The organism is Microbulbifer mixtoriginis (SeqCode) (assembly GCF_052467945.1).
This window is the reverse complement of sequence record NZ_CP174328.1, coordinates 4,469,979-4,700,664: the sequence shown is the minus strand read 5'-3', so window position 1 is coordinate 4,700,664 and position 230,686 is coordinate 4,469,979. Positions and strand designations below refer to the sequence as shown.

Here is a 230,686-nt window from a genome sequence, read left to right as displayed (position 1 = left end):
GAGGCCCTGGGCTTCACCGGCACCGACTCACTGGATGCTGCGGCAGAAGCAATGAGCGATTACTGCCGCAGCTTTGCCATCACTCTGGGCGCCGATGGTGCGCTACTGTGGGATGGCAGCAAGCAATACCGAGTTGCCAGTCCGCAGGTGCGCGCAATAGACACCAACGGTGCCGGCGATATGTTCGCAGGCGCATTTCTATATGCACTCAACCGGGAGATGGGCTTTGCTGAGGCCGGCGAACTCGCCTGCCGCGCCGCCGCCCAGGTAGTCAGCCAATACGGTCCACGACTACAAGCAGAACAACACCCAGAGCTATTGGCAACGGTTATCTGAAGTCAGCGGTAGAGATTGAGGGCGGCCTTTACCGGCCGCTCAGCTTTAAACCTTAGGGCTCACCAATATCGGGCAATCCCGAAGCGGCAGCAATACCGAAGCCCTGGGCGTAATCCACCCCCATACGACAGAGTTTATCCATCAGTTCGGGGCTCTCGACATACTCGGCGATAGTGCTGATCCCCATACGCTTTGCCAGGTGATCAATGGTACTGACCATCGCGCTGTCGATCTCATCCTCAAGCATGTTGCGCACAAAGCTCCCGTCGATTTTGAGGAAGTCCACCGGTAACTGACGCAAGTAAGCCAGCGAAGAAACTCCACGGCCAAAGTCGTCCAGGGCAAAACTACAGCCTGCAGCGCGCAGCTTGTGGATAAAAATCAGAGCCCTTTCAAGGTTGTTGATGGCACTGGTCTCGGTAATCTCAAACTGTACCCTTGAAGGCGTTACACCCTCCTCACTCATTGATGCGAGTACAAAGTCCGCAAACGTATCATCGCCCAAACTGATACCGGAAATATTGATGGCATAGCTGGCCGTAGCAATACCGATCAGTTGCTCCTGGGCCATATAACGGAACACGCGCTGAATAACCCAACGATCTACCTCCTCAATTAGGCCATAGCGCTCCGCTGCGGGTAGGAACAAGCCCGGCGAGATCACCCCTCCATCCCGCCCGCGCATGCGTACCAGAATTTCATAGTGATGAATCTGGCGCTCCCCTTTCAGGGAGACCACCGGCTGCCGATAGAGGATCAAGCGATCTTCTCGCAGGGCAGCGTGAATTTCTGCAACCCAGGTGGACTCACGACGCTTTTCCAACGCCTTGCGCGAATCTCCAAACAACTTTATCCGGTTGCGCCCCTGATCCCTGGCTGAACAGCAGGCATCATTGGCGGTTGCCAGCAGCTGGCTGGCACTGGGAGTGAATCGGTCCACACCCACCACCCCAATTGATATCGCTACACGGCTATCATTACCCTGCCAGTGGAAGCTGAATTCCTGAACAGATTCGCGCAGACGCGCAACCACGCGCCCGCCCTCTTCAAGGGTGCAATCCCGCAGCAAAATGGCGAACTCATCACTGCCCACACGTGCAAACAAATCGGCCCCAGATAAGCCCTTCTGTAGCAGTGCAACCAGTTGCACCAACAACTGGTCACCGGCGACAAAACCCAGCGTGTCGTTGATTACTTTGAATTGATAGACATCCAAGTAAAGGAGTACATGATGCTGACGCTTATCAACGCACTGTGACAGGAGCTTTTGCAATTCGCTCTCGAAATACTGTCGATTGGGTAAGCGGGTTAACGCATCGTGGCTGGTCTGCCAGCTCAGGCGAGTAGACACTCGTCGGGCAGCAGAGGTATCCCGCAAAACCAACACATAATTTTTTAATGTGCCGGCATCCCACAAAGCCATCACCTGCACAGAGACTTCCAGCGGTGGACGGTTTTCCCCGAGTCGCCAAATAAAGGCGCGGACCTCCCGCACGCTGGGTACTTCGTGAGAAGGGGAATCTGGTATCAGCGCAGGCAATAGGGTGCCCTGACTATCGCGAAGCCGCAGGCCCTCGTTTACAGGCTGACCAGGCAGGAGTCCAACCAGGTCACCACTCATCTCACTGACCAACGGATTGGCATATTGCACAATACCGCGGGGATCGGTGACGATCACTCCATCGGCAATCTCCCCCAGCGCCGCCTCAGCGGCCTGTAGGCTGATCTGCTCACAGGGTTTGAGTTGAGCCTCCAGCTCCCCCAACAAACCGAGGTATTCGGCGGATTGAGTGTCAAATAAGGCCACAGCCACACTCCCAGTGGAAACCGAAATATCCCTGGAAAAGGGTGGCTGGCGCAGCCCTTGTAGGCATCTCACCGCAAGAAATGGCTAAAAATAGCCTTATCATCGCCCAAAATCGCCGATTGTATTCAATTATCCAGCCTCCAGCCGGCTCACTTCAGTAGATCCCTAAATTGCACATTCAAAGATTTGCGCGCAAGAATTTTTTCAGTTTCTCATCTTCGAATACCCGCTGCATAGTCGCACTCAGCAGGCCATTTACCCGGCTTTCCACCTCTTCGCGGCTGGGCTTAATCAGATTGCGGTCTTTGCCAGAGGAACTGTAAGTTCCAAAATAGGTGGCATGGCCCACCTTAACCTCCAAGTGAATCTCAGCAGAGGTATCAACCTGGGTGGTGTATACCTGACTGGGGCTGTTATACGTCAGCTTCACCAACTTCGCCGTCACCTGCACCTCAGGTGCCGAATCGGTGATACGGAATGACCAATTGGCAAAACCCTGGCTCAACCCTGCGGCGATAGCACTACCTGCATCGTTGGAAATACTCACCTGAGATGTGTCTGCATAGACTCCGCCGAGAGAACCGAGCCCCCCACCGGATAGTTCATTAACACCGCGAACATTGAGGCTATAGCCCGAACCAATGGATTCGGGAGCCACCTGAACCTGTGGATACAAATGGATTTGCAGTGGGCTGTGAGCACACCCAGCCACGACCAGAGCCCCCACCCATAACAATAAATTCTTCATTTTTCTTACCTTTACTTCAACAGGATTTTTTTATCCAGCACCGCCATGATGATGGTGGTGATCTTTTTCAAGTCCATCACGCCCCATGATCGGAACCACAACCTCCAAACTACTTCCGTCGTCAAAAAGCAGGCGTAGGGGCAGTGTATCTCCAGCCTGAAGGCGCACCCCGTGAATCATCAAGTGGATACCACCTGGCATCATCTGTAGTTTCTCTCCAGCGGCAATCGACAGTTTCTCCAGTGGACGCATACGGTTGACGCCCCGTTCACGCTCAGTGGTATGCAAATTGACAGCCCCGCCCCCCCCTCCGGGCAACTCTACCGCCGTCAACTGCAGCGGTTGTTTGCCGGTGTTGTGCAGGGAGAGGTACGCCACGCTCATAGGTGCTCCCGGCGGAGTCTCTCTGGCATAGCCCTCAATCATAAGAGACTGGGTGAGGGCCAAAGCCCCCAAGGTGTACAAAAGGCTGCTGGAAAGCAGAATCCACACAAATACATTTGGCTTTTTCACTGGACCCCTCCACTGGGATTAATAAGAAGTAAACGCGCGGGGCTGCCAATCTTTATATCCCCCCGCACCCGATAACCGGGCACCGCTTCACGCAGCTGCTGATAAACCCAGCGGCCTTCCGCGTCATTGCCGGTGACAATTATGACGCGTAGTTGTTCTCTGCGAATACGCTGGGCCACTTGGCGCAGCTGTGTGACCAAATTTTCCGATCTCGCCCGCAGCCCAGCCGCAGGCAGGCCAATAGCCTCTCCCTGTGGTAGATCCAGCTGTGCGCGGCCGCGCTCATGGACTAGCTGTGTACGCACCTCAGCCACCAAAGGATTCCCCGGAGCCAGCATTTCTGCGCGCTGTAGTAGGCCGCCCACTTCGGTAAAAGCACGCCTGCGCAGCGCTTCCCGGGCACGCTCAACGTAGGTGACCACAATTGTTTGAATTCCGGTCTGAGCCTTACGATTTCCAGGGTCCAACTTCTGCACGTTTAGGTAGTAGTCATAGGCACTGGCGCCGGCAGGCTTGGTAAGATGGCCTTTGCGTAACGCCTGTTCAGCACGCTTTAAGAAGTAAGCCACATTGTTACGCCGCACCTCATTAACGGATGGTTTGGCTTTCTGCGAAGGTGGACTGGGCGCCGGGGGAGGCGGTTGTTGCGAAGCACAGGCACCAAGTAACGCCGCCATCAAGAGGCAGATAGCAAAGCTGTGAAGGCGTTCAAGTGACGGCAAAGCAATTCTCCGCTGTTGTTTTTTTGTACCAATAGCATCGCTATACTGCTGACGCGACTGAACCCCCGTCCGGCGCAGCAGTCAGAACCATGCGCCCGACTATAATGAATTTTTTCATCTATGGCTGTGATGACCAAAAGTTTCAGAAATAATTTCCTCGCACTGCTGGCAATATTGCTATGCCTATCCACAACCAACGCTTTTGCGCAGGCGGAAAGTAACCCTTTTGCATCTTCTATCGGCCAGCAGCAAAATACCTTTCTGCCAGTGGACGAAGCCTACCGGCAGGACCTGCTGCTGAGTGGCAACCAGCTCAGTGCGCTGTTTGAAATAGCTCCAGAATACTATCTCTATCGCGACAAACTTGCCCTTTACCTTGTAGAAAACGGACAAAAGACCGCAGTTCCACTGAATCTCCCCAGCGGTGAAGTTATCTGGGATGAGTATTTCGAGAAGGAAACCGAGGTCTATCGCGGCCAGCTGGAATTCCCCATTCCCCTCAACGACAGCGCCAATAACTTACAATTAGAACTGCACTATCAGGGCTGCGCCGATGCGGGGCTCTGCTACCCACCAGAGGTACGCCACTATCGCGTGGATATTGGCTCGGGAAGCATCCAGCCTATTGAGGGAGGCCCGCAAAATTCTTCTCCCCAAAGTACAGGTGGCAGCTCCTCACCTCAGGGGAGTAACGCTAGCGCCATCACGCTCCCCTTTGCACTGCTTTTCGCCTTTGCCGGCGGCCTGCTACTCAATCTAATGCCATGTGTTTTTCCAGTGCTTTCAATCAAGCTGCTGGCAGTTAGCCAGACAGCACAGAATGCTAATCAACGTCACCATCACGGCTGGGCCTACTCCACCGGCGTTGTACTCAGCTTTGTCGCCATTGCCGCCACCATGCTGGCATTGCGCGCCGGCGGTGAGGCGATAGGTTGGGGGTTCCAGCTACAGTCTCCCTGGTTGGTAGCCGCATTGGCCTATCTGTTCTTTATCATGGGACTCAGCTTGTCCGGTGTCACAGAGATCGGCAGCAGCCTGATGGGCGTTGGTAACAATTTAAGTAACAGTCAGGGGTTGCGCGGCTCCTTTACCTCCGGCGCCCTGGCCACACTCGTGGCCAGCCCGTGCACCGCGCCCCTGATGGGCTCGGCGCTGGGCTTTGCAGTCACACAATCTCCAGCCGTGGCGCTCAGTGTTTTTGCCGCCCTTGGCGCCGGTATGGCCGCCCCCTTCCTGCTGCTCACCTATATTCCCGCTCTAGTGGACAAGCTGCCACGCCCCGGCCCCTGGATGGATCGCTTAAAGCAACTACTGGCCTTCCCCATGTACTTGACCGCAGTGTGGCTGCTGTGGGTATTGGGACGTCAGACTGGTGGCGATGGTATCGCTCTGGTTCTCAGCGGCGCTGTGGCAATCGCCTTTGCGCTATGGCTTTGGCCCAGCCCTCAGTGGCACTGGCTGCGGGGCTCGCTGGCGGTTGTGGCCCTGAGCTTTGCGCTAATGCTACTGCCACGCCTCAGTACTGCCCCCCAAGCACTTCAACAGACCAGTGACTACTGGCAGCCCTACTCCGCCGAACGGCTCGAGACAGCGCGGAGGGAGGGGCGTCCAGTGCTAACCAATATGACCGCAGCCTGGTGTATTACTTGCTTGGCCAATGAGAAAGTGGTGCTGTCGAGTGATGCTGTGAGCGACGCCATTGAGAGACTAGGGGTAGTAGCTCTTAAAGGGGACTGGACCAATCAGGACCCACATATCAGCGAGCTCCTGGCGAAATACGGCCGTACCAGCGTGCCGCTTTACTTGCTTTACCCCGCCAGTGGTGGCGAGGCCAAAATCCTGCCGCAAATCCTCTCCCGCGAGGAGCTATTGATGGAGCTGGAAGCCGCTGCCGGGAGCGAACTCAGTAGATCCTCTGCCCCTTAAAGGAAACTGCCGCCTTTGTAGCCAATCCCAAGGGTAAAAAGGCCACATTGCGGATATTTTGCGCTAATTTTTAGGCAAATATCGCCGAACTGCCGCTAACTTCGATAAACTGCCCAGCAGGCATGGACAGGGAGTCACTTTTGCGGCACACTCGCCTAAAGCACTCGGGCAAATAGGCCAAAAATTCGATTTTGCCCGCAAGATAGCCAACTTTAGACCATTTTTTTGGGTTTTTCGGCAACTTTCCCCAGGGCATACTATGGCTAAAATTCTTCTCCTGCACGGCCCCAACCTCAACCTGCTCGGCAGTCGCGAGCCGCATATCTACGGCGCCGCCACCCTTGCGGAAATCAATCAGGCCGCCGAGCGCCAATGTGATGCTGCAGGCCACCAGCTGGAAACCCTCCAGAGCAATAGCGAGTCTGCCTTGGTGGAACGCATCCACTTAGCCGCCAATACCAGCGTGGATTTCATCGTAATCAATCCCGCCGCCTACACCCACACCAGCGTGGCTTTACGAGATGCTTTAGCGGGCGTTGCCATACCGTTTATCGAGTTACACCTTTCCAATCCTCATGCCCGCGAGGCATTTAGGCACCATTCCTATCTATCCGATTTAGCCCGTGGTGTGGTGTGTGGCTTCGGGCCACACAGCTACACCCTGGCACTTCAGGCGGCCATACACCAACTGGGTATGGCGTCTCAAAATCAATGAATCAAACCTGCGAGTGAAAGAACTATGGATATCCGCAAAATTAAAAAACTAATTGAGCTGCTCGAAGAATCGGATATCGGCGAGCTGGAAATTAAAGAGGGCGAGGAATCGGTGCGTATCAGCCGCGGGGTCAGCGGTGCAAATCAACCGGTTGCTCCAATTTACACGGCTCCAATGGCCCCGGCACCTGTTGCACCTGCCCAAGCTGCACCAGCCCCGGCGGCGGTAGAAAAAGAAACCAAACCAACGATCAGCGGCCATGCGGTGAAATCCCCAATGGTGGGCACTTTTTACGCAGCTCCCAGCCCCGGCGCCGAGCCCTTCGTCAAAGTTGGTCAGCAGGTTAAGGTCGGCGACGTAGTGTGCATCGTTGAAGCCATGAAAATGATGAACCAGATCGAAGCCGACAAGGCCGGTACCATCGATTCCGTTCTGCTCGAAGATGGCCAGCCGGTAGAGTTCGATCAGCCGCTCGTGACCATCGTCTGAGTGGGGTAAGTCACTATGTTCGACAAAATCCTGATCGCCAACCGCGGTGAAATCGCCCTGCGGATTTTGCGCGCCTGCAAAGAAATGGGCATCGCCACAGTTGCGGTTCACTCTTTGGTGGACCGCAATCTCAAGCATGTACGCCTGGCCGATGAATCTGTCTGTATTGGTCCCAACCCCTCGCCGCAGAGCTACCTGAATATTCCTGCCCTGATTTCCGCTATGGAGATCACCGATGCAGTAGCCGTGCACCCAGGCTACGGCTTCCTCGCAGAAAACGCGGACTTCGCCGAGCAAGTACAAAAAAGCGGCTTCACTTTTATCGGCCCAGACCCGGATGTCATTCGCCTGATGGGTGACAAGGTATCCGCCATCGCCGCCATGAAAAAGGCAGGCGTCCCCACCGTACCCGGCTCCGATGGTCCCCTACCCGAAAATAGCGAGCGCTGCCTAGAAATAGGCGAAAAAGTCGGCTATCCAGTCATTATCAAGGCCGCCGCCGGTGGCGGTGGCCGCGGTATGCGTGTCGTGGAGCGCGCCGAAGACCTGATCAACGCTATCGCTGTTACCAAGTCTGAGGCTCAAGCTGCCTTCGGTGATGGCACCGTATACCTCGAGAAATTTCTGCAGAACCCACGCCACGTCGAAGTCCAGGTAATGTCCGACGGACAGGGTAATGCCATTCACCTAGGGGATCGCGACTGCTCCCTCCAGCGCCGTCACCAAAAGGTACTAGAAGAAGCTCCAGCTCCCGGAATCCCCGATGCCGTGCGTGAACAGGTACACCAATCCTGCGTGCAAGCTTGTATCGATATCGGCTACCGCGGCGCCGGCACTTTCGAGTTCCTCTACGAGAATGAACGCTTCTACTTTATCGAGATGAACACACGTATTCAGGTTGAGCACCCTGTTACTGAAATGGTGACTGGCGTAGACCTGATCAAGGAACAGATTCGTGTCTGTGCTGGAGAGAAGCTCTCTCTCAAGCAAGAGGATATTGTCGTTCGCGGGCACGCCTTTGAGTGCCGTATCAATGCGGAAGATCCCCAGACTTTCTTCCCCAGTCCCGGCAAGGTCAACAACTTTCATATGCCCGGCGGCCTGGGTGTGCGGGTCGATTCGCACCTCTACTCGGGTTATACGGTTCCCCCCAACTACGACTCGATGATCGCCAAGTTGATCACCTACGCCGAGGACCGCGAAACCGCACTGGCACGCATGCGCGTAGCCCTTTCTGAGCTGGTTATTGATGGCATCAAGACCAATATCCCCCTGCAGGAGGATCTGGTACGCGATGAGGCCTTTGCCAAGGGTGGCGTCAATATTCACTATCTGGAGAAGAAGTTGGGACTCTAACCCTCGCCAGCCAGGGCAAAGTTGGAGAGAATTGCGGCCACAATACGATGATGCCGAACGCCAGGGATGGCGGCGGACATCGCAAAAGCAGGGTGGCCACTCCACCCCAATAGCAGTTACTCACCACGGAATCCCTATGCCCTGGCTACAACTCCGCGTCGACACCGATCGTGCCCAAGCGGACAAAATTGAAAATGCACTGCTTTTTGCCGGTGCCGTATCCGTTACCCTGCAAGACAACGCAGACCAACCCATTCTCGAACCCGGACTCGGCGAAGTACCCCTGTGGGATCAAACACGGGTTACCGGTCTGTTCGATGCCGAGGTCGACACTGCTGTCACTGAGGCCAAAGCAGCTTCCTTCCTTTGCGAGCTCCTACCCAATGCCCGCTGGGACCAACTTGAGGATAAAGACTGGGAACGCGAGTGGATGTCTCACTATAAGCCCATTCAGTGCGGCGACAACTTGTGGATCTGCCCCAGCTGGTGCGAGCCGCCTCAACCGGAGGCGGTCAACCTGCTACTGGACCCTGGACTCGCCTTCGGCACCGGCACCCACCCCACGACCTACCTGTGCTTGCGTTGGCTGGCACAAGAGCCCTTGCAGGATAAGAGCGCCATCGACTTTGGCTGTGGTTCCGGCATCCTTGGCATCGGCGCCTTGCTACTCGGAGCCAAATGCGCCATGGGGACCGATATCGATCCACAGGCTCTGATTGCCAGTCGCGACAACGCGGTGCGCAACGGCATAGACCCGCAGCGCTTCCCAGTCTATTTGCCAGAACAGATGCCTCAGGAAGCCGCCGATCTCATGCTAGCCAATATCCTTGCCGGCCCATTGGTAGAGCTCTCCAAGCAGCTGATTGCGCTGACCAAAATCGGCGGGCGTATCTGCCTGTCCGGTATCCTCGCCTCCCAGGCCGAACAAGTAAAAACTGCCTACTCAGACCAGATCGATTTCGATGAGGATGCGGAGCACGAGGGTTGGGTACGCCTGAGTGGTACCCGTATTCGCTAAATACGCTAGCCAGTACTACGCGGGGACCGGGCAGACTGATAAACTTGAGCGCAAAATAAACTGCGCCATAGTCGAATGTCTCAACTGGTAACCCGCTGCCCCCATTGCAGCACTTCATTTCACGTTAATGACCAGCAGCTGCGCGCTGCCCGTGGCGCTGTGCGCTGTGGTTCCTGCCTGCAAGTTTTCCGTGCAGATGAGAACATTGTCTTTAATGACAATGGCCCCGACACACGCAGTGATCTGGAAACTCTTCTGGAAGACGATGACTTCCTGATTCATGACGATATCGAGCTGGAAGACGACGATCCGGCGGATGCGGATAAGACAGCCCCCAACAGCGCCAATGCAAAGCAGCCTCCCATCGATTTTGAAGCCGGGGAACCCGCAGAAGACACCCAGCCCGAAGCACCACCAGCAAATTCCGAGAGCCTCATTGGTGACGCATTTGGCGATAACGAGTGGCAGGAGCTACAAGAAGAAAACCACCACGAGGAAGCCCAGGAGGAAGACCTAGAGTCGGTACTCAAACCGGATTGGGACGATGTACCCGACTTCGATAACAGTACTACAGGCAATAGGGTTGACACCAATTATGACAATCGGGACACCACCCATAAAAACGATAGCCTCAATGACCTGGATCCCTGGGAACAGCCCCTGGAGGCGCAAACAACTGCCACAGAGCCCAGCGATCTAAAATCAACATCCGAGACGCCCCCTAGCTCCGAAGAGATATTCCCTATATCCCAGCCTGAGGCAAGTGGTCAACGCAGGGAGCCTTACTTTGCCACAGAAGCTGAGGACACTCCTGAGCCGCAGGCCGAGCCCGCTCGCGAACAGCTGATCTCCGCCATTCAACCTGCCCCGCTGGAAATGAGCTGGGGTGCGACGCCATCGAAGAAAGCGGTGAGCCCCTGGCTGTGGCGACTTCTCCTGCCAGCTTTGGTAATTTTACTGTTGGTTCAAGTGGGCTACTTTCAGTTCGACCGTCTCAGCAAGCAGCAACCATGGCGCAAAATTTACGCTGTAGCCTGCCCACTATTCGGCTGTGCTCTCCCCCCATTACGCGATGCCAGAGCGATCCAGGCCTCCAACCTGATGGTGCGCAGCCATCCCCAGTTGGAGGGCGCTCTGATTGTGGACGCTGTGCTGCTAAATACAGCGCCCTACCCCCAGGCGTTTCCCAATTTGCTGTTAAATTTCAGCGACCTGAAAAATAAAGCGGTAGCGAGTCGCCGCTTTAGTCCCCAAGAGTATTTACAAGGGGAGTTGGCTGGGCGCAAGCTAATGCCCCAGGGCAGCCCTATTCACATTGCCATTGAGGTGGTCGATCCAGGGGCCGAGGCGGTGAACTACGAGATGAAAATCGCTCCTTGAGGAAGGTTTGAGCGTCAAGACATTGGTCACCCTGGCGTGCAAAGCCACTAAAATTGACCACTCTGCAAGCTAAACGCACAGGGATCGATCAATTTGCCCGCTTTTTCGCTTTGCCAACGCCGGGGCAGTCGTTATCATAGGCGGCCTTTTTGCCTGGGCCCAGAACGCCCTTCCAAAGCCCAAACGGAGCTACCGTGTCTATTGCTATAGGCCCCTACATTATCGACAACCCGGTAATCTTGGCGCCAATGGCCGGAGTTACTGATCGCCCCTTCCGTCAACTGTGTCGCCAACTCGGCGCCGGGTTGGTGGTATCGGAGATGGTGACCTCAGACACGCGTCTGTGGAATAGCCGCAAGTCACGACTGCGTCTGGACCACGGTGGTGAGGCAGCTCCCATATCGGTACAAATTGCCGGTGGTGATCCCGAGATGATGGCTCAGGCCGCTCGGGAGAACGTGCGTCGCGGCGCGCAAATCATCGATATAAATATGGGCTGCCCGGCAAAAAAAGTGTGTAAGAAAGCGGCGGGCTCCGCCCTGCTGCGGGATGAAAAGCTGGTTGCGGATATATTGCAGGCCGTGGTCCAGTCTGTCTCCGTCCCGGTGACGCTTAAGATCCGCACCGGCTGGTGTACGGATTCCCGTAATGGCGCCACCGTTGCTCAAATGGCCGAGGATGCTGGTATCGCTGCTTTGGCGGTTCACGGTCGCACTCGTGCCTGCGGGTACCACGGACAGGCTGAATTCGATACCATTGCCGATATTGTATCCAGGGTAGGAATCCCAGTTTTTGCCAACGGCGACATAACCAGTGCCGAAAGAGCCCGCGAGGTCCTCAATTACACTGGTGCTGCGGCGGTCATGATTGGCCGTGCCGCACAGGGACGACCTTGGATTTTTCGGGAGATAGCCCACTACCTCGCCACCGGCGAGCGGCTGCCCGAACCAACATTGGACGAAGTAAAAAAAATACTGCTCACCCACTTGGGTGAACTGCACCGATTCTACGGTGAGGTGATGGGGGTCCGTATCGCCCGCAAACACGTGGGCTGGTACTTGAAGACACTCGCGGACAGCGAGTCCTTCCGCAAGACCTTTTTCCAAATAGAGAGCGCAGAAGTACAACATGCCAGCGTTCACGAGTGGTTTGAACGCCGAATAACGAGAGGGGCACAAGCGGCATGAATAATGAAGTATTGATTCCGGATACTGGCAATGAAGAAGTATCCTCCAGGGGACAGACTCAACTGGCACAGCCACAGCAGCAGTCCCTGCGCGATGCCGTCGAGCACGCAATGGAGAATTACTTCCGCCACCTGGATGGCCAGATGGTAACCGATGTCTACGACATGGTGCTGTCGGAGATCGAAGCGCCCATGCTCGAAGTGGTGATGAAATACACCCGCCACAACCAGACCCGCGCCGCGCAATTACTGGGTCTCAACCGTGGCACCCTGCGCAAGAAGCTGAAGCGCTACGGCCTGCTGTAAGCTTCCCACCAAGCGAAATTTTGAAGGGGGATGAGGTAACTCATCCCCCTTCGCTATTTTCCCGGCAGCGTTTTTGTTGCCACAGTGGACAACCGCTAAAACCCTTTAAACATCCTTTTCGAAAACCAGTTGGATCAAGTGCAATGACAGACAAGGTTTCCATCCGCCGCGCTCTAATTAGTGTCTCTGACAAGAGTGGCATTGTAGAGTTCGCTCAACAGCTCTCCGCAATGGGGGTTGAGATTCTTTCCACCGGCGGAACCCACCGCCAGCTCAAGGAAGCGGGTATTCCCGTGGTAGAAGTTTCCGACTACACCGGTTTCCCTGAAATGATGGACGGCCGTGTCAAAACGCTGCACCCGAAAGTACACGGTGGCATTCTGGGGCGCCGTGGTACCGATGATGCCATCATGGGCGAGCACGGTATCACCCCGATCGATATGGTGGTGGTTAACCTCTACCCCTTCGCTCAAACCGTTGCCAAGCCCGACTGTTCCCTCGAAGACGCTATCGAGAACATCGATATCGGCGGCCCTACCATGGTTCGCGCTGCCGCCAAGAACCACAAAGATGTCACTATCGTGGTCAATGCCAGCGATTACGGCAATATCATCGAGGAGATGAAAGCTAACGATGGTGCCCTGAGCCACACCAGCCGCTTTGATCTGGCGGTAAAAGCCTTCGAACACACTGCGGGCTACGACGGCGCTATTGCCAATTACCTGGGCGCCATTAAAGGCGAAGAAAAGCAGCTGTTCCCGCGCACCTACAACAGCCAATTTATCAAGAAACTGGACCTGCGCTACGGTGAGAACCCGCACCAGAAATCCGCTTTCTATACCGAAGCCAACCCAGCTGAGGCCAGTATTTCCACTGCCACCCAGCTGCAGGGCAAAGAGCTGTCCTACAACAATATCGCCGATACCGATGCCGCGTTGGAGTGTATTAAGTCCTTCGAGCAACCCGCTTGCGTGATCGTTAAACACGCCAATCCCTGTGGTGTGGCAATTGCTGAAGATATTCACAAGGCCTACGACCTGGCTTTCGCTACCGACAGTGAATCTGCCTTTGGCGGTATCATCGCCTTCAACCAGGAACTGGATGGCGCCACTGCCCGCGCGATCGTCGAGCGCCAGTTTGTTGAAGTCATCATCGCACCGTCAGTCTCCGAAGAGGCAAAACAGATCGTTGCCGAGAAGAAGAATCTGCGCTTGCTGGTATGCGGCCAGTGGAGCAACGAGCGCACCCCGGCACTGGACTACAAGCGCGTTAATGGTGGCCTGCTGGTTCAGGACCGCGACGACGGCCTGATCACCGCTGCCGACCTGAAAGTAGTCTCCAAGCGCCAGCCCACTGAAGAAGAAATCCGCGATCTGTTGTTTACCTGGAAAGTGGCCAAGTTTGTAAAATCCAATGCCATCGTATACGGCAAAGACGGTCGCACTGTCGGTGTAGGCGCAGGCCAGATGAGCCGCGTAAACTCCGCGCGTATCGCCGCGATCAAGGCCGAGCATGCAGGCCTCGCCGTTGCAGGGTCCGTGATGGCCTCCGACGCTTTCTTCCCCTTCCGAGATGGTATTGATAACGCCGCCGCTGTCGGTATCCAGGCGGTTATCCAGCCTGGTGGCTCCATGCGCGATGAGGAAGTGATCGCCGCAGCGGACGAGCACAATATGGCCATGGTATTTACCGGTATGCGCCACTTCCGCCACTAAGATTGTACGCCCGCAAATGCTTACTGTTGCGGGCTATGATCAACGGGCTGGGAAGTATCGACACTTCCCAGCCCGCATAAATCATTTGAATCCAGGGGCGAGACTCAGGCCTCAGAATCAATTCCACGTTAAACTAGCACACCTATAGCCTGTGCAATGGACCGGATCGGTAGACTTAGGGGGATTTAAGAATGAACGTATTGGTTATCGGATCAGGTGGCCGCGAGCACGCCCTGGCGTGGAAAGCAGCGCAAAACCCAAATGTCGGCACCGTCTATGTTGCCCCAGGCAACGCCGGCACTGCCCGCGAACCCAAGCTGGAAAATATCGCGATCGGTGTGGATAACTTCGCCGCCCTGGCAGATTTCGCTGAGGAAAACGGCGTAGAACTAACGATTGTCGGCCCCGAAGTACCATTGGTTGACGGTATTGTAGATTTCTTTAACGGGCATGGCCTCGCCATCTTTGGCCCCAGCAAAGGCGCTGCACAGCTGGAAGGCTCCAAGGCCTTCACCAAGGGCTTTCTTGAGCGCCACAAGATCCCCACCGCCGCTTATCGCAATTTCACCGAAGTTGAACCAGCCATCGAATATATTCGTGAGCGCGGAGCCCCCATCGTAGTCAAAGCCGATGGCCTCGCCGCTGGTAAAGGCGTCATCGTCGCCGAGACCGAGCAACAGGCCGAGCTGGCTGTGCGCGATATGCTCTCCGGGAATGCCTTTGGCGACGCTGGCTGCCGAGTAGTGATCGAGGAATTCCTGCAGGGTGAGGAGGCGAGTTTTATCGTAATGGTAGATGGGGAGAATATCCTGCCCATGGCCACCAGCCAGGACCACAAGCGCGTCGGTGACGGCGATACTGGCCCCAATACCGGCGGCATGGGTGCCTACTCCCCAGCACCGGTAGTGACCGACAGTGTTTATCAGCGCATCATGCAAGAAGTAATTGAACCCACAGTAAAAGGCCTCGCCGCTGAGGGTACGCCATATACCGGGTTTCTCTACGCTGGCCTGATGATCGATCCGCAGGGTGCTCCCAGAGTGATCGAATATAACTGCCGCTTCGGCGACCCCGAAACCCAGCCTATTATGATGCGTCTGAAATCCGACCTGGTAGACCTGTGCCTGGCCGCACTGGACAAAAAGCTCGATAGCGTGACGGCTGAATGGGACCCGCGCCCATCACTTGGAGTGGTACTGGCCGCACACGGCTATCCCGGCAGTTACCGCAAGGGCGATGCTATTAGTGGGCTTGAGAAAGCTGACGGCGATAACGCCAAAGTCTTTCACGCTGGTACTGCCCTGGACGGCGAGCGTGTGGTCACCAATGGCGGCCGCGTACTCTGCGCCACCGCATTGGGCGACACCGTCGCCGAAGCTCAGGCCAATTCCTATGAAGCTGCCCGCGCCATCTATTGGGAAGGTGTATTTTACCGGAAAGATATCGGTTATCGCGCGGTCGAAAGAGAACAGATTAGTAGCGATAAGTAGTTTTACCTAGCATGGCGGTAGGGCTGACTACCGCCATACAGAGGAAGTCATAAACATGAGTGAACGCAATTTGAGTGGCCTCGATCACCTGCTGATTCAGGCTGACCGCGCCCTGCGTACTCTGAGTCCCGGCGAGCCCTGTCACGGGCGCCCATCTCCGGCCAAAGGCGAAGCGGAGGCCGAGCTCAGCGATGCCGAACGCAAGCACGCTGCCGGTCTGATGCGGGTCAACCACAGCGGCGAAGTCTGTGCTCAGGCCCTCTACCAAGGCCAGGCACTCACAGCAAAACTGCCCGAGGTACGCGGTGAAATGGAGCGCGCTGCGGATGAGGAGATCGACCACCTGGCTTGGTGTGAGCAGCGCCTCAAAGAACTGGACAGCCGCCCAAGCCTGCTCAATCCACTCTGGTATGGATTGTCATTTGGACTGGGCGCCGCCGCCGGCAAAATCAGCGATCGCATCAGCCTGGGATTTGTCGCAGCGACAGAAGAAAGGGTCTGCGAACACCTGGAGAGTCATCTGCAGAAGCTTCCAGCCCAGGACAAACGCAGTCGCGCCGTAGTGGAGCAAATGTTGGTCGATGAGAGTGAACACGCTCATGCCGCGCTAGCCGCCGGAGGCAAACGTTTCCCAGCACCGGTGAAAGGCGCTATGTCTCTGGTAGCCAAGGTGATGACCTCAGCCAGTTACAAAATTTAAAATATTAATAACCGGTTCGTAAAAATTGGCTGGCCCGCTAAAAGCAACCGCTTTTGAGCAGGCCTTTTCTTTATCTGAGTATTGCTTAGACTTCTTCTACTCGATAGCGATGCACAATCTCCACTCCCGCATTGCGCAACATAATTGAAGCAGAGCAATATTTCTCTGCAGATAGCTCCACAGCGCGGGCTACATGGGATTCTTTTATTCCCCGGCCTCGCACAACAAATTCCATTTCAATTCGCTCAAAAGGTGATGGGGTGGTATCCGGGCGAACGCCATTCAATTCGCAATGACAGGAAATAATATCCTGGCGCGCCTTCTGTAAAATGGAAACCACATCATAGGCTGCACAGCCACCAACTCCGAGGAGAATCATCTCCATCGGGCGCACACCGTTATTAGTGCGCCCCCCTTCCATCACTACCGAATTACCACTGCCGGCTTCGCCGACGAAGGTCAAATCATTAACCCAGGTTACCTTGCCCTGCATTGCCATTCTCCCGCTGAAATTCAAGCCGCGAAGCTTAGCACAGAGTACAAGATTATCCTGACAGGCAGAGTATTTCCGGTATAGTGTCCGTAACACCTCCGCGCGAAATGTTCACTACTGAAGTTTCTCCCCTTCGCCAGTGAACGCAATAGCCCGCTTGCAGTCCAATCGCACCCGCGCCAGAGTGTCACAGGTCACACTGCGGAACTTTGCCGCGACCAACCTCTGTTGGGGACTGTTTTTTCGCGCGATAATTCAATAGTGCTCAGCTGCTAAAGCCGGGATAGAGCACGAGACAAAAAATGAGGAATAAATCCGTGACGGTTGCTATCGAAGACCCCATGACTATCGGCAATATTGAAGACTTTCTGGCCCACTGCCACCGGCGACGCTATCCGGCCAAGAGCACGATTATCTATGCCGGCGACCGCTGTGAGTCCCTCTATTTCATTATGCGCGGTTCAGTCACCGTCTTAATCGAAGATGACGAGGGCCGCGAAATGATCGTAGCCTATCTAAACGACGGGGACTTTTTCGGTGAAATGGGGCTATTTGATCAGGACACCCGCAGCGCCTGGGTGCGCACCAAAACCGAGTGTGAGGTTGCGGAAATCTCCTACACCAAATTCCAGGAACTGACTCGTCAGCACCCAGAATTCCTGTTCGCTCTAGCCACACAAATGGCCGGGCGCCTACGCAATACCACTCGAAAAGTTGGCGATCTAGCCTTCCTTGATGTTACCGGTCGTGTGGCTCGCACCCTTTTGGACCTGTGTAATGAGCCCGATGCGATGACCCATCCAGAAGGCATGCAAATCAAGATCACTCGCCAGGAAATTGGCCGTATTGTCGGATGTTCCCGTGAGATGGTTGGGCGCGTGCTGAAAACCCTGGAAGAGCAGGGCTTGGTATCGGTCAAAGGTAAAACTATGGTGGTTTACGGCACCCGTTAAATACCTGTCCCAGAGTCAAATACCACAGACACAAAAAAGGGCGATGTAATCAATCGCCCTTTTTTGTGTCTGTGATTTTATCTAGCTAACTTTCTAAAAACCCCACTAGCATCAGTTAAACATCTCCATCAATTTTCGTCCCGGCTCTTCCTCGCGCATAAAAGCCTCGCCAACCAAAAATGCATCGACACTGTGCCCGCGCATGGCCGCGACATCATCCGTCGTGTGGATACCGCTTTCTGTTACAACAATGCGGTCCTTGGGAATCAGATTGAGCAGTTTAAAAGTGTTCTCCAGCTGTACCTCAAAGGTGTGCAGATTACGATTGTTAATTCCAATTAGACGGTTGGGGAGAGCCAACGCCCTCTCCAGCTCTGCGCGATTGTGCACTTCCACCAGCACATCCAATCCCAATTCCAGGGCCAAACCATTGAGTTCCTGCATTTGCTGATCTTCCAGGCAGGCGGCAATGAGCAGGATGCAATCAGCTCCAATAGCGCGCGCCTCAAACACCTGGTAAGGGTCCACGGTAAAGTCCTTACGCAAAACCGGTAAACGAACCGCGTTGCGCGCCTGCTGCAAATAACTGTCATCGCCCTGGAAAAAATCCCTATCGGTGAGTACCGACAAGCATGCCGCGCCACCTCTCTCATAACTGGTCGCAATTTCTGCGGGAAGAAAGTCCTCGCGAATCACCCCCTTGCTGGGGGAAGCCTTTTTGATTTCCGCAATCACTGCGGCCTCACCCTCGGCGATTTTGTATTCCAATGCCGCGACAAATCCCCTCGCCGGTGGTTGGTCCTCCGCGCTCAGACGTATTTCTTCCAGACTGCATTGAGATTTGCGCTCCGCCACTTCCTGCCACTTGCGCTCGATAATAGTTTTTAAAATGGTCGGTGTGCTCACGATTTCACTTCCTCGGGGCGAAAGGCGCTGGTAAAGGCAGCCAGGTCATTGATTTTTTCTGCGGCCAAACCGCTATCGATGGCGTCCTGCGCCATGGCGACACCCTGCTCTGCCGTGCTCGCAGTGCCGCTGACATAAATGGCCAGGCCGGCATTCAGGGCGATAATATCTGCAGCTTTTTTCCCTGCCTCAGTTTCACGTTTACCCAATGCGTCGCGAATCAAGGATAGAGACTCTGCGGCACCCGCAACAATCAAGCCATCCAGGCTTTGGCGGGGCAGACCAAAGGCTTCGGGGCAGAGAGTAAACTCACTAATAACACCATATTTCAATTCCACCGCAAAAGTATCTGCGGCGATACTGGCTTCGTCGAGGCCGTCATCGCTGTGCAGGACCAGCACGTGCTCAGAACCAAGTCGTTGCAGGACTTCAGCCAACAAACGACAGTAGCGTTTCTCATAAACACCAATAACCTTGCGCTTAACTCCGGCGGGGTTGGTCATGGGGCCGAGCAGATTAAAAATAGTGCGCAGCCCCAGTGCTTTGCGCGCTGGGCCTACATGACGAACGGCGCTATGAAAACTGGGCGCAAACATAAAGCCGATACCGATTGTTTCCACACAGCGGGCCATTTGCTCCGCGCTTAAATCCAGATAAACCCCGGCGCGTTCGAGCAAATCGGCGGAGCCACTACTAGAAGACACCGAGCGGTTGCCATGTTTGGCCACCCTGGCCCCAGCTGCAGCTGCAACAAAGCTACTGGCACTGGATACATTAAATAGATTTGCGCCATCTCCGCCGGTGCCGACGATGTCTACGGTATTCTCAAGGTCGAGTTCAACCTTAGTGGCCAGTGCCCGCATGGTTTCCACCGCACCGACGATCTCGTCGACAGTTTCACCGCGAATGCGCAACGCGATCAGTAGGGCTCCTATCTGCGCTTCCAGGGCTTCACCACGCATGATTTGGCCCACAGTCTCGCGCATCTCCTCACGGCTCAAATGCTCTCCATCCACCAACTTGGCGATAGCATTTTGTATATTCATTGTGCCCCCCTTGTCCCGCTCAATATTGATTGGTGCGAAGCGTAATTAACTGCCCCGCGTTTTGCCCTTCGCATCAGGACTCGAGAAAATTCTTCAACATATCGTGGCCATGCATGGTGAGAATGGACTCTGGATGAAACTGCACGCCCTCTATCGGTAATTCCCGGTGGCGCAGCCCCATAATTTCATCAATCTCGCCGTTAGGCGTCTCCGTCCAGGCGGTAATTTCCAGGCATTCAGGCAAGCTGCCCTTTTCCACCACCAGGGAGTGATAACGGGTGGCCTCGAAAGGATTGGATAGGCCGTGAAACACTCCCAGGTTGTTGTGCACTATAGGCGATGTTTTACCGTGCATAACCTGGCCGGCACGTACGACGCGACCACCAAAAACCTGGCCGATACTCTGGTGACCAAGGCAAATACCCAAAATAGGGATACGCCCGGCGAAATGGCGAATCGTCTCCAGGGAAATGCCTGCCTCATTGGGTGTGCAGGGCCCTGGTGAAATCACAATTTTCGCCGGGGCCAACTGCTCTATGTCCTCAAGGGTTATTTCGTCATTGCGCTTGACCACAACCTCAGCGCCCAGCTCCTCAAGGTACTGCACCACATTCCAGGTAAAGGAATCGTAGTTATCGATCATCAAAATCATTACTTGGCCCCCATAGCTTGTGCAGTATCGGTAGTTGCTTCCATGCGCTTTTGCAGTCGTGCGAGCGCCGCTTGGGTTGAGCGCAATTCGCGCAGAATTTCAGTTTGACTGGGTGGCAGACACATTTCATCCATTCGACGCAACTTGGCTTCCTCCAGATTATTGAGCACCACGCCAATAAACAGGTTAATCATGACAAAGGCGCCCATAACCACGAAACTGACAAAGTAGAGCCAGGCCCAAGGCATTGCATCCATAGCGGTATACATAATGTCGGTCCAATCCTCGAAGGTCACTATACGGAACAGACTCAACAGAGCTATCGGCAGGTTGCGCCAATGGGTTGGGTCTATCTCATGAAAGAGAAAGTAGCCCGCCACGCCATAGATATAAAAGATAATTCCCATCAAGATTGCGATGTGCATCATGCTCGGCAAGCTGCGCAACAGTGTATCCACCAGAGTACGCAGTTCAGGGAAGGCAGAAACCAGTCGCAACACCCGCAGGATCCGTACCAGGCGCGCGAGTGTTGCCAGGGGCCCTGTGGCAGGAATCAAGCTTAAGGCGATGATGGTGAAATCGAAGCAGTTCCAGCCGCTGGCAAAATAACGCCAGGGGCGCGATCCGTGCGAAGTTATTTTTATCGCTGCCTCTAAAATAAAAGCAGTCAGTACCAATTGGTTAACAACCCCCAATGCAGTACCAAAACGCTCCATCACCCATATTGAAGTCTCTAGCCCCACCGCCAGTGCATTAACCAGGATCATGCCAATGATCACCTGATTAAACAGGGGAGCTTCGACTATCTGTTGACAACGGGCAGCAAGAGATACTTTTTGAGAAATACTAGCTTCGCTCATTTTGTTCGATCTTTACTTCTACTTCTTTACAACTACTCGCCAGAGCCATGCCCGCTGCACGGAACAACGCCCTAGCCTTATTCATGGTCTCATCCCACTCGGATTGGGGATCTGAATCGGCCACCAGGCCGGCACCGGCCTGGATAAATAACTGTCCGTCCTTAATGACTGCGGTGCGAATTGCGATGGCTGTATCCATATTGCCATTCCAGGCCAGGTAACCCACCGCACCACCATAGATACCACGCTTCTCTGGTTCCAATTCATCAATAATTTCCATAGCGCGGATCTTTGGCGCCCCGGATAAAGTGCCGGCCGGAAGCGCCGCGCGCAGGGCATCCATACCGGTGAGCCCCTCCCGCAACTGACCGGTGACATTGGAGGTGATATGCATCACATGGGAGTAGCGTTCCACCACCATCTGCTCAGTGACCTGCACGCTGCCAGTCGCCGCTACACGGCCCACATCATTGCGCCCCAGATCGATCAACATCAGGTGCTCAGCACACTCTTTGGGGTCCGCCAATAGCTCCTGCTCCAGGGCTTTATCCTCCTCCTCGGAAGTACCGCGACGGCGGGTGCCTGCCAGCGGACGCACAGTCATCTCACCCTCTTCCAGGCGTACCAGAATCTCTGGACTGGAGCCCACAACCTGGTGATCCCCTAGGTCGAGGAAATACATATAGGGCGAGGGGTTCAGGCTGCGCAGGGCGCGATAAAAATTCAGTGGCGGGGCATCGAAAGGAGCCGACAAGCGCTGAGATGGCACCACCTGCATAACATCACCGGCGAGGACATATTCCTTTACCCTATCTACGGCCTTCTTGAAATTTTTCTCACCAAAGTGGGAGTGAAAAGCACCCTCTTCGATTCCCTTGCCATCCAGGTCCAGAGGCACTGTATCCGGTAAAGGCCGAGCCAACCTTTCCACCAGTTGATCCAGACACTGCTGGGCCCTCTCATAGGCATCGGCCTGGGAAGGGTCCGCATGCACAATAAAGATAACCGCACCGGCGAGGTTGTCGAACACCACCAGCTCATCACTGACCATCAGCAGGATATCCGGATTACCCAGGCTATCCTGCGGCATACTGTGCGCTAAACGCGGTTCAATATAGCGCACACAGTCATAGCCAAAATACCCAACCAAGCCACCGTTAAAACGCGGCAAATTGGCAAGTTCCGGTACCCGGTAGCGCTGCTGAAACTGCTCGACAAATGTCAGCGGATCGCGCTCGGTATAGCTTTCTATCACCGCCCCGTCACACTCCACCGTAACCTCATTGCCACGCACCCGAAGCAGGGTTCTGGCGGGCAATCCAATAATGGAGTAGCGCCCCCATTTCTCCCCGCCCTGTACCGACTCCAGCAGGTAGCTGTAGCGACCTTCGGCAAGCTTCAGATAAGTGGACAGGGGGGTTTCAATATCCGCCAGCACACGGCGCACTAGCGGTATACGGTTATAGCCCGAAGACACAAGTTGGGCGTATTCACTAGGGGTCATAGAGACTCCGATCTATTGGGTATTTTTCTTGTTGGCGCCAAAGTATAGGCGGCGCCCACGGGAGAGGTGGCCGAACGGTATTGTTGACCAGTTGGCCTCAGCGGATCAGTGGCGCCATCGCCAACTGCTGGATGTGGGGATAGTGTGATTCACGGAAATTCCCTCTGTGCAGGCGCACAAGTTTACAAATCCCGTATGCGGCGGGCAAGGGGCTGCCCGCCAAGTTTTTCTCAGGACAGGCTTTCGCGCATAGCACCGATCACTTCAGCGTAGTCGGGGGCATTGAAGATTGCAGAGCCTGCAACAAAAGTATCCGCGCCGGCTGCGGCAATCTCCGCAATATTGTCACGGTTGACCCCGCCATCAATCTCAAGGCGAATATCGTAACCAGAAGCGTCGATAAGCTGGCGCGCCTCGCGCAGTTTTTCCAGAGTGCCCGGAATAAACTTTTGCCCACCAAAGCCAGGGTTGACTGACATCAACAAAATCATATCCAGCTTGTCCATCACATACTTGGCCGCATCCAGTCCTGTGGCTGGGTTAAAGACCAAACCGGCCTTACAACCAAGACTGCGGATCAACTGTAGGGAGCGGTCCGGGTGACGCGAAGCCTCGGGGTGGAAAGTAATATAACTTGCGCCCGCATCGGCAAACATGCGAATCATATCGTCTACCGGCTCCACCATCAGGTGCACATCAATGGGCGCTTCGACACCATGCTTGCGCAACGCCTGGCACACCATTGGGCCAATGGTTAGATTGGGCACATAGTGGTTGTCCATCACATCGAAGTGCACCCAGTCAGCACCAGCGGCTAACACATTGTCCACCTCTTCACCAAGGCGGGCAAAGTCGGCGGAAAGAATCGAGGGAGCAATCTTGTAATCTGACATCATTATTTCCTTTAGTAACTCAATTTTCCGCGCTCAGGCGGCAATGCAGGTTTTCCAGGCGCTCGGGGGTGCCCACATCACACCAGTCCCCAGGGTATAAGTCCGCCTGTAGTTTGTCCTCATTGAAAGTAAAGACCTCGCCAAGGCCGAAGCATTCACGCACGTTGGGATAGCGGGTTAACACCTCGGAGCGTAGCCAACTAATACCGGCAAAGGTATAGCGGGGCTTAGCAGTCCCAGACAACAGGCCATTATCAATTCCGAAGTCTCCCTCAGGGTTATGTGGAGGATTTGGCACCATAAGAAGTCGGCCAGGGCAGCCCTCAGGCAGGGGACGATTCACCCACTGCGAAAGGTCAAAGTCACACCAGACATCCCCATTAACCACAAAGAATGGGCCCTCTCCCAGCAGCGGCATCGCGTTGAGAATCCCCCCTGCGGTCTCAAGGGGTCGGTCTTCTTGCTCCACAGAATACTGGATATCGAGTCCCCAGCGATCACCACTCCCCAGGTAATCACGAATCATATGGCCCAAATGGCCCAGGTTGATCACTACCCGTTGAACTCCCACAGCCTGTAGTCGCTCAAGCACATGCTCAATGAGCGGCTTGCCCGCCACAGACAACAAAGGCTTGGGGGTTTGGTCAGTAAGGGGGCGCATTCTACGCCCAAAGCCCGCAGCCAAGACCATAGCGGTTGTTGGGGCTATCTCAGTGAGCTGAGTCATTCAATTCATCTATCAGTTTTTATACAGCTTATTAGTGCTATTCACCGGCATAGCGATAATCACTGTACCAAGGCTGCTGCTCTATAAGCGGAAGTAGCTGTTGCTCAAACCACTGCGCAAACGGCTGAAGCTCCTCATAGCGCCCAGCAGTTTCCAGTACATAGCGTATCACCAGCGGCAAATCCCCCAGGTAGTTCTGCTTGCCATCGCGCAATGATAGACGTGGAAAAAGGCCCAGCACTTTAATATGACGCTGGAGCCCCATCCAGTCGAACCAAGTTAAGAACTCTTTAGGCTCGACAGGTTCCAGTACCCCAGCAGCTTCTGCAGTAGCGGCATAGGCTAAAGCCCAGCGCTCGACCCGCTGGCGTGGCCAGCGGATATAGCAGTCTCGCAACAGAGAGACCAAATCGTAGGTAATCGGTCCCCACACGGCATCCTGGAAGTCCACGATTCCAGGGCGCTCACCTCCACGGATCATTAAATTACGGCTATGGTAGTCTCTGTGCACTAGAGCTTGCGGTTGGCCTGCAGCACTCTCCAGCAACCGTTGAAAGGTCTCTTGCAGCAGGCGGTTTTCTACTTCACTCAGAGAGTAGCCGAGTAACTTGCCTACCAGCCACTCGGGCATAATACGCATCTCTGTCAGCAATAGTTCCCGGTTGTAATCTGGAAACAGATCCTCTGTACGGGGTATCTGCTGGAGACTCAGCAGCTCACTCATTACCTCCGCATAGAGCCCCTCAACACTGTCATTACTCAGCACATCGAATAATTGGGTATCACCCAAGTCTTCCAATAGCAGGTACCCATTGGCTGTATCAGCTGCTATTACCATGGGGGTGTGCACACCATTGCGCCGCAGATAATCGGCAACTGCCACAAATTGGGCTGGGTTAGTACACTCAGGTGGAGAATCAACAGCGATTAACCTGGGCTCAGTAGAAGTGCGGAAATAGCGCCGAAAGCCCGCATCCCCAGCAAGGTTGGCCAAGTCTGCTGGAAATTCAATATCCAGAGCCTTACCCACCCAAAGAGCCAAAGCCTCTTGTCGCAGGTCATCACTCACAGTACACCCTTCATTTATTGTTCGGCCCATCAATGATTCTTTCTATCGCGGCAGTTTCCCATTAAGCAGCTCGTATTGAAACCCTGCCCCAGGGAGCTTGAAGCGACTATAACATTCTCGCCTCTTACATCCGTACCATCTGTGCGGCTATTAACCACTTCTACATTCAAGTAGAATCGGGCGATAATTTTTTGCGCGCCCCGGCTGGATAGCTGTCGCACGCATCTGCCGATACAAGAAACACCAAAGAATAGCCGGAACCTATCGATTGATGCTTGAAGTCTCCCGGTGGCGTCGCCTCGCTCTAGCAATAGCTCAGAATCCACGAGCCCACTCTCTAGCCCTCGGTTTGTTGGCCGCGCACCCTATATGGACTCATGCGGACCAAACCGCCGTAGATCCCGAATACAACCCCTACCTGTACTTAGACTGGTTACCACGTTCTGAATTGACCCCTGAGGAAAGCGCCAGAGTACCGGCGATTTGCTCCGGAGCCTTTATCCAACCGCCTAGGGATTACCCCGATGCCAACTTGCCCCCTGAAGACGCGCCACTACGTGCCACAGCCGAGCAGTCTCGCATCCTCGATGACGGATCTGCCGAATTAATTGGCAACGTCCATATCACCCAAGGCTATCGCCAATTATTTGCCGATGAAGTGACCCTCAACCGCCAGACCAACACCGCTTTCCTAAGTGGCGCTATCGAACTGCGCGAACCCAATTTACTCGTTCGAGGGGACTCGGCAGAGGTTCACACCGATACCGAAGCGGCCTCCATTGAGGACGCAACATATGTTGTCCACGACGAATTTATTCATGGTGACGCCGCCCAAGTCGCACGTCAGACCAGTGGTGAATTGACCCTTACCGATGGCACCTATACCCGCTGTGAGCCGGGCCGGGCTTTCTGGCGCTTGAGTGGCGGAGAAATCAATATCGATCAAGTGGAGAGCCAGGGAACCGCAAGGGATGTACGCCTGGAGATACTGGATGTTCCCGTACTCTACTTTCCTTATTTTCGCTTCCCGGTGGGCGATGCGCGCATGTCGGGCTTCCTTTTTCCTTCTCTAAGCAACAGCGATAAGAATGGCTGGGACCTATCTGTTCCGTATTACTGGAACATCGCCCCGGAGATGGATGCGACCATCACTCCACGCTACATCCAGTATCGCGGCACTGGTCTGGAAGTAGAATTCCGCCACCTAAGCCCTGTGTTCAACACCGAAATACGCCTAGCCGACCTCCCCAATGATAAGGGCGGCAATAGTGATCTCGCCCAGGAATTGATTGACCGGGGCTTCCCTGAGGATCTGGTTCTACCTTACAAAGGGGACGATCGCTGGTTAGTGAACCTGGAACAACAGGGTGGTTATAGCGGCAGTATCTGGCGTACCGACATCGACTACACCAAGGTGAGCGATCCCGACTATTTTCGCGATTTAAGTACCGCCAACCTTGATATCAACGCAGAAACTCAGGTTAAACAAAAAGCCCAGGGTAGACTCACTTTTGAAAACTGGGCGGTTAGCCTTCGTGCCCAGGATTACCAAGTACTGCAAAATGATGACTTCGACACTTTCGCCCAGCTGCCTCGGCTAGATGTGGATGGCAATTACCGTTGGGGTGACTGGCAGCTAGCCTTACAAAATGAAGCCACTGTATGGCGGCACCAGGACACTCAGACGATCAGGTTTATTAAAGATATTAATGACCCCGACAGTGTCACTCAACGAACAAGAAATTTTGTCACCGCAGACCGCCTGCGCCTGGACTATGAGCTTTTTTGGGATAAAGAGTGGCTGTGGGGTTACTTTAAGCCAGGGTTGGCAGGCCGCTATCTGGGTTATCAGGTCAGCGACACCTTCTTGCCAGAAGGTGCCAACGACACGCCAAGCGCCTCCGCCGCACAGCTTACCTTGGACACAGGCCTCTACTTCGAACGAGATGGCTTCGCCTTTGATCGCGACTATATCCAGACTCTGGAGCCACGCCTATACGGACTACTCAGTAGTAACGCCAACCAGGAAGGTTTCTTCGATATTACTGGGGATGACATAAACGATATAGGCCCCATTGATCCTCAAAGTAACAATCTACTCTACGATACCTCGCTGTTCACCTTCAGCTACGACCAGCTATTTCGCCACAGCCGTTTTACCGGCAATGATCGTATTGACGATGCTAGTAGGGTTGCTCTGGGGCTAACCACCCGCTTTATTGAGCCCATTAGTGGGCGAGACTTGCTGTCTGCCAGTATCGGCCAAGTCTTCTATTCCAGTGACACCCAGATCGGCCTGGAAGAGCTAATTGAAGAAACCCCGCGCTCTGAGCTTGCCGCCAGACTGGAAAGCCGCCCAATTCAATCCCTACGTATTGGCAGCGAGCTGGTCTACGATGACACAGAGCACAATGTCAACCGCGGCAACTTCAGCTTGCGCTACTTTGATGATGAAGCGCGTATTTTTAACCTCAGTTACTACTATAAGCGTGACAATGTCACATTTATCAATAAGGACGGTGTTGAGCAGGTCGGCCCTACGCGCCAGCTGAACAGCTCCACTGTACTGCCTATCAACACGCACACTTCTATAATGGCTGGCGCAGCTTACGATTTGTCATTGAACCGGGAACTGGAATACCTGGCAGGTATCGAATATGACGACTGCTGCTATCGTGCGCGCCTTTTATGGCGCCGAACCCTGGACAATGACCTAGCCGGTGTTGTTAGAGCTGAAGACCTCCAATACGATGAGGGTATCTACCTCGAAATACAATTGAAGGGCCTAGCTGGATTTGGCGCAACGGTCACTCAAATGCTAAGCCAAGGAATTGCCAATTTTGATCAGAGAGAAAAGCTGAAACCGTGATGAAAATAATGCAGAAATTGATGCCGAAATTAGGCTTGTCATCCGTTCTGGCTGCTTGTGTCCTGATCGCCGGCACGGTCACAGCCCAAGTACAAACCTTGGACCGGGTAGTCGCCGTTGTTGATGAAGATGTGGTTATGGCCAGTGAACTAGCCCAGCGCATGAACACTATTGCCAGCCAGATTCAAGCCCAACAAGTTCAAGCACCGCCTGTAGATGTTTTGCGCCGCCAAGTATTAGAACAACTGATCATCGAGCGATTGCAGCTACAGATGGCCTCTCGGGCGGGCGTTACAATATCCGAGTCCGAACTCGATCAAGCCATTGCTCGCGTTCAACAAAATGCGAGTGTCAGCCCTGAAGAATTTCGTCAGCGCCTGCGTTCCGATGGTATGACCATGAAAAGCTTTCGCCAGCAGATCCGTCAGGAACTGATGATCCGCCGGGTAGAACAAGGCAGCGTCAACCGCCGAATCCAGATCACCGACCAAGACATCGACAATTTCCTTCGCTCTAAAGAGGGCGAGTTCTGGAAGTCCCCTCAGTATGAGCTGGGACATATCTTGATCCCCATCAGCTCCAGTGCTCCAGCCAGCGAAGTTACCCAGGCTCGCGAGAAAGCCGAGGAGCTGGTTCAGCAGGTGCGCGGCGGCACTGACTTTCGTCGCCTGGCGATCGCCAACTCTGCTGGGCAGAATGCCCTCGCCGGTGGCGACCTGGGTTGGCGCAAAACAGTGGAACTCCCCACCCTATTTGCTGATGCGCTAAGCGGCCTCAAGGTAGGTGATATCACCGAACCATTCCGCAGTGATGCCGGCTTCCACCTGCTCAAGATTCATGCACAAAAAGGTGCCAGCGAGCAATTAGTGGAGCAGACTAAAGTTCGCCATATCCTGCTCAAACCCTCAGCCATCCTCACGGATGATGAAGCCTACAACAAGCTGGTAGCCATGCGAGAAGAGGCGATGGCTAGCGATAACTTTACCGAGCTCGCTCGCGAGAATTCCGAAGATATTGGCTCCATGCTGTCCGGCGGTGATCTCGGCTGGTCTATGCCAGGACAATTTGTGCCTGAATTTACCCAGGCCATGAACACCACCGGCATCGGCGAAATCAGCCTGCCATTTCGCAGCCAATTCGGCTGGCATATCCTGATGGTCGAGGGGCGACGCAAACAAGATATGACCGATCAATATATTCGCAACCAGGCTGCCAACCTCTTACGCAACCGCCGCTATGAAGAAGAACTGCAAAATTGGCGCAGGGAAATCCGCGACCAGGCTTATGTAGAAATTAAATTAAAAGATGAAAAGCAAGAAGGCCCTGAACAGGAAGCGCAATAAAAGCGCTTTTTAAGACCTCGAAGACCGGGCCAAAGCGCCCGGTTTTTTATTCGTATAAAGTGTGGCTCCTCTATGATACCCAGAATCGCGCTGACCCCCGGAGAACCCGCCGGTATTGGCCCAGAGATATGTGTAAAATTGTCTCAGCATGGCAGCCCTGCACAACTGATTACCATTGCGGACCCAAGCCTGCTGGAGCGGGCTGCTAAAAAGCTAGGACTCCCCCTTCAGCTTATATCTTTCTCTGAAGATACCCCGCTATCGGAAACAGCACCAGGTAGCCTCTATATTTTAGAAAGTCCTTTAAAGCAGCCATCCCTACCTGGAAAGCTAAACACCGCCAACGCCTTCTATGTATTGAGGACATTGGAGATAGCCGCAGATGGATGTCAAAATGGTCAATTTGATGCGTTAGTGACGGGCCCTGTACATAAGGGGGTAATCAATGAAGCTGGATTTCCCTTCAGTGGCCATACCGAGTTTTTTGCGGAGCGAGCAGGCGTAGCACAAGTAGTCATGATGCTGGCTGCGCAGGAGCTTCGAGTAGCCCTTGTCACTACACATCTTCCACTTAAAGATGTGAGCACAGCAATAACTGGCAAACGTCTGGAGCTCATCACCGAGATTCTACACGGCGGTCTGCGCGATCAGTTCCGTATCCATTCACCTCACATTGGGGTTTGTGGATTGAACCCTCATGCTGGAGAGGGGGGCCACTTGGGCCGGGAAGAAATCGAAGTGATTCAGCCAGCACTGGAAAGGCTGCGTCAACGTGGCCTTCATCTGACCGGGCCACTACCGGCAGACACACTGTTTACCCCACCCCAGTTAGAGCATTTCGATGCAGTACTTGCCATGTATCACGATCAGGGCCTGCCAGTGTTAAAATTTCATGGCTTCGGCAAGGCGGTTAATATCACCCTGGGTTTACCTTATATTCGCACCTCGGTCGATCATGGCACCGCCCTGGACTTAGCGGGCACTGGCAAAGCCAGTTGTGGCAGTCTCGAAGCTGCCCTCACTCAGGCAATAGAACTGGCACAACTACGGAAACAGCAGGTGATATAACATCCTGTTTGCCTAATACCACTATTTGAATTGCAGATTAATTAATGGACAATTTTTTCCAACATAAGGCACGCAAGCGTTTTGGCCAGAACTTTTTGGTCGATGGGAATATCATCGAGCGTATAGTTCGTTCAATAGCCCCTAAAGAAACCGATAAATTGGTCGAAATAGGCCCTGGACAAGGGGCTATTACCGAATTGCTAATACAACGTTGTCCCTCACTCACAGCCGTGGAACTGGACCGGGACCTGATTCCTCTGTTGGAATTTAAATTCAGGGACTACCCTGATTTCAAGATTATTGAGCGAGACGCATTGAAATTCGATTTTGGAGAATTTGCCGGTGAGAGCCCTCTGCGTATTGTTGGCAATCTCCCCTACAATATTTCCACGCCTCTTTTATTTCATTTGCTCAGTTTCAAAAGCAAAGTGCAGGACATGCACTTTATGCTGCAAAAGGAGGTAGTCGATCGCCTCGGAGCCAGCCCTGGTACCAAGTCCTATGGCCGTCTCACAGTAATGGTACAGTATTACTGCCGTGTTCAAGGGCTATTTCCAGTACCACCTCAGTCCTTCAGGCCAGCCCCTAAAGTGGAGTCTGCTATTGTCCGTCTAATACCCCATAGTAAGATCCCCTATATTGCTGAAGATGAAAAACTATTGGAAAGAATCGTCAATGTCGCTTTTCAGCAACGCCGTAAAACACTGCGCAATGCACTAAAGCCCCTGTTCCCAGACCTCGATCCAGATCAACTGCCAGTGGATGCCAGCCGTCGCCCAGAAACTCTGAGTGTGCAAGAGTTTGTACAGCTATCAAATTACTGCACAAAACTTGGACAACACTGAGCAAGCTAAGCTTCGGGAGATAAGAGTTTGGCTACCTATGCTATTGGCGACATTCAGGGTTGTTTCGAATCTTTAAAGCGCCTATTAAAGAAAATCCATTTTAGTTTTGACAGTGACAAACTATGGATCGCCGGAGATTTAGTGCACCGTGGCGAAGACAGTCTGGGGGCTTTACGCTTTCTCTATGAACACCGTTATCAAGTTACCGCTGTTCTCGGCAATCACGATCTGCATCTCTTGGCCTTGGCACATGGGGCCAAGCATCTTACAGAGAAAGAGCAAGATCTCGCAAAGATTCTAAGGGCAAAAGATTCAGATCGTCTGTTAAGCTGGCTACAGACCCTTCCCTTAATGGTACATAAAAAGGGATACACTATGGTCCACGCCGGTATCCCCCCTATCTGGAGTATTACCAAAGCCCAAAAGCTATCTCGTGAGGTAGAGCATGCTCTCTCGAATGAAGCCATGGCAAAGGCCTTTTTTTACGGCATGTATGGTAATGAACCCCACTGCTGGGATGATCACCTAATCGGAATTGAGCGGCTTCGTTCAATTACCAATTATTTCACGCGTATGCGCCTCTGCAAGGAGGATGGCACCCTCGACCTTGTTACCAAACGTGGGCCTCAGGCATCCCATGGTGATTACAAGCCCTGGTTTAGTTTTTCTAATAGAAAGACTAAAAATGACAAAATAATTTTTGGCCACTGGGCCGCCCTTGAAGGAAGAGCCGATACCGAAAATATCTATGCTTTGGATACCGGCTGTGTATGGGGGGGATATCTAACAGCTATGCGCCTGGGAGACGAAGAGTTTTTTTGTACAGACTGCAGCCTCTGAGCCTCCACAAAACTATAAAAAATCTCAGGGGTCAATGGAGGCTACTAGAAATTTAGTTTTGTCCTTAGAGCTGTATACCTGACTTGAGGGTTTATACGCTCAACAATATCACCCCGGAGACAGCTAATAAAGGAGCTGAAATAACTCGCCCCCACTTATAAAGTGAAAGTAAAGAGAACCCCGTTATAGCAAGCATGTAAATCAAAAAATGGGCCGCTGACTCCAGCCCATTTATAAAGAGAACTACCATAATCCCAGGCATGGATATTAGGATACCTTTGAAGTACTCCTGAATAACAATTTCACCCTTTCCACAAGATTTCATCATCATCCAAAAATTGACTTCAGCCTCATCCTCCAAAATGGAATTTATTGCGTAGGTAAAAATTATTGAAGAGCCAACTACCAATAAAATACGCAAGGCAATCAAAACCTCATTAGCCGCAAACACATAACAACAAATAGTAATTGCAAACGCGATTAGCAATCTGATGACTATACGCGATTTTTTTAATAAAACTGTCCTTGATTGTGAAAACAGAATTTGTCTATATTTGAGCCTCATTAAAGACAAAAAAGAAAGCAATTGGATGGTACAGAATAAGAAAAACCAAGTCAGGTACCCTAAGATACTAAACGGCTCTCCCAAGTACACCAACACTAAGAGCGGAAGCAACCATAACGCCCAAAAAAGTGGATTGTATTTAAGCTGAACTATACATAGAGATTTAATCAAGTCTAGAGGGTGGAAGCAGCTCAGATACCACTTTAACTCCGCAGGTTCAGGAGACAACAGAATTCCACAAACCGCAAAAGCAATATGCGCCACTAGAAGAATAGAGAGAGAAGTCATTATATCTCCACCCTCTCCTGTCAAGAGCAAGCTTACAGGAAGATGAATCATCATCAATACAGGGGTTATTATTGAGGCCAGCCCAATTAAAATCCATTGATTTGCCTCAACCCAAATTCTCAGCCTAAAGGCAACCTCCTGCAAACAACAAGTTATTCAAAGACAGGCTCACAACATTACCTCCGTTTCTTTTTCTGAAAAAGAAACGGAATTATGACTCGCGTAAATAAGCATTCCAGAATAATCTGATAAATGCTCGACCAAAGCTCTGCTAGAGTTATCATCCAAAGCATTGAAGGGCTCATCCAATAAAAGAACTCCATTTTCTTTAAATAAGGCACAAACTATAGCTACTTTTCTTCGCTGCCCTTCCGATAAGTCGGAAACTTTTGCACAAGAATGAATATCGCACAAAAACTCTTCTTTAAATTCATTTAAACGGTCAGATTTTTGTATATGGCAAACAGATAGGACTTCCTCAACAGATAAATAACTTGGAAGGGTGACCGCATCAGAAAACACTCCACACCATTCTCTTCGGCTTGACCTTTTTATTTCCCCAAGTAAATTAATAGTACCTGAGGAGATAGAAATTAGACCTGATATCCCGAGCAAAAGACTTGTCTTCCCCGAGCCATTCTTTCCCAATATTTTTATTATTCTGGCAGAGGCAGAGAAGGACAGATTTTCAATAACACTGTTTATTCCTCTATGAACATATAGAGCATCAACAACCAATTGATTCAAAACTTCTTCACTCCATAAAGAATAAGCTATCCTAAATAACAAAGAGTAGTGACTCCTTGTGGAGTTAATAGTTCCAGAGTTCTTAGAGAATTGGCAGTAAGTAGTGGAATCCCTCCCACTACACAACATTACAATCAGAGAAGATAGTTACTTAAGCTTCGTAACCATTTGGGTTTTGAGACTGCCAACGCCAAGTATCCTCTACCATCCGTTCCAGGCTATGCTCAGCCTTCCAGCCAAGCTCACTCTCCGCCAGAGTTGGATCTGCATAACATTCAGCAATATCTCCCACTCGACGGGGTACTATTTTATAGGGTATAGACTTCCCGCTAGCCGCCTCAAAAGCCCTTACTACCTCTAATACTGAATTTCCCTTGCCTGTACCAAGATTATGGGTATAGCAACCTACGGGGGTTGAGGATTTACACAACATATTTAAAGCTGCAAGATGACCTCGAGCCAAGTCCACCACGTGGATATAATCTCTGACACCAGTACCATCTACCGTAGCGTAGTCATCCCCAAAAACCTGTAGGAATGGCCGCCGACCAACAGCAACCTGGGCAACATAAGGCAGTAAATTATTAGGTATACCGCGAGGATCTTCACCAATTAAACCACTCTTATGTGCACCAATTGGATTAAAGTACCTCAAAAGACTTACCTTCCAACCGTTACCTGGCGCTGAGCAAATATCCCTCATTATATTCTCTACCATCAGCTTACTAGCACCATATGGGTTTGTAGCACCAGTGGGAAAGCTTTCATGTATAGGTACCGTTTCTGGATCTCCATAGACCGTGGCTGAGGAACTGAAAATAATTTGTTTAGTGTCAAACTCCTCCATCACCTCCATAAGTGCCAAGGTACCAGCCACATTATTTTGGTAATAGCGCAAAGGTTGAGCTACAGATTCACCCACTGCTTTAAGGCCTGCAAAATGAATTACTGCCTTTATCTTGTGATCAGTAAATACTTGGCGAAGCCTAGGCTTATCAGCAATATCCAGATCAAAAAAAGGTATATCCTCACCTGTGATCAGATTTACCCTGTTTAAGGCCTCACGACTGCTATTGGAGAGGTTATCCACCACTACTGGCTGTAATCCAGCCAAAAGCATCTCAACACAGGTGTGACTACCAATATAACCAGCGCCGCCAGTCACTAAAATCGCCATTTCAGTTCCTTATTAACCCACTTACTTCTTCTGAGTCGTAAGTAAAGACCAAAACTGCCATTAAATTCAACCTCTCTGAATGACAATCCAGTGCCGTAGTGAACCAAAAAGCTATGCTGGAAAAGCCGGAACCGTTTCATCGAATCCGGGGAAGGACAAGGTTAGCAACGGCGATAATGAATAGCGCTTTATGCCGGGCAACACTCAAACAAGGTAATGACTGGATAACCGCCAATCAAACACTTTGCGGGAGCCACAGTAAATACAGTCTTCGAAACAACTAGTCAGTGCTCTGATTCAAAATGATAAGCAGGACGCTGGACTCTGCCCACCAGGCTACAGGGAGGTAAATTCCATGACAATTTTTAATCACTACCTGGAACGATACGAGTCAATCCAGGATGAAGAGCTCAGTATTCAAGAATACCTGGAACTCTGTAAGACAGACCGCAGTGCCTATGCGTCACCCGCTGAGAGAATGCTGATGGCCATTGGAGAGGCAGAGCTGATAGATACCTCTCGAGATCCTCGCTTGTCACGTATTTTCTGTAATAAAGTCATCAAACGCTATAAGGCTTTCGGCGAGTTCTATGGTATGGAAGAGGCAATTGAGCAAATCGTCTCCTTCTTCCGACATGCCGCTCAAGGGCTGGAAGAGAAAAAACAAATACTCTATTTATTAGGGCCTGTTGGGGGCGGTAAATCCTCACTGGCAGAACGTCTTAAAGCACTTATGGAGCAGGTGCCGATCTACGCAATCAAAGGGTCTCCGGTTTTTGAATCTCCTTTGAGTTTGTTCTCCCCCAATGAGGATGGGCGTATCCTTGAAGAAGACTACGGTATTGCTAGACGCTATGTAAATACTATCATGTCCCCTTGGGCTGTTAAGCGCCTTCATGAATTCAAAGGTGATATCAGTAAGTTTCGGGTAGTTAAGATCCGCCCATCGATTCTTGATCAAGTTGCCATCTCCAAAACTGAACCTGGCGACGAAAACAATCAGGACATCTCCTCCCTGGTTGGCAAAATTGATATCAGAAAACTAGAGGATTTTCCTCAGAATGATCCAGATGCCTACAGCTTTTCAGGCAGTCTCTGTCGTGCCAACCAAGGGCTGATGGAATTTGTTGAGATGTTTAAGGCCCCGATCAAGGTGCTTCACCCCCTACTTACCGCAACCCAAGAGGGCAACTACAATAGCACCGAAGGACTCGGGTCTATACCATTTAATGGGACCATTCTGGCACATTCTAATGAGTCTGAATGGCAGTCTTTCCGAAATAATCGCAACAACGAGGCCTTCCTTGACAGAATTTATATTGTCAAAGTCCCCTACTGTGTTCGAGTTCAGGAAGAAATCAGAATCTATCAGAAGTTACTGGAAAATAGCTCCCTTTCAAAAGCTCCATGTGCGCCTGACACCTTACGTATGTTGGCTCAATTTTCGGTGCTCTCACGGATTAAAAACCCGGAAAATTCAAGCCTCTACTCGAAAATGCGCATTTATGATGGAGAAAATCTGAAAGATACAGACCCCAAAGCCAAAACTATACAAGAGTATCGAGATAATGCCGGCGTCGATGAAGGAATGAATGGGCTGTCCACTCGTTTTGCCTTCAAAATACTCTCCAAAGTTTTTAATTTTGATGCTACAGAAGTAGCAGCCAATCCTGTGCATTTACTCTATGTCCTGGAACAACAAATAGAACAAGAACAATTCCCTCCAGAAATACAAGAGAACTATCTTGGATTCATCAAGGAATATCTCGCTCCAAGATATGTAGAATTTATTGGCAAGGAAATCCAAACCGCATATCTCGAGTCGTATGCCGAGTATGGACAAAATTTATTTGATAGATACGTCACTTATGCGGACTTCTGGATTCAGGATCAGGAATATCGAGATCCAGAGACTGGGGAAATCCTAGACCGTGGCGCACTAAATGAAGAATTAGAGAAAACAGAAAAACCTGCAGGTATCTCTAATCCAAAAGACTTCCGCAATGAAATTGTCAACTTTGTTTTACGTGCTCGCGCCAACAATCAGGGGAAAAATCCAGATTGGCGATCCTATGAGAAATTGCGCGCTGTTATTGAGAAAAAGATGTTCTCAAACACCGAGGATCTCCTGCCAGTTATTTCCTTTAATACCAAAGCTTCTGCGGATGACAAGCGCAAGCATGCAGACTTTGTTGCCCGCATGGTAGAACGCGGCTATACAGAAAAACAGGTTCGCCTATTATCAGAATGGTATCTCCGAGTACGTAAATCTCAGTAGCTGGATTAATTGCAATGACGGATAGAAACTTTCAAGTATCTATTCCTATTTTCCTAGAGCTGAAAAATTTCGTCTATTAGGCCCCCTATAGGGGGCCTAATAGACGACAAAAGCATTTCTGAATAGATTATATGGTGGCCTTGCCAGATGGTTTTATTCAGACTAAAGGCAGAACTATGAGCTATATCATCGACCGCCGCCTAAATGGAAAAAAGAAAAGTACTGTAAATCGCCAACGCTTTTTAAGGCGCTATAAAGCCCATATCAAGAAGGCCGTAGGTGACGCTATGAATAGCCGGTCCATAATGGATATGGACAAGGGTGAACGTATCAGCATTCCTACCCGAGATATCAGTGAACCCCTTTTTTCACATGGCTCAGGAGGTCATGTCGAGCGTGTTTTACCCGGCAACAAAGAATTTACCACAGGGGATCGTATTCCACGCCAGCAACCTAAAGGTGGTGATGGCAATGGCGGAGGAGCCAGTGATAGTGGCGAGGGAGTGGATGACTTTGTCTTTCAAATTTCACAGGAAGAATTTCTCGACTTTATGTTTGAGGGGCTACAACTGCCCAACATGGTTAAACAAAGGCTCGCCGGTAATGAGTCCTTTCAAGTTGTCCGCGCTGGAATCAGTAACGAAGGCACCCCTGGTCGGTTAAATGTCATTCGCTCCTTAAGAGCAGCTCATGCTCGTCGTATCGCACTCACTAGTAGTAAAAGACGAAATATCCGTGAACTAGAGACATCCCTAGAGTTAGAGGAACAAAAAGATACTGCTTTGCGCGATCAGCGCAAGATAGAGGCTCTGAAAGGCGAAATCGCTGAGTTGCGCCGCCGTGTTGGGCGGGTGCCATTTTTGGATGATTTTGATCTGAAATACAATCTATTAATCAAACAACCAAAACCTCGTTCGCGTGCGGTTATGTTCTGCCTTATGGACGTATCCGGCTCTATGAATCAAGCCACTAAAGACATGGCTAAGCGCTTTTTCCTCCTGCTTTATCTATTCCTGCAACGCAGTTATGAATACACAGAAGTCGTTTTTATCCGCCACCACACTAGCGCCAAGGAAGTGGATGAAGAGGAATTTTTCTACTCTCGTGAGACAGGGGGAACCATCGTATCCAGCGCTCTGAAGTTAATGAGACGGATTATGCACGATCGATACCCGGAGAGTGAATGGAATATTTACGGCGCCCAAGCTTCAGATGGCGACAACTGGAATGATGACTCCAGCACCTGCCATCGTATCCTAATTGACGACATCATGCCCCATGTACAGTACTACTCCTACGTGGAAATAACTCCCAGAGACCACCAAGCCTTGTGGGAAGAATACGAAAGTGTACGTACCCTATTCCCAAATCACTTCGCCATGGAGCAAATTGTGGATGTGCAGGATATTTACCCTGTATTCCGTCAACTGTTCAGCCAGAAGGTGACCGCTCGATGCTAGATACATTTGCCAGCGGCAGCGATTCGCAAAAACCAGAATCAGCAAACCCTATTTCTACCACCTCAGAGTGGACATTTGAGCTGATCCAGGAATATGACCTCGCCATTGGCGCGTTGGCGGACGAATTTGGCCTGGATACCTACCCCAATCAAATTGAGGTTATCAGTTCAGAACAAATGATGGATGCCTACTCTTCGGTGGGTATGCCAGTGGGCTACAACCATTGGTCGTTTGGCAAGCAATTTATAAGTGTTGAGAATAATTATCAGCGCGGTTTAATGGGGCTCGCCTACGAAATTGTTATCAACTCCAACCCCTGCATCGCTTACCTCATGGAGGAAAACACCATGACAATGCAGGCCTTGGTGATCGCTCATGCATCCTATGGACACAATTCTTTTTTCAAGGGCAATTACCTTTTCCGCTCCTGGACGGATGCCAGTAGTATTATCGACTACCTAATCTTTGCCAAAAATTATATTTCCCGCTGTGAAGAACGCCACGGGCTTGATGAAGTCGAGGCCATTCTCGACTCCTGCCATGCCTTAATGAACTACGGCGTGGATCGCTATAAACGCCCTTACCCCATCTCAGCTATTGAAGAAGAGCGCCAACAACAGGAGCGTGAAGAATATCGGCAACGTCAACTCAACGATCTATGGCGAACAATCCCAAAACTTGGAGAAGGCACCGAGGAAACCAATGAGAAACGTTTTCCGGAGGAACCTCAGGAGAACCTCCTTTACTTTATCGAAAAAAATGCCCCCTTACTTGAAGGTTGGCAAAGAGAATTAGTACGTATCGTGCGCAAGCTCGCACAGTATTTTTATCCACAGCGCCAAACTCAAGTCATGAACGAGGGGTGGGCCACTTTTTGGCACTACACACTGCTAACAGAACTCTACCGGCGAGGACGAGTGACTGAAGGCTTTATGATGGAGTTCTTACAAAGTCATACGAACGTGATCTATCAGCCCAGTTTTGACAGTCCTTATTACAATGGCATCAATCCATACACCTTGGGCTTCAGTATATTCAGTGATCTCAGGCGTATCTGTGAAGAACCGACTGATGAAGATCGCCGCTGGTTCCCAGATATCGCTGGGAGCAATTGGCGAGAAACACTCCAATTTGCCATGCGTGACTTCAAGGATGAGAGTTTTATCCTACAGTTTCTCTCACCAAAAGTGATGCGCGATATGAAACTCTTTTGTGTCAGCGACAACGATCAGGAAAATGAAATTGTTGTCAGTGCAATCCATGACGAAAGTGGTTATCGACAACTTCGGGAGAATCTCGCCGGCCAGTACAACTTGGGTAATCGAGAACCCAACATACAGGTTTACTCTGTAGATACACGGGGAGATCGTTCACTCACCTTAAATCACACCCAGCATCGCCGCCGGCCACTTGGCAAAGATACTCCGGAAGTTTTAAGGCATCTACACAGACTCTGGGGTTTTGATATACATCTAAACAGCCTCAACGGCGATGAAATTACGGCTAGCTTCCACTGCCCTGAACAGGGCCGTGATCGGCAGGAAGGAGAAGAGGAGTCAATGCTGATTCCGAAACCTATCTGAATCTTTGCACGGGAGCTTTTTATTAAAACTCCCGTGCAAACGGGGCGAATGGCCAGGAATAAATCCAGGCAGAAAACTTGGCTTAGTGATCAGCCTCTAGCAGCAACCTGGCTTTAGCAGCCAGTTCACCGCGTTCTTCACGATGTGCCAGAAGGGCATCGGCCCCCGCATCCAGCCAGCGGGCTTTATCCAGATCTTCCTCAGCAGCCACAACCAGGATACGTAGGCTGCTATACTCGCTGCGCGACCTCAAGTAATCCAGTACCTGAAAGCCCCCGTCACCAACCAATGCGGCATCGACAACCAACAGCGCCGGCTTAGCATTAGCTAATAAAACACCAGCAGAGAAACTGTCACCAGCCACTTCAATTTCACAGCCGATATTTTTCAAGGCCTGGAGGCCTGAAGAAGTCAGTTCCGGATCTGTTGTCAGCAACAGAACTTTGCGACTGGGTATCGCCAGGTCATTCGGCACTGGCATAGAGTTATCCCGCAGGAAACCCACGAAGTCCTCTACACAAATCCGATGGTCGCCACGCCCAGGAAGCTTGTAAGCCTTGAGCTGCCCCCGCTCAATCCAGCGAATCACCGTTCGGAAGTTGACCCCACAATACCGAGCCGCTTCCCCGGTGGTTAGCACATGTAGTTCGCTCATATTTATTCTCCCCAACAACTGCAATCCTTGACGACCAGGTCAATTTCAAAAGCCCCAACTCCATCCCCCGAAGCCAGGCGCGAAATTATCCTGCCCAACAGGATCGCCCCTATAAATTATGCTGTTCAATGCTGCAAAACCAGCCCGAAATTCGGTCCATGTATTTAGTTAACGAACAGAGATACAACCCCCTCAAAAAATACTAAAAGATATAGTTGACAGGTATGACAGGTCACATAGAATGACTTCAGATTTAGCGGTACCAGTGTGTCGCCAGATCCTCTCCAGCGGGTATGGCCGGTAAGTCAGCGATCCCGCTATTGGCAATTAGATGTTTGCTAAGCGAATACCCTAAGACCCTGGGCCCCCTTGTTTTTTCGGGGCCTTTTTTTTATCTTGCCAAAACCTCTGACTCTCCTTCCCTGCTTTCTTACTTATCCAGCAGCACCCCTGCGGACATTGCCGGAACTAATGGACTTATGGCAGTACAATCACCTACCGAATTAATGATATCTCCAGCTCTGGAGAACAATTTTTGAAGATCTACCTTGTTGGCGGCGCAGTGCGCGACAGACTTTTGAATCGTCCAGTTACCGAGCGCGACTGGGTAGTGGTTGGGGCAGATGCAGATAGAATGCAGGACCTCGGATACAGCCCAGTCGGCAAAGATTTTCCAGTATTCCTACACCCTGAGACCGGTGAAGAATACGCGCTCGCTCGCACCGAAAGAAAGAGCGGACACGGCTATGGCGGTTTTACAGTTAACGCCGATGCCAATATCACCCTGGAAGAGGATCTCCTGCGGCGAGATCTCACTATTAATGCCATTGCAGAAGACACCGACGGCAAGCTAATTGACCCCTACGGCGGGCAGAAAGATCTGGAGGCACGGCTTTTGCGCCATGTTTCCCCTGCTTTTGCCGAAGACCCGCTAAGAGTTCTGCGAGTGGCCCGCTTTGCCGCCCGCTACCATCACCTTGGCTTTAGCGTTGCCCCTGAAACCATGATACTCATGCGCCAGATGGTAGAAGCGGGTGAAGTGGAATATCTGGTGGCCGAGAGAGTCTGGAAAGAGGTAAGCCGGGCGCTTACCGAGCCAGACCCCGATATTTTTATTCGAGTACTGCGAGACTGCGGCGCCCTATCAGTACTTTTACCAGAGTTAGAAAGTTTGTTTGGTGTTCCCCAGCCGCCCAAACACCACCCCGAAGTGGACACTGGAGAACACGTACTACTAGCCCTGCGCGCCGCACCGGCAGAGCTCCCCTTGCGTTTTGCAGTACTGCTACACGACCTGGGCAAAGGACTGACTCCCGAGGAAATTCTTCCCAGTCACCACGGCCACGAGGCCGCAGGCGTACCTCTTGTAAAAGCCGTCTGTGAGCGCTGGCGTACCCCAAAAGACCTGACTGCACTAGCTGTCGGGGTCTGCGAATATCACCTGCATTGCCACCGAGCCTTCGAATTGCGCCCACAAACCATTATGAAAATAATCCGCAGTCTGGATGCCTTGCGACGTCCCGAGCGATTTGAGAACTTTCTTCGCGCCTGTGAGGCTGATGCCCGAGGTCGTGAGGGACTGGAGAATCGAGATTATCCACAGGTGGAATTTTTACGCGCCGCTCGAGATGAGGCAGCGGCAGTAACTGCCGAGGAGTTGATTAAACAGGGCTACCAGGGTGCGAAACTCGGGCAAGCACTGGACCGGGAGCGTATCAAGGCAATCGCCAAAGTAAAGGATGACTACATTGCGTAATGTGTTGATTACCGGTGCCGCCGCACGCCTGGGTCGTGCTATTGCTGAGGAGCTACATAAAGATCACAGAGTTGTTATTCACTATCGCAACTCGGCTGATGCTGCCAAGGCCCTGGCAAACGAGCTGAACCAACTTCGCCCCAACTCTGCCATAGCGTTGCACAGTGAATTGAATAGCGCCGAAGCCTGTTCCAATCTGGCCCAGCGCGCACAAGAGGCCTGGGGCGGTATTGATGTTCTGGTCAACAATGCCTCAGCATTTCACCCCACACCTGTGGGAAAGGCGACCGAGGAGGACTGGGATCGGCTGGTAGGCAGCAACCTCAAAGCCCCTTTCTTTCTCACTCAGGCCCTGAAAGAAACACTCAGCCAACAACAGGGTTGCGTTGTTAATATGGCGGATATTCACGCCGAGCGCCCGATGCCCGAGCACACTATTTACTGCGCCGCCAAGGCTGGGCTGGTAATGCTGACAAAAAGCCTCGCTCTGGAACTATCGCCCCAGGTGCGGGTCAATGCAGTCGCCCCCGGTGCCATTCTTTGGCCAGAACAAGAGGCAACTAACGAAGCCAAGAAAGCAAAAATCACCCAGTGCATTCCTTTGGCTCGAACCGGTGACCCCAGCGATATCGCCAAGACCGTGCGCTTCCTTGCCTGTGATGCCCCCTATATCAACGGTCAGGTTATTGCCGTTGACGGCGGCCGCAACCTCAATATCTAGAGCGGTCCAACCAATATCTAAAACAGTCCAACAACGGGGCTTCACTTCAATTTCACCGGCACTCTGTCAGAATGTTTTGTAACTTCCTCTGCCAAAAGAGATTTGCCGGTGCGCTCACTGAAGATATTGTTGATTGAAGATAACCCCACTATCGCCCGCCAGCTTGCCGAATTCCTACATGCTGAGGGCTGGCAGATAGATTATGCCCACCGGGGTCGCCAGGGCTTGCAGCTGGCCCTGGAACAAATCTTCGACCTGATTATTCTCGACCTGGGCCTGCCGGATATGGACGGCTTAGAGGTCTGCGAAAAGATCAAAGCACAAGCGCCAATTAACATGCCAATTCTGATGTTAACTGCCCGAGATGCTCTCGCAGATAAAGAACGCGGATTTGGTATCGGTGCCGATGACTACTTATGTAAGCCCTTCGAACCAAGGGAACTGATACTGAGATGCCGCGCCCTGGCACGTAGACACCAGCTGCATACCAGTGAAGAAATTAAGGTTGGTGATTTACAGATAAACCAGCGCCAGCAAACGGCCTACCGGGATAAACAACCTCTGCCCCTGACAACTATCGGTTTTCGCATTCTCACTATGCTTGCCCAGGCGTCGCCAGCACCAGTAAGCCGCTCGGCAATAATCCACCATATTTGGGGTGATGAACCCCCAGAAACAGACGCCTTAAAATCCCACATTTATAGTCTTCGCCAAACACTGGATAAGCCTTTCCAGGCCCCTATGTTGAAAACCATCACCAATCTCGGTTATCAGTTGGAAACTCCCAATGCGCGAAACCAGTAATTTACAGAGGAAGGTCTTCGCTATTTTTGGCAGTTTTACCCTACTGCTATGCTTGGTGTTTTTTGCCATTTGTATGATGGTGGCCTATGTAGTTGAAGACCATTTACTCGATAACTTATTGGCCGGAGAAGTCCGCTACCTCGAACAGCAGGCAAGACTGCCTAATACGACCCCAGAGCCACGCCTACCCTATTTAACGCTATACACTGAAAGCAAAATAATTCCGGCCGAACTGCGCACTGCTCTACCAAGCTATGCAGAAAAGGCTGAGTGGTTTAGTGATACTGAACATCACTTCCATTTACGCAGAGTACATTTTCCAGACAACCATTCCGCCGTTCTCGTAGCTGAAGTCAGTGAATTGCTCACTGTTACCCGACAATCTTCAAAGCTTCTCTGGCTCTTTGCCAGCGCCTGTATCTTGACCCTACTCTTAGCCCTCTATTGTGCTTATCGTATTTCCCGTAAAACCATCGCGCCTGTAGTAACCCTTGCTAAAGCAGTTCAGCAGCAGAGAAACTGCGATTCTCAAATTTCCCTGCCCTATAACAATGAACAAGATGAAATCGGTTATCTCGCAAGTACATTGCAAGATACACTTAACCAGCTCAAGCTAACATTGCGCAGGGAAACTGAGTTTACCCGGGATACAAGCCATGAGTTGCGCACCGGGCTAACCATTCTGAAAAGCACACTGGCTCTCAGTCAAAATCGGGAAATGACTTTAGCTGAGAAAAATGAGCTATTAGAAACGGTTACCGGTATGGAAAAAACCGTTAAGACACTATTAGCCCTCGCCCGCTCTGAGTCTCTACAGTCGGAAGATATCCCATTGCGTGCTTTACTAGAGGAGCGTCTTTTAGCTCAACACCAGTTAATTGTACAAAAGCATTTTAATGTTGATTTAAAGTTAGGGCACAAAGTCAGAGTCCTGGCCAATCGACACCTGGTAAGTCTGTTATTCGACAACTTAATCAGCAATGCATTACAGCACGCTACCAGCCCTGAGTTGGTTATTACCTATAAGGGGGACACACTATTTTTTGAGAACACCACAGACAACCAGTTAGACCTAGAAACCTCCCTCTTACCCGGCCAAAAAAGGGAAGGCAGTGACGGTATTGGTCAAGGCCTTTTCCTGGCCAAGAGAATCTGTGAAGCCTTAAATTGGACTATCTCTATCCAATGTCGAAACAATATTTATCAGTGCGCTCTGTCTTTTACACAGTAGCGTTCTAAGATTCAAATTTTTACCGTATGCGCTCGAGATGCACACTGAATCGGCATCCATACCTTATACGATCTCGAGCGCAGCTTATTCTTTCTTCCTAAATAGCAATTACAATCTCACCAGAATTTCACCTTCCACCCCTTATTCTCCTACGAACTCACTAGAATATTTTCCGTCTGCTACTGCAATTTTGGAGATTAATATGTTGAAGAAAATTATTATTTCCCTGGCACTGACTTTGTCCGTCTTTTTTGGTTTTATTATTTGGATCAAGGGCCTAATTCCACCCCAAGAGCAGGACTTTTCCACTACGACAGTCAGTGACCTGCCGTATTTACAACAATTACCCAGGGAAAGCCGAGGAAAAATATTAGCTGTTGTTACCAGTACTGAAACGATGGGAGATAGTGGCAAGGCAACTGGTTATGAATTAACTGAACTGGCACGCCCCTATTACATCTTTTCAGCCAACGGATTTATTGTCGATATTGCCAGTCCCAAAGGCGGCAAACCGCCTGCGGTGATCGATAAAGATGATCTGGGGCCTTTCGACTATGCCTTTCTCAATGACCCGGAGGCACAACAAAAGGTCAATCACAGTATTCCTATCGATCAGGTATCAGCAGAGGATTACCAGGCCGTATTTTTTGTCGGCGGTAAAGGCACCATGTTCGATTTCCCCGACAATCCCCATATCCAGTCCCTGGTGCGGGAAACCTATAACAGCGGCAAAATTATCGGAGCGGTATGCCACGGGCCAGCAGCCCTTGCCAATGTCACCCTGGATAATGGCAAGCTCTTAATCGCCGATCGGCAGATCAGTGCTTTTACTAACGAAGAGGAGCTTTTTCTTATCCCAGACGCCGAGCAACGATTTCCATTCCTGCTTGAGGATCGCTTACGTGAGCAAGGCGCGTTTTTTCAGGCTGGGCCCACTTACCTGGAACAAGTCAGCGTGGATGGCCAGCTTATTACCGGGCAAAACCCCTGGTCCACCTGGCTGGCGGCTGAGAGTATGGTAAGCGCGATGGGGTATACCCCTGTTCCACGCCAAATCACTCCGGCGGAACAGACCGTCAAATTACTACTCACTTATGAGCAGCGCGGCTTTACCGAGGCCACAGAGAAATTACACAAGCTTCAGGAGAAAGGGAAAATAGACCAGCGCCTACTGGCCATGCACGGCGTTATCTCTGCTATGCGTTGGGAGCCGGGCAGGGCTCTGGACATAATCAGACTGCTGTCCAAGAGCCAGGATTGATAGAGCCCCTCAAAAAGCCAGCTAGCCAGCCTGCTCTAGGGGCTGGCCATTTTCATCCACAAATAATACATCGCGAATACTGAGTTTTTGTCCCTGGGCATTCTGTACAGCCACTTCGGAGATAGGCTCACCACTGTTTTTATCGACCAGATGCATCCCATCTTTATTGCCGTTCCAGCGCAGATTCCACTGGCGTAGGGCGATTACCACCGTAAACAGGTCCCGGCCTTTTTCCGTTAAGCGGTACTCATAGCGAGTGCCGTGTTCACCCGCATCAAAGCGCACCAGCACTTCGTTTTCCACCAAACGGGATAACCGATCCACAAGGATATTTTTGGCGATTCCCAGGTTTCTTTGGAAATCCACAAAACGGCGGGTACCCAGCATCGCCTGCTTAATTATCAGCAGGGACCACCAGTCCCCCACCTCATTTAGGGCGCAAGCCAGGGAGCAATCAAGATCATCAAAGCGTTTACGTGACATATAGGGAGCCTCTAAATAACTCCGTCATACCTCTGGCATGCAGAGCGGTTCACAATCAAGGCGCGGCTTCACAGGAATGTCTAGACCTTTCAAGAAGTCGCAACGCGGAGTGTGAATCGCTCAGCAAGCCCCGAAGGGCGGGCCTTGAAGGCCACAGCTGCTGCGTTGCAGCTCTTGCAAAGGACTGAGCCATTCGCGGCGAGCTGCGCCTAACATCTGCAGCCTTCAAGGCCCGCAGAGGCATTACGGAGTTATTCAGAGGCTCCCTAGCCATTATACCGGCAAAAGAGTTGCAATACGAAACCAGATATTGAATTCAACCTTAAAATAAGGTCTTATAACGCAACCGTTTTAATTGTGACCTTGTGGGACCAGTGAGTCCCAGTGTTGAATCTAGACATTCAGGAGAGAAATATGAGTGGTTCCCTGGACAACCTACTGCGTCCTTTCGAGCATAAATCCCTAAAGCTGCGCAACCGGGTTGCAATGGCCCCCATGACTCGCACCATGTCACCGGGCTATTCAGCCAATGACCAAGTGGCCGGCTATTACCGCCGCCGAGCTGAAGGTGAAGTGGGACTAATTATTACCGAAGGCACCTTCGTTAATCATAAAGCCGCAAACGGCTACGAGAATGTTCCGGCAATCTACGGTGAGGCCGCTCTCGCCGGCTGGAAAAAAGTGGTAGACGAAGTACACGCTGCCGGTGGCCAGATTATCCCGCAGTTATGGCACGTAGGCTCCGTGCGCAAAGAGGGCATAGGCCCGGATAAATCAGTGCCCGGCTACTCCCCCTCAGGCCTGTTCAAACCCGGCAAGCCCAATGGCCAGGCGATGAGCAAAGAGGACATCCAGGAAGTTGTACAAGCTTTTGCGGACGCGGCGAAAGCAGCCAAGGAAATTGGATTTGACGGCGTAGAGATCCACGGCGCCCACGGCTATCTGATCGACCAGTTTTTCTGGGAAGGTACCAACCAACGCGATGACGAGTACGGTGGCTCCATCGAAAATCGCACCCGCTTTGCAGTAGAAATTATCAAAGCGGTACGTGAAGCCGTAGGCGAAGACTTTGCCATAGTGCTGCGCTACTCCCAGTGGAAGCAGCAGGATTACGAAGCCAAGTTGGCGCAAAACCCGGAAGAACTGAAACGCTTCCTAACACCGCTAGTTGAAGCTGGCGTTGATATTTTCCACGCCTCTACAAGACGCTTCTGGGTGCCAGAATTTGAGGGTTCTGATCTCAACCTGGCAGGCTGGACCAAGGAATTGACTGGAAAACCGGTAATTTCTGTCGGCAGTGTCGGCCTCGACGATGATTTTATCGGCGGCAATAACCAGGGTATGGGCGGCACTGCCAATCCTACCGATTTAGCCGAACTGACCCGCCGTATGGACAACCAGGAGTTCGACCTGATTGCCGTTGGCCGCGCACTATTACAAGACTCACACTGGTTCGCCAAGGTACGTGAAGATCGCGCGGAGGAAATCACTCCGTTCACCAAAGAGGCGCTAATGAGCCTGAGTTAATTTTTACTGACAAAAAAAGCAGCCTCTAAAGGCTGCTTTTTTATCTACATTTTTTAAAAAATTATTGGAATCACGGCCAAATAAATTCTACCGGCCACAATTTTTGTGAAGCCTGGTCGTACTCATTCCACAGCTGACGGTAAGTTTTCTGCTCGATCGGATGCAATACTTCCGGAGCAATCTCTGCCAGAGGCTGTAAAACAAAGGCATTTTTTACAATCTCACCTCGAGGCAATTTCACTCCATCGATAGTCCCCGTAAGTTGATCATAGGTAAGAATATCAATATCCAGGGTGCGCGCACTGAATTTAGGTCCAGAGCGCAGGCGGCCGTTGGCATCTTCGATACCACGCAGACACAGGGCCAGCTGCCTTACCGGCAGGTCAGTTTGTAGTCCCACCACCAGGTTGTAAAAATTATCCCCAGGGAATCCTACCGCTTCGCTCTCGAAAACCTGGGACACCTCCAAGTCGCCAAACTGCCCTGTGAGAGCATCCAGCGCTGCGCGGATATATTGCGCGCGATTGATATTACTGCCGAGGCTGAGATACACCTGAGCCACGTTTACACTCCCGCAGACATCGCTGCTGCACCTTTTGCTGGCCTTTCGCCACGCTCAATAATGACACCCACATCCCTGGACCCTCGGACCGCACCCGGCTTGGACAAACGCAGTCGCAGCCAGCTTACGGAAAACTCTTCCCTGACAATTGCCGCAGCCTGTTCCGCCATAGTTTCCACCAACAGGAACTCGCTGCTCTCAATAAAAGCGATCAAGCGTTTGGCCACCGCCTTATAGTTAAGTGTGTGCTCGATATTGTCTGTACGCGCCGCCTCGCTGATATCGAAAGCCATTTCTATATCAAGGCTGACGGTCTGGCGTACTTCACGCTCCCACTCGTAAATACCGATAATGGTATTCACCTTTAAATCCCGTATATAAACAATATCCATTTATCGGCTCTTTTCTTTTTACTGCCAGGATGCCCCTGGGATTTCTTAGAGTTCGGTCTTGGGCAATTCTGTCATTGGCCAACGTGGACGCACATCAACTGCAAGGCTCGTCTGTTCTCCGGCTTGCAAACGCAAACTACCGGCATAGGCGATCATAGCGCCGTTATCGGTGCAAAACTCATGACGGGGGTAGTAGACGCTGGCACTATCCTTGCGCAGGCTCGTTTCCAAACGTTCACGCAACAATTTATTCGCGGAAACCCCACCGGCAATGACCAAAGTTTTATAACCAGAGGCTTTAATTGCACGGCGACATTTAATCACTAGAGTATCCACGACCGCCTCTTGGAAGGCTGCCGCAATATCCGCACAGGTCTGTTCATCCGGCAGGCCATCTTCGAGGGCGTGCTGACGCACAGTGGTCAGGGTGAAGGTTTTTAAGCCCGAAAAGCTGAAATCCAGCCCCGGTCGATCAGTCATAGGGCGAGGGAAGGTAAAGCGCTTGGGATCACCTTTCTCAGCCAAGGCTGCCAAACGCGGACCACCGGGGTAGTCCAGATCAAGCATCTTGGCGGCCTTGTCAAAAGCTTCACCAGCGGCATCGTCCAGGGATTCCCCCATCAGTTCGTAGTCGCCAAGACCGCGCACTTCGACCAACTGGGTATGACCACCAGAGACCAGCAAGGCCACAAAAGGAAAGGCCGGTGGGTTGTCCTCCAGCATCGGAGCTAATAAATGCCCCTCCATATGATGTACAGCCACAGCGGGCACACCCCAGCCATACGCTAAGGCGCGGCCGGCACAGGCGCCCACCATCAGGGCGCCAACCAAGCCTGGACCGGCGGTATAAGCTGCACCATCCAAATCGGAAGGCTTGGTATTGGTCTTCGCCATTACCTGCCGTACCAACGGCAACAGCTTGCGCACATGGTCGCGGCTTGCCAGTTCAGGGACTACACCACCGTAATCGGCGTGGAGGTCAACCTGACTGAATAGAGCATGGCCGAGCAGACCGGACTCAGAATCGTAGATAGCGACGCCAGTTTCATCGCAGGAAGTTTCTATACCGAGGACGCGCACTTGATTTCATTCTCGTGACTACTTCGAGGGGCGGTTATCATACTGGAAAATGGGGTTGCGATCCCGTATAGGAGTGTTTAGAATTTGCGCCCTCGCTGTGAACCGGCCACCGGATGCAACTGCGAGAGCATTGCCGGAATGGCCGAGAGAAACGAATTTTAACAGGTATCCTAATGCCCTCTGTACGAATCAAAGACAACGAACCTTTCGATATCGCTCTGCGCCGCTTCAAGCGCTCCTGTGAAAAAGCAGGCGTACTGTCTGAAGTACGTCGTCGCGAGTTCTACGAGAAGCCCACCGCTGTTCGTAAGCGCAAAGCTGCTGCCGCGGTTAAGCGTCACGCTAAAAAGCTTCAGCGCGAAAACCGCAAGTTCCAGCGTCTCTACTAAGAGCCGCAGGCTGAATAAGCCTGTCGCAGCGAGGCGGCCGGACGGGCTTAGCCCGTAGCGGAGCTATAAAGAACGGCGTGCGAGCCCTACTCGCGCGCCGTTTTTCGTTCTGCCAACCGCATTCTCCATGCTCGGCGGACGCGCTATCCTTAGCGCTCAGCCCAATAAACCACAATCAATGCCAATCCCGGAACACTCACTATGAGCACTCTCAAGGACACCCTGACTCAAGCGACCAAAGACGCAATGAAAGCACGCGACAAAGAGCGTCTTGCCACCCTGCGTTTAATCAATGCTGAGATCAAACGAGTTGAAGTGGATGAGCGCATCGATCTGGATGACGCGCGTATCCTCGCTCTGCTGGACAAGATGACCAAACAGCGCCGCGACTCCATCACCCAGTATGAAAAGGCCGGCCGCGCCGAGCTGGCTGCAGTGGAACAGGCGGAGATCGAAGTCATCCAAGAGTTCCTGCCCAAGCAGTTGACCGAAGCGGAGATTAGCGAAATTGTCGCTTCCGCCGTGCAGAGCACCGGGGCCAGCGGTATGGCCGACATGGGTAAAGTGATTGCCCAGGTGAAGCCCCAGGTTCAAGGCCGTGCAGATATGGGCGCAGTCAGCAAATTGGTTAAGGCCCGACTGGCCTAACGCCCAGCCGGATTGCAGAACAGTATGCCCAGCAAGATCCCCCAGCACTTTATCGACGACCTGCTCGCCCGCGCAGATATCGTCGAGCTGGTGGACAGTAGGGTAAAACTGCGCAAGACCGGAAAAAACTACTCCGCCTGCTGCCCCTTCCACGACGAAAAAACCCCATCCTTTACCGTGAGCCCAGACAAGCAGTTCTACTACTGTTTCGGCTGTGGCGCCAACGGCAATGCAATCGGCTTCCTGATGGAATACGATCGCCTGCCATTTCCCGAAGCCGTGGAAAAACTGGCAGCCACCCGCGGCTTGGAAGTACCCAGAGAGGCATTGGCTCCCGGGCAGGAAAAGCGCCAGAGGGAAAGCCAATCCCTCTATCAACTGGCGGAAAAAGCTGCAGAATTCTACCGTGAACAGCTACGCAACCACCCTGCAGCAGGTAACGCAGTGGCCTACTTGCGCAATCGCGGATTATCCGGGGAAATTGCCCGAGATTTCGACATCGGCTTGGCACCACCGGGCTGGGACAACCTGCTCAACGCACTGGCCGACACTCCCGAAAAAGCCGACCAGCTTGAACTGGCAGGACTCGCCATTCGTCGCCAGGACAGTGACGGCAACAGCAAACCAGGCGGGCGTCACCACTACGACCGCTTCCGTAACCGTATCATCTTCCCCATTCGCGACCAGCGCGGCCGCACCATCGCCTTTGGCGGCCGGGTACTGGGGGATGAAAAGCCCAAGTACCTCAACTCCCCGGAAACCCCGATTTTCCACAAAAGCCGTGAACTCTACGGCCTGTGGGAAGCGCGCCAGGCCAATCGCAACTTAGAGCGCTTGATCGTGGTGGAGGGCTATATGGATGTAGTGGCCCTGGCGCAGTTCGATATCCGCTACGCCGTCGCAACCCTTGGCACTGCCTGCGGCGAAGAGCACATTCAGCTGGCCTTTCGCCATACTAGTGAATTGCTATTTTGTTTTGATGGTGACCGCGCCGGCCGCGCCGCCGCCCGCCGCGCACTGGAATCTGCCCTGCCCCATATGCAGGACGGCCGCAGCCTACGCTTTTTGTTGCTGCCGGAAGGAGAAGACCCGGACACTCTGGTGCGACAACTGGGTGGAGAACGTTTCCAGCAACTGATAGAAGAGCAGGCCCGCCCCCTGGAGGACTTTCTCTTCGACCTGCTCAGCGAAGACATCAACCTCCAGACCATGGACGGCCGCGCGCGCTTGTCCAAGCTGGCCGCCCCACTGCTGGATTTGCTGCCAGGAGGCGTATATCGCCAACTGATGTTCCAGCAGCTGGCCTCGCGCACCGGACTCGATAAAGACACTCTGCAGGAGGTGATTCACGCGGAGAAGGCTCGCAACACCCAGTTACAGCAAGCACAGGCACAGCCAACTGTCACCGGCGCGCCCCTCTCTACCGAGCAGGATGAGGAACTCCAACACCGCACCCCGCCGGAACCCTGGCCCCGCGAAGACGAATCTGAATATTTCCCCAAACTTGGGGACAGCCCACGCCGCACCGGCCAGTATCGCCTACCTCCTGAACGTATGCTGGTAGCGCTGATCCTCCACCACCCCGAGCTGGCCACGCAGATTGAGGACTTGCAACAGTTCCTCGGCGCCGACAACCCAGACCTGCTGCTATTTGCCCAGCTGGTGGAGCTTTTCAAGAGCCGCCCACAACTTAACTTTCGCCAATTGATCGGCCACTGGCGCGCCCATCACGGCGCCGAATCCAGCGATATTCTGGCTAAGCTGGCGATATCTCCCCTAGTTTCCGGGGTTCGTCACCTAGCCCAAGGCGATAGCAATCTGGAATACGATCCCCAGGCTGAATTTAACGACTGTCTACGTCACCTAGAAAAATCCGATGCCAAGCAGCGTAATCGCGATCTCTTGGCCCAGTTAAAAGCCGGTGCCCAGCTCAGTCAGGAAGAACAACTGGCTTTATTGGCCAACTGGCGCAGAAAAGACAATTAATCTGCAATAACCCCTTGAAAACTGCGGTCTCAACACTATATTCACTCACCCCGCCGGGCGGGAACGGGAACCTCAGCACCCTAAAATTCACACCAGAGCCGTTGCTTGACAGCTAGAGTGGTTATTGCTAGTGCATATACGCTATAATCCCGCGTCTTTGTCCCGTATTTTCATCCCCAGAATTCAGGGTTGTGCATGACCGACAAAACCCAGCAACAAACCTCCCGTATCAAGGAGTTGATCGCCCGCGGTAAAGAGCAGGGCTATCTCACCTATGCCGAGGTAAATGACCACCTCCCGGAAGATATTTCCGATCCCGATCAGGTGGAAGACATTATTGGCATGATCAACGACATGGGTATCAAGGTGTTCGAAAGCGCACCAGATGCCGAAGAGTTGTTGATGGCCGAGGGTGACAGCTCCGCCGACGAAATCGCCGCAGCCGAAGCCGCCGCCGCACTGGCCGCAGTTGAGTCTGATGTAGGCCGCACCACCGATCCGGTACGCATGTATATGCGCGAAATGGGCACTGTAGAGCTGCTCACGCGCGAGGGCGAAATCGCCATTGCCAAGCGTATCGAAGAGGGCCTACGCGAGCTGATGGCCGCCCTCGCCTACTGGCCTGGCGCAGTACAGCAAATCATCGATGAATACGCGCTCATCGAGAAAGAAGAGCGCCGTATCCCCGATGTCATCGCCGGCTGGCTCGACCCAGCTGAAGATGTGCCCCCCGGAGCCCAGGCTGGCCAAGCCGCTGTAGTAAGCGACAACAGCAGCGAGTCCTCTGAAAGCGAAGGCGAAGAGGACGATGACTCGGACGACGCCGACGATTCCTCCAGCGAGGAAGAAGAGGAAAACGCCGGCGGTCTCGACCCAGAGGAGCTGGCCGAGCGCATGAATGCGCTGATCGCTGCGCAGAAAGCCGCCGATGAGGCCATCGCCGCCCACGGTCGCGACTCCAAGGAAGCCGGTACTGCTTTGGAAGCCGTCGCCGAGGTATTCCGCTACTTCAAACTGGCACCACGCCAGTTCGATCCTCTCTACGGCGAAGTTCGCGATATTCTCGATAGTGTGCGCAGGCAAGAGCGCATCACTATGAATTTGTGCATCAAGCGTGCACGTATGCCGCGCAAGACCTTTATCAAGGAATTTCCCGGCAACGAAACCAATGAAGAGTGGATCCCCGCGATCATCAAAAAGAAGCGCGACTACTCTGACGCCCTGCGTCATGTCGTAGACGATATCGTTCGCGCGCAACGCAAGCTGGCCCAGTGCCAAGAGCGCTCCGGTCTAGACGTAGGCCAGATCAAAGAGATCAACCGCCGTATGTCCATTGGCGAGGCCCGCTCCCGCCGCGCTAAAAAGGAAATGGTTGAAGCTAACCTACGCCTGGTTATCTCTATCGCCAAGAAGTACACCAATCGCGGCCTGCAGTTCCTGGACCTGATCCAGGAGGGCAATATCGGCCTGATGAAGGCAGTAGATAAATTCGAATACCGCCGCGGCTACAAGTTCTCCACCTACGCCACCTGGTGGATTCGCCAGGCTATTACCCGCTCTATCGCAGACCAGGCACGCACCATTCGTATCCCGGTGCATATGATTGAGACTATCAACAAGCTCAACCGTATCAGCCGCCAAATGCTACAGGAAATGGGACGCGAACCCACGCCGGAGGAGCTGGGCGAGCGCATGGATATGCCGGAAGACAAGGTGCGCAAGGTCCTCAAAATCGCCAAGGAGCCCATTTCCATGGAGACTCCTATCGGTGACGATGAAGACTCGCACCTGGGTGACTTTATTGAGGACCAGAACCAGTCCTCCCCGGTGGACACCGCCACCCAGACAGGCCTGCACGACGCCACCCGCTCCGTGCTCTCCGGCCTAACCGCGCGTGAAGCCAAGGTACTGCGTATGCGCTTCGGTATCGACATGAACACCGACCACACCCTGGAAGAGGTGGGTAAGCAGTTCGATGTAACCCGTGAACGTATTCGCCAGATCGAGGCTAAGGCCCTGCGTAAGCTGAGGCATCCATCCCGATCAGAGCACCTGCGGAGCTTCCTCGACGAGTAAGCCCCCACGAAAAAGCCCGGTTCGACCGGGCTTTTTTATGTGACACAATCATGACCGCCCGCAAGGGTCTACGGATGGCAGGAGAGCAGCATGCAAAAAGAAGTCGCCAATAAACCGGAAGAGTCTGAAGAAGTCGCCAATAAACCGGAAGAGTCTGAAGAAGTCGCCAACAAGCCAGGCAAAAAAGGTATTGCCCGCCTGATTGCCGCCGCCAAATATTCAAGCGAAGGTCTCAGCGCCGCCTGGCGTAATGAGGAAGCCTTTCGTATTGAAGTTATCCTCGCTATCTTCTTTGTCCCTTTTGCCCTATGGGTAGGAGACACCCCGGCTGAACGCGCCGTATTGATAGCTGTTAGCCTGGTGGTATTGCCTTTGGAGCTTATCAATAGCGCTATTGAAGCCACTGTGGACCGCATAGGAGCTGAAAAGCACCCACTGGCCAAGATCGCCAAAGACACCGGCTCTGCCGCAGTAGCAGTGGCCCTGTTAATGTGGTTTATCGTCTGGGGTTGTATTGTGATTCCCAAGTTGCCGATTTAACCGCACTACTTGAAAATCGTTAGTTATAAAAAAAAGGGAGGCTACGCCTCCCCTTCTATAACCTGAACAATGGTACTAACTAACACCAACAAACTGAACAGGCGTACCAACAAGCTCAAAATGGGATATCCATCCCTTACTTTCTAGGCTGGGAAGTTAAAATTTAAAGACCGCTCAAATAATAGCTACTGAGATTGACGTTGTTGTGCAAACACGACAAGAAGAAATTTCTGCCACAAAGGCATTGATTTGAAAGGAAAAATCTTGTACTTTGCCCAACCGCTTGCAACGATACCCGCAAGCAAAGTGTGGGCCCTTAGCTCAGTTGGTTAGAGCATCCGACTCATAATCGGCAGGTCCTGGGTTCGAGTCCCGGAGGGCCCACCATTTTAATCCCCAATTAATCCCTTCTCATGTGACTCACTGGGTTTCTAGGCGTCTAGGAAAAGCACCCACTTACGCACTCCCAACGTTGAAGTAGCTAGCGATATATCACACCTTTTCTAAAGCCCACTAAATTCAAACATCAAACTATTAATCCGCCATCACCACCAAAATCTCGAAGAAACATAGAAGGTCATAAAAACTTTTACAGCGGATGATATTCACCACTGATAGAGAGCGATTAGAAGCCTGAACTATTATGAATAGATCTATATCAAGACTACTCCTAACAACTAGTCAAAGTGTTGTAATTTCAAGTAGGGTGCTCAATCCTCTCCGTAAACCATTAAAAATAGTGTTCAGTTATTTGAAACAGCAGTATCTCTAAATAAATTTTGATCATTCATCCAAGGTATTTTTTCGGCGACATGACATGTCATACATGCAGAGCGGGCATTGGAAAATCCTTGCCAGGCTTTTTTTATATCCCTGGTCTCAAATGCACTAAGTACAGCTTCATATGTTGAGTTTATAAAAATTGCATCCGAATTTGCCCTCCGGGCAGGACGTTTTAGGTAACCATTCTCAATGACAGCTTTAATTTTTTTCCAATGATATATAGCTAGGTCAAAGTTCTCATTCTGAAGTGCCGAATATATGGTTTTGTAACGATCCCCTACTTCCCACATGGAAACAGAAAAACCACCAAGATAGTTTTGCAGTAAAATTAAGCGATCTTTATCATTTTCTGCATTCAATAACCAATCACGCTCATCGCCCGTATCGTAACTCTCAGAATACGCAAAATTTTCTACAGATAAAGTTACAATCAGCGCTATCAATAACTTATTCCCATTAAAAGTCTTTGTCATGAGCTATACCAGTTTCCCAGAGACGTATACCAACTAAATACTTATAGCAGCAGAAAATAACGCCAGTTTCTTTCCATTCAAATAATTTTTAATTTCTAGACCTTTTAAGCACCCAAATAAATATATTGCAAGTACTTAAACCTTCAGTTAGATATAAGATTTTCTCATAGAGAATAATGAATAAAAATTTGAAGTATATAGCCCTATGACCCCTTCAACGCCATACAGAAGCGTCGTGAGCTTAAAGAATATATTGGCAACTCTGCAGAGAAAAGTGATTGACCGTCATCAACATTACCTAGACCACAATGAGTAAAATAATCTGGTTCAGAGCTTCTCTCAGGATTACCCAATAACCATTACTCTAGGTAAATTTTATCTCAAAGCCAGCTATAACTGATGGGTGGCCACTACTCCATGCCTATTAACTCTATAAATGTCCAATTCCAGAATGGGCAGGGACCTGAATTAAGTAAAGGTACACAAAGTATATTTTAAATTCTCGATTTCCGGTTGAAGCGCGCTATGTAGGATATACTGCACCAGTTAAACAATAGTCAGCACCTGCAGCTTGATATGGATGTTCAGCACGCCTGGTTAACAATATCCTCAGATAAGAAGCACAGAATCGGTTGCCTGCCATTGAATTAGTGATAACCCAACCTAATCCTATGATTAATGGCCATCAAGATTGGCTAGAAGGCCTGAAAACAAAGGCTCTTAAGATTAAAGGAAGAACATAATGAAAGCACTGACGCTAAAAGCACCTGGCGGTCTTGAAAATATCTCTCTGAGCGAAATTAATGACCCCGGCAAGCCAGGGCCTGGGCAGATTCGTGTTGCCATTGGCGCATCCTCGCTCAACTTCCATGATTTGCTGGTTGCCGACGGCAGTATATCTACCGAAGATGGCCGTATTTTAATGTCTGATGGTGCAGGAACAGTTGAGGCCGTTGGTGAGGGTGTCACCGAATTTAAGATCGGTGATTCCGTGGTTTCCTGCTTTTTCCCCCAATGGCAGGCAGGGCCGGCATGCCACAGTGTTTGGGGCTTCGCCAATACACCCGGAGATGGCATTGATGGAATGGCAGCCCAGCATGTAGTACGTGATGCCACTGCATTTACCCTGGCACCCAAGGGCTGGAGTCATACTGAATCTGCCACTATTACTACAGCGGGCCTCACGGCCTGGAGGGCCTTGGTCAGCGATGGCAAGGTTAAACCAGGAGATATAATTTTAACCCTTGGTACTGGCGGCGTATCTATTGCCGTAATTCAAATTGCCAATATGTTGGGCGCCCAAGTAATTGTGACCTCATCCTCCGATGAGAAACTAGAACGCGCCAAGAAGCTGGGGGCAACTCACGGGATTAATTACAAAGCCCATACACAGTGGTCAGAAAAAGTACTGGAGTTAACCCATGGCAAAGGGGCCGATCATATTATCGAGGTGGGTGGGCCCGCCACTTTGGAACAATCTATTCAGTCAGTTAGGGTGGGGGGGCACATTTCTCTCATTGGGGTGCTAACTGGCAGAGAGGGAGAAGTCCCAACAGCATTACTGATGGGAAAACAAGCACGCCTACAAGGGCTGGTTGTGGGGAATCGCCGTGAACAGCAGAATTATGTTGCGGCATTGGAAAGCAACACAGTGCATCCAGTTATCGATAAGACATTTCCGTTTGCCAATCTTGAGGAAGCTTTTGAGTATCAAACCAGCGGTTCGCACTTTGGTAAGATTTGTGTGGAGTGGTAACCGTTTATTTTAAAGAGCTACTCCCTAGAAAATGAGTAATACACTGCTACCGGCATTTATTATGTATAAACTCATGGATACGCTCAATGAGTATTGATACCTAATAAAATTTCGAGTGCAGTGTATTATTTTTTCAGTACAATGAAAGTCAATATTTACTATGACTTTATCTAACTTTCACGATCCTTTTCTTGAATATGATTTAGTAACTGTAATAGTGCTCCGTCCCTACCCTGCTTATAGTCACGCCAGCTTGTCGTCATCGGAAAATCAGGGTATAGCGCATCGGTAGGAGATTGAATAAAGCGATAATAGCGCTTGGCAATACTTATCTCTCTCTTCGAGTTTTTAAGCTTAAAATGGTTAGTTTCAGAGGCTATATTAGGATCGGCGCCTGTCGGAGTACCCACCAAGTTGGTATTGAGAATTTGCTGATACTGGGCCGCATTACTCATCGCTGCTGATTGAGTACCTTCATCAATCATTACATATATACCATTGCGCCAATCGAATTGATTCAAATTTTGAATACAGGAAGAGAGAGCCAATCCTACGTAAAAATCCCCGCCATGATTATCTCGAAAATCGATAACAAGATTCTGAACTCTACTATCACGTACGATATCAACAATATTCTCACACTGTTCTTGAAGATCACGTAAATCTGGATAACTATCAAAGTCCACGTAAACTGCGTCGTACTTTCTTAGTAAAGCCAGGCGGATACCAGACAAGTCGATATTAAAATAATTAATATCAGGAACCAAAACCGGATACTGTGTGCTCAACCCACCAAATTTTTCCATAGGCACAGAGTGCACTTTCATTGAGATAGATTTACCATCTTTTAAAAACTGGTAAGTCACCTCATCTTGTCCATCACTAATGCCAGTGCCATAAAGAAACTTGGCCAATACTACGCATTAAACGCATTATTCCCAACTCTATTTCTGCTTCATTCATATCTTGCAGAGATTTAAGTAGATTATGGATTTGCTCATAGAATTCATATTTGTCAACATTAACAAGCGGATCTATATGATGTGTCTCAATTAATTACTGTATATCTTCCTTCCACAAACTAACCTTCTCAGTTTCAAGTGTGTTGGCTTTATATGAAAAAAAATAACAAGTAGATAATTAAAAATAATCTTTGTTTTATGCTTGATTCCGGCTGAAATATGAGGGAGAGACCCCAAACTGAAGGTGAAAGGCCCGGCGAAAACTATCGTAACTGGAAAAGCCCACTCGTAGAGCTACTTGCTCCAAACTCAAGGACTCGCAAGTAATCAGGTCCCGCGCCCGATTGAGACGAATTTGATTTAAATACTGGCTAGGCGTGCTGTGTAAATGACGTTTGAACAAGCGTGTTAACTGGCGCTCACTGATAGATATTCTCTCGGCCATATCGGAGACACTGATAGGTTTTTGATAATCTTGAGCTAACCACTCCAGCAATGGGTTGAGACGCATGCTATCGCCAGATTGTACCTGTAATAAGTCTGAGTACTGTGCCTGACCACCGCGGCGCTGTAGATAGACCACCAGTTCTTTGGCAACACTCGCAGCAATAGTATTGCCGTGGTCTCTTCGGATGATCTCTAAGGCTAGGTCGACGCCAGATAAAACACCGGCGGAAGACCAAATTCCTTCACTTTCAATAAACAGCGGGTCTTCTTCCACTTGATAATTAACTGCCTGTTGTGCCAATTCTCGGCAATGTCGCCAATGTGTAGTAACTCTATGACTCTGTTCAGGAAAAATCTTTGCTAGAATAAAAGCACCGGTACAGATACTCATTACCCTACGGGCATTTTCAGCTATCAGTCTCAAGGCATTGAGTTGCTTCAAGCTCAGTTCCAATTGCCGCATCCCAACACCGCCACAAATGACCAAGTAATCAACTTGTGGTAATTCAAAGATATCGCAGTCTACAGAAAGGGATTGTCCATACGCTGTTTCAACAACCCCTGAAGACAAACCTAATAAGTAGCAAGAATAGGCCTCACTGATAAAACTGTTAGTCTCCATAAATGCATCCAAGGGGCCAAATAAGTCCAGGGCCTGAAAGCCATCGGCAATGAAAAAACCAATCTTTCTGCTCATAGTAATTCCTCCTTGTACCTATTCTACTCCTCTAGAAATGTCACAAAAGACGCAATTACGACAAAAACAGACATACCGATTGCAACGCAAAATACGCTGTGGATAACAGCTCGATTTCTATGTCCCCTTATGTACTCGTGTCGCAAGCCACAGATATTCGCTATTCAGAAGTGCTCATTCCTTCAAATTTCTCCTTTTATAATTTCAACTGAGAACCGTCGAAGCGGATAATCAAATGGAGATATTGCAGAGCAAAGAAATCAGTATGGGGATAGGTGAGAATTCATGAGGAAAAATAGGTTTAGCAGAGTGACCGGTATAGACCTGTCACTCTGCTGTGAGAGAGTATAGATTGACAAAACTCTGGTATAGATCACTACAGCTCTGTATCCGACTTAGTTATACTTCCCGAGTGACAGCTTAGTGCCTCAATTACCCCGACTTCGGCCAAAGAACAAGATTTATGCTCTTTTCATCTGCCCTAATAGCCATGGTTATGGCCACCACCACACCAAATAATTGTACCGATGGTATTGCCCTGGCAAGAGGGGTAGCCGCCATTGCAAACGAATACCCTTGGTTAAGCGCAAACAAGAAAGACTACGTATTACGTAACTATCATCGTATGTACATCATTATTCCTAAAAAGCCCGATACCAATATCAAGGGTGGTGGTATGCCAACGGCTACAGTAGGTAAGGAGAACTGTGAGGTAATTAATGTTCACCTAGCTCGTTAATTTATTGTCGAACACTAATAAGATGTACTTTAACCTTGCTTTTTATAAACCTGCGTATTGTTAGTTTCATCGCATTCCTCCACGATGTTTTTATAGTCTGCGGTCACTTCCAGCACCGCATCAGGATCAAATACCCAATAATTCAAGGTAAAGATGAGGGTTATCGTCGCACTAACGGCTAAGGCTGGGATTGCTTGAACATCATTGGCCAAAGTATCGGGATCGATCAGGCGAGCAAAACTTGCGGCAGCTGCCATTTGCCCGACATTGGTGATATCTACAGCAATCAGGGATTGCCCTGAACCAGAGTCCCAGATTGGATCATGAATTTTGCTCACGATCAGGTCTGGTTTATCACATACACATAAGCACATGTAGTGATCATCTTCAATTACTCCAAAGGGTGTACCCGCATAACAATTAGCTTTGTCGTCAAATTGATTACCATATAACCAATGGGCCAGTGGATCATCATATGGCTTTTCAATAATCTCTGGATTGCGAGTGATTTTACAAACATTGGTTCGTTCAAACTCCTCTGTCATTTCCTTTGTCAATTCAGATTCTGGTGTAGCACCGACCCAAATTGCACAAGTTCTACGACAGGTCAATGGACCCTGACCTTGATAGAAGTTAGGGTACCAACCAGCATTATAGTTCTGCATACTTATATCCTGAATCGGATCTGCATAACTGATTATCGCAAAAATCAACGTCAGTAAACTAGCTAAAAAACTGATTATCAGTCTCAACATGTTACCCTCCATAAAGTATTTTTTTACTAACTATTTTACCCTTCAACCACATATCAAATAAAAACTACATTCTATTGGCTGGAGAGATTGTAAAGCGACCTTATGGAATATCTATATATAGCTGGAAAATATTGGCGGGATTTAACCTTAAACAGTTGCAGCTCTCTTATTTATCATGATTTTTTTAATTTTAAATTCAGTTTTATAATTAAGACACTTCAGCGCTAGAGAAAATGTAAATATAACCAAGATACAAAGCATATATCCTCATCCATCCACATTAACTTATCCTCTTATAATCAAGGGTATTAAACGTGTATTTTTAATACCCTAGCACCCTAATTACTACTGAGTGAGAACATCCGAAAATAAACAGAAAATACTAAAATTCCGCGACGCTGTATAAAACTGCCAATGTAGCTCCAATTGAAAGCATTAGCGGATACACAACAGATAAGAAAGAATACTTAATCAAAGTCATAATCCAACCTTGTCTATATAAACGCTTTTGCATGATCAAAAGATATACAGGCATCCAAAAGACAAGGATAGATATTAAACTCCACGTGATCTGCTCAACCCATGGATAACCGCCAAACCAACCCTGAACATTAAGTAGAAGAGTCGTCAGTAATAGTGCCAAACTAATAAATGCATGGCTATGTAATGCAACAATTAAGTGTTCCATATATAACCTTCGCTTGAACAGATAAAGCACCCATAACATGAATGCAAAAATAGGCAGCATAATAAATAGTGTGGAAGGTAATGAACCAAGAAAAATCTTCTTGAAACGATTGGGATCAGCTTCAACTAGATCACTATTTTTTTCGATCTTTAGCAAGAATTCAGCCACGCTATCCACCAGGGATTGTGGTACACCTGAAAATCTTGGGCGTTCAGCTTTGTTATCCCAACAAGCTCCACCAATCTTTACATTGCAATGTTCACCCTCTTCACTATCAAAAATATCAACTACCAATTTGGGCTCAGCCCTCTGAAATTCATCGATCATTTCACCAACTTTTTTTGGAGCCTCATTCGGCAAAAACTCAGTCTCGACATCCTGATTTGATGTGTCTGATATAGTATTTCTCCCTTCATCAAGGGGCTGCTTTATATCAGATACTTCCTCAACCACAGCCTCATCATTCTCAGATGAATAATCCTTCCAATCAGTACTAAGCTGAATTGAAAAAAAGGTTGTTATACATAAGAAAATAAACAAACGTACTGGGCTGACATAACGTACCCGCCGTCCAGCAAAATACTCGACTGTTAGAAAACCAGGACGAAACAGCAAAGGCGCCAGAGTGCGTACTATACGCGAATCAAGCGCTAGTAATGTGTCAAAAAAATCCCCGATTATGTTGGAAAATTGGCGCACCATTCCTTTTACAGGCTGGCCACAAGAATAACAGTGTGGCCCCAAAAGTTCGGTCTTGCAGTTTGCACATTCAGCAACACTTCCTTTTATATGTTCAACTGTTTCTGAACAACTCATTACCTCTATCCTTTTTCTACTTCTAGGTATCAACCATAAAAACGTTCTATTTCTTTGCATCTTATTATGTGAAGAACGTCCAAAAAATACTAGCCACTGATCAATTTCTTTTATTTCAAGAATAGCTAAAAACTAGCACTAAAGCTCTGCCAAACTCCAGAGAACAGTCAAAGCCGCACCCAAGGCCAGCAAAATCAAATAAGCCCCTCCCAGAAAAGAGTATTTACATAAGGTAATAAGCCACCCCTGCTGATATATACGCTTTTGCATCCAAAATAGATAAATGGGGACCCAAATAATTAGCAGAAAAAACAGATTATCAAAAAGTGAAGAGATTACATTGTAATCAGAAAACTTTTCGCTTGCGCTGTAAAACAGATTGGCAGTTAAAATACTTAAACAAATAAAAGCATGACTGTGCAGTGCAACAATCAAATGCTCCATATAAAGTCGACGTTTGAAGATGTAAGCTACCCACAACATCATGGCGAAAATTGGCAACATGATTATTAAAGTAGAAGGCAAGGCTCCCAGAAATGCTTTCTTAAGTCGATTTGGATCTTCAGTGACTCGTTCTACATTTTTATGGGCACTATCTACTTTTTTATTAACCCAATCTTCCAAAGAATCAGGAATCCAGCCAACTTGAAAAAACTCTTCATCTATTTCGGTAATAGTTTCATTTAGCCCCGAAGCAATAGCATCCTTAGTGAAATATTCGGATTGCTTTGATGCCCCTGTAACACCGTTCAGATTGACATTAACTTTATCTAGATCCGTATTCAGTTCGTCTAAACCCGTCTTAATTTCAATGCGTTCTTCAACAAGATCAGATTCTACCTCCTCTAAATTGATGACCACCAAATTATCTTCAGCATGTTTTTTTTGGAGGTCTTTTAAATTCTCAACAGCCTGATCAAGACCTCTTTCGGCAGACTCCGTATCCACAACTACAGATTTATTGCCACCAAAGTTAATAGCCCAGTCACTATTAATCTGAGTAACAAAAAAACTGGTGATACAAAGAAAAATAAACAACCTTACAGGACTTACATAGCGGACTCTACGACCTGAAAAATATTCAGTAGTTAAAAATCCAGGTCGAAAGAATAAGGATGGCACTGTTTTCCATGTACGCGAGTCAAATGCCAGTAGAGTGTCAAAAAAGTCTCCAATTATGGAGGAGAAATGACGCACCATCCCCTTGACCGGCTGACCACATTTGTAACAGTGAGGTCCCAAAAGTTCAGTTTCGCAGTTAGCACAACGATTTGATTTTTGAGCAGAATGATTTGCGGATGCCGTAGTACTCATTACCTATTACCCCTCGAAATTTAAAATAAATTTCCGAATTACACAAAACGTATTTATGAGCCCAAGTCCCAATTAACGAGCCAAATTAAAAAACCTCAACTAGTGAAAGTTCACTGATTAAAGCTTTCAAAAGGAATATAATTTCGTGAAAATTTACAGGCGCAGGTCAGGAAAAAATAGAAACGCGCCAATTTTAGGCGCGTTTTGCAAGGCTTTTGGCAGTAATTGCTGGGTATTAATTATCCAGTAGGAAACGAGCAATAGTTCGCAAGCCATGTCCCTTGGCACCAGCGGCCCAAAGGTCATTGGCACTTGGCTGGTAAGAGCCAGAGAGATCTATATGTACCCAGTTGCGGCCCTCCTCCGATACAAAACGAGCAAGGAAGGCCGCCGCAGTTGAAGCCCCAGGGCTACCGTCAGCGCCTATATTAGAAATATCGGCAAAGTTAGAGGGAGTCTGCTCCAGATGGAAGGGCTCCAGTGGCAAGCGCCAGGCTTTCTCATTTTCATGTGCTGCAGCATTCAGTACCTTCTGTGCCATTTCATCTTCAAAGCTGAAGACTGAATTAAAGTCGCGGCCTACAGCCATTTTGGCAGCACCCGTCAGGGTAGCGGCATCCAAAACAAAGCGAGGCTTATCTTCCCCTGCGGCGAGTAGGCCATCCGCTAATACCAGACGCCCTTCCGCATCGGTATTCAGCACTTCGACGGTGACACCATTCTTGTATTCAATAATATCGCCCAACTTAAATGCGTGGCCGGAAACCAGGTTCTCCGCACAGCAAAGGTACAGCTTCACTCTTTTTTCCAGACCACGCGCAATGGCCAGCGCGAGGCCTCCAGTCACCATAGCGGCACCGCCCATATCAGATTTCATGGTGGCCATGTTGCTTGAGGGCTTAATGCTGTAGCCACCGGAATCGAAGGTGATCCCTTTGCCCACCAGACAGATATCCACCTCAGCATCCGCATTGGCTGTAGGGTTGTAGTCGAGCTGTAACATGGCCGGCTCGCGCACGCTACCACGGCCCACATTGTGGATACCAACAAAGCCATCGCGCAGCAAGTCATCCCCGGCCACTATGCGATAGTTAACTGCGCTCGGGGCAAGCTTCTGTAGCATTTCCGCCGCGCTCTCCGCCAGCACCCTGGGAGAAACATCATCCGGCGTGCCATTGGTAATCTCGCGGACCCAACACGCAGCATTTTCACGTGCTGCCAGTTCTTTTAGCTCGCCAGCATCCTCGCTGCCCCAGTGGATTTTATTATTGATACGTGGATTAAAATAACCGCCCCAGAAAGCCCAGCGACTTTCGATATCCCAACCCTCACCGCTGAGTATCACCTCATTGATTCCCATGCCATCGAGGCGCCGAGCCGCGCGTTGCGCCGCCACCAGTGCAGCACCTTTGGCCGCACCAATATGGATATGCGCTTCGCTGCCATTAAAACTGAGTAACGCCGCCTCGCCCCAGGGCTCTCCTGCAGTGCCTTCCACCAAATAAACGCGCATAGCTTTTGTCATACAACACCTTTTTTGAAACTTGTGTGCCAATTTTATTGGGATTCACGCTGCATTCTAACAGTACATCAAAAATACTCGACGATTGCGCCGCCACGATGACGGCGGATAAACTGTTAGAAAGAAACACAATAAACCTTCAGGAAGAAAAGTTTTTAGGGAAAATTCATGGCTGAATCCTGCCGCTACCATTCCAGTGCCGATGCATCCTGGCAGTGCCAACCCTGTCAGCGCAAATACTGTAGCGAATGTATCCCAGGCTCCAGTGCCAACTATCAGGGCCTTGGACCCGAGTGTCCGTTGTGTCGCGATCCAGTGGAGTATATCGGTGCCAGCAACAGTGCTAAGCCCTTTTGGCAGATGGGAATTTTTTATTTTCTCTACGCCTTAAAACCAGGTCCCCTGGCGATCATAGCACTGGCAGCTGCAGCCAGTTTGCTAATCTCAGGCCTGGGTCTTTTAGCAATCGTGGCCTTGGTGGGCATCGTTGCCCTGGTGAGCCGCTACAACTTGCTGGTTATCGAGCGGCTTGCCAGTGGCCAGTTGGAAGCTCCCGGAATTGGCGATGCCCTGGACGGTAATAGTGCACCGCTGTTCTTGAAAGTCATCGCTATGACCTTGATTGCCGGTTTTGTTGGTTACAAGCTCTTCTCTTTCGGTATGGGTGCCGTGCAGCTTTATGCTTTTGCCCTCTTCCTATTTGCGCCGGCAGCGATGATTGTACTGGCCCTTGAACACAGCCTGCGTGCGGCGATCAATCCACTTAAGTTACTACAATTCACTTTGATTATCGGCTGGCCCTACTGGCTGTTGTGGATTACCACCACTGCGGTTTCCGCCGCACCCAACCTGCTGATGGCCATTGCCATTGAAAAGCTACCCCCCTGGTCCCTGAGCCCGGTGATTGCAGCCACAACTACCTATTTCTATATCGTAACTAGCGCCATGATGGGTTACATCTGCCTGTCGCGGCAGCAAAAACTGGGTATTCAGGCCGAACTGGATGATGAAAGTACCTTTCTGGAAGAGGATGAATTCAACCGCGCACGCGCTTTGGCCGATGCACAGATTTTAATGCGCGAATCGAATCTTCCAGCCGCACGTCAGGCGCTGGTAGATGGCTTGCGCCGCTACCCCAATGATGAAGCCCTCAACGAACGCTACTACCGCTTGCTACTGGCAACCCAGGACCAAAAAGCCCTGCGGGAACTTGGCCCCCATTTACTGGATAAGTTCATACAACTCAACCGGCCACACAAAGCGGCGGAACTTTACCTGGCCACCGAGCCGGCCCCCCCTATTGTAAAACCCGAGCTTCGCCACACCCTAGCCAAGGTGCTCTATCAACAGCACAAATACCAGCTGGCGGCGCAATTATTGAACAATCTACACAAGGAAAGTTATCTACAGCTGGATGCGGCTTACCTGCTGCTGGCACAGGTATATATGGATGGGCTGAACCGCGAAGATCTGGCCAGGAAATTACTGCAATTCATTAGACAGAAATTCCCCAACAGCACTCTACGCAATCAAATCGATACCCTGTGGAAAGTACTAAATAGTTCAGAGAACACACGCCAATAAATTCACAGAGTCAACGAGTCAGTAGCCTGTACCGATAGCACGCTTCCAGGAGAGGGTTGCGTGCTTTCTCTATCCGTTTATTCCACCCGGTAGAAAATCAGAAGCAATCTCACCAGTGCTTTAAAGCCCTATTCCATAGATAGAGGCAGCGGGCAAAGCCATTATAGATTTTGTTAAGACACCATCGCAGACCCGGTGTTTTTGACAACCTTGCTTTCCACTGTTCACTGGGAGAGTTCTCCCAAATCGCTATAAATGCTTCGTAACCCACTTGCAGGTGCCCCTGTGTATCAATCACGTGCAAGCGCTCTCGCACAAATTCCAGGTCCACATCGAGCTGCTGTGCTTTGGCATTATCAAGGTGAACATCTTCCCACTCCACACCGCAAGTGGTGTTTTTCTTCTTCTGAGCACGGATACCCGCATCGCATACCGGACAGGCAGAATTGTAGAAAACACGTACTTTTGTGGCCATACAGAATCTCTGTCTGTGGAGTTAACGAGGGTGCTCGATATCTTTATGATCCACTAGTTCCCACGGTAACCCCTTATTACGGTAAATCCTCTTATTCTTATTGGGGTAGTCTGCTACATCATGATCCAGGCGCTGGCCCACTACGATACAGCGCAGAATATCGTTTCCGGTATTTTTCATCACATGGGGAAGGCCATTAGCCGGATATCCGATAAAGTCCCCTTCACCCACTATATAGTTTTCTTCGCCGATGAATACTGAAGCCTGCCCCTGCAGGATATAGACACATTCATCTTCAAATTTGTGGCAGTGATACTCTGTGGATTCGTACCCAGGCTCTATTTCAATAATGTGAAAGCCAAAGCCACTTATCCCGGTCATGTCTCCCAAGGATTTATTGCGGCGCACTGCATTCGGGTTGAGGAAGTGCACCTTGTGCTCCCCCTCCATATCCAGGATTTGTTCTTTTTTAAGAATATATTTATTCATATGGCTCCCCTGCCAATTTGATCTTATGGATGCTTACTGGGATCTGTCTAACTGCCAATGTATCTTAATAAACAGGTTATTATCCTCTAGGGCTGTCCAGATATTTCCATCCCCTGGGTTAACGCCTTCATTTCCCGCGCACGCCCCTCCTCGCCCAGACGTCGGTAATAATTCACCAGAGTCATACCTAATTTGGGTATCAACGGGTGCTGTACTTTTTGCGCAATAAGCTTGTTCAAGAGTTCATCGAGCCAGGGCCAGTTTTTGGCTTCAGCAGCGCGGCGCGCCATCAGCAGGCAAGTTTTGGCAGTTAGGGCTCGAGGCTTCTGCGTAGTTTGCAGGTAACTGTAATAACCGGAGGAAATAATACGAGCATCAACTGTTGGGTTGGCCGCCTGGGCAAATAGCGCCAAATTGGCTCGGTGATACGCCTCACTATCGGGATTAATCGCGGTCAACTCGATAAAGCGCTGTATCAGCGGTAGGTGGTCGGGATACTGACGTACTGCGGAGGCCGCAGCCTCTGCGGCTTCGAGCAACTTACCCTCTTCCTGGAATCGATCGATGCGCGCCAGCGCGCTCTTTTGCGGGGATGGTAGTTCCTCTTCTTCCTGCGGCATCGCCTTTAACGGTGGTCGCCAGTAAATCAGCAGTAAGGCCAGAACAAATCCAGCCAGCAAGCCGCCGGTATGGGCCCAATAGGCGATCCCGGCATCACCATATAAGTAGCCAAACACTTCCTTACCCAGCCACAGGGGCAACACCATCAGAGCCGGCGCACTGAACTCGCCAAACATAAATCCGACGGTGTAAAAAAAGCGCAAGCGCCGCACTCCGTATATAGCAACGAACATCCCCATAATCGCCGATACAGCGCCAGAAGCACCGACCATAGGTACATAACTACCCGATTCAACCAACATATGCAGGCTAGCCGCAGCCAAGCCACCGAGAAGATAAAGGGTGATAAACCAAAGCCCCCCCAGCGCCAGCTCAACCGATAAGCCAAACAGCAGCAAAAACACCATATTGCCAATCAGGTGATCCCAGCTGCCGTGTAAAAACATATGACCAAAAAGTCCAGCCGCGCTGGGCTCCGCCGGCGTCAGACCCAGGGCCATGCTGCTAATCTTGTCGCGCAGCCCGGCAAAATGCTGGCGCTGCTGTAACCACTGGGTTTGCCCCTCCTGTTCTAGCCGGGGTAGTAACCACTGGTGAAATTCCGTATTCCACAGTAGTTCCCGATAGACAAATTCCTCGCCCTCCACATCCATCTGCAGGCGCCACTCGGGATGCTCCTCATTGACATAAATCAGGAAGCGCTGCTCCTCCAGATCCGGTAAGTCACTGTCGAAGTAATATTCCTCAGCCTGCTGCCAGCGGGCATCGTCACCGCCCTGGTAGAACATAAATACCAGTAAGTTGGCGAGGATTAGCACAAAGCACATCAGAGGAGGTCGGCGCCAGTCTGGTTTATTCTGGATCGGGATTATCAGCACGGGCAGTTCCTTGTAGATATTGCACGAACGCCCAATAGCAAAACGCTGCAATAAAAATAACAGGGATGGGGCCGACATCACCGTCGGCCGTTTGGAAAATACTACGCCTGTTCACCGCAACTCAAGCCCGATTCTCTCCCTGGGTTACTACTTTCTCCCTGCGCGAGTAATCATTGCCGGTGCATCCCAACTGCGCAGGTGCAGATCCCGCTGTGGGAAAGGCACCTCGATACCCTTTTCACGAAATTCCCGTAACAGTTCTAAATTGTAAAGCGCATAGGAGTCACCCAGAGATGTGACCATGTTACTATTCACCCATACCACCAGCTTAAAATTCAGCGCGCTATCGCCAAATTCCATCAGCCAGACTTCAGTTTTACGCTTCCAGTCGGTATGAGTGATATTGACCCGCGAGGCGGCCTCCAGTGCAGCTTCCCGCACCAAGTCTGGATCGGAGGCATAGGAAACACCAAAGGACACATGAATACGACGCACCGGGTCATCGAGGGTATGGTTAATCACCCGCCCAGCGACAAACTCGGTATTCGGTACCAGGATATCCACATTGTCGCGGGTGGTGATACGGGTTGAACGCACATTGATATCGCGGATTCGGCCAAAAACACCGGACTCCAGCTCTACCAAGTCCCCAACCTTCAAGGGCCTTTCGAACAGTAAAATAAGCCCGGAAATGAAATTGGAAAAAATAGCCTGCAAGCCAAAACCAATACCTACAGATAGGGCTCCAGCCACCAGTGCCAGCTTGGAGGTATCCAGGCCGAGCATACTCAACACCACAATCAGGGCGACGCCGATATAGGTGTAGTGCAATACGCGACTCAGGTTATACATGGAGGATTCGCTGGCGTGTTCCCTGCGTACCAGCCGGCGTAGGAAGGCGCGAGTCAGCACCGACAGCAACCAGGCGCAGACCAACACAAATGCCATCCTGGCAATCAGGCGCAACGTGATCGGGTTTTGCGCGATAGTAAACAGCTGGTAATCCGCCAGAGTGCGCCAGCGTTTGTATACCTGGCGGCCGGTTAGCGCCAAACGTTCGCGAACCGTGGCCCACCAGCCCTGGCGCTCACGGTAAACTTCAAGTTGGGCCTTCTCGTAACGCTGGATATCCTGCTCCAAGTCGTTGGCCCGCGCCAGACCACTGCCGATCCGTTCAAAGTAGGCCCACCAACGGCTCAGATCGGCACTTTCCTCCTCATCGCGCCAAGCCACCACCTGCCGCTGTCGGATCGCCAGCTCCCGCGAAGTGCTATCGATCACCGCATTGGCATTCTCCAGCAGCTCGCGACTGACAACCAATGTCTCCTCGCCAGTTTCTGGATTCAATACGCGGTTGATGGATTGCAGTAACTCACTCTTGCGCTTACCCAGGTGTTCCTCTAAAAGGTCCACCTCCAGCTGCATCAGGGTGAGGTCCTTTTTCATATTGACGTCGGGGTCAGTGGAGGGCTCGGTAGTGCTCTGGATACTGGTGCGGGTAGCGGCGATACGCTCAATTTTCTTATCGCTGTCGGTGATGGATTTCTCCAGCTTTTCGGCATCCTTCTCACTGAACTGCAGGTCGTCGAGCATACCGCGCAGCTTGGTTTCCGACAGTTCGATTTTTTCCTGCCAGGTGCCGAGAAACTCATTCACCGTATCCAGCTGCTCAATAATATTCAGGTGATTGATCTGCGCCAATAACAGCGCTTGTGCCGCCTGATCTTCTTCCTCACCTTTGGCATCACGCAGCACAATTACCTGCTTGCGCAACTGCGCCAAGGATTGCGATCGGCTAGCGCGCAGCTGCCGCGCCTCTAGCTGCACACCACTCAGGCGGCGTTGACCGCGGCTAATGGCCGCATCGGCGCGGGCCCAGTCGAGTACACTAGGGTTTTCCGGAAACTTCACCTCCGGCATTAACTCAACTTTTAAATACTCCTGCCGCTTCTTCCAGGTGACCTCCACCCCCTCCAGGCTCTGGGTAATTTTTTTCGCCCCTTTTTGCAGCGCCTCATCCTCTTCAGGTAATTCTTGCTGCCACTCTTGCCAACCCTTTTTAATGGCCTGTAGCCACTCTCGTCGCTGCTCCGGCGATGCATTGGCCCAGCCGGTCCACCAATCTGCAGAAGGATCGGCAAACTCAGGCACCACCGCCTTGAATTCCTTGGGCTTGGAACCGGGTAACTGGGCACTAGCGGCCAGAGAGCAAAGGGCGAAAAAAATCAGGCAGAGGGCGATCGGAAAAAAGTGGGAAAGTCGTTGCCCGGTGCGAGTCTTAGGCTTATCAGTAAAGAAGTAACCACCAACACCCAGCATAAAATACACATCTGTCCATGAAGCAGTATCAGCAAGGGGAAGACCTTGCCCCTAGGGGCTTATTTCTTGAGTGTAGCCGAGAGCGGCCAGGCTCTCGGCTCTTCAACTTAAAGGGGCTCAGTAGCGTCTGCGCCCATAGCTGCGCATACAATTGAGGTATTGTCTGCGATAGGCGCGAGTACTAATCACAGATACCCTTCCGGGTCTATGCACACTTCTCACCAGATTGGCTGCTCTGGCCTTGCAAAACACTTCCCTACGACCGAGATTTCTGTCAGGGCGGCGGACATTTCTCGAATGGCGTAGCTGGCTGGCATTGCGGGAGGATTCGTATTTAGGAGGATAGGCTCGGGTAGATTCGTAATTGGGCGGATAGGCACGCGGGTAAATTCTTACTTCGGGTGCTAGGGGATTGCGATTGTAATTACGCCAATTGGCCGGAGGGGTAACCACCACAAATTGGTTGTCTTTAGGGTCAAACTCGAAAAAAGTGCCATTCCCTGCTCGCCGGTAATCCTTGCCACCGAGGTAAAAGGATGTGCCTGTTGGTACTTCCGGCACTCTAGCCCCGAGTGGTGGCTCCACACGGGTGTAACCATCTGGTCCCTGTCGGTAGAAATATCCATCTGCATAGAAATAAATTTCATTGTTGGCTTCGATAAGGCGCGCCCCGTCCAGAAGGGGCACCACCTGCGTCTCCGCGAGAGGTGCTGAGGCAATCGTCAGTAACAGCAGCGCAAGCAGGAAACGCATAAGACACCTCGACGAGCAAGTAAATGTCGCAGAAGTGTATTGTAATGGAACTCTGTTCCCCAATTTAATTAAAGGAGACTGGTATCAATAATTCAGTCAGCCACCGCCAGAACACTGCTGTCATCTTTATCGCGCACCACCTCTGATAATATCTTCACCTCCTGCCCCGGTTGCAGGCGCTCGGCACCGCGCACGATAACCCGGTCGCCATCTGCGAGTTCACCGTAAACGGCTATCCACTCTCCATCACCGCTGCCAACACGAACCGACAAACGCTCTGCTTTATCCTCTTTATCCACACGGTAAACAAAGGTTTCGCCATTGCGCAACACCAAGGCGTCACGCGGAACTGCCATGGTGTCGCGGGCCTCAGACAGGGGTACCGCCACCTGTACCGGCATGCCCACTACCCAGTCCCTCTGCTGTGAAGCCTTGCCGGGCAGCTGCACCATCAGCTTAACTCTGCGAGAGTTTTCGCTAGCCACAGGTACATACTGGCGCACATGACCGCTGATAATCCGTGCTTTGGCGCGCTCACTCTCGGAGAGGGACAAGGCATCGCTGCGCACCGAAATACTGTCGCCGGCACCAATCAGGGGCAGAGCAGCCAACGGAATATCTGCCTCCACCTCCAGCTGGGACATATCCAGCGCGCGCAACAGCTCGGAGCCGGTGCGGACATATTCCCCCGCCTGCAACTCGCGACTCACCACCAGGGTATCGAAGGGGGCGTCAATGTTGGTCTTACCAAGTTCATAGGCGCGCCTATCCCGCTCAATCTGTGCGGCCAACAGATCCTGGGCCATCGCCTCGCGCTCGGCCTGCTGTTCCTCCAGCGCCGCACGGGAGGTGCTGTTGGTTTCCGCCAATTTACTCAGTCGATGCAGCTGCGCGTCCAGGTAGGTGAGACGCGCCTTCAGCTGGGCAATACGACTCTCGCTATTACGTAGCTGCAAGCGCCAGTGGGTCCCATCCAACTGCGCCAGGCGCTCACCTTTTTTTACCAAGCTACCGGGCTCAGCAACAAACTCCAACACGCCATCCAGTTCAGAGGAAATACGAATATCGCGACGGCTCACCACCTCCCCCGCGGACCACTGGCTAGCTGCCATCTGGCGGGTCTCAGCCCGATCCACAGTGACCGCCACGGCGCCACTCTGGGCCAAAACCGGTCCCACAGAGGTGAGGGACAGGACTACTCCGGCAAGTAACTTTTTCATTGGGAACTCCTCAGGGCCAGTCTTTGACGCAAGCGGGTAAATTGCGGCACAGGCAGGCGACCGGTCTGTAACAGCGCCGGTAATAAAATCAAGGTAAACAGAGTACTGACCGCCATTCCACCGACAATCACGGCGGCCAGACCGCGGTAGATCACACTTCCTTCGCCCGGAGCTACCAACAGGGGCAACATACCGAATACGCTGGTCAAGGTACTCATAAAGATCGGCCGCAGGCGCAGGCGCAACGCCTGTTCCACCGCCTCTATCCGACTAGCGCCCGCGCCTTCCGCTGAGCGGGTCTGGTGTACTAACAAGATGGCGTTATTCACTACCAACCCCAGCAGAATAACGAAACCAATCATGGTGAGAAGATCGAGGGGCTGGAAGCTGATCAAATTCAGCAACTGCAGTGCCAAGACCCCGCCGACAGTAGCCAGCGGTACGGTTAACAGCACCAGCCCAGCATCGCGCAGTGAACGAAACAAAGCGCTCATCAGCAGGAACAGAATCAACAGCGCCAACAGGAAGTTCTGTGAAAGGGATACCAGAGCTTTATCCAAATCACTAGCGTTCCCTCCCACCAGAATACTGCCATCCTCGGGCAGAGCCTCGCGAATTTTCGGCAGCACCTCTTCCTCAAGCTGGGCGCGTACTTCCTCTAGAGAGATGTCATCCGGTGGCACAATATTCAGGGTAATAGTGCGACGACCATCCACTCTACGCAGATTGCCCGGGCCCACGGTGCGCTCCACACTCGCCAACTGGCTCAGCGATACCACCTCTCCACGGGGAGTGACCAACGGCGTATTCTGCAACTGTTCCGGTGTACTCCAAGGCTTGGCCTTGAAAATCATATCCAGGCGTTTTTCCCCGTCGAAGTATTCACCCACATAGAGGCCATTGCCGAGGGTGCGAATCAGCCCCCCCATATCCTGGCGGTTCCAGCCTTGCTCCAGCATGGCGCGGTCGTTAGGGCGCACAGTCAGCTCTGGTTCAGACAGAGACAGACCCGGGTTAGTCTGCACTGGGGTGCCCGGCATCACCTCTTCCACCACTTCAACACCGCGGGCAGCCGCGCGCATCAATCCATCAGCATCGCGGGATTGCAGGTGCAGGGCGATATTGCGATCTCCACCAAAGCGGCTAAACAGGTTGCCCCTTGCGGCGAAGCCCTGAAAGTCGGGGATATCTACCAGGATTTCCTCACGCAACAGCGTCTCCATCTCCTTGGCCTGATCCATATCCTTAACACGCACGCCCATATTTCCGCCGCTGGGCCAGGTAATGATGTAGTAGTTTTTGAGAGCCGGCTCGCGCTCACCACTCATAAAGGGTGCCATGCGCCGGTCCAGTTCGTTGACGATATCCTTTTCGATAGTTTTGGTATTTGTAGCCGCGGGGAAATTCATCCATACATCCACCGCATCCCTTTTTACCGGCGGTAAATAATCGAGATTGGGTAATAGGAAATAAGTTGCGGCAATAGGCACCAGCAGAAAGCCACCGATCACCTGCCAGCGACGCGCACGGGTACCGGTCAGTGCCATAACCCGAGTGGCAATTTTCTCCCACACATGAGCTAGGCGATCCTCACTGGAAATCGAGGGCAGCCACAGTTTTGCCGCCAGTGGCACTATGGCAATAGCTGCCAACAGGGAAAATACCACTGCCACTGCAATCGTCAGAGCCAGATCACCAAAAACCTGTCCCTCGACACTGTTGAGGAAAAATACCGGCAGGAAGATCGCTACGGTAGTGGCAGTACTCGCCAGCAATGCACCCCAAACCTGACCGGCGCCCTGTTCCGAGGCCTCCTCCGGATTGCTGCCTTTTTCCCGCAGACGCACAATATTTTCCAACACCACAATTGCCGCATCGAGCACCATACCGGTAGCGAAAGCAAGGCCAGCAAGGGAAATCACATTGACACTGCGCCCAGCGGCAGACATGACAACGAAGGTGGATAAAAGGGAAATGGGAATAGCGGCTGCCACAATCAAAGTAGCGCGCATACGCCGCATAAACCACCAGAGCACCCCCACCGCCAGCAATATGCCCAAAATCATATTACCGCCAAGTAAATTGAGGGCGCGGTAAACGAATACCGAGGCATCGAAGGACTGCACCAGTACCAGCTGTTCGTTTTTCAGCTTGGTCTCATTCAGTTCCTCCACTTTCTGTTTTACCAGCTCCAGAGTGGCAAGCATATTGGCATCGTTTGCGCGGTTGATGCGCATAGAGACAGCCGGATTGCCATTTTGTGTGGCCACTCCGCGGGGCTCAGAGGGCCCTACACGCACCTCGGCAATATCACCGAGGCGCACTGGCTGGCCATCGCGCCACTCCAGCACCAGTTCGGATAAATCCGCCGGCTTGTACTCACCGACAAAACGCAGTGTGTAGCGGCGACGCCCGACATCGGTAAAACCACCAGAAACATCTCTTGCCGAGGCCAACTGACGGCTGATCGCCGGCAACTGAATACCTAAATCGGCCGCTTTCCAAGGGTCGAAAATAACCTGCAGTTCCTCTTGCGCGGCACGACCGGATTGAGCCTCCACACTTGCCACACCCGGCACAGACTCCAGCTCCGGCCGCAACACATCCTCAATCAGGCCGGTAAAGTCGTCGAGGTGGTTGGGATTTTCAGGCAGTTTCTGCAAAAAGAAATAAGTAAGTGCATTGGTACCACCGCCCCAACCACCTAACATTACCCGCGGCGGTTCCGCATCTCGCGGCAAAGGCGGCAAGCTGCTCATACGGCTGATCACATCAATCAGCACCTTGTCCATGTCGGTGCCCATACTGAATTCGAGATTTACCCAAGCACCGCCACGGCCAGCATTCACCTCCATGGTTTCCAGACCGGTGAGGCCCTGCAGAACCGATTCAATCGGCTCGACAATTTCTGCCTCCACCTCTTTCGGTGCGGCAGCACGCCAGCCCGCCTGGATAACAATACGCGGGCTTTCGATATCGGGGAAAAGCTGTACTGGTAAGCGGCTGGCAAGAAAAGCCCCCAGCAAGACTGCGAACACCACTACCACGCCGGCGGCAGCAGGATTTTTCAGAGCGGCTTTTGTCAGTGCCATTCCATAGGCCCTTAATTATATATTTACGGTTAGTGTGGCAGTGACCCAGACATGTCCTGATCTATTTCACTGTCTCTGACAAAATACTGGTGCAGAGATCGTAAATCTGCAGTTAGTATGTCGGTTCGCACCCGGTTTATTTTCTTGGAAAAAATACCATTTTTCTGGGGGTGATAGGCATTATTCCAGACACTCTAGCTCTGGGCCAATAACCGCACTTCCTGTGCTGCGCGATATGCCCATCGCTGGAGGCCGACGGGCTAGGGAGAGGAAGGCTAATACATTAGGAATTGCAAACAAGGCCGTTGCGACAAAATGTCGGGAATATTCGATCAGGTTACTGAGTGAATTTTTATTTCCACTAGGCGCAAAAACACCTCAAAGAAAATGCTGCACTTTACTCTTATAGCTGCGGCTCATTTTCAGGCACTCGCCACTGTCCAACACCAGGTGATATTCACCATTAATATGCGCGCGAATTTCCCGTACACGGCTTAAATTTACGATAGTGGAGCGGTGAATGCGCTGGAATAATTTTGGATCCAGCTGTTGTTCCAATTCCTTCATGGTAATGCGCATCACATGGGTTTCGCCCTGGGCGTGTACGCACATATAGTCCCCGGCAGCGTCAATCCAATCGATTTCCCGTGCCGGCACTAGGGTGATCTTGCCAGAGTCCTTCACAGCGATTTTATCCGGGTAGGCGCTGCCGGCAAACTGGCCGCTGACCAGTTTCTGCTCCAGTGCCTCCGGAGATTCCTTGGTCAAATCCGCAACCGCCTCCAACAGCTGCTCGCGCTGTATGGCGATATCTGCCGTGGCCATTTTTTCCCGTGCGCGAGTCAGAGCCAGTTGCAGTCGCTCCTCTTCGATGGGTTTCAATACGTAATCTACCGCGTTGACCTCGAAGGCCTCCACCGCATACTGATCATAAGCCGTTACGAACACCACCTGGGGCAGTTTTTCCAGGGGTATTTGCTGCACCAGCTGCAGACCATTGACGCCAGGCATCTGAATATCCACAAACGCCACATCCGGGTTTAGCTGCAGAATAATTTCCAGAGCCTCGCGGCCGTTGCCGCACTCAGCGACTACATCGACACCGGACATATGCTCCAGGCGCAGGCGCAGGCCGCGACGTGCCAGGGGTTCATCATCGACAATTACTGCGGTCAGGTTTTCAACTGCACTCATCTCGTTATTCCTGTTCATAGGGAATGCGGATATTCACCGACAGCCCACCCTGTGGACGGTTGTGGAAACGCACTCTCTGATCATCGCCATACAGAGCACGCAAGCGCTCACAGGTATTGCGAATACCAACACCGTAACCTTTGCCTATCAGGCGCAACTCCTCTTCCGGCATACCCGGACCATTGTCGCTCACTTCGAGCAGTAACTCCCCTGCGAACACTCGCGCCTTGATATTGATCTCGCCACCGCTCTCCAGTTGAGAGATACCGTATTTAATTGCATTTTCCACCAGAGGTTGCAGTAGTAGGCTGGGCACCAATGCCTGGGGCGAATCGCCCTGCAGATCCAGCCGTACCCCAAGGCGATCGGCAAAGCGTACTTTCTCGATATCCAAATACAACATCAGGGCCTCCACTTCCTTGGCCAGGGTAACCTTTTGCATGGGGTCATTATCGAGAGAATGACGCAAAAACTGAGACAAGCGTGTGACCATATTGTTGGCGGTGCGCCCATCGTTATCCAAGATCAGAGTGGAGATAGCGTTTAGCGTATTGAAGAGAAAGTGGGGATTCAGCTGGTAGCGCAGCATCTTTAACTGGGCCTGATGCGCCATGGATTCCGCACGCAGAGCCTTGGCCCGCTGAGTCTGTGAAGACCGATAATACTTGATGCCGTAATACAGCGCCGCCCAGGTGGTAAGGATCATAAACGAATAGGAGAACCAATACGTAGCCTGCCATACCGGGTGCTCATCGCTCGCCTTACCGTACAGCCACAGGGAGCCACCAAACTTGATTGCCGCCCACACAGCGGCTGCGCCAATCACCAGTAGCTGTGAACCAAAGAATCGAGTCACCGGAGGCTTGTTCCATAGGCGCTGAAAGCCGAAACGCATGACTTCACTAAGAAATATCCCGGCGACGGTGGCCACCGCAATATAACCCGAGTGGATCCAATGGTCCTTCACCCAGAAAAAGCTGCCGATAAAAGTCAGCAGCGTGTAGCCGGCCCAACCACTGAGTTGCAGGGCCCAGTACTGGGACCTGTGGCTCGACAGGCGCTCTGAAAGCCACTGAAATGCTTTGTTTCCCATAATCTCCCGCTAGAGGCGTAAAAAGATAACGCCGATTTGACACTTTTGTATGGCTTCATACTAAATGGCACCGATCGCCGGCGAAACACCAACCGGCGCAGCACAGGGACAAACTGCCGCATGACACACTGGTTATTCAAATCCGAACCCGATGAGTACAGCCTGCAAGACCTCGCCGCCGAAGCCAATGGCAGCGGCCGCTGGGATGGTATTCGAAATTACCAGGCGCGCAACTTCTTGCGCGATCAGGTCGCCGTGGGCGATGGGGTGCTGTTCTATCACAGCGCCTGTAAGCTGCCGGCGGTGGTGGGCACCGCCGAGGTAGTGCGCGCCGCCTATGCGGACCCGGCGCAATTCGACCCCGAGAGCAAGTACTTCGACCCCAAGGCCAGCGCCGATAGTCCGCGCTGGTTCTGTGTGGACCTGGCATGGCGCAGCGAATTCAAACGCCCGATACCCCTGGCAGAAATCAAGAAGGATCCACAGCTGGCGGAAATGGTACTCGTCAGGCAGGGGCGGTTGTCGATACAGCCGGTGCGCCAGGAAGAGTGGAATTACATCGTGAAATTGGGCGGGCAATAAAACCGGAAGCGAAAACTAGAACGGGGCGGTTACATACCACCCCGAAGTGATTTATCCCAGCTTACGGTTGTTCATCTTTACCGGGCTCGCCGCCCCTCTGGGTAGGGCTGTGCCCGACGTTGTACCAGTCCAGTTGACGAGTCAGTACCATAGTGCAGCCAAGCACCCCGAACACTAACAGCGAGCCCATCAACAGGGCGTAGTCCTCAGCTCTGAGCAGACCATACAAGAGTGCATATAGGGCAGCCAACAGTCCCGCGAATCCCAGCCCCCGCTGCCAGCTGCGCAACACCGCACTGGTATAAAAACCGATCAACCCAACGCAAGCCGCGGCGGAAATTATGTAGGCTTTGACGAAGGCGATATGCTCTGACAGTGACAACAGCAGCAGGTAGAACAACGCCAGCGCCAAACCTACCAGGGCATACTGTACCGGGTGCACCGCCAAGCGCTTGAGTATTTCAAACAGAAAGAAGGTGGCGAAGGTCAGGGTGATAAACAGCAATGCATATTTAATCGCGCGATCAGTTTTCAGGTACTGATCCACCGGATCGAGGAAGCTCACACCAAAGCGGCGATTAGTCAGGTTGTTACATTGATCCTCCCCATGACAGCGCCGCAGTATCTCCTCCAAGTTGGTGGCGAAAAAGCTGGTCTGCCATTCCGCAGTAAATCCTTGATCGTTTAAATCTCTACTACTGGGCAGGAAGTTGCCAAAGAAGCTCGGATGCGGCCAATCGGCCCTCATCATTACACGACTGTCACGACCCACCGGTACCAGGCTGAAGTGCTCGGTACCCTGCAGTTTGAGATCGAATGAAAACGCCAGGGTTTGGCCGCCTTCCGAATCCACCATTGGCAGCATAGCGTGCACACCATCACCGAGTATCGGTGCGCGACTGCCCGGTGCAAATTCCAATGTCTGGTTGTTCAAGCGCAATTTCAGATCGTTGCGGATACCGCGAATATCGTTGATACCTACCGATAAGTAAGGCGTGCTAAAGCGGTACTGATCCAAATTCGCTCCCAAGCCCAGTTTCTCCGGCACTCGGAACAAGCCACTGACCTTGCTATCGCTGTGGTACAGAAGCGCCTCATAGATACCCCGAGCACGCCGCTCGGTTGTCAGGTCGGCATCGAAGACAAAGCGCTCGGGCAGAAAATACAGGTGGCCGCGCTCCTCCCGCTGCTCCTTGTGCCTCTCACCGGTTTTTTCATTGGTTATCCACTTCCAGTATTTCTTGACGTAGGGCACCACTAAAATAGGGCCGGTAATTTGCTGGTTAAAGCTGGAACTGCGGGCAATATCCTTTAGCACATCACTCTGGTAACGCTTTCGCTCACTGATCAGGCCATCGATCATGGTCAGTGGAATAAGAAGCAACAAAATCAAAACAGCAATAGCGCCCAATTTAAAAGCCAGGGCTCGGTTCATGGTTCAGACCTCGGTATCCAATTTCGATAACCTCAGTCTGAGCTGCGAGTATGGATTGCCGATGGAGGCAATATGGAGAGTCTGGGGAGATTGTGTGGGGGCCAGTGGAAAGTAACTTTACCCATCAGGCTGCGGGCAAATTTAGACTGACCTCGACACCACCAGACACATTGCGGATCGACAGAGTACCGCCGTGTAACTCCGCCACCTCCTCAACAAAATTGAGTCCCAGTCCAGTACTCTTACGCCCGCCCCCAGGACGCGGCAGTGAATAGAAGCGCTCAGTAAGGCGCCCTAGGGCATATTCCGGGATTGCCTCGCCCCGATTGAACAAGCACACCTTGACCCATTCTCCACAGCATTCGGCTTTGACGCGAATCAGGCCGCCATCCGGGGTAAAATCCAGCGCGTTGTCCAGTAGGTTGGCCAGGGCCTGCCGCAGCAGAAAGCGCTCACCGTATAGCTGCAGTGCCGGTGCCAGCTCTTGCTCCACATGCAGCTGGGCGGCACTGATACGAACTCGCTGAGCCTCGATTAGCTCCTCAACGAGCGGCGCCAGCGGTATCGCCACTCGCTCCTCCAGCCCCTGACGCTGCTCCACCTGGGCCAGATGCAGCAGCCGTTCGCTTAACTGCTGCAATCGCTCGGCCTCCCGCTGGATATTGCCCACAAAACGCTGGTGCTGTTCGGTCGGCATATCACTATCGAGCAGCTCGGCGGCACCGCGAATGGCCGCCAATGGGCTCTTCAGTTCATGAGTCAGGGTGTGTACATAGCGCTCCACATAGTCCCTGCCCTCTAGTTCACTGCGCATCTGCTCTACCGCCACAGCCAGCTGCCCCAACTCTCCACTGGGTAACTGCGGCGGTTTTACCCTGTGGCCCGCACTGGCAGCCTGGGCATAATCGGTGAGTTTCCCCAGAGCACGACTGAGCCACCAGGACAGAAGGGCGCCTACCAACAAGCCGAGCACAACCAGCCCCGCACCCTGCCAGATCAAACGATGCTGCGAACGCTCGATATAGGGCTGCAAGGTTTGATTGGGCTTGGCTACCGAAACCACGCCGATAATCTGTTCGCCATCGCGGATTGGCGCCGCCACATACATGACGGAAGAATCTGGATTATTGGGGTCTTCGCGGGTGGATCGGGCACCGTAATCGCCACGCAAGGTCAGATAAACATCGTTCCAACGGGAGTAGTCCCGCCCAACCGCGAGGCCACTGGAGTCAAGTAATACTGTACCGCTGGCATCGGTGACATAGATGCGGTGATTGACCTGGCTCTTGGTATACCCCCAGATACTCGCCTCCGGGCGGCGACGACCATAGGCTTTAAGCACTTCGGGTAAATGACTTTGAGCCAAGTTACCGGCGATCACCGGGTCGCGCAGGATTTCCGCCAATAGATTAGCGGTATCCACCAGGGTTTCCTCAGTGGACTGGCGCACGCCGGGGCGAATCTCATCCATCACCGTGCCCAATACAAACCAACCGGCCAGCCCTACAAACAGGAAATAGACGGCAAAAATGCGTATCCCGAGCGGCATATTATTGCTCCGGGCAACAACTATATCCGAGGCCGCGATGGGTTTGGATTGGCTTGGAGTCTGGTGCTATCTCGCGAATTTTTGCCCGCAGCCCTTTGATGTGGCTGTCGACATTGCGCTCATACCCCACTTCCAAAGCCACCCCCAAAGCATCGAGCAATTGTGCACGGGAAAACACCCTTCCGGGCTGGGCCAGCAGGGTTTCCAATAGGCGGTACTCGTGGCGGGTCAGAGGCAATAACTGTTCGTGGAAGAGGATTTGGTAACTCACCGAATCGATACGGAAAGGGCCTTTAGCCTCAGATAGCTCTACTCTCTTTGAGCGTGGCGCTACCCTTTTGAGGATGGCCTTGACCCGCGCTGCCACCTCGCGCGGGCTGAAAGGTTTCACTACATAATCGTCTGCGCCAATTTCAAGCCCTACAACCCGGTCTATTTCCCCGTTGCGCGCAGTGAGAAAAATCACCGGCACTTCGGAGAAGCGTCGCAGTTGTTTACAGGCTTCGAAGCCACTGATATCCGGCAGTCCCACATCCAGAATCACCAAGTCGAAAGACTCACTCTTCAGCAGTGCTAATGCCTCGCCGGCAAGCGCCAGCCAGTGAGTGGTAAAACCCTCGGCCTGCAGCGCGTAAATCAGGGTATCGGCTATTGCGCCTTCGTCCTCGACGATCAATATTCTTGGCATGGAACCCTAAGCTCAAATTCCACCAGTGTATCTATTTTTGCCGCGCGGAAAGCGGTAACTCAAATAAAATCAGCAATTTCATCCAAGGGTTTTCTGCCGATAGCTGGCACCTGAGCACCTTCAGCGGGCAACCCAGCCACCAGAATCATATAGGGTTTTTCCTGTATAGGGCGGCCAAGAATTTCATTGAGAAATTTCATTGGACTGGGGGTGTGGGTCAGGGTCGCCACACCGGCATTATGCAGGGCAGCAATCAATATGCCTGTGGCGATACCTACCGATTCCGCGGTGTAATAGTTTTTTAATCGCTCACCATTTTCCGCACTGGAAAACTTCTTCAGAAAAATTGCAATCAGGTAGGGCGCCGTTTCAAGAAAAGGCTTGTGCGCATCTGTGCCCAGGGGTTCCAATGCGTTGAGCCATTCCTCTGAGGCACGGCGCTGGTAAAACTCGCGCTCCTCCTCTTCCGCGGCCAGGCGAATACGTCGTTTAACCTCGGCATTTTCAACGACGACAAAATGCCACGGCTGCATATTGGCCCCGCTGGGAGCGCTACCGGCGGCACGCACGGCGTCTTCGATAACCTCGCGGGGTACAGGTTTAACTGAGAAATCCCTCACCGAGCGGCGCCGGCGCATCAAACGGAAAAAGTCCCCTGCGCGACGGCGCATCTCGTCATCGTCAAGGCAAGTAAAATCCAGTGGCTGAAAGTTTTTATCGGGCTCCATAGCAAGCCCCTCACACCACGCCTTTGGTCTGCGCGATCAACACGCTGATCAACGACAGCAGGGTCAGCACCACCAGGAGCATGACGAACAACAACCAGGGGCGGAAGGGCTTGCGCTCCACTTGGTTGACCGCGCTTTGCAGATACTGATCGACCCGGGCCTGATCTTCCTCGGAGAGTCTCTTCTGGGAGATTTTGGTCATTGGCTGTTTCGCTCTTTATTGTTTTCTCCCGAGTGTAGGAGAAAGCGAAAAGCGACTCCATAAAAAAAGCCCCGCAAGGCGAGGCTTTTTTAGAATCTACCGAGAGGGCTGTTAGAACAGTTCCTCTTCCAGATCCATCAGGGTGGCGCTACCGGCATTGACGCTGCTGGCGAGTGCCTGGGTGCGCGGCAGTAAGCGCGCAAAATAGAAGCGTGCAGTTTTCACTTGGCCCTTGTAGAAGCTGTCCGCCTCCTGCTTGTCCAACGCAACTGCAACCACCTTGGCCCACATAAAGGCGTAAGCCACATAGCCAAACAGATGCAGGTATTCCACCGAAGCTGCACCCGGCGCGTGGGGGTCTTCCTTGGTTGCGGCGATCATTTTCTCTGTGGCTTCGCGCAGGCGCTGCAACTCAGCTGCCAGCGGCTGTACAAACTCAGCCATCGCCTCGCGGTCAACTTGGCTAGCGATAAAACGCTGTACATCCGCAGCAAATAGCTCGAACAGGGCGCCACCGCTGGCGACGGTCTTGCGACCCACCAAGTCCAATGCCTGAATACCGTTGGTGCCCTCGTAAATCTGGGTAATACGCACATCGCGCACCAGCTGCTCCTGGCCCCATTCACGAATATAACCATGACCGCCGAAAACCTGCTGGCCGATTACGGTGCAATCGAGGCCCATATCGGTAGTGAAGGCCTTGGCCACAGGGGTCAGCAAGGCCACCATAGCCTCGGCGTTCTTTTTCTCTTCACCCTCGCCGAACTTGGAGATATCCAGCCATTGAGCCACGTAAGTGGACAGGGCGCGGCCACCGCCCACCAGTGCTTTCTGGGTGAGTAGCATACGGCGCACATCGGGGTGCACGATAATCGGGTCGGCAGCTTTTTCCGGCTGCTGGGCACCGGCAGGAGAGCGGCTCTGGATACGATCGCGAGCGTATTCCAGGGCGTTTTGGTAGGAGCGATCAGAGGCGCCGAGGCCCTGGATACCCACACCCAGACGCTCGTAGTTCATCATGGTAAACATAGCGGCGAGGCCCTTGTTCTCCTCACCCACCAGCCAACCCTGAGCACCATCGAAATTCATCGCACAAGTAGCGGAGGCTTTAATGCCCATCTTGTGTTCAATGGAACCACAATTAACGTTATTGCTCTCGCCGATGCTGCCGTCTTCGCTCACCTTGTACTTCGGCACCAGGAACAGGGAAATGCCTTTAGGGCCCTTGGGTGCGTCCGGCAACTTGGCCAGTACCAGGTGAATTATATTTTCGGACAAGTCCTGGTCACCGCCGGTGATAAAGATCTTGCTGCCGCTAATACTGTAACTGCCGTCTTCGCGGGGCTCGGCCTTGGTGCGGATAATACCCAGGTCGGTGCCGGCGTGGGGCTCGGTCAGGTCCATGGCCCCGGCCCAGGTGCCCTCGTACATCTTGGGCAGGAATTTCTGTTTCAGCGCTTCACTGGCATGAGCATCGATCGCCAGGCAGGCACCGTTGGTCAGTACCGGGTAGAGAGCGAAGGAGATATTGGAGGCGTTGATCATTTCCTCGACCTGAGCGCCCAGCATCTTCGGCATACCCATGCCGCCGTACTCTGGGTTGCCCAACAGCGCGCCCCAGCCACCCTCACAGAAAGTGGCGTAGGCTTCTTTGAAGCCCGCAGGAGTGGTCACAACACCATCGTTCCAATCACAGCCCTCTTCGTCACCGCTGCGGTTAATCGGATCCAGGGTGTTGGAAGCCAACTTGGCCATCTCTTCGAGAATCGCATCTGCGGTCTCGCGATCCACAGCTCCGGCCAACCCGGGCAGTTCCGCCCAGAGTTTTTCCGCAGCAAATACTTCGTGCAGCAGGAAGTTCATCTCCCGCAGTGGCGCCTTGTAGTCGGCCATGCTCCCGGTCCTCATTCAGGTGTTTCAAACGCTTGTTTGAATCTAGGGCCGAAGGCGTACAAAGTCAACCAATTTGGGCCCTCTCGGGCCCGACTGAGAATGCTTTGATGAGGTGCTTTAGCTGGGTATCAGCGGGCGGATATCCAGGTGTTGAGCCGCTTCGCGGTAATCCCGCGTCTCGCTATGGGGCAGCACACCGAGCAACGGGGCCGGCAGCAGGGCCTCAAGGGTGGCCAGGTTTTCCTCGGCCCGTGCCATGCCCGGACGGACGAAGTTGGCCACCCAACCCGCCAGAGGCAGCCCATCGTGGCGGATCGCCTCGGCGGTCAGCAGTGCGTGGTTGATACAGCCGAGCTGCATGCCCACCACCAGAATCACCGGGGTATTCAACTCCCGCGGCAGTTGTGAAAGAAAGGCTCTGGGACCCAGGGGTGTGCGCCAACCACCGGCCCCCTCGATTAACACCAGATCAGCTCCGGCACACATCACACCGCGGCAGACTCCAGCCATGCGCGATACGTTGAGCTGCTTACCCGCCTCTATGGCGGCGATATGGGGGGCGATTGCCGGTTCCAATGCAAAAGGGTTCACCTGCTGGTAAGGCAGATGCAAAGTCATGGCCTCCTGTAACAGCAAGGCATCCTCATTGCGCAGTCCATATTCAGTTTGCTCACAACCGGAGGCCACCGGTTTTACCGCTGCGGTTTGCAATCCCACATTCGCGGCCGCTGTGAGTAGGGCCGCACTGACAAAGGTCTTGCCCACTTCGGTATCGGTACCGGCTACAAAATAACTTCTGCCCAAGACCAAGGCCTCCCCTATTCAAAAAGTTCAAATTTTTTCTTGTGGTGACTTTTCACGCCAGCCACTTGATGATAATTTAGTCGTGTAGCGCAGATTTTGAACAAATCAAGCCAAGCACTGATAACAAAGGCACGGGGCCGCGCTCACAAAATAATTCCCTCAAAAGGGGAAACTGCTCTGCAGGGACGCGGGAAATCTCGAAATAACTGAAAACATTCAAGCAGCTTAGAGACCATGCGATACCTGACTCTTGCCCTGTTGCTGGCGATGCCTCTGTTCGCCTCAGCAAAAGTAACTCCTGTCGATCATGTTGTTGTGTACAAGTCGAAGAAGCTGATGCAGCTGATTCGCGACGGCCGGGTAGTGAAAAGCTACACCGTCTCCTTCGGCGATAATCCCAGAGGACACAAGGTCCGCGAGGGAGATGAACGCACCCCCGAAGGGCGCTATACCCTCGACTGGAAAAACCCTAAAAGTCGCTTCTACCGCTCCATTCATGTGTCCTATCCAAATAAACAGGACCGTGCGCGGGCAGCCAAAATGGGGGTCAGCCCTGGCGGCGATATCATGATCCACGGCATCAAGCCCGAGTGGTCCTATATGGAGAGACACCTGCGCCGCAATAACTGGACCGATGGCTGTATCGCGGTGGCCTCCAACCGGGAAATGGACGAGATCTGGGCGCTGGTGAAAACCCCGATCCCCATCGATATCTACCCCTGATCGAGTCCACAAGCCAGCTTCATATAGATGACCTCGTAGCTTACCGGCAGCCCTCTGGGCTGCCTGAGGCCTTCATAGGCTTCGGCCAGTTGCTGTAACCTGGCACGCCCAGTCATCCCCCGCTTAGCGGCACGATTAATATTGTGTGCTCCCACACCTTTTAATTCCTTCATCAGCTGGCGCAGGCTTTCAAAATACAACAGGCGCTGCTCATCGAGCACCTCGCCATTAAATTGCGATTGCACCGCCGCTTCACGCCACTTTGCCAGGGGAAGGAAACGATTGACGTGTATATCGCCATCCACCTGGGCCCAGCTATTACGCAACTCTGCCAGCGTGCCCGGCCCCAATGTCGCCACCAGGCAGAATCCCTCTGGAGAGAGGACCCGACGCAACTCGGTAAACAGCTGTGGCAAGCGATAGCACCACTGCAGTGCCATACTGGAAAACACCAGATCTACGCTGTCATCTGCTAGGGGCAACTGTTCCGCATCTGCAACAATATAATCATCAGCCTGGGGGCGTTCTGTGCGAGCATAGCGCAACATATCTTCCGCCAGATCCAAGGCGATAATTCTCGCCTCGGGAAAATGTTGGCGCAGCAACTCACTACCAAAGCCAGTGCCGCTACCAAGGTCGACAATCGTGCGTGGCGTCCAGTGGCGATCCGCCATTTTCATCAACTGCCGGCACACCGCCCTCTGTATATGGGCGCAGTCGTCATAACTGGCGGCGGCGCGACCAAAAGAACGCGCCACCGCAGATTTATCGAAGGGCTCGGAAGTACCGCTATCAGAGGGAGACAGGCTCTCGACAAAATGCCGCAATCGCTCTGCCACTTGACGCGGCTGAGATAAATGCGGTTTATGACCACACCCCTCAATCACCTCTACCGCTGCACCACAGCCCTGGATCTCCTCTACGGCAGCTTGGGGCACCAGGGCATCCCGCTTGCCAAACAGGTGCAGAGAGGGGACTTTGAGTGTCTGCAGTAAATGGCGATTATCCAAACCCGCCAGGCAGTCCAGGGCCCGCTTCCAGGCTTCGGCATTGATATTGGGCCGGCGCTCTTTCAGCTGTTTGAGCAGGTCGCGCATGGCACTGTCACCATGGGACTGCAGGGCACAAAAGCGCTCCCAGATTGCGTAGGGGTCCTGCACAAAGGCCCTGCGAAATCTCTCAAAAACACGCCACTGCATACCCGGCCAGTTGTCCCGCTCCACAAAACAGGCATTGGCAGAGATGGTGACAACACCGAGGATTTTTTTCTGTCCCGGTCTGGCCGCCAACTGCAGGGCCAACATGCCTCCGAGAGAGTGCCCAACCAAAACACAGTTATTAGGCAGTTCGTTATACAGCCGTTGTAAAAGTGTCTCTAATTGTGGCCAAGGCTCGCCACTACGCTCCCCACACCCCGGTAATTCGATACAAGTCAAAGGTTGTGCCAGTTGTTCACGCACCGCTTCGAGTAGGGGCCGCCAGGGCCCTTTATCTCCCCCCCAACCGTGCAGGAATACCAGGTTCTCTATCTCAATCACAAAGGCACCGCTATTTTTTCCTGAAGCACAGCTACGAGGGCATCTACCAAAGCATCAATTTGGCTGTGGTTATGGGAGGCACTCAGGGTGATCCTCAGGCGAGCGGTACCTCTGGGCACGGTAGGTGGGCGAATAGCGCCCACTAGAAAACCGCGTTGCTCCAACTGTTTGGACACAGTCATCACCGTTTCTTCACAGCCCAACAGGAGTGGTTGAATCGCACTGGATGAATCCGTCAGAGGTAAATCCGCTTGCGCCGCACGCCGGCGGAAGTAAGTGATATTCGCCTGCAGGCGCTGGTTCAACTCGGGCGCATTGCGCATCAGTTCAATTGCGGCAATACAACCTGCCGCCACTGCCGGCGGCATACCGGTTGTATAAATATAAGGCCGTGCAAACTGCACCAAAAAATCGATCAACATACGCGAGCCGGCCACAAAGGCACCTGCATTGCCGGCGGCCTTTCCCAGCGTACCCATCAGTACCGGCACTTCATCCTGGCCGAGACCGGCGGCCGCGCAGCTGCCGGCAAGGGGCAGCTGTTCACTCCCCATCACTCCAAAGCCGTGGGCTTCATCCACCATCAGCCAGGCATCAAATTCCCAACACAGGGCAGCAATCTCCGCCAATTGAGCCCTGTCGCCGTCCATACTGTAGACCCCATCTACCGCCACCAGAGTATTGCCACCGCGTGCGGCCGCCCTTTGCAGCTGACGGCGCAGGGCTACTGGATCGTTGTGGGCAAAACGCAAACTGTTGGCGCCACACAAACGTGCGCCGTCTATCAGGGAGGCGTGGTTGAGCTTGTCGGAAATAACATTGTCCGCGCGGCCCAGCAGCGCACAGAGTGTCCCCACATTGGCCATATAACCACTGGAAAAAACCAGTGCGGCCTCGCGTCCGGTGACTTCGGCAAGGTTCTGTTGCAATTGTTGATGGACTTGAAGGTGGCCGTTAACCAAATGGGAAGCGGTGGCACCGGCGCCCAGCTCAGCACCGGCCTGCTGGGCACGGATAACTTCTGAGTGGCTTGCGAGTCCCAGGTAATCGTTACTACTAAAGGTCAGCAGCTTTCGCCCATCCACTACAGCGATGGGGCTGGGCGCCGTTTCCAGAGTTTTAATCTGGCGATAAAGATTGTCCCGATGCCGCTCATCGAGACGCTGGCGCAGGGTTTTATCCAGGGTCATTTGGCCGCATCGTAAAAGAAAGCGTCGTTTTGCTGCTCGGTAATCTGTGCATTCAACTCCGCTTCCACTGCGCTCTCATCGGCGTATTGTTGATACTCCTCCGGCTGGATACCCAGGCGGGAGAACAATTGCATATCCTTGTTGGCCTCGGGATTGGCGGTGGTCAGCAGCTTCTCGCCATAGAAGATGGAGTTGGCACCGGCGAGGAAAGCCATAGACTGCATCTCATCACTCATCTGTTCGCGCCCGGCGGACAGGCGCACATGGGACTTGGGCATCATAATGCGCGCTATGGCGATGCAGCGGATAAATTCGAAGGGGTCTAGATCCTTCTCCTGCTCCAGCGGCGTACCGGCTACTTTTACCAACATATTGATGGGCACCGACTCGGGGTGTTCAGGCAGGTTGGCCAGTTGCATCAGCAGGCCGGCGCGATCTTTGTCGCCCTCGCCCATGCCGACAATACCGCCGGCGCAGACTTTCATACCGGCGGCACGCACGCGCCCCAGTGTCTGCAACCTATCCTGGTAGGTGCGGGTGGTAATAATCTCGCCGTAATACTCCGGTGAGGTATCCAGATTGTGGTTGTAGTAATCGAGCCCAGCATCAGCTAATTCCTGCGCCTGGTCATCATTCAACATCCCCAAGGTCATACAGGTTTCCATACCCAGTGCCTTCACTTCGCGCACCATCTGGGTAACGTAAGGCATATCTTTTTTCTTGGGTGAGCGCCAAGCAGCTCCCATACAGAAGCGAGTGGCGCCGCCAGCCTTGGCCGCGCGAGCTTCTTCCAACACCTTCTCCACTTTCATCAATTTTTCCCGCTCCAGCCCAGTATCGTAACGGGCGCTCTGCGGGCAGTAGGCGCAATCTTCCGGGCAGGCGCCGGTCTTAATGGAACAGAGGGTGCTGACCTGGACCCGATTGGGATCGAAGTGTGTCCGGTGAACCTGCTGCGCGGTAAACATCAGATCGCTAAATGGCATAGCGAAGAGATCCAGAACCTGCTGACGGGTCCAGTCGTGGCGGATATCGGCGGCGGGCATAGTCTGGGCTGCAGTCACAAGCTTACTCTCTCTGTTACTGGAGTTGGGGTGCTGTTTTTATGTATTCGGGCGGGGTGACTGCAGAAGACAGCAGTGGCAAACTCGACCAAACAGACTGGCCAGTTTAGCCAGGCCCCACCTGCTGTCAACTCAGAAGCTCTCTTATGGTTTACAGCCTGATTTCAGCTCGACTCTCTCGCTACCTGACGCAGTGCTTGCTGTGCGGTGATAGAGCCGGTGACTTTGGTATCTGTGCCAGCTGTATCCGGGACCTGCCCTATCTGGGCCAGGCTTGTGAAAGCTGTGCGCTGCCGTTGGCCTCCAGCGCACGCCTGTGCCCCAGTTGTTTGCGCCAGCCGCCGCACTGCCAGAGGGTTCAGGCCGCCTGGCAGTATGCCTTTCCGGTGAACCAGCTAATCCAGCGCTTCAAGTACCAACGCGACCTGGCCGCCGGCCATAGCCTGGCGCAACTTGCCGCCACTTCAATAGCCCCACACAACGAGCCCCCCGACCTGCTCGCCCCCATTCCTCTCCACTGGCAGCGCTACTGGCAACGCGGCTACAACCAGGCACAACTAATCGCGAGCGAGTTGGGAAAGCAATGGCATTTGCCGGTGCAAGCGCGACTGTTGCGCAAAACTAGCGCCACCCGCACCCAGTCGCAGCTGCGCCGGCAACAACGCCTACGCAACCTACTGCAAAGTTTTGCCTTGCGTGAATCCGTTGAAGGAATGCATATCGGGCTGGTGGACGATGTCCTGACTACCGGAGCCACTCTGGAGGCGGCGGCACAGATACTCCTGAAAGCTGGTGCACACAAGGTCAGTGCGTTCGTTTTGGCCAGAACGCCATGACTCTTCGGCGCGACCGCAGATAGACCGATAGTCACAGAGACGTCACAATAACTTGCCTTGCCGTTCTGGCAGATAAATCCCAAACAAGCCGGCACCGCTAAAGGCTAAGGTTTTAATCAGTGACTAATTGCTCGCAGGTGTTTTGCTGCGAGCCAGGGATTCAGCGATGAGTGAACACAAGTTGCCACGGGGCATTGTCATCAGCGGCACCGGCCTGTGGACCCCACCGGAAGCGATCAGCAACGAAGAGCTGGTAGACGCCTACAATAGCTACGCTAAGCAGTACAACCTGGAGCACGCTCAAGCAATTGAATCCGGCGAACTGCAGCCCAAGCCACAGTCCTCTGCGGAATTTATCGAAAAGGCCTCCGGTATCAAGAGCCGCTATGTGGTGACCCGTGAAGGAATTCTCGATCCCGCGCGCATGCGCCCCTTTATTCCCGAGCGCAACGACGACGACCTGTGTGTTCAGGCGGAGATGGGGCTAAAAGCCGCCAAACTGGCGCTTGAGAAAGCCAATAAACAGGCCTCCGATGTCGACATGGTGATTGTTGGCGCTTCCTATATGCAACGCGCCTATCCCGCCATTGCCATCGAAATTCAGGGCGCCCTCGGCATCGATGGATTCGCTTTCGATATGGAAGTCGCCTGCTCCTCGGCAACATTTTCTCTACAGCGCGCGGTAGATGCCATCTGTTCCGGCGCCGCATGCACCGTGCTGGTGATCAATTCTGAATTGGCCTCACCGCAAGTGGACTTTACCGATCGCGACAGTCATTTCATCTTCGGAGATGTGGCGGTCGCCAGTGTGATCGAGCGCCGCGAGACCTGCAGCGTAGACACTGCCTGGGAAATCCTCGGCACCAAGGCCAAGACCGTCTACTCCAACAATATCCGCTCCAACTTCGGCTATGCTGCGCGCGCTGCCGATGTGGACCCTTTCGGCCCCGGCAAGTTGTTCCGCCAGAACGGCCGCAAGGTATTCAAGGAAGTCTGCCCCATGGCCGCCGCCCATATTGAGGAGCACCTAGGGGAGAGCGGCACCGATCCCCGCGAAGTGAGCCGCTACTGGCTGCACCAGGCCAACATCAATATGAATAATCTGATCGCCAAGAAACTGATGGGTGATGAAGCCAGCGCAGAACGCGCCCCGGTGGTGCTGGATCGCTACGCGAATACCGCTAGCGCCGGTTCTGTCATCGCCTTCAATCTGCACAGCGATGACCTGCAAGTAGGTGAGCGCGGAATTATCTGTTCCTTTGGCGCAGGCTACTCTATCGGCAGCTTGGTAGTGGAGAAAGTCGCTTTATAAACTAGCGCTCGACTCATTTCCGCACCAAAGACACAAAAAACCGGGCATCGCCCGGTTTTTTTAACTGCTCTCTTCACATTTTTGCTCCAGTTGCTGCAGCATATTTTCCGCCCAATTGATCCAGGTCTTCTCCGCCTCTATGCCTAACAGCAGTGTCTGGTGGGCCAGCCAATAGCGCTCCTGCAGGGCGGGGTCACTCTTAAGCACCCGCTCATTTTGTTCCCGATAATTCTCCAACAGCCCTCGGTGCCTGTGCAGCTGATCATTGAGAGCCGAACGCAACTCCTCTTGGCTCAAATGGTGGCCGGCAAACATACGCACTAAAAAGGGTTCGCGAATCTTCTGTGGTGCCGCTGGCTGAATGACCCAGTCGCGCAGCTCCGCACGCCCCTTGTCGGTGAGGCTGTAGACCTTTTTGTCCGGTTTGCCCTCCTGCGGTTGCTCCTCGCAATCCAGCAATCCTTCGTCGTGCAACTTGTGCAGCTCCCGATACATCTGCTGGTGGCTGGCGCTCCAGAAATGGGAAACACTGCGCTCGAAGCGGCGCTTTAGGTCGTAGCCACTGCCGGGCTCTATATCCAGCAGGGTGAGTACGGCATAGCGCAGGGACATGGCGGCTCCGATTCGTCTTATGCAAAGAGTTGCATATTAACCTCTGCGGCGCCATCGTGACCAGGAGGCGCGTTAAGCCAATAAGATAATTAGATTAATTTTCTAATAATTAGTAGGACGTTTATCTCGACAGACCTCACCAGTCGAGATGCAAGGCTAGCATTTACGCAATTTGGAGATATAATCGCCGGCCTGCCGCCATCTTGATATGGCGGCTCGAGGTTCAAGAGGTTGTCTGCTCCATGTCCGCGCCCGCATTAACACCATCCGGCCCCGACGCCGAACCAGCCGCACCCAACTCGCGACGCTGGGATTTCCTGCTCGATATCTTCGCCATGAACAGTTTTTCCTGGGCCGTGGCGATCCCCATCGAGCTGGTGTTGGCAGGTATGAGCTGGAGTGAGCACCTGAAAGTGCGTTTGATGGCGCTGGTGTTCAATACACTGATCGCTCGCCCTTTCAGCATGTACCGCAGCTGGATTGTGAACCGCTTTGGTGGCGGCGGTTTTGTAAATGCTTACCTGGTAGACACCTTTGTCTTCCTCAGCTTCCAGTTTCCCCTATATATGGCCAATATGCGCCTAGGCGGTGCCAGCTGGGACGAAATTGCCACAGCCAGTATCACTTTTATGCTGATCGCAGGCGCCTTGGGGCGGCCTTATGGAATTTATCTCGACTGGGTGCGCCGAGTGTGGATTAATACGCTGGTTCCCCTGCTGGGCAGACGCGCCATCTAAGGGGCACCAATACTCGATTGAGCATTACGAGAGAGGAGCATGACTGTGTTGACCGATAACGCCATTGAAAAAAGTTCTATGACCATTGGCGTGGTCGCCGGCACCCCCACAGACACCCGCTTTGGCCTGGATTTCCTCGCCGCGCGTCAGCTGCGTGGCGTCGGTATGTCTCTGTCAACATCGCCCCAGGAACAGACGCAACTGCAAGCGCTAGAGCGCGGCGCTCTCACCCAGCAGCTGATCGAAGCGATTGAACAGCTGCATCAGGCCGGCGCCGAAGCCGCCATGATCTACTGCAATTCCCTTTCCGGTGCGGTGGATATGGAAGCGGTCAAAGCCACCTCGCCAATTGAGGTGGTTTCTCCCCTTGAGGTATACGCCGAACTCACCCAGCGCTACCGCAACTTTGGCCTGCTCGCCGCCAACTGCCAAAGTTGCGCCAATATTGAGCGCGAAATCCTCGAGCGCAACACAACCGCCAAGGTGATCGGCATCGGCAATCTGCAGATCGTCGAAGATATTGAGGATGGCCTCGCCGCCGAGATGATCGTGCGTCAGCACGCTTTGGATGATCTGGTCGCGGCTCTGGTGAAAAGCGGCGTACAGATACTGATTCTGGGCTGCACACATTTCGATTATTTTTATCAGGAATTGCTCGCCCATTGTGATGGAATTCGCCTGTTTCTGCCTTCTGAGCGCATGTTGCAGTTATTGCAGGAACGTCTACCTCAGGCCGCTTGAATCAACCCTGATATTTTTATTTTTTTGCGTATTTTATCGAGGAACGCTGTGCCACCGATCTCGGTAAAATACGTCAACCTCGTGCAAAACCTCCCGCTATATAAGCCTATGTAATAGCGTGCAATTCTTCAGCATCAAGCCCCCCCCAAAAAAACCATCCTCTGTTTTTGGCGCAATAACTCTTGGCTAATGGCGATAGCGTTCATGCCTCTGACCGGATTATCCACCCGTTAGCCTGCCAGTCCTATAAAAATATCTCTTGTACGCCGTGCCATATTGCAGTATCAAACGCTCTGATCTTTTCGGGAGTATCGATCAAAACCTACCGCGAAAATCACACTGCGGACTGCAGGATTTAGTCCGCCCTAACACAAGTGGTTATAAGGATGATAAAAGCCATTTCTTCTGGGGGATTGCCCTCTCGTCGTGTTTTTTTTCACGCTCTGCTAGCCGGAGCACTACTGTGCGGCTCAGTATTAATCTCCACCACCGCACAAGCCATTGAATTAAATGCTCTGCAGCAACAAATTCCTATTTACTGGTTGATCGCGGCGCTGATTTTAACTGTGCTAATTTGTGCTTTTACACTCAATAGACAACTGAGTCTGCGCAAATTGCGTAAAGAGAGTGCAGAGCGTGTCGATAATATCAGCGCTGAAAACAGTAATTTGTTTCAGCAGGTGCATAGCCGCAACAGTGAATTTCTCGCCCTAGAGAAGCAACTCGAAGAAACTCGTGAAAGCCTCGAATTACTGCGCCAGGAAAAATCCGATCTGCTCACTATAGTACGCCACCAATTGCACCACCCCCTGGATACATTGATGGGCACCCTCAACCTGATTGGACGCAGCGAGGACAACAATATCAAAGCGCTGGTTGAAATCGGCAAGCGCCAGTTAAACGCCGCTCTCAAATCTCTGGACGATTTACGTCAGATCGGCAAGGTGGAAACCGTGGAGCTGAAACTTCCCAAGGAAGTGCTCGGCAATACCGGCAGCGGCCTCGCCATCCTGTTGGTGGAAAATAATAAACACGAATCCCTACAAGCGCCGCTGGAAGCCATGGGCCACCATGTACAAAGGGAATGTAACGGTATCGACGGCAGCAGCGCCGCCCTCCAAAAAAACTTTGACTTAATCCTGACCGACACCCATCTACCACTGATGGATGGCGTGGAGGCAGTACGAGAAATTCGCCGCGAACGGGGCAACGATTTACCCATTTTCGCCCTGCTGCAATCTGCCAAAACCGGCGATAAAGAGCGCTATCAGGCCCGAGGTTTTACCGGCGTACTTACCCACCCAATTGCCGATCGCCAGCTAATGCAACTGATGCAATGGGCTTCACGGCGCACGCAGGGGACGTCACCACAACAAAAAAACCGCCCCACCCAGCTGCTCAACACCAGTGCTCTTTTACGCCAGCAGGACACTCTCGATCACCTGACCTTCGCCGAGCTACTCAGTGACCGCAGCGCCACCCTACCCAAACGAATCACTGCGCTCACCAGCGCCCTCACCGGCCGCCACTGGTTGGATGCAGAAAAACAGGCGCAGGATGTCGCCCGGGCAGCGGCAGAGGTGGGGCTCGATAGCGTAGCCAGTCGTCTGCGCAGTCTCGCCGCCAACCTCTCCATCGACAGCGAGCGCGAACACTGCCGTCAGCAGCGTACAGAATTACTGCAACTGATGCGGGAATCGGTGCGACAGCTGAAGGCATGGCGCGAGCGCAATGTGCACACCGAGTGGGCACTAAAATAACATGGGACGTCACGACACCCTGGGCTCTTCACCGACTGTCGTGTAAAAATACCATTCCAACGCAGTCAAGTTGAATTGCGCATTGGGGACCACACTATATTTTTCAGAGTCCACAAGAGAATAAAGTTATGTCAGAGCAGTACCCCACACGCTCCCAGGAGGCCCGCGAACAGAGTGGTCGAGATCTGGCCATCATGGTCTACCTGATCCAGGCCATCAGCCTATTTACCGCGGTTCCGTTTTTTGTTGGCGTACTGATTAACTATTTCAAGCGCAGCGATGTACGCGGCACCCTGGCGGAGTCCCATTTCCGCTGGCAGATCCGCACTTTCTGGTTCTGGTTGCTGTGGACTGTGGTTGGTTCTTTGACCTTTTGGGTTTTCGGTCTCGGCTATGTGATTCTCGCCGTAAACTGGATTTGGGTTATCTACCGGGTTATTCGCGGCTGGCTGCGCCTAGTCGATCGCCGCCCCGCTTATGACTATTACTAAAAACCCAGCCCGCGTGAAAATCTCGCGCGGGCACTTCTGCCCTATGCAAATAGGGGATATTTAAAAATTCCCTATAAATTTCACGCCTTCCTTACCAATTTACTCTTCGCTTTTTCCAATTTAATTTCCCCCTGATTAGCTCCCGCCTAAAAAAATCTGGTCGAGAGCTCTCTCTAATAGCCGATAAAATACCTGGCATGATATTTATACCTGCTGGATTATAAATTTTCTAAAAAACAACCTTTATCGTAAGACCTTTCCTTTATTTATCATTATTTAAGTAAATTTATTACTGAAAAACTCTTTTATTTTGGCAGCACAGCCTCCTTGCGAAAAAATTATGCGAAGATAAAGCCCGGTACTTTCACCGGATATCGTTAGGGAGAAAAAGGCTTGTGAGTCAGGATCAAAACACCCCGTTGCGGGAGGACGTCCGCCTACTCGGCGAGGAGCTCGGTTCGGTATTGCGCGAGCAAGCCGGTGATTCGCTATTTAATACTGTGGAAACCATCCGCCAGGCCGCAGTGGAAAGCCGCAGTAGCGGAGAGATGCAGGTGGATCGCTTACACCAGCTGCTGGACCCTCTCGACGACGACACATTGTTGGAAGTGGCGCGCGCCTTTAGCCAGTTTTTGAATCTCGCCAATATCGCCGAGCAACGCCATCGCGAACGCCTGCACCGGCAGCACCAGCGTTTTTCTGGCGACCCAGATACAGACCGCGGCCTGCGCCAGGTATTGGCGGAACTAAAGAACAACAATCGCTCAACCGACGATATACACACCGCACTCAGGGATCTCTCCGTGGAGCTGGTCCTCACCGCCCATCCCACCGAGGTCACCCGTCGGACTCTGATCCGCAAGTACGACCACGTCGCCAATCTCCTCGCCGCACTGGACCGACCAGACCTTACCCAGGAAGAGAGCCGCGAGTTGAGACGTCATCTGCACGAGCAAATACTCTCTGCCTGGAGCACCGATGAAATTCGCCGTGAGAGGCCCACGCCGGTAGACGAAGCCAAGTGGGGCTTCGCCACCATTGAACAGTCCCTATGGCAGGCAGTACCCCAGACTATGCGCGCCATTGAGGAGGAACTAGCCCTAGCGGGATTACCGCCACTGCCGGATAACTGGGTGCCCATACGCTTCGCCTCCTGGATGGGTGGCGACCGCGACGGCAACCCCAATGTCACCGCAGCGGTAACCCGTAAGGTATTACTGCTGGCGCGCTGGATGGCCGCCGACCTTCTCTTGCGCGATGTGGAAAACCTCCTGGCCGATCTATCCATGCACAAGGCCAGCGAGGAATTACTGGCACAAACAGGCCCAAGCCATGAGCCGTACCGGCTCATACTCCGCCGGGTGCGCTACCGCTTGCGCAATACTCGCGCGCAACTGGAGGCCCGCATTAACGAACAGCAGGAACCAGCGGGTGCAGTATTTCACAGCGGTCAACAACTGCTCACTGAGCTGAACCTGATCGACAGCTCTTTGCGCGCGGTGGGGCTCTCGGCTATCGCCGATGGCCAGCTCAAAGACACCCTGCGCCGGCTCAATTGCTTCGGTATCACCCTGTTGCGCCTGGATATTCGTCAGGAATCCACCCGCCATATGGATGCCATCGACGCTATCACACGCTATCTGGGGCTGGGGAATTACGCCACCTGGGATGAGCAGAGCAAACTGGACTTCCTCCTGGCAGAGCTGGATAACCGCCGGCCATTAATCGATGAGGATTTCTACCATACGGATTTCTGCGATGGGGATGTGCGCGAGGTATTAGAAACCTGCAAGGTGATTGCTGAGCAGGGCCACGAGGGGTTTGGTGCCTATGTGATTTCCATGGCGAAAAAGCCCTCCGATGTGTTGGCGGTCATGTTGCTGCAAAAAATTGCCGGGGTAACCCAACCTATGCGCGTGGTGCCATTGTTTGAAACCTTGGACGATCTCAATAATGCTGCCGACACCATGAGTACCCTGCTCAATATTCCCCAGTACAAACAGCGCGTGCTGGAGGGCCAGGAGGTAATGATCGGCTACTCAGACTCGGCCAAGGATGCCGGCTTCCTCGGCGCGGCCTGGGCGCAGTTCAGTACTCAGGAGGCGCTCACCCAAATTTTCCGCAATCACGGCATTCCCCTAACACTGTTCCACGGCCGTGGCGGCTCTATTTCCCGCGGCGGCTCTCCAACGCGCATGGCACTGTTATCTCAACCACCGGGCTCAGTGGCTGGGCGTATCCGCGTTACCGAGCAGGGAGAGATGATCCGCTTCAAATACGGCCGCCCCTCCGTTGCCGCCTACAATCTGGAGCAGTATGTGGCCGCCACACTGGAGGCTACCCTGATGCCACCGGCCCAGCCTCGTCCCGAGTGGCGCAATCAGATGGAACGCCTCACGGAAGTCTCGGTGCAGAGTTACCGCGAAGTGGTGCGTGACGACCCGGCTCTGGTGGCCTACCTGCGCACCGTCACCCCAGAGACGGAACTCCGCCGTCTGGCTCTCGGTAGTCGGCCGGCGAAGCGCAAGCCCGGTGGCGGCGTAGAAACCCTACGCGCCATTCCCTGGGTATTCGCCTGGACCCAGATGCGCCTGATGCTACCCGCCTGGCTCGGCACCGGCACCGCCCTGGAACAAGCCCTAAAACAGGCAGACGAAGCCGACACCCTGGGAGAAATGAGTCGTGAGTGGCCCTTCTTCCAGGGCGTGGTGGATATGCTGGAGATGGTTTTGGCGAAATCCGATACCCGTGTCGCCTCCTGGTATGAGGAACGCCTCACAGACAACAAGGAGCTGATAGAGCTGGGGGAAAGCCTGCGCGAACGCCTGGCTCATACAGTGAGTGCTTTGCAGCAACTCACCGGTCGCGAAAGTCTGTTGGACAATAACCCAGTGATGCGTTGGTCCATCCGCGTGCGCGATCCCTATACCGATCCACTGCATTTGCTTCAGGCCGAATTAATGGCGCGTCTGCGCGAGCGGGAGAATGACGCTGTGTTGGAGAGTGCCCTAATGGTAACGATCGCCGGTATCGCCGCAGGCATGCGCAATACCGGATAACCGTTGGCGGGCAGAGTCCCCCACTCTGCTCGCCTACACCCTCGCTCCTATAAAAAGCCTGATATATGGCCAATCAAATTAAATCGAGGCACTACCAGATACCAGGGCAACTCCTACACTGCACGATACACCACGCCCCCATACAATCGATAAGTGTCCATATACTCTTCTGCTAGAACCCGTAGATCGTTATTCAGATCTCCCGAAATACAGAATAACTCCAACGGGGTATCAGCCAGCTGATGATCTATCGTCCGTGTGAATAAACCAGTTTTACCGCCAAAGCCGCCGGAACAGCATCGCCTTATTAACACCTGCGATACTGGCCATGTCCCTAGTTGTACAGCACCCATAACCATGAGCCATCCATTCGCTGATAACTACTTTAAACAGCTTGGCTTCATCGATGGTGCACTGCATAGAATCTCCTTTTCGATATAAACAGGCGCATAATGCAAGTGGTCATTTGCATTACAGGAGATGCCAATGAGCGACCCTGAGACCACGGCTAGAACCCGCAAGTCAAAAGTCATTTACGCCAGCTTTGGACCCAACGAGCGGGCCATGGTCGACAAAGTGCATCCCCTTTGGCTTCGCCGCCTGTTTATTCGTCTTTTGGGTATAAAGTTGCAACTTCAATTTACTGGTTGGCTGCAGTACCTAATGCCTGTCCCAATCACTCTGGGCCTCTTCCTGTTGGTGGGACTCATATATCTAGTAGGTTTAACTGGACTGGCCAATGTGTTGATCTGGCTACCCTTGATACTAACGGCCATTATTCTTTTTGATATTGTGACTTGCCGTTTTTGTATCCGTTTGCCGGAACCGCTACCCAAAGCCCGCAGCCGAGAAGATATTTTCGCGCTGATACGTGACCGTAGATCGTGCCGCGCCTATCAAACCCGTCCCTTAATCCCCATCCATGAGCAAGCACTAAAAGCTCGTATTGCAATTCACCTACAGCAACCACGTCTCGGCAATGCACCGATACGTCTGGAGTGGGTCAAAGCACCCATCACTGTTTGGCCGGTGGTCAATGCCAGATATTTCCTCGTTGCAATAGCCCCAGCGGAATACAATCGAACGGCCATTCTTGATATCGGCAGAACCCTGCAAAAGATTGTTTTAGACGCTACGCGAATGGGTTTAGGGACTTGCTGGATTGGTCCCGGAGCAGATCACCGCAGTGTCAAAACCCACCTCCGCGAGCGCTTTGATAAGAAAAAGGATTCTATTATTTGTCTCTGCGCTGTGGGTTACGAAAGCTGGTACGCACCATTGTTTATCCGTTTTTTTAACAATCAGTTTCATAAGCGTCTGCCGCTGTCCGACCTGTTTTTCGTAGATAACGCCATGAAAGAAGCATTAAAAATAGATAAATCGCCCTGGGAGGCGTTTAATCGATGTTTTGAAAGTTGCCGGTGGGCACCGTCTTCCTATAACGGTCAAACCACACGCTGTATTGCCCACAAGAAAGGCTCTCAAGTGCGCCTTGATTTTTATGCGACAACATCTTCTAGATACTATGCCGCAGTGGCTACTGGCATCTGGTGCGCTAACTGGGAGGTGGGGTGTGAAGCTTTAGGAATACAAGGAGAGTTTCTAAGGTTGCCCCCACAGGAAAGAAAAAACCTGCCGGACGATGTACTGCCACCTCACTATGATATTAGCTGGCTCAGTACTCCTTTAATCTAACAGCAAGAGGATTTTTGCATTGTCCGGTCGATATAAATTAGGACGCAATGAGTACCCAAGATACCGTCTTGTTAAAAAATGGATTTACCGGAAAGAGAAAGGAACGATCACATCACTCCTTTCTCCAATCTAACCGTTAAGCCAATTAGATTTTAAAATTGTCCGGTCAGTGCCATTAGGAACAAATCTGGTGGCAACTGCTGGCCATTCACTTCCAGGCGCCCGCGATTCACCTCCAGGTGCATCTGCAATTCATCGTTTTGCTCAATCAGCAAACCGTATTGTCGCAACATCATTGCCTGGCCTACCAGCGGCGACTGCAGCAACGCCGATTCCGCCGCACTCAGGGTCATGCTGCCCACCAAAGGATTCAGCCATTGATTTAAAGCGCTGCCGTTGCGATGGCGCGGAGGGCGCTTCATTCCTTTCCAGTCAATATCCGCATCCACCAGAACCGGACCATTGCGAGATTCCACTACCAGCTGTTGTTGTAGGCGCAGGGGTGGACGCATATCACTCGCCCAATTGCGCTCCGCCACCGGCAGTAGTACATGTAAATAGTGGCCCAGATCGGCAGCCTTGATCTTAGGCAGGGTCATCTGTTGGCGCACAGAAGTAATAGGAGTGGCAGACTGCACACTGGGTAGCTGCAGATCACTCACCACTTTGAGGGTCTGCGCAGCGAGCATTTCTATATCCAGTTCCAGGCTAATATCCCGCAGTTCCGCCGGCCCCGAATCACGCTCGGCGCGCAACAGTGACAGATATAGCTGTGCCTTACCGCCACGGCGGAGCTCTAACTGAAACTCTCCTTTAAGCGGTTCGGTAAATAATACTTCCACGCCATCGCGCATCTGGGTCAGGCTACCCAGATCGATTACCCCATCCAACACCGCGCCGCTGTAATCTGTCGACACTGCAATCTCACCACCTGTAAATGCCAGCTGGCCAAAATCACCTGAACTTTTAAAGGGTTCCAGGCGCAGGGTATTGAGTACCCGGTTATCCGCTAAAACCAGGGTTTCCAAAACCAGGGGGCTGTTCTGCAAGCGGCCATAGATTCCCTCAAGTTGAGCGCGTAGCTGCGGGTTTAATTGCTCTAGATCTAGGCGGGTCTCGCTATAGATAACCCCCAGACGGGGCCCACCAGAAGTTAACAGCAATGGGCCATGATAAATTTCAGTATGCAGCTCGGTGGTGCCATTCTGTAGCGCCACCTCAGTATTGGTTTCAGCTCCAAACCAACCCCGTTGATAGCCGGTAGTGCTTCCCCCCTGCATCCTGCTCAGCTGTTGCTTCCAGACCTCCTCCACCTTGGGACCAATGAAACCTGGCGCCGCCAGGGCTGAAATTACCAGTAGAGCCAGTAGGATTAACAGAAGCCAACGCAAGAGTTTCATAAGAGTCGATCTAACAGCAGGATTTGCGCTGATGGTAGCAGATTATGGAGTTATTAGTGCGACAGCAGTAACAGGGCTGAACCTCTTTGCCTATTCCATGCCCCAATGGGCGATTCCCTTAAGCAGGGGCCACGCTAACCAACCAGATATAACGAATTGCCAGGCTTGATATAAAATAACCCCTGAGCCTGCGGGTTAATGATAATACGGCACGAGTGTTCGCTATAAAAATTAAAAGCTAAAAATATTCTCCCCTTTTATAAGTGCAATAATTCCCACAGATTGCAGTAGCTAAATAATCCTCTATAACCCCAATATCTAGAGTACTTTGGCGCAGTCCTGCCGTATAATGGTATTCAAAGTTGTACCAATCAGAGAGATCTAATTTTGAAACCCGAGGTAACGTTACTAACCGTTAACGCTATAATCATCTGCACCGCCTATCTCTATATCTACCCAAGGCATGCAGGCGCTGACCTTAACAAGATCATAATTAATGACCTCTTAGCAACCGGTATCGCACTACTGATCGCCGGCGCTCTCTTTTGGGAGTCTGGATACAATTTTAAAATGCTGCTATTTACTGCTAACTGGTTTGGATTTTCTCTAATCAGCTTTTTACTAATTGAATTACCGTTCTTTAAATGGTACTGGGATAAATACAGCGTTAGCTTGAGATAAGTTATTTTGGCATCATAGCCAAGAAATGAGTAAATAAAGAAAAATATAGAGCACAGGGAATGAGTACTAGGCAACCTTATTTAAAGACGTTGGTTTTCTGGAGCATCCTACTTTTAACCTACGTGGTCACTTTATACCTTCCTGAATCAGAACCTTTCTGGAAAACAATTCTTATCACCACAGCTCTGATCTATCTAGCCACAAATCGTGAAAAGTTTCAGCAACCAATAATAGAAGATCCAGTTTCCTATGTAAGGTTTGATGGAGAGTTTATCTTCATTGGTGATCATTCAATTAAGAGATCAGAGATAAGGAAAGTTGCTGTCGACTCGGTTAAGGATCGCGGCTACTTTTCTCTCCCTTACAATCAGATATCTCCGGGAGAAATTCCAGAATTTACCTTTCCCTCCAGCAAAATCATCTCTTTTCGTGCACATCTGCAGAAAGAATTTGATACAAACGTGGAATTTATTACATAAAAACCCATGAGAAAACCGTTCCAAACTAACTGAAAAATTTCATCAATTAATCGCCATTACTATCCTTATTGATCAGGAAGTAGATAAACACTATGAAAATACGTAAAGCCTCAAAGCATGATGTACCCACCATCGCTAACATACATAGTGTCAGCTGGCAGGAGAATTATCGTAGCGTGCTTAGCAAACAGTACCTTGAAGATAAGGTTCCAATGGAAAGGATGCGACTCTGGAAAGATCGCTTTGAGCACCCTAAATCCAATCAGCAGGTGTTTTTAGCTGAAGTAGAGGGCAATATCGCTGGCTTTATCTGTCTATACACGGATGATCACCCTGACTGGGGTACACACCTGGACAACTTGCATGTACGCAAAGGCTACCACTCAATGGGAGTTGGCAAAGCGCTCTTTATAGAGGGCGCGCGTAAGGCTTATCAGCAGGCTCCACAAAGAGGCATGTGCCTTTTAGTCAACCAGGATAATATTAAAGCGCAATCCTTCTACCAAAAACTCGGCGGGAGACAAGTACAGGAAAGTATTTGGCATGCTCCCGATGGAAGTAAAGTACCAACTTATTGGTATATCTGGGAGCAACTAAACGAACTGGCCGAGTTAGAGCAATAAAGAGCTCAATCTATACATCATTGAATGCACATCCTCTGACCAATGCACAATAGATAGTATGGAAGAGATTTTTATCTATATTATTTTTAGCAAAGTGAATCCACAGAACAAGCAAAATATAGAAGGATAAGATAATAAGGTGAAAAGGTTGATCTTCTTTATTGGTATTATTTCATCCAGTAGCTATGCACAAAATATGACTTTGGCCGAAGCTGCTCTGGAGCGAACCTATCATAAGGTGCGCTATGATCCTGCTTATGTGTCTATCTCCTATCCAAATGGAGATGTGCCGGCTGATACCGGTGTTTGTACCGACGTAGTGATTCGATCATATAGGAAGCTGGGGATCGATTTGCAAAAAGAAGTTCACGAGGATATCTCGGGTCATTTTCAAGCCTACCCGTCTAAACGCATATGGGGACTTTCCAGGCCAGATAAAAATATTGATCACCGGCGAGTACCCAATCTACAGGCTTTTTTTACTCGCAAAGGGCAATCGCTCTCAATAAGTGACAAGGCAGAGGATTATCTACCGGGGGACATCGTTACCTGGATGCTGCCCGGTAATTTACCGCATATCGGTATTGTGACTGCGAAACGCTCACAAAAAACCAACCGGTACTTGGTCGCACACAATATCGGGGCTGGACCCGTGCTCGAAGATATGCTGTTTTCCTTTAAAATTACCGGGCATTACCGATACAATACGGGTCAGGCAACCGAAAAGATTGAGTAGCAAAAAACTACGCTATTGCCAAGCGATTACGGCCTTTCTTTGACCGGGATATGGAGAAACATTTCCGCTGTCGGGCTGGTAACCTGATATCTGGGTGGGTACAGCTCAAAGTCTGGCCTCTCAATATAGTCGTAATTGGACTTTGGCAACCAGCTTCCCCAAATATACTTCAATGTCTGTTCCAGGGTGGTAATAGATCCGCGGTGAACAAATTTTGCATATAGCTGCTCCGGTAGTTCCCGCGCCACCATACCCTCGGGTACCTGAGTCAGGTCGGCAACCGGCGCACAGCAGACATACTTAAACTGAATTTCATCACCCGCTTCCTCATAACATTCATAGATACCAAAAGATTCATCGCTGATACGATTGGGGATTTTATCCCTGTAGGGCCGAAATGCAGACCAGAGCTTTGGCAAGCTGAGATTTTCATGGTCGTATTCCTGCGCTACCCCCACCAATTGCATCGCTGGCCGCGAAATAATTTGTGGCTCCATGGACAACTCATTTTGCAAGAAGTGCAGCATATGAGGGCTAAATTGATCCTTATACAACAACCGAAAAGGATCCTGCTGCTTTCGATACTGTGCCGGGGTTACGTTAAATAAAGCTTTAAACGCGCGAGTAAACGCTTCTTGGGAGTCAAATTGGCACTCCATGGCAAGCTCAAGAATACCAATATCTTCACTCAACAACCTCTTTGCGGCGACGGTCAATCGGCGCTTACGCAAATACTCTTTCGGTGAGTCCCCCACTAATGCCTTAAAAATACGGCTGAAGTGGTAGGTGGAGTAATGAGAGGCAGCAGCAATTTCGTGAACAGAAATTTTGTCATATAGATGCTGCTCTACGAAGTTAATACTTTTAAAAAATCGCTGCATGAGAGGCTCCTTTACTGCCAGTCAACGTTGGGACGGTGAAATTTTCGAACAATACCTTCCCGGTTTAGTATGCCTTTAAATTAAATTCGCTCACTAGTGATAAAAAAGCGTAAATGGGCAAATGCTTTGTCCCTCAAAGGAATAATCGCCTGGTAGGCTGGATCATTAAAGAATGCATAGATCGCCTCCCGATCCGGAAAAGATACCACAACAAATGCCCTTGGTGACCGACCTCCGTCCAGGGCCTCTTCCACATCATAAGAAGCAATAAGCACCCCCCCATACTGTTGCATTAATTGCGGTGCCAGACCTATATACTGCTGAAGAGCCTGCAATTCCTGTAAGTTTGGTGAAGACTCTATATGTAAAAATACTGGTAACAAAGTAATAACCTCTTAAGTGTAAATAAATTTTAGTTGCTTAACTAAGAGCTTCTAATGACTAACTTTGAGAGGCTACTCGCCTATGCCAAAAAACCAGAAGTGGAACTATCGCAAGCTCAATAATCGTAGGGGGTAAGACCTGATCATCCACCAATCCAAATTCCAGAATATTGCTTAAGCGGCCCAGACCGCCAATAAAGAGGGATAAAGCCACGAAGTAAAACAATGCTTTATGTTTTTCGATATTGCTCAGGAAATACAGTAGAACCAATCCCTGGGCAAAGAAAACACCAAAGGCAAATCGATATTGATTATCCCCAAATCCTCTCAAGGGGCTATCCGGGCCAAAAATCATAGCACCACCACTCAGAGCAGCACTGCCATTCAGCCCTCCAAATGCACTGATACCACCGGGTACAAAACAGATCACCGCTAGCGCTATCACTAACAATTGGAAAATTTTTCTTTCTATAGAACTCGCCTGATTCATAGTGTCACCTTAGTTTGCCGTATTTGGAGTGATGACCTAATCATATTGGCCAGTAAGGCCCTATTTTTGATATTTCTTGCGGTCTTGGTATCCCACTAAGACAGCAAGAAATGTCAAAAGACGAGGCGCTTAACCGCTTATCTTTCTCTCCAACAGCCGGGTATATCCATATCCGGGCACCAGTTCCCAATATCCACAGAGACAGAAAGATGATTAAGAGTGTTTTGATTACCGGAGCGAATGCAGGCTTAGGCAGGGAGTGCGCCAAGCAACTGGCGGAATACCAGCAGATTAACAAGATCTATCTCGGCTGCCGCAATCTGCACAAAGCCAAGGAAGCCCAAGCCGATCTGGTGTCGGTAACAGGCAGGAATATCTTCGAAGTATTGCTGATCGATGTCGCGGATCAACAATCTGTGAAAGAGGCAGTTAAGAACCTGGACTCCCCAGTTGATGCGCTGGTTATGAATGCTGGCGGTACCGGGGGGAAAGAGTTTTACAACAAGACCCCCGAAGGAGTCACACAAATTTTCGCCGTCAACCTGCTTGGGCATGCTCTACTGACTAACGAGTTACTGAAAGCCAATAAATTAACCCAAACTGCTATCTATGCCGGCTCCGAGGCCGCTCGCGGCGTAAAAGAGATGGGTATGAAGCGACCAGACCTGAAAAGCGCCTCTGTGGAGGAATTTATGCAGATCTGTGAAGGAAAGCTCTATGCCAGTACCAAAGACGCTACGGTACCCTATGGTCCGATAAAGTATATGGGCGCCCTATGGATGTCTTCCATGGCGCGGGAATTCCCCCATATCCGCTTCGTAACCATGAGTCCAGGGGCTACGGTAGGCACAGAGGGCTTCAATACACTGTCGTTATTCAAGCAATATATGATGAAGGGCATGATGCAGATTATGCTGCTACTTGGCAAAGTCCACAAAGTAGAAATAGGCGCCAAGCGCTATATCAATGCCCTACTGGATACAGCATCCTTCCGCACAGGTATTTTTTACGGTAGTGAACGCGGATTAACTGGACCTCTTGGTGAACAGCGGAAGCTTTTCCCGGACCTGGACAATCCTACCTATCAGGACAATGCCAAAACGGCGATCAATCGCTTTATCTACTGAAGGGTCGCATCAGGGAGGGGCCCTGCGCGCCTTTGCCTGAAGTCCAAGTTAACTCCACCGAAACCACCTGCTTACCTATACTTGACTGTTAAATACTCACAGCTAAGAACAGCCAATGTTTCGGGTAATCTTTTCCCTGCTGCTGTTAATTCCCCTTGCCCTGACTGCTGCTGAAGATGTGGCTAAAGCAACTCCCCTGCGGCTGCTGGATCCAGCAACTGTGGATAAATTCGTCAATGAACTGCCAATACCCGTAGAAATCCGCCCTCAGGGCTCAGCCCCGATTAAACTACCCGCCCGCCCCACTGAAGTTTGGATGGGGCTACGGGATAAGGAAGGCAAACGTTTAATGACAAAGGCCTGGGGTTTTGAATATGCAGGTCGCATCCACTCTCCTGGCCCTACTATTCGCGCCCGAGAAGGCCAACCGGTATTTGTACACTGGGCCAATGAGCTACCGGGTCCGCATCTATTTCCTGTGGATCGATCCATTCACCTCGCCGACGTAAAAGATCCAAAAGCTGTACCTATGGTTATCCACCTTCACGGCGGGCATACAGAGTGGAAAAGTGACGGCAACCCCCTCGCTTGGTACACGCGCAATTATCGTGAGACGGGATCATTATTTGAGAAAAGGATTTACGAATACGACAACTCCCAGGATGCCGCCACTATCTGGTATCACGACCACACCCTGGGCATGACGCGCCTTAATGTTTACGCAGGTTTATTCGGTTTTTACCTGGTTGGCGATGACAATGAAGACCGTCTGATACAGGAGAAACTGCTCCCTGCGCAAGAGCGCACTTTTGTAGCCGCAATTACAGATAGCTTGTTTAGCTCCGATGGGCAACTGTATTTTCCTGGCTGGAGGGACCAGCCTCCATCACCAGTTTCCCATGAGGTAGTTAAGAATAATTGGCCCAACCCATCCCATCTCGACGAATTTTTTGGCAATTTTATTCTGGTAAACGGCATGACCTGGCCCAAAGCTAGTGTCACTCCACACGTCTATCGATTGCGGTTACTCAACGCATCCGATACCCGCACACTGATACTCAGGATCGACAAAAATATCCCCTTTGTACAAGTCGGCGGTGACGGCGGGTTTCTCGATCATCCTGAAAAATTGGATGAGCTGACATTGGCACCCGCAGAGCGAGCAGATGTTTTAGTAGATTTCAGTGGTTATGAAGAGCGTGAACTAACACTGCGAAACTTTGGACCGGATGTCCCTTTTAAAGGCTTTGTAGAGGCCAATGATCCAAAGCGTTCAATTCCACTTGTCTATAACCCGGATGGTAAACGCGTATTAAGCGATGGGCGCGGCGGTATCACACCAGCTACCGATCCAAATACTACAGGCCAGATCCTACAATTCCATATTGCTCCGAAATCTACAGACGCCACTTCTAATAAACAGAAATCAGAGATTAAAAATACCATTGGAGATTTAAAACTCACCCTAAATACTCCCTTGCGCACCCCACTTAATAGGCTTAACCAAGCCAGTCGTACACGACAACTTGCCACCTACCGGTTGGACGATCCCTACGGCCGCAATCTACTCATGTTAGGTCCAGTAAAGGAGGGCTCCCTATTTTTTGAAGACCCCACTACAGAAATAATCCAGCACAACGCTGTTGAGATCTGGGAGATATACAACCCTACAGTATCGGCTCATCCAATCCATATTCATCTGGTGGAATTCCAGATACTGGATCGCCAGCCTTTTAAAGGCAAACTTATCCCCAAGCCGCAGAAATTTATGCATACCGATAAGATATTTCAGGGTGCACGATTGGAAATAGAATCTCTACAGGGAAAACCCCTTCCACCACAAGCAGAAGAAAGCGGCCCCAAAGATACGGTCATCGCCCTTCCCGGCCAAGTAACACGGGTAATAGCCCGCTTCGACCGCGAGGGACTCTATGTATGGCACTGCCATCTACTCTCCCATGAGGATTACGATATGATGAGGCCGTTTATGGTGTTGGCGCCAAAGCCAATAAACAACCAGTAATCTATTAACCTCTAATCTCAGATAAAGAGTAAACACCTAAAAACTAATCGATAAGCCGAACAATAAATAAGACAGCAAGAAAAAGAATAGAACCAAACAACATTATCAATGGTTACAATCATCCAAGAAAACCAACAATAACTCAGAATTGATCTGTACAAAATAAGTAATTATGATGAAAAAACTAATAATATTATTATTTTTTACACTGGCATCAGGGGCAATTGCCACTGAAATACCGGAATTAACAAAGGAAAAATTGAAGAAAAAAGCTGTCCTTATCAATGAGCTACAAAACAAAATGCTGATGAAGGGATCGACAGTCGAAGATATCGACAAACTATTTTCTCACTACACAGACGACTTTATCTATATCCATGAAGTTTATGGCGGCACCTACACCAGAGAGCACCTATACAACAACTCAATAAAGTATTTAAAGGAGGGAGAATATCAAATGACTGGCGCTAGATATAAAATTATATCAATCATCGCTGGTTACAAAGCAGTCTCACTTGAGCGGCAACAAACCTATCAAGGCGTTACCTCTAACCACTTAACAGTATTTGAATTTGAGGGTGATCAGATTTCTAGGATTATTGAATACTGGAAATAGGAATCTAATGAAATGTTAGATTATAGAGCTCTATACATGCCTATCAATCTACCACTCTTTCTTTTGAAATCTACCACTCTGCATATCGTTAATTTCTGTCAATAAAAATCAACAAACAAGAGGGAATATTATTTCTAGAAACGGGAAGCTGAGCAGACTCTTAAGGATTGAAATTTAAGAATTAACTGAACAGGGGTGAGGCAAAATATCTTAGAACAGGCAACCCTGTTTATTTTAGCTCTGACAAAAATGATTCTAAAATTCTCTAAAAGGTTCTCTCCAGAAAAAACACTCTCTGGAGGGAACCCACTACTCACTCAGCAGGGCACCAAAGCCTTAGCCACACGGGAGTTAGTCTCCCGCCCCAGCTGTTCAGAAATAAAGTTCCCAGCCTCTGCCAGCAACTGTAAATCCACGCCGGTTTCAATACCCATGCCATTGAGCATATAAAGTACATCCTCACTGGCAACATTACCGGAAGCGCCACGGGCATAGGGGCAGCCGCCCAGGCCGGCTACGGCGGAATCTACTACTGCAACCCCCATTTGTAAGGCCGCGTAGATATTGGCCAGTGCCTGGCCGTAGGTATCGTGGAAATGCACCGCAAGTTTTTCCACAGGTACACGGGTCATTACCTGCTCCAACATACGCTTGGCGGATTCCGGGGTGCCGACACCGATGGTGTCGCCAAGGGAAATTTCGTAGCAACCCATTTCCAATAGAGCGGCACTCACCTCTGCCACTTTGGCCGGATCAATATCGCCTTCATAGGGGCAACCAAGTACGCAGGATACGTATCCGCGCACGGGTATACCGTCTTGCTTGGCTTTTTCTACCAGTGGACGGAAGCGTTCCAGGCTCTCAGCAATACTGCAATTAATATTTTTCTGGGTGAAGGCTTCTGAGGCCGCGCCGAATACGGCGACCTCATCCGCTTTGGCTTCCACTGCGCGCTCATAGCCTTTTAAGTTTGGCGTGAGCGCGCTGTAGATAACACCGTCTTTGCGCTGGATACCCGCCAGCACTTCCTCACTGGCGGCCATTTGCGGTACCCACTTGGGGCTGACAAAGCTGCCGGCTTCAATAACCGACAGTCCGCTGGCACTGAGCTTGTCCACCAGCGCGATACGGGTCTCCACAGAGATAGGCTGCTTTTCATTTTGCAGCCCGTCGCGGGGGCCCACTTCGACGATTTTGACTTGCTTGGGCAAAGTCATTACTGCTCCTCCCCGGCAAAATCCACCAGCAGGCTACCGCCATCCACCAGCTCACCTTCGGCGCAGAAGAACTGCTGCACGGTGCCGGCTGCTGGAGCCCGCAGGGTGTGTTCCATTTTCATGGCTTCCATTACCAGTAGTGGCTGGTCTTTCTCTACCGTAGAGCCGGGCTCAACCAGCAGCGAAATTATGGTGCCGTTCATGGGGGCATCCAGGCCGTGGGCCTGGTCATTACTCTCGCCGATATCCGGTGGCAGCAACTTAAATTCCACCTGGGTGCCATCAATAAATACAGCACCGCCATCGCGGGTATCCACGGCGGAGAAACTCATGCGACGGCCATCCACCAGCATCAAGTCGCGCTCTGGCAGCAGGCGAATCTCACCGCTGTTCTGTTCCTCAGGCAAGGCATCGCAAGTCCAGCGCAGGCTATCGCCCTCCGCAACAAAGCGAATTTGAGCGTGCTGGCCACGGTAGTCCACCGTCTGGGTGCGGCTGCCAGCCAGAGCATTGCGCCAGTTATCACCATTGTGCCAAGGAGAGAAAGGATCCCGCTGAGGTGCGCTATTGCGCAGAACGCGCTCTTCACGCTGCTGCAAATAACCGGCAATAGCAGCACATTTCAGCGGCGTCAGTGTCTGCTCCTGATGCAGTACTTCCGCCTCGTAGTCCTCGATAAAGTGCGTCGAAATACAACCGCTGGCAAATGCCTGGTGATTGATCACTCGGCGCAGGAATTCGATATTGTGGCGCACACCGGCAATCTGGTAATCACGCAGTGCGCGATCCAATTTGGCCAGGGCTTCTTTGCGGGTGCGGCCGTGGCAGATCAATTTGGCGATCATCGGGTCGTAATGCACGCTGATTTCATCGCCAGTCTGCACACCGGTATCCACCCGCACACCCTCGCCTTCCGCCGGGGGCTGGTGGCGCACCAACACGCCGGTTGCCGGCAGGAAATCATTGTCCGGGTCTTCGGCGTAGATGCGCACTTCCATGGCGTGGCCGTTGATCTGCAGTTCATCCTGGCTCATGGGCAGGGTATCGCCAGCGGCAATTGACAGCTGCCAAGCCACCAGATCCTGGTCGGTGATCATTTCCGTAACCGGGTGCTCCACCTGCAGGCGGGTATTCATTTCCATAAAGTAGAAGGCACCGCTGGCATCCAGCAGGAATTCCACCGTGCCGGCACCCACGTAACCAATCGCGTGGGCCGCGCGCAGGGCCGCTTCACCCATGCGGGCGCGCAGCTCCGGAGTCATGCCCGGTGCGGGAGCTTCTTCCACTACTTTTTGGTGGCGGCGCTGCACCGAGCAATCCCGCTCAAACAGGTAGACGCCATTGCCCTGCTGATCACAGAACACCTGGATTTCTACATGGCGAGGACTCACCACATAGCGCTCCAGCAGCATGATGTCGTCGCCAAAGGCATTCATGGCCTCACGCTTGGCAGCGGCCAGAGCTTCGTGGAATTCATCGGCACTGTCGACACGGCGCATACCCTTACCACCACCGCCGGCAGCAGCTTTCAGCAATACCGGGTAACCGATGCGATTGGCGTGACCTTCCAGCAGCTCTTCATTTTGGTTGGTGCCGTGGTAACCGGGAACCAAGGGCACATTGGCCTCTTCCATAATACGTTTGGCGGCGGACTTGGAGCCCATCGCCTCAATCGCGCCGGTGGGCGGGCCGACAAAAATAATGCCGGCGCTATCGCAGGCACGGCAAAACTCGGCATTTTCCGACAGGAAGCCGTAACCCGGATGGATGGCATCGGCACCAGTCTGCTTGGCAGCACCCAATACCTTGTCGATATCCAGATACGAATCCCTGGCCGGCGCCGGGCCCAGGTGTACCGCTTCGTCCGCCATCTGCACATGCAGGGCGTCGGCATCCGCATCGGAATAGACGGCGACAGTGGCCACCCCCAGGCGGCGGGCGGTCTTGATAATACGGCAGGCAATTTCGCCGCGATTAGCTATTAACAGTTTGCGAATCATAAAATTATCCTTCGCCGCCATTCATCCATTTGGGTGCGCGCTTCTCTAAAAACGCACTTAGCCCTTCCTGCCCTTCCGGCGACACACGCACGGCAGCGATCAACGCGCTGGTCTGGCCCTGCAATTCATCGTTGATAACCCGGTTGGACATGGACATGGCCAGTTGCTTGGCCATGGCGACCGCCTTGGGGCCATTATCGGCAATGGCATTCACTAATTTCTGCACATGCAGGTCCAGCTCGCCCTCGGCGCAGACTTCAGATATCAAACCCATCTGTTCTGCGCGCTCGGCGGAGAAGCGCTCCGCAGTGACAAAGTAACGGCGCGCGCGGCGAGTGCCGATCGCATTGATGACATAGGGGCTGATGGTAGCGGGCAGTAACCCGATTTTGACTTCCGACAAACAGAAGCTGGCGCGCTCAGAGGCCACGGCCATATCACAGCAGCTCACCAGACCCACGGCCCCGCCAAAAGCGGCGCCCTGTACTCGCGCAATGGTGGGAGCTGGGAAAGTGTCGAGCTTGTACAGCATGGCAGCAAGCGCGGCCGCGTCGCGGCGGTTTTCCTCTTCTGAATAAGTCGCCATGCGCTTCATCCAGTTGAGGTCAGCTCCGGCAGAAAAGCTCTTGCCATTGGAAGCCAGTACCAACACACGAACAGCAGGATTTTGCGCCAGAGTGTCAAAGGTGGTGGCCAGCTCGTGGATCAGTTCATCATCAAAAGCGTTGTGGATTTCCGGCCGATTCAGGGTGACCGTGGCCACGCCCTCGCTATCCACTTCGCACAGCAATTTATCGCTCATTGTAATTCCTCGATTGGGGCGTTTCTCTCTAGCGGCACCGGGGTAGCCCGCGGCACCGCAACCACAGTTCCTTACATACGGAACACGCCGAACTTGGTCTCTTCCGGCTCTTTGTGGCTGGCCGCCGCCAGGCACAGGCCTAGCACGCGGCGGGTATCCGCCGGGTCGATAACGCCGTCATCCCACAAACGTGCAGAAGCGTAGTAGGGGTGCCCCTGATGTTCGTAGTTATCCACAATCGGCTGCTTAAACTGCTGCTCTTCCTCTTCGCTCCAGGATTCACCTCGCGCCGCCATCTGGTCGCGCTTCACCTGGGCCAGTACGCCAGCGGCTTGTTCTCCCCCCATAACCGAGATGCGCGCATTGGGCCACATAAACAGGAAGTTGGGATCGTAGGCGCGGCCACACATCCCATAGTTACCGGCGCCGAAAGAGCCGCCGATGAGGATGGTAATTTTGGGCACCTTGGCGGTAGCGACAGCGGTCACCATCTTGGCGCCGTGTTTGGCGATGCCGCCCGCCTCGTACTGTTTGCCCACCATAAAGCCGGTGATATTTTGCAGGAAAACCAATGGAATCTTGCGCTGCGCACACAGCTCTATAAAGTGCGCGCCCTTCTGCGCACTCTCCGCAAACAGGATGCCGTTATTGGCAACAATTCCCACCGGGTAGCCCTGGATACGGGCAAAACCGGTTACCAGGGTGGTGCCGTACAACGCTTTAAATTCATCGAACTCAGATCCGTCCACAACCCGCGCGATAATCTCGCGCACGTCAAACGGCTGGCGCGAATCTTTAGGCACCACACCGTAAATATCTTCCGGTGGATAAATCGGCTCCACTGGCTTTTGGATATCCAGGCCGGGATTCTTGATACGATTCAGGCGCGCTATAGAGCGACGCGCTAACTGCAATGCATGTACGTCGTTATTGGCGTAGTGATCAGAAACCCCGGAAGTGCGACAGTGCACCTCGGCACCGCCGAGTTCCTCCGCGGAAACTTCTTCACCGGTGGCCGCTTTCACCAGGGGCGGGCCCGCCAGGAAGATGGTGGCCTGCTCTTTCACCATAATGGATTCGTCTGCCATGGCCGGCACATAGGCTCCACCGGCGGTGCAGCTCCCCATAACCACCGCAATCTGCGGAATATTCTGTGCAGACAGGTTGGCTTGGTTAAAGAAGATGCGACCGAAGTGCTCTCGATCCGGGAAAACATCGTCCTGGCGCGGCAGATTGGCACCACCGGAATCCACCAGGTAAATACACGGCAGATTATTCTGTTCGGCAATGGTCTGCGCGCGCAGATGTTTCTTTACCGTGAGCGGGTAATAGGTACCGCCTTTTACCGTGGCATCGTTGGCGACGATGACACAAGGCTGGCCAGAGACGGTGCCGATGCCGGTAATAATACCCGCAGCCGGGACATCTTCACCGTAAACCTCATGAGCGGCCAACTGGGAAAATTCCAGGAAGGGGCTACCCGGATCGAGCAGCGCATCGATACGGTCCCGTGGCAATAATTTTCCTCGCGCCAGGTGTTTTTCCCGTGCGCGCTCGCCGCCGCCCTGGGCGATGGCTTCCACTTTTTCGCGCAGGTCTGCCACCAGCGCCTGCATCTGCTCGCGGTTTTCGCCAAAGGCGGCATCGCGCGTATTTATTTTGCTCTGCAACTGATTCATAAAGTCCGATTCACTTTCCCGGAGAAAAGACCTCTACGGAGCGCGGCTTACCGCCGTAATGTCCGTGGAGACAGCTGCCGCCGACAGGCGCCGGCAGCGAGAAGAAATGCCCAGCCTTAGCGGGTCTCGTTAAACAGCTCGCGACCAATCAGCATACGACGCACTTCAGAAGTGCCCGCGCCGATTTCGTAGAGCTTGGCATCGCGCAGCAGGCGACCGGTGGCGTACTCGTTGATGTAGCCATTGCCGCCCAGTGTCTGGATAGCCTGCAAGGCCATCTGGGTTGCGCGCTCTGCAGTAAACAGGATTACTGCGGCGGCATCCTTGCGCGAGTCCTCACCGCGATCACAGGCACGCGCCACGGCGTAGAGGTAAGCACGGCTTGCATTCAGGTCGGCATACATATCGGCGATCTTACCCTGCATCAGCTGGAATTCGCCGATGGCCTTGCCGAACTGCTTGCGCTCGTGGATATAAGGAACCACCACATCCAGGCAGGCCTGCATAATACCGACAGGGCCACCGGAGAGAATGGTGCGCTCGTAGTCGAGGCCGCTCATCAAAACGCGTACGCCGCCGTTCAACTCACCGAGAATATTTTCTTCCGGCACTTCACAGTCTTCGAACACCAGCTCACAGGTGTTGGAACCGCGCATACCCAGCTTGTCGAGTTTCTGCGCCTGTGAGAAACCGGCAAAACCGCGCTCAACGATAAATGCGGTAATACCGCCGGAGCTGATACCCGGCTCGGTGCGCGCGTAGATCACATAGGTATCAGCATCGGGGCCGTTGGTGATCCACATTTTATTGCCGTTCAAAACAAAGCGATCGCCGCGCTTTTCCGCGCGCAGTTGCAGACTCACTACGTCAGAACCGGAATTCGGTTCGCTCATAGCCAAGGCGCCTACATGTTCACCGGAACACAGCTTGGGCAGGTACTTGAGCTTCTGCTCGCGAGTACCATTTTTGCGAATCTGGTTTACACAAAGGTTGGAGTGGGCACCGTAGGACAGGCCCACAGAAGCGGAGGCGCGGGAAATTTCTTCCATGGCCACAGCGTGTGCCAGGTAACCCATATTGGAACCGCCGAACTCCTCTTCCACGGTCATGCCCAGCAGACCCAGCTCACCAAACTTTTTCCACATGTCCGCGGGGAACAGGTTGTCTTCATCGATCTGCGCCGCGCGCGGGGCCAGCTCCGCCTGGCAGAACTTGTAAACCATGTCGCGGAGCATATCGATGTCTTCACCGAGACCGAAATTCAAGGTTGGGTAGGAGGTGTTCATAGTGACTCCAATAATTATTAAATAAGTCTTTTAAACTGACGGCACCTGCAACCACTCGATACATCGGGTGACACGCTAAACTTCTGCGGGTCACAGGCTTTCGCAGGCGCCTGTCGAAATTTTTAACCGGTGAACTAGGGGCTTTCCTCGTTGCGGCTCTTTACCAAAGCCGCTTGTGCACGGGCCTCGGCTTCACCGAGTTCCCCCATCAGGCTCTCAATATCCCGCAGCTGCTGCTGCAACTGTGCCCGCTTCTGCGCTATACGCTCCAGCAGGCGCTGCAACTGCTCTACATTGCCATGAGCAGGGTCGTACATATCGATAATCTCGCGGCTCTCATCGAGGGAAAAACCCAAGCGTTTACCGCGCAAAATCAGCTTCAGCCGTACACGTTCTTCGGGGCTGTAGACACGGGTCTGACCATGCCGCTCCGGTTTGAGCAGGCCCTTGTCCTCATAGAAACGGATGGCGCGGGTGGTTATCTCAAACTCCCGCGCCAGCTCCGAAATACTGTAACTCTGGGGCTCTACGATGCTGGCTTTGGCTTTCATAAGTACTTCCTCGAGACGCAACAGAGCCTAACAAGAGTTTACGTTGACGTAAACGTAAAGCAAACGCCAAAAATAACTGCGAGGGGCTATTCAGTCATTAACCCATCGCAGTAATCGGAAGGGAGGGATCAGACGCCCAACAGCTGTTGCAACTGATTGTCGAGCAACTTTTGATAGGAGGGTGTAAGACCTGTGATTTCCAGAGCCCAGCCAGCACCGTGGTGCTCAATACGCCCAGCCAGAGAGCTATCCTCCAGCAACTCAGGATGTAAAAACAAACCACGCGATTGGTTTAGTAGCTGTTCAGCAGAAAAATCTGGCGTGCTTGGCTCACAAGGCGCTACCGCCAGGGCCAACTTCAAACCGGTAGCGCGGCTGACACTCTGCATCTCCCGCAGCAACAGGCCACAGCAGACCGCACGAAACGCCGAATCGGCGCCGGAAAACCCCAAACCAACTTGCGGCCCTGCACAACTCAATGGATGGGCACCGTAGATCCGACGTAGCAACTGCATACGCCCATCCAATTCCCGCTGAATTCCATCGAGCGCACTGCGACTCAATTGGTTGGTCAACTGAGCCCAGTTCAATGGCCGCAGGTAGAGGCCTATAGAGTCTTGCTTTTGCTCGGGAAGATCCGCAGAGGAAAGAGGCTCTTCCGCTGGCAAACTGCGCTGCGCGGAAAAACCCCCTGTCATCAGTGCCGCCACTGCACTAAATGGCAGGGCAAATACCAGCGTCAGCAATAAGCTGGCCCAGGGAAAGCTGACGTCCGCACCAGGAATCAGGGCTACGGTAACATTGCCGGCGATACTGTCATGCAGCACTACTGGCACACTGATGGTCTCGCCACTCTTCAGATCACCAACTTCCGCCAGGCTATTGGATTCCACATCCTCAACAGCAACACCGCTGATAGCAGGCAATTCCAGCAGCTGCCTGGCCAACAGCTGCATACTGATACGATCATCGGCAACAATACGCTCCAGGCTCTGCCCGGCGAGAAAACTGGCCGCAACCTGCGCAGAGGCCCGGTCTCTCTCCACCGCATCGGCATGGCGCTGCGCATAGTAATGACCGAGAGCCACACTGCAGAACAGCGCCAGTATCAGCCAGATCATCGCAGCCAGCAGACGCTGGCGGGTACGTTTAGATAAACGCGCAAACTGCTCTGGCAACCTGCGCAGAAGGGAAATCATCGATACAGACATAAATACGGCTTTAATACCTTGCCTTGTTTTTTATTACCTTGCGTTTTTGGAACTCTCCACGGCCAAGGGCCTTGGCGCAATTTTATCCTCACAAAGCGCGAATAATACGCAGTGTAATTTCCTGTGCCGTTGGTCGATCCCGCAACAAAATAGTTCCATACGGGATTTTTTAATTTGTAATAAATAAGCGGGCCCAACCTGCGGCGCTGATTTTAACGAAGATTCCCGCTAGAGCTATAATGCGTCGCTTATTGAATAAATTGGGGACCTTCGCTATGGGCGTCGAGACTAAAGCACAAGAATTTCATCTGCCCCTGGCACAAATTACCCAGTCACACTTCGACTGTTCTGTGCGCTACCTCACCTATAGCGGCGGCCATGCACTGCTGGGGTTGGAATACGACAATACAGCCCCCTTTTCGAACGCCGCCAGTTGCCAATTGAATTTACCCAGCGCGATACCATCAGACGTGCAATCGCCCTGGTGCCTGACCCTCCTAAGCCCAGCAGCCACCCTGTCACAACTGCAGCGCCTACTGGATTTTTGTGCTGAACAACACTGGCATATCGATGTCATCGACACCCTAGCCCACCGGCACGAGTGCACGGTCATCCGCTTTCAGTTCAGCGCTGAACTGGAGTTTTCCCCGGCACGTTTTGCCTGCCTACAACTGGCCGAAGCAATCGGAGCCGATCTGGTCTTGCAGGAGGGCACCAGTCAGAGAGTACCGGCACTGGCTGGCTTCGATATGGATTCCACTCTGATCGATGCAGAGGTGATCGACGAGCTAGCCAAGATTACCGGAATCGGCGACCAGGTGGCGGCCATCACTGCGGCCGCCATGCGCGGCGAATTGGATTTTCGCGATAGTTTCAAAAAACGTATGGCGTTGCTAAAAGGTTTTTCCGAACAGCGCCTGGCAGAAATTGCCACGCAACTGCCACTAAAAGATGGAGCCCAAAACCTGTTGCACTGCCTACGCAAACTCGGCTGCAAAACTGTCATTTTGTCCGGCGGTTTTACCTACTTCGCCAATTTCCTACAAAGGGAACGCCTGGCTGTTGACCTGATATACGCCAATGAACTGGAGTTCGCCGAGGGCGCGCTCACCGGTGAAGTGATAGAGCCTATCGTGGACGGAATGCGCAAGCGGTTATTGCTGGGGGAAACTGCAAAGGAGATGGGAGTGCCGCTGGAAAAAGTGGTTGCCGTTGGGGATGGGGCAAACGATATCCCCATGTTGAACCTGGGTGCCCTGGGTATCGCCATACATCCGAAACCCAAAGTCCGCAGGGAGGCACCGCAAGCTATCACTCTATTTGGACTAGATGCGGCGCTTTACCTGTTCGGTCTCAACGACCAGCAAATTGCGGAATTGGGACAGCCTTCTTAAAGGTGTCCCAAAAAGGTTTATATCACCGCGTGTGGGAAGGGGAATGAGCGCGGCTTAGTGTTATCCGAGCAGGCACTGGGTTCATACTCGCAGCCTGCTGCCAAAAGGCTGAGAAAAGCCAATATTAAAATCCGCCTGTACATAGGTACCTCCCTTTGCCTAAATGGATTTTTATTCGAGCAGCAGGGTACGCAATGGGTTCCGTTTTGAACAGCAGTTTAATGATTTTTATGCCAGAAAATTGACGTAAAATTCTTTCTTTTGTACCAGTTTGTTCAGCTTTGCTACACAACCGATTACACAGGCCTTTTTTAGCATTGCGCGCCAGCCAAATCCAATCCGAAACCAGCTTTAGCAGATTCATTGAGTTAATCTTGGCAAAAGGAAAAACGGGCAGATAAAGCTAGGGAAAGCTCGTAGGTGGCCAGTGTTGCGCTGGCAACAATCAGTATGGAGAGCGGCGATTCTGGTGCACAGCACCAAAATCGCACAAGTATTGAAGACCGAGCTAGCCTTCTTTTTTACCGTAGATTACCAGGCTGTTCACTTTTACCGTCAGCGGGTGATACCCCACCTTGGCGCGTTCAAAAATACGCGCTGCCACATCCTGTTTGCCGGTTTCAACCATATTGCGGTATAGCGGGCGCAGGAACTTGTTGCGGCCGATGCTGGTGAGGAAGTTCTCCAGGCGCTCGAAGGCCGGCTCATAGTCGTTGCGCACGGCAATCATCAGCCAGCTAAAGGCCACTTCGTTATTGCGGGATTGGGTCAGGCCAAAGGCGCTGTCCAGTTCCTTCAATTGCGTTTCAGTCAACTTTTCCGGCATACCGTCGAGGAAATACTTCCACTGGTGGAAGGTCCAGCCCTTGGTGTCGATATCCTTCGCTGCCAATTTGCCGTCCAACCACTGTTGACGCACTGGGTCCAACTTGCTGAAGGCATCGGACTGCGGGTGCGGCGCACCTTCAGGAATACCCGGCTCGAAAATCCACTGGTGAATGCGCTCTCGATCCAACTTATCGGCGTGCTCAACCAACAAGGTCTTGTCGAGGTACTTAACGAAATCCTCGGTGGTAATGCTCTGGAAGGAGAAGTGGTTGAAGTACTCCATCAGGAAGCGGTCGAAAGCTTCGCGGCCCACTTTCTGCTCCAGCTCATACAGGAACAGGGAACCTTTCTCGTAAGGAATATTGGAGAAGACTTCATCGGGATCACGGCCGCGCAGGTCGATCGCCATAATCTCATCGCGGGGCTCTTTGTCAGCCAGATCCGCTTGCAGGTCGTCATAGCCCAGGGCCATTTCCATCTGGTAGCGCTCATCGCCGTAGACAAACTGCATAATGCGGTTAGTCAGGTAGGTGGTGAAGCCTTCATTCAGCCACAGGTCGCGCCAGCTGGCATTGGTCACCAGGTTACCGGACCAGGAGTGGGCCAGCTCATGGGCAATCAGGGCTACCAGGCTCTTGTCGCCGGCGATCACCGTCGGAGTGATAAAGCTCAGGCGCGGGTTTTCCATACCACCGAAGGGGAAGCTGGGCGGTAGAATCAGCAGATCGTAACGGTCCCAGTGGTAGGGACCATAAGCCTTTTCGGTCACTTCCAGCATGGATTCGGTATCGGCAAACTCCGCCGCTGCAGATTCCAGCATGGAAGGCTCGGCGTAAACACCGGTGCGCTCACCCATGGGCTTAAACTGCAGGTCGCCTACTGCCAGGGCAATCAGGTAAGAGGGAATGCGCTGGGGCATTTCAAATTCGTAAACGCCATCTTTGGCCGCATGTGGATCGTTGTTCGCACTCATTACTGCACGCAGTTCTTTCGGGGTGCGGACGGTAGCGTTGTAGGTGATACGAACCTTCGGGGAATCCTGTAGCGGGATAAAGCTGCGCGCGTGAATCGCCTGGGCCTGGGTAAACAGGAACGGATGCTTTTTACCCGCGGTCTGCTGCGGTTCCAGCCACTGAACGCCAGAGGCGCCCGGCGCTGTGCGGTAGCGGATAGTAATGCTGTCGGCATCTTCCGGCAGCTCGATATTCAGCGGAGTGCCCAGGTGGCTGTCTTTCTCACCCATGGAGAACTTCACCGGCGCGCCGTTAGCCGATACAGAAACCACTTCCAGCTCGCGAGTATCGAGCACCATCGGCAGGTTCTTGTCGTTGAGGCGCTTGAAGTCCAGCTTGGCTTCGCCCTCAAGTACCTTGCGGGAGAAGTCGACAGTCAGGTCCAGATCCAGGTGCTGCACTTGGTAGTCATTGCTATTGGCGAAGGAGTGATAATCCACACCGGATTGCGGCGCCTTGTCTGCAACGCTTTTCTTCTCGATCACCGCAGCCGCTTTTACCGGCGTAGCGGCGCTGTCAGCTTCGACCTTGGTCGGTTCATTCTTGGAACAACCTGAGGCTACGGCGAGGCCGCCGACGATCAGGCTGGTGCATAGTAAACGGGGCAACATGGGTCTACTCCCTGGGTTCAGCTTTTCAATTTGCGCCACAGGATACCCGAGAGTAAGCGCTTGCGGAACGACAGCGGGAAAGACCATTGCTGGATACCGGTCACAATGAAGGGGGACAGCGTACCGCCAGCGAAGATCGTACTCTCAGGGGCAATAAAAATAGACATATGTCTCAACTTATCGGTTGGCGGACGAATTTGCTGACTAATCCGCACCTACAACACAAAAATCCCCCCATCAATTAACATAGCCTTCACTTTCCCTATTCAGACTGCGGGCCCTCTAAAACAAGCACATAAAGGAGAGTCCCATGTCACTATCCCGGAGGCGGTTTCTACAATTTTCCAGCGCCGGCCTGGCATCGCTGCCACTGCTGAAAGCCTATGGGGCTGGCCTGCAGCCATTCCAGCACGGCGTAGCCAGTGGAGACCCCCTAGCGGATCGCGTTATTCTCTGGACCAGGATCACCCCCTCCGATGATCCCGCCTTCCAGTCCATGGTGCCCTATAGCTGGCAGATCGCACTGGACCCGGAAATGGCCATGGTGGTTAACAGCGGCAGTGGTCACACCGGCCCAGAAGTGGATTACACCATCAAGGTGGACGCATCAGGACTGCAGGCAGGCACTAGTTACTACTACCGTTTCTACTCCAACGGTATCGATTCGCCGATCGGCCGCACCCGCACCCTGCCCACCGGTCATGTGGAGCGCCTGCGCTTCGCCGTTACCAGCTGCTCCAATTACCCGATGGGCTACTTCAATGTGTATCGCGAGATCGCCCAGCGCGCCGATCTGGATGTGGTACTGCACCTGGGCGACTACATCTATGAATATGGTCCCGGTGGTTTTGGCACCGGTAGCGGTCTCGGACGCGAGCCAATTCCCGCCAAGGAAATGGTGGATATTCAGGACTATCGCCAGCGCTACGCACAATATCGCTCAGACCCCGATCTACAGGAAGTCCACCGCCAGCACCCGTTTATTTGCGTATGGGACGATCACGAAACCACCAACAATGCCTGGGCCGGTGGTGCGGAGAACCACAACCCCCAAGACGGCGAAGGCGACTGGGCGGTGCGCCGCTCTGTGGCAAACCAGGCCTACTTTGAATGGATGCCAATCCGCGATAACGGCATCCTCGATTTATTTGGTGACAAGGCCATTTACCGCAGCTTCCGCTTTGGCAACCTGATGGATTTGATGATGCTGGATACGCGAATTGCCGCGCGTGACGAGCAGGCCAATTGGTTCGACCAGAAGACCGCCGATAATCCCGATCGCAGTATCCTCGGCGCACAACAGGAGCAATGGTTGCACAGCGGCCTGACGCAATCCCAAGCGGACGGTGTGCGCTGGCGGGTACTGGGGCAGCAAGTGATGATGGCGCAACTGACTCTGGCCAAAGCTCTGTCGATCAATATGGACCAATGGGATGGTTACACCGCCTCCCGCGAGCGCCTCTTCGATCACATCAGCAACCACAATATCGACAATTTTGTCGTGCTCACCGGAGATATCCACAGTTCCTGGGCCTGGGACCTGGCCAGTAATCCATTCAATATTCTCGAGTACGGCCGCCTAACCGGCCGCGGTGCCCTGGGCGGCGAGTTTGTCACCCCGGGAGTGACCTCCAGCTTCCTGGACAAGTCCCATTTAACTGATGTAGCCGCCATCGCCATGGATGGACTGATTCCTCATCTGAAGTGGGTTGACGTAACCCAGCGCGGCTACCTGCTGATGGATGTATCCCACTCTCGCACCAAAGCCCACTGGTACCATGTGGATACTGTCACCAGTAAGAGTTACAACGCCAACCTGGCGCGAATCTATAAGCAAAAGGCCGGCGCCAACCACATACAAAGAGCCTGGAGTGAGAGTAATGCTCCCGCTGAAGTGCCTGCACCGGCTCCAGGCTATGCCACTCTGACGCGCAACGCCATTGCCGCCCTGCGCAGCCGCTATCAGGTTTAAGCGGCATAAAAAAACCGCGCGGCCCACCGAGTCGCGCGGTTTTCTCTCGCCAATTAAGAGCCGGATCAATCCAGGCTAAAGTCGAAATTCATCTCATCTGCCGGAGCCTGCACATAGTAACCCTGGATATAGTCAGTGCCGGTTTGCCAAAGAGTGGGCAACATGCTGGCCTGCTCGATATGGGGCACGATCACCTTGGTATTCGCCTCACCCAGGCGCTGTACCAACCCTGCAAGGGTATCGCTGCTCTCGCCCTCGTCCTGCACTTCGCGCACAAATGACGGGTCGATCTTGGCGATATCCACCTTCACATGTTCCAGCGCCTTAAACGGGTTCAGGCCGGTACCGAAGTGACAGACTGAAACACGACAGCCGATCTGCTGTACCTGGGTAGTGAAGTCCCGCGCAGCGTGTAAATTGCTGGTGATATCCTCCTGGCGCAACTGAAATACCACCGAAGCGGGTATCAACTTGGCGGCCTTGAAGGCCACCCCCAGCCAGGCCGGCAGGCTGTTATCGAGTAGTGAAGCGGTAGTGAGGTGCAACAACAGCGACACCTCCTTGCCCTCGGCCCTAGCGGCGGCTGCGGCCTTGATCGCGGTTAGGATCACCCAGCGATCCATCTTTGCAGACAACCCCGCATCACCCAGCTCCTGCAGAAAAGCCAGCGGCGCCAGTTCCTCTTTTTCATCAAGCATACGTACTAAAACCTCGTACATCTGCTCGCCGGTGCCCTGCAGACTCAGGATCGGCTGGTACAGTAGCTTGAGGTTGCCCGCTTCCAGCGCCTGCACCACACGGGCACGGTGATAGGTACCGGCATCGGCGCCGTTTTCGGTATCCGGCTCATAAAGGGCAAAAGCACCGCCCTGAGCGTCTTCGCCGAGGGCCTGTTTATGGGCCGATTGTGCCTGCTCCAGCACCTGCTGGGAGCCACTGGAGGCCTCGCTCAGTAATGAAATCCCAATCGAGGCAGTCACCTGCTGGGTCTTGCCGGCAGCATCGAAAATGGTGTCGGCAATTCGCTTGAGTATGTCTTTAGCGCGCAGCTCGATACTATCCGGCGTGGTATCGGAGCTCAGCAGGCAGAAACTGTCATCACTGTAACGTGCCAGGGTGTCGCCGCTGCGCTGGCAGCCCTGTAATAATTCGGCCATGGCTTTCTGCAGTGCGTCGGCACCAGCCACACCCACAACTTTTTGCACCTCCTCAGCAAAGCGATCCACCTGAATAAACATTAAGCCACCGGTGCGATGTGAATCCGCCGAAGCCTTGATGGTGGAGTCCAGTAGCTGCAAAAAATGCTGGCGGTTATATAGGCCAGTGAGAGGGTCGCGATTTTTAATATCGCTGAGCTGGGCTTCCAGCTGTTCAGTATCGCCGCGACGACTGGCAATGCGCACTTGCAAACAGCGCTCATCCTCGTAAGTCGTACTGAGTACCTCTGCACGGGTGGGCAGTGGATCGCCGCTCACAGTTCTGGCAGTAAACTGCCACTCCTTGGCTTCAACTTCATTGTTGTCGATAGCGCAGCGCTTGAGAAATTCCCGTGCGCCCTCCTGCTCATTTTCCGCCAACATATCGATCAGCGGTTGGTATTCGATATCCTCACCAGTTTCATAGCCGAAACGCTCGGCAAAGGAATCGTTGGCATATACCAGTAGGCCGTCGGAGACATAGGCTATGGCATCTTTGGAGCTGTCGAGTAATTCTTTAGCCCGCTTGAGTGTGGCGTGATATCGACGGTCGTGTAGCCGCGCCTGGCGGCGGTTTTCGAGAGCCGACATCTCGCGCTGGATCACCAACAATAGGTGTTGATCTTCATCCACCGTCACCACGTCCCTGGCGCCCAGTTTCAGCCCTTCAACCACCGGCTGAGAGCCACTGCGCTCACTCAGCAGAATCACCGGAATATCTTTTTGCAGTTTACTGATAGTGCGTAGAGTTACTGCTGGAGGAACCTGAGTACTACCTTCTGAGGCAATCACTAGGTCCCAGGTTTTATCTTGCAGCAAGCGGGTAAAAACCGCTTCATTAGCGACATGCTGGGCACGATTGGGCCTACCTGCATTGTGCAACATGCTCACCAGGCGCTGTGCCTCTGAAGGCATATCGTGAATCAGAAGGAGTCGGATAGTGTCGTTGCTATTCATTATTTGCTCTATTTATTCAGGGCAGCGCACCGCAACCCCATGCGGTAGTTTAGGGGGCCCCTGTGGTGGCATACAAGAGCACATCTGGGTGGTACGCGTGATTCAAGTCACACTATTCTTCCTACCAAAAACAAGCCCGAGAGTATTTTTTTGCGAATAAGTAATCACTGAGCAGGCCAGCAGCTGCTTTTCTGGCCCGCGGGCTGTGCTGCGCAATTGATTGGCAGCCACTATATAGATAGGCCCTGCCGTGTATTTAGCACAGATCAATTTGACGCCATTTTTCTATCCTCTGCCCCTCAGGATTTTTATTAATCGACTTTAGAAGGTTTGACGCAAGCCTCTATTGGCGACTTGGAAGCGACACCCGGCACTTCTCGCACCAGCTTCGGCACCAAATAACCCGGTAGACGCCGGCGCAATTGCTCAACGATTTCCACTGCCACGCTATCACTCACTTCGAAGTGGGCCGCACCGTTGACCCTGTCCAACTGATGTAGGTAATAGGGCAACACACTCGCATCAAACAGAGTTTCGCTGAGGGCCTCCAGGGCTTCGCAGCTATCATTGACGCCGCGCAGCAGCACCGCTTGATTTAACAGAGTCACTCCCGCTTCGCGTAACCTGAGCAGGGCCCCACGCACCTCAGCATCAATTTCGTTAGCGTGATTACAGTGCAAAACCAGCACTGGCTTCAGGCGCGACTGGCTGAACCAGGACAGCATCTCATCAGTAATGCGGCTCGGCGCCACAATGGGTACACGACTGTGCACGCGCAATTTATTTAGATGGGGGATCTGTGCCAGCTCACCGGCGAGCCAACCGAGTTGGCGATCATTCAATACCAGTGGATCACCACCGCTCAAAATCACCTCGCGCAACTCTGTGTGTGCGCGCACATAATCAAGCGCTGCAGACCACTGTTTGCGATTCAAATGATTATCGCCATAGGGAAATTCCCGGCGAAAGCAGTAACGACAATTTACCGCGCACTGTCCCGCTGTAATAAACAGCAGGCGACCGTGATATTTATGTACCACCCCCGGCAGTGGATTCGCCTCAGCTTCTTTTAGCGGGTCTGCACTATAACCCGCTACTACTTCCAACTCTGCAGCGCCGGGCAAAACCTGCAACAACAGCGGATCATTTGGGTCGGCAGGGCGTATACGGCGGAGAAACGGGCGCGGTACCCGCAAGGCAAACTTGTTATTGGCCCGTTGCGCCCAAGGCATCTGCGCCGGGTCAAGCTGCAGCAACCGGATCAACTCTTCGGGATCAGTGATCAAGTCTAAAAGTTCATCCTGCCAGCGGCGGGCTTCGGAGATGTCGATCATTTCGCTGTCGACGGCTGGGGATTTCACCATAGGAATACGCACGGAAGGGAGCAACACTAAAGAAGCCATTGTACCAGAAGCTGCTCCCAGCACAGACGCTCCAGGTATTCGGCCTACCAAGCCTGATAGCGGTACCCAAAAGGCGGAAAACTGTCGATCAAAGTTACCGATCCAAAACCAATAAAACCACACAGTCACAATGGTTTTAAAGCCAATTAATATCGGGTTCAGTCAGGTCCACACCCTGAATTTCAGTAACAAGGAGTGTAAACCAAGCCTATGCCAAATATTTTTTCTCTCACAATTATTCAACTTTGTCACATAAACAACGAAAAAAAATCGACAAAAAAATAAACGCCACACTGGCCTTGAGATTAGAAAATCTCAATATCGCCCTTTCAATATAGGCGCACAGCCTGCGCTGCAAGCGAAGTAACGACTTCACTACCACTAAAGTAAAAAATCACTCCGAATCAATAAAAGTTGTTACTAACAAAAAAATAACTACCAGCATAAAAATATTACTACTCATACAAATTTCCATAGGAAAATCTTCACAATTCCCCCATTCACAACAGGGTTAATACGGTGTTAATTTAACCAAAGACAAAGCGATAACAACCTTGTCTTTCTTGAATTCAGTGCACTCGAATTTCAATAAAAAAATAAACCGGACATCTTCCTCGTCCAATAAAAATGGAATTACATAAAGGAATAATTCGATGGAAATGCAGCTTGAGTTACTTGAGGCAAATAAAGATTTACTGATTGAGCAAACTCGTGCTCACCCATTCCTCAAGCGCTGCCGCGATGGCTCTATAACCATGGAAGAGCTGAAAATTTTCCTGGTCCAACAGGGAATTTACAGCAGCTACTTCGTACGTTACCTGTGTGCGATGATGGCCAACCTCCCCAGTAATCAAGAAGTACATGAGCTGGCTGAAAACCTGATGGAAGAACTGGGTTTGGAACCCGACAGCCCCAAGCCCCACGCTGAGATTTACCGCGAGACTCTCGAGCATTTTGGTCTGAGCTTGGAAAATGCAGAAATTCTGCCGGGCACCCAGCACCTGATCGACACTATGTTCCAACACTGCCGCGACCTGCGTGCCAGCTCGGGACTGGGCGCACTATGCCTGGGCGCAGAGGCACTGGTACCAGACCTTTATAGCGATATCGTAGCCGGCTTCCGCGCCCGCGGCGTGGCAGACGAACAGTTAACTTTCTTTCTGCTGCATATCGAATGCGACGACGGCCATGCTGAAACCATCCGCGATATTATGGTCGATATCGGCAGTAAAGATGCCTCCCAGCTTGATGTCATGCTCGATGCGGGACGCCGTCTGGTACAGGCCCGTCAACAATTCTTCGATTCTATCGAAACTGCCTACCGCACCTCGAAACAGAGTCAGCCCCAAGCGATCCCCGCCTAAGCCGTGTTTGCCCGGCCATTTATTGTGGCTGGGCACAATACAGGGATGTATTTACCACAGTGAAATCACTGTGCTTACTGCAAAAAATTAAAAAGATTGAACGGCACTTTCCCAGAGTTCCACCGCGCACGGCAACCGGTGAACATTCTGTGCCGTAAATATTGGAGTTAAAAATGGCTGAAACACTATCAATGAATAAAAGCGAGCTGATTGAGCGAGCCAGCGAATCCATGAAGCAGCATCTGGGCGTGCCCGATTGGACTCTGCGTGAAAAACTTGCGCTCACCTGCCGTATTCTTTTTGCCCACGGACACGACTCCGGTCTGGCCGGACAGATCACCGCCCGAGCAGAAACACCAGGAAATTATTACACCCAGCGCCTGGGCCTGGGTTTTGATGAAATTACCGCGTCCAACTTGCTGGAAGTGAACGAAGATCTCGAAGTCCTTTCCGGCGACGGCATGGCCAACCCTGCCAACCGCTTCCATACTTGGATTTACCGTGCACGTCCGGATGTTAAGTGCATAGTGCACAGCCATCCAATTCATATCTCTGCACTGTCCATGCTGGAGCGCCCACTGAAAATTTCCCACATGGACGCCTGCATGCTGTACGACGACATCGCCTTCCTCAAGGAGTGGCCAGGCGTGCCGGTGGGCAACAGCGAGGGCGAGTTGATTGCTGAAGCGATCGGTGACAAGCGCGCTATTCTGCTCGCTCACCACGGCCTGATCATTGCCTGCCGCTCCGTCGAGGAAGCCTGCTCCATGGCCCTCCAGTGCGAGCGCGCCGCCCAGTTGCAAATGCTGGCGGAGTCCTCTGGCACCATTCAGGATATAAAACCGGAACTCGGCCGCGAAGCCCACGACTGGATCCTGCAGGAAAAACGCAGTCAGGCTACCTTCGCTTACTATGCCAGACGCCTGCTGCGGGATATCGACAAAAGCAACGATAATCCGCTTGGCTAATACACAGCCACCGCTACTTTTTTCAGTCCGCGGGCCCAAACCTGCGGGCTCGCAAGCAGCTCCAGCCAAGATCTGTACAAGCGGCCATAACAACTCTTCAAATCGCCGCACGGAGTCGTTCAAGCCGCCGCCCTCCTGTATAATCTCGCCCCAACATTTCAGGGCCGCAGGTAAAGTCTCTGCGCCGCGGCCTAACGAGTCGCCTGCAGCTACCATTTATGGCGGGAGCGCACGGGATTCCCAGGGCTGGAGCGGGCCGCGGCCGGGCTTTTGTGAGGGGAAAACTCGTTAAAAATCATAGAGATACATGACTTATAAGGGCTCTAATTGCTATGGCTAATTACTCTACCAACGAATTCAAGGGCGGCCTCAAGGTAATGCTCGACGGCGATCCCTGCTCGATTGTAGAAAACGAGTTCGTCAAACCTGGCAAGGGCCAGGCATTCAACCGCGTTAAACTGCGCAACCTGAAAACCGGCCGAGTTTGGGAGCGCACCTTCCGCTCCGGCGAAAGCTTGGAAGGCGCAGATGTTATGGACCGCGAGATGGAATACCTCTACAACGATGGAGAGTTCTTCCACTTTATGGAGCCCGAAACCTTCGAACAGCATCAGGCCAGCACTGACGCAGTGGGCGACGCATCCAAATGGCTGAAAGAGCAGGATATCTGCACTGTAACCCTGTACAACGGTTCTCCGCTGGCAGTCACTCCGCCCAACCACGTCATTCTGGAAATCACTGACACCGATCCCGGCCTGCGCGGCGATACCGCCCAGGGCGGCACCAAGCCGGCTACCCTGGTTACCGGCGCTGTGGTTAAAGTGCCGTTGTTCCTGGAAATCGGCGAGACCATCAAAGTAGATACCCGCACCGGTGAATACCTGGGCCGCGCCAAAGAAGATTAATTTCCCACCTCTCGCGGGCGGCCACCGGCCGTCCGTCGCCTGAGCCAATCCCATGACCTCTAACCTCTGGCGTCCTAGCGCCACCATTGAAGCCCTGCGCCATCGCGCCGCGTTACTGGCTGAAATTCGCCAATTTTTTACTGTCCGCAAGGTGCTGGAAACCGAAGTGCCAGTGCTTTCACGCCGCGCTACCAGCGACCCACATATCGATTCCATTCCCACCCAATGCGGTGGTGACAACGCCTACCTGGCCACCAGCCCAGAGTTTGGGCTGAAGCGCTTGCTGGCCGCCGGTTTCGGCGACTGCTACTACCTGGGCAAGGCGTTTCGCCAAGGTGAAGCAGGCAGCCGCCACAACCCGGAATTCACCATGTTGGAATGGTATCGCTGCGGCTGGGATGATCGACGCCTGATGGACGAAGTGGCCGATCTACTGAGCGAAGTACTAGAAATCCAACAAGTGCAGTTACTCAGCTATCGGGAGTTGTTCCAGCGCGAATTACAGCTGGACCCCCATAACGCCAGCGATAGTGACTTACACCGCTGTGTCGAGAAGGAGATGGACCTGGCCTTCAGCCCCGCTGATCGCAGCGAATGTCTGGACTTGCTGATGAGCCATCGCCTGGAGCCCACCATGGGTGAGGGTATTACGCTGCTGTACGACTTCCCCGCAGACCAAGCGGCGCTTGCCAAGGTGCTTCCCGACGAAAGTGGCACCCCAGTGGCAAGGCGCTTCGAAGCCTATGTGGGCGGATTGGAGCTAGCCAACGGTTATTGGGAATTGACCGATAGTGCGGAACAGCTGCGTCGTTTCCAAGCGGACCATGCCTATCGCCAAAAGCACGGCCTCAATCTCTATCCCTATGAGGAGCGATTAGTGGAGGCATTGCGGGCGGGGATGCCGGAGTGTGCCGGTGTGGCACTTGGTGTGGATCGTTTATTGATGTTGGCCGGTGGTTACAAAACCATCGAAGAGGTGGTCGCCTTTCCTATTGAACGCGCTTGACCCTCGTTAGACTCTATAGAACAACAAACTGATCAGCCCCCTCAAGGCGTGTAAACATAGCACGCCACCTCGCCCACAGCAAAAAAGCCGCAATCCAATGGCAACTGCTGACGTTCCGCAGGTACCAGCGCCACTAGACTGCGGTGATGACTGCTCTGAGCCTGCTCCAGCAGATAGTGAAACAGAGCCCGACCAATCCCCTGCCCTCGGTAGTCTTGCAGAGTCACCAGATCGTAGAGTCCCAGGGCATCGGCGGAGGCAAACAGACAGCCCGCCGCCACAGGAGTATCCTGTAGCCGCGCTAAAAAGAACCTGAGCCGCGCACGGCGCTGTTCGGGAATCTCCGCCAGCGCCGTATAAAATTTTTTCAGCTCCGCAGCCTCAAGGGCGCTGCCACACTCAGCTGCCTGCACTTGTGCATATTCGGACAGTGCTTCTTTTTTTACCGGGGACACCACCAACCCATCCACTGTCTGCGCAGCACCCTGCACCGCCAGGCGCTCAATTTCTGCGGCCATAGCCACCAATGATTGCTTGCGCTGCAATCCCAGCTGCACCAGAGCCTCATCATCCAGAGGCTTGGAGGCACTGTGCCACAAGGTAAATGCGCTGTGGCGCTCGACAAAATAGTCCAGCGCAAATCGCTGTAGTATGCGCGGTTGTATCACGGCACTGGAAACCGCCTGATTGAGGGCACCTGACAAAAGGCCGGTATCGCTGCGCACAATACCGGTAATCTCTTTGGTGTGATTGGGGTTGAGCAAGCCTGCACAATAACTGGCGTGAGCCTCTAGATTGCGGCAGACAAGGTTTTTGGCGCTGAGACTGTATTTCATGGGTACAAGGATAGTTCCGTTTATCCAACTCCCGAAAGAACGAAAACCCCGCACAAGGCGAGGTCGCGATCACTACTTTTCCACTTGCGAAAGCGCGCACTGATCCATCGACATTGCCGGCTGAGCGCAAGTCGCCGGCCCCACCACCTTGGCAGGTACACCGGCCACCAGAGCTTTTGCCGGTACCGGCTTTAATACCACGCTGCCTGAAGCCACCTGGGCACATTCGCCCACTTCAATATTGCCCAGCACTTTGCTGCCGGCGCCAATCAGAACACCACAGCGAATCTTGGGGTGGCGGTCGCCACTCTCCTTGCCGGTTCCCCCCAAAGTTACCGACTGCATGATGGAAACATTGTCTTCCACCACCGCAGTCTCACCGATCACAATACCCGTAGCGTGATCCAGCAAGATGCCCTCCCCCACTTTTGCCGCAGGGTGAATATCCACACTGAACACCACCGAGACCCGGTGCTGTAAAAACATGGCTAGCGAGCGACGCTGCTGCCGCCACAGCCAATGTGCCACCCGGTGCACCTGCAGGGCGTGAAACCCTTTGAAGTAGAGGAAGGGCTCGTGCATGGAATTGCAGGCCGAGTCGCGCAAATAAGTAGCATTGAGATCTGCACGTGCGGCGCGACCTATATCCGGGTCGGCTGCCAGGGCTTCATCAATTACCTCGCGGATCAGCAGTGCCGGCGCCACGACATTGTCCAACTTGTTGGCCAGATGAAAGCTGAGGGCCGCCTCCAGAGAGCTGTGATTGAGAATAGTGGCGTGCAGGAAGCTGGCCAGGATAGGTTCGCGCTCAACCTGCTGTGCCACTTCGATGCGAATTCGCTCCCACAGTAAATCCGAATTTGCCTCTGTGTATGAAGTATTCAGAGTGGACTCTTCCATATCAAACCGCTCCCAGTGTCAGAGGTGGCTCCAGTAGTGCCGATTGTTGCTCACGCAGTGCCAGTATGTGTTCCGCCCAATAGCGAGGCGTGTTAAACCAGGGAAATGCCTGGGGAAAAGCCGGATCCTGCCAGCGGCGTGCCAGCCAAGCAGCATGGTGCATCTGGCGCAGACAGCGCAGTGGCTCCACCAGCTGCAACTGCTGAGGATCAAAACTATAGAAGGTTTCATAACCTTCGAGCACCGCATCAAGGTAGGCGGTTTGCTCGGCGCGATTGCCGGAAATTAGCATCCAGATATCCTGGATCGCCGGCCCCATCAGGCAGTCATCCAGATCCACAAACCAGGGCGTCTCATCGCGCCACAGGAAGTTGCCACTGTGACAGTCACCGTGCAGACGTAATAATTCCCAGTCGCGCTCAAACAACGGGGCGACCTGCTCAATAATGTGCCCGGTTACCGAGGCGTAGGCCTCGCGGTTTTCTCGCGGCAAAAAATCACCGCTCAGGATAAATTCACGGCTGTCGATGGCGAAGTGCTTTAGGGTCAGTGTCGGACGATGACTAAAGGGCTGGGCGCCACCCACTGCGTGGATACGCCCGAGCATAGTGCCCACCTGCTCCAAGTGCTCGAAATTATCCAGCTCCAGCTGGCGCCCTCCACGGCGGGGAAACAGGGCAAAGCGAAAACCTGCTGATTCCATCAGGGTATGCCCATCGAACTGCATCGGCGACACCACCGGGATCTCCGCCTCGGCCAACTCCAGGGTAAAGCCGTGCTCCTCCTGAATCTGCTCATCGCTCCAGCGACCGGGGCGGTAAAACTTGGCGATCAATGGCTCGGCGCCCTCAATGCCCACCTGGTAGACCCGGTTTTCATAACTGTTTAAGGGAAAAATACGCGCATCGGAAATCAGCCCGGTGCTCTCGACACAGTCAATCACCACGTCCGGCGTTAGGGCTTCATAGGGATGATGGCTCTGGGTCATAGCGGGTACCAACTGAATATCGGTTGGCTATGCTAACGCGCTCGCGGGGGCAGGGACAAACACAGAATAACTCCACAGCTTTAACAGCACTCAAAGAGGCTATAGAAGCGAAGTGGCGTGTGATGGCACTAACCAGAACCACTCCCTGAATCGCGGATATTAGCCGCCACTTGACCGCTGTTGCTGCAATAGCTGAACCATTTGGTCACGACCAAAGACCTCGGCAAAATCCGCTGCCGAATGGCCGGCCCTATTGACCTGTTGCGAATCACAGTCCTGCCTTAACAGGGTTCTTGCCAAGGCAAACTCACCACGAAAAATAGCCGCCATCAACGCGGTATTGCCACGGCGATCCTGTGCACAGGCATCCACACCATTTTGCAACAAATAATCCACAGCTTCCCCATGGCCATTGTAAGTAGCAATCATTAGTGCCGTGTAGCCTTTTGGATTGCGAATATCCAGAGGAAATCCGGCTACGGAAAATTCTCGCAGCACCTCAGTATCACCAATCCTGGCAGCGGCAAAGAAATATTGAGAGAGCTCGGTAAAATCAGATTTCGTTTTTTCCGGTTCCCCCGCCTGAACCCCCAGGGTGAGAAAGAGTAGTGCGAATAAGTGTGTTCTCATAATTTCACCTGTAGGAATTAAGCGAGCGACGGCTGCCGCCCGCTGGTCGGTAAAATTACCAGGCCAATTGTTGTACGCGTCGCAGATCTCCATCAACCGCTTTGGTCAAGCGTTGACCGTAGTCCTTGTCAGCTTGGTAGAAGTAGCTCAGCATAATGTGTTTGGTATTTTCATCGCGCACTTTACCCAGATCGCCGGCGAGGTTTTCAATCAGGTTCTGACGCTCTTCCGGGCTCAGGCTGCGATAGAAAGCACCCGCCTGGGCAAAGGGCAGTCTCTTTTCAATGGCCTTTTGCTGGGTGCTGCCAGTGAGCACTTTGCTGCTATATAGGCCTTTGCGGTCCTCCTTGCGTGCATCAATGCGGCTCGGCTGATAGTTCACGTCTGAAGCCTGCTGACCGTAGTTGCTCGCACCATCCTGGTTCCAGTTATTTACCGCAGCGCGAGGGCGGTTAATCGGCAATTGCTGGTGATTCGCACCCAAGCGATACATTTGAGTATCGGAGTAAGAGAACACGCGGCCCTGCAGCAGGCGGTCTTCAGATGGCTCAATACCGGGAACAAGATTGGCTGGCGCAAATGCGGCTTGCTCAGTTTCCTGGAAGAAATTAGTGGGCACACGGTTGAGCGTCATGGTGCCGACTTTGGTTTCTTTTATGTCCAGCCACATTTTAGTGGCATCCAGTGGGTTGTAATTAAAGCTGTTTAACTGCGAGGGTTTCAAAACTTTAATATACAGATCCCACTGTGGGTATTCGCCCTTTTCAATTGCGGCATACATGTCACGAGTTGCGTGACTGAAGTCCTTACTTTGGATTTCAGCCGCTTCCTCCGCACTTAGGTTTTTAATACCCTGGCGGGTTTCCCAATGGAATTTCACATAATGTACTTCGCCCTTATCATTAATAAGTTTATAGGCGTGAACACCCCAGCCATCCATCTGGCGTAAATTAGCCGGTGTACCGTAATCGGAATAAACCCAGCTGAGCATATGGGTGGCTTCTGGTACATGGCTAAAGAAATCGAAAAAGCGATTCGGATCCTGCTGATTAGTTACCGGAGAGGGTTTCAGGGAATGCACCAGATCCGGGAATTTAATCGCGTCACGAATAAAAAATACCGGCAGATTATTGCCCACCAGATCCCAATTGCCCTCGTCGGTATAAAACTTAGTGGCAAATCCACGGGGGTCACGCAGGGTTTCCGGCGAGCCTTTGGAATGGATTACCGTTGAGAAGCGTACAAAGACCGGTGTCTTACTGCCCGCCTCAAATACCGCCGCTCGGGTCAGGTCACTGATATCCTTTGTAGCTACAAATTCGCCGTGCACTCCTGTGCCGCGCGCATGTACAACCCGCTCTGGGATACGCTCACGAGCAAAACGCTGTAATTTCTGGATCAGATGTACATCCTGCAGTAGATTCCCACCATTGTCTCCCGCAGTTTGTGAATTTTGATTGTCACCTATTGGTGCGCCGTTATCACGAGTCAATGTCTCAGCATTGGCACCACCTATCAGGCCGATAGTTAATGCAAATAAAGGAAGATATTTCATCAGCAAGTCCACCCCTAAAATTGTTTCTATTACAGGGGCAGAGCTTATAGGCGAGTATAAACAGCGGGAAATTAGACCTTATTATCGCTCTTATAGTTGGGATTAATAAGCCGCACTGGCTATAAAATTTCCCCTCACGTGTTTTCACTTTTTTTAAAGTGATGCTTTGGCATCAGATACCAGAGCACAAGTGCCACCAAAAAAAGCGCAGGAATATCTCCCAACAAATTCGCTCGCTCAGTGCGATCATACAGTGCCTGAAACAGCATAATGGTGGCATGCACCAAACTGGACCAGATAGTGAACCAAATCAGGCTGGCATTGGCTGTGGGATCTTTTGCCGCGCGAATAAGAAAAACACCCAAAGTTGCATAGATCCCCATAATCATCTGCTCGTATTCCGGCTGCCGAGGGGTCCACCCCCACCCAGATGGCCATACCCACATCATCATCGGATAAATGGCAAATATAAAGATCAGGCCTACGACTACCAGTGCAATAGGCAGATACTTGGCGCGGACAGCATCATCCATAGCAAGGTCTCTCATTTATTAGCTAAGCAACTACCTGAATTATTCCTGCAAATCGCCGGGCAAATGACAAACAACCTCGAGATTGTTGCCATCCGGATCGAGTACATAGGCTGCGTAGTAATCCGGGTGATACTCTTCATAGATATCCGGTACACCATTATCGGTACCACCCGCTGCCAATGCGGCTCGATAGAAATCACGCACTACCTCACGTTCCTCTGCACGAAAGGCAATATGTAGTTGAGCCCTGCTGACTTCATCGCCGCGAATCCAAAATTCTGGCTTATCCGCCCAGCCAAAACCTGCCGAGTTATCAAACTCCATCACCAATTCATACCCCAAACACGCCAGGGCCTGGCGATAAAAGTCACGGGAACGGGCAAAATCTTCGACTGGTATTCTGATGTGATCCAACATGGATTAACTTTCCCTTTCTTTCGCTGGCTTCACCGCCAACCTGCAAGATAGTCCAGGAGAAAGCAATAGACCTTAATCGGAGTGAAATCGTGACGGGTTTTACTGCACGAAGGGATACATTATCTGTGTAGAGTTCAACGGCAACCCAACAAATTCTGTCACCAAGTTGCCGTACCAGTATTGCTAGGAAAGATTAAGGAGTGATATGCCAGTGATACAGCCCATAAGCCGCCACGCCAAACCCAAAGATAAGCTGGCCGACCAAAAGTACACGGTAGGCAAAAGTGTAACGTGCAATTTCCCCGCGGCGGATAGCGTCATTGGAAAAAATTCTGGCCTCTTCGGGATACTGCTGCTCAAGGTTTTGCAGGGCGGGTACCGCTAACCTAAGCAGCTCGCGGCTACGAACATCCATCAACCAGAATACGGTTACCAGGATCATCACAAAACCACCGAGCAGGGCCAATATCAGCGGATGAAAATTTTTCTCCACCGCAGTAAAAATCCCCCCTTCCACGAACATGGTCAGTACAACAAAAAAATTAAAAACCTTGAGGCGCTGGTCAGCTGCAAAGCGATAGTGCTCACAAAGATACTTTACCTGCTCCAAACTCTTTCTCCTTGAGTCATTTTATTGGCCTTGAACCACCGCGCGATGACACCGATAACAGTAAAAAAGCCGGGCGATGCCCGGCTTTTCTACAGCCCCCAACAGCCGCGCCACCAGGGAATAGTACTTGCGCTAAATTCAGGTCAGCGATTTTCGCGATGTGCCAGTAGATCGTCAACTACTGCAGGGTCCGCCAGGGTGGAAGTATCTCCAAGGTTATCCAACTCATTACAGGCTATCTTGCGCAGAATACGCCGCATAATTTTTCCCGAGCGGGTTTTAGGCAGGCCCGGCGCCCATTGAATGACATCCGGCTTGGCAATAGGCCCTATCTCTTTGGAGCAGAGTTCAATTAACGCCTGCCGCAAGGCTTCACTGGGTTCCCGCCCTGATTTCAGGGTAACAAACGCATAAATACCCTGACCCTTAATATCATGCGGATAACCCACCACTGCGGCCTCTGCGGTGTCCGGGTGCAACACCAGGGCACTCTCGATCTCAGCGGTGCCTAGGCGGTGGCCAGAAACATTCAACACATCGTCGATACGCCCGGTGATCCAGTAGTAACCATCCGCATCCCTGCGCGCACCATCGCCAGTAAAGTAATAACCGGGATAAGTAGAAAAGTAGGTATCAATCATACGTTGGCGATCGCCATATACTCCGCGAATCATCGAGGGCCAGCTTTTTTTAATCGCCAGAGCACCTTCTCCCGCACCTTCGATTTCTTTGCCGTCCCCATCCAACAACACCGGCTGCACACCAAAGAAAGGCTTTGTGGCGGAACCCGGTTTAAGCGCCATAGCACCGGGTAGCGGTGTGATCATATGAGCGCCGGTTTCCGTCTGCCACCAGGTATCCACAATAGGGCAGCGCTCATCACCGACTACCTTGTAATACCACTCCCAGGCCTCTGGATTAATTGGCTCACCCACGGTCCCCAATAGTCGCAGGGAGCTGCGTTCTGTACTGGTGACAAACGCATCCCCCGCTCCCATTAATGCACGGATCGCCGTGGGCGCAGTGTAAAAGCTGTTGACCTGATGTTTATCCACAACCTGCCAAAAACGTGAGGCATCCGGATAGGTGGGCACGCCTTCAAACATTAACGTGGTGGCTCCTGCAGCCAGGGGACCGTAAACGATATAGCTGTGTCCGGTAATCCAACCGACATCCGCGGTGCACCAGAAAACCTCACCCTCCCGGTAATCAAATACATATTTGAAAGTCATAGTGGCCATCAGCAAATAACCAGCGGTGGTATGTAGCACCCCTTTTGGTTTGCCGGTGGAACCGGAGGTATAGAGGATGAACAGCGGATCTTCAGCGCTGACGACTTCTGGTGCACAGTCGCCATCCATTTCTGCGATGGCATCCGCATACCAGATATCCCGTTTACTATCCCAGTCCACTGGGGCGCCGATATGCTTTACCACAATGGCCGTATGAACGCTGGGGCACTCAGACAGGGCCTGATCTACATTAGCCTTGAGGGGAATATGCTTACCCCCTCGAATCGCTTCATCGGCGGTAATCACCAAGCGACAATCAGAGTCGAGTATGCGATCCCTTAGCGAAACCGGCGAGAAACCGCCAAACACAACCGAGTGCACCGCACCAATACGGGCACAGGCGAGCATGGCATAGGCCGCCTCGGGAATCATGGGCATATAAATGCAAACCCGATCCCCTTTCTTCACTCCACGAGACTTCAACAGGTTCGCCAAGCGGCACACATTGTCATACAGAGTGCGATAGGTAATCGCCACACTATCCGCAGGGTCGTCTCCCTCCCACAAAATGGCGGTTTGCTCACTGCGGCTAGCTAAGTGTCTGTCGATGCAATTCACCGTGACATTGAGTTGACCATCGGCAAACCAAGCCGTATGCCCTCGGTGCATATCCTCCTCCAGCACCTGGGTAAAAGATTTTTCCCACTGCAGAAAATCCTTGGCCTGCTGAGCCCAGAATGCCTCTGGATCTTGCACCGATTGTCGATACATTTTTTCGTAGTCTTCAGCGCCAATCAGAGCATTGGCAGCAAACTTGGCAGGTATGGGGCGGGTATGCACATCTGACATCATCTTCTCCCTTATTATTAGCGTGGCACCTTGGCCTAGAGAATTCTGAATTTATGGGGTCTTATTCGACTCACTTTATAGCATTGCCTGGGTGAAACAATCCCCCCACCGCTGGCAGAGCTGAAAAGTAGGAAACATTCACACGGTACAAGATAATTCGTCCATTCCTCACCCACTGGGGACGGCTAAAACAACAAGGGGCCAGAAGGTTGACTAACAACAGAAAATTATCGATTAAGCCCTGGGCAATTTACCGGATATTAAATCCAGATATTATTATCCGCGGTCAGTTCACCTCCGGCATCACCAGTATTCACAACGCCTCTGGGCTCAACCAGTAAAATCTCGCACTCCTGTTCAGCCCTTGGCTTGTGCTCCACGCCTTTGGGCACCACAGCCATCTCCCCAGGACCCAAACAGATAGTATTATCGCGAAACTCAATTTCCATTTGTCCTGAGACAACGATAAAAACCTCATCCGTATCGGGATGATCATGCCAGGTAAACTCTCCTTGTATCTTTACCAGCTTGAACTGGTAATCATTCATCTCCGCGATGACCTTAGGAGACCAATGGTCCGAGAACTTTGCTAGCTTTTCTCTAAAATTAATGACTTTATAGCGCATTTCTAATCCTTTCCTCCTAAGCAAGAAAGCACTTATTAATTAAAACTATATCAAACGTGAGATCTCAACTAAGTCTCTGAGGCTTCCAACAGTATGCTGACTAAAAACCAACATCCCCGATTCACTTAGACGGGCAGCCACTATTCCAATTCCTTTTTTCTTCACTCCTGAAAAACTGCCATCGTAAATAAAGTTCGAACCACAGGATGGGCTGTTTTCTGTAAGCACCGCAAACTTGATATCCTGATCTCGACACAAGCTCAGGGCTACGTCCGCTCCCCATATAAATTAATCTGTCAGATCCTTATGATCAATTCCTATAACTCTGGCCGTGCCCGCTAAAACCTCAGCACCACTACCGCCGAAAATCTCTGCCGGATCTCTGGGTATAGGCAATCCGGCTGCAACTTCCGGACACAGAGGAACGATATCCTGGGTTTCTATAAACCAATCAAAATCGTTGTTATGGACCTCAACATCACTACCGTTATAACGCACGGCACACCCCAGGAGACAAGCACTCACTAGTATTTTGTTCATATACACCTGCGGTCAAAATGTACACAATAGAAAATAATGCTTAAAGATCACTTAGATTACACGAGCATAAAGGTTGCCCAGCAAGTAAATTAAGATAGAAAGCCGGAAAAGTAAGACAAATAAATCCAGGTTAAGCGAAGGCCCCCTAAACAAATCCACTAGAGAAATAAATCATGCTGCGCTCTATACTGATTTTGATTATCAGCCTGTTAACAATCCCTGTAGCTAATGCCAAACAATTGGCGATTACGCTTGACGATGCCCCCCGCAAAGCCGATGGCTACTTTGACGGACCAACTCGAGCAAAAACACTAATTGAGAACCTGGAAAAGCACAAAATTGGACAAGTAGCCTTCTTTGCCACCACGCAATCACTGAATCAGGAAGGCCTAGAGAGAATAGGCACATACAACAAGGCCGGGCATATTATTGGCAATCACACCCATAGCCATCCCAACTTTCTTGAGACAGAGCTATCCGTCTATCAGTCGGATTTTTTACAAGCCCATCATCTACTGCAACAATTTGAGAATTTTAAACCCTATTTCCGCTTTCCCTACCTGCGCGAGGGAGAAACTATCGAAAAACGGGATGGCATGCGAAATCTATTACAGAAAAATAATTACCAAAATGCCTATATCACCTTAAATAATTACGACTGGTATATCGAAGAGCTTTTCCAAGCGGCGGTGAAAGTCGGGAAACCGGTTGATATGGAGAGACTCTCAAAGTTTTATGTCGACGTTCTTATGGCGAGTATTAATTACTACGACGATATGGCGAGCAAATATCTCGGGCGCTCACCCAAGCACGTCCTACTGTTACATGAAATGGACATTACGGCGTTGTTTATTGACGATTTAGCTCGTCGCCTGCAGCGGGAAGGCTGGGAAATAATTTCTTTGCAGGAGGCCTATCAAGATCCCATCGCCAAATACCAACTCGACCAACCGATTAAATACAATCCTGGCAGAATCGGCGAAATCGCCCTTGCTAAAGGGCAAAAGAAAAATCTCTGGCATTACACCCTGGATGAGTCCTACCTGGAAAAGAGGTTCAATCAGGAAGTGTTATTGATGTCTGATCACTAAATGTCAGGGATACTACAGGGCACAAAGCCCTGTAACGGAGAGAATCAGGCTTCAGCGAGCTGAACCGGAATGGTATTAGTGCTGCGCTCTACCTTGTTGCTTTCATCCAGGTAGACCAGCTTGGGCTTGTGGCTATCGGCCTCTGCCTCTGTCATCTGGGCATAGGAAGCGATAATAATACGATCGCCAACTTGTACACGGCGGGCAGCGGCACCATTCATGGAGATAATACCGGAGCCGCGCTCGGCCAGAATCACATAGGTGTGAAAGCGCTCGCCGTTGCTCACGTTGTAAATATCGATTTTTTCGAATTCGCGCAGACCGGCCAGCTCTACCAGATCTTCATCAATTGCGCAGGAGCCGTCATACCAGAGTTCGGCCTGGGTCACCGCGGCCATATGCAGTTTGCACTTCAACATTTCAATTTGCATGGTTGGATGCCCCTCAGAGTTCCAGGGATACGTTGTCGATCAGGCGCGCGGCACTGGTGTACATCGCCCCCAGAATCGTAATTTGTTTATCGTCATCAGCCGCCGGCTGTAAGTCCTTGCTGTAGCAGATGGAGAAATAGTCGACGCGGAAGCCAGTGTCTTCGATACGCTGGCGCGCCTCTTTTTCCAGGTCGGCAAAATCCCGGCGCCCACCCACGATTTCATCTTTAACCCAATTCAGTGACTGGTTGAGCACCGCCACCTTGGGACGCTCATCGGCAGTGATATAGCCATTGCGCGAGCTCAGAGCCAGACCGTCGCTCTCGCGGTGTACCGGCGCAGCAATGATTTCCACCGGAATACACAGGTCCTCGACCATACGGCGAATCACCGCCAATTGCTGGAAGTCCTTGATGCCAAATACGGCCTTGTCCGGCTGCACAATATTAAACAGCTTGGAGACTACCGTCGTCACCCCTTCGAAGTGACCGGGGCGACTCGCGCCACAAAGCACATCGGTCATGGCCGGGCAAACTACGCGGGTCTGCTGGTCCATACCGTTGGGATAAATCTCGTTCTCATCCGGGTGGAACAGGAAATCGCACTCGGCTTCGCGCAACCGGGCCATATCCCGCTCCATAGTGCGCGGATATTTGTCCCAATCCTCATTCAGGCCAAACTGCAGGCGGTTGACGAAGATCGATACCACTACTAGGTCGCAGTGCTGCTGGGCCAACTTGACCAGCTCGATATGGGCGTCGTGCAGATTGCCCATGGTGGGCACGAAGCCCACGGTCTTGCCGTCTGCTCGGGCTTTGGCCAGCGCCTCGCGCAGGCTGGCTACGTGGTGGAAGACTTGCATCTCTCTACCGCTCACTATGTATCAGCGCGGCATCATACTCGCTGAGACGAGGCGTCTCAACTTAGCAAAAGTGCCGCTATCCCCAGGTTTTTTCCACGACATCTCTGATAGCTCACAGACCACGTCTAGGTCATATCAGCCGGATTCCAAGTCACTTACAAATTATCCCACCACACCTCTCCCCCACCTCAGGTTATCGCACAGAGTTCAGGAAGTGTTCATACCCGCCAGGGCAAACTGCCCGCCAAGATCCACAAACGACTTTAAACGACATCAAAGAGCCATCCGTGCTCGGGAGCGCTGCCATGAGACACCTCACTACTGCCATCGCCGCCGCGGGCCTATTGCTCCTGGCAACCCCTGCCATATCCGAAGTACATAGGGGACACCAGCGGGCAATGGACCACGATCACCACGGACAGGGAAGAGCCCATCGCGAGCAGCGTCACATGGAACGCGACAGACATCATAATCGCAAGCACGAGAGAGAACATCGTAGAGAAGAGCGCAGACAGCGCAAGGAAGCACGCAGAGAGCGTAGAGAGGAGCGCAGACATCGCCGAGAAGTCCGCCACGCTTACAAAGATGGTTACTCCGATGGCTATAGCCGCGGCCACCGCACAGGCCACCGGCACGAGCACCGCGCGGTGCACAGACCCCATTATCGCCGTGGACACCATGGGCATCGTCCTCGCTGGCGCCCGGCACATTACGGCTACGGCTACAGCTGGCGCCACCTACCGCAAAATTTTGTCAGTGTCAGCATCGGCGCCACCGGCTTCTACTATAGCGAAGGTATTTTCTACCGCCCGGCTTCTCACGGCTATGTGGTAACCCGTCCGCCCCACGGCGCCATCGTGCATAGCTTACCGGCCTCGGCCCTGACAGTGGTTGTCGGTGGCTACAACTACTACGTAGCCTACGACACCTATTACCGCTGGGATGACCGGCGACGCGGCTACCGCGTTGTGCCCAATCCCGGACTGTTTTAACCACCCTATTCCATCCCCCCAAGCTTCAGCGGTCTTCGGACCGCTTTTTTATTTCGCGGCTAAATTTCCACAAGAATTCCTCATCGTAAAGCGCGCTGAAGCCAGAAAAAAACCGAATAAATATTTAGTTTTTTACAGGGAAAAAAATCAACGTTTTTTTATCTATAGTTATTGCTTTCCAGCACTGCTGGGCCCAAGATTCGCGCCCGCCACAGATCAACGGAAAGGCGCCATGAAACAGCAACAAGTAAAAAACTGGACCTGCGACGATTCTGCCGAACTTTACGGCATCCGCAACTGGGGCGCCGGCTATTTCGATTTAAATCAAGACGGTGAAGTTTCGGTCCTGGTCGAGGGTCCCAAAGGGGAATCCCAAAGTGTCTCTCTGATGGAGATCGCCCGCGGCGCCACCGAGCGCGGCCTGGGCATGCCCTTACTACTGCGCATTGAAAATCTGCTCGATGCACAGATCGCCCGCATTAATGAATCCTTTGCCCGCGCCATCGAAGATTGCGGCTACGGTAATGTTTTTCGCGGGGTCTTCCCGATCAAAGTCAACCAGCAATGCCAGGTGATCGAGGAGATCGCCAGCGCCGGCCGCCGTTTTAACCACGGCCTGGAGGCTGGCAGCAAGGCGGAGCTGATCGCTGCACTGTCCATTCTGGACAACACCGAATCTCTGATCATCTGTAACGGCTACAAGGACGAGGAATTTATCAACCTCGGCCTGCAGGCGCAGCGCCTGGGTGTACAGATTTTCTTCGTGGTAGAAACGCCCTCGGAAGTGGAAACCATCATCCGCTGCGCAGAGCGCGAGCAGGTGCGCCCCAATATCGGCGCGCGGGTGAAACTCGCCTCCAAGGTGGGCGGCTACTGGAACGCCACCAGTGGCGACCGCAGCATTTTCGGCCTGGGCAGTAACGACCTGATTGCCATGGTCGACCAGCTGCGCAGCCACAATATGCTCGACTGCCTCAAGCTGCTGCACTACCACCTGGGCTCGCAGGTACCGAATATTCGCGATATTCGCACTGGAGTGTTGGAAGCTTGCCGCTACTACGCCGATCTGGTGGAAGAAGGCGCTCCCATGGGCTATCTGGACTTGGGCGGTGGCTTGGCGGTGGACTACGACGGCACCAAGACCAACTACACCCACTCCAAGAACTATTCCCTCGACGAGTATTGCGTGGATGTCGTGGAGGCCATTATGGGGACTCTCGACAGTGAAGGGGTTGCCCACCCGGTGATTATCACCGAGTCCGGCCGCGCTACCGTGGCCTACTCCTCAGTGCTTTTGTTCGATGTGCTCGACACCACCCGCTTCGAACCGGTGGAACTGGAGCACACCAAGATCAGCGACGGCGATCACCAGATGTTGCTCAATCTGCAGGATGCGGTGAGTAGCATCACCCCCAAAAACCTTCAGGAGAGCTACAACGACGCCCTTTATTATCGCGACGAAGTGCGTTCTTTGTACCTGCACGGCCAGGTGAGCCTGCGCGAGCGCGCCAATGCGGAGAACCTGTTCCTGCAGGGTGCCCAGGAAATTCGCGCACTCCTCGACGAAGCCGAAGTAATACCCGCTGACCTGCAGGCCCTGCCAGAGGTGCTGTCGGATATCTACTACGCCAATGTGAGCGTCTTCCAGTCGATCCCGGATATGTGGGCCATCGACCAGGTATTCCCGCTACTGCCGATCCATCGCCTGGACGAGGCGCCGACCCGCTCGGGTATCATCGCCGACATCACTTGCGACTGCGACGGGAAGATCGACCGCTTTATCGGTCGCGAGAAGGAGCAGAAAACCCTGCCCCTGCACGAACTGAAAGACGGCGAGGACTATATCCTCGGAACCTTCCTGGTGGGGGCCTACCAGGAAACTCTGGGCGATTTGCACAACCTGTTTGGCGATACCAACGTGGTGAGTGTACGTATCCAGGAGGACGGCAGTATCGACTTCAGCCATGAGATTCACGGCGACAGTATTTCCGACGTGCTGAGTTACGTAGAATATCAACCCAAAGAACTTTTCGAGCGTTTCCGCCGCCTGGCGGAGCGCGCTGTGAAACAGGGGTTGATCACCGCTGCCCAGCGCAAGCAGATTCTGCATACCTATACCGCCAGCATGAGCGGTTACACCTACTTCGAAAAGTAAGTTTAAAAAATAAGGCGGCAAGCCTTTAAGAAGATAGCGGCGGCCAACGCCGCAGACTAAGGAGATCTTTATGGCCAACGTACTGATCATCGGCGCCGGCGGCGTCGGCCAGGTAGTTGCGCACAAGTGCGCACAAGTTCCTGAAGTATTTGAAAACATCACTCTCGCCAGCCGCACCAAGAGCAAGTGCGACAAGATCGCGAAGATGTTGCCGCGGAAAATTGATACCGCCGAAGTCGATGCGGATAACGTACCCGAACTGGTCAAGCTGATCGAAAAAGTGAAGCCGGACATGATCATCAATGTGGCCCTGCCCTACCAGGACCTGCACATCATGGATGCCTGCCTGGAAACCGGCGTGCACTACCTGGACACCGCCAACTACGAGCCGCCGGAAGAGGCCAAGTTCGAGTACAAGTGGCAGTGGGCCTACCAGGAGAAGTTCGAGAAAGCCGGCCTGATGGCCCTGCTCGGCAGCGGTTTTGACCCCGGTGTGACCAGCGTATTTACCGCCTACGCCAAGAAGCACCACTTCGATCGTATCCACACCCTGGATATTCTCGACTGCAACGCCGGCGACCACGGCCTGCCTTTCGCCACCAACTTCAACCCGGAAATCAATATCCGCGAGATTACCGCCAACGGCCGCTATTGGGAAAATGGCCAGTGGGTAACCACCAAGCCGATGGAAGAGAAGCGTGTCTTCAACTTCCCCGAAGGCATCGGCGACAAAGACATCTACCTGCTGTACCACGAAGAGCTGGAGTCCCTGTCCAAGCACTTCCCTGAAATCGAGCGCGCGCGCTTCTGGATGACTTTTGGTGAAAGCTACCTGAAGCATCTCGAAGTACTGCAAAACGTCGGTATGACCGGCATCGAACCGGTGCAGTTCCAAGGCCAGGAAATTGTGCCCATTCAGTTCCTCAAGGCGATGCTGCCAGACCCCGCCAGCCTGGGCCCGCTGACCAAAGGCAAGACCTGCATCGGCAACATTATCCGCGGCAGCAAAGACGGCGAAGAGAAGATCTACTACGTCTACAACACCTGCGATCACCAGGATTGCTACAAAGAGGTACAGTCCCAGGCCATCTCCTACACCACTGGAGTACCGGCAATGATCGGCGCCAAGATGATGCTGGAAGGCAAGTGGATGAAGCCCGGCGTGTGGAACATGGAGCAGATGGACCCGGACCCCTTTATGGACGACCTGAACAAGTACGGCCTGCCCTGGCAGGAAACCTGGCTGGATAAGCCCTTCCAGTAATTCCGCACTTTTCCATACCCCTCGGGATGGGCCCTGGCGCCCATCCCGCGCAGCAGGATAAAGAAGCTCCCTATGGATCTCACTCCCCGCCTAGACTACTTCGGACACTTTGACCCCTACCGCGTACCCTCTCCTTGTTTCGTGGTCGATGAAATCGCCTTGCGCGACAACCTGGCACTACTGGCCGATGTGCAGAAACGCAGTGGCGCCAAAGTATTGGCCGCATTGAAAGCGTTCTCCATGTTCAGCACCGGTCCAATTGTTGCTGAATACCTGTCGGGCACCTGTGCCAGTGGCCTGTTTGAGGCGAAACTCGGCTTTGAAGAGTACGGCGGGCGCGACCAGGGCAAGGAAGTCCATGTTTTCAGTGCCGGCTATAAAGGAGATGAACTACGCGAAATTCTGCAGTTCGCCCACCACGTGATCTTCAACTCCTTTTCCCAGTGGAAACGCTACCGGGGACTGTGCCTGGATATGCAGAAGCAGCGCCCGGAACTGCGCTTTGGCCTGCGTATTAACCCAGAGCACTCCGAAGGCCACACCGACCTCTACGACCCCTGCGCGCCCTGCTCACGGCTGGGTATCGTGCGTTCACTGTTTGACGATGAGTCGCTGGAGGGCATTAGCGGCCTGCACTTCCACACCCTGTGTGAACAAGACTTCAAACCGCTGGAGCGCACCATCGCTGCCGTGGAAGAGAAATTTGGCGACCTGATCCCGCAGATGGAGTGGATCAATTTTGGCGGTGGCCACCATATCACCCGCCGCGATTACCAGGTCGACGAGCTGATTGCCGCCGTGCGCAATTTTTCTGAAAAATATGGTGTGCAGGTCTACCTGGAGCCCGGTGAGGCTATTTCCCTGTTCGCCGGCATCCTGGTGACAGAAGTGGTGGATACCGCCTGGAACGGCCAAAACCAGGCCATTCTCGACGCCTCCGCCACCTGCCATATGCCGGATGTTCTGGAGATGCCCTACCGTCCGGAAATCACCGGCGCCGCGCGCCCCGGCGAACTGCCCCACACCTACCGCCTGGGCGGGCAGAGCTGCCTGGCCGGCGACAGCATCGGCGAGTACAGCTTCCACAACCCGCTTAGGGTAGGAGAACGCCTGGTGTTCGAGGAAATGGCCTACTACACCATGGTGAAAACCAACACCTTCAATGGCATCCCCCTGCCCTCCATCGCCCTGTGGAACTCAGAGACCGACGACCTGAAAATCATCAAGAGCTTCGGTTACGACGACTTCAAAGAGCGCCTCTCCTGAAAGCCCCAACAAGATAGTGATGCGGCGGACAGTACAATCCCCGCCGCCAGAGGACACATAGATGCAGCCAGAAAACGATTACCCCATCTTCCTGGGCTCCGAAATCGAACAACCCAAGCCCGAGGACGCCTTCTTTCATATCATCCCCATCCCCTATGAGGAGACTGTTTCCTACGGGGGCGGCACTGGCAAGGGCCCGGCCTCCATTCTCGAGGCCTCCTGGCAGCTGGAAACTTTCGACAACTTCTCCTCACCCTGTGAGCTAGGTATCTACACCCGCCCGCCGGTCTCGGTTTCCGACGCTGCAGAGCAGGTAATGGACAATATCGCCGCAGCGACCCAGGAGGTGTTGGCACTGGGTAAGATGCCAGTGGGCATCGGCGGCGAACACTCGGTAACCTGGGGCATTATCAAAGGCCTGCTGGATGCCGGTGAAACCGACTTCGGTGTGGTGCAGATCGACGCCCATGCCGACCTGCGCGACCGCTATGAGGGCCACAAGCACAGTCACGCCAGTGTGATGCGCCTGGTGGTAGAGGCCGGCGTGCCCTTGTTCCAGTTGGGGATTCGCGCCTACTGCGAAGAAGAGATGCAGGCGCGCAAGGATTACAACGTCGGCTATCTGGACGCCCATCAGCTAGTGCCCAACAACGTGCAGGAATTCCAGCTGCCAGAAAACTTCCCCAAGAAAGTCTTCTTTACTCTGGATGTAGATGGCATGGACCCTTCGGTGTTTCCCTCTACCGGCACTCCAGTACCCGGCGGTCTGGGCTGGTACCAGACCCTCAACCTGTTCGAATCCGTGGCGCGCCAACGCCAGATTATCGGTTTTGACGTACTGGAATTCGCGCCAATTGACGGCTTCCACGCCTATGATTTCGCCGCTGCCCAGCTGATGTACAAACTGATGGGGATTATTCAGCGCAACCGCTGAGGCAGCCTCGCTTTCCAGCACTTTGACAATTCTTAACCAATTAACCTGTCATTGCTGTCAGATTAAGGGTTAGTATGTCGATGTGAGTAATCACTTCGCTGGAGAGATCGTGAATAAGCTGAATATCGTTCTTGGCGCCAGTGCCTTCATTGCACTGGCGGCTTTTGCCTTTAGTCCATCTGCAGACGCCCGTGGCTACGATCGCTGGGGGGAGCACCGCCATCATCATCGCCACGGTCACTACCATGGCGGCAGCCGCATTTCCATTGGCTTTATCGCCCCGATACTACCCACCAATCATGTACGGGTTGCCGTTGGCGGGCGTCCCTATTACTACCACGGCGGACACTTCTACCGTCATGGCCCAAGGGGTTACGTCGTCGTTAATGCGCCGCTGGGCGCTTCAGTGGTAACACTGCCAAGCCGAGCCGTGCCGGTACAAGTGGGCGGCGTCACTTACTACCAGTATGCCGATGCCTATTACCAGTGGGTACCGGCTACCCGCACTTATGTGGTAGTAGCGCCTCCAGCACCGGTGGCGGTCGTTCCAGCTCCGGCACCAGTGGTTACGGTTCCAGCACCAGTCGCTGCAACTCCGGCGCCTACTCAAGCTCCAACCGCGGCACCGGCGACAGTCCCCGCAACCCCGGATCCTGGCCCAGAAGGTTTCCAGCCCGGTCAGGTCCTGGAGACGCTGCCCAAAGGCTACGCGGCTGAAGTGATCAATGGCATCCAATACTACCGCTATGGCGGCAACTACTTTATGCCGACCCAACGCGATGGCCAGGAAGTCTATGTGGTGGTCAAGCTGTAAGCGCCGCCGCACTTTCCAGCCCGTGAAAGCGGGCGAACTGACCCAAGGCCCGGTGAAAGCTCGCCTCCAGCGAGACACCGGGCTTTTCCAACCAGTGCAGAGTCTCGATACGCAGTGCTCCCGCATCCCGATCGGCCTTCAAGTCCACCAACCCCACAAAACGATCGCCGTATAAAATCGGCAGACAGAAGTAGCCATAGCGGCGCTTGGCTGCAGGGACATAGCACTCCAACTGGTATTCAAATTCAAATAGCCGGCTCAGGCGCTTGCGCTGTAGTATTAGTGGATCGAAAGGCGATAACAGCCGCACCTTGCGCGCTGGCCGCGCCGGACTCTGCTCCAGCTGCTCTGTCAGCATCAACTCTTTGCCATGAGAAGTCAGCTCACCAGTGGTGAGCATATTTTCGATGGCCCGTTGAATCAGGGGCTTGTCTTCACGACGTAGATAGGCGACTTCCTCAGGGCGGCCAATGCCCTGGCAGCCGAGAAAAGTGCGTACCAGGTGACTGCCGTATTCCAGTTCGGTAGCGGCGCTGATCGACGTATTTGCCGGCAATACCCGCTCGGGGAGATCAAAGACCTTTTGAAAACCCACTCGGTGGCTGACCATCAGCTCACCCTCGTGAAATAGCTGCTCCAGCGCTTTCTTTTCATCGGACCACTCCCACCAACCGCTTTTGGTGCGTACGAAATCACTGGCCCGCAATGGTCCCTCAGCGCCCACCCGATCCAGCACATAGCGGCACAGTTTGGCATTCTTCTCATACCAGTGGCGCTGCCCAGCGCGGATACGATCCATACGCACCCGAGCATAGGGGTAGTGCTCCATCGACATATAGGCGGCGGCGTGGGACCAGTATTCAAAAATTTCGCGGCGCTGTTCCGCTTCGGCTAAGTCTGGCTCACGGTAACCGGGCAGACGGTTGTACAGCTGGTGGTGGTGTGCACGGGTAATGCGCTGGATGGCATCCAATTGCAGCGCGCCGAGATGCGCTATTAAGGCGGGGAGCCCCTCCTTCCAGGGGCTGTGGATAAACTGACGCTCCAACACCAGTGCGCGGACCTGTTGCTCTGACAGCATGGTGTCACCCTCCTTGTATTTGCTGAGCAGCAGTTACCAGTCAGGTTTCAGAGACTGGCACCTAGCGATCTACTCGCCCTGATAATATTCCGGTGCCAGGTTATCGAAGCGCGTATATTTACCGATAAATGCCGCGCGACAGGTGCCTATCTCACCGTTACGCTGTTTGCCGATAATTAGCTCTGCCAGCCCCTTGTCTGGGCTGTCCTCGTTGTAGTACTCATCGCGATAGATAAACAGAATCACATCCGCATCCTGCTCGATCGCCCCGGATTCCCGCAGGTCCGAGTTCATCGGCCGCTTATTGGGGCGCTGCTCCACACCGCGGTTGAGCTGCGACAGGGCGACTACCGGGCAGTCGTACTCTTTCGCCAATGCCTTGAGAGAGCGCGAGATTTCGGAAATTTCCTGGGTGCGGCCCTCGGTAGAGCCCTTCACCTGCATCAGCTGCAGGTAGTCCACCATAATCATCGCCGGTAGGCTCTTGGCCTCGGCATCCTCGCGACTCATACGCGGATTTTCGCGCATCAACTTATTGGTGTGATCGCGCACGGTGCGCTTGGTGCGCGCGCGCACCTCACTGGGGCTGAGCGCAGGCGTATCGTCGATATACAGGGCTTTGCCCTTCATTTTTTGTACGGCGCTGGAAAGTTTGGGCCAATCCTCTTCCTGCAGCTTGCCATTTCGGATACGACCCTGGTCGATACGACCGATTGAAGACAACATCCGCATTACCAGGCTGTCAGACGGCATTTCCATACTGAAGACCAGGGTCGGGCGCTCCTGGCTGAGCATGGCGCTCTCAATAAAATTCAGTGCCAAAGCGGTTTTGCCCATGGAAGGACGCGCGGCGAGGATTACCAGCTCGCCCGGCTGCCAGCCGGAGGTGCGCTGATCCAATTCTGTCAGGCCGGTACTGAGGCCGGTGATATCGCCTTCAGTTTTAAACAGCTCATCGATGCGCTCGACGGTTTTCTTCAGCAGGCTATCCACACCGACGAAACCGCCCTCTTTGGCGCGTCCCTCGGCAATTTCCGCTACACGGCGCTCAGCCATCTGCAGCAGATCGGCGGAGGCCAGGCCACCGGGATTGAAACTGGTACGGCTGATTTCACCGGCGGCGGCAATCAGCTGGCGCAACATGGAGCGCTCGCGCACTATCTTGGCATAGGCGACAATATTCGCCGCAGAGGGAGTGTTCTCGGCCAGTTCCGCCAGATAGGCCGGACCGCCCACCTCGCCGAGGAGGTCGCGACTGGCGAGGCCTTCGGCGAGAGTAACGATATCCAGCGGCTGCTCACCATTGCTCAGCTCGCCCATTACCGCGAAGATCTTGCGGTGGCTGGCGGTAAAGAAGTCCTCTTCACTCAGCTGCTCGGCAACCGCATCGATGCGGCCCGGATCCAACATCAGGCCCCCCAGCACCGATTGCTCCGCCTCTACCGAATGCGGCAGCGGTGAGCTCTCTTCACTGTGGATTTCTTCTTCGGGGGTAGCGTATTCGTCGATCATGGGACTTTACTGGATACCAGAAACAAAACAGGCGCTGACCCGGTAGGGTGCAGCGCCCGATTGTAGCGCGGCTGGCGCCTGTGGCACCAACTGCTTGTCGGCAAAACCTTACTCGGCTTCGATAACGACTTTAACTACAGCAGTCACGTCGGAGTGCAGCTGTACGTCTACTTCGTACTCGCCCACTTCGCGCAGAGCGCCTTCCGGCAGCTTCACTTCAGCCTTGGCTACTTCAACACCGCCAGCAGTGATTGCGTCTGCGATATCGCGAGTGCCGATAGAACCGAACAGCTTGCCTTCGTCGCCAGCGTTGGCAGCGATGGTTACAACCAGGTCGGCCAGCTTGGTGGCGCGGCTCTCAGCTTCTGCCATTTTGGCAGCTGCCGCGGCTTCCAGTTCAGCGCGCTTGGCTTCGAACTCAGCAACATTGGCTGCGGTAGCCGGAATTGCCTTACCAGTCGGCAGCAGGAAGTTGCGGCCGAAACCGGCTTTAACTTCAACGCGATCACCCACGTTGCCCAGTTTGCCTACTTTATCGAGCAGAATAACTTCCATCTCGGTTTCCTCAATTTCTGTATTGTGCAGAGCGCGCCTACTTTGCGGAGCGCCCGCGAATATCTATCCAGCTATCTACCAGAGCCAAACCACACAGGAATCCAGCCAGGGGCAAGCCACCAATCACCAGCATCACGTACATCGCCACCAGGGGACCAATCCCCCAACCGCGACTGGCGACCAGCCAGTGAATAAGGGCGATACCTGCAACCACCATGGGGAAGGCGATCACTGCGCCCCAGAAGGCGTAACCCGGGGTCACCAGGCTCACCACCCACAGCAGCATACTCAGTGCCGCCAGCCATACCGGCATACGCAACTGATGAAACTCCTGGCGGAAACCGCCAGGGTTATACAGTAGCGCCTGCCAGTAGCGCCCCAGAACCAAAGCCAGTGTGGCGCTCATCGCCGATATCAGGCTCAGATATCCAGTGATCTGCAATTCGCCTGAGAACACCTGCTTCAGTTCTTCCATCGGAACCGTATTGGGCTGCTCTGCCGCTCTTTCGAGCGCTTGCATAAAGCCCTGGAGCAAACCGCCGCTGAAGGCAGAGGTGAGCAAAATACCCACCGCCGAGGCCGCTGTTACAGTGAACAGTGCAGCGACCCATGAGCGGCTACTGCGCAGTGCCACGGCACCGCAGAATACTGCGGCAAAGTGGCCGGCGGAAATACCGGTCACCAGTGGTGGTACATGACCGCTCATGCCCATAACAACGATCGGCAACAGTGCCCAGGCCAAAACCATCAGGCCTTCGCTGCTGCCGCGGCGCAAACTCACTAGAGCGAGGATTGCCGGGCTTATCAGCGGTATCCCCACCATGGTGAGGATCACCGCCCGCACGCGCCCGCGCATAATAAACTCAGCTACGGCGCGCATAGTTAGATAGCTTCTCTATTAATGAGTCTAAGCAAACTGCGGCTTAGGCTTCGTGGCTGTCCGTGTACGGCAGCAGGGCCAGGTAACGCGCGCGCTTGACCGCAGAGGCCAGCTGACGCTGATACTTGGCTTTGGTACCGGTGATACGGCTTGGAACAATCTTACCAGTCTCAGAGATGTAGGCTTTCAGGGTATCGAGATCTTTGTAGTCGATACGCTTAACACCTTCGGCGGTGAAACGGCAGAACTTGCGACGACGGAAAAAACGTGCCATCTGATAATCCCCTTACTCTTCGCTTTCAGCGTTATCGGAAGAAGCTTCTGCGGCGTCAGAAGAGGACTGCTCTTCTTCAGCGCGCTCGCGACGCTCGGTGCGCTCTGCACGGGCAGCTTTGCGCTCACGGCTTTCTTTTTCCGCTTTCATGATCGGGCTCTCGTCGGTGATCGCCTCGTCTTCACGGATTACCAGATTACGGATAACCGCATCGTTGTAACGGAAGTTGGTGGTCAGCTCTTCCAGAGCTTCTTCGGTGCACTCAACATTCATCAGAATGTAGTGGGCTTTGTGGATCTTGTTGATCGGGTAAGCCAGACGGCGACGGCCCCAGTCTTCCAGACGGTGTACTTCACCGCCAGTGTCCTTGATGGCAGCGGTATAACGCTCCACCATGCCGGGTACCTGCTCGCTCTGGTCCGGGTGAACCAGGAATACAATTTCGTAATGACGCATTTTAGCTCCTTACGGGTTAATCAGCCTTCCGGACAGTCCGGTAAGGCAAGGAGTACAACGGGCGCGGATAGACCGAGCCCATTGCGGGCGGCGTATTCTAGGCAGTTGCGGGATTGCTTGCAAGTTGATCAATTATTTGTGGGCTGTGTCTTCTCCAGCTCGGGGACAAGTGAACTAATTATTCCAACTGTTCCCTCAGAGACCACCCGTTCCACCCTGGGCCTTAGCCCAGCGAAACCCTGCCTTTGTGTAGATTCAGCCACTGAACTGCGCGTTCTGGTCATGGGTTTGTGGCGGCGAGCTGGCATATAGTGCCTCCCTCTGTAGGGAGAAGTACCATGCCCCAAGAAACGCACAACCTTAGCTTTGGCGCCTTCCAGGTGCCCGTCACCACCGTTCGCAACGGCGAAGGCCCACTAGTCCTGGTGATTCCCGCCATGGGCGTTCCCGCCAATCGCTACCATCTTTTGTTGAAGGAATTACAGCGACTCGGCTACAGCACCGCCATCACCGAACTGCCGGGAACCGGCGAAAGCCTGCCGAGACCTAACCGCAATGCCGACTACGGCTACGATGACCTGGTATTTGCCTTTATCCCGCAACTACTGGCACTGCTGGAAGAGTCCTTCCCCGCAGGCCCGGCCCTGATTCTCGGCCACAGTATCGGCGGCCAAACTAGCACTCTGGCGGCCCGTGCCGGCCTGACCGGCAATGCCAGGGTTGTCACCATCGCCTCCGGCCATGTAGACCACCGCAGCTGGAGCGGACTGCACAGGTACGCCATTTTACTTTTTGCCTCAATAGTGAGTGTCACCTCGAGTCTGCTCGGCTATTTCCCTGGCGCACGCATGGGTTTTGGCTGGCGTGAAGCGCGCAAACTGATGAAAGACTGGGCCCGCTCTATTTTCAGTGGGCGCTTCGCTCCAGAAAAACGCTTTGGAAAACACAAGCCCAACAACCAACCCACTCTTCATATCGCCCTGGCCGGAGATCCCTTTGCACCAGTAAAGGCTGCGCGCAAACTGGCTGCTATCGTAGATGGCGAGACCCGTGAGATGGCCGCCACCTATCCGAAAGGCAACCCCCACCTAAGCTGGATAAAAAATCCACGCCCGATTATCGCCGAGGTGGACAACTGGTTGACTCAGCACCCAGCCGGCTCTTACTGAGTGGATACAGGTCTTGGCGCCATCCAAAGTATGGCGCCAAGGCAGCGGATATCTTCAAGTGCTCAACCCCTAGTTTTCTACTAATCCTTTTAATTTCTGCCGCAGTAATACCCCCATATACAGTAACGTCTACTCTGTTCACTTCCGTTTTTGGCCAGAAGTTAGAAAAGGCTCGAAGTAATTTTCTACCCCAATTACTCGATCAATAAATCGTCGCATGGGGAAATTTAATGGCCATTAATTACTTCGAACAATTCAACGCTTTGCATGAAGGCAGCCGACTCTTAGTCCTTCCAAATATCTGGGATGCCGCTAGCGCACAGCTCTGCCAAGCAGCCGGCGCTCCCGCCTTAGCTACCAGTAGCGCCGCTGTGGCCTGGTCACTGGGTTATGCCGATGGCAGCAGCATGCCAATATCGGAACACCTGAGCGCCATTAAGCGCATTTTGCGGGTTTCCCGTGTCCCGATATCCATTGATATTGAGGATGGCTACAGCTCTGATCCCAGGCAGGTCGCCGAGCTAGTTAAAACTTTATGTGATCTCGGCATAGTCGGTATCAATATCGAAGATGGCAGGGAAAGCCCACAACTACTGTGTGAAAAAATCCTGGCTATTCGCTCCACGTTAAAGGCGCGACCCTTTTTTATTAATGCGCGGACCGATATTTACCTAAACAGTGCTGAGAACAGCCAGGGTCCACTGAAAGAAGTGATGCAAAGGTTGTCCGATTACCGGGAGGCCGGTGCCAACGGAGGATTTATTCCTGGTTTAACCTCCCTGGCGGACGCGCAAAAGCTAACACAAGAAATCAGTATGCCACTCAATTTAATGCTGCTAGCCGGTATGGAAGAGCCCGCCCATTTCTGGAGAGCCGGAATTCGTAGGCTAAGCTGGGGACCTGCTTTATTTCAATCGAGTTATGCGCTTTATAGCAACATGGCCAATAAGTTATTCCAAGGAAAATATCCAAAAAAAATATTTGAACACAGTCTGGACTATAACTATCTAAATAACCTGGGCGCCAATATCCAATAAACAAGATCAATAATCTCGAAAAGGAATAACTTAAAATTCTCATTACTCATTATAAATTTACAGATGCGCGTGGGGGAGCAATCCTTGCCCCCAAGCGATTTAATAGTTCAGCTATCAAAAACTATAACCGACCCCTAAACTATATTCACTTTTGTCGTAAGTATAGAATTCCCGGTTCTCCTCATTTTCGATATATTGGTACTTCCCATTGATATGGAGATTAGGGGTAATACGAAGCTTTGCTCCCAACCAGGATCTCATTCGATCGGACTCCCTAAAATAGAGATCCACATCGCCTTGGCTATCGGTAATACGATTGCTTTCGTTATAGAGGCTACTGCGATACTCCACCCCTGTGGATATATTCCACCTTGGTGAAGGTATCCAAACCAGGGTGCCTCCAAGAGTATGACGAGCCGGTGAGTAGCTATAGTAATCCCCCTCTGCTTTCTCCTGCCCTTCACGATCGTTGTAATCGAATCGATAAAACAACTTCGCCTCGGTCGAAAATAATGAACGCTGCCAACTCAAGTCAAAGTACTGACGCCAGCCATCCAAATAAGCATAATCATCGCCACCAAAGTAGTAACCTGGGCTATAGGAAAAAACAATTCTGGAGCGCCCCCAATTCCCTGAAACTTTACCCAACAGCCGTGCTTGCTGTGTGACAGGCTCCCCCCCCAAGGTCACCATTTCGACGGCAAATCCCATCTCTACAGTCCAACCAAACAGGCGGCGATCATGGAATAATCCCGCCCTGGCACTGGCTAGATCGAGATTGTCATATTCCTTGTATTTGCGCCCAAATCCGTAACCTTGCACCCGCCAGCCACTCCCAGCAGTTCCCTTGAGGCGGTATTGACCCCAGGCAAATAGCTCGGCGTAATTGTCATCCCCAATCGAGGCTTCTTCCAGTAGTTCATTTTGCAATGCATAGGCGTTGTCATCATTGCCCACCGTCAGGCTGACAGTGGCCAGCCAGGGTTTCTCACGTTCGCCGCGATGATCCTCTGCCAATAAGCGCAGACGGCGCGCAGCCATGCCTCGCAGCTTTTCTGTAGCCGCCCCCTCTCGCACAATACGGTAATGTTTAAGTGCGACCAATTCTCGATCACTTCGCTCTGCGGCAATGGCCAAGTTATAGCGGGCCAAATCCTTCCAGCGGGCATGATTCAGGAGGCCGAGAAAATATATCGTGGCCTCCGAATAACGCTCTAGTTTCATCAAGGTAACGCCAATGTTATACCTGAGCTTTGCAGAGTTATTGCCAGACTCACGCTCAATTTCAAAGTACTTAAGCGCCCTACGGTATTTTCCCTGCTTGAAAGCCTCCGTAGCCTCACTGAAGAACTCTGCAGCTATTGATACTGGTGATATCAACACCAACAGCGTAATTAGCACTATTCTGATTCGCCCATTTCGCACTGTGGATTACCTCTAAACATTCCCTGTCATAAATTTTGCAATGCCAATTAATTAGGCATCTGGCCCATCGGGTAAATTGTCCTGAGCCTGCTCAAACATTCCATCAAGCTCCATAGAAATCTGGTCGCGAATATCCGCAGGTAGACTAGAAAGAATATCCTGCATCACTTGCTCGATAACGCCTTGTATATCTGCACCGTTCATCGCACTCTTAACGGCCTCTTCGATACTTTCCCTGGCTACTTCAGCGGTGCGCAGAGCTTCCTCCCTGGCCGCTTCTGCTGAGAGACGCGCATTGGCAATCAACTCCTGGTGGCGCGTGAGGGCCTCACGCATCCTTGCTTCGATTTCCTCACTATGTTCAGCGCCCTGCCCAGTAGCCGCTACTGCTTCCATTACCGCCGCGATAGTTTCCTCAGCCACCTCCTGCATATCCGGCGGAAGCTCTATGTTGTTCACCACATCTTGCGCATCCTGCCCCTCCTCAACCACAGTGAGAGTGACATCCAGGTCTTCTGGTGCCTCCTGCGCCAATAAAGGGCCGCTATACATAACTGCTGCAGCGACACCCACCGCCAATAATCCCTGTTTCCACATCGCTTGGTTACCTCTAGGTTGTGACAAAAATTGCTATCGAACCCTACATTGCGGCTGGCTTCACAAGTGCGTTAATCGTTGACGCAGTCGCTTGCTCACCCCACCGTATTCCACTTCGATCAATATCTCCCCCGTGCTATTTTCACCGAGGATTTTCACCGGCAACGACAAGCGATTACTTCCTGCAGCAATATCCGTTTGCCATTGCAACACCTGACTGCTCGCATAACCATCAAGTTGCATATTTTCCGGTAAGACGACCCTGATTAGTGCCCCCGGCATCCGGCGACTGCTGTGCAGTAAAAGGTGCACTGGCCGCCTGATAGTGCCTTCGACATCTTGCTGCGTATAACCAGCCCCAACATCCATCGGGGTATCTTTTAAGAATGTCAGTATCACTCCCAATGTCACGACCACGAAGAAACCCGCAGCCACAGCCAACTGTCCCACTCGCCGGTATTCGTCAAAAAATAATTTTGATAAAGAAGGCGATTGACTGCTTTCCTGCCCAGTGAAGACAGACTTTAAGATACGCTCTTCCAAGTCATCGCCAGGGTTCTCAACCGGCAGGGCGCGGAGCTGGTGACGTAACAACATCTCACTGGAAAAATCTTCAGCGTCATATTTCAGCATTGGCTTTTCCTCTGATTACTAACACGGATGACCCTCGCTAATAGTTCCCTCACTGAGCAATTTTTTTAATTTTTTATGGGCGCGATGTAGGCGTGATTTCACCGTGCCCACACTTATGCCCAAAATATCTGCCACCTCTAGTAGGGAGTACCCCTCTACATCGTGCAGCAATACCGTATCGCGCCAATCGACCTCTAGTTTCGATAGCGCCTGCAGTAAAATGCGCTGCATTTCCACCTGAGAAGAAAGTCCCTTCTCTGGCGTGCCGCTTGCCACCGTCTCCCAATCAACCTCTTCATCAATGGGGGAGCTTCGGCGTCGGCGGTAGAGATCCACATAGCGGTGATAGAGCACCTTGATTAACCAGGGACCTAAGCGCTGAATTTTTTCCAGTGCTACAGATCGCGTCAGCAGGCTTGCCAAAACATCCTGTACCAGGTCCTCAGCCTCCTCGCGATTCCCTGTCCAGCGAAAGGCCATACGATAAAGTTGGCGAATATGTGGATGTATCAACTCAGCAAAACGAGCATTACGCGATCGTCGTCGCAGTAATTTTTGGGGCCAGGCGTACAAACCGCTACTCCCGGATATCAAAGAAAAGTTACCCGCAAATTTTTCACCTGCGGCGTGAAATAGAAAGCTGCACAGTAAAATTGCTGTGTGACAGTGGAAAAAATCTAGCAGTGAATAGTGGAAATAGAGGGGAAAAAGAGGTTTGCGTGTGAAGCGCTACGCCGAGATACTGCAAGTCCCGGCATCAGTAATCACCAGGACTTACAGATCAAAAAAAAAGGAATAAATCAGGCGCTGCGCTGACGCACCGCTTCAAATAGACAAACACCGGTGGCAACAGACACATTCAGGCTACTGACTTCACCGGCCATCGGAATTTTAATTAAATGATCACAGTGCTCCCGGGTTAATCGGCGCAGGCCACTGCCTTCGGCACCCATCACTAAAGCCATAGGACCCGTCAACTGAGACTGGTAGACATCCTGAGTAGCCTCTCCTGCCGCACCAAAAATCCACACTCCAGCCTGCTGTAACTGCTGTAAAGTACGCGCGAGGTTGGTCACCGTAACAAAGGGTAAAACCTCAGCCGCACCACAGGCCACCTTGCGGGCTGTCGGGGTCAAACCTGCGGATTTATCCTTGGGCGCAATCACCGCGTGCACACCGGCAGCCTCCGCTGAGCGCAAGCAGGCACCCAAATTATGGGGATCAGTCACGCCATCCAGGACCAAGAGAAATGGCGCCTCACCTTTCTGGTCCAGCTTTTCGAGCATGCCAAACAGAAATTTCTCATCCAGAACCTGGGTTTTACTCGCACAAAGAGCGATTACCCCCTGGTGATTAGCGCCCTCTTCCACCTTATCATCCAAAGTGCGACGGTCGACAAAACGCAGTGCGATATCATTTTTTTCCGCCTGCTGAATAATTTTTTGTAAGCGCTGGTCTTTGCGCCCACGCAATAGCATCAACTCCTGCACATTTTGTGGGGAACCCTTTAACAAAGCCTGCACCGCGTGCAGGCCATATACCAATTCTTGGCTCAACTTATGCCTCGATCACTTTTTCTTTTTACTGGTAGAAGAAGCTTTCTTCTTCTTTTTAACTTTGCCGCTACGCGTTTTGGCCTTTTCTGCTTTCTGTGCAGCCTTGCGCGCAGCTACCGCTGGGCGTTTGCCGCCTTTGCGCGTGGGAGTGCGCTTGCTTCCGCGACGCTTTGCCGGCGCCTCAGTTTTTTGCTTGTCGGCATCCTCGCTTGATTTTTTCTTGCTCGTACTGGGCTTATCCTCCGTCAGCTCTTCCACAGGGACCGCCTCTTTGGAGCCGACCTTACGTTTGCGAATAGGCGCTACTTCCGCTGAGGTTTCTGCGCGCTTTCCCCAGGGGCTGGCATGTAATTTACGGCTGCTGTCTTTTTTCTGCTTGCTGCGCCGCTCCCGCTCCAATTGATGCTCTACAGCCATTTCCATCGCGCGGGCACTGACCTTAGTCGTTTCTTTCTTAGCACGGGAGGCCTTTTGACGCGGCACCAATTCCTCGAGAATAAAGTCTACTTTGCGCTCTTCAAGATCGACCCGCGCCACCTGAACGCTAACTGAGTCACCTAGATGGTAGCGTTTGCCACTGCGTTCGCCGATTAAACGCTGGTGCGCCTGTTCAAAGCGGTAATAATCTTTTGGCAGCGCGGTCACGTGGATCAACCCCTCAACAAAAAGATCATTGAGCTCGACAAATAAGCCGAACCCCGTTACCGCACTAATTACGCCGGAATAAACTTCACCCACATGATCCTGCAAATATTCGCACTTGAGCCAGCTAACCACATCGCGGGTAGCATCGTCGGCACGGCGTTCAGTCATGGAACACTGTTCGCCGAGCTGTAACATCGCCGGCATATCGTAGGGCAGTATCTGCTGTCGATCGATGGGCCTGGCACCCGGCACGCTGTATACCTTCTGCACCACTGCCGCTTCATTGGCACTACCATTGCGAATTAGCCAGCGCAGGGCACGGTGCAACAGCAAATCGGGATAGCGGCGAATGGGTGAGGTGAAATGGGCATAGGCGCGATAATCCAAGCCAAAGTGGCCGCGATTTTCCGGTTGATAGACCGCCTGATTCATGGAGCGCAGCAACATCACTTGAATTATATGGGCATCCGCACGGCCCTCGACCTGCTCCAGTAACGCCTGAAAATCCGCGGGCTGTGGCTCCGAGCCACCGGGCAGTCGCAATCCCAGCTCACCGAGGTACTCGCGCAAGTTGCTGAGTTTTTCTTCTTTCGGGGCATCGTGCACGCGATAGAGAGCCGGTAATTCCGACAGCTCCATTAAATCCGCCGCACAGACATTGGCCGCCAACATGCACTCTTCGATCAGTTTGTGCGCATCGTTGCGCGTAACCGGCACTATGCGTTCAATCTTGCGTTCGCTGTCAAACAGAATACGGGTTTCGGTGGTTTCAAAATCTATCGCCCCTCGCCGATCGCGGGCACTGCGCAACGCCAGGTACAAATCGTGCAAATTATCCAGATGTGGAACCAGTGCGGCGAACTGCTTACGCAGACCACTATCGCGATTGTCCCGTTCTTCTAATACCTGCCCTACCTGGGTATAAGTCAGACGTGCATGACTGCGCATCAAACCTTCAAAGAAACGGTAATCGGTAATTTCACCGCTGCGATCAATGTGCATCTCGCACACCATACACAAGCGGTCTACCTCCGGATTTAATGAGCAGAGCCCATTAGACAATTTCTCCGGCAGCATAGGCACGACAAAGTCGGGAAAATAAACCGAGTTGCCACGGCTATGGGCCTCCTCATCGAGCACCGAGCCGGGGCGCACATAGTGAGACACATCGGCAATGGCTACCAGCAGCTTCCAACTGTTGTCAGGCAAAAGCTCACAGTAAACTGCATCATCGAAATCGCGGGCATCCTCACCATCAATAGTGACCAGGGGTAATTGGCGCAAGTCAACCCGCGCTTTTTTATCCTCTTCCAGCACTTCATCGGCAATGGCATCCACTTCCGCCTGTAAGGCCGCGGGCCAGATATGGGGGATGCCATAGTTGCGGATCGCAACATCGATCTCCATGCCCGGTGCCAAATGGTCGCCGAGCACTTCCAGTACTTCCCCCTGGGGTACGCGGTCACGCCCAGGTTGTGTGACAATTTTTACCACGACATATTGGCCGTGTTCGGCACCGGCGGCATCTTCTGCCGCTACCATCACATCGAGGTTCACGCGGGGGTTATCGGGCCGCACAAAACAGATACCATTTTCCCGGTAAAGGCGCCCAGCCAGCTGTTCGGTATTGTGCTTGATTACCCGAACCACGGCACCTTCACGCTTGCCGCGAAAGCCGCCGGGGGTCTCCCGCACCAGCACCTCATCGCCGTCAAAGACTTTGCGCATTTGTCGATGGGACAAAAATAAATCGCCGTCACCATCCGTGGGCACAACGAAACCAAAACCGTCGCGGTGGCCAATCACGCGGCCACGAACCAGGCTCATTTTGTCCAGTACGCCAAAATCACCGGAGCGATTGCTGGCAATCTGGCCATCTCGGGACATGGCGATTAGACGCCGGCGCACCCCTTCACGCCGGTCCTCATCTTCTAATTCAAGAAGGTCGGCAACAAATTCCCAGGGCACCGGTTCCGCCTGCTGCTCCAAAAGTTGCAACAAATATTCTCGGCTGGGGATAGGCTTTTCATATTTTTCCGCCTCTCGCTGGGCATGAGGGTCAGCGTTGAGGGGACCTGAAGTATTTTTGTGTGTCAAAACAGCATCCGTTGTTGAGATAACCGCCCATTGAGGCGGCTTCCGGAGGTTATCCGGTCAAAGGCAGGCGGCGGAGGTAGAGAGTTTTTGTTCAATGTTTCGCCGCTGTTGAACGCATTATAAGCGATTTCAGCACATTTCCAGACCTTTGGGTAAAATGTTGAAATAAGCGCTAAGAAACCGTTGACACTCCCCCTGCAGATCTCTATAGTTCGCGTCCTCAACGGAGCACACGTTGATTTGCCCAGGTGGCGGAATTGGTAGACGCGCTAGCTTCAGGTGCTAGTGACCTAACGGTCGTGGAGGTTCAAGTCCTCTCCTGGGCACCAATTCCAAAAGGCTGACTCGAAAGAGTCGGCCTTTTTTTGTTGTGGCTTATGTAAATCTTACCCACGAAAAGTCCCCGAGATATTTCCAATACAAACGCCCATAAAAAAACCGGCCACTGGGGCCGGTTCGGCATTTTAAAGTCTTCTAGGGACCATCAGCCCCCTGAATTAATGGAGGCCAAGGTCTCCTGCTCACGGTAGTCGACAGTAACATCCTGGCTCTCTTCCAGCCTGGCATCAAATTCCGAATCTTCCTCATCGGTTCCGGAAAGTCCCCCTGCAGGTAACAACTCACCGGATCTCAAACGCATTTCTGGGGAATTTACCGCATCCACACCACTACTGTAAGGTTTCACCGCACTAAAAATCGCCGGGTCAACCTGGGTGAAGTCCTCAACACCGTTTTGGATTGCGGAGCGCAATCCCTGGGATGCCTGAGCACCAGCGATAGACTGCAGCTCGTCACCCTTACTAGTGAAGTTAGGCACCTGCCCAATAAATTCAGGCTCGTAATAGGAGACAGAAACAATTGCCACATTGGTAAGCGCATCCATACGCAGCGGCACCAACTCGCTACCGATAATACTCCAGAGCTGAGTATCGGTACCCAGAGTGATATTGCCCGCTGTGATATGCGTATCGCCGTAGGTTTCAGCGGTGAGCATACCAAAGCCCTCACTCGCCAACTGAACGTTACCGCGACCGGCATTGATTTCATCAATCAGCAGGTTGTCTTTCGCCAGCACCGTAATATCGATATCCGGCCCGGAAGTAGAGATAGCAAGGACATCGACATCGGACTCAATGTTGACATCTCCGCTGACCACAAAATCTGCATGCTTAGCTTTGAGGCTACCGCCAATAGTACCCGTGGCACTGCTAAGTACATTAATATCCCCTGATCCATCGTAACCGAGACGCATACCACTGCCAGCAAATCGCAAACCTACGCCGCTTTTGTTAAAGCTGCCGGAATTAACACCGCCATTTTCAAAATCAAAAGCAAAGTCTGTTTCCAAAGTGAGATTACTGGAAGTGTTATCAAGGAACTCAAAGTCAGAGAAGCTAAAGTTGCCTACTTTGTTGCCAGAGGATTTCACCTGCCAGGTATCACCAGCAAGGTTGTACTGGAAGGAATCACTTCCGCTGCCACCAGAGAGTGCTACTGTGTCAGAGCTATTCTCATTGACTTCCACGTAGTCATCCCCCTCTCCCAGGGAAATACTATCGATGGTGGTTGCAGAGAGTATGACCGTGTCATTACCTGCACCGGTATCTATTGAAGCAAGCTCACCGCCATTTAAATTAAAAGTATCCTGGCCACTACCCGCATTTATCGCTTCAATACCGCTAAACACAAGCTTTTTGTTATTGCCGCTTACGGTACTCTGCGCATCGTTGATATCCCAAACCGCATCGATATTGGCCCCCTGGATAGTATCGTTTCCACTACCCGCACTCAGGCTCTCCAGATCCGCAAAAGTAACCCCGGCAACTGTCATGCTGTTGAGGCTATCGAAGACATAGTTACTGCCGATGTCCTGGCCAATATATGTACCCACTCCCTGGACCATCTCAAGATTATCAAACAGAACAGTAAGGCCATTCACCCTGGCTTGAGCCGCTCCGTTTTCTAGGGAGCTGCCATTACTGGAAGATGTCCAGCTAGCGCCACTACCGGCTGCATTAACAGTGTCCTCACCCTCACCAGTATCCACACTTTCAAGCCCGGTAAAGAGAATACCCGCAGCAGTAATATCACCATTGGAAGCCAGAACAAATGTATCCTTGCCAGAGGTACCTACAAGATGGTCAGTACCTCCCTCACTGCTGACTTTAGTAATGCCTGTAAATGCTATTCCCGCAGTGGCGATTCCAGACTCAGTTAGGGCTAAGATATCATCAGCATCAGTACCGTATAACTGTGCATTATTAGTTTCTACATGATCAATACCGCTAAATTGAACACCATTCACCTCAAGGGCATTTGCAGTACCAGCTAACTGCCAACTTCCCGCATCGCTCTGAATCGTATCGCTATCTTCGTTACCACTTCCCGCAGAAACGCTAGCAACAGACGAGAACTCAATACCCCGCGCTTTGAGCGATTTCCCAGTTTTGGCAAGTTCGAAAGTGTCTGCCTGATTATTTGTTGATGCGTCTAGCGACACGTTGTCTGCATCAACCTGCTCAATGCCCTCAAAGCTCACACCTGCAACAACAAGAGCACCGCGGCCTAATCCCAATACCCAGGTTTCTCCAGCTATATCACTTGTAGCCACAATAGTGTCTGAGCCTTCGCCTGCATCCACAGAATCAAGTTCCATAAATGTCATGTTGTCGACTCGCACTATGGCATCCGCTCCGGACTTACTTAAGGAGAAAGTGTCCGTATGTTCTCCACCCACCAGCGTGCTGATGCCGCCGCTGATAAACTCGGCGTTCTGGATGGTGATCGCGCCGTGCTCTACTTCATTCTCATTGTCGGTCAGGGCCCAACCTTGGCCCGCCTGACCGATCACGGTGTCATCACCACCGGCGGCGGCGACCGTGCTGAGGCCGGCGAACTGCATATTGTCCACCTTCACCAACTGACCCTGGCTGCCGCCGTCGAGGAAGGTGTAGGTGTCAGCGAAGTCTCCCCCCATCAGGGTGCTGATGCCGCCGTTGATAAACTCGGCGTTCTGGATGGTGATCGCGCCGTGCTCTACTTCATTCTCATTGTCGGTCAGGGCCCAACCTTGGCCCGCTTGACCGATCACGGTGTCATCACCACCGGCGGCGGCGACCGTGCTGAGGCCGGCGAACTGCATATTGTCCACCTTCACCAACTGACCCTGGCTGCCGCCGTCGAGGAAGGTGTAGGTGTCAGCGAAGTCTCCCCCCATCAGGGTGCTGATGCCGCCGCTGATAAACTCGGCGTTCTGGATGGTGATCGCGCCGTGCTCTACTTCATTCTCATTGCCGGTCAGGGCCCAACCTTGGCCCGCCTGACCGATCACGGTGTCATCACCACCGGCGGCGGCGACCGTGCTGAGGCCGGCGAACTGCATATTGTCCACCTTCACCAACTGACCCTGGCTGCCGCCGTCGAGGAAGGTGTAGGTGTCAGCGAAGTCTCCCCCCATCAGGGTGCTGATGCCGCCGCTGATAAACTCGGCGTTCTGGATGGTGATCGCGCCGTGCTCTACTTCATTCTCATTGTCGGTCAGGGCCCAACCTTGGCCCGCTTGACCGATCACGGTGTCATCACCACCGGCGGCGGCGACCGTGCTGAGGCCGGCGAACTGCATATTGTCCACCTTCACCAACTGACCCTGGCTGCCGCCGTCGAGGAAGGTGTAGGTGTCAGCGAAGTCTCCCCCCATCAGGGTGCTGATGCCGCCGCTGATAAACTCGGCGTTCTGGATGGTGATCGCGCCGTGCTCTACTTCATTCTCATTGCCGGTCAGGGCCCAACCTTGGCCCGCCTGACCGATCACGGTGTCATCACCACCGGCGGCGGCGACCGTGCTGAGGCCGGCGAACTGCATATTGTCCACCTTCACCAACTGACCCTGGCTGCCGCCGTCGAGGAAGGTGTAGGTGTCAGCGAAGTCTCCCCCCATCAGGGTGCTGATGCCGCCGCTGATAAACTCGGCGTTCTGGATGGTGATCGCGCCGTGCTCTACTTCATTCTCATTGTCGGTCAGGGCCCAACCTTGGCCCGCTTGACCGATCACGGTGTCATCACCACCGGCGGCGGCGACCGTGCTGAGGCCGGCGAACTGCATATTGTCCACCTTCACCAACTGACCCTGGCTGCCGCCGTCGAGGAAGGTGTAGGTGTCAGCGAAGTCTCCCCCCATCAGGGTGCTGATGCCGCCGCTGATAAACTCGGCGTTCTGGATGGTGATCGCGCCGTGCTCTACTTCATTCTCATTGTCGGTCAGGGCCCAACCTTGGCCCGCTTGACCGATCACGGTGTCATCACCACCGGCGGCGGCGACCGTGCTGAGGCCGGCGAACTGCATATTGTCCACCTTCACCAACTGACCCTGGCTGCCGCCGTCGAGGAAGGTGTAGGTGTCAGCGAAGTCTCCCCCCATCAGGGTGCTGATGCCGCCGCTGATAAACTCGGCGTTCTGGATGGTGATCGCGCCGTGCTCTACTTCATTCTCATTGTCGGTCAGGGCCCAACCTTGGCCCGCTTGACCGATCACGGTGTCATCACCACCGGCGGCGGCGACCGTGCTGAGGCCGGCGAACTGCATATTGTCCACCTTCACCAACTGACCCTGGCTGCCGCCGTCGAGGAAGGTGTAGGTGTCAGCGAAGTCTCCCCCCATCAGGGTGCTGATGCCGCCGCTGATAAACTCGGCGTTCTGGATGGTGATCGCGCCGTGCTCTACTTCATTCTCATTGTCGGTCAGGGCCCAACCTTGGCCCGCTTGACCGATCACGGTGTCATCACCACCGGCGGCGGCGACCGTGCTGAGGCCGGCGAACTGCATATTGTCCACCTTCACCAACTGACCCTGGCTGCCGCCGTCGAGGAAGGTGTAGGTGTCAGCGAAGTCTCCCCCCATCAGGGTGCTGATGCCGCCGCTGATAAACTCGGCGTTCTGGATGGTGATCGCGCCGTGCTCTACTTCATTCTCATTGCCGGTCAGGGCCCAACCTTGGCCCGCCTGGCCAATCACGGTGTCACCTCCATCACCGGCGGCGACTGTACTGAGACCGGCGAACTGCATATCGTCCACCTTCACTAACTGCCCTTGGCTGCCGCCGTCGAGGAAGGTGTAGGTGTCAGCGAAGTCTCCCCCCATCAGGGTGCTGATGCCGCCGCTGATAAACTCGGCGTTCTGGATGGTGATCGCGCCGTGCTCTACTTCATTCTCATTGTCGGTCAGGGCCCAACCTTGGCCCGCCTGACCGATCACGGTGTCATCACCACCGGCGGCGGCGACTGTACTGAGGCCGGCGAACTGCATATTGTCCACCTTCACCAACTGACCCTGGCTGCCGCCGTCGAGGAAGGTGTAGGTGTCAGCGAAGTCTCCCCCCATCAGGGTGCTGATGCCGCCGCTGATAAACTCGGCGTTCTGGATGGTGATCGCGCCGTGCTCTACTTCATTCTCATTGTCGGTCAGGGCCCAACCTTGGCCCGCCTGACCGATCACGGTGTCATCACCACCGGCGGCGGCGACTGTACTGAGGCCGGCGAACTGCATATTGTCCACCTTCACCAACTGACCCTGGCTGCCGCCGTCGAGGAAGGTGTAGGTGTCAGCGAAGTCTCCCCCCATCAGGGTGCTGATGCCGCCGCTGATAAACTCGGCGTTCTGGATGGTGATCGCGCCGTGCTCTACTTCATTCTCATTGTCGGTCAGGGCCCAACCTTGGCCCGCTTGACCGATCACGGTGTCATCACCACCGGCGGCGGCGACCGTGCTGAGGCCGGCGAACTGCATATTGTCCACCTTCACCAACTGACCCTGGCTGCCGCCGTCGAGGAAGGTGTAGGTGTCAGCGAAGTCTCCCCCCATCAGGGTGCTGATGCCGCCGCTGATAAACTCGGCGTTCTGGATGGTGATCGCGCCGTGCTCTACTTCATTCTCATTGTCGGTCAGGGCCCAACCTTGGCCCGCTTGACCGATCACGGTGTCATCACCACCGGCGGCGGCGACCGTGCTGAGGCCGGCGAACTGCATATTGTCCACCTTCACCAACTGACCCTGGCTGCCGCCGTCGAGGAAGGTGTAGGTGTCAGCGAAGTCTCCCCCCATCAGGGTGCTGATGCCGCCGCTGATAAACTCGGCGTTCTGGATGGTGATCGCGCCGTGCTCTACTTCATTCTCATTGCCGGTCAGGGCCCAACCTTGGCCCGCCTGGCCAATCACGGTGTCACCTCCATCACCGGCGGCGACTGTACTGAGACCGGCGAACTGCATATCGTCCACCTTCACTAACTGCCCTTGGCTGCCGCCGTCGAGGAAGGTGTAGGTGTCAGCGAAGTCTCCCCCCATCAGGGTGCTGATGCCGCCGCTGATAAACTCGGCGTTCTGGATGGTGATCGCGCCGTGCTCTACTTCATTCTCATTGTCGGTCAGGGCCCAACCTTGGCCCGCCTGACCGATCACGGTGTCATCACCACCGGCGGCGGCGACTGTACTGAGGCCGGCGAACTGCATATTGTCCACCTTCACCAACTGACCCTGGCTGCCGCCGTCGAGGAAGGTGTAGGTGTCAGCGAAGTCTCCCCCCATCAGGGTGCTGATGCCGCCGCTGATAAACTCGGCGTTCTGGATGGTGATCGCGCCGTGCTCTACTTCATTCTCATTGTCGGTCAGGGCCCAACCTTGGCCCGCCTGACCGATCACGGTGTCATCACCACCGGCGGCGGCGACTGTACTGAGGCCGGCGAACTGCATATTGTCCACCTTCACCAACTGACCCTGGCTGCCGCCGTCGAGGAAGGTGTAGGTGTCAGCGAAGTCTCCCCCCATCAGGGTGCTGATGCCGCCGCTGATAAACTCGGCGTTCTGGATGGTGATCGCGCCGTGCTCTACTTCATTCTCATTGTCGGTCAGGGCCCAACCTTGGCCCGCCTGACCGATCACGGTGTCATCACCACCGGCGGCGGCGACTGTACTGAGGCCGGCGAACTGCATATTGTCCACCTTCACCAACTGACCCTGGCTGCCGCCGTCGAGGAAGGTGTAGGTGTCAGCGAAGTCTCCCCCCATCAGGGTGCTGATGCCGCCGCTGATAAACTCGGCGTTCTGGATGGTGATCGCGCCGTGCTCTACTTCATTCTCATTGTCGGTCAGGGCCCAACCTTGGCCCGCCTGACCGATCACGGTGTCATCACCACCGGCGGCGGCGACTGTACTGAGGCCGGCGAACTGCATATTGTCCACCTTCACCAACTGACCCTGGCTGCCGCCGTCGAGGAAGGTGTAGGTGTCAGCGAAGTCTCCCCCCATCAGGGTGCTGATGCCGCCGCTGATAAACTCGGCGTTCTGGATGGTGATCGCGCCGTGCTCTACTTCATTCTCATTGTCGGTCAGGGCCCAACCTTGGCCCGCTTGACCGATCACGGTGTCATCACCACCGGCGGCGGCGACCGTGCTGAGGCCGGCGAACTGCATATTGTCCACCTTCACCAACTGACCCTGGCTGCCGCCGTCGAGGAAGGTGTAGGTGTCAGCGAAGTCTCCCCCCATCAGGGTGCTGATGCCGCCGCTGATAAACTCGGCGTTCTGGATGGTGATCGCGCCGTGCTCTACTTCATTCTCATTGTCGGTCAGGGCCCAACCTTGGCCCGCTTGACCGATCACGGTGTCATCACCACCGGCGGCGGCGACCGTGCTGAGGCCGGCGAACTGCATATTGTCCACCTTCACCAACTGACCCTGGCTGCCGCCGTCGAGGAAGGTGTAGGTGTCAGCGAAGTCTCCCCCCATCAGGGTGCTGATGCCGCCGCTGATAAACTCGGCGTTCTGGATGGTGATCGCGCCGTGCTCTACTTCATTCTCATTGTCGGTCAGGGCCCAACCTTGGCCCGCCTGACCGATCACGGTGTCATCACCACCGGCGGCGGCGACTGTACTGAGGCCGGCGAACTGCATATTGTCCACCTTCACCAACTGACCCTGGCTGCCGCCGTCGAGGAAGGTGTAGGTGTCAGCGAAGTCTCCCCCCATCAGGGTGCTGATGCCGCCGCTGATAAACTCGGCGTTCTGGATGGTGATCGCGCCGTGCTCTACTTCATTCGCATTGCCGGTCAGGGCCCAACCTTGGCCCGCCTGGCCAATCACGGTGTCACCTCCATCACCGGCGGCGACTGTACTGAGACCGGCGAACTGCATATCGTCCACCTTCACTAACTGCCCTTGGCTGCCGCCGTCTAGGAAGGTGTAGGTGTCAGCGAAGCCTTCTTTGCCCGTCAGCGTGCTACCGCCTCCACTAATTAAATTCGCATTTTTTATAATAATTCCTGCATGACTTACTTCATTATCATTAGCAGTCAAAGCCCAGCCTAAATTTGAGTACCCTTCTAAACCTGCATTCTTTGCAATTAAGTAAGAGACATCAAAAAATGTAATGCCATTATTCGTCGCAGTGTTAGCGTTATTAATTATCCAGTTGTGGCCAAGTAAACCAGTTACAGTTCTTGCATAGCCATTTGTTTTAACACTTGTTACACCAGTGAAATTAAATTCATATCCAGGATTTTGCGAATCAGTATCAGATGAAACCAACCCATCCCCTAATACATAAAAATCTCCTTCTTGGGACGCCCCAATAACAATGCTACTGGAGATAATGTCACTGAGATTAACGAATTGGATCCCGTTGATTTTTCCATTTTCTAGATTTGCCTCATCGACGGATAAGGTGTCCTGGCCTCCCAATGCATCGACAATTGTCACCCCAGTAAAATCAATCGCTGAGGCAACAACAAGGTTGTCATTTCCGTTTTCAATTATGCTGAAAGCATCAACATTATCGGTGCCATAGAGAGTTGTCGTGTAAGCGTCTTCAATATCCTGGAAAAGTAACCCCTGAGAGTAAAGACGTAACTCTCCAGCAATACCTGTTAGCTCCAGACCATTAGAGTAATTTTCGGCATCTACATAATCATCGCCGCCCAAAGCATTGACAGACTCAAGACCAGTAAACGTTAAGCCATTAACCTGTAGCTCAGCACTGTCATTAAAAGTAAATATTTCTTTATCATTGGTGCCTAGTAAAATATCCGATGTATTAACACCAGCATGTGCTCCGGCTTCCACTCGGGTAAGCCCATTGAAGCTCATCCCATCAACTTGGATCGCCGTTGTGCTATCAGCATTTTTTACAATTTGGTAGCTATCATTGCTATTGGACGCACCCTGCAGTATTCCATTACCGCCACTGAATATATCAGCATCATTGATGATGACATCGGCATGCTCTACCTGGTTATCACTTGTTGTGAGCGCCCAGTTTCTATTGTTAACACTACTGTTAATCGTGTCTGTAAAAGAGCTTGAGTCCCCAGCGCTTAAAATATCAATACCGGTAAAGGCCATGCCTTTAGTATCAATCTGGGTCTTTTGCTGTCCATTATCTGTGTAAGCAGAAAGCGTAAATATTTCATCTTGGTCATTCCTGCCAACCAACTCGCCAACATTTGCCTGGATAGTTTCTACATCACTGAAGGCAATATTGTAGCCTGTGATCTCTTTATTCCCGGCCCCCAAAATCCACTGACTGCCGGTTTGCCCAGTACCGTCAATAATACTGTCTGTACCCGCACCAGTATTTAGACTTGAGATACCGGTAAAGGCTATCTCATTGGCCTTGAAGGCCTTGTCCCCAGTAATCTCGATCGTATCGGCTAAGTCTGAACCGACAAGGTTTTCACCACCAGTACCCGCTACCTCAATCTGTTTAAATAAGATATTGCTGGTAATCAGTTCTTTTGCGATTCCGGTGAGCGCAACCGTTTCTCCAGCCTTTGCATTCACGGTGTCGGCAATATTAGTATCGTTGCCGGCTAATACAGAGCTCACATCCGAGAACTGGATGCCTTTGCTGCTCAGCTTTTTATCGCCCTCTACGGTGAAGGTGTCTGCACCCGTGGTGCCGGTTAAAATTCCTGTATTAGTAACCGTATCAATGCCACTGAAGTTGATGTCATAGCTGCTACCATTAGGATCGATGGTTACACCAAAGGCATTATTACCTTGAAGAGTAACTGCACCGGTTGCATCTACCGTGTCCGTATAATTAGTATCATCCGTATTCGCATTCACATTGCGAATACCTTTAAAGATCATGGAGTCAACGGTGATATCGCCTGTCAGGGAAAGCTGATAGCTATCTCCGTTATCAGCGGCACCAACGAGGGTGTTATTACCACCCGTCAGACTACGCATTCCTGCAAAAGTAATGCCTGAGTGCTTAACTTCATTATCCGCAGAAACGAGTTCCCACTGGTCGCTGGTCTCAGAGGTAACAGCTCCACTAGAGCCAGTATCAACAATACGATCAACACCGGAGAAGGTGATCGCTTTAGCGAAAACTTTGTTGGTATCTTTTACTGTATAAGCGATATCCGCACCCAGCAGATTACTCGCTACCGCTTCATTAATACCGGATATCGTAATATCGATAATATTGCCATCGGTAAAATCTGCTTTTACATTGTTGTCATCTAGCAAAAGAAGATTGCCATTAATAGCACTGGCATCTAGTGACGCAGTACCGTTACCCTCAATTGTGGTAAATCCAGTAAAGCGAATAGCATCAGCATCAATACGTCCATCACTAGTCAGGGCAAATTCATTATCATCGTTCTTACTTTCCAGTGTGCCCTGATTATCTGAAGCGGTGACTTTTTCTATATTGGTAAAGGTAATTCCGCTGCTTGTGGCTTCTTTATCTGTATTCGAGAGACTCCATGTACTGTTGGCTACAAGCGTACTAACGGTGTCAGTGCCCTCGCCGGTATCAATCGTTTTATTGAAGCCAGTAAAGTCAATACTATTGGCTGTGATTTTGTCAGCGGTACTGGCAATGATAAAGCTGTCGTCTATAGCCGATCCGACAATCTTGCCGTTTGAGTTGTTAATAAAGGCGACCTGTTCAATATCTTTGAACAGGATATTGGCATTGCGCAGCTCTTCTTGATTTCCGGTGAGATTTACATCAGTTTCTGTATTCAGTTGATCAGAAATGCCATCATTACTTGTGCCTCCAGCATTAACTTCTTCAATACCGGTGAAGCTGATACCGTAAGTATGTAATTCGCCACTAAGGAAACCAAATGTATCGGCCTCGTCGGTACCGATCAAAATATCTGTTGTGTTAACACCAGCATGTGCTCCGGCTTCCACTCGGGTAAGCCCATTGAAGTGCATTCCATCAACTTGGATCGCCGTTGTGCTATCAGCATTTTTTACAATTTGGTAGCTATCATTGCTATTGGACGCACCCTGCAGTATTCCATTACCGCCACTGAATATATCAGCATCATTGATGATGACATCGGCATGCTCTACCTGGTTATCACTTGTTGTGAGCGCCCAGTTTCTATTGTTAACACTACTGTTAATCGTGTCTGTAAAAGAGCTTGAGTCCCCAGCGCTTAAAATATCAATACCGGTAAAGGCCATGCCTTTAGTATCAATCTGGGTCTTTTGCTGTCCATTATCTGTGTAAGCAGAAAGCGTAAATATTTCATCTTGGTCATTCCTGCCAACCAACTCGCCAACATTTGCCTGGATAGTTTCTACATCACTGAAGGCAATATTGTAGCCTGTGATCTCTTTATTCCCGGCCCCCAAAACCCACTGACTGCCGGTTTGCCCAGTACCGTCAATAATACTGTCTGTACCCGCACCGGTATTTAGACTTGAGATACCGGTAAAGGCTATCTCATTGGCCTTGAAGGCCTTGTCCCCAGTAATCTCGATCGTATCGGCTAAGTCTGAACCGACAAGGTTTTCACCACCAGTACCCGCTACCTCAATCTGTTTAAATAAGATATTGCTGGTAATCAGTTCTTTTGCGATTCCGGTGAGCGCAACCGTTTCTCCAGCCTTTGCATTCACGGTGTCGGCAATATTAGTATCGTTGCCGGCTAATACAGAGCTCACATCCGAGAACTGGATGCCTTTGCTGCTCAGCTTTTTATCGCCCTCTACGGTGAAGGTGTCTGCACCCGTGGTGCCGGTTAAAATTCCTGTATTAGTAACCGCATCAATGCCACTGAAGTTGATGTCATAGCTGCTACCATTAGGATCGATGGTTACACCAAAGGCATTATTACCTTGAAGAGTAACTGCACCGGTTGCATCTACCGTGTCCGTATAATTAGTATCATCCGTATTCGCATTCACATTGCGAATACCTTTAAAGATCATGGAGTCAACGGTGATATCGCCTGTCAGGGAAAGCTGATAGCTATCTCCGTTATCAGCGGCACCAACGAGGGTGTTATTACCACCCGTCAGACTACGCATTCCTGCAAAAGTAATGCCTGAGTGCTTAACTTCATTATCCGCAGAAACGAGTTCCCACTGGTCGCTGGTCTCAGAGGTAACAGCTCCACTAGAGCCAGTATCAACAATACGATCAACACCGGAGAAGGTGATCGCTTTAGCGAAAACTTTGTTGGTATCTTTTACTGTATAAGCGATATCCGCACCCAGCAGATTACTCGCTACCGCTTCATTAATACCGGATATCGTAATATCGATAATATTGCCATCGGTAAAATCTGCTTTTACATTGTTGTCATCTAGCAAAAGAAGATTGCCATTAATAGCACTGGCATCTAGTGACGCAGTACCGTTACCCTCAATTGTGGTAAATCCAGTAAAGCGAATAGCATCAGCATCAATACGTCCATCACTAGTCAGGGCAAATTCATTATCATCGTTCTTACTTTCCAGTGTGCCCTGATTATCTGAAGCGGTGACTTTTTCTATATTGGTAAAGGTAATTCCGCTGCTTGTGGCTTCTTTATCTGTATTCGAGAGACTCCATGTACTGTTGGCTACAAGCGTACTAACGGTGTCAGTGCCCTCGCCGGTATCAATCGTTTTATTGAAGCCAGTAAAGTCAATACTATTGGCTGTGATTTTGTCAGCGGTACTGGCAATGATAAAGCTGTCGTCTATAGCCGATCCGACAATCTTGCCGTTTGAGTTGTTAATAAAGGCGACCTGTTCAATATCTTTGAACAGGATATTGGCATTGCGCAGCTCTTCTTGATTTCCGGTGAGATTTACATCAGTTTCTGTATTCAGTTGATCAGAAATGCCATCATTACTTGTGCCTCCAGCATTAACTTCTTCAATACCGGTGAAGCTGATACCGTAAGTATGTAATTCGCCACTAAGGAAACCAAATGTATCGGCCTCGTCGGTACCGATCAAAATATCTGTTGTGTTAACACCAGCATGTGCTCCGGCTTCCACTCGGGTAAGCCCATTGAAGTGCATTCCATCAACTTGGATCGCCGTTGTGCTATCAGCATTTTTTACAATTTGGTAGCTATCATTGCTATTGGACGCACCCTGCAGTATTCCATTACCGCCACTGAATATATCAGCATCATTGATGATGACATCGGCATGCTCTACCTGGTTATCACTTGTTGTGAGCGCCCAGTTTCTATTGTTAACACTACTGTTAATCGTGTCTGTAAAAGAGCTTGAGTCCCCAGCGCTTAAAATATCAATACCGGTAAAGGCCATGCCTTTAGTATCAATCTGGGTCTTTTGCTGTCCATTATCTGTGTAAGCAGAAAGCGTAAATATTTCATCTTGGTCATTCCTGCCAACCAACTCGCCAACATTTGCCTGGATAGTTTCTACATCACTGAAGGCAATATTGTAGCCTGTGATCTCTTTATTCCCGGCCCCCAAAATCCACTGACTGCCGGTTTGCCCAGTACCGTCAATAATACTGTCTGTACCCGCACCAGTATTTAGACTTGAGATACCGGTAAAGGCTATCTCATTGGCCTTGAAGGCCTTGTCCCCAGTAATCTCGATCGTATCGGCTAAGTCTGAACCGACAAGGTTTTCACCACCAGTACCCGCTACCTCAATCTGTTTAAATAAGATATTGCTGGTAATCAGTTCTTTTGCGATTCCGGTGAGCGCAACCGTTTCTCCAGCCTTTGCATTCACGGTGTCGGCAATATTAGTATCGTTGCCGGCTAATACAGAGCTCACATCCGAGAACTGGATGCCTTTGCTGCTCAGCTTTTTATCGCCCTCTACGGTGAAGGTGTCTGCACCCGTGGTGCCGGTTAAAATTCCTGTATTAGTAACCGTATCAATGCCACTGAAGTTGATGTCATAGCTGCTACCATTAGGATCGATGGTTACACCAAAGGCATTATTACCTTGAAGAGTAACTGCACCGGTTGCATCTACCGTGTCCGTATAATTAGTATCATCCGTATTCGCATTCACATTGCGAATACCTTTAAAGATCATGGAGTCAACGGTGATATCGCCTGTCAGGGAAAGCTGATAGCTATCTCCGTTATCAGCGGCACCAACGAGGGTGTTATTACCACCCGTCAGACTACGCATTCCTGCAAAAGTAATGCCTGAGTGCTTAACTTCATTATCCGCAGAAACGAGTTCCCACTGGTCGCTGGTCTCAGAGGTAACAGCTCCACTAGAGCCAGTATCAACAATACGATCAACACCGGAGAAGGTGATCGCTTTAGCGAAAACTTTGTTGGTATCTTTTACTGTATAAGCGATATCCGCACCCAGCAGATTACTCGCTACCGCTTCATTAATACCGGATATCGTAATATCGATAATATTGCCATCGGTAAAATCTGCTTTTACATTGTTGTCATCTAGCAAAAGAAGATTGCCATTAATAGCACTGGCATCTAGTGACGCAGTACCGTTACCCTCAATTGTGGTAAATCCAGTAAAGCGAATAGCATCAGCATCAATACGTCCATCACTAGTCAGGGCAAATTCATTATCATCGTTCTTACTTTCCAGTGTGCCCTGATTATCTGAAGCGGTGACTTTTTCTATATTGGTAAAGGTAATTCCGCTGCTTGTGGCTTCTTTATCTGTATTCGAGAGACTCCATGTACTGTTGGCTACAAGCGTACTAACGGTGTCAGTGCCCTCGCCGGTATCAATCGTTTTATTGAAGCCAGTAAAGTCAATACTATTGGCTGTGATTTTGTCAGCGGTACTGGCAATGATAAAGCTGTCGTCTATAGCCGATCCGACAATCTTGCCGTTTGAGTTGTTAATAAAGGCGACCTGTTCAATATCTTTGAACAGGATATTGGCATTGCGCAGCTCTTCTTGATTTCCGGTGAGATTTACATCAGTTTCTGTATTCAGTTGATCAGAAATGCCATCATTACTTGTGCCTCCAGCATTAACTTCTTCAATACCGGTGAAGCTGATACCGTAAGTATGTAATTCGCCACTAAGGAAACCAAATGTATCGGCCTCGTCGGTACCGATCAAAATATCTGTTGTGTTAACACCAGCATGTGCTCCGGCTTCCACTCGGGTAAGCCCATTGAAGTGCATTCCATCAACTTGGATCGCCGTTGTGCTATCAGCATTTTTTACAATTTGGTAGCTATCATTGCTATTGGACGCACCCTGCAGTATTCCATTACCGCCACTGAATATATCAGCATCATTGATGATGACATCGGCATGCTCTACCTGGTTATCACTTGTTGTGAGCGCCCAGTTTCTATTGTTAACACTACTGTTAATCGTGTCTGTAAAAGAGCTTGAGTCCCCAGCGCTTAAAATATCAATACCGGTAAAGGCCATGCCTTTAGTATCAATCTGGGTCTTTTGCTGTCCATTATCTGTGTAAGCAGAAAGCGTAAATATTTCATCTTGGTCATTCCTGCCAACCAACTCGCCAACATTTGCCTGGATAGTTTCTACATCACTGAAGGCAATATTGTAGCCTGTGATCTCTTTATTCCCGGCCCCCAAAACCCACTGACTGCCGGTTTGCCCAGTACCGTCAATAATACTGTCTGTACCCGCACCGGTATTTAGACTTGAGATACCGGTAAAGGCTATCTCATTGGCCTTGAAGGCCTTGTCCCCAGTAATCTCGATCGTATCGGCTAAGTCTGAACCGACAAGGTTTTCACCACCAGTACCCGCTACCTCAATCTGTTTAAATAAGATATTGCTGGTAATCAGTTCTTTTGCGATTCCGGTGAGCGCAACCGTTTCTCCAGCCTTTGCATTCACGGTGTCGGCAATATTAGTATCGTTGCCGGCTAATACAGAGCTCACATCCGAGAACTGGATGCCTTTGCTGCTCAGCTTTTTATCGCCCTCTACGGTGAAGGTGTCTGCACCCGTGGTGCCGGTTAAAATTCCTGTATTAGTAACCGCATCAATGCCACTGAAGTTGATGTCATAGCTGCTACCATTAGGATCGATGGTTACACCAAAGGCATTATTACCTTGAAGAGTAACTGCACCGGTTGCATCTACCGTGTCCGTATAATTAGTATCATCCGTATTCGCATTCACATTGCGAATACCTTTAAAGATCATGGAGTCAACGGTGATATCGCCTGTCAGGGAAAGCTGATAGCTATCTCCGTTATCAGCGGCACCAACGAGGGTGTTATTACCACCCGTCAGACTACGCATTCCTGCAAAAGTAATGCCTGAGTGCTTAACTTCATTATCCGCAGAAACGAGTTCCCACTGGTCGCTGGTCTCAGAGGTAACAGCTCCACTAGAGCCAGTATCAACAATACGATCAACACCGGAGAAGGTGATCGCTTTAGCGAAAACTTTGTTGGTATCTTTTACTGTATAAGCGATATCCGCACCCAGCAGATTACTCGCTACCGCTTCATTAATACCGGATATCGTAATATCGATAATATTGCCATCGGTAAAATCTGCTTTTACATTGTTGTCATCTAGCAAAAGAAGATTGCCATTAATAGCACTGGCATCTAGTGACGCAGTACCGTTACCCTCAATTGTGGTAAATCCAGTAAAGCGAATAGCATCAGCATCAATACGTCCATCACTAGTCAGGGCAAATTCATTATCATCGTTCTTACTTTCCAGTGTGCCCTGATTATCTGAAGCGGTGACTTTTTCTATACTGGTAAAGGTAATTCCGCTGCTTGTGGCTTCTTTATCTGTATTCGAGAGACTCCATGTACTGTTGGCTACAAGCGTACTAACGGTGTCAGTGCCCTCGCCGGTATCAATCGTTTTATTGAAGCCAGTAAAGTCAATACTATTGGCTGTGATTTTGTCAGCGGTACTGGCAATGATAAAGCTGTCGTCTATAGCCGATCCGACAATCTTGCCGTTTGAGTTGTTAATAAAGGCGACCTGTTCAATATCTTTGAACAGGATATTGGCATTGCGCAGCTCTTCTTGATTTCCGGTGAGATTTACATCAGTTTCTGTATTCAGTTGATCAGAAATGCCATCATTACTTGTGCCTCCAGCATTAACTTCTTCAATACCGGTGAAGCTGATACCGTAAGTATGTAATTCGCCACTAAGGAAACCAAACGTATCGGCCTCGTCGGTACCGATCAAAATATCTGTTGTGTTAACACCAGCATGTGCTCCGGCTTCCACTCGGGTAAGCCCATTGAAGTGCATTCCATCAACTTGGATCGCCGTTGTGCTATCAGCATTTTTTACAATTTGGTAGCTATCATTGCTATTGGACGCACCCTGCAGTATTCCATTACCGCCACTGAATATATCAGCATCATTGATGATGACATCGGCATGCTCTATCTGGTTATCACTTGTTGTGAGCGCCCAGTTTCTATTGTTAACACTACTGTTAATCGTGTCTGTAAAAGAGCTTGAGTCCCCAGCGCTTAAAATATCAATACCGGTAAAGGCCATGCCTTTAGTATCAATCTGGGTCTTTTGCTGTCCATTATCTGTGTAAGCAGAAAGCGTAAATATGTCATCTTGGTCATTCCTGCCAACCAACTCGCCAACATTTGCCTGGATAGTTTCTACATCACTGAAGGCAATATTGTAGCCTGTGATCTCTTTATTCCCGGCCCCCAAAACCCACTGACTGCCGGTTTGCCCAGTACCGTCAATAATACTGTCTGTACCCGCACCGGTATTTAGACTTGAGATACCGGTAAAGGCTATCTCATTGGCCTTGAAGGCCTTGTCCCCAGTAATCTCGATCGTATCGGCTAAGTCTGAACCGACAAGGTTTTCACCACCAGTACCCGCTACCTCAATCTGTTTAAATAAGATATTGCTGGTAATCAGTTCTTTTGCGATTCCGGTGAGCGCAACCGTTTCTCCAGCCTTTGCATTCACGGTGTCGGCAATATTAGTATCGTTGCCGGCTAATACAGAGCTCACATCCGAGAACTGGATGCCTTTGCTGCTCAGCTTTTTATCGCCCTCTACGGTGAAGGTGTCTGCACCCGTGGTGCCGGTTAAAATTCCTGTATTAGTAACCGCATCAATGCCACTGAAGTTGATGTCATAGCTGCTACCATTAGGATCGATGGTTACACCAAAGGCATTATTACCTTGAAGAGTAACTGCACCGGTTGCATCTACCGTGTCCGTATAATTAGTATCATCCGTATTCGCATTCACATTGCGAATACCTTTAAAGATCATGGAGTCAACGGTGATATCGCCTGTCAGGGAAAGCTGATAGCTATCTCCGTTATCAGCGGCACCAACGAGGGTGTTATTACCACCCGTCAGACTACGCATTCCTGCAAAAGTAATGCCTGAGTGCTTAACTTCATTATCCGCAGAAACGAGTTCCCACTGGTCGCTGGTCTCAGAGGTAACAGCTCCACTAGAGCCAGTATCAACAATACGATCAACACCGGAGAAGGTGATCGCTTTAGCGAAAACTTTGTTGGTATCTTTTACTGTATAAGCGATATCCGCACCCAGCAGATTACTCGCTACCGCTTCATTAATACCGGATATCGTAATATCGATAATATTGCCATCGGTAAAATCTGCTTTTACATTGTTGTCATCTAGCAAAAGAAGATTGCCATTAATAGCACTGGCATCTAGTGACGCAGTACCGTTACCCTCAATTGTGGTAAATCCAGTAAAGCGAATAGCATCAGCATCAATACGTCCATCACTAGTCAGGGCAAATTCATTATCATCGTTCTTACTTTCCAGTGTGCCCTGATTATCTGAAGCGGTGACTTTTTCTATATTGGTAAAGGTAATTCCGCTGCTTGTGGCTTCTTTATCTGTATTCGAGAGACTCCATGTACTGTTGGCTACAAGCGTACTAACGGTGTCAGTGCCCTCGCCGGTATCAATCGTTTTATTGAAGCCAGTAAAGTCAATACTATTGGCTGTGATTTTGTCAGCGGTACTGGCAATGATAAAGCTGTCGTCTATAGCCGATCCGACAATCTTGCCGTTTGAGTTGTTAATAAAGGCGACCTGTTCAATATCTTTGAACAGGATATTGGCATTGCGCAGCTCTTCTTGATTTCCGGTGAGATTTACATCAGTTTCTGTATTCAGTTGATCAGAAATGCCATCATTACTTGTGCCTCCAGCATTAACTTCTTCAATACCGGTGAAGCTGATACCGTAAGTATGTAATTCGCCACTAAGGAAACCAAACGTATCGGCCTCGTCGGTACCGATCAAAATATCTGTTGTGTTAACACCAGCATGTGCTCCGGCTTCCACTCGGGTAAGCCCATTGAAGTGCATTCCATCAACTTGGATCGCCGTTGTGCTATCAGCATTTTTTACAATTTGGTAGCTATCATTGCTATTGGACGCACCCTGCAGTATTCCATTACCGCCACTGAATATATCAGCATCATTGATGATGACATCGGCATGCTCTACCTGGTTATCACTTGTTGTGAGCGCCCAGTTTCTATTGTTAACACTACTGTTAATCGTGTCTGTAAAAGAGCTTGAGTCCCCAGCGCTTAAAATATCAATACCGGTAAAGGCCATGCCTTTAGTATCAATCTGGGTCTTTTGCTGTCCATTATCTGTGTAAGCAGAAAGCGTAAATATTTCATCTTGGTCATTCCTGCCAACCAACTCGCCAACATTTGCCTGGATAGTTTCTAAATCACTGAAGGCAATATTGTAGCCTGTGATCTCTTTATTCCCGGCCCCCAAAATCCACTGACTGCCGGTTTGCCCAGTACCGTCGATAATACTATCTGTACCCGCACCGGCATTAAGAGTTTCGATGCTAGAAAAGGACAATTTTAGATGATTTACACTGGTCTCATCAGGATTTGTTGAGGTTGATACCAGATCAAATGCATTATTCCCAGTGATAAATACTTCATCTTGCCAATCACTAAGAACAAATATATCAGAACCACTGCCACCTAAAACGTTGAAAGTAGCTTGCGATGCACCATCAAAATAAATCTTACCAAGATAATTAGTTGAGCCCTCACCTTTTTGACCAACCTTTAATTCGAAGCTATCCCCTTCAAAAGCACCCTGATCATCTAAAATACCTAAAAAATTTATCTTGCCGTAATTATTAAAAGAGCCACCAGCAGATAAATTGATCTTATTAGCAACTATTTCTGCTGCTTTATCTCCATCCAGATTATTTTCGATATCCCCTTGAGCTATAATCTGAATATTCTCAGCAGTTATGGAACCAAAATAACTATCATTCAATACGGCCGATGCGGCATTAATGAAACTACCATCTGTTGCCACAGAAAAGTTTACTAGACCTTGAATAGTTCCGTTATTAATTACATCTGTTTTGGCAAGAATAGAGAGGCTACCAGCTCCACCAGCATCTACAGTTGCATCTTGGTGTATCATTACTCCAGCATGGGAATCTAGAGTTAATGTAGTATTACTGCTCCAACTCAAATTATTTCGAATACGTATTCCGTAAGTGAAATCACCAGAATAACTTTCATTACCACTATTCCAAGTAGCATTTGCAGCATTATTGGAAGTTGTTTTTACAGTTACGCTATTATTAGTTAAAGCGTTCTGTAATGTACCCACACTCATGCAGTTAGTTGTGCAATCAGGAACATCCTCTGAACTATCATCTAGAATATCGAACCAACCTGGATCTAATAGCCACTCTCCTGTAATTCCTTTGCCATGGCTTAAGGTAGAAACATACATGCCATCTTCACCAAGGTTAAGATAAACCTTACCTGAAGTTTCTACAAAACCACCATCACCACCTTGCTTACCTGACTCGGCTAAAATAGTCCCGGCAAAATTCGTAGTATGGTCGGCCCAAACAATAACCTCACCACCATCGCTTTCGCCTAAACCACTCGTGTCAATATGAGCATCTTCAGTGACTGTTGTTTTTTTGGCATTACGAATCCGGGAATTCTTTCCTTGATAATCTCCACCGATTAATACTTCACCACCACCAGCCGTGCCACGGGCATCTATGGTGCCGCTGACCAGAACTTCATCACCGAGAACCATGGCCTGACCGCCCCGGCCAGCGCTACCACGCATATCAATCGCACCTCTGTGCTCTGCAGTATCACCCTCGAGCACCACCTGACCGCCCGTGGAACCAGTGGCTTGTAACTCGCCACTATTGATTACACTGGAGCCGGAACCAAATAAACGGATTTTTCCACCGCTGGTGTCGATTCCCTGGGCTTTAATTGTGCCTTCGTTATTTACTGCAGCAGTAAATAAGTCACCGGATACGCTCGCCTCTAATAGAACCTGAGCTCCATCGATATTACCTTCATTTAAAACGGCGCTATCGACGCCCAGTTCATTTTCCATCACCTCTTTAGTGACTTGTACACCGATCATGCCATCGGCATCGAAGGTAAGTATTGCTTCATCTGCGGCGGCCAAACTGACCAGCTCTGCGCTAATCAGACCTGACGAGGCGTTGGTGACTTGTTTACCTACCAATACAGCACTGGCTGCATTGATAACACCTTTATTTACAACAAAGCCCGCGGAGCCGTCCTCCCCCTTAAAGGTAAAGTCGCCATTCATAAAATCCTCTGGGCTCATATCGAGCCCAGAGGCGGTAATGGCACCAACATTAATAGTGGCACTTTCGGTAAAGAGCACTCCGCGCGGATTTACTAGAATAACGTGGCCATTGGCTTCAATGGAGCCATGAATCGTACTAGCACTTTGATCCAAAATTCGGTTGAGTACGACTGAGGAGGTATTTGGCTGAAGAAACTTAACCAACTCTTCAGCACTTAGATTAAAAGAATCCCAATCTATCGAGAGCAGATCAGTATTTTGATCGATTGTGGTGGTCGTACCATTCACATCGATTGTGCCACTACCACCGGTTACCACACCGCCTTCCGGGCCTGCATGTGCCAGAGGGCTTAGTAAGCCTGCAAACATGCCAGCATACGCTAAGCGAGATACCTTGATTGCAGAAGTCAGTTTTTTCAGTTCAAGAGTATTTTTTTTGGCTTTCATACCGGTACCTTGCATAGAGCGGTCAGGTCAGCTTCAGCTATCGATGATATTCTGAATTATTAGTTATAAAAAATGGAAAAATCGGCATAGACCATAGGCTGATCTATATCTTCACCAGTACCTTCGATGGAAGAGGCTTTTTCAATAGGCCAACCGACTGATACTTTGCTGGAGAAAAATTCGTTCCAGGTAAACTTGAACAGCAGACCACCTCCGGCAAGCCTGGCCCAGTCATCCTCTTTCCCTGATTTATAGTTATTCACAATGCCGTAACCCACATCGGCAAATAATGCAATTTGCATCATATCGTTTAGGCGCTGACCAAATAAGATAGGGTTCACCACTTCGGGGAAACTGGGATACCATTCGGCAGATAAAAGTCCGGCCCTATCAGCAGAAAAGTCTCGTACATCAAAGGCTCTAACTCCATTAGCCCCCCCCAAGGAAATCTGCTCAAACGCAGGCAGGGGATTATCGCTTTGCTGTATACGGCTTTTAATTATTAGGCGAGACTGATCATTAGTGAACGGCATCGGCAAAAATAGTAGTGAGCTACTATTTAACGACACTTTGGTAAAATGGTCACCGCGCGCTGCTTGCAACTTACCTTCAAGTTCCCTTTGATGCTCACCATATTGAATATTGGTACTCAATATATTAAGCATGGAAATAGCACCACTGGAGAGGTGGTCCATGTAAAAACCTAGCTCACCACCGTATACATGATCACCAGGCTCATCAAATTTGGTAATTGCACGTAGATTGGACTTTTTATCAGTGAGTCCAAAAGAGCCCGTCAAGTTGAAGCCCCTTGAACGACGAAATTTATGATCCACTGTAAGCGCGTAACTGGTATTGTCACCATGAATATCGAGCACATTTACAGGGTTATCTGGATCCTCAACATCACGCAATACAAAGTCATTGTAATCTGCTGTTAACTCAAGCCTAGTGCGCGGTCCAAATAGTGGAAGGCTGTATCTTAGCTGGCCAAGATCAGAACCGAAGTCCGAATCAAAATCGGAAACATTAGTCGATTTCAAATAGCCAATGGTAAGTGCATCTCCAATACCCAGAGGATTCAACCAGTCTACGGTTGTATAAAATCTCTGGTCACCAGTATAAGCTGATCCGTGGTTATCCACCCTAAATGAAGTTTTCCAGCTAGACGCATCGCGTACTTTCAAGTTGAGCTTAGTTTCACCAGGATTTTCACCTGCACTAAAATAGCCGGTAACATTTAAGCCTGGCAGATCATTTAGAAGGTAAAGACCCTCTTCTATATTATCGTGATTAACTAGCTTACCTTTTTGTTTCTCAAAGGGCTTAGCTAGCTGTTCCAGAGTGTATTCTTTATTATCCTCAGCAGCGACCTGCCCCAACAACCCCTCTTGAACCGTCAGAGTTACAACGCCATCCTCAACATCTTGGGCAGGAATTTGTACCTGAGCGAGAAAAAGTCCTTGGCGACGATAAAAATTAGTCAGTTCCGCAGCAATTTCTTCCAGATCAGCGTAACTTAAACCGCGCTCTTTATTCTGCTTCTCAATAACACTGACGAGTTTTTTGAGTTCAGCTGGCCCCAAACCACCTGGATTAAATTGGGCTTGCATATTACCCAATAAAATTGCTAACTCCTCTAGGTTATCAACCGTATAACCACTAGCGAGGATTTTATCCTCTTTCATAAATTTGACGCGAAGCTTTTCTGCCATCTCTTCGACAATTTCGCGTTCAATACCAAACTCTGGGTATTCTTCTAACCTGTGAAATTTAAACTCTTTTACAGTAATTCTTGGGCCTTGATTACGTTGTGAGATATCTGGAATCTCAGTATTCAAATTTGGATCTTCCGCTTCATAGGTGCGCTGCAGGAAGTCCTTGGTTACGTCCGCCTCATTAACTGTTGGCGTATCCTGGTCAAAGGCCTGCTTTACACGACTGCGAAAACTGGAACCCTCGTCTTGAGCATAAACAGGCAAATTTGATAGCAGGAAGCCTGCGCCCACAAATAGCGCCAGCTTACTTTTTCCAAGCCCAAGCATAACTCCCCCAAATTACTCATATTTATATGGCCGAATCCAGCCTTCACTTGGCTAGAAACGGCGAATTTTTATTAATTCACATCTCTAACGATGCGAAAGCCTGTTAATTCATCTGCGAGTCCTGCATGCAACCTTTTGGATGTAGCGAGACAGCGGCTCATGGGGTCTTGTCGATTACCACCAAGCGCAAGTAACTCCCCATCAGTACCTTTCGCCCACTCTTGAACATTGCCCACAGCATTCACTAGGCCAAATCTGTTTGTCGATCCGTCCTGGGCTGGTACCAACTCGACCCCTTTCTCAATACCGCCATACTTTAAATGGCAGTTGCGATCTGCAACTTCTTCCTCGCCATTAGCACTGGCAGCCGCAAACCACTCTTGCTCTGATGGGAGGCGATAACGGTACCCCGTCTCATCGGATAACCAGCTGATATACGCTTCTGCATCTTGAAGAGTTAAGTTATTGGCTGGCAGATCGCCCGCGGCGATATCGATGGCTGCACATTGCTTGGTTGCACTACAATAGTGCTCGAGGTCTCGGTTACTTACTTCATACTTTCCAACTGCCAAGGGCCGACCACTCACACCTCGAACCACTACCATTGCCGGCCCCTTGGTACCATCTGCAAGACGATCGCGACAGCTGTAGCGGTCTCCCCTGCCACCGCTACCTGGGATTAGGTGACCACAAAAATCCAGCTTGAATTCTTTGAGGGGCTGATAACCGGGCAGGAGCGCCCTAAACTCATCGACTAGAGCCTCTGTCCTTAGTGGGTCTTCAGCACCCAATTTGGTGGCGCAGTTATTAAGCTCTTCACCAACAACCGGACGAATCTGTCTGGCTTTAACACTATCTAGCCCTGCCAGCTGAGATAACTGCGCTCCCACAGCGGCGACATTCATATCAAAGCCACAGGTAAGTGTGGATTCCATATTGGCCAGAACAGTGTCGATTTGCCTGTTTTTAATAGAGGCCAAGCGTCGGCGTTCAGCGCGTTCTTCCGCAAGGCGAATGCGCTCAGCCTCACGCTCTGCCTCTAGGCGCTCAGCCTCCAAGCGAGCTCGCAGGTTCTCTCTATCCGTAGCCAACTGGGATTTGATCGCAACAGCCTGGCTGGATACGCCATACCAGCTGGCAGCGCTTTCCAGCATGGAATCCGCTTGATCCAGATTACCCAGGTTTAACTGACCGGTAGCCGCGGCGAGAAACAGCTCCGAAATTTCACGGCGTTTATTATCGAGAAATTCTTCATCACTGGGGTTAAGCTCAGAATACTCATGAAGCTCCAAGCGGAGGTCCTTTTCCCAGGCTGGAGTCAGGATACTCAGTGACACCAAACGATTAATCGCTTCTTTTTTATCACTGATTCGCCGTTGTAGTAGCTCTTCCTGGAGCTTCTTTTCAAGCTCAATCTTTACTCTTTCTTGCTCAGCCGTATTCTGCTGTTCCAAGTGGCTATAGCCCACTCCAGCACCTACAAGCACCATGGTGAAAGCCCCACCTAATACCCACTTCCAGGTATTGCTGACAAAAAACGCCTGAACAAATTTTTCTACTGTATCAGTACGATCTTCTCGTTTTAGCTGCAGAGCGGCTTCAAGAGCACGCCACTCCCGTCGATTTAACCCCCTGATACGTTTGGGGCGTAGCTTCTTTTCTAAGGCCTTATCAGCGGGAACCTTGTCATAAGGATGCCGTCCACAAAATAGCTCGTAGGCCACACACCCGAGGGCATAGACATCATCAGATGGAGCGGGCTCACCCCCTTTCAGCATCTCGTAACTGGCATAGGCGGGTGTCAAAGCTCCCAGACTGCCAGCATCAAAAACCGTAGTCTCGCCAGTTTTATTGGCGATCCCCCCTTCAGATACGGCTCGAGCAATACCGAAGTCAAAAACCTTCGCACCTTTCTTACTGGTAACAAAGATATTGCCAGGCTTAAAGTCGGAGTGGACGATCTTATGGGAATGAGCGTAAATGAGGGCCTGGGAAATATCAGAAAAAACAGAACGCGCTTTTTCGGGTTCCAGCCCAACATCCGCATGCTCTCGCAGGAGTTTGTCAAGCGGTGCACCCTCGAGAAACTCCATGGTCATAAAGACCCGATCACCATCGCGGTCAAAATCGTAAACCGTTACGATGTTGGGGTGGGCCAGCGTTTGTGACTTACGCGCTTCGCGCTGTAAGGAAATAAAGGCATCAGGATGTTTCTGGAAATCATCATTTAACAGCTTGATTGCCACATAAGGCTCGCTGTCATTCGCTTCCAGCTTACGGCGATCAAGTGCCTTATAAACAGCTCCCATACCGCCAACCCCAAGGAGCTTATCTAGCTCAAATCGCCCCTTGATCACTGTTTTGGTTACAGCCCCAGATGGCAACGGCTCAAAAGAGTCAGAAGTATCAATAGGGTTTGCAGAAATTCCACCAGAAAGTTGGCCCAGCTCTTTCTTTTGGCCGGTATTCTTTCGAGGTGCAGGGCTAAAAACTGTTGCATCTGGATTAAACCCAGATGCAGCAGAGGGCAGTATTGCCTGCGCACCCCGCACCGGAGGGTGATCATTTTTCCCAGTGGAGTCCTGATTAACAACGACGGTTACGTCGCCATCATCTGTCAGTCCCTTTTTAGATTGATCCGGTCCGGGCAGATTGCCGTTCGGCCGAACAACACGTGTCTTATCGTTCAATTCCGCCTCCATGGGAAAGCTTTTCGACACATCCAAAGACCGTAACAAAATATTGCTACGGGCAGGTTGTCAAGCTAAATAAGGGGCAAAGTATATCGAACAGCCTTTTAGGCAACAATGAACAGGTAAGCAAATATATTTGACTATATACCGTTTTGAAAAAACTACTCGACAATTACAGACTCAGAAGAGACACTGATACTGAAGACAAATAATTACACCTTCTTACAAGTTCACCTGACAAAAGAAAAGCCCTAATTTAAAATATTTTATTAACGTGATTCCGTTAACAATTCTTAATATTTTTTCCTCAAATTCTCATTTTTTTGACATCAAGCTTTTCTGTTCAATAGAAAATTAATTAGTGTCAGAGTCGAATAAGCGCAGACAGCATACCTCCAGCAATCAATATACTCCCCTGGATAATTGGTGCCAGAGTCGATTTTATAAGCTGAAAATTCGGTTTTTTTTTGTATTTCACTCTGTTTAAATCACCTCAGTTGTCATTGCGACACCATCTGAGTTACCGCACTAATGCGGTAACAAGGAACTAACCACCAATATCTCAAGCCAACAAAGAGGGATTTCCCATGGCTATTTACATGAACTTCAACAGCCTCGCCACTAAGGGTAACGTTACTGCCAAGGGCTACGAAGACTGGATCGAAGTTGACAGCTTCAACTTTGGTGTTGGTCGCGGTATCACTATGGAAGCCGGCGCTACCTCCAACCGTGAAGCTTCTCGTCCGAGCCTGAGCGAAGTTACCTTCACCAAGCGTATTGACGCTGCATCTGGTGGCCTGTTTAAGGCTTCCGTAACTGGTGACGAAGGCGTACCTGTTGAGATCCACGTTGTACAAACTGGCGCTAACTCTGTAGAAAAGTACGCTGTGTATAAGCTGGAAAACGTACTGATCTCCTCTTACAGCATCGGTGCTTCTGCTGGCGGCGCACCTCAGGAATCCATCTCCCTTAGCTTTGCCAAGATTGAGGCTGACCTCAATCACGCTGACAAATCCAACAAGAACCCCAAAAACATGCGTGTTGGATACGACCTCACTACTGCTACTCCGCTGTAATAGGTCTATACCCTTTTGGGATAAGATGGCCTGCAGAATCTCTGCGGGCTGTCTACAGGTCTTTAGCTGAATGCTCATTGAGTATTCAGCTAAAGATCTGCAAATCTGCTAGTTTCTCATTTCTTTCAGGCACCGTAGGGATAGTTGGGGCTGCCCATGGCTACACTCAATCAAGATAAAAGAATGATTACGGTCGATAGCCCGGTTGGCACAGATGCGCTAATTGCTACGACCCTGCAAGGCGAAGAGCATATATCTAAGCTTTTCCGCTATGAAGTGCAATTGCTTTCTGATGACCATGCTATTGAACAAAAGGATATTGTTGGCAAACCGGTAACAGTTTCCATTCACCACTCTGAAACACCTCGCCATATCAATGGTTACGTTACCCAGTTCTCTCTACATGATGTTAATGCTGAGGGTGTACGCAGTTATAGCGCCATTTTGCAACCGGGTCTGTGGTTTACCAGTTTGGCTGGCAGCAACCGAGTCTTTGAAAACAAATCTGCCAAGCAGATTCTAGAAGAGGTTCTGGGAGAATATAGCCGAGTAATAAAACTCACGTTAAAGTTAAATGCTGAGTATATTACCCGTGAATATTGTGTTCAGTTTGACGAGAGCGACTTTGATTTTATCAATCGTCTGATGGCTGAAGAAGGCATATCCTACTATTTCAAGCATTCCACAGGACAGCACGAACTCGTTCTTTGCGACGATTCTCAAGACTTTTATGATTGTGAAAGCGCTGACATTGAGTATGACGGTGGAGGCAGCCATCCAACCAAAAATACCGTAAGTAGCTGGAGAAGAAACTTCAACTATCACGGTGGTGGGTTTGAGCTTAAAGATTATAGCGAGTACACAGCAACTAAAGACAACAAGCAGCAAGTAAAAACGACTAGCCAGCTTAATGATGTTGCAAATTATATGCGCGGCCTCTATGGCTTAAACCATTTCCAGGTTGATGGTGAGCACAAGCACAAATTTACAGACAGCTATCACAAAGCACTTGCCGAACGAGCAATGGAAGCGCAAGAAGCACTTTTTGATGTAAGCCACGGTCGCAGTGATTGCCCTTCCTTTACTGCAGGCGGTCGTTTCAATTTCGATCACTCATTATCTTCTGAAAAGGGCAAATATCTTATTACCTCAGTGCATACTTCTGCAGCAGATGGAAATGGTATTGATACCCACTTCCACAACACCTTTAGCTGTATACCTTCTACGGTAATGCCACGCCCACAGCCCAATGTATGTGCGAAAAAAATCCATTCACCACAGGTAGCACGAGTTTTAGAGGTCAAGGCCACAGCTTCAGACAGCTCACAGGATCCCTATACACAGCTCAAAGTTAAATTCCCCTGGAATTCTCAACAGAACAGCTGTTGGGTAAGGGTAATGCAGTCCTTTGCCGGTAAGAACTGGGGCGCGAATTTTGTTCCAAGAGTTAACCAAGAAGTCGTTGTTACCTATATCAATGGCGATCCGGATCGGCCATTGATTACCGGGGCGGTTTATAACGGTGACAACCCTGGGCCCAACTACACAGCGACCCAAAGTGGCTGGAAAACCGAGTATGAAGGTAGCACTTTCAATGAGCTTAGGTTTGATGACAAGGGTGGCAATGAAGAAATTTATATGGAAGCTGGCAAGGATCATAACTTTGTGATCCATAACGATCAAACCGGCAAAATTGAAAACCAGCAAACACTAGAAATCAAACAGGATCGTAGTGTTACCGTCACGGATGGTTGCGAAGTTATCACCATTGCCAAGGGGGACCAAAAACTCAATGTCAATAAGGGCAACCAGGTTGTCACTATCGGTTCAGGCAACCATACCCTTAAGGTGAGTAAAGGCACCCAAACAACCGATGCTATGGGGGCAATCAAGATATCCTCCAAGGCTTCAATTGAGTTAAAGGTTGGTGGCAGCAGTATCAAGCTAACGCCGGCAGGTATTACCATCAAAGGAACAATGCTCTCCTGCAAAGGAGACGCGACGGCTGAAGTTAAGGGCGGTGGTATGCTCACCTTAAAAGGTGGCGTTACCATGATCAATTGATGGGATTAAACAGCAGATGACCGACCTGATCAAAGTACAAGCGTTAACTGCAGCTGAGCTCCTTAAGAATTTTGAGGTTAGCGAGGAGGCGGAAGAGCATCTGGTGCCAGATACCGCACCTGAAGTTAGCATTAACCAACTGATTGAAGCTGGCCTCTATCCGGATGCAATAAAACTACTAGCCCACGGACTGCCAAAACGAGAAGCGGTATGGTGGGCCTGCCTTGCGGCACGCGATATACAAAGTCCTGAGACTGACGAAGACAACGTTAGTGCACTGATCGCAGCAGAAACCTGGGCTAAAAAACCCAATGAGGAGTCGCGATTAAAGTGTAAAACACTGGGTGATAAAACCAAACACAAGACGCCCGCAAGCTGGGCAGCAACCGCTGCCAGCTGGTGTCACGGCAGCCTCGCAGCCGAAGGCGAGCCTGTGGTTGAACCGCCAGAACACCTCTATGCGCACGCAGTGGCTGGCAGTATTACATTAGCAGCAGTCTTATCTGACCCAGTAGACCCCGCCAAACGCTTTGATCGCTATATGAAACAGGGTCTGGATCTGGCCCGTGGCGGCAATGGAAGAGTGAAGGATTAAATTATGGGCAAGCCAGCTTCACGTATCACCGATATGCATGTGTGCCCCATGGTTACTGGTACCGTACCTCATGTAGGCGGCCCTATTCTCAGCCCAGGTGCTCCAACAGTAATCATCGGCGGCATGCCATCCGCAACTGTTGGCAGCACTTGTACTTGTGTGGGACCACCAGATACTGTTGCTATGGGTAGCACTACCGTAATGCTACAAAAAAAACCAGCTGCCCGTATGGGGGATACAACTGGACATGGAGGGAAGATTGTTATTGGGTGTCCAACAGTATTAATTGGTGGTTAACCACTCACAGTGGCCTTTGCTTAACTTAAATAAGAGCAAAAAAATAATTTAAGGGACAATAAATTTATTTAATAACCCTCATAAGACAAACTCTGTTTGTCATGACGTGCCAATTAGCAGTATAAATTAAACAAATTAGAAAAGACCATAAAAGCCAAAAATATAATACAAATCAATTAAGTATGAGGTCTTTTATGTCTAACTTGTTCCAAAAATATCTCGATTAGTTTTTCGTATTTCTAATCTTTTACTTCGAAAAGAACTTCTTAGTCAACTACCAATACATACATTCATGCCCAAAAATGAAAATCTATTGGCTGCCAACAAATTTTCCTATTGAAGGGAATAAGAGCCAAAACTTTATGACAATCAACAACCATGAAAGGAGAATTTTATGGGACTCTGTATTGATTCAACTAATGTAGCATTTATTAATCAAGTTAGAAACGCTTTAACTGTTCTTCTTGGGCAAGCCAATGCCCTAGCATATTCTGCAGAAAAATATCACTTCGGTGCTCGTACGGTTACTCGAATTACACGGGGTGTTGGTATGACCAATGCACTCTTACAGCTACCTCAAAGTGCAACCCTTGTTTCTCGGATTATTGCCAGCCCACATGATACAAGAATAACTGAAAGTGCGGGATTAGCGGCAGTTCCAGATAAGTGGTTAAAAGATAGGGTATGGAGTAACTTTAAGTATTACGTCCCACTGGTTAAACACGATCAAGGTTTCATGGGAAAAGTAATGAGCACAGGAGCCAGTGCATGTGTCCACTGGAATAACACAGTTCAGACTACCACAAACCTCAATCAAAATGGCACTGTGACTGATGGCGGTGCTTGCCCTATTTTTATCACGTTGGCACATGAGCTCGGCCACGCTGATCGAATAAATCGTGGAGTTTATTTAAGTGGCGCAACTGAAATTACTTGCTTAGTAGATGAGCGTCAAAACATGCTACATAATGTTCAAGTAACCCAACCATCACGATTCTTTAGGGCTCGCGTAAATACTGGCGGGGCAAGCATTAGAATTCCAGATCTCAATAGAACCGTCAACAACCCAAATAATGTTATTACTACGAGAACCCAAGGCTGGATTTGGGTAACAACTGAAAGAATTCTACTTGAAGAGCTAGCTAATGTAGGGGGCCTAAGCGATGACAACAATGTTCTACCTAATGACCCACTGACAATTTCAGAAAATACTATTCGTGTTGAACATGGTATAGCTAGACGAAGAAAATATGGCAGCATTGGACAGGTGAATTAAGCTATCGCACAAAGTAAAAAACCTTAGGCACCCCTTTAAACATAGAAAAATTTACCAAATTCTCCAGCAAGAAAATTATTTGAATAATCCATATAGTTTATGAAGCTTCACTTGTATATTTTTCAGGAATTATATCCAAACACAACGCCAAAACAGATAAAAATCAATATAAATTAAATGAATTCACGTAGCGTTTTTTAATTAAGGTATTGGATACATCATGAATAGCCCAGGAGTTTAGCACTACTGGGCTAATTTCCAGATTATTCTACTTTATAGGCGAAATCACCCTCTTCAGTCGCAGACACTTTAATTGCCTTAACCTCTTCACCTTTCGCCATTTTATCCAAACATTCACTGGCCAATTCTGGTAATAAAGTTTTATTAAGAATTACCTCAATGTTGCGGGCTCCAGTATCTGCTTCATGGCAACGCGCCACAATATTGATAAGTACATCCTCATCATATGAGAAAGAAGCGCCATAGTGTTCACGAACACGCTTCTCAATCTTACGCATATTGATTTTACAAATTTCAACCAGATTCTCGTCATCCAGTGGATAGTAGGCAACCACATTAGCACGGCCAAGAAATGCTGGTTTGAACTTCTGTAGTAATTGGGGGCGTATATTATCTAGCAGTACATCTGGTTCTGGCTTTTCCTCTACCTGGCTGAATATAGCTCTAATGGCATCCTCACCAGCATTAGAGGTCATAATGATAACGGTATTCTTAAAGTCGATATCACGCCCTTCACCATCTTTGATGGTACCTTTATCGAATAGGTTGTAGAAAATATCCTGTACGCCGGGATGGGCCTTCTCCATCTCATCCAGTAGGATTACGGAGTAAGGTTTACGCCTAGCAGCTTCGGTTAGAACTCCTCCTTCCCCATACCCTACATATCCGGGAGGAGACCCTAGCAGCATAGATACTTTGTGTTCCTCTTTAAATTCGGCCATGTTTATCGTAGTGATGTTTTGCTCACCACCAAACAACTCATCGGCTAAAGCCAATGCAGTCTCAGTTTTACCTACGCCACTAGTGCCGCAAAACATAAATACACCAACTGGCTTGCGTGGATCAGTCAATCCTGCCCGTGAAGTACGAATTGCCTGAGCAACAGCCTCGATTGCATGGGGTTGACCAATCACACGCTTGTTCAGGCGCCCAGCCAGAGTTTTCACAGCTACGATTTCATCACTGACCATTTTCCCAACGGGAATACCTGTCCAGTTAGCAACCACCGCAGCGATAGCCTGCTCATCAACAGATGGCTGCATCAAAGGTGTATCACCTTGTATTACCTCAAGTTCTGCAGACAGGCTTTTCAATTGTTGCTGATAGTCAGCTAAAAGCGCTGAATCGGGCACCAAATTTTCACTCTTTCCTTTCATAAATTCGGAGTCAATTTGATCTCGAATTTTTTGTATCTGTTCAATCAGCTCATTTTCTTGAACAAGCTGTTGTTTTAACAAAGCTAATCGCTGCTCTTCAGTCAGCTTGAATTCTTTCAGTTCTGTCAGCTGTTCTTCGTGCTCACCCATAGCTGCATTTTCACGTTCCAACTTGGCAAGTGTTGTGTTAGTCCGCTCAATATTAATTTGAGCATCTTCAATAGCACCAGGAGTAGCCGACTGGCTCAGGGCTACACGGGCACAGGCGGTGTCCAGCAAGCTTACAGATTTATCAGGTAGTTGACGCCCAGGAATATAGCGGTGGGATAACTTAACCGAAGCAATAACTGCCTCGTCAAGGATGCGTACTTTATGGTGTGCTTCAAGAGTAGTGGCAATTCCACGCATCATATCAATGGCATTTGCTTCACTAGGCTCTTCAACTTTTACAACCTGAAAACGCCGAGTCAGAGCAGGGTCACGCTCAAAGTATTTCTTATATTCAGCCCAGGTCGTGGCTGCCAAAGTTCTCAGCTCACCTCGCGCTAAAGCGGGTTTAAGTAAGTTGGCCGCATCCCCCTGCCCTTCCTTACCTCCTGCACCAATCATGGTGTGAGCTTCATCAATAAACAAAATAATAGGCGTTGGGGAGGATTTGACCTCTTGAATCACAGATTTAAGACGATTCTCAAACTCGCCCTTTACGCTAGCACCGGCCTGAAGTAAGCCCAGGTCCAGCGTCCGAACTGCTACACCACGTAGAGGCTCAGGTACATCTCCACTGGCAATTCGTAAAGCAAAGCCTTCAACTACGGCTGTTTTACCAACACCTGCCTCACCAGTGAGAATCGGGTTGTTTTGTCGACGACGAGTGAGGATATCAATACACTGCCGAATCTCTTCATCTCTGCCTAGAACTGGGTCAATCTCCCCCTTCTTCGCTCTTTCAGTCAGGTTGACGGTATACTTATCGAGAGCTGGCGCTTTACTAGCGGCGGCCGCTACGGCAGCAGCGCCATCATCAGTTGCGCTGGCAGCGCCAATATGACTCGACTCACCACTTTGCCCAAACATCGCCCGGGCAGTTTCACGAATAGACTCAGGCGCTATATTTTTAAGCTCTGGACAAGATTCTTGAATTTGTCGACGTGAAGTCTCTTCCAACAGCAGAGCTGCGAGGAAGTGTCCAGAACTGATTGCACGGTGCCCATAGTCGATAGACGCCAGCATCCAGGCATTCTTTGCCGCTTCGACAATTGTCGGAGATAGTGCAGGAGGTCGGCTACTTCCCGAGCGGAATCCAGCTATAGAGGAGGCAAGCTGTTTAGCAAAATTTGCCGGATTACAGTCATGTTTTTCCAGTAGGTGATAAAGGTCTGTATCTGATTGATCTAATAATTTAAGCAGCCAGTGCTCAAGTTCAACATTGTATTGATTTTGAGATAAACAAAGGCCGGCTGCGCCTTCAAGAGAATCACGCATATGCGGTGTCATGGTATCAACAAGCCGCTTCAAATCGATATTTATCACAGTAAAAAGATCCTTTTAAAAATTATTGTTAATGAACAATTATGCTGCTGGCAAGGCTTCATCAGGCGACATATTTTCAGCACTTAAGGTAATCTGTATGAATTCTGCTGATTCCTGTTCACTGGCCATATGTGTATTCCACCCTAAAAGAGGTTCATGATCAGATTTTTTGTTTAACTGAACAGGCGAAACTTGTTGCGCAGGTAAAGATACTGATAGCTCGAAGTCCAACTCAATCCCTGCACTTAGTTTGATAAAGGCTTTAAGGGATTCCAGTTTCTGAGTTCCCGGGGCAATAGTCATAAATTGTTCATAAGCCATTGGTTCGATGACTATTCGAAATTTATTTTGAGCTTGGAAACAGTGCGTACCCAGAATTGTGTTTACCCCTAGACAGTTATTTACTCCACTGGGAGCTTCATCACAAGGCAGGCGACAGAGAATGTCTTTCGGTAATTCATCCCACTGCCCCTGAAATTGCTCTATAGCGACATCCAAACCAAAGAAGTGCTTAATCATGCTGGTCAGCGCAGCTGCAGAGCAACGTCCCTGCCCCAAATGGCCTGCCATACCCAAAAGAGCTTCATCGGGAACTGGCAATCGATAGCGCATCTCGCTAGTACCCAGGCCCGCCAAAGAGGCAATCGCCTGTGTAAAAATATCTGGAACCCTTTCATTGCGTAAACGCTGGCGTTCATAGTTCACAGGCAATTGGTATTTATACCATGCTTTATAAAGTAGCGAAGTATGACGGTGATTAAACATATCGAGAAAATCCCGCAGAGCGGTATTATTTTCTCTGAGCTCTTTTTGAACTATTTCTGTCAGGTAGTAGGGCATTACACCCTGACTCCCTATAAGACCAGTAAAGCCAACCTCCATATGCCATTGACTAACTTCTTTATCTTGTATTTCTACATTATTACTGGTCTTTTTTTCCAAACGTAAAACGTCTGAGCCAATAAAAGATAAACCGGTCTGGGCGCTGAAGCGAACCATTTCCTTCGCTGGTGGAGCCGCACTGGCAATAGGTTCATCGCAAAATCCGCCATCCGCCAAAGACACAGCACGCTCCAGGATACGCACCGCCTGATAGAATTCGAAATGATAGGGCTCTCGACGCAGCCGCTCTATTACAGTAAAGCTTTTTCGCCGGCGCGAGGTGGCCATCTTTTAAGTTCTCCATCTCTGCCACTCATGGTAGCAATCAATTTAGTAAATGAATTAATAGAACAATATAAGCCAAGAAAACGTTCAATGATGCTGGCAAATAATAAAGGGCTAGTGCCAGTGAGCATCATCGAGTCGAGCTCAATTTCTACCTCAGTTCCCCGACAAAGAACGACGCTTTGATCAATCTGGATAGGAGCAGTAATGGGTTTCGTATTCAGCTTTAATAAAGATTCAATCAAATTACGAGTACTGGCTGAATCCCTAAAATCATACAGTCTGAAAATTTCTTTGAGGGCATCACATCCCTGACTTCCAGATAAGGATAGATGATTCAAGTTCAGGTGTGATATCAGCTTCCAGTAGCCTCGCTCTCTTCTCGGAGGCCTCAATGTCGCTGTTGGTGCCACAACACAACTAATTCGTTTCGCTGGGACATCACCATCAACTACTTCAAGATAAGGTTGAGAGTTGCCACTGGGTAACTTCTTAGGCAGATTCCGATTACAGCAAGTTAATTTAATATCGAGTGTTTGATCATTAATCCTGTGCGGATTGAAATCTAAATCGACGAGGCTCAAATCAACTTCGGAAGCCTGCTCATTGCGATGCTCCCCTTCTATAACTTCACGACGCCGACTGAACCAAAATGCTGACTGTTCCGCGTGGTGTTGGCTATGCTTAATCCCGTAGAAAGGTCTATATTTAGTGGTTTCACCATCACCGTCTGTCGCCGCCACTTCATCAATAGAATATATTTCCAGTCCATCGCTACGACGAGCATCTGCTATAACATGATATTCATACTGGGTATGGGTGAGCGGTATAGGATCTGCACTCTGCTTAAATAAATTAATAACAGGCGTACAGCCGAGTGCAAACATACTTGGAACCAATTGTTTTTCCAGTTCCTCATGCGTCTCTGAAAGATAAAAATACAGGTTCAATGTGTCTGCATAACTATCATTCAAAGCCCCCTGTAGATTTTCAATATCCAAGAAGAGAAATTTTTCTGGGAAAGCAAAATATTCGGTAAGTAACCTGTAACCGATGAATGCTGTATCTGGATAGGGTAATAAGCCTTCTTCTGCATTCATCCCAACCTGGCAAATATCCTCTGGGGATAGAAAAGTCGGTTTTGGATCACTCTCTCCATTTGCCACAACCAGCTTTACACATTTGGTTAAAAGCAGATCATAGAGGCTATACACATGTGTCGCTTGACCACGCAAGAAGAATCTTATTTTTTCCGGATTCATCTCCGCAAAGCTCAAATCAGGACTCAAAGCTTTAAGGGAGAGCTTAAGAACAGCGTTTGCTCCCTGAATCTCATTACAACCAGGAGCAATAAACGGGCGTGGCATTAAGCTTGCGCTGACCGGTTGAAACGGATTAATTTCCACCGGATAACAAGTTGTAAACCTGCAAGTTTGTCCTTGAAAGCTGTCACTTTCCAATAACGTTTTTGCATCAACCTGCGTTATTGCATCAAGGTCTGAATCCGGTTCAAATTGAACGATCGCACATGATGGAATGGGTCGTAAATAATGTGGATACAATGTTTCCAGCATTGCATCTGTAAGTTCAGGGAAATCATCACTAAGTTTTTGTTGAACCCTGGCATTCATATATGCAAAACCAGACAACAAACGCCCCACAAGCGGATCATCTACGGTATCTGCATCTAACTGCAGTCGTGATGCAGCTGCAGGGTGCATACGTGCAAACTCAGTGGATGTTTGCTGAATAAATGCGAGCTCACGCTCATAGAGATCTATTAATTTTTCACTCATTACATAATCTCAGACACGTCTACCATTTGTGTTACCGGGTTTAAGGCAGAGTCAAATACGATAACCTCAGATGCAGGATTAACATGCAATACTGCTTCTACACGAAAACGTATGCTGGGATCTTCCACATCTACCTTATCTTGAGTGGTAACTTTTACAGAGCGAATTCTTGGTTCAAAATGTAAAATTGTCTTCTCAATATCCCGGCAGAATTGTTTTCGACTGTCTAATGAAGATAAATTGACAGTAGACAGATCTGGCAGACCATAATTTATATTTGACTCGTCCAAGTGCCGCAGTTCAGATGGTGGTGAAATACAGCGATAACGTGTATTAAATAAATATTCGAGGTCGCGCCTAACCCCCTCACGTAGCTGGCGTAAAATCTGATGGGATTGGTGAACATTTACTTTACTAGATGATTCAAGTAGTCGATCTAGCACTGGAGCTAACAGTCTTTTTTCTCTTGCCATAATTCTATGAAGCCCCAACACCTATCGTTGCCAGAGCCGTAGTGAGCTTGAGCTCGGAGACCAAATGATCGACCGTATAGTGGCTTTTAAGATGAATTACGCTTTGATAACTACCTACTTTGCCAGGCTCATCCGCCACACGAACTCGAGCTTCACGCAGGGGGTAACGTGCCAACATTTCCCAAGATAAATCATCTCGCCCAGTAGTATACTGGTCCAACCAATGCTGAAGCTGGCGCTCACAATCAGCAGCATTCATATAGGCACCCACCTTATCCCTAATCATCACCTTGATATAGTGAGCAAAGCGTGAGGCGCAAAGAATTTGTTGCAGCATAGAACTAATACGCGCATTCGCCGTAGCCGCTTTCGATGTATATTGTTTAGCTTTCTGAAGAGAGGGCACACTATTAAAAGCACTATATGGCGTGTCATAACAGTGGCTCAAGCATGCAAAACCCAGTTCTGATAGGTCCCTTTCTATAAAATCTGTAACCAGAATCGAAGTGGTCATCTTAACCATACCGGGGCGGCTGTCCGGCTTATAGGCCAGGGTGGGCAGCTGAGTCACCAATCCACCGCCAAGATGATCCCGTGCAACACCGCGAATATGGGAAAACCAACCAACTTCACTGAATTCGCGTAACAGTACTGCCCCCATAGCAAAGCAGGAATTCCCCCAAAGATATCGCCGGTTGTGAGATCCGCTAACCTGTTCCTCAAATCTCAACCCACGATATTCTGAAAACTCTAGGCTATAGGGCTCTCGCATAAGCACTTGAGGTAAAGTAATGGCTATAAAGCGACTATCCTCTAAATCTCTCAGGCTATTCCAGCGTATATATTCTTTTTGGCGAAAAACCTCAGAGAAGCGAATTGGTTTGGCCAAATCATCAAAATGATCGACGCCAAAAAGTTGAGGTGTTGCAGCACAGATAAATGGCGCGAAAGCGGCGGCGGCTGTATGGGCTATGCCTTGCAGGGTAAAAATATCATCGTAAGGGTGATCTGCCATCGGCCGATGCGAGATATAATAATCTCCCATTAACAAACCAAAGGGCTCTCCACCTGGAGTACCAAACTCTTCGTTATAAACTAAATGAAAAAGTCCAGACTGATCGAAATCTGGGGCCCTCTCCATATCTTTGCTCAAGTCTTTCCAGCTGGCATCTAGCAGTTTTATCTTAATATTGTCCGAATGTGGTGTATCAAATACCAGCATTGATAGACCACGCCAACTTGCCTCTAGACGCTGAAAACGAGGGTTATGAAGAATCCGATTAACTTGATCGCATATAAGCTCATCAAGCTCAACAATAATACGACTCAAATATTGGCGAACAGAAAAATTCTCCTTTTTTGGACAAGGACATATTTCTGTTAACCAGTATTCAAAAGAGAATAGTTCGTCTGGTTCGCGTAAAAAACGCTTTAATTCACCCTGATCTCCACTCGCAAAATTTTCCGGCAAAATATCTAAATAATCTTCCGTAAATTCTTTTTTTGTTGCGCAGGGCACCGGAAAACTCCCATTAGCATTTCTTACAGTTTCAAGTAATTTAAAGCTTTGATGAAGGCTTTTCAAAAAATAGCCCGCCCCTTATTCCGAGGCGGGCACAGGTTTTTATCCGGCAGATGGGATATTGGCAACCATACGCATGGAGGTGGTCAACTCCTCCATTTGTAACCAGGGCTTCAGGTAGGCAACAGCACTGTAGCACCCGGGTTGACCTGGAATTTCCTTCACTTCAACTCGAGCTTCTGAAAGCGGATACTTTGCCTTCATCTCTGGGCTTGCGTCCGGATTTGAGTTGGTGTATTGAGTAATCCACTTATTCAACCAACGTTCACAATCACTAGCCTCCATAAAGGAGCCTACTTTGTCACGCGCCATTACTTTCAGGTAATGGGCAATTCTAGAAGTAGCCATCAGATAGGGAAGACGTGCAGAAATCGCTGCATTCGCGGTAGCATCCGGGTCGTCATAGGCTTTTGGTTTTTGCGCACTTTGAGCACCAAAAAATACAGAGTAATCGGTATTCTTGTAGTGACATAACGGCAAGAATCCTTGAGCGCTCAATTCGGCTTCACGGCGATCAGTAATACCGATCTCTGTTGGACATTTCTGGTCCATATCGCCGTCATCACTCTTGAATATATGTGAGGGCAGACCTTCCACTTTACCACCACCCTCGGCACCACGAATGGCTGTACACCAGGAATTCTCAGCAAAGGCCTTGGTCATGGTGGTGCCCATTACATAAGAGGCATTCATCCAGCAGTACTGGTCGTGGTCCGCAGGGCGTGATACTCCAGATTCATCAACTTCAAACTCTTCAAAGTCAAAAGCTTCGATTGGCTTGGTATTTGCGCCATAGGGAGTTCTGGCCAGGGTCCGTGGCATAACCAGAGTAACGAAACGAGAGTCTTCACTATCTCGGAAACTACGCCACTTAATATATTCAGCTGACTCAAAAATCCCACCGAGGTCACGGGGTTTCGACAGTTCGGTAAAGTTATCAAATCCAAACATGCCGGAACCGGCTGCAGCGATAAACGGACAGAAACCCGCTGCCGCAACATTAGACATTTTACTCAGAAGCTCGATATCTTCAGGGTGACTGGTGAATTCGAAATCACCTATCATGCACCCGTATGGCTCACCACCTGCAATACCAAATTCTTCTTCATAAATCTTTTTGAAGGTCTGGCTCTGATCAAATTCAACCGCTTTATCCAGGTCTCGGAACAATTCGCGCTTGCTCAAATTGAGCATGCGAATCTTCATGGTTGCACCGGTTTCAGAATTCATCACCAGATGATTCAGTCCGCGCCAGGAACCTTCAAGCTTCTGGAATTTTTCATCGTGCAGAATAGCGGCCATTTGCTTAGACATAGCCTGGTCAATTGCGCTGACTGCTTTTTTGATTGTCTGGGTAAGGTTACGATCCCAGGTTACGGTTCCTTTTAAAACCTGCTCTGTCAGGTTTGCGATCAGATCCTGGGCTTCCTGCGGTTCTGTTTGTTTGGTCGCGGCAATAGCCTGCTCCAGTAGGTTGACCGATTGTTCCTCAGCTTCACCTTCCGCAACATTTTCTACTTCTGTGCTCATTCTGAGTCCTCTCCTTTATCCTTGTTCAACCCCAACTGCTCGGAAATAGCACCGACATTTTCCGTACTTTTCAGAATGTCTTCTAAAACTTTTTCTAGTTCCTCAGAGCGGTCTGCCTTACTGAGAAGGTCACGTAATTTACTGCGTGCTTCCAAAAGTTGTTTCAGCGGCTCAACCTGATCGACGATTTTCTCTGGAGAAAAGTCATCCATATGATTGAAATCGAGATCAATACCAATTTTGCTGCCATCACCAGATAAGGTATTTTCCACCTGAAGATTCAGTTTTGGATTAACCTTGGTCATTACATCGTTAAAATTATCGCGATCAATTTGAACAAACTTACGGTCTTTCAATGCTTTGCGATTTTCGGTGTTATCCCCTGAGTAGTCGCCCATTACACCAGCAACAAAGGGAAGTTCCTTTTTAACTTCCGCACCATTGGTTTCAACATCATAAGTTATATGTACACGTGGTTTGCGCACACGCTTAAGTTTATTGTGGATACTCTCAGACATCTCAGGTCTCCTTCCTAGATTTAGGGACTGCTGTTCTTAATTAATTACCAACCCGAGCTGGCTTCTTCTTGTGCTTGCCCACCCCAGCTATCCTCAGCTGCAGATGCAGCTTCAGTGGCTGTTGATGCTGGCTCAGATGCAGCTGGAATTGGTGATGGGGTATTACTCGTTACCGGCGGAGCTACATAACGTTGGGTATCCGTTCCATCGAGGCGAACACCTGTCAACTGGGAATATAGGGCTCGGGACTGCTCATCTGGTAGTAACTCAGTCATCAATTCAGAGACTGTCATACGACCCCAGCCTATTAATCGCTCCAACCCTGGAGCCAAAGGAGTATGTGGCTCGTAGGTACGGAAATATTTCGCGGCCTGTTCTAGTAATTTAAGAGCATCCTCTCGGGAGCTAACCGGTCCGGTGGGTGCAGCAATAGCATTCGCAACTATTGTTGATGCCACATTGGGAACAGCTTCCTCTATGGGGGATTCACTCTGTGTGTCTTCAGCTACTTCCGGTGCCTCACTCTGTGCTAGCGCATCAAGCTGACTCTTATAAATGAATCTCGCTGTACGCAATACTTCATCCAGTAGAGAGGAAATATTAGTTGATGGCGGTGCATCGTGACCGCAACTAGAGCGCAAAGTATCATTGATATTTTTATAGCTGCTAATAGTAGCTTCTATAGTTTCTATCAGATTCTTAGCCCATTCATTAGTCGCGCTGTTCACACATTGATCTACATCTTCCAGACTATATCCCAGAGTCTCAATGCGGGCCGCTTTAGCATCTTCATCTGCGATACGATCTGCATCCCGGGCTTGCTGATGCTGGAAAAAAGAGAAATCTCCGTAATCCCCCTCCGGGGTTACTGGTGCACTACGGATCGGCATCATTAGCGTACCGTCACCGCCATCACCATTAAGGCCCGTCAGTGGTGCAACCGTAGTTTCAATACCATCCTCATCAGGAACTGGGTATAGGCCATCCCAAAAATTGGTAACCAGCTGCTCAATTAATAGAAAGCCATCTCTGAGACCACTAAAACCATGGAGACGAATTAGGGCCTCTGTATACCAGCTAGCCACTTCCAGATCTTTACTTTTCTTTGTCAGAATCTTTTCTGCGGCCTTTGCCACATCACGCCAAGGGGCCAGTAGATCAGAATCTGTGTCATCAAACATGGCCGAGCGCTCTGCGGCCCTAGCACTATTTCGTGCATCTTTGATGGAGTAGTAATCAGAGGTCGGTGATCGATCCTCCCGAATATCCTCACCGACAGGACTCTCTGAAGAAACAGGAGCCGTGAGTTCTTCGATATTTATTGTATTTGGGAATGCCATGAAAAAAGTCCCTTCTACCCAATCAATTCCTTCAAGAAGATTTCCGAGAAGAGTACACGTTGTAAAGATCTAATCAAGGCTAATGACACAATGTAATCGCAATACCTTAAAAAAAGTGCACAGCTCACAACATTAAACAAATAATTTTTGTTATTTTTTTAGATTTTACAACCGCTGACAAGCCCATTACACAGCAATTACAGCTGAGGCCTTACTTTCTGCGGTAGTCTCACTTTCCGGAGAGCATTGAAAACTTGCCACTATCTGAATAAATTCTGTTTTTGCTTGTGCAAAGCTTTGCAAAGAGGTCCATAGAAAAAGGGTATAGAAACTCTCTTTGCCGCGAAAAAAAACAACCATATATTGAACCGAATCTTTGCCGACATTAGCACCCATCTCGTACAACAAACCCATTTGCCAATCGCGCTCTAGCACTTGTGGGCCGCTTAGAAGGTTGCCATTAGATACTTTGCTCAAACACTGCTGCATCTGAGCCTCGGCATAGTCCGTGAGGCTTAGCTCTTCGGGAAGTTCAGTTCGCTTTTGCTCCAATACAATCAGGTACCGGTTTAATTCGGTATCACCAGCCTGAATTTCAGCGTTTGGATTCAAATTATTACAAACTACCCAATTACGCGGTGCGCACAGTTGCAGCTGCGAGCCTTCACAGTGAAGTTTTCCCATAACCACAGGTAAATGAGAAGCACCACGCTCAACGGATTCTTTAGTAGAGTGCAACAAGTCAGAGTCCAAAAATAATTTGGAGTGCCAACCGGCCACCCATAATTTCTGAACAAAACGACAGGCTTCTGCACGATCTGCAGTCTTTCTAAGCTGTGAGCGGCTGCTAGCCATAAGCGCTTTAATTTGTGTAAAACTAAATCCAAACTCGCTACCCAGGGCTGATATTGCCTTTCGCCGCTCAAAAAGTGCTCTAATCTCCCCAGTAAATACCACGATATATGACATACCTTAACCCTTGCTTCCTGCAGTTATAGATAGGTTGGCGGATATTTGGACAACCAAAGAGCCCTGTACACTGGTAGCTTTTTCCTAAATAGGCTACTCAATTAATTTCACTTATGCCATGAGCTTTAATGCACCTGGAGTAAGTTGCCATTGCTTCACCAAGCTCAAATGGTTTAAAAACAATAGGGTTTTTATTGTTTAGCCTTAACCCTCTAGTGAAGTAGCCTCGCTTGATACTTTTTGAATAGCCGGCTTAAATTTGTTGACTGATGTAAAGACAGCATATGAGCGTATATTGGAGCTAAATAGCCACGCTCTTTTAAGCGTAAGAAGTCATTATCATCCAGTGCATTCATACGCTCTGAAGTAACACAAAATACACCGGTTAATCGATGTTTGGTATTACCAGGTAAATCGACTACCACTACCTGCTCCTGAAAGAGTTCCATCTCAGTGAGGCAACGAATAAACTCTTTATTATTTGATTTCTGCTGATGAATTCCACTCAGTAAGTTTCTGGCCTGCAATAATGCATTTGTCGCTTGCCCCTCATCATCGAATAGCCTACTTCTATTTCCATCTAAGCTACCAAGTGAGAGAGAGGATGAATCCACACAAATTATTGGATTTGTTTCCAGTTGATCTTTGTAATGCAAGTAAAATGGATAAGCTCTCAATGTTGCCGGGATATAACCACCCAACCATTTATCCTGCTGAATAAAAAGATTCTGCCCCGGTTTTATTCCTAATAAAGCACAACTTTCCAGGGCATTCTCTTCTTGAGACTTTAAAAATATGATCGGACATTCTCCAGCCAGGGCCGTGAACTCGGGTAGGTACACTTGACAGATATGTCGAGTTTCACTGTGTGAAATATCACCGGTTAACACACTATGCCGCCGATGCTTATTACTATTTAAAGCCACTATTATTTGCTTCACACTAGATATCCTTTACCTATTTATTCACTGTCTTTGCTGACTGGCACCCAACATAGAGCAGTAAAATTCAGGGCTGGGTAAAGAGGGGCAAAGCACGCTGGTTGGGGCTAGATGCTGTGATCCTTCGCAAGACCACAGACTGTAACTGGCGAACTGCTTACGACATACCTGTCCGAGTAACCCCGCGTAGCGCTTTTCGTTACCCGAGGCATCATTACTCGCGACAAAGAACTCACTCTGTGCTGCAGCTGTAGCAAGCTGCCCCAGTTCTACAGGCACCTCACTAAAGGCCTCGAACAACTGATCTGCATGGAGCATATTTTGCAGTGCGCTGACAGCCAATTCTGTAAGTTCCCGATACCACCTATCTGCATCTGACATAAAGTTAATTATGTCCATAGAAGAGGGTAACGGTGCGGCGATAGTCAAAGGAAAATAACGCCCCACACTATCCACACTAGGCACTAGAACCCCTACCCAGGGGGTCTCATCAATGATTCCTTTACTGTGGGCAAAGCGCCAGACCGGACTGGTCAAATAGTAGTCCAGCCAGTTTTCACCCATTATTTCTCGGGAACCATGCACTGCACGCTGCAGCCATTCATCCCACACCCTGACGAAACTCGCTGGAAGCTGACGCTGGATAAAATCCCCATGCCCAGGAAGCTTGCCAAAAATACCTATGCTGCTTTGCAAGTCACTCACTCCCTACTACAGAGTCTCCGGGCACCGATAACCACGCAGTAAACTGCGATCGAAAGGATTATTTACATTCGAAGCCACTAGTTTGAATTGTGCTTTCCGCCCTTCTTCAGAGAAGGTCACCAAACGCTCCGCATTGCTTCGCCCTGTCTCAAGATCTGAGCTTGCAAGAAGTCGATACCAAGCCCAATCTCCTTCGAAATGTTTACGGTGTACGGTTTCATTGAGATCTTCAAAGATAATCCGCACCCGATTACTCTCACCACCGCGCCAGGTAAGTTTTTTACTGGTCTTGGGGCCATGCGAATAGGGAACACGCTGATCTCCCAGCTCAAGTTCAAACAGGCGCACACTGGAATCCAGCTTGGTTGGCTCTATACGGAAAGAATAAGCTGCGCTTTCTCCCGATTTGAAGAAGGTCTTACGAATCTTCTCCGCTCTACGCAGCTGGGACAGCGTTTCAGTTGAAAGGCTCATACCCTGCCCTTCCACATACTTCACTTTCCAATTTCTTGTATCGACGAAAGGCTTTAAGTATTCAGTAACAAACTTTTGCTCAATCCCCCCAGGCTTGAAGTATTGATTAAATTCAATAACCGGTACTTCCTGGTCCCGGTCACTGCGCAGCGGATAGCGATTTGCCAGGCTGCTGGCGTAGCTTTGATAAACTTGCTCACGCCATACCCGGTTTAGATGCCCCTTGGCTTTCGACATAACCAGAGCCCAAGTGCTGTCAGCAATTTCGGTCAGCCATTTATCAAAAGGCGCCGGCGCATTGGCCGCTTTGACTCTTAGCTGCTTAATCGCATCGCCGCCCCCAGCAAAACGGGCTTTGGCACTGGCGAACGCCGCTTCATTGGAGTCTGGAGCACTATCAATTTCAGTCAGATATTCCTGAATCTTATTGATCGTCTGGAGATACTCCTGAACCCGTGCGGGTCTGCCCTTCTCGCTTTGTGTGATGCGCTGTATTTCCTCAAAGCGCACATCGACAATATTAGGCTTGTAGCGGTCCTTCAACGCCCCTGCTGCGCTATCCAGTGCCGCACCACCGAGTCGGCGAGTTGTACTGGATACCGGTAATGGCACCCCCTTGGCATCCACCGACAGCTCCGGTCGCAATGTCAGGCGTGTGTTATCCGAAGTAATTTCCGTGATTGCCAGTAATGGGGAATAAATGGGGTCTGACAGGGTTGAGAGAACCTCAAGTGCCTGGGAAGTGCTGTTGAATCTGCGAATGCTGAAACCGCCAAGGAAGGATTGCCAGTGCTGAAGATACTCCCCCAGATAAATACGCTTTACATCCTCGCCGAGTTTCGCCCGGTCGGCTTCGGTAAAGTCCTCACCACTGAGTTCCCCACCGTAGATCCAGCGCTCATCCGCCATAGTGGTCATCAACTGGGAATCTGCACCAAAGTCCACGTCCTTATAACCCGCCTTGGTATATAGGAAGGGGATACTAAATCGTGAATCGCCAGCTCTCACACCAAACACCTGCTGAGTATCACCACCGATTTCCTGATACAAGTCGACAGAGGTCTGCCCAAGATCGCTATTTTGTAATTGCGCAAACAGCCTTTGCGGCACAGGGATGCGTCGCAGCTGTTGGCGGGCGCGAGCCACTACACGCTCATTTTGTTGAACACTTTCAGGTATTGGACGCGCCAACAATTGATCGAGGTGGTAGCGTAAATTATCTTGTTCCTGAGCTTCGCCGGGTAATTGGCGTTCCCAGCGGGCGCTGTAGTAGCCCTCAACGGTCGTGATGTCCAATTTGTCCGGGTTGAAGAACATCAGATAGGTTTTGAGGGTACTGACCAGTGCAGGGTCATCACTCCCCAAGCGGCTGAGGTTACTTTCAATATCTCGCAATAGCGCCGGTAAAAAGATCTCTTCAAGCTTTTGCCGATAGAGGTTATCCAGCGTCTGATCTATACGGGTGTCATACAAGCCCAGATTGGAGATCCAGGGGTGCTCCTCGCGGTCATACACCGAAGTCGCCTGCCGCAAGGGTTCAAGCATCTGCAAAACATTCGCCGGTGTAGGCCTCTTACCCTTTAGCTTTTCCTCGGCTTGCTCATAGGCCGCCAGGTGGTCATTGACTTCCCCCATAGACAATTTGTTGGATGCTAGACTGCCACTCCAGAGAAAGATCGAACCCACAAATGCCGCAGCTAAAGTGACATATACCCCTCTGCGCAACCACAGGTTAGCGCTCTCTACCTTGCGATTGACTCCCACCAATTCAGCTTCGGGGAATACCACATCCTTGAGCAGGCGATTCAGGAAGAAACTTTTTCCAACCCCCTGGAATTTGGGCCCAACACTGCGCTCCAGGCCAAAATCCGCTGTTACCGAAGCCATCATACGGTCTACCGGGCTGCCCTCCTGGGTACCACTGGTAAAATATATACCGCGAACCATAGGCACAGTTTCATAGCGGTTTGGCTCGAAGGTCTGCTTGATAAAGTCCGCTAAAATATCCGACAAACTTTCCATGCGGGCGGGAAATCCCTGCAGCAGTGCGCGCTTCTCAATATTGCGCTCCTGGTGCACACGCCACAGCACTCTCTGATTTAAGCGCTCAATCAGCTGGTTAAACTCGGCCCTGAAGTTATCCAACGGCGCGCCGACAGTGGCATTGGCTTCACGGGGAAAGCTCATACCCCAGACCTGCTCGCGCTCCGCCTGTGAAAGGTTGTCAAAAAATTCACTAAAGCCCGCTACCAAGTCACACTTGGTAAAGGTGAGATAAATAGGGAAACGTATACCCAGCTCCTGCTGGAGTTCATTCACTCGCGAACGAATCGTCTTGGCCTGATGTTGGCGCTGTTCATCGGTCTGTACCATCAGGTCCTGCAAACTGATGGCAACCAGGGCACCATTAATCGGCCTGCGACGACGATAGCGTTTCAATAGCCCGAGGAATGCTCGCCAGGCACTGTTGTCGTAAACCCGGTGGCTGTCCTGAGTGGTATAACGGCCGGCGGTATCGATCAAAACTGCATCGTTGGTAAACCACCAATCGCAATTTCTCGTGCCACCAACTCCTCCCAGGGCTTCTTTACCGTGGCTTTGCGCCAGGGGAAATTCCAATCCTGAATTTACCAGCGCAGTAGTTTTGCCACAGCCGGGTGGACCAATAATGACGTACCACGGCAGCTGGTACAGGGACACCTTACCCTTCTCTGACTTAAAACGAGCGTTGCGCAATACATCCATGGCCTCGCGGAAACGCCCCGATAGAGCCTCAAGCTCTTCGAGGGAATGCTCTTCATCCGGATCCTGGGTACCCTCCTGAGACTCTTCAATGCCCTTAATCAGAGCCTGGTTTTGGCGCCGTTCAACCAGCCACTGGCTCAGGTTCCACACCAACCAAATTGCGAAAATAAAAACGATGATGGTAATGCGAACTGTATGGGACAGTGTGGCGTTATCACTGCCAAACTTGATGTAGTCCGCCCCAAACCAAATCAGAACAGACAGGGCTGCGAGGCCGATAATGCCAAGCACCCATTTGTTGGTAAAAAAGTCGCGCAAGCGTTTCATGAATAGCTCCATCTCCCGGGCTCAATCGGCACCGGATCAATTCGGTCCGAGTGTCACCCTTCCCCTTGCGGGGGCTCACTGTCACTGCCTGTTAATTCCACTACTCGGTCAGCCACAGGGGTAGTCGTTTCGTAAAGCCACCAGCGATAGCCGCTGTAGGTGGCAACCAACAACCCCAGTGCGACGCTCATAATCACCCACAAAGGCATGTAGTGAATCAGGCCCGACTTGCGCTCGACACAGCCCTGCCAGTGGGGAGAGAGATCGCGGTCCATTGCCGATTTGTGCTGCTCTATGGTCCGATAAAGCTCATCGCGAATCTGCTCAATCTGCTCGTGGCCCCGCTGCACCAAGCGATACTTGCCTTGAAAACCGAGACTGAGGCAAAGATAAAAGAGCTCTAACAACTCCAGGTGAGACGCAGGGGTTTCCAGCATACGCTGCAGAATGGAAAAACATTTCTCACCACCAAATGTCTCCTTGTGGAACAGGCTGAGCAGCGAGTGCTGACTCCAACCACTCGCCGTACCCCAGGGCGTAGTCAACACCACTTCATCCACAACGGTACACAGCAGATAGCGCGCGGTAAGCACTGCCTCAGGGGCCAGGCCCAGCTGTTTGGATTCCCGCTCAAATGCCTGAATTTCCTTGGTCAGCCGCTTGTGCAGATCCGGCACATTGGAGTGATTCATGGTTGTGCGCAGCTTGATAATCACCCCCAGCAGCTTGGAGGCTGCGGAGACCAGGGGATTCAAACTATTGCGAATCTGCATATCCGCTGAACTGCCGGGATTGGCAAAGAACTGCGGCTGTGCAGATGAACCAGACTGCACCGGAGCTGCGGCACCTGGAGTGGGAATCATTACGGTCCTGTCACCTGCATTGGGCGACGGTGGAGGGCTGAAGCTGTCGTTGCTCATATCAGTTATTCCTTATGGCCCAGAGCTCCATGGTCAGCCCCGGAAATTCCGCGCCGAGATGCACCGCAAAGCCCCCAGATCTCTGCATGGCCTGCCACAGCTCACCGCTGCGCTCCATTTCGAAATAGGTAAAACCCGCGTGATAGGGAATTTGTCTCGGCGCCACTGGCAAGGGGCGCAATGACAATCCCGGCAGCTGAGCGGAAATCAACTCACGGATAGCTTCCACTGGCGCCACTTTGGCCTGCGTGGGGAAACGACTGCGCAACAGGTCGCCGGGCATATCGGCTTTAGCAGCCATCACGAAGCTGGCCGTTTTCAGTAGCGAGGGATCGGAAACCGGGGCCACATAAATACCAAACTTTCTCTGCACCAATTCCATGGCAATAGCAGTCTGCTCCAGAACTGTAGAGAGCGACTGGCGCAGGGCTGAAAACAACCCAGCAAAGCTGAGTTGTAGGTTTTCGTGCGAGTAACTGGGGATTTCCGGTGGGCGCTTGGTCGATGAAGTAAATGTCGACAGCTCACCAGCCAATTGCAGCAACTCCACAAACAAACTGTGCGGGTGCAGGCGTGGCTGAGCAGTAATCTGTTTTAATAGAGGTTCAAAACGATTAATAACCTGCAGTAACAGGTAATCGGCAATCTCTGCTGAGCCACTGCGGCCACTATCACTCAAGCGGTGTCCCAGCGCGGAGCCGCGGTGATCCAACAGGCCTTTAACCTCTTCGATATAGGCTTTGATTACCGCTGAAGTCTCTGCATTCAATAGCGGCGGAATATAGCCTGAATCCAACTCGACCGGTTTCTCCGGCTGGCGTTCGCGTATTCTAGCGATACCAATAGACGCGTATCCGCTGAGATCATCGCTCTCAAGCTTGAGACACACTCGCAGTTTGCCCACCTGGATACGGGCAGACTCCCCGGAGGCTGCGGCACTATTGCGCGCATCGAAGTTTGCTGTCTGGTAGCGCGCTTGGGGAAAATCTTCCTGGTCACGGATGGATTCCTGGCTGCCGGGACGCTTCATCGGTACACATAGATAGACGATCTCATCGCGGGTGTTAACCGGCACATCCAGGACATCCGGTAGGATTTCATTTTCCGGTGCAAGAATTGGCGTACCATCGGGAAATATCGCACGTACACGGGATAGCGATATCTTTCCCATAGAGAGCGGTTCACTATCGATCGCCAGCTCCAGCACACCCCAGGTATAGGGCCCCAGCGAAGCTGTGCGAGCCTCAACTAACTGTTCGAGATAGCGGTCCTGCTGCTGGAAATGTTGAGGGCGTAAAAACATGCCCTCACTCCAGATCACCTTGTTGTTAACCGACATATGTCTTCCTTGTAAAACCCAATTCCACTTGAAGTGGGCTTAATTAAACCTGTGCCGAGCGAAGCTCTACTTGGATTTTTCCGCTTCCTGAAGACGCTTCTTCATCAAGTCATAGTCCTCACTGGAAATTGTCACCGTGTCGCCCTTCTTCCCACTGGTATCGTTGCGAGATAGCGGTGAAACAATGCCTCGGCGTCGCTTGGCGATATTATCGGGTGTGCCGATACGCGTGTCGGCCAGGGCAATCTGATAACTATTCTTTTTGTGGTCGGTTATCGGCAGCACCATGAGTGCATCGGCTTTTTGATACTGCACAAATTCTGCCAATAAACCGATGTACTTCACTTCTGGAGTCAAAGGCAGCTCTTCCACACGCTGCTCACCAGGTGCGAACTCCTTCAGGATAACGGTATCAAGGAGATCCTTGCCGAGACGGGATTCCGCATTTTCATAAAGATTGAGGAAATCCTCTCGGGCAAACTGGCGGTCATCTGCCAGCATAAACACGCGCACTACCACCGGCGATGCACGACCATCATCATCCGGATTGACGTCACTGCGGATGTTGACCGAGAGCTCGACACTAGTATCCAGATTAAGGGTGCGCCTAGTTGTTTGGCACGCTGCCAGGCTAACTACCAGTATTCCGAGTAGGGTGAATTTCAGTAACTTTGTTATGGACACGACCAATTCCCTCTTCCGATCTATTAATTTTTCAGCTGTCTGGCATTCTTCAGCTCAGACAACTGGTTTTCATAAGTCACAGCAAACTCATCACCGAAAAGCTTGCGGTAACAAGCATCCGGATCGCCCACTAATTCCCGATACATCGCGCTGAAGCCCTCCCATTTCTTTGCATTCTTATTGCCGAATACACCAGAGGTATTCCCCAGGCGACGTTCAATATTGTCCGGGCTGAAATACTGCAGCATCGCACTGTAACCAGCGCGCATCCCCGCCAGCACCGCGACCTGGTGATCGGAGAGATCATCGAAACTATCCTGCACCGCCTCCTTGGGCTGTAAAAAAGCACCATTACCGGCGAACATCGCCTCCAACGCATCTCTTTCCGTGGCACTGAATTTCAGTGGGTTATTCGCCTCTGTCTGGATCATAGTGCGCTGTACACGCAGCTCATTCTTGATACTGCTGCGCGCACGTAGGAGGTCGATCAGGCGGGAAACCGTTTCGCGGACGATCTCCGCGGCCTGTTGATCGGCTATTTGTTGTTGCCCAGGATTCATATTCAGGCCCAGCGTTGCCGCCAGCACACTGGATACCGGAGGAACCGGGGCTGGCTGCACCGGTGCTACCGGTACTTCAGGCGCCGGGCTCTGCTGAACAGGAGCCGGTTGTTGCAATTGGGAAAAGCTCTGCCCCTGAGAGGCAAAACCCATAGGGCTTGCAGGAGGCGCCTGTGCAGTATCAAAGCCCGGTGCGCCCGCTACCTGTTGTCCCTGTATTGCCGCAAAAGAATCCGCAAAGGGATTATCCTGTGGAGCCTGCGGGGCTTGTGGCTGCATTTGTACCGGGGGTGGTGACACTGGCGCTGGGGCGAACTGGGGCTGCTGTTGGGCAACTGGCTGTGATGGGGGCGCAAGCGGAGACTGAGGAGCTACCTGGGGTTGCGAAGCTGGCGCCTGGAAAGATTGCGGCTGAGGTACTTGAGGCTGTGTGGAGGGAGGAGCCTCAAATGATGGGGCCGGAGTTTGTGGAGCAATTTGCACAGAATGTTGATCTGCCGGCACATGGTCCTGGGCACTGCCATCTTTCCACCACTCATCATCGGACCACTGTCCTGGCGCCGCATGCCCTTGGGGTTCGCTACCAAATGAACCGAGTCCCTGCACATCTGACGCGCCGAAAGACTGTGGCTGCTCAAAAGCCGACATAGGGTCCAGTGGACCCGGATCTGCAGCCAGTAAATCATCCTGCGCGGGAGCACTCTGACTACTCTGTGGGACGTAACCCCATTCGCCAGACTGGGAAATATCGTTGCTGCCACCGGGTTCCAACCAGTTATCCAGCTGCTTTGCCTCCGCTTGGCTCTGCATCTTGGCCATAGCACTGGCATTGAAGGTGGTGCGATCGGAAGTATCGAGAAAATCGGCACTGCCCAATCCCTTTGGCAGGTCACTTTCGGCCTGAGGCTGTCGCAACGTCACCTTGAGGCGATATTCACCTACATTGATGATATCCCCCTCGCTCAGAGGGAGTTTATTGCCTTTACCCAGCGGGTTATCGCCATCGTTATGATAGGTACCGTTAGTGCTGGTATCTGTCAGGAAAAATTGCCCATCACTGAAAGAAATTTGCGCGTGCTGAGATGAGACAACACGTTCGGGATCGGGTAGCACCCAGTAATTATCAGCAGAGCGCCCCAGACTACCCCCATCTTTAGTGAACAGCTTGGTGTGCTTGAGCATATTGGCCCCTGCGGGGTCGGCCAATACTGAGAGAATTAGATCCATGTCTTCCTGACTCACACAGTTGTTGTACTTCGCTCATCCGCTGGGACACAAACTACCAAGGAGAGCGAAAATGATTCGGGCACAAGGGCCTTCCACACAAGAAATTCAAACCCGGCCTACAGAGAATGCCGTGACCGGGAAATACTTTTTAACTCCAGGGCCCTTTTAATTCTCCACCGGCGAGAGATCTTAAACTGGGGAGGACAATCTGATCGCGGCCCTGTACCGAGCGCATAGTACTCAGCCCCGCCTGACTAAACTCTGCTGCTGCACGATCGGTAAGCAACGCTTCAGCACAGGGGGTGATCCACTGTCCCTGGGGCAGTTTACGCAGATGCAAAGGCAGGCTTTCATAGGTTGCAGAGGTGGGAGTCTGGAATCTGCCGGTTGTGGAAAAACCCTGGCAGATAGCCAAGGCGAGCAGATAGGCACTATTACCCCACTGGTAGTATTGATGGCCCTGATCGGGGGTTAGTTCTTCAAAATCAAAATGCTCAGTGGTGGAGGTCTCACGGCCAAATGGCAGCCGTAACATAAAGCGTGGGGCGGCCAGTGCAACATACTCACTGGCGGAGTAATCCCGTACCGCCTGCCAGCTTTCGGCAAAGCGCTCACTCAAGGGATAATACCAATCATCTGGATCAACTGATCCTGCCAAGCTGGGACAGCCGGCCAGTTTGGTGTCCCCTCCGAGAAGCAGAGTACTTCCAGCCGCTTCCGCAATAGTGGAGAGATCGATCAACAGATGCAGATCCCTCTCCTCGTCCGTAATAAAGAAGTCACCCAACACGAGGTTGTAGGGACGATCACCGGCGACTGTTTCACGCTCAACCAGTAATTTAAAAACCTGAGACTTTTCCAGATCGCTCTCAGCACTGGCAAAATCGGCAAGCAGCTCTTCCTTGCTGACATCAATCAGGTGCAGCTGCAAATTTGGATGTTCGTCTAGTCGCCTCATTAAGAAATGCAGACTGAGCCAGCTCGCCTCCAACTGGCGGAAATCACTATGATGCATCACCTTGCGCATAGTGTCAGAGGTCGCCTCGGCCAAGGCGTTTAAATACTCCCCTTGCATGGGATCCACGCTTTTTTGTACATAGGGGGCAACAATGTCCCTAATCAGTTGATCCACCTGGAAAGCACTGCCATTTTCCCTAGCCAGGCGCTCGCGACCCGCCGCGAGAATCTCATCGAGGATTGACTGCTCAGATGAATAATCCGCAGCCTCTTGCCCGGTTTCAGTCAGCTCCGGTTTCCACTGACGAATCTCCTCTGCGGCTTGCTGGAATTGGCCAGGATCACGCAGGCGTTGACCGAGCGCTATAAAATGTTTGAAAAGCGGTAGACGACTGTAGAGGTAATCCGGGTGTAAATCATCGAAACAAGGTAATTGCAGCGGCTCATCCATCACCGGCAACTGCAGGCTCACCCTAAGATCACTGAATACTCCTTCAAAAGTATCCCGGTTCAGCACATATACCCTGCGCTGAGCAATAGTCTCAGGCTCGCACTGACGACGGCTGGAGCGACCACTAAAATCGCCCAAGATTGCGACTTTTAGAATATCACTGCCATGGTCCATGGTTTCTTCCTTTTTATTTTTATCGCCGTGGATTTGAAATCCGGCAGCTATAGTGGCTTTGCTCACAGTTAATTATCCACAGGTAAAAAAAATACGCAGCACAACGAAACCTCTTGTACTCATCATGCGTTTTTATCTATTTGGTTTCCACTACTTGTTTTTCGATTTTATTCGACTTTCTTGGTCGTCCCCTTTTCAGCGGACGAACCCTCTGATTGGCGATTTGTTCAATCTTATCTTTAAAAGCATCTCCACCCAGAACATGCCCCAACTTAATGGTTTCAGCAATGTAATCCAGTAGCCGGCTATCAAAGCTATAGCGAAAAAGCTGGCGATAAGCCTGTGCACGTTGCCCGGCATTTTCACCCAAGTCGGTATATAAACGATGATCTTTAATCAAATTATCATGCTTAGTGTTTACATGATGATTGAAACTTGACCACTGATAATTTCCCAGTGAGTCAGCAAGTCCCAAATAAAGAGGGCGCAGTTCCACATAGCGGTAGCAGGTCAGCAGGTAGGCATCGGAGTCAATCAAGCTGGATTTATAACGCCCTCGCCAAATGGTGCCGGAACGCTTGTAACGGTGATTGACAAACTGTACGTAACGACGCCCTAGAGATTGCATCATTGAAGGTATGCCATCCGGAACCCTCGGGGTGGCAATAATCTGAATCATATTGGGCAGCAGGACGTATGCATGCACATCCACATGGTACTGATCAGCAGCATTGCGCAAACTAATCAAATAATATTGATAATCCTCCTCATCAAAGAAGCACGGCAAATTATTGTGACCAACTTGCACAATATGCTGAGGGATATCTATTAGATTGAGCCTGGGCAAACGAGGCATTTTGCCAGCAAATCCTTTTTTATAAGGCGCAATGCCTTTCTAGTGATGAATAAAGGTTTTATTATCGCAAATCAGGGAAAAAAATTTCAAACTTAGTCTACTGCCAAGTTAACATGAACTCTGGTTAGTGGTTGTAATCATGTTACGCTGCATTTTGTTGCTATTTAAATAAAGGGGAGTTGCACCAGACATGGATCAGATAAGTCTGGCGGTCAACGGACGCACTGACATTGGTCAAGTTCGCGAGGAAAACGAGGATAGTATTCGCTGGTATGCCAGCGCCGACCAACCTTTCGCCTATATCGTGATAGCGGATGGTATGGGGGGATACACAGGCGGTGCCACAGCTAGCAAAATAGCAGCAGAAACCGTTCAATTCCATTTAGAAGATCTTTTAAAACATACCTTTCTCTCCTGCACACCCGAGCAACAACAATTGATTTTACGCGCGACTTTGATCGACGCTATCAACAGTGCCAACAACGCCCTCCTAAACACAAAAAATACCAACCCGCATTTTGCAAAAATGGGAACAACAATTGTTGTCGCTGTTATGTGGCACGATTTCCTGATCGTCGCGCATATTGGTGATTCTCGCGCTTATCTATGGAATAACTTCGGCTTACAGCGCCTTACACGCGATCACAGTGTTGTTCAGGAAATGATAGACAGTGGTCAAATAAGCGAGGAGCAGGCACAGCAGTCCAGTGTACGAAATCACATAACCCGCGCTTTGGGCGTTTCCAATTCTGTAGAAGCAGAAATTAATAGCTGGAAATTAACAGAGAACGCTTTGCTATTACTCTGCACTGATGGCTTAACTGAATATCTGGACGATCATGCGATTGAGCGAGTGCTTGCCACTCACCGCCCTGCTCTGGAGTGTGTTTATCGCTTTATTGATGATGCCAACAGAATGGGAGGGCGCGACAATATTAGTGCGGGTATTCTTGAATACTCCTCCCAACCCGCAGCGCAGATACTCGCACAAGAGCAGAGCGCAACCCAAAGACCAAAATCACCAGATGTAACTATCAGAAAAGCGCAACGATAAAACTGTTTGCCGGAAGCTGAAGAATGACACCGGAACGTCTCACCCAGCTGGTCCCCAACCTGCTCAAAGTCTTAAGCCCCTCCACAGCCACCTTCCCCCAGGGAAATCCTGCGTCAGCCTATCGCTGGGTGGAGGCTATTGAAGAACTTCCCGAGGCCCAAATTACTGACGGCCACCACCGACCTCTGTGGCCAGAACCACCTACTGTCGAGGTCAACACCTATACAATTTCAGCTGCACCTGAAGTCGAGCTGTTACCCGGAGTCAATGAGGGCCCAGTTCAATTTATTAATACTCCCGGTGCCAACCCACTGGGGACTCATGTCCCCGCTCTTAGCCGGTGCCGTCGGGTACACGAACAGGTAATCATTGCAACCGGCGAACTGAATTTCGAATGTGTGGACCTCACAATACCGGGGCCACTGCCATTTTCTTGGAAACGATACTACCGCTCTAGTATCGATGAAGACAGTGGAATTGGAGCTGGCTGGCGTCATTCGCTGAGCGAACAGTTACTGGTGCAGGATAACCAAGTAGAACTGTTTAATGCCGAAGGCCGCAAGATTCAATTCCAGTTACCCGCGATTGGGCACGGCTGTTATAACCGCTTCGAACGACTGCTGCTATTCCGGCAGAGTCTGCACAGCTATCGACTCTCCACCTTTAATGAGCCCGATAAAATTTTTCGCGCAGATGGAGTCAACAGTGCACTCCCGCTTACCGAGATTCGAGATCAGTTCGGCAATTCCCTAACCATTGATTACAGCGAAGGGTTACCCAGAAAAATTGTCAGCTCCTGGGGGCGGGTACTCGACTTCGAAAGCCGCGGCGGGCGCCTTACCAAACTGATGAATAACCACGCTCCCGACGATCAGCGCAATCTGTGCAGCTATGAATTCCAGGGCGGTCTACTAACCGAAGTCCACAGTAACCACGATCTGGAGAGCTATCACTATCACGATTTATTGCTTGTGCAAGCGCACAGCGGTGTGAATGGCAAGCGTCAATTTGAATACGACCTGCAAGGGCACTGCCACAGGCTGATACAAGAGGAATCGGAAACATTATTAACCTGGCAACACAACCGTGGGAATTGCCAGGTAGAAAATACTGATCGAACTCCACAACAGCTGCACTTCAACCAGTTCGGCCAGCTCACCAAAGAGCGTCAAGGGCAGCGGCAAAAAAGCTGGCTCTACGACTGCTACGGGAATCTATGCCAGCAGATTAATGCCGATGGACAGCATACCTTCTTCCGCTACGATGAATTTGGCCGCTTGCGGCGCATCACCGAAGGGAGCAACAGCAAGCGTTATTTATACAGTGAAGACGGCTACCCACAGGCAGTACAGTTAAGTGAACAACAATCATGGCTGTTCACTTACAGCGACAAGGGACGGCCACAGGCAATTATCGACCCGGAACAGCAAGAGTGGAAATTGCTCTATAGCGATCGCGGTTTGCTCTCGCAAATTACAGATCCCGAGGGCGGCTGCATTGAGTTTACCTGGGATGGCCAGGGGCAGTTACAAACGGTTCGCCGAGGGGAAAAGCAGTGGGGTTTCGAATACGATCACTGGCAGCGCATGACCACGCTGGTCGTCAATGGGGAAACTTGGCGTGAGTGGCGCTATGGCCCCACCGGCGAATTACGCGAGTCCCACATAGGCAGCTACCAATATGGAATCGATTACTGCGAGCGTGGCCAACCCCACGCCATCCATGCCAGTAACAGCCAAAGCTTGCAGTGGGACTACGATAGCTGCGGCCGTATTTGCCAGATACATTTCGCCGATGGCAACCAATGGGCTTTACACCACAATACCCAGGGCCAGTTGACCCAGCTGCAAACCCCCTCCGGAGATTACTGCTGGCAATATGATGGACTCGGCCAACTGATCAGCCACCGCACCCCGGACGAGCGCCAACTCACTTGGAACTACAGCGTTGATGGCAGCCTGAGTGAATACTGTGATAACGACTGCCGTTGGTACTTCCACTATTACGACAGAGGCACCCTCGCCAGCATACGCAATAATAATGGCCAAATTAATGAGTTCCATTACGATACTGAAAAACGCCTGATTCAAGCTAACAATTTACATTCATCTGTCCGTTTTAAATACGACCGACGCAACCGGGTTATCGCCGAGAACCACGACAGCAGTGACGTGCGCGATTTCAGCCTGAGGTATCAGTACGATTCACGCGGCTGGTTGAGAAGCGCCAGCTCCGACAACCTCGACTTGGCCTACACGCTCACACCCTGTGGCGCGCTTTACGGTGTGGATGCCAATGGCGAGCCGGTGCTACGCAGTGAGTTCAAAGAGCAAAACACTATTCATATTCAGGGAGAAGTGCGCAGTACAGTCAAACATCGGTTTGGAAGCCCT

General features: G+C 51.3%; 182 protein-coding genes, 2 tRNA genes and 1 pseudogene (2 of these 185 only partly in view). 75 read left to right on the top strand and 110 right to left on the bottom strand.

Annotated elements, in window-relative coordinates; all coding sequences use genetic code 11:
• On the top strand, positions 1-336 hold the 3' portion of the coding sequence (locus tag ACJJIJ_RS20430; RefSeq protein ID WP_444938292.1) for an adenosine kinase. Its footprint begins 663 nt before the window's first position; 336 of the gene's 999 nt are visible here — the last part of the coding sequence; the start codon falls outside the window, past its left edge; it ends in the stop codon at positions 334-336.
• A 52-nt stretch (positions 337-388) separates the two neighbouring features.
• Here ACJJIJ_RS20430 and ACJJIJ_RS20425 read toward each other — a convergent pair whose 3' ends face one another.
• From ACJJIJ_RS20425 to ACJJIJ_RS20410, 4 genes are all read right to left on the bottom strand, one after another.
• On the bottom strand, positions 389-2,143 hold the full coding sequence (locus ACJJIJ_RS20425; RefSeq protein ID WP_252084381.1) for an EAL domain-containing protein: 1,755 nt from the start codon (positions 2,141-2,143) through the stop codon (positions 389-391).
• A 178-nt stretch (positions 2,144-2,321) separates the two neighbouring features.
• On the bottom strand, positions 2,322-2,891 hold the full coding sequence (locus tag ACJJIJ_RS20420; RefSeq protein ID WP_444938291.1) for a YajG family lipoprotein: 570 nt from the start codon (positions 2,889-2,891) through the stop codon (positions 2,322-2,324).
• 30 nt (positions 2,892-2,921) lie between these two features.
• On the bottom strand, positions 2,922-3,404 hold the full coding sequence (locus ACJJIJ_RS20415) for a copper chaperone PCu(A)C (RefSeq protein ID WP_444938290.1): 483 nt from the start codon (positions 3,402-3,404) through the stop codon (positions 2,922-2,924).
• A complete protein-coding gene (locus ACJJIJ_RS20410) occupies positions 3,401-4,126 on the bottom strand; it encodes an N-acetylglucosaminyltransferase (RefSeq protein WP_444938289.1) in 726 nt (241 codons plus the stop codon). The genes ACJJIJ_RS20415 and ACJJIJ_RS20410 overlap by 4 nt, the downstream gene beginning before the upstream one ends.
• 120 nt (positions 4,127-4,246) lie before the next feature.
• On the opposite strand from ACJJIJ_RS20410, the gene ACJJIJ_RS20405 reads away from it, so the two are divergent.
• From ACJJIJ_RS20405 to coq7, 11 genes are all read left to right on the top strand, one after another.
• The gene (locus tag ACJJIJ_RS20405; protein WP_444938288.1) at positions 4,247-6,052 is read left to right on the top strand and encodes a protein-disulfide reductase DsbD family protein; all 1,806 of its coding nucleotides are present in this window, start codon (positions 4,247-4,249) and stop codon (positions 6,050-6,052) included.
• 259 nt (positions 6,053-6,311) lie between these two features.
• Positions 6,312-6,767: a type II 3-dehydroquinate dehydratase gene (gene aroQ / locus ACJJIJ_RS20400; protein WP_444883656.1), complete on the top strand. Its 456-nt coding sequence runs from the start codon at positions 6,312-6,314 to the stop codon at positions 6,765-6,767.
• Between the two features lie 24 nt (positions 6,768-6,791).
• Complete coding sequence (gene accB, locus ACJJIJ_RS20395) at positions 6,792-7,256, top strand: acetyl-CoA carboxylase biotin carboxyl carrier protein (RefSeq protein ID WP_444938287.1); 465 nt, start codon at positions 6,792-6,794, stop codon at positions 7,254-7,256.
• 15 nt (positions 7,257-7,271) lie between these two features.
• Positions 7,272-8,612 carry an acetyl-CoA carboxylase biotin carboxylase subunit gene (gene accC, locus ACJJIJ_RS20390; protein WP_252084374.1) on the top strand — a complete coding sequence of 447 codons (1,341 nt, stop codon included), beginning with the start codon at positions 7,272-7,274 and terminating at the stop codon, positions 8,610-8,612.
• 136 nt (positions 8,613-8,748) lie between these two features.
• Positions 8,749-9,630, top strand: a complete 882-nt coding sequence (gene prmA / locus ACJJIJ_RS20385; protein ID WP_444883653.1) for a 50S ribosomal protein L11 methyltransferase — start codon at positions 8,749-8,751, stop codon at positions 9,628-9,630.
• Positions 9,631-9,705: 75 nt separating this feature from the next.
• Positions 9,706-11,010, top strand: a complete 1,305-nt coding sequence (locus tag ACJJIJ_RS20380) for a DUF3426 domain-containing protein (protein ID WP_444938286.1) — start codon at positions 9,706-9,708, stop codon at positions 11,008-11,010.
• A 248-nt stretch (positions 11,011-11,258) separates the two neighbouring features.
• Entirely contained in the window at positions 11,259-12,197 is a 939-nt protein-coding gene (dusB, locus tag ACJJIJ_RS20375; protein ID WP_444900927.1) for a tRNA dihydrouridine synthase DusB, read from the top strand.
• Positions 12,194-12,502: a DNA-binding transcriptional regulator Fis gene (gene fis / locus ACJJIJ_RS20370; protein ID WP_020411495.1), complete on the top strand. Its 309-nt coding sequence runs from the start codon at positions 12,194-12,196 to the stop codon at positions 12,500-12,502. Before dusB ends, fis begins: the two co-directional genes overlap by 4 nt.
• Before the next feature lie 143 nt (positions 12,503-12,645).
• Complete coding sequence (gene purH / locus ACJJIJ_RS20365) at positions 12,646-14,217, top strand: bifunctional phosphoribosylaminoimidazolecarboxamide formyltransferase/IMP cyclohydrolase (RefSeq protein ID WP_444938285.1); 1,572 nt, start codon at positions 12,646-12,648, stop codon at positions 14,215-14,217.
• A gap of 191 nt (positions 14,218-14,408) precedes the next feature.
• Positions 14,409-15,707, top strand: a complete 1,299-nt coding sequence (gene purD / locus ACJJIJ_RS20360) for a phosphoribosylamine--glycine ligase (RefSeq protein ID WP_444938284.1) — start codon at positions 14,409-14,411, stop codon at positions 15,705-15,707.
• A gap of 55 nt (positions 15,708-15,762) precedes the next feature.
• A complete protein-coding gene (gene coq7, locus ACJJIJ_RS20355) occupies positions 15,763-16,407 on the top strand; it encodes a 2-polyprenyl-3-methyl-6-methoxy-1,4-benzoquinone monooxygenase (protein WP_252084369.1) in 645 nt (214 codons plus the stop codon).
• 85 nt (positions 16,408-16,492) lie between these two features.
• Here the strand turns inward: coq7 and ACJJIJ_RS20350 are convergent, their stop codons facing one another.
• Positions 16,493-16,900: an OsmC family protein gene (locus ACJJIJ_RS20350; RefSeq protein ID WP_252084368.1), complete on the bottom strand. Its 408-nt coding sequence runs from the start codon at positions 16,898-16,900 to the stop codon at positions 16,493-16,495.
• A gap of 302 nt (positions 16,901-17,202) precedes the next feature.
• On the opposite strand from ACJJIJ_RS20350, the gene crp reads away from it, so the two are divergent.
• Positions 17,203-17,853, top strand: coding sequence for a cAMP-activated global transcriptional regulator CRP (crp, locus tag ACJJIJ_RS20345; RefSeq protein WP_051089460.1), 651 nt, complete (start codon positions 17,203-17,205; stop codon positions 17,851-17,853).
• A gap of 111 nt (positions 17,854-17,964) precedes the next feature.
• On the opposite strand, the gene trpC is transcribed toward crp, so the two are convergent.
• The 8 genes from trpC to ACJJIJ_RS20305 form a co-directional block, all read right to left on the bottom strand.
• The gene (trpC, locus tag ACJJIJ_RS20340) at positions 17,965-18,762 is read right to left on the bottom strand and encodes an indole-3-glycerol phosphate synthase TrpC (RefSeq protein ID WP_252085952.1); all 798 of its coding nucleotides are present in this window, start codon (positions 18,760-18,762) and stop codon (positions 17,965-17,967) included.
• Positions 18,756-19,805 (bottom strand): anthranilate phosphoribosyltransferase, encoded by a 1,050-nt coding sequence (gene trpD / locus ACJJIJ_RS20335; RefSeq protein ID WP_444938283.1) that lies wholly within the window; start codon positions 19,803-19,805, stop codon positions 18,756-18,758. The genes trpC and trpD overlap by 7 nt, the downstream gene beginning before the upstream one ends.
• A gap of 73 nt (positions 19,806-19,878) precedes the next feature.
• Positions 19,879-20,457 (bottom strand): anthranilate synthase component II, encoded by a 579-nt coding sequence (locus ACJJIJ_RS20330; protein ID WP_252084366.1) that lies wholly within the window; start codon positions 20,455-20,457, stop codon positions 19,879-19,881.
• Positions 20,457-21,317 carry an ion transporter gene (locus ACJJIJ_RS20325; protein WP_252084365.1) on the bottom strand — a complete coding sequence of 287 codons (861 nt, stop codon included), beginning with the start codon at positions 21,315-21,317 and terminating at the stop codon, positions 20,457-20,459. The genes ACJJIJ_RS20330 and ACJJIJ_RS20325 overlap by 1 nt, the downstream gene beginning before the upstream one ends.
• Positions 21,304-22,821 carry an anthranilate synthase component I gene (trpE, locus tag ACJJIJ_RS20320; protein ID WP_252084364.1) on the bottom strand — a complete coding sequence of 506 codons (1,518 nt, stop codon included), beginning with the start codon at positions 22,819-22,821 and terminating at the stop codon, positions 21,304-21,306. Before trpE ends, ACJJIJ_RS20325 begins: the two co-directional genes overlap by 14 nt.
• 230 nt (positions 22,822-23,051) lie before the next feature.
• Positions 23,052-23,714, bottom strand: a complete 663-nt coding sequence (gene rpe, locus ACJJIJ_RS20315; RefSeq protein WP_252084363.1) for a ribulose-phosphate 3-epimerase — start codon at positions 23,712-23,714, stop codon at positions 23,052-23,054.
• Positions 23,715-23,733: 19 nt separating this feature from the next.
• Positions 23,734-24,441, bottom strand: a complete 708-nt coding sequence (locus ACJJIJ_RS20310) for a nucleotidyltransferase family protein (protein WP_252084362.1) — start codon at positions 24,439-24,441, stop codon at positions 23,734-23,736.
• 37 nt (positions 24,442-24,478) lie between these two features.
• Positions 24,479-25,510: an aminoglycoside phosphotransferase family protein gene (locus tag ACJJIJ_RS20305; RefSeq protein ID WP_444891444.1), complete on the bottom strand. Its 1,032-nt coding sequence runs from the start codon at positions 25,508-25,510 to the stop codon at positions 24,479-24,481.
• Between the two features lie 271 nt (positions 25,511-25,781).
• Here ACJJIJ_RS20305 and ACJJIJ_RS20300 point away from each other — a divergent pair, with 271 nt between their 5' ends.
• From ACJJIJ_RS20300 to ACJJIJ_RS20280, 5 genes are all read left to right on the top strand, one after another.
• Positions 25,782-28,379 (top strand): LPS-assembly protein LptD, encoded by a 2,598-nt coding sequence (locus ACJJIJ_RS20300; RefSeq protein ID WP_444938282.1) that lies wholly within the window; start codon positions 25,782-25,784, stop codon positions 28,377-28,379.
• Positions 28,380-28,399: 20 nt separating this feature from the next.
• On the top strand, positions 28,400-29,722 hold the full coding sequence (locus tag ACJJIJ_RS20295) for a peptidylprolyl isomerase (RefSeq protein ID WP_252084359.1): 1,323 nt from the start codon (positions 28,400-28,402) through the stop codon (positions 29,720-29,722).
• A gap of 72 nt (positions 29,723-29,794) precedes the next feature.
• Complete coding sequence (gene pdxA, locus ACJJIJ_RS20290) at positions 29,795-30,790, top strand: 4-hydroxythreonine-4-phosphate dehydrogenase PdxA (protein ID WP_252084358.1); 996 nt, start codon at positions 29,795-29,797, stop codon at positions 30,788-30,790.
• A gap of 44 nt (positions 30,791-30,834) precedes the next feature.
• Positions 30,835-31,635, top strand: a complete 801-nt coding sequence (gene rsmA, locus ACJJIJ_RS20285) for a 16S rRNA (adenine(1518)-N(6)/adenine(1519)-N(6))-dimethyltransferase RsmA (protein WP_252084357.1) — start codon at positions 30,835-30,837, stop codon at positions 31,633-31,635.
• Positions 31,636-31,662: 27 nt separating this feature from the next.
• Positions 31,663-32,475: a symmetrical bis(5'-nucleosyl)-tetraphosphatase gene (locus ACJJIJ_RS20280; protein ID WP_444938281.1), complete on the top strand. Its 813-nt coding sequence runs from the start codon at positions 31,663-31,665 to the stop codon at positions 32,473-32,475.
• Between the two features lie 91 nt (positions 32,476-32,566).
• Here ACJJIJ_RS20280 and ACJJIJ_RS20275 read toward each other — a convergent pair whose 3' ends face one another.
• The 3 genes from ACJJIJ_RS20275 to galE all read right to left on the bottom strand — a co-directional run bounded on the left by ACJJIJ_RS20275 (position 32,567) and on the right by galE (position 35,252).
• The gene (locus ACJJIJ_RS20275) at positions 32,567-33,472 is read right to left on the bottom strand and encodes a hypothetical protein (RefSeq protein ID WP_444938280.1); all 906 of its coding nucleotides are present in this window, start codon (positions 33,470-33,472) and stop codon (positions 32,567-32,569) included.
• A gap of 24 nt (positions 33,473-33,496) precedes the next feature.
• A complete protein-coding gene (locus ACJJIJ_RS20270; RefSeq protein ID WP_444938279.1) occupies positions 33,497-34,117 on the bottom strand; it encodes an ABC transporter ATP-binding protein in 621 nt (206 codons plus the stop codon).
• 109 nt (positions 34,118-34,226) lie between these two features.
• Positions 34,227-35,252 carry a UDP-glucose 4-epimerase GalE gene (gene galE, locus ACJJIJ_RS20265; RefSeq protein ID WP_252084353.1) on the bottom strand — a complete coding sequence of 342 codons (1,026 nt, stop codon included), beginning with the start codon at positions 35,250-35,252 and terminating at the stop codon, positions 34,227-34,229.
• 355 nt (positions 35,253-35,607) lie between these two features.
• Between galE and ACJJIJ_RS20260 the strand changes: the two genes are divergently transcribed.
• From ACJJIJ_RS20260 to ACJJIJ_RS20250, 3 genes are all read left to right on the top strand, one after another.
• Positions 35,608-37,530, top strand: a complete 1,923-nt coding sequence (locus ACJJIJ_RS20260; RefSeq protein WP_252084352.1) for a PrkA family serine protein kinase — start codon at positions 35,608-35,610, stop codon at positions 37,528-37,530.
• Between the two features lie 176 nt (positions 37,531-37,706).
• The gene (locus ACJJIJ_RS20255; RefSeq protein WP_252084351.1) at positions 37,707-38,990 is read left to right on the top strand and encodes a YeaH/YhbH family protein; all 1,284 of its coding nucleotides are present in this window, start codon (positions 37,707-37,709) and stop codon (positions 38,988-38,990) included.
• Positions 38,984-40,573, top strand: coding sequence for a SpoVR family protein (locus ACJJIJ_RS20250; RefSeq protein WP_252084350.1), 1,590 nt, complete (start codon positions 38,984-38,986; stop codon positions 40,571-40,573). The genes ACJJIJ_RS20255 and ACJJIJ_RS20250 overlap by 7 nt, the downstream gene beginning before the upstream one ends.
• 82 nt (positions 40,574-40,655) lie before the next feature.
• On the opposite strand, the gene ACJJIJ_RS20245 is transcribed toward ACJJIJ_RS20250, so the two are convergent.
• The gene (locus ACJJIJ_RS20245) at positions 40,656-41,228 is read right to left on the bottom strand and encodes a helix-turn-helix domain-containing protein (RefSeq protein ID WP_252084349.1); all 573 of its coding nucleotides are present in this window, start codon (positions 41,226-41,228) and stop codon (positions 40,656-40,658) included.
• A gap of 535 nt (positions 41,229-41,763) precedes the next feature.
• Between ACJJIJ_RS20245 and ACJJIJ_RS20240 the strand changes: the two genes are divergently transcribed.
• The 5 genes from ACJJIJ_RS20240 to ACJJIJ_RS20220 all read left to right on the top strand — a co-directional run bounded on the left by ACJJIJ_RS20240 (position 41,764) and on the right by ACJJIJ_RS20220 (position 47,001).
• Positions 41,764-42,984, top strand: coding sequence for a multifunctional CCA addition/repair protein (locus tag ACJJIJ_RS20240; RefSeq protein WP_444938278.1), 1,221 nt, complete (start codon positions 41,764-41,766; stop codon positions 42,982-42,984).
• The gene (locus tag ACJJIJ_RS20235; protein ID WP_444938277.1) at positions 42,968-43,705 is read left to right on the top strand and encodes a pteridine reductase; all 738 of its coding nucleotides are present in this window, start codon (positions 42,968-42,970) and stop codon (positions 43,703-43,705) included. Before ACJJIJ_RS20240 ends, ACJJIJ_RS20235 begins: the two co-directional genes overlap by 17 nt.
• 108 nt (positions 43,706-43,813) lie before the next feature.
• Positions 43,814-44,509, top strand: a complete 696-nt coding sequence (locus ACJJIJ_RS20230) for a response regulator transcription factor (protein ID WP_444938276.1) — start codon at positions 43,814-43,816, stop codon at positions 44,507-44,509.
• Positions 44,493-45,740, top strand: a complete 1,248-nt coding sequence (locus tag ACJJIJ_RS20225; RefSeq protein WP_444938275.1) for a sensor histidine kinase — start codon at positions 44,493-44,495, stop codon at positions 45,738-45,740. Before ACJJIJ_RS20230 ends, ACJJIJ_RS20225 begins: the two co-directional genes overlap by 17 nt.
• A gap of 202 nt (positions 45,741-45,942) precedes the next feature.
• A complete protein-coding gene (locus tag ACJJIJ_RS20220) occupies positions 45,943-47,001 on the top strand; it encodes a type 1 glutamine amidotransferase domain-containing protein (protein WP_444938274.1) in 1,059 nt (352 codons plus the stop codon).
• A gap of 21 nt (positions 47,002-47,022) precedes the next feature.
• Here ACJJIJ_RS20220 and ACJJIJ_RS20215 read toward each other — a convergent pair whose 3' ends face one another.
• The gene (locus ACJJIJ_RS20215; protein ID WP_108731589.1) at positions 47,023-47,484 is read right to left on the bottom strand and encodes a winged helix-turn-helix transcriptional regulator; all 462 of its coding nucleotides are present in this window, start codon (positions 47,482-47,484) and stop codon (positions 47,023-47,025) included.
• Positions 47,485-47,898: 414 nt separating this feature from the next.
• On the opposite strand from ACJJIJ_RS20215, the gene ACJJIJ_RS20210 reads away from it, so the two are divergent.
• Positions 47,899-49,011: an NADH:flavin oxidoreductase gene (locus ACJJIJ_RS20210; protein WP_444938273.1), complete on the top strand. Its 1,113-nt coding sequence runs from the start codon at positions 47,899-47,901 to the stop codon at positions 49,009-49,011.
• 70 nt (positions 49,012-49,081) lie between these two features.
• On the opposite strand, the gene folK is transcribed toward ACJJIJ_RS20210, so the two are convergent.
• Genes folK through tsaD form a run of 3 tightly spaced genes read right to left on the bottom strand, consistent with a single transcriptional unit; the run spans position 49,082 to position 51,045 of the window.
• On the bottom strand, positions 49,082-49,573 hold the full coding sequence (folK, locus tag ACJJIJ_RS20205) for a 2-amino-4-hydroxy-6-hydroxymethyldihydropteridine diphosphokinase (protein WP_444938272.1): 492 nt from the start codon (positions 49,571-49,573) through the stop codon (positions 49,082-49,084).
• Positions 49,574-49,575: 2 nt separating this feature from the next.
• Entirely contained in the window at positions 49,576-49,965 is a 390-nt protein-coding gene (gene folB, locus ACJJIJ_RS20200) for a dihydroneopterin aldolase (protein ID WP_444887906.1), read from the bottom strand.
• Between the two features lie 45 nt (positions 49,966-50,010).
• Positions 50,011-51,045 (bottom strand): tRNA (adenosine(37)-N6)-threonylcarbamoyltransferase complex transferase subunit TsaD, encoded by a 1,035-nt coding sequence (gene tsaD / locus ACJJIJ_RS20195; RefSeq protein WP_444938271.1) that lies wholly within the window; start codon positions 51,043-51,045, stop codon positions 50,011-50,013.
• Positions 51,046-51,218: 173 nt separating this feature from the next.
• Here tsaD and rpsU point away from each other — a divergent pair, with 173 nt between their 5' ends.
• The 6 genes from rpsU (at position 51,219) to ACJJIJ_RS20165 (ending at position 57,071) form a co-directional block, all read left to right on the top strand.
• Positions 51,219-51,434 (top strand): 30S ribosomal protein S21, encoded by a 216-nt coding sequence (gene rpsU, locus ACJJIJ_RS20190; protein WP_020411530.1) that lies wholly within the window; start codon positions 51,219-51,221, stop codon positions 51,432-51,434.
• A 201-nt stretch (positions 51,435-51,635) separates the two neighbouring features.
• Positions 51,636-52,082 carry a GatB/YqeY domain-containing protein gene (locus tag ACJJIJ_RS20185; RefSeq protein WP_444883624.1) on the top strand — a complete coding sequence of 149 codons (447 nt, stop codon included), beginning with the start codon at positions 51,636-51,638 and terminating at the stop codon, positions 52,080-52,082.
• 24 nt (positions 52,083-52,106) lie between these two features.
• Positions 52,107-54,068, top strand: coding sequence for a DNA primase (dnaG, locus tag ACJJIJ_RS20180; RefSeq protein WP_444938270.1), 1,962 nt, complete (start codon positions 52,107-52,109; stop codon positions 54,066-54,068).
• Positions 54,069-54,263: 195 nt separating this feature from the next.
• Positions 54,264-56,144, top strand: a complete 1,881-nt coding sequence (gene rpoD / locus ACJJIJ_RS20175; RefSeq protein ID WP_444887903.1) for an RNA polymerase sigma factor RpoD — start codon at positions 54,264-54,266, stop codon at positions 56,142-56,144.
• 90 nt (positions 56,145-56,234) lie between these two features.
• Complete coding sequence (locus tag ACJJIJ_RS20170) at positions 56,235-56,684, top strand: diacylglycerol kinase (protein WP_444938269.1); 450 nt, start codon at positions 56,235-56,237, stop codon at positions 56,682-56,684.
• Positions 56,685-56,994: 310 nt separating this feature from the next.
• A tRNA-Ile gene (locus tag ACJJIJ_RS20165) sits at positions 56,995-57,071 on the top strand.
• A gap of 356 nt (positions 57,072-57,427) precedes the next feature.
• Here ACJJIJ_RS20165 and ACJJIJ_RS20160 read toward each other — a convergent pair.
• Complete coding sequence (locus ACJJIJ_RS20160) at positions 57,428-57,940, bottom strand: hypothetical protein (RefSeq protein ID WP_444938268.1); 513 nt, start codon at positions 57,938-57,940, stop codon at positions 57,428-57,430.
• A gap of 742 nt (positions 57,941-58,682) precedes the next feature.
• Between ACJJIJ_RS20160 and ACJJIJ_RS20155 the strand changes: the two genes are divergently transcribed.
• A complete protein-coding gene (locus tag ACJJIJ_RS20155; protein WP_444938267.1) occupies positions 58,683-59,696 on the top strand; it encodes a zinc-dependent alcohol dehydrogenase family protein in 1,014 nt (337 codons plus the stop codon).
• A gap of 170 nt (positions 59,697-59,866) precedes the next feature.
• Here ACJJIJ_RS20155 and ACJJIJ_RS20150 read toward each other — a convergent pair whose 3' ends face one another.
• Positions 59,867-60,610 carry a hypothetical protein gene (locus ACJJIJ_RS20150; RefSeq protein ID WP_444938266.1) on the bottom strand — a complete coding sequence of 248 codons (744 nt, stop codon included), beginning with the start codon at positions 60,608-60,610 and terminating at the stop codon, positions 59,867-59,869.
• Between the two features lie 244 nt (positions 60,611-60,854).
• Positions 60,855-61,802, bottom strand: coding sequence for a GlxA family transcriptional regulator (locus ACJJIJ_RS20145; protein ID WP_444938265.1), 948 nt, complete (start codon positions 61,800-61,802; stop codon positions 60,855-60,857).
• Positions 61,803-62,265: 463 nt separating this feature from the next.
• Between ACJJIJ_RS20145 and ACJJIJ_RS20140 the strand changes: the two genes are divergently transcribed.
• Entirely contained in the window at positions 62,266-62,541 is a 276-nt protein-coding gene (locus ACJJIJ_RS20140) for a hypothetical protein (RefSeq protein ID WP_444903723.1), read from the top strand.
• 29 nt (positions 62,542-62,570) lie between these two features.
• Here ACJJIJ_RS20140 and ACJJIJ_RS20135 read toward each other — a convergent pair whose 3' ends face one another.
• The 4 genes from ACJJIJ_RS20135 to pepB form a co-directional block, all read right to left on the bottom strand.
• Positions 62,571-63,296, bottom strand: coding sequence for a CARDB domain-containing protein (locus tag ACJJIJ_RS20135; RefSeq protein ID WP_444938264.1), 726 nt, complete (start codon positions 63,294-63,296; stop codon positions 62,571-62,573).
• 382 nt (positions 63,297-63,678) lie between these two features.
• Positions 63,679-64,800, bottom strand: coding sequence for a DUF3667 domain-containing protein (locus ACJJIJ_RS20130; RefSeq protein WP_444938263.1), 1,122 nt, complete (start codon positions 64,798-64,800; stop codon positions 63,679-63,681).
• 138 nt (positions 64,801-64,938) lie between these two features.
• Complete coding sequence (locus tag ACJJIJ_RS20125; protein ID WP_444938262.1) at positions 64,939-66,114, bottom strand: DUF3667 domain-containing protein; 1,176 nt, start codon at positions 66,112-66,114, stop codon at positions 64,939-64,941.
• Positions 66,115-66,349: 235 nt separating this feature from the next.
• The gene (pepB, locus tag ACJJIJ_RS20120) at positions 66,350-67,639 is read right to left on the bottom strand and encodes an aminopeptidase PepB (protein ID WP_444938261.1); all 1,290 of its coding nucleotides are present in this window, start codon (positions 67,637-67,639) and stop codon (positions 66,350-66,352) included.
• A 165-nt stretch (positions 67,640-67,804) separates the two neighbouring features.
• On the opposite strand from pepB, the gene ACJJIJ_RS20115 reads away from it, so the two are divergent.
• Complete coding sequence (locus ACJJIJ_RS20115; RefSeq protein ID WP_444938260.1) at positions 67,805-69,220, top strand: hypothetical protein; 1,416 nt, start codon at positions 67,805-67,807, stop codon at positions 69,218-69,220.
• Positions 69,221-69,329: 109 nt separating this feature from the next.
• Here ACJJIJ_RS20115 and ACJJIJ_RS20110 read toward each other — a convergent pair whose 3' ends face one another.
• From ACJJIJ_RS20110 to ACJJIJ_RS20070, 9 genes are all read right to left on the bottom strand, one after another.
• Positions 69,330-69,695 (bottom strand): thiol-disulfide oxidoreductase DCC family protein, encoded by a 366-nt coding sequence (locus ACJJIJ_RS20110; RefSeq protein ID WP_444938259.1) that lies wholly within the window; start codon positions 69,693-69,695, stop codon positions 69,330-69,332.
• Between the two features lie 21 nt (positions 69,696-69,716).
• Positions 69,717-70,184, bottom strand: coding sequence for a cupin domain-containing protein (locus ACJJIJ_RS20105; RefSeq protein WP_444883608.1), 468 nt, complete (start codon positions 70,182-70,184; stop codon positions 69,717-69,719).
• An 86-nt stretch (positions 70,185-70,270) separates the two neighbouring features.
• A complete protein-coding gene (locus tag ACJJIJ_RS20100) occupies positions 70,271-71,761 on the bottom strand; it encodes a rhomboid family intramembrane serine protease (protein ID WP_444938258.1) in 1,491 nt (496 codons plus the stop codon).
• A 69-nt stretch (positions 71,762-71,830) separates the two neighbouring features.
• Positions 71,831-74,002, bottom strand: a complete 2,172-nt coding sequence (locus tag ACJJIJ_RS20095; RefSeq protein WP_444939596.1) for a mechanosensitive ion channel family protein — start codon at positions 74,000-74,002, stop codon at positions 71,831-71,833.
• A 117-nt stretch (positions 74,003-74,119) separates the two neighbouring features.
• A complete protein-coding gene (locus tag ACJJIJ_RS20090; RefSeq protein ID WP_252084322.1) occupies positions 74,120-74,755 on the bottom strand; it encodes a DUF6515 family protein in 636 nt (211 codons plus the stop codon).
• Positions 74,756-74,847: 92 nt separating this feature from the next.
• Positions 74,848-75,975, bottom strand: coding sequence for an efflux RND transporter periplasmic adaptor subunit (locus tag ACJJIJ_RS20085; protein WP_252084321.1), 1,128 nt, complete (start codon positions 75,973-75,975; stop codon positions 74,848-74,850).
• A complete protein-coding gene (locus ACJJIJ_RS20080; RefSeq protein ID WP_252084320.1) occupies positions 75,972-79,067 on the bottom strand; it encodes an efflux RND transporter permease subunit in 3,096 nt (1,031 codons plus the stop codon). Before ACJJIJ_RS20080 ends, ACJJIJ_RS20085 begins: the two co-directional genes overlap by 4 nt.
• A 378-nt stretch (positions 79,068-79,445) precedes the next feature.
• Positions 79,446-80,261 (bottom strand): LytR/AlgR family response regulator transcription factor, encoded by an 816-nt coding sequence (locus ACJJIJ_RS20075; RefSeq protein ID WP_252084319.1) that lies wholly within the window; start codon positions 80,259-80,261, stop codon positions 79,446-79,448.
• 4 nt (positions 80,262-80,265) lie between these two features.
• A complete protein-coding gene (locus ACJJIJ_RS20070) occupies positions 80,266-81,354 on the bottom strand; it encodes a sensor histidine kinase (RefSeq protein ID WP_252084318.1) in 1,089 nt (362 codons plus the stop codon).
• A 120-nt stretch (positions 81,355-81,474) separates the two neighbouring features.
• On the opposite strand from ACJJIJ_RS20070, the gene ACJJIJ_RS20065 reads away from it, so the two are divergent.
• Positions 81,475-81,936, top strand: coding sequence for an EVE domain-containing protein (locus ACJJIJ_RS20065; protein WP_252084317.1), 462 nt, complete (start codon positions 81,475-81,477; stop codon positions 81,934-81,936).
• A gap of 61 nt (positions 81,937-81,997) precedes the next feature.
• Here the strand turns inward: ACJJIJ_RS20065 and creD are convergent, their stop codons facing one another.
• The 7 genes from creD to bioD form a co-directional block, all read right to left on the bottom strand.
• Complete coding sequence (gene creD / locus ACJJIJ_RS20060) at positions 81,998-83,371, bottom strand: cell envelope integrity protein CreD (RefSeq protein ID WP_252084316.1); 1,374 nt, start codon at positions 83,369-83,371, stop codon at positions 81,998-82,000.
• A 124-nt stretch (positions 83,372-83,495) separates the two neighbouring features.
• Positions 83,496-84,920 (bottom strand): two-component system sensor histidine kinase CreC, encoded by a 1,425-nt coding sequence (creC, locus tag ACJJIJ_RS20055; RefSeq protein WP_444938257.1) that lies wholly within the window; start codon positions 84,918-84,920, stop codon positions 83,496-83,498.
• 1 nt (position 84,921) lies between these two features.
• The gene (gene creB / locus ACJJIJ_RS20050) at positions 84,922-85,608 is read right to left on the bottom strand and encodes a two-component system response regulator CreB (RefSeq protein WP_252084314.1); all 687 of its coding nucleotides are present in this window, start codon (positions 85,606-85,608) and stop codon (positions 84,922-84,924) included.
• A gap of 59 nt (positions 85,609-85,667) precedes the next feature.
• Complete coding sequence (locus tag ACJJIJ_RS20045; protein ID WP_444899202.1) at positions 85,668-86,336, bottom strand: nitroreductase family protein; 669 nt, start codon at positions 86,334-86,336, stop codon at positions 85,668-85,670.
• A gap of 10 nt (positions 86,337-86,346) precedes the next feature.
• Positions 86,347-86,538, bottom strand: a complete 192-nt coding sequence (locus ACJJIJ_RS20040) for a DUF3094 family protein (protein WP_444938256.1) — start codon at positions 86,536-86,538, stop codon at positions 86,347-86,349.
• A gap of 111 nt (positions 86,539-86,649) precedes the next feature.
• Positions 86,650-88,431 (bottom strand): acyl-CoA dehydrogenase C-terminal domain-containing protein, encoded by a 1,782-nt coding sequence (locus ACJJIJ_RS20035; RefSeq protein ID WP_444938255.1) that lies wholly within the window; start codon positions 88,429-88,431, stop codon positions 86,650-86,652.
• A 117-nt stretch (positions 88,432-88,548) separates the two neighbouring features.
• Positions 88,549-89,241: a dethiobiotin synthase gene (gene bioD / locus ACJJIJ_RS20030; RefSeq protein ID WP_444887877.1), complete on the bottom strand. Its 693-nt coding sequence runs from the start codon at positions 89,239-89,241 to the stop codon at positions 88,549-88,551.
• Positions 89,242-89,469: 228 nt separating this feature from the next.
• On the opposite strand from bioD, the gene ACJJIJ_RS20025 reads away from it, so the two are divergent.
• Complete coding sequence (locus tag ACJJIJ_RS20025) at positions 89,470-89,958, top strand: L,D-transpeptidase family protein (RefSeq protein ID WP_444887876.1); 489 nt, start codon at positions 89,470-89,472, stop codon at positions 89,956-89,958.
• Here ACJJIJ_RS20025 and bioC read toward each other — a convergent pair.
• Genes bioC through bioB form a run of 3 tightly spaced genes read right to left on the bottom strand, consistent with a single transcriptional unit; the run spans position 89,949 to position 93,732 of the window.
• On the bottom strand, positions 89,949-91,496 hold the full coding sequence (bioC, locus tag ACJJIJ_RS20020; protein ID WP_444938254.1) for a malonyl-ACP O-methyltransferase BioC: 1,548 nt from the start codon (positions 91,494-91,496) through the stop codon (positions 89,949-89,951). The genes ACJJIJ_RS20025 and bioC overlap by 10 nt on opposite strands.
• The gene (gene bioF / locus ACJJIJ_RS20015; protein ID WP_444938253.1) at positions 91,493-92,686 is read right to left on the bottom strand and encodes an 8-amino-7-oxononanoate synthase; all 1,194 of its coding nucleotides are present in this window, start codon (positions 92,684-92,686) and stop codon (positions 91,493-91,495) included. The genes bioC and bioF overlap by 4 nt, the downstream gene beginning before the upstream one ends.
• Positions 92,683-93,732 carry a biotin synthase BioB gene (gene bioB / locus ACJJIJ_RS20010; protein ID WP_444939595.1) on the bottom strand — a complete coding sequence of 350 codons (1,050 nt, stop codon included), beginning with the start codon at positions 93,730-93,732 and terminating at the stop codon, positions 92,683-92,685. The genes bioF and bioB overlap by 4 nt, the downstream gene beginning before the upstream one ends.
• Positions 93,733-93,896: 164 nt before the next feature.
• On the opposite strand from bioB, the gene ACJJIJ_RS20005 reads away from it, so the two are divergent.
• Both ACJJIJ_RS20005 and ACJJIJ_RS20000 read left to right on the top strand, forming a co-directional pair.
• Positions 93,897-94,586, top strand: coding sequence for a ComF family protein (locus tag ACJJIJ_RS20005; protein ID WP_444887873.1), 690 nt, complete (start codon positions 93,897-93,899; stop codon positions 94,584-94,586).
• Positions 94,587-94,752: 166 nt separating this feature from the next.
• Entirely contained in the window at positions 94,753-95,898 is a 1,146-nt protein-coding gene (locus ACJJIJ_RS20000; protein WP_444938252.1) for a beta-ketoacyl-ACP synthase III, read from the top strand.
• Positions 95,899-95,958: 60 nt separating this feature from the next.
• Here ACJJIJ_RS20000 and ACJJIJ_RS19995 read toward each other — a convergent pair whose 3' ends face one another.
• Complete coding sequence (locus ACJJIJ_RS19995; protein WP_444887871.1) at positions 95,959-96,510, bottom strand: PadR family transcriptional regulator; 552 nt, start codon at positions 96,508-96,510, stop codon at positions 95,959-95,961.
• Between the two features lie 242 nt (positions 96,511-96,752).
• On the opposite strand from ACJJIJ_RS19995, the gene alaE reads away from it, so the two are divergent.
• The 5 genes from alaE to ppc all read left to right on the top strand — a co-directional run bounded on the left by alaE (position 96,753) and on the right by ppc (position 103,298).
• Positions 96,753-97,247 (top strand): L-alanine exporter AlaE, encoded by a 495-nt coding sequence (gene alaE, locus ACJJIJ_RS19990; protein WP_252084304.1) that lies wholly within the window; start codon positions 96,753-96,755, stop codon positions 97,245-97,247.
• A 39-nt stretch (positions 97,248-97,286) separates the two neighbouring features.
• A complete protein-coding gene (locus tag ACJJIJ_RS19985; protein WP_444938251.1) occupies positions 97,287-97,988 on the top strand; it encodes an aspartate/glutamate racemase family protein in 702 nt (233 codons plus the stop codon).
• A gap of 386 nt (positions 97,989-98,374) precedes the next feature.
• Positions 98,375-99,748 carry an ATP-binding response regulator gene (locus tag ACJJIJ_RS19980; protein ID WP_444938250.1) on the top strand — a complete coding sequence of 458 codons (1,374 nt, stop codon included), beginning with the start codon at positions 98,375-98,377 and terminating at the stop codon, positions 99,746-99,748.
• Between the two features lie 128 nt (positions 99,749-99,876).
• Positions 99,877-100,239, top strand: a complete 363-nt coding sequence (locus tag ACJJIJ_RS19975; RefSeq protein WP_252084301.1) for a DUF4870 family protein — start codon at positions 99,877-99,879, stop codon at positions 100,237-100,239.
• Positions 100,240-100,634: 395 nt separating this feature from the next.
• On the top strand, positions 100,635-103,298 hold the full coding sequence (gene ppc, locus ACJJIJ_RS19970) for a phosphoenolpyruvate carboxylase (protein ID WP_444938249.1): 2,664 nt from the start codon (positions 100,635-100,637) through the stop codon (positions 103,296-103,298).
• 273 nt (positions 103,299-103,571) lie between these two features.
• On the opposite strand, the gene ACJJIJ_RS19965 is transcribed toward ppc, so the two are convergent.
• Entirely contained in the window at positions 103,572-103,718 is a 147-nt protein-coding gene (locus ACJJIJ_RS19965) for a hypothetical protein (protein ID WP_444883591.1), read from the bottom strand.
• A gap of 66 nt (positions 103,719-103,784) precedes the next feature.
• Between ACJJIJ_RS19965 and ACJJIJ_RS19960 the strand changes: the two genes are divergently transcribed.
• Positions 103,785-104,993, top strand: coding sequence for a nitroreductase family protein (locus tag ACJJIJ_RS19960; protein WP_444903704.1), 1,209 nt, complete (start codon positions 103,785-103,787; stop codon positions 104,991-104,993).
• Positions 104,994-105,145: 152 nt separating this feature from the next.
• Here the strand turns inward: ACJJIJ_RS19960 and ACJJIJ_RS19955 are convergent, their stop codons facing one another.
• Positions 105,146-106,393: a DUF945 family protein gene (locus ACJJIJ_RS19955; RefSeq protein WP_444938248.1), complete on the bottom strand. Its 1,248-nt coding sequence runs from the start codon at positions 106,391-106,393 to the stop codon at positions 105,146-105,148.
• 740 nt (positions 106,394-107,133) lie between these two features.
• Between ACJJIJ_RS19955 and ACJJIJ_RS19950 the strand changes: the two genes are divergently transcribed.
• The 3 genes from ACJJIJ_RS19950 (at position 107,134) to ACJJIJ_RS19940 (ending at position 108,912) form a co-directional block, all read left to right on the top strand.
• A complete protein-coding gene (locus ACJJIJ_RS19950) occupies positions 107,134-107,553 on the top strand; it encodes a hypothetical protein (protein WP_444938247.1) in 420 nt (139 codons plus the stop codon).
• 92 nt (positions 107,554-107,645) lie between these two features.
• Positions 107,646-108,176 (top strand): GNAT family N-acetyltransferase, encoded by a 531-nt coding sequence (locus tag ACJJIJ_RS19945; RefSeq protein ID WP_444938246.1) that lies wholly within the window; start codon positions 107,646-107,648, stop codon positions 108,174-108,176.
• A 139-nt stretch (positions 108,177-108,315) separates the two neighbouring features.
• Entirely contained in the window at positions 108,316-108,912 is a 597-nt protein-coding gene (locus tag ACJJIJ_RS19940) for a DUF1287 domain-containing protein (RefSeq protein WP_444887864.1), read from the top strand.
• Between the two features lie 26 nt (positions 108,913-108,938).
• Here ACJJIJ_RS19940 and ACJJIJ_RS19935 read toward each other — a convergent pair whose 3' ends face one another.
• The 3 genes from ACJJIJ_RS19935 to ACJJIJ_RS19925 form a co-directional block, all read right to left on the bottom strand.
• On the bottom strand, positions 108,939-109,793 hold the full coding sequence (locus tag ACJJIJ_RS19935; protein WP_413664174.1) for an AraC family transcriptional regulator: 855 nt from the start codon (positions 109,791-109,793) through the stop codon (positions 108,939-108,941).
• An 80-nt stretch (positions 109,794-109,873) separates the two neighbouring features.
• Positions 109,874-110,176 (bottom strand): DUF1330 domain-containing protein, encoded by a 303-nt coding sequence (locus tag ACJJIJ_RS19930; RefSeq protein WP_444938245.1) that lies wholly within the window; start codon positions 110,174-110,176, stop codon positions 109,874-109,876.
• 58 nt (positions 110,177-110,234) lie between these two features.
• Entirely contained in the window at positions 110,235-110,666 is a 432-nt protein-coding gene (locus ACJJIJ_RS19925) for a DUF4345 domain-containing protein (RefSeq protein ID WP_444938244.1), read from the bottom strand.
• A 209-nt stretch (positions 110,667-110,875) separates the two neighbouring features.
• On the opposite strand from ACJJIJ_RS19925, the gene ACJJIJ_RS19920 reads away from it, so the two are divergent.
• From ACJJIJ_RS19920 to ACJJIJ_RS19910, 3 genes are all read left to right on the top strand, one after another.
• On the top strand, positions 110,876-111,793 hold the full coding sequence (locus ACJJIJ_RS19920; RefSeq protein WP_444938243.1) for an SDR family NAD(P)-dependent oxidoreductase: 918 nt from the start codon (positions 110,876-110,878) through the stop codon (positions 111,791-111,793).
• A gap of 115 nt (positions 111,794-111,908) precedes the next feature.
• Positions 111,909-113,816, top strand: coding sequence for a multicopper oxidase family protein (locus tag ACJJIJ_RS19915; protein WP_444938242.1), 1,908 nt, complete (start codon positions 111,909-111,911; stop codon positions 113,814-113,816).
• Positions 113,817-113,988: 172 nt separating this feature from the next.
• Positions 113,989-114,432, top strand: coding sequence for a nuclear transport factor 2-like protein (locus ACJJIJ_RS19910; protein ID WP_444938241.1), 444 nt, complete (start codon positions 113,989-113,991; stop codon positions 114,430-114,432).
• Positions 114,433-114,749: 317 nt separating this feature from the next.
• On the opposite strand, the gene ACJJIJ_RS19905 is transcribed toward ACJJIJ_RS19910, so the two are convergent.
• The 7 genes from ACJJIJ_RS19905 to ACJJIJ_RS19875 form a co-directional block, all read right to left on the bottom strand.
• On the bottom strand, positions 114,750-115,649 hold the full coding sequence (locus tag ACJJIJ_RS19905; RefSeq protein WP_444938240.1) for a hydroxymethylglutaryl-CoA lyase: 900 nt from the start codon (positions 115,647-115,649) through the stop codon (positions 114,750-114,752).
• Positions 115,649-117,649 carry an acetyl/propionyl/methylcrotonyl-CoA carboxylase subunit alpha gene (locus tag ACJJIJ_RS19900; protein ID WP_444938239.1) on the bottom strand — a complete coding sequence of 667 codons (2,001 nt, stop codon included), beginning with the start codon at positions 117,647-117,649 and terminating at the stop codon, positions 115,649-115,651. Before ACJJIJ_RS19900 ends, ACJJIJ_RS19905 begins: the two co-directional genes overlap by 1 nt.
• 4 nt (positions 117,650-117,653) lie before the next feature.
• On the bottom strand, positions 117,654-118,451 hold the full coding sequence (locus ACJJIJ_RS19895) for an enoyl-CoA hydratase/isomerase family protein (RefSeq protein WP_252084285.1): 798 nt from the start codon (positions 118,449-118,451) through the stop codon (positions 117,654-117,656).
• Between the two features lie 71 nt (positions 118,452-118,522).
• The gene (locus tag ACJJIJ_RS19890; RefSeq protein ID WP_444938238.1) at positions 118,523-120,130 is read right to left on the bottom strand and encodes a carboxyl transferase domain-containing protein; all 1,608 of its coding nucleotides are present in this window, start codon (positions 120,128-120,130) and stop codon (positions 118,523-118,525) included.
• A 116-nt stretch (positions 120,131-120,246) separates the two neighbouring features.
• Complete coding sequence (locus tag ACJJIJ_RS19885) at positions 120,247-121,416, bottom strand: isovaleryl-CoA dehydrogenase (protein WP_444908564.1); 1,170 nt, start codon at positions 121,414-121,416, stop codon at positions 120,247-120,249.
• A gap of 134 nt (positions 121,417-121,550) precedes the next feature.
• Positions 121,551-121,967, bottom strand: coding sequence for a MerR family transcriptional regulator (locus tag ACJJIJ_RS19880; RefSeq protein WP_444887854.1), 417 nt, complete (start codon positions 121,965-121,967; stop codon positions 121,551-121,553).
• Positions 121,968-122,095: 128 nt separating this feature from the next.
• Positions 122,096-123,178 carry a hypothetical protein gene (locus tag ACJJIJ_RS19875; RefSeq protein ID WP_444908563.1) on the bottom strand — a complete coding sequence of 361 codons (1,083 nt, stop codon included), beginning with the start codon at positions 123,176-123,178 and terminating at the stop codon, positions 122,096-122,098.
• Between the two features lie 239 nt (positions 123,179-123,417).
• On the opposite strand from ACJJIJ_RS19875, the gene serB reads away from it, so the two are divergent.
• A complete protein-coding gene (gene serB / locus ACJJIJ_RS19870) occupies positions 123,418-124,572 on the top strand; it encodes a phosphoserine phosphatase SerB (protein WP_444938237.1) in 1,155 nt (384 codons plus the stop codon).
• A gap of 124 nt (positions 124,573-124,696) precedes the next feature.
• Here the strand turns inward: serB and ACJJIJ_RS19865 are convergent, their stop codons facing one another.
• Together ACJJIJ_RS19865 and ACJJIJ_RS19860 are read right to left on the bottom strand one after the other, a co-directional pair.
• Complete coding sequence (locus ACJJIJ_RS19865; RefSeq protein ID WP_444938236.1) at positions 124,697-124,936, bottom strand: hypothetical protein; 240 nt, start codon at positions 124,934-124,936, stop codon at positions 124,697-124,699.
• Between the two features lie 144 nt (positions 124,937-125,080).
• A complete protein-coding gene (locus tag ACJJIJ_RS19860) occupies positions 125,081-127,024 on the bottom strand; it encodes a M1 family metallopeptidase (RefSeq protein ID WP_444938235.1) in 1,944 nt (647 codons plus the stop codon).
• Positions 127,025-127,334: 310 nt separating this feature from the next.
• On the opposite strand from ACJJIJ_RS19860, the gene ACJJIJ_RS19855 reads away from it, so the two are divergent.
• Positions 127,335-128,996: an alkaline phosphatase D family protein gene (locus ACJJIJ_RS19855; protein ID WP_444938234.1), complete on the top strand. Its 1,662-nt coding sequence runs from the start codon at positions 127,335-127,337 to the stop codon at positions 128,994-128,996.
• Positions 128,997-129,061: 65 nt separating this feature from the next.
• Here the strand turns inward: ACJJIJ_RS19855 and ACJJIJ_RS19850 are convergent, their stop codons facing one another.
• Both ACJJIJ_RS19850 and epmB read right to left on the bottom strand, forming a co-directional pair.
• Positions 129,062-131,149: an EAL domain-containing protein gene (locus ACJJIJ_RS19850; RefSeq protein WP_444938233.1), complete on the bottom strand. Its 2,088-nt coding sequence runs from the start codon at positions 131,147-131,149 to the stop codon at positions 129,062-129,064.
• Between the two features lie 311 nt (positions 131,150-131,460).
• A complete protein-coding gene (gene epmB, locus ACJJIJ_RS19845) occupies positions 131,461-132,483 on the bottom strand; it encodes an EF-P beta-lysylation protein EpmB (protein ID WP_444939594.1) in 1,023 nt (340 codons plus the stop codon).
• Positions 132,484-133,205: 722 nt separating this feature from the next.
• Between epmB and ACJJIJ_RS19840 the strand changes: the two genes are divergently transcribed.
• From ACJJIJ_RS19840 to epmA, 4 genes are all read left to right on the top strand, one after another.
• The gene (locus tag ACJJIJ_RS19840) at positions 133,206-133,916 is read left to right on the top strand and encodes an iron-containing redox enzyme family protein (protein WP_252084274.1); all 711 of its coding nucleotides are present in this window, start codon (positions 133,206-133,208) and stop codon (positions 133,914-133,916) included.
• A 173-nt stretch (positions 133,917-134,089) separates the two neighbouring features.
• A complete protein-coding gene (locus ACJJIJ_RS19835; protein ID WP_444938232.1) occupies positions 134,090-134,884 on the top strand; it encodes an aldolase in 795 nt (264 codons plus the stop codon).
• A 332-nt stretch (positions 134,885-135,216) separates the two neighbouring features.
• Positions 135,217-135,789, top strand: a complete 573-nt coding sequence (gene efp / locus ACJJIJ_RS19830) for an elongation factor P (RefSeq protein WP_444883564.1) — start codon at positions 135,217-135,219, stop codon at positions 135,787-135,789.
• Positions 135,790-135,841: 52 nt separating this feature from the next.
• Positions 135,842-136,795: an EF-P lysine aminoacylase EpmA gene (gene epmA, locus ACJJIJ_RS19825; RefSeq protein WP_444938231.1), complete on the top strand. Its 954-nt coding sequence runs from the start codon at positions 135,842-135,844 to the stop codon at positions 136,793-136,795.
• Positions 136,796-136,836: 41 nt separating this feature from the next.
• Here epmA and ACJJIJ_RS19820 read toward each other — a convergent pair whose 3' ends face one another.
• The 11 genes and pseudogenes from ACJJIJ_RS19820 to ACJJIJ_RS19770 all read right to left on the bottom strand — a co-directional run bounded on the left by ACJJIJ_RS19820 (position 136,837) and on the right by ACJJIJ_RS19770 (position 146,511).
• Positions 136,837-137,631: a GNAT family N-acetyltransferase gene (locus ACJJIJ_RS19820; protein ID WP_444938230.1), complete on the bottom strand. Its 795-nt coding sequence runs from the start codon at positions 137,629-137,631 to the stop codon at positions 136,837-136,839.
• A gap of 72 nt (positions 137,632-137,703) precedes the next feature.
• Positions 137,704-138,531: a serine O-acetyltransferase gene (cysE, locus tag ACJJIJ_RS19815; RefSeq protein ID WP_444938229.1), complete on the bottom strand. Its 828-nt coding sequence runs from the start codon at positions 138,529-138,531 to the stop codon at positions 137,704-137,706.
• A gap of 1 nt (position 138,532) precedes the next feature.
• Entirely contained in the window at positions 138,533-139,519 is a 987-nt protein-coding gene (locus tag ACJJIJ_RS19810; protein WP_444938228.1) for an SrkA family protein kinase, read from the bottom strand.
• Positions 139,520-139,678: 159 nt separating this feature from the next.
• Positions 139,679-140,149 carry an ankyrin repeat domain-containing protein gene (locus tag ACJJIJ_RS19805; protein WP_444938227.1) on the bottom strand — a complete coding sequence of 157 codons (471 nt, stop codon included), beginning with the start codon at positions 140,147-140,149 and terminating at the stop codon, positions 139,679-139,681.
• Between the two features lie 55 nt (positions 140,150-140,204).
• Positions 140,205-141,704, bottom strand: a complete 1,500-nt coding sequence (locus tag ACJJIJ_RS19800; RefSeq protein ID WP_444938226.1) for a catalase — start codon at positions 141,702-141,704, stop codon at positions 140,205-140,207.
• Positions 141,705-141,838: 134 nt separating this feature from the next.
• Complete coding sequence (locus ACJJIJ_RS19795) at positions 141,839-142,237, bottom strand: DUF6632 domain-containing protein (RefSeq protein WP_444938225.1); 399 nt, start codon at positions 142,235-142,237, stop codon at positions 141,839-141,841.
• A gap of 39 nt (positions 142,238-142,276) precedes the next feature.
• On the bottom strand, positions 142,277-142,654 hold the full coding sequence (locus ACJJIJ_RS19790) for a VOC family protein (protein ID WP_444938224.1): 378 nt from the start codon (positions 142,652-142,654) through the stop codon (positions 142,277-142,279).
• Positions 142,655-142,847: 193 nt separating this feature from the next.
• Positions 142,848-143,264, bottom strand: a complete 417-nt coding sequence (locus ACJJIJ_RS19785; RefSeq protein WP_444938223.1) for a RipA family octameric membrane protein — start codon at positions 143,262-143,264, stop codon at positions 142,848-142,850.
• 143 nt (positions 143,265-143,407) lie between these two features.
• Entirely contained in the window at positions 143,408-145,345 is a 1,938-nt protein-coding gene (gene acs, locus ACJJIJ_RS19780) for an acetate--CoA ligase (protein ID WP_444883557.1), read from the bottom strand.
• Positions 145,346-145,605: 260 nt separating this feature from the next.
• Positions 145,606-145,971 carry a cupin domain-containing protein gene (locus tag ACJJIJ_RS19775; protein ID WP_252084261.1) on the bottom strand — a complete coding sequence of 122 codons (366 nt, stop codon included), beginning with the start codon at positions 145,969-145,971 and terminating at the stop codon, positions 145,606-145,608.
• Positions 145,972-146,016: 45 nt separating this feature from the next.
• Positions 146,017-146,511: pseudogene (locus tag ACJJIJ_RS19770) on the bottom strand (2-thiouracil desulfurase family protein).
• 173 nt (positions 146,512-146,684) lie between these two features.
• Between ACJJIJ_RS19770 and ACJJIJ_RS19765 the strand changes: the two are divergent.
• Complete coding sequence (locus ACJJIJ_RS19765) at positions 146,685-147,602, top strand: polysaccharide deacetylase family protein (RefSeq protein WP_444938222.1); 918 nt, start codon at positions 146,685-146,687, stop codon at positions 147,600-147,602.
• A 44-nt stretch (positions 147,603-147,646) separates the two neighbouring features.
• Here the strand turns inward: ACJJIJ_RS19765 and panD are convergent, their stop codons facing one another.
• Entirely contained in the window at positions 147,647-148,033 is a 387-nt protein-coding gene (gene panD, locus ACJJIJ_RS19760; protein ID WP_252084259.1) for an aspartate 1-decarboxylase, read from the bottom strand.
• Positions 148,034-148,046: 13 nt separating this feature from the next.
• Complete coding sequence (panC, locus tag ACJJIJ_RS19755; protein WP_252085947.1) at positions 148,047-148,895, bottom strand: pantoate--beta-alanine ligase; 849 nt, start codon at positions 148,893-148,895, stop codon at positions 148,047-148,049.
• A gap of 305 nt (positions 148,896-149,200) precedes the next feature.
• Between panC and ACJJIJ_RS19750 the strand changes: the two genes are divergently transcribed.
• From ACJJIJ_RS19750 to ACJJIJ_RS19725, 6 genes are all read left to right on the top strand, one after another.
• Entirely contained in the window at positions 149,201-149,887 is a 687-nt protein-coding gene (locus tag ACJJIJ_RS19750) for a DUF6515 family protein (protein ID WP_252084258.1), read from the top strand.
• A gap of 232 nt (positions 149,888-150,119) precedes the next feature.
• The gene (speA, locus tag ACJJIJ_RS19745; RefSeq protein ID WP_252085946.1) at positions 150,120-152,042 is read left to right on the top strand and encodes a biosynthetic arginine decarboxylase; all 1,923 of its coding nucleotides are present in this window, start codon (positions 150,120-150,122) and stop codon (positions 152,040-152,042) included.
• A 70-nt stretch (positions 152,043-152,112) separates the two neighbouring features.
• Positions 152,113-153,306 carry a saccharopine dehydrogenase family protein gene (locus ACJJIJ_RS19740; protein ID WP_252084257.1) on the top strand — a complete coding sequence of 398 codons (1,194 nt, stop codon included), beginning with the start codon at positions 152,113-152,115 and terminating at the stop codon, positions 153,304-153,306.
• Positions 153,307-153,378: 72 nt separating this feature from the next.
• Positions 153,379-154,572: a carboxynorspermidine decarboxylase gene (gene nspC, locus ACJJIJ_RS19735; RefSeq protein WP_444938221.1), complete on the top strand. Its 1,194-nt coding sequence runs from the start codon at positions 153,379-153,381 to the stop codon at positions 154,570-154,572.
• A 61-nt stretch (positions 154,573-154,633) separates the two neighbouring features.
• On the top strand, positions 154,634-155,506 hold the full coding sequence (gene speB / locus ACJJIJ_RS19730; protein ID WP_444891520.1) for an agmatinase: 873 nt from the start codon (positions 154,634-154,636) through the stop codon (positions 155,504-155,506).
• Between the two features lie 109 nt (positions 155,507-155,615).
• Complete coding sequence (locus ACJJIJ_RS19725; RefSeq protein WP_444883550.1) at positions 155,616-156,320, top strand: DUF6515 family protein; 705 nt, start codon at positions 155,616-155,618, stop codon at positions 156,318-156,320.
• Here ACJJIJ_RS19725 and ACJJIJ_RS19720 read toward each other — a convergent pair.
• From ACJJIJ_RS19720 to rpsF, 6 genes are all read right to left on the bottom strand, one after another.
• Positions 156,310-157,401: a winged helix-turn-helix domain-containing protein gene (locus ACJJIJ_RS19720; RefSeq protein ID WP_444938220.1), complete on the bottom strand. Its 1,092-nt coding sequence runs from the start codon at positions 157,399-157,401 to the stop codon at positions 156,310-156,312. The two genes, ACJJIJ_RS19725 and ACJJIJ_RS19720, sit on opposite strands and share 11 nt — an antisense overlap.
• A gap of 69 nt (positions 157,402-157,470) precedes the next feature.
• Entirely contained in the window at positions 157,471-158,913 is a 1,443-nt protein-coding gene (gene dnaB / locus ACJJIJ_RS19715) for a replicative DNA helicase (RefSeq protein ID WP_252084252.1), read from the bottom strand.
• 108 nt (positions 158,914-159,021) lie between these two features.
• Positions 159,022-159,468 carry a 50S ribosomal protein L9 gene (rplI, locus tag ACJJIJ_RS19710; protein WP_152450807.1) on the bottom strand — a complete coding sequence of 149 codons (447 nt, stop codon included), beginning with the start codon at positions 159,466-159,468 and terminating at the stop codon, positions 159,022-159,024.
• A gap of 37 nt (positions 159,469-159,505) precedes the next feature.
• Positions 159,506-160,348, bottom strand: a complete 843-nt coding sequence (locus ACJJIJ_RS19705; RefSeq protein WP_252084251.1) for a hypothetical protein — start codon at positions 160,346-160,348, stop codon at positions 159,506-159,508.
• Positions 160,349-160,391: 43 nt separating this feature from the next.
• Complete coding sequence (rpsR, locus tag ACJJIJ_RS19700) at positions 160,392-160,622, bottom strand: 30S ribosomal protein S18 (protein ID WP_108731487.1); 231 nt, start codon at positions 160,620-160,622, stop codon at positions 160,392-160,394.
• 12 nt (positions 160,623-160,634) lie between these two features.
• Positions 160,635-161,078 (bottom strand): 30S ribosomal protein S6, encoded by a 444-nt coding sequence (rpsF, locus tag ACJJIJ_RS19695; protein ID WP_252084250.1) that lies wholly within the window; start codon positions 161,076-161,078, stop codon positions 160,635-160,637.
• 338 nt (positions 161,079-161,416) lie between these two features.
• Between rpsF and ACJJIJ_RS19690 the strand changes: the two genes are divergently transcribed.
• Positions 161,417-162,247 (top strand): alpha/beta fold hydrolase, encoded by an 831-nt coding sequence (locus ACJJIJ_RS19690; RefSeq protein ID WP_444887830.1) that lies wholly within the window; start codon positions 161,417-161,419, stop codon positions 162,245-162,247.
• 230 nt (positions 162,248-162,477) lie between these two features.
• Positions 162,478-163,284, top strand: coding sequence for an isocitrate lyase/PEP mutase family protein (locus tag ACJJIJ_RS19685; RefSeq protein ID WP_444938219.1), 807 nt, complete (start codon positions 162,478-162,480; stop codon positions 163,282-163,284).
• A gap of 114 nt (positions 163,285-163,398) precedes the next feature.
• Here the strand turns inward: ACJJIJ_RS19685 and ACJJIJ_RS19680 are convergent, their stop codons facing one another.
• The 6 genes from ACJJIJ_RS19680 to rnr all read right to left on the bottom strand — a co-directional run bounded on the left by ACJJIJ_RS19680 (position 163,399) and on the right by rnr (position 170,237).
• Complete coding sequence (locus tag ACJJIJ_RS19680; protein WP_444938218.1) at positions 163,399-164,685, bottom strand: tetratricopeptide repeat protein; 1,287 nt, start codon at positions 164,683-164,685, stop codon at positions 163,399-163,401.
• Positions 164,686-164,760: 75 nt separating this feature from the next.
• On the bottom strand, positions 164,761-165,306 hold the full coding sequence (locus ACJJIJ_RS19675; RefSeq protein WP_444938217.1) for a hypothetical protein: 546 nt from the start codon (positions 165,304-165,306) through the stop codon (positions 164,761-164,763).
• A gap of 60 nt (positions 165,307-165,366) precedes the next feature.
• Entirely contained in the window at positions 165,367-165,939 is a 573-nt protein-coding gene (locus ACJJIJ_RS19670) for a hypothetical protein (protein WP_444938216.1), read from the bottom strand.
• An 18-nt stretch (positions 165,940-165,957) separates the two neighbouring features.
• Positions 165,958-166,512, bottom strand: a complete 555-nt coding sequence (locus tag ACJJIJ_RS19665) for an RNA polymerase sigma factor (protein WP_444899250.1) — start codon at positions 166,510-166,512, stop codon at positions 165,958-165,960.
• Between the two features lie 227 nt (positions 166,513-166,739).
• A complete protein-coding gene (gene rlmB / locus ACJJIJ_RS19660; RefSeq protein ID WP_252084243.1) occupies positions 166,740-167,495 on the bottom strand; it encodes a 23S rRNA (guanosine(2251)-2'-O)-methyltransferase RlmB in 756 nt (251 codons plus the stop codon).
• Between the two features lie 12 nt (positions 167,496-167,507).
• Positions 167,508-170,237, bottom strand: coding sequence for a ribonuclease R (gene rnr / locus ACJJIJ_RS19655; RefSeq protein WP_444938215.1), 2,730 nt, complete (start codon positions 170,235-170,237; stop codon positions 167,508-167,510).
• Positions 170,238-170,479: 242 nt separating this feature from the next.
• Here rnr and ACJJIJ_RS19650 point away from each other — a divergent pair.
• Positions 170,480-170,566 (top strand) — tRNA-Leu (locus ACJJIJ_RS19650).
• A 155-nt stretch (positions 170,567-170,721) separates the two neighbouring features.
• On the opposite strand, the gene ACJJIJ_RS19645 is transcribed toward ACJJIJ_RS19650, so the two are convergent.
• The 3 genes from ACJJIJ_RS19645 to ACJJIJ_RS19635 all read right to left on the bottom strand — a co-directional run bounded on the left by ACJJIJ_RS19645 (position 170,722) and on the right by ACJJIJ_RS19635 (position 197,266).
• Positions 170,722-192,531: a filamentous hemagglutinin N-terminal domain-containing protein gene (locus ACJJIJ_RS19645; RefSeq protein WP_444938214.1), complete on the bottom strand. Its 21,810-nt coding sequence runs from the start codon at positions 192,529-192,531 to the stop codon at positions 170,722-170,724.
• A gap of 59 nt (positions 192,532-192,590) precedes the next feature.
• Positions 192,591-194,372 (bottom strand): ShlB/FhaC/HecB family hemolysin secretion/activation protein, encoded by a 1,782-nt coding sequence (locus ACJJIJ_RS19640; protein ID WP_444938213.1) that lies wholly within the window; start codon positions 194,370-194,372, stop codon positions 192,591-192,593.
• A 275-nt stretch (positions 194,373-194,647) separates the two neighbouring features.
• Positions 194,648-197,266, bottom strand: a complete 2,619-nt coding sequence (locus tag ACJJIJ_RS19635; protein ID WP_444887820.1) for a bifunctional serine/threonine-protein kinase/formylglycine-generating enzyme family protein — start codon at positions 197,264-197,266, stop codon at positions 194,648-194,650.
• A 590-nt stretch (positions 197,267-197,856) separates the two neighbouring features.
• Between ACJJIJ_RS19635 and ACJJIJ_RS19630 the strand changes: the two genes are divergently transcribed.
• The 5 genes from ACJJIJ_RS19630 to ACJJIJ_RS19610 all read left to right on the top strand — a co-directional run bounded on the left by ACJJIJ_RS19630 (position 197,857) and on the right by ACJJIJ_RS19610 (position 202,577).
• Complete coding sequence (locus tag ACJJIJ_RS19630; RefSeq protein WP_252084237.1) at positions 197,857-198,345, top strand: Hcp family type VI secretion system effector; 489 nt, start codon at positions 197,857-197,859, stop codon at positions 198,343-198,345.
• 156 nt (positions 198,346-198,501) lie between these two features.
• The gene (locus ACJJIJ_RS19625; RefSeq protein ID WP_444938212.1) at positions 198,502-200,409 is read left to right on the top strand and encodes a type VI secretion system Vgr family protein; all 1,908 of its coding nucleotides are present in this window, start codon (positions 198,502-198,504) and stop codon (positions 200,407-200,409) included.
• Positions 200,410-200,425: 16 nt separating this feature from the next.
• On the top strand, positions 200,426-201,004 hold the full coding sequence (locus tag ACJJIJ_RS19620; protein ID WP_444938211.1) for a DUF6931 family protein: 579 nt from the start codon (positions 200,426-200,428) through the stop codon (positions 201,002-201,004).
• A gap of 3 nt (positions 201,005-201,007) precedes the next feature.
• On the top strand, positions 201,008-201,301 hold the full coding sequence (locus tag ACJJIJ_RS19615) for a PAAR domain-containing contractile injection system baseplate protein (protein WP_152450772.1): 294 nt from the start codon (positions 201,008-201,010) through the stop codon (positions 201,299-201,301).
• Between the two features lie 394 nt (positions 201,302-201,695).
• Positions 201,696-202,577 carry a M91 family zinc metallopeptidase gene (locus tag ACJJIJ_RS19610; protein ID WP_252084234.1) on the top strand — a complete coding sequence of 294 codons (882 nt, stop codon included), beginning with the start codon at positions 201,696-201,698 and terminating at the stop codon, positions 202,575-202,577.
• A gap of 263 nt (positions 202,578-202,840) precedes the next feature.
• Here the strand turns inward: ACJJIJ_RS19610 and tssH are convergent, their stop codons facing one another.
• The 18 genes from tssH to ACJJIJ_RS19520 all read right to left on the bottom strand — a co-directional run bounded on the left by tssH (position 202,841) and on the right by ACJJIJ_RS19520 (position 227,239).
• Positions 202,841-205,504: a type VI secretion system ATPase TssH gene (tssH, locus tag ACJJIJ_RS19605; protein WP_444938210.1), complete on the bottom strand. Its 2,664-nt coding sequence runs from the start codon at positions 205,502-205,504 to the stop codon at positions 202,841-202,843.
• Between the two features lie 39 nt (positions 205,505-205,543).
• The gene (gene tssG / locus ACJJIJ_RS19600) at positions 205,544-206,674 is read right to left on the bottom strand and encodes a type VI secretion system baseplate subunit TssG (protein ID WP_444938209.1); all 1,131 of its coding nucleotides are present in this window, start codon (positions 206,672-206,674) and stop codon (positions 205,544-205,546) included.
• Positions 206,638-208,467 (bottom strand): type VI secretion system baseplate subunit TssF, encoded by a 1,830-nt coding sequence (tssF, locus tag ACJJIJ_RS19595; RefSeq protein WP_444938208.1) that lies wholly within the window; start codon positions 208,465-208,467, stop codon positions 206,638-206,640. The genes tssG and tssF overlap by 37 nt, the downstream gene beginning before the upstream one ends.
• Positions 208,467-208,940 (bottom strand): type VI secretion system baseplate subunit TssE, encoded by a 474-nt coding sequence (tssE, locus tag ACJJIJ_RS19590; protein WP_252084230.1) that lies wholly within the window; start codon positions 208,938-208,940, stop codon positions 208,467-208,469. Before tssE ends, tssF begins: the two co-directional genes overlap by 1 nt.
• A gap of 4 nt (positions 208,941-208,944) precedes the next feature.
• A complete protein-coding gene (gene tssC, locus ACJJIJ_RS19585) occupies positions 208,945-210,459 on the bottom strand; it encodes a type VI secretion system contractile sheath large subunit (protein WP_444938207.1) in 1,515 nt (504 codons plus the stop codon).
• A 105-nt stretch (positions 210,460-210,564) separates the two neighbouring features.
• Positions 210,565-212,052, bottom strand: a complete 1,488-nt coding sequence (tssC, locus tag ACJJIJ_RS19580; RefSeq protein WP_252084228.1) for a type VI secretion system contractile sheath large subunit — start codon at positions 212,050-212,052, stop codon at positions 210,565-210,567.
• The gene (tssB, locus tag ACJJIJ_RS19575; RefSeq protein ID WP_252084227.1) at positions 212,049-212,570 is read right to left on the bottom strand and encodes a type VI secretion system contractile sheath small subunit; all 522 of its coding nucleotides are present in this window, start codon (positions 212,568-212,570) and stop codon (positions 212,049-212,051) included. The genes tssC (ACJJIJ_RS19580) and tssB overlap by 4 nt, the downstream gene beginning before the upstream one ends.
• A gap of 44 nt (positions 212,571-212,614) precedes the next feature.
• Positions 212,615-213,910: a type VI secretion system protein TssA gene (gene tssA / locus ACJJIJ_RS19570; RefSeq protein ID WP_444938206.1), complete on the bottom strand. Its 1,296-nt coding sequence runs from the start codon at positions 213,908-213,910 to the stop codon at positions 212,615-212,617.
• A gap of 186 nt (positions 213,911-214,096) precedes the next feature.
• Positions 214,097-214,879: a hypothetical protein gene (locus tag ACJJIJ_RS19565; protein WP_444938205.1), complete on the bottom strand. Its 783-nt coding sequence runs from the start codon at positions 214,877-214,879 to the stop codon at positions 214,097-214,099.
• 212 nt (positions 214,880-215,091) lie between these two features.
• Positions 215,092-215,820 (bottom strand): SapC family protein, encoded by a 729-nt coding sequence (locus ACJJIJ_RS19560; protein WP_444883476.1) that lies wholly within the window; start codon positions 215,818-215,820, stop codon positions 215,092-215,094.
• A 24-nt stretch (positions 215,821-215,844) separates the two neighbouring features.
• A complete protein-coding gene (gene tagF, locus ACJJIJ_RS19555) occupies positions 215,845-216,525 on the bottom strand; it encodes a type VI secretion system-associated protein TagF (RefSeq protein WP_444938204.1) in 681 nt (226 codons plus the stop codon).
• Positions 216,526-216,531: 6 nt separating this feature from the next.
• Positions 216,532-220,071 (bottom strand): type VI secretion system membrane subunit TssM, encoded by a 3,540-nt coding sequence (gene tssM, locus ACJJIJ_RS19550; protein WP_444938203.1) that lies wholly within the window; start codon positions 220,069-220,071, stop codon positions 216,532-216,534.
• A gap of 53 nt (positions 220,072-220,124) precedes the next feature.
• Complete coding sequence (icmH, locus tag ACJJIJ_RS19545) at positions 220,125-220,991, bottom strand: type IVB secretion system protein IcmH/DotU (RefSeq protein WP_444891546.1); 867 nt, start codon at positions 220,989-220,991, stop codon at positions 220,125-220,127.
• 1 nt (position 220,992) lies between these two features.
• The gene (tssK, locus tag ACJJIJ_RS19540; RefSeq protein WP_252084220.1) at positions 220,993-222,330 is read right to left on the bottom strand and encodes a type VI secretion system baseplate subunit TssK; all 1,338 of its coding nucleotides are present in this window, start codon (positions 222,328-222,330) and stop codon (positions 220,993-220,995) included.
• 66 nt (positions 222,331-222,396) lie between these two features.
• Positions 222,397-223,014: a type VI secretion system lipoprotein TssJ gene (tssJ, locus tag ACJJIJ_RS19535; protein ID WP_252084219.1), complete on the bottom strand. Its 618-nt coding sequence runs from the start codon at positions 223,012-223,014 to the stop codon at positions 222,397-222,399.
• A 23-nt stretch (positions 223,015-223,037) separates the two neighbouring features.
• A complete protein-coding gene (gene tagH / locus ACJJIJ_RS19530; RefSeq protein ID WP_444938202.1) occupies positions 223,038-224,816 on the bottom strand; it encodes a type VI secretion system-associated FHA domain protein TagH in 1,779 nt (592 codons plus the stop codon).
• Between the two features lie 133 nt (positions 224,817-224,949).
• On the bottom strand, positions 224,950-226,449 hold the full coding sequence (locus ACJJIJ_RS19525; protein ID WP_252084217.1) for a type VI secretion system contractile sheath domain-containing protein: 1,500 nt from the start codon (positions 226,447-226,449) through the stop codon (positions 224,950-224,952).
• Positions 226,450-226,519: 70 nt separating this feature from the next.
• Positions 226,520-227,239 (bottom strand): transposase, encoded by a 720-nt coding sequence (locus ACJJIJ_RS19520; protein ID WP_252084216.1) that lies wholly within the window; start codon positions 227,237-227,239, stop codon positions 226,520-226,522.
• Between the two features lie 190 nt (positions 227,240-227,429).
• On the opposite strand from ACJJIJ_RS19520, the gene ACJJIJ_RS19515 reads away from it, so the two are divergent.
• Both ACJJIJ_RS19515 and ACJJIJ_RS19510 read left to right on the top strand, forming a co-directional pair.
• Positions 227,430-228,293, top strand: a complete 864-nt coding sequence (locus tag ACJJIJ_RS19515; RefSeq protein WP_252084215.1) for a Stp1/IreP family PP2C-type Ser/Thr phosphatase — start codon at positions 227,430-227,432, stop codon at positions 228,291-228,293.
• 23 nt (positions 228,294-228,316) lie between these two features.
• Positions 228,317-230,686: the 5' portion of a DUF6531 domain-containing protein gene (locus ACJJIJ_RS19510; protein WP_252084214.1), read on the top strand. It continues 711 nt past the right edge of the window; 2,370 of the gene's 3,081 nt are visible here — the first part of the coding sequence; it begins with the start codon at positions 228,317-228,319; its stop codon lies off the right edge, out of view.

Excerpts from the sequence above, each read along its gene's own strand:
- ACJJIJ_RS20420 (WP_444938291.1), bottom strand. The coding sequence starts at position 2,891 with ATGAAGAATTTATTGTTATGGGTGGGGGCTCTGGTCGTGGCTGGGTGT.
- ACJJIJ_RS20405 (WP_444938288.1), top strand. The coding sequence starts at position 4,247 with ATGGCTGTGATGACCAAAAGTTTCAGAAATAATTTCCTCGCACTGCTG.
- aroQ (WP_444883656.1), top strand. The coding sequence starts at position 6,312 with ATGGCTAAAATTCTTCTCCTGCACGGCCCCAACCTCAACCTGCTCGGC.
- accB (WP_444938287.1), top strand. The coding sequence starts at position 6,792 with ATGGATATCCGCAAAATTAAAAAACTAATTGAGCTGCTCGAAGAATCG.
- accC (WP_252084374.1), top strand. The coding sequence starts at position 7,272 with ATGTTCGACAAAATCCTGATCGCCAACCGCGGTGAAATCGCCCTGCGG.
- prmA (WP_444883653.1), top strand. The coding sequence starts at position 8,749 with ATGCCCTGGCTACAACTCCGCGTCGACACCGATCGTGCCCAAGCGGAC.
- ACJJIJ_RS20380 (WP_444938286.1), top strand. The coding sequence starts at position 9,706 with ATGTCTCAACTGGTAACCCGCTGCCCCCATTGCAGCACTTCATTTCAC.
- dusB (WP_444900927.1), top strand. The coding sequence starts at position 11,259 with ATGGCCGGAGTTACTGATCGCCCCTTCCGTCAACTGTGTCGCCAACTC.
- fis (WP_020411495.1), top strand. The coding sequence starts at position 12,194 with ATGAATAATGAAGTATTGATTCCGGATACTGGCAATGAAGAAGTATCC.
- purH (WP_444938285.1), top strand. The coding sequence starts at position 12,646 with ATGACAGACAAGGTTTCCATCCGCCGCGCTCTAATTAGTGTCTCTGAC.
- purD (WP_444938284.1), top strand. The coding sequence starts at position 14,409 with ATGAACGTATTGGTTATCGGATCAGGTGGCCGCGAGCACGCCCTGGCG.
- coq7 (WP_252084369.1), top strand. The coding sequence starts at position 15,763 with ATGAGTGAACGCAATTTGAGTGGCCTCGATCACCTGCTGATTCAGGCT.
- ACJJIJ_RS20350 (WP_252084368.1), bottom strand. The coding sequence starts at position 16,900 with ATGCAGGGCAAGGTAACCTGGGTTAATGATTTGACCTTCGTCGGCGAA.
- crp (WP_051089460.1), top strand. The coding sequence starts at position 17,203 with ATGAGGAATAAATCCGTGACGGTTGCTATCGAAGACCCCATGACTATC.
- trpD (WP_444938283.1), bottom strand. The coding sequence starts at position 19,805 with ATGAATATACAAAATGCTATCGCCAAGTTGGTGGATGGAGAGCATTTG.
- ACJJIJ_RS20330 (WP_252084366.1), bottom strand. The coding sequence starts at position 20,457 with ATGATTTTGATGATCGATAACTACGATTCCTTTACCTGGAATGTGGTG.
- ACJJIJ_RS20325 (WP_252084365.1), bottom strand. The coding sequence starts at position 21,317 with ATGAGCGAAGCTAGTATTTCTCAAAAAGTATCTCTTGCTGCCCGTTGT.
- trpE (WP_252084364.1), bottom strand. The coding sequence starts at position 22,821 with ATGACCCCTAGTGAATACGCCCAACTTGTGTCTTCGGGCTATAACCGT.
- rpe (WP_252084363.1), bottom strand. The coding sequence starts at position 23,714 with ATGTCAGATTACAAGATTGCTCCCTCGATTCTTTCCGCCGACTTTGCC.
- ACJJIJ_RS20310 (WP_252084362.1), bottom strand. The coding sequence starts at position 24,441 with ATGACTCAGCTCACTGAGATAGCCCCAACAACCGCTATGGTCTTGGCT.
- ACJJIJ_RS20300 (WP_444938282.1), top strand. The coding sequence starts at position 25,782 with ATGCTTGAAGTCTCCCGGTGGCGTCGCCTCGCTCTAGCAATAGCTCAG.
- ACJJIJ_RS20295 (WP_252084359.1), top strand. The coding sequence starts at position 28,400 with ATGCCGAAATTAGGCTTGTCATCCGTTCTGGCTGCTTGTGTCCTGATC.
- pdxA (WP_252084358.1), top strand. The coding sequence starts at position 29,795 with ATGATACCCAGAATCGCGCTGACCCCCGGAGAACCCGCCGGTATTGGC.
- rsmA (WP_252084357.1), top strand. The coding sequence starts at position 30,835 with ATGGACAATTTTTTCCAACATAAGGCACGCAAGCGTTTTGGCCAGAAC.
- galE (WP_252084353.1), bottom strand. The coding sequence starts at position 35,252 with ATGGCGATTTTAGTGACTGGCGGCGCTGGTTATATTGGTAGTCACACC.
- ACJJIJ_RS20260 (WP_252084352.1), top strand. The coding sequence starts at position 35,608 with ATGACAATTTTTAATCACTACCTGGAACGATACGAGTCAATCCAGGAT.
- ACJJIJ_RS20255 (WP_252084351.1), top strand. The coding sequence starts at position 37,707 with ATGAGCTATATCATCGACCGCCGCCTAAATGGAAAAAAGAAAAGTACT.
- ACJJIJ_RS20250 (WP_252084350.1), top strand. The coding sequence starts at position 38,984 with ATGCTAGATACATTTGCCAGCGGCAGCGATTCGCAAAAACCAGAATCA.
- ACJJIJ_RS20245 (WP_252084349.1), bottom strand. The coding sequence starts at position 41,228 with ATGAGCGAACTACATGTGCTAACCACCGGGGAAGCGGCTCGGTATTGT.
- ACJJIJ_RS20235 (WP_444938277.1), top strand. The coding sequence starts at position 42,968 with ATGACTACATTGCGTAATGTGTTGATTACCGGTGCCGCCGCACGCCTG.
- ACJJIJ_RS20225 (WP_444938275.1), top strand. The coding sequence starts at position 44,493 with ATGCGCGAAACCAGTAATTTACAGAGGAAGGTCTTCGCTATTTTTGGC.
- ACJJIJ_RS20220 (WP_444938274.1), top strand. The coding sequence starts at position 45,943 with ATGTTGAAGAAAATTATTATTTCCCTGGCACTGACTTTGTCCGTCTTT.
- ACJJIJ_RS20215 (WP_108731589.1), bottom strand. The coding sequence starts at position 47,484 with ATGTCACGTAAACGCTTTGATGATCTTGATTGCTCCCTGGCTTGCGCC.
- ACJJIJ_RS20210 (WP_444938273.1), top strand. The coding sequence starts at position 47,899 with ATGAGTGGTTCCCTGGACAACCTACTGCGTCCTTTCGAGCATAAATCC.
- folB (WP_444887906.1), bottom strand. The coding sequence starts at position 49,965 with ATGGATATTGTTTATATACGGGATTTAAAGGTGAATACCATTATCGGT.
- rpsU (WP_020411530.1), top strand. The coding sequence starts at position 51,219 with ATGCCCTCTGTACGAATCAAAGACAACGAACCTTTCGATATCGCTCTG.
- ACJJIJ_RS20185 (WP_444883624.1), top strand. The coding sequence starts at position 51,636 with ATGAGCACTCTCAAGGACACCCTGACTCAAGCGACCAAAGACGCAATG.
- dnaG (WP_444938270.1), top strand. The coding sequence starts at position 52,107 with ATGCCCAGCAAGATCCCCCAGCACTTTATCGACGACCTGCTCGCCCGC.
- rpoD (WP_444887903.1), top strand. The coding sequence starts at position 54,264 with ATGACCGACAAAACCCAGCAACAAACCTCCCGTATCAAGGAGTTGATC.
- ACJJIJ_RS20170 (WP_444938269.1), top strand. The coding sequence starts at position 56,235 with ATGCAAAAAGAAGTCGCCAATAAACCGGAAGAGTCTGAAGAAGTCGCC.
- ACJJIJ_RS20160 (WP_444938268.1), bottom strand. The coding sequence starts at position 57,940 with ATGACAAAGACTTTTAATGGGAATAAGTTATTGATAGCGCTGATTGTA.
- ACJJIJ_RS20155 (WP_444938267.1), top strand. The coding sequence starts at position 58,683 with ATGAAAGCACTGACGCTAAAAGCACCTGGCGGTCTTGAAAATATCTCT.
- ACJJIJ_RS20145 (WP_444938265.1), bottom strand. The coding sequence starts at position 61,802 with ATGAGCAGAAAGATTGGTTTTTTCATTGCCGATGGCTTTCAGGCCCTG.
- ACJJIJ_RS20140 (WP_444903723.1), top strand. The coding sequence starts at position 62,266 with ATGCTCTTTTCATCTGCCCTAATAGCCATGGTTATGGCCACCACCACA.
- ACJJIJ_RS20135 (WP_444938264.1), bottom strand. The coding sequence starts at position 63,296 with ATGTTGAGACTGATAATCAGTTTTTTAGCTAGTTTACTGACGTTGATT.
- ACJJIJ_RS20130 (WP_444938263.1), bottom strand. The coding sequence starts at position 64,800 with ATGAGTTGTTCAGAAACAGTTGAACATATAAAAGGAAGTGTTGCTGAA.
- ACJJIJ_RS20125 (WP_444938262.1), bottom strand. The coding sequence starts at position 66,114 with ATGAGTACTACGGCATCCGCAAATCATTCTGCTCAAAAATCAAATCGT.
- pepB (WP_444938261.1), bottom strand. The coding sequence starts at position 67,639 with ATGACAAAAGCTATGCGCGTTTATTTGGTGGAAGGCACTGCAGGAGAG.
- ACJJIJ_RS20115 (WP_444938260.1), top strand. The coding sequence starts at position 67,805 with ATGGCTGAATCCTGCCGCTACCATTCCAGTGCCGATGCATCCTGGCAG.
- ACJJIJ_RS20110 (WP_444938259.1), bottom strand. The coding sequence starts at position 69,695 with ATGGCCACAAAAGTACGTGTTTTCTACAATTCTGCCTGTCCGGTATGC.
- ACJJIJ_RS20105 (WP_444883608.1), bottom strand. The coding sequence starts at position 70,184 with ATGAATAAATATATTCTTAAAAAAGAACAAATCCTGGATATGGAGGGG.
- ACJJIJ_RS20100 (WP_444938258.1), bottom strand. The coding sequence starts at position 71,761 with ATGTCGGCCCCATCCCTGTTATTTTTATTGCAGCGTTTTGCTATTGGG.
- ACJJIJ_RS20095 (WP_444939596.1), bottom strand. The coding sequence starts at position 74,002 with ATGCTGGGTGTTGGTGGTTACTTCTTTACTGATAAGCCTAAGACTCGC.
- ACJJIJ_RS20090 (WP_252084322.1), bottom strand. The coding sequence starts at position 74,755 with ATGCGTTTCCTGCTTGCGCTGCTGTTACTGACGATTGCCTCAGCACCT.
- ACJJIJ_RS20085 (WP_252084321.1), bottom strand. The coding sequence starts at position 75,975 with ATGAAAAAGTTACTTGCCGGAGTAGTCCTGTCCCTCACCTCTGTGGGA.
- ACJJIJ_RS20080 (WP_252084320.1), bottom strand. The coding sequence starts at position 79,067 with ATGGCACTGACAAAAGCCGCTCTGAAAAATCCTGCTGCCGCCGGCGTG.
- ACJJIJ_RS20075 (WP_252084319.1), bottom strand. The coding sequence starts at position 80,261 with ATGAGTGCAGTTGAAAACCTGACCGCAGTAATTGTCGATGATGAACCC.
- ACJJIJ_RS20070 (WP_252084318.1), bottom strand. The coding sequence starts at position 81,354 with ATGGGAAACAAAGCATTTCAGTGGCTTTCAGAGCGCCTGTCGAGCCAC.
- ACJJIJ_RS20065 (WP_252084317.1), top strand. The coding sequence starts at position 81,475 with ATGACACACTGGTTATTCAAATCCGAACCCGATGAGTACAGCCTGCAA.
- creD (WP_252084316.1), bottom strand. The coding sequence starts at position 83,371 with ATGAACCGAGCCCTGGCTTTTAAATTGGGCGCTATTGCTGTTTTGATT.
- creC (WP_444938257.1), bottom strand. The coding sequence starts at position 84,920 with ATGCCGCTCGGGATACGCATTTTTGCCGTCTATTTCCTGTTTGTAGGG.
- creB (WP_252084314.1), bottom strand. The coding sequence starts at position 85,608 with ATGCCAAGAATATTGATCGTCGAGGACGAAGGCGCAATAGCCGATACC.
- ACJJIJ_RS20045 (WP_444899202.1), bottom strand. The coding sequence starts at position 86,336 with ATGGAGCCCGATAAAAACTTTCAGCCACTGGATTTTACTTGCCTTGAC.
- ACJJIJ_RS20040 (WP_444938256.1), bottom strand. The coding sequence starts at position 86,538 with ATGACCAAAATCTCCCAGAAGAGACTCTCCGAGGAAGATCAGGCCCGG.
- ACJJIJ_RS20035 (WP_444938255.1), bottom strand. The coding sequence starts at position 88,431 with ATGGCCGACTACAAGGCGCCACTGCGGGAGATGAACTTCCTGCTGCAC.
- ACJJIJ_RS20025 (WP_444887876.1), top strand. The coding sequence starts at position 89,470 with ATGCGATACCTGACTCTTGCCCTGTTGCTGGCGATGCCTCTGTTCGCC.
- bioF (WP_444938253.1), bottom strand. The coding sequence starts at position 92,686 with ATGACCCTGGATAAAACCCTGCGCCAGCGTCTCGATGAGCGGCATCGG.
- bioB (WP_444939595.1), bottom strand. The coding sequence starts at position 93,732 with ATGCCCGCCGCCGATATCCGCCACGACTGGACCCGTCAGCAGGTTCTG.
- ACJJIJ_RS20005 (WP_444887873.1), top strand. The coding sequence starts at position 93,897 with ATGGTTTACAGCCTGATTTCAGCTCGACTCTCTCGCTACCTGACGCAG.
- ACJJIJ_RS20000 (WP_444938252.1), top strand. The coding sequence starts at position 94,753 with ATGAGTGAACACAAGTTGCCACGGGGCATTGTCATCAGCGGCACCGGC.
- ACJJIJ_RS19995 (WP_444887871.1), bottom strand. The coding sequence starts at position 96,510 with ATGTCCCTGCGCTATGCCGTACTCACCCTGCTGGATATAGAGCCCGGC.
- alaE (WP_252084304.1), top strand. The coding sequence starts at position 96,753 with ATGTCCGCGCCCGCATTAACACCATCCGGCCCCGACGCCGAACCAGCC.
- ACJJIJ_RS19985 (WP_444938251.1), top strand. The coding sequence starts at position 97,287 with ATGACTGTGTTGACCGATAACGCCATTGAAAAAAGTTCTATGACCATT.
- ACJJIJ_RS19980 (WP_444938250.1), top strand. The coding sequence starts at position 98,375 with ATGATAAAAGCCATTTCTTCTGGGGGATTGCCCTCTCGTCGTGTTTTT.
- ACJJIJ_RS19975 (WP_252084301.1), top strand. The coding sequence starts at position 99,877 with ATGTCAGAGCAGTACCCCACACGCTCCCAGGAGGCCCGCGAACAGAGT.
- ACJJIJ_RS19965 (WP_444883591.1), bottom strand. The coding sequence starts at position 103,718 with ATGCAGTGCACCATCGATGAAGCCAAGCTGTTTAAAGTAGTTATCAGC.
- ACJJIJ_RS19960 (WP_444903704.1), top strand. The coding sequence starts at position 103,785 with ATGAGCGACCCTGAGACCACGGCTAGAACCCGCAAGTCAAAAGTCATT.
- ACJJIJ_RS19955 (WP_444938248.1), bottom strand. The coding sequence starts at position 106,393 with ATGAAACTCTTGCGTTGGCTTCTGTTAATCCTACTGGCTCTACTGGTA.
- ACJJIJ_RS19950 (WP_444938247.1), top strand. The coding sequence starts at position 107,134 with ATGAGTACTAGGCAACCTTATTTAAAGACGTTGGTTTTCTGGAGCATC.
- ACJJIJ_RS19945 (WP_444938246.1), top strand. The coding sequence starts at position 107,646 with ATGAAAATACGTAAAGCCTCAAAGCATGATGTACCCACCATCGCTAAC.
- ACJJIJ_RS19935 (WP_413664174.1), bottom strand. The coding sequence starts at position 109,793 with ATGCAGCGATTTTTTAAAAGTATTAACTTCGTAGAGCAGCATCTATAT.
- ACJJIJ_RS19925 (WP_444938244.1), bottom strand. The coding sequence starts at position 110,666 with ATGAATCAGGCGAGTTCTATAGAAAGAAAAATTTTCCAATTGTTAGTG.
- ACJJIJ_RS19920 (WP_444938243.1), top strand. The coding sequence starts at position 110,876 with ATGATTAAGAGTGTTTTGATTACCGGAGCGAATGCAGGCTTAGGCAGG.
- ACJJIJ_RS19915 (WP_444938242.1), top strand. The coding sequence starts at position 111,909 with ATGTTTCGGGTAATCTTTTCCCTGCTGCTGTTAATTCCCCTTGCCCTG.
- ACJJIJ_RS19910 (WP_444938241.1), top strand. The coding sequence starts at position 113,989 with ATGATGAAAAAACTAATAATATTATTATTTTTTACACTGGCATCAGGG.
- ACJJIJ_RS19905 (WP_444938240.1), bottom strand. The coding sequence starts at position 115,649 with ATGACTTTGCCCAAGCAAGTCAAAATCGTCGAAGTGGGCCCCCGCGAC.
- ACJJIJ_RS19900 (WP_444938239.1), bottom strand. The coding sequence starts at position 117,649 with ATGATTCGCAAACTGTTAATAGCTAATCGCGGCGAAATTGCCTGCCGT.
- ACJJIJ_RS19895 (WP_252084285.1), bottom strand. The coding sequence starts at position 118,451 with ATGAGCGATAAATTGCTGTGCGAAGTGGATAGCGAGGGCGTGGCCACG.
- ACJJIJ_RS19890 (WP_444938238.1), bottom strand. The coding sequence starts at position 120,130 with ATGAATCAGTTGCAGAGCAAAATAAATACGCGCGATGCCGCCTTTGGC.
- ACJJIJ_RS19885 (WP_444908564.1), bottom strand. The coding sequence starts at position 121,416 with ATGAACACCTCCTACCCAACCTTGAATTTCGGTCTCGGTGAAGACATC.
- ACJJIJ_RS19880 (WP_444887854.1), bottom strand. The coding sequence starts at position 121,967 with ATGAAAGCCAAAGCCAGCATCGTAGAGCCCCAGAGTTACAGTATTTCG.
- ACJJIJ_RS19875 (WP_444908563.1), bottom strand. The coding sequence starts at position 123,178 with ATGTCTGTATCGATGATTTCCCTTCTGCGCAGGTTGCCAGAGCAGTTT.
- serB (WP_444938237.1), top strand. The coding sequence starts at position 123,418 with ATGCGTCGCTTATTGAATAAATTGGGGACCTTCGCTATGGGCGTCGAG.
- ACJJIJ_RS19865 (WP_444938236.1), bottom strand. The coding sequence starts at position 124,936 with ATGAATCTGCTAAAGCTGGTTTCGGATTGGATTTGGCTGGCGCGCAAT.
- ACJJIJ_RS19860 (WP_444938235.1), bottom strand. The coding sequence starts at position 127,024 with ATGTTGCCCCGTTTACTATGCACCAGCCTGATCGTCGGCGGCCTCGCC.
- ACJJIJ_RS19855 (WP_444938234.1), top strand. The coding sequence starts at position 127,335 with ATGTCACTATCCCGGAGGCGGTTTCTACAATTTTCCAGCGCCGGCCTG.
- ACJJIJ_RS19850 (WP_444938233.1), bottom strand. The coding sequence starts at position 131,149 with ATGAATAGCAACGACACTATCCGACTCCTTCTGATTCACGATATGCCT.
- epmB (WP_444939594.1), bottom strand. The coding sequence starts at position 132,483 with ATGATCGACATCTCCGAAGCCCGCCGCTGGCAGGATGAACTTTTAGAC.
- ACJJIJ_RS19840 (WP_252084274.1), top strand. The coding sequence starts at position 133,206 with ATGGAAATGCAGCTTGAGTTACTTGAGGCAAATAAAGATTTACTGATT.
- ACJJIJ_RS19835 (WP_444938232.1), top strand. The coding sequence starts at position 134,090 with ATGGCTGAAACACTATCAATGAATAAAAGCGAGCTGATTGAGCGAGCC.
- efp (WP_444883564.1), top strand. The coding sequence starts at position 135,217 with ATGGCTAATTACTCTACCAACGAATTCAAGGGCGGCCTCAAGGTAATG.
- epmA (WP_444938231.1), top strand. The coding sequence starts at position 135,842 with ATGACCTCTAACCTCTGGCGTCCTAGCGCCACCATTGAAGCCCTGCGC.
- ACJJIJ_RS19820 (WP_444938230.1), bottom strand. The coding sequence starts at position 137,631 with ATGAAATACAGTCTCAGCGCCAAAAACCTTGTCTGCCGCAATCTAGAG.
- cysE (WP_444938229.1), bottom strand. The coding sequence starts at position 138,531 with ATGGAAGAGTCCACTCTGAATACTTCATACACAGAGGCAAATTCGGAT.
- ACJJIJ_RS19810 (WP_444938228.1), bottom strand. The coding sequence starts at position 139,519 with ATGACCCAGAGCCATCATCCCTATGAAGCCCTAACGCCGGACGTGGTG.
- ACJJIJ_RS19805 (WP_444938227.1), bottom strand. The coding sequence starts at position 140,149 with ATGAGAACACACTTATTCGCACTACTCTTTCTCACCCTGGGGGTTCAG.
- ACJJIJ_RS19800 (WP_444938226.1), bottom strand. The coding sequence starts at position 141,704 with ATGAAATATCTTCCTTTATTTGCATTAACTATCGGCCTGATAGGTGGT.
- ACJJIJ_RS19795 (WP_444938225.1), bottom strand. The coding sequence starts at position 142,237 with ATGGATGATGCTGTCCGCGCCAAGTATCTGCCTATTGCACTGGTAGTC.
- ACJJIJ_RS19790 (WP_444938224.1), bottom strand. The coding sequence starts at position 142,654 with ATGTTGGATCACATCAGAATACCAGTCGAAGATTTTGCCCGTTCCCGT.
- acs (WP_444883557.1), bottom strand. The coding sequence starts at position 145,345 with ATGTCAGATGTGCATACCCGCCCCATACCTGCCAAGTTTGCTGCCAAT.
- ACJJIJ_RS19775 (WP_252084261.1), bottom strand. The coding sequence starts at position 145,971 with ATGCGCTATAAAGTCATTAATTTTAGAGAAAAGCTAGCAAAGTTCTCG.
- ACJJIJ_RS19765 (WP_444938222.1), top strand. The coding sequence starts at position 146,685 with ATGCTGCGCTCTATACTGATTTTGATTATCAGCCTGTTAACAATCCCT.
- panD (WP_252084259.1), bottom strand. The coding sequence starts at position 148,033 with ATGCAAATTGAAATGTTGAAGTGCAAACTGCATATGGCCGCGGTGACC.
- panC (WP_252085947.1), bottom strand. The coding sequence starts at position 148,895 with ATGCAAGTCTTCCACCACGTAGCCAGCCTGCGCGAGGCGCTGGCCAAA.
- ACJJIJ_RS19750 (WP_252084258.1), top strand. The coding sequence starts at position 149,201 with ATGAGACACCTCACTACTGCCATCGCCGCCGCGGGCCTATTGCTCCTG.
- speA (WP_252085946.1), top strand. The coding sequence starts at position 150,120 with ATGAAACAGCAACAAGTAAAAAACTGGACCTGCGACGATTCTGCCGAA.
- ACJJIJ_RS19740 (WP_252084257.1), top strand. The coding sequence starts at position 152,113 with ATGGCCAACGTACTGATCATCGGCGCCGGCGGCGTCGGCCAGGTAGTT.
- nspC (WP_444938221.1), top strand. The coding sequence starts at position 153,379 with ATGGATCTCACTCCCCGCCTAGACTACTTCGGACACTTTGACCCCTAC.
- speB (WP_444891520.1), top strand. The coding sequence starts at position 154,634 with ATGCAGCCAGAAAACGATTACCCCATCTTCCTGGGCTCCGAAATCGAA.
- ACJJIJ_RS19720 (WP_444938220.1), bottom strand. The coding sequence starts at position 157,401 with ATGCTGTCAGAGCAACAGGTCCGCGCACTGGTGTTGGAGCGTCAGTTT.
- dnaB (WP_252084252.1), bottom strand. The coding sequence starts at position 158,913 with ATGATCGACGAATACGCTACCCCCGAAGAAGAAATCCACAGTGAAGAG.
- rplI (WP_152450807.1), bottom strand. The coding sequence starts at position 159,468 with ATGGAAGTTATTCTGCTCGATAAAGTAGGCAAACTGGGCAACGTGGGT.
- ACJJIJ_RS19705 (WP_252084251.1), bottom strand. The coding sequence starts at position 160,348 with ATGCGCGCCGTAGCTGAGTTTATTATGCGCGGGCGCGTGCGGGCGGTG.
- rpsR (WP_108731487.1), bottom strand. The coding sequence starts at position 160,622 with ATGGCACGTTTTTTCCGTCGTCGCAAGTTCTGCCGTTTCACCGCCGAA.
- rpsF (WP_252084250.1), bottom strand. The coding sequence starts at position 161,078 with ATGCGTCATTACGAAATTGTATTCCTGGTTCACCCGGACCAGAGCGAG.
- ACJJIJ_RS19690 (WP_444887830.1), top strand. The coding sequence starts at position 161,417 with ATGCCCCAAGAAACGCACAACCTTAGCTTTGGCGCCTTCCAGGTGCCC.
- ACJJIJ_RS19685 (WP_444938219.1), top strand. The coding sequence starts at position 162,478 with ATGGCCATTAATTACTTCGAACAATTCAACGCTTTGCATGAAGGCAGC.
- ACJJIJ_RS19675 (WP_444938217.1), bottom strand. The coding sequence starts at position 165,306 with ATGTGGAAACAGGGATTATTGGCGGTGGGTGTCGCTGCAGCAGTTATG.
- ACJJIJ_RS19670 (WP_444938216.1), bottom strand. The coding sequence starts at position 165,939 with ATGCTGAAATATGACGCTGAAGATTTTTCCAGTGAGATGTTGTTACGT.
- ACJJIJ_RS19645 (WP_444938214.1), bottom strand. The coding sequence starts at position 192,531 with ATGAAAGCCAAAAAAAATACTCTTGAACTGAAAAAACTGACTTCTGCA.
- ACJJIJ_RS19630 (WP_252084237.1), top strand. The coding sequence starts at position 197,857 with ATGGCTATTTACATGAACTTCAACAGCCTCGCCACTAAGGGTAACGTT.
- ACJJIJ_RS19625 (WP_444938212.1), top strand. The coding sequence starts at position 198,502 with ATGGCTACACTCAATCAAGATAAAAGAATGATTACGGTCGATAGCCCG.
- ACJJIJ_RS19620 (WP_444938211.1), top strand. The coding sequence starts at position 200,426 with ATGACCGACCTGATCAAAGTACAAGCGTTAACTGCAGCTGAGCTCCTT.
- ACJJIJ_RS19615 (WP_152450772.1), top strand. The coding sequence starts at position 201,008 with ATGGGCAAGCCAGCTTCACGTATCACCGATATGCATGTGTGCCCCATG.
- ACJJIJ_RS19610 (WP_252084234.1), top strand. The coding sequence starts at position 201,696 with ATGGGACTCTGTATTGATTCAACTAATGTAGCATTTATTAATCAAGTT.
- tssG (WP_444938209.1), bottom strand. The coding sequence starts at position 206,674 with ATGGCCACCTCGCGCCGGCGAAAAAGCTTTACTGTAATAGAGCGGCTG.
- tssF (WP_444938208.1), bottom strand. The coding sequence starts at position 208,467 with ATGAGTGAAAAATTAATAGATCTCTATGAGCGTGAGCTCGCATTTATT.
- tssE (WP_252084230.1), bottom strand. The coding sequence starts at position 208,940 with ATGGCAAGAGAAAAAAGACTGTTAGCTCCAGTGCTAGATCGACTACTT.
- tssC (WP_252084228.1), bottom strand. The coding sequence starts at position 212,052 with ATGAGCACAGAAGTAGAAAATGTTGCGGAAGGTGAAGCTGAGGAACAA.
- tssB (WP_252084227.1), bottom strand. The coding sequence starts at position 212,570 with ATGTCTGAGAGTATCCACAATAAACTTAAGCGTGTGCGCAAACCACGT.
- tssA (WP_444938206.1), bottom strand. The coding sequence starts at position 213,910 with ATGGCATTCCCAAATACAATAAATATCGAAGAACTCACGGCTCCTGTT.
- ACJJIJ_RS19565 (WP_444938205.1), bottom strand. The coding sequence starts at position 214,879 with ATGTCATATATCGTGGTATTTACTGGGGAGATTAGAGCACTTTTTGAG.
- tssM (WP_444938203.1), bottom strand. The coding sequence starts at position 220,071 with ATGAAACGCTTGCGCGACTTTTTTACCAACAAATGGGTGCTTGGCATT.
- icmH (WP_444891546.1), bottom strand. The coding sequence starts at position 220,991 with ATGAGCAACGACAGCTTCAGCCCTCCACCGTCGCCCAATGCAGGTGAC.
- tssK (WP_252084220.1), bottom strand. The coding sequence starts at position 222,330 with ATGTCGGTTAACAACAAGGTGATCTGGAGTGAGGGCATGTTTTTACGC.
- ACJJIJ_RS19520 (WP_252084216.1), bottom strand. The coding sequence starts at position 227,239 with ATGCCTCGTTTGCCCAGGCTCAATCTAATAGATATCCCTCAGCATATT.
- ACJJIJ_RS19515 (WP_252084215.1), top strand. The coding sequence starts at position 227,430 with ATGGATCAGATAAGTCTGGCGGTCAACGGACGCACTGACATTGGTCAA.